The 169,592-nt window shown below is 71.9% G+C and carries 148 protein-coding genes, 1 tRNA gene and 1 riboswitch; of the genes, 78 read left to right on the plus strand and 71 right to left on the minus strand.

Translation table 11 applies throughout. The features are described 5' to 3' along the window. Nucleotides 1-147 precede the first annotated feature (147 nt). The 3 genes from ACFWJW_RS11535 to ACFWJW_RS11545 all read right to left on the minus strand — a co-directional run bounded on the left by ACFWJW_RS11535 (nt 148) and on the right by ACFWJW_RS11545 (nt 3,699). A complete protein-coding gene (locus ACFWJW_RS11535; RefSeq protein ID WP_387238597.1) occupies nt 148-537 on the minus strand; it encodes a DUF2267 domain-containing protein in 390 nt (129 codons plus the stop codon). Between the two features lie 318 nt (nt 538-855). Beyond that, entirely contained in the window at nt 856-2,865 is a 2,010-nt protein-coding gene (locus ACFWJW_RS11540) for an FUSC family protein (RefSeq protein WP_387238191.1), read from the minus strand. A 288-nt stretch (nt 2,866-3,153) separates the two neighbouring features. After that, nucleotides 3,154-3,699, minus strand: a complete 546-nt coding sequence (locus tag ACFWJW_RS11545; RefSeq protein WP_387238194.1) for a TrmH family RNA methyltransferase — start codon at nt 3,697-3,699, stop codon at nt 3,154-3,156. 233 nt (nt 3,700-3,932) lie between these two features. Here ACFWJW_RS11545 and ACFWJW_RS11550 point away from each other — a divergent pair, with 233 nt between their 5' ends. Together ACFWJW_RS11550 and ACFWJW_RS11555 are read left to right on the plus strand one after the other, a co-directional pair. After that, entirely contained in the window at nt 3,933-4,943 is a 1,011-nt protein-coding gene (locus tag ACFWJW_RS11550; RefSeq protein WP_387238197.1) for an FAD-dependent oxidoreductase, read from the plus strand. Between the two features lie 177 nt (nt 4,944-5,120). Continuing rightward, nucleotides 5,121-6,014 (plus strand): D-alanyl-D-alanine carboxypeptidase family protein, encoded by an 894-nt coding sequence (locus tag ACFWJW_RS11555; RefSeq protein WP_387238200.1) that lies wholly within the window; start codon nt 5,121-5,123, stop codon nt 6,012-6,014. A gap of 110 nt (nt 6,015-6,124) precedes the next feature. Here the strand turns inward: ACFWJW_RS11555 and ACFWJW_RS11560 are convergent, their stop codons facing one another. From ACFWJW_RS11560 to ACFWJW_RS11570, 3 genes are all read right to left on the minus strand, one after another. Next, nucleotides 6,125-7,840: a BCCT family transporter gene (locus ACFWJW_RS11560; RefSeq protein ID WP_387238203.1), complete on the minus strand. Its 1,716-nt coding sequence runs from the start codon at nt 7,838-7,840 to the stop codon at nt 6,125-6,127. A 78-nt stretch (nt 7,841-7,918) separates the two neighbouring features. Next, complete coding sequence (locus tag ACFWJW_RS11565; RefSeq protein ID WP_387238206.1) at nt 7,919-9,259, minus strand: M14 family metallocarboxypeptidase; 1,341 nt, start codon at nt 9,257-9,259, stop codon at nt 7,919-7,921. Between the two features lie 76 nt (nt 9,260-9,335). Then, on the minus strand, nt 9,336-11,384 hold the full coding sequence (locus ACFWJW_RS11570; RefSeq protein WP_387238208.1) for a Xaa-Pro dipeptidyl-peptidase: 2,049 nt from the start codon (nt 11,382-11,384) through the stop codon (nt 9,336-9,338). A gap of 213 nt (nt 11,385-11,597) precedes the next feature. On the opposite strand from ACFWJW_RS11570, the gene ACFWJW_RS11575 reads away from it, so the two are divergent. Then, entirely contained in the window at nt 11,598-13,085 is a 1,488-nt protein-coding gene (locus tag ACFWJW_RS11575) for a M1 family metallopeptidase (protein WP_387238211.1), read from the plus strand. A gap of 65 nt (nt 13,086-13,150) precedes the next feature. Here ACFWJW_RS11575 and ACFWJW_RS11580 read toward each other — a convergent pair whose 3' ends face one another. After that, on the minus strand, nt 13,151-14,002 hold the full coding sequence (locus ACFWJW_RS11580) for an oxygenase MpaB family protein (RefSeq protein WP_387238214.1): 852 nt from the start codon (nt 14,000-14,002) through the stop codon (nt 13,151-13,153). A 473-nt stretch (nt 14,003-14,475) separates the two neighbouring features. Between ACFWJW_RS11580 and ACFWJW_RS11585 the strand changes: the two genes are divergently transcribed. From ACFWJW_RS11585 to sph, 3 genes are all read left to right on the plus strand, one after another. Then, a complete protein-coding gene (locus ACFWJW_RS11585) occupies nt 14,476-14,694 on the plus strand; it encodes a hypothetical protein (RefSeq protein WP_387238217.1) in 219 nt (72 codons plus the stop codon). Between the two features lie 79 nt (nt 14,695-14,773). Further along, a complete protein-coding gene (locus ACFWJW_RS11590; RefSeq protein WP_387238220.1) occupies nt 14,774-16,417 on the plus strand; it encodes a DUF6895 family protein in 1,644 nt (547 codons plus the stop codon). A gap of 124 nt (nt 16,418-16,541) precedes the next feature. Next, complete coding sequence (sph, locus tag ACFWJW_RS11595; RefSeq protein WP_387238223.1) at nt 16,542-17,522, plus strand: sphingomyelin phosphodiesterase; 981 nt, start codon at nt 16,542-16,544, stop codon at nt 17,520-17,522. 23 nt (nt 17,523-17,545) lie between these two features. Here the strand turns inward: sph and ACFWJW_RS11600 are convergent, their stop codons facing one another. The 4 genes from ACFWJW_RS11600 to ACFWJW_RS11615 all read right to left on the minus strand — a co-directional run bounded on the left by ACFWJW_RS11600 (nt 17,546) and on the right by ACFWJW_RS11615 (nt 21,957). Further along, the gene (locus ACFWJW_RS11600; RefSeq protein WP_387238226.1) at nt 17,546-18,196 is read right to left on the minus strand and encodes a LuxR C-terminal-related transcriptional regulator; all 651 of its coding nucleotides are present in this window, start codon (nt 18,194-18,196) and stop codon (nt 17,546-17,548) included. Further along, complete coding sequence (locus tag ACFWJW_RS11605) at nt 18,160-19,434, minus strand: sensor histidine kinase (RefSeq protein WP_387238229.1); 1,275 nt, start codon at nt 19,432-19,434, stop codon at nt 18,160-18,162. The genes ACFWJW_RS11600 and ACFWJW_RS11605 overlap by 37 nt, the downstream gene beginning before the upstream one ends. After that, nucleotides 19,424-20,284 (minus strand): CPBP family intramembrane glutamic endopeptidase, encoded by an 861-nt coding sequence (locus ACFWJW_RS11610; protein ID WP_387238232.1) that lies wholly within the window; start codon nt 20,282-20,284, stop codon nt 19,424-19,426. The genes ACFWJW_RS11605 and ACFWJW_RS11610 overlap by 11 nt, the downstream gene beginning before the upstream one ends. A 212-nt stretch (nt 20,285-20,496) precedes the next feature. Beyond that, nucleotides 20,497-21,957 (minus strand): amino acid permease, encoded by a 1,461-nt coding sequence (locus ACFWJW_RS11615; RefSeq protein ID WP_387238235.1) that lies wholly within the window; start codon nt 21,955-21,957, stop codon nt 20,497-20,499. Between the two features lie 399 nt (nt 21,958-22,356). Here ACFWJW_RS11615 and ACFWJW_RS11620 point away from each other — a divergent pair, with 399 nt between their 5' ends. Then, complete coding sequence (locus ACFWJW_RS11620) at nt 22,357-23,115, plus strand: MerR family transcriptional regulator (RefSeq protein ID WP_387238238.1); 759 nt, start codon at nt 22,357-22,359, stop codon at nt 23,113-23,115. 36 nt (nt 23,116-23,151) lie between these two features. Here ACFWJW_RS11620 and ACFWJW_RS11625 read toward each other — a convergent pair whose 3' ends face one another. From ACFWJW_RS11625 to ACFWJW_RS11650, 6 genes are all read right to left on the minus strand, one after another. Further along, the gene (locus tag ACFWJW_RS11625; RefSeq protein ID WP_387238241.1) at nt 23,152-25,356 is read right to left on the minus strand and encodes a 3-hydroxyacyl-CoA dehydrogenase NAD-binding domain-containing protein; all 2,205 of its coding nucleotides are present in this window, start codon (nt 25,354-25,356) and stop codon (nt 23,152-23,154) included. Nucleotides 25,357-25,390: 34 nt separating this feature from the next. Continuing rightward, nucleotides 25,391-26,605, minus strand: a complete 1,215-nt coding sequence (locus ACFWJW_RS11630; RefSeq protein WP_387238244.1) for an acetyl-CoA C-acetyltransferase — start codon at nt 26,603-26,605, stop codon at nt 25,391-25,393. Nucleotides 26,606-26,671: 66 nt separating this feature from the next. Then, nucleotides 26,672-27,814 carry an acyl-CoA dehydrogenase family protein gene (locus ACFWJW_RS11635; RefSeq protein WP_387238600.1) on the minus strand — a complete coding sequence of 381 codons (1,143 nt, stop codon included), beginning with the start codon at nt 27,812-27,814 and terminating at the stop codon, nt 26,672-26,674. A gap of 332 nt (nt 27,815-28,146) precedes the next feature. Then, on the minus strand, nt 28,147-29,334 hold the full coding sequence (locus ACFWJW_RS11640; protein WP_387238247.1) for a CaiB/BaiF CoA transferase family protein: 1,188 nt from the start codon (nt 29,332-29,334) through the stop codon (nt 28,147-28,149). 179 nt (nt 29,335-29,513) lie between these two features. Then, the gene (locus ACFWJW_RS11645) at nt 29,514-29,906 is read right to left on the minus strand and encodes an MmcQ/YjbR family DNA-binding protein (protein ID WP_387238250.1); all 393 of its coding nucleotides are present in this window, start codon (nt 29,904-29,906) and stop codon (nt 29,514-29,516) included. 234 nt (nt 29,907-30,140) lie between these two features. Next, nucleotides 30,141-31,556 carry a sialate:H+ symport family MFS transporter gene (locus ACFWJW_RS11650; protein ID WP_387238603.1) on the minus strand — a complete coding sequence of 472 codons (1,416 nt, stop codon included), beginning with the start codon at nt 31,554-31,556 and terminating at the stop codon, nt 30,141-30,143. Between the two features lie 306 nt (nt 31,557-31,862). Between ACFWJW_RS11650 and ACFWJW_RS11655 the strand changes: the two genes are divergently transcribed. Further along, the gene (locus ACFWJW_RS11655) at nt 31,863-33,050 is read left to right on the plus strand and encodes a saccharopine dehydrogenase family protein (RefSeq protein ID WP_387238253.1); all 1,188 of its coding nucleotides are present in this window, start codon (nt 31,863-31,865) and stop codon (nt 33,048-33,050) included. 25 nt (nt 33,051-33,075) lie between these two features. Here ACFWJW_RS11655 and ACFWJW_RS11660 read toward each other — a convergent pair whose 3' ends face one another. Beyond that, a complete protein-coding gene (locus tag ACFWJW_RS11660; RefSeq protein WP_387238255.1) occupies nt 33,076-33,780 on the minus strand; it encodes an endonuclease V in 705 nt (234 codons plus the stop codon). Between the two features lie 340 nt (nt 33,781-34,120). Between ACFWJW_RS11660 and ACFWJW_RS11665 the strand changes: the two genes are divergently transcribed. Continuing rightward, nucleotides 34,121-35,542 (plus strand): amidase, encoded by a 1,422-nt coding sequence (locus ACFWJW_RS11665; RefSeq protein ID WP_387238258.1) that lies wholly within the window; start codon nt 34,121-34,123, stop codon nt 35,540-35,542. An 83-nt stretch (nt 35,543-35,625) separates the two neighbouring features. Beyond that, nucleotides 35,626-35,925 carry a YciI family protein gene (locus ACFWJW_RS11670; protein ID WP_387238261.1) on the plus strand — a complete coding sequence of 100 codons (300 nt, stop codon included), beginning with the start codon at nt 35,626-35,628 and terminating at the stop codon, nt 35,923-35,925. A 116-nt stretch (nt 35,926-36,041) separates the two neighbouring features. On the opposite strand, the gene ACFWJW_RS11675 is transcribed toward ACFWJW_RS11670, so the two are convergent. After that, nucleotides 36,042-37,508 (minus strand): sugar porter family MFS transporter, encoded by a 1,467-nt coding sequence (locus ACFWJW_RS11675; protein WP_387238264.1) that lies wholly within the window; start codon nt 37,506-37,508, stop codon nt 36,042-36,044. Nucleotides 37,509-37,834: 326 nt separating this feature from the next. On the opposite strand from ACFWJW_RS11675, the gene ACFWJW_RS11680 reads away from it, so the two are divergent. The 3 genes from ACFWJW_RS11680 (at nt 37,835) to ACFWJW_RS11690 (ending at nt 40,751) form a co-directional block, all read left to right on the plus strand. Beyond that, a complete protein-coding gene (locus tag ACFWJW_RS11680; RefSeq protein WP_387238267.1) occupies nt 37,835-38,740 on the plus strand; it encodes an SIS domain-containing protein in 906 nt (301 codons plus the stop codon). A gap of 59 nt (nt 38,741-38,799) precedes the next feature. Beyond that, nucleotides 38,800-39,681, plus strand: a complete 882-nt coding sequence (locus ACFWJW_RS11685; RefSeq protein ID WP_387238270.1) for a class II fructose-bisphosphate aldolase — start codon at nt 38,800-38,802, stop codon at nt 39,679-39,681. Between the two features lie 266 nt (nt 39,682-39,947). Further along, nucleotides 39,948-40,751 (plus strand): DeoR/GlpR family DNA-binding transcription regulator, encoded by an 804-nt coding sequence (locus tag ACFWJW_RS11690; RefSeq protein ID WP_387238273.1) that lies wholly within the window; start codon nt 39,948-39,950, stop codon nt 40,749-40,751. Between the two features lie 583 nt (nt 40,752-41,334). Here ACFWJW_RS11690 and ACFWJW_RS11695 read toward each other — a convergent pair. Beyond that, nucleotides 41,335-42,144, minus strand: a complete 810-nt coding sequence (locus ACFWJW_RS11695) for an SDR family oxidoreductase (RefSeq protein WP_387238277.1) — start codon at nt 42,142-42,144, stop codon at nt 41,335-41,337. 227 nt (nt 42,145-42,371) lie between these two features. Here ACFWJW_RS11695 and ACFWJW_RS11700 point away from each other — a divergent pair, with 227 nt between their 5' ends. Both ACFWJW_RS11700 and ACFWJW_RS11705 read left to right on the plus strand, forming a co-directional pair. Continuing rightward, nucleotides 42,372-42,974, plus strand: coding sequence for a TetR/AcrR family transcriptional regulator (locus ACFWJW_RS11700; protein WP_387238280.1), 603 nt, complete (start codon nt 42,372-42,374; stop codon nt 42,972-42,974). A 169-nt stretch (nt 42,975-43,143) separates the two neighbouring features. After that, the gene (locus ACFWJW_RS11705; RefSeq protein WP_387238283.1) at nt 43,144-43,455 is read left to right on the plus strand and encodes a hypothetical protein; all 312 of its coding nucleotides are present in this window, start codon (nt 43,144-43,146) and stop codon (nt 43,453-43,455) included. Nucleotides 43,456-43,687: 232 nt separating this feature from the next. On the opposite strand, the gene ACFWJW_RS11710 is transcribed toward ACFWJW_RS11705, so the two are convergent. Next, nucleotides 43,688-44,305, minus strand: a complete 618-nt coding sequence (locus ACFWJW_RS11710; protein ID WP_387238286.1) for a TetR/AcrR family transcriptional regulator — start codon at nt 44,303-44,305, stop codon at nt 43,688-43,690. Between the two features lie 280 nt (nt 44,306-44,585). Here ACFWJW_RS11710 and ACFWJW_RS11715 point away from each other — a divergent pair, with 280 nt between their 5' ends. Both ACFWJW_RS11715 and ACFWJW_RS11720 read left to right on the plus strand, forming a co-directional pair. Next, nucleotides 44,586-46,382, plus strand: a complete 1,797-nt coding sequence (locus tag ACFWJW_RS11715) for an FUSC family protein (RefSeq protein WP_387238289.1) — start codon at nt 44,586-44,588, stop codon at nt 46,380-46,382. A 72-nt stretch (nt 46,383-46,454) separates the two neighbouring features. Beyond that, nucleotides 46,455-46,961 (plus strand): MarR family winged helix-turn-helix transcriptional regulator, encoded by a 507-nt coding sequence (locus tag ACFWJW_RS11720; protein ID WP_387238292.1) that lies wholly within the window; start codon nt 46,455-46,457, stop codon nt 46,959-46,961. 216 nt (nt 46,962-47,177) lie between these two features. Here ACFWJW_RS11720 and ACFWJW_RS11725 read toward each other — a convergent pair whose 3' ends face one another. Continuing rightward, nucleotides 47,178-48,233 carry a WD40/YVTN/BNR-like repeat-containing protein gene (locus ACFWJW_RS11725; protein ID WP_387238295.1) on the minus strand — a complete coding sequence of 352 codons (1,056 nt, stop codon included), beginning with the start codon at nt 48,231-48,233 and terminating at the stop codon, nt 47,178-47,180. A gap of 518 nt (nt 48,234-48,751) precedes the next feature. Here ACFWJW_RS11725 and ACFWJW_RS11730 point away from each other — a divergent pair. Then, nucleotides 48,752-49,165 (plus strand): SsgA family sporulation/cell division regulator, encoded by a 414-nt coding sequence (locus ACFWJW_RS11730; protein WP_387238298.1) that lies wholly within the window; start codon nt 48,752-48,754, stop codon nt 49,163-49,165. Between the two features lie 112 nt (nt 49,166-49,277). Here the strand turns inward: ACFWJW_RS11730 and ACFWJW_RS11735 are convergent, their stop codons facing one another. Then, on the minus strand, nt 49,278-49,934 hold the full coding sequence (locus ACFWJW_RS11735) for a TetR/AcrR family transcriptional regulator (RefSeq protein WP_387238301.1): 657 nt from the start codon (nt 49,932-49,934) through the stop codon (nt 49,278-49,280). A 136-nt stretch (nt 49,935-50,070) separates the two neighbouring features. Between ACFWJW_RS11735 and ACFWJW_RS11740 the strand changes: the two genes are divergently transcribed. The 3 genes from ACFWJW_RS11740 (at nt 50,071) to ACFWJW_RS11750 (ending at nt 53,039) form a co-directional block, all read left to right on the plus strand. Next, a complete protein-coding gene (locus tag ACFWJW_RS11740) occupies nt 50,071-50,589 on the plus strand; it encodes a PH domain-containing protein (protein ID WP_387238302.1) in 519 nt (172 codons plus the stop codon). After that, a complete protein-coding gene (locus ACFWJW_RS11745) occupies nt 50,586-52,232 on the plus strand; it encodes a PH domain-containing protein (protein WP_387238305.1) in 1,647 nt (548 codons plus the stop codon). The genes ACFWJW_RS11740 and ACFWJW_RS11745 overlap by 4 nt, the downstream gene beginning before the upstream one ends. A gap of 393 nt (nt 52,233-52,625) precedes the next feature. Further along, complete coding sequence (locus tag ACFWJW_RS11750; RefSeq protein ID WP_387238308.1) at nt 52,626-53,039, plus strand: SsgA family sporulation/cell division regulator; 414 nt, start codon at nt 52,626-52,628, stop codon at nt 53,037-53,039. Nucleotides 53,040-53,124: 85 nt separating this feature from the next. On the opposite strand, the gene ACFWJW_RS11755 is transcribed toward ACFWJW_RS11750, so the two are convergent. Continuing rightward, entirely contained in the window at nt 53,125-53,889 is a 765-nt protein-coding gene (locus ACFWJW_RS11755) for a polysaccharide deacetylase family protein (protein WP_387238311.1), read from the minus strand. A gap of 149 nt (nt 53,890-54,038) precedes the next feature. Here ACFWJW_RS11755 and ACFWJW_RS11760 point away from each other — a divergent pair, with 149 nt between their 5' ends. The 4 genes from ACFWJW_RS11760 (at nt 54,039) to ACFWJW_RS11775 (ending at nt 57,565) form a co-directional block, all read left to right on the plus strand. Continuing rightward, nucleotides 54,039-54,746, plus strand: a complete 708-nt coding sequence (locus ACFWJW_RS11760) for a response regulator transcription factor (RefSeq protein WP_042161105.1) — start codon at nt 54,039-54,041, stop codon at nt 54,744-54,746. Beyond that, nucleotides 54,743-56,365 (plus strand): ATP-binding protein, encoded by a 1,623-nt coding sequence (locus tag ACFWJW_RS11765; RefSeq protein ID WP_387238314.1) that lies wholly within the window; start codon nt 54,743-54,745, stop codon nt 56,363-56,365. Before ACFWJW_RS11760 ends, ACFWJW_RS11765 begins: the two co-directional genes overlap by 4 nt. Continuing rightward, entirely contained in the window at nt 56,362-57,042 is a 681-nt protein-coding gene (locus ACFWJW_RS11770) for a hypothetical protein (RefSeq protein WP_387238317.1), read from the plus strand. The genes ACFWJW_RS11765 and ACFWJW_RS11770 overlap by 4 nt, the downstream gene beginning before the upstream one ends. Nucleotides 57,043-57,163: 121 nt before the next feature. Continuing rightward, on the plus strand, nt 57,164-57,565 hold the full coding sequence (locus tag ACFWJW_RS11775; RefSeq protein WP_387238320.1) for a DUF1992 domain-containing protein: 402 nt from the start codon (nt 57,164-57,166) through the stop codon (nt 57,563-57,565). Nucleotides 57,566-57,595: 30 nt separating this feature from the next. Here the strand turns inward: ACFWJW_RS11775 and ACFWJW_RS11780 are convergent, their stop codons facing one another. Next, a complete protein-coding gene (locus ACFWJW_RS11780) occupies nt 57,596-58,870 on the minus strand; it encodes a hypothetical protein (RefSeq protein ID WP_387238323.1) in 1,275 nt (424 codons plus the stop codon). Nucleotides 58,871-59,124: 254 nt separating this feature from the next. Here ACFWJW_RS11780 and ACFWJW_RS11785 point away from each other — a divergent pair, with 254 nt between their 5' ends. From ACFWJW_RS11785 to meaB, 3 genes are read left to right on the plus strand one after another with little or no spacing between them, the layout of a single operon-like run. After that, on the plus strand, nt 59,125-61,008 hold the full coding sequence (locus ACFWJW_RS11785; RefSeq protein ID WP_387238326.1) for a methylmalonyl-CoA mutase family protein: 1,884 nt from the start codon (nt 59,125-59,127) through the stop codon (nt 61,006-61,008). Continuing rightward, on the plus strand, nt 61,008-63,278 hold the full coding sequence (gene scpA, locus ACFWJW_RS11790) for a methylmalonyl-CoA mutase (protein WP_387238329.1): 2,271 nt from the start codon (nt 61,008-61,010) through the stop codon (nt 63,276-63,278). Before ACFWJW_RS11785 ends, scpA begins: the two co-directional genes overlap by 1 nt. A 10-nt stretch (nt 63,279-63,288) precedes the next feature. Beyond that, entirely contained in the window at nt 63,289-64,296 is a 1,008-nt protein-coding gene (meaB, locus tag ACFWJW_RS11795) for a methylmalonyl Co-A mutase-associated GTPase MeaB (protein WP_387238333.1), read from the plus strand. A 108-nt stretch (nt 64,297-64,404) separates the two neighbouring features. Here the strand turns inward: meaB and ACFWJW_RS11800 are convergent, their stop codons facing one another. Continuing rightward, nucleotides 64,405-65,916 (minus strand): MFS transporter, encoded by a 1,512-nt coding sequence (locus tag ACFWJW_RS11800; RefSeq protein ID WP_387238336.1) that lies wholly within the window; start codon nt 65,914-65,916, stop codon nt 64,405-64,407. An 85-nt stretch (nt 65,917-66,001) separates the two neighbouring features. Between ACFWJW_RS11800 and ACFWJW_RS11805 the strand changes: the two genes are divergently transcribed. Then, nucleotides 66,002-66,388 carry a MarR family winged helix-turn-helix transcriptional regulator gene (locus ACFWJW_RS11805; protein ID WP_387238339.1) on the plus strand — a complete coding sequence of 129 codons (387 nt, stop codon included), beginning with the start codon at nt 66,002-66,004 and terminating at the stop codon, nt 66,386-66,388. Nucleotides 66,389-66,453: 65 nt separating this feature from the next. Here ACFWJW_RS11805 and ACFWJW_RS11810 read toward each other — a convergent pair whose 3' ends face one another. Further along, nucleotides 66,454-67,392, minus strand: a complete 939-nt coding sequence (locus ACFWJW_RS11810) for a LysR family transcriptional regulator (protein WP_387238342.1) — start codon at nt 67,390-67,392, stop codon at nt 66,454-66,456. Between the two features lie 107 nt (nt 67,393-67,499). Beyond that, nucleotides 67,500-67,937 carry an ATP-binding protein gene (locus ACFWJW_RS11815; protein WP_387238345.1) on the minus strand — a complete coding sequence of 146 codons (438 nt, stop codon included), beginning with the start codon at nt 67,935-67,937 and terminating at the stop codon, nt 67,500-67,502. Between the two features lie 265 nt (nt 67,938-68,202). On the opposite strand from ACFWJW_RS11815, the gene ACFWJW_RS11820 reads away from it, so the two are divergent. Together ACFWJW_RS11820 and ACFWJW_RS11825 are read left to right on the plus strand one after the other, a co-directional pair. Continuing rightward, nucleotides 68,203-68,439: a DUF397 domain-containing protein gene (locus tag ACFWJW_RS11820; protein WP_085922605.1), complete on the plus strand. Its 237-nt coding sequence runs from the start codon at nt 68,203-68,205 to the stop codon at nt 68,437-68,439. Between the two features lie 219 nt (nt 68,440-68,658). Further along, nucleotides 68,659-69,567: a helix-turn-helix domain-containing protein gene (locus ACFWJW_RS11825; protein ID WP_387238348.1), complete on the plus strand. Its 909-nt coding sequence runs from the start codon at nt 68,659-68,661 to the stop codon at nt 69,565-69,567. Nucleotides 69,568-69,645: 78 nt separating this feature from the next. On the opposite strand, the gene ACFWJW_RS11830 is transcribed toward ACFWJW_RS11825, so the two are convergent. Beyond that, nucleotides 69,646-70,461: an SAM-dependent methyltransferase gene (locus tag ACFWJW_RS11830; RefSeq protein WP_387238351.1), complete on the minus strand. Its 816-nt coding sequence runs from the start codon at nt 70,459-70,461 to the stop codon at nt 69,646-69,648. A gap of 491 nt (nt 70,462-70,952) precedes the next feature. Between ACFWJW_RS11830 and ACFWJW_RS11835 the strand changes: the two genes are divergently transcribed. Next, nucleotides 70,953-71,600: a TetR/AcrR family transcriptional regulator gene (locus ACFWJW_RS11835; RefSeq protein WP_387238354.1), complete on the plus strand. Its 648-nt coding sequence runs from the start codon at nt 70,953-70,955 to the stop codon at nt 71,598-71,600. Between the two features lie 61 nt (nt 71,601-71,661). Beyond that, nucleotides 71,662-72,531 carry a class I SAM-dependent methyltransferase gene (locus tag ACFWJW_RS11840; protein ID WP_387238357.1) on the plus strand — a complete coding sequence of 290 codons (870 nt, stop codon included), beginning with the start codon at nt 71,662-71,664 and terminating at the stop codon, nt 72,529-72,531. 92 nt (nt 72,532-72,623) lie between these two features. Here ACFWJW_RS11840 and ACFWJW_RS11845 read toward each other — a convergent pair whose 3' ends face one another. Together ACFWJW_RS11845 and ACFWJW_RS11850 are read right to left on the minus strand one after the other, a co-directional pair. Beyond that, nucleotides 72,624-73,142, minus strand: coding sequence for a GNAT family N-acetyltransferase (locus ACFWJW_RS11845; RefSeq protein ID WP_387238359.1), 519 nt, complete (start codon nt 73,140-73,142; stop codon nt 72,624-72,626). 101 nt (nt 73,143-73,243) lie between these two features. Continuing rightward, the gene (locus tag ACFWJW_RS11850; RefSeq protein WP_387238362.1) at nt 73,244-74,569 is read right to left on the minus strand and encodes a PucR family transcriptional regulator; all 1,326 of its coding nucleotides are present in this window, start codon (nt 74,567-74,569) and stop codon (nt 73,244-73,246) included. A gap of 194 nt (nt 74,570-74,763) precedes the next feature. On the opposite strand from ACFWJW_RS11850, the gene ACFWJW_RS11855 reads away from it, so the two are divergent. Continuing rightward, nucleotides 74,764-76,272: a hypothetical protein gene (locus ACFWJW_RS11855; RefSeq protein WP_387238364.1), complete on the plus strand. Its 1,509-nt coding sequence runs from the start codon at nt 74,764-74,766 to the stop codon at nt 76,270-76,272. Between the two features lie 102 nt (nt 76,273-76,374). Here ACFWJW_RS11855 and ACFWJW_RS11860 read toward each other — a convergent pair whose 3' ends face one another. Next, the gene (locus ACFWJW_RS11860; protein ID WP_387238367.1) at nt 76,375-76,872 is read right to left on the minus strand and encodes a DUF6314 family protein; all 498 of its coding nucleotides are present in this window, start codon (nt 76,870-76,872) and stop codon (nt 76,375-76,377) included. 233 nt (nt 76,873-77,105) lie between these two features. On the opposite strand from ACFWJW_RS11860, the gene ACFWJW_RS11865 reads away from it, so the two are divergent. Genes ACFWJW_RS11865 through ACFWJW_RS11875 form a run of 3 tightly spaced genes read left to right on the plus strand, consistent with a single transcriptional unit; the run spans nt 77,106 to nt 81,724 of the window. Beyond that, entirely contained in the window at nt 77,106-78,575 is a 1,470-nt protein-coding gene (locus ACFWJW_RS11865) for an aldehyde dehydrogenase family protein (RefSeq protein WP_387238370.1), read from the plus strand. Beyond that, on the plus strand, nt 78,572-80,146 hold the full coding sequence (locus ACFWJW_RS11870) for an APC family permease (RefSeq protein WP_387238373.1): 1,575 nt from the start codon (nt 78,572-78,574) through the stop codon (nt 80,144-80,146). Before ACFWJW_RS11865 ends, ACFWJW_RS11870 begins: the two co-directional genes overlap by 4 nt. Before the next feature lie 15 nt (nt 80,147-80,161). Next, nucleotides 80,162-81,724, plus strand: a complete 1,563-nt coding sequence (locus ACFWJW_RS11875) for a GMC family oxidoreductase (RefSeq protein WP_387238376.1) — start codon at nt 80,162-80,164, stop codon at nt 81,722-81,724. 40 nt (nt 81,725-81,764) lie between these two features. Further along, a riboswitch (TPP riboswitch) is annotated at nt 81,765-81,907 on the minus strand. Nucleotides 81,908-82,042: 135 nt separating this feature from the next. Here the strand turns inward: ACFWJW_RS11875 and ACFWJW_RS11880 are convergent. Further along, nucleotides 82,043-82,174 (minus strand): hypothetical protein, encoded by a 132-nt coding sequence (locus ACFWJW_RS11880; protein WP_387238379.1) that lies wholly within the window; start codon nt 82,172-82,174, stop codon nt 82,043-82,045. A gap of 316 nt (nt 82,175-82,490) precedes the next feature. After that, a tRNA-Leu gene (locus ACFWJW_RS11885) sits at nt 82,491-82,578 on the minus strand. A gap of 105 nt (nt 82,579-82,683) precedes the next feature. Between ACFWJW_RS11885 and ACFWJW_RS11890 the strand changes: the two genes are divergently transcribed. Then, complete coding sequence (locus ACFWJW_RS11890) at nt 82,684-84,018, plus strand: DUF2254 domain-containing protein (RefSeq protein ID WP_387238381.1); 1,335 nt, start codon at nt 82,684-82,686, stop codon at nt 84,016-84,018. Nucleotides 84,019-84,097: 79 nt separating this feature from the next. Here the strand turns inward: ACFWJW_RS11890 and ACFWJW_RS11895 are convergent, their stop codons facing one another. The 6 genes from ACFWJW_RS11895 to ACFWJW_RS11920 form a co-directional block, all read right to left on the minus strand. After that, nucleotides 84,098-85,687 carry an aldehyde dehydrogenase family protein gene (locus ACFWJW_RS11895; protein WP_387238384.1) on the minus strand — a complete coding sequence of 530 codons (1,590 nt, stop codon included), beginning with the start codon at nt 85,685-85,687 and terminating at the stop codon, nt 84,098-84,100. 637 nt (nt 85,688-86,324) lie between these two features. After that, a complete protein-coding gene (locus tag ACFWJW_RS11900) occupies nt 86,325-86,756 on the minus strand; it encodes a hypothetical protein (protein ID WP_387238387.1) in 432 nt (143 codons plus the stop codon). A 797-nt stretch (nt 86,757-87,553) separates the two neighbouring features. Continuing rightward, on the minus strand, nt 87,554-87,853 hold the full coding sequence (locus tag ACFWJW_RS11905; protein ID WP_387238390.1) for a DUF6415 family natural product biosynthesis protein: 300 nt from the start codon (nt 87,851-87,853) through the stop codon (nt 87,554-87,556). A 366-nt stretch (nt 87,854-88,219) separates the two neighbouring features. Next, on the minus strand, nt 88,220-89,413 hold the full coding sequence (locus ACFWJW_RS11910; protein WP_387238393.1) for a helix-turn-helix domain-containing protein: 1,194 nt from the start codon (nt 89,411-89,413) through the stop codon (nt 88,220-88,222). A gap of 109 nt (nt 89,414-89,522) precedes the next feature. Further along, a complete protein-coding gene (locus tag ACFWJW_RS11915; RefSeq protein WP_387238396.1) occupies nt 89,523-90,164 on the minus strand; it encodes an HAD family hydrolase in 642 nt (213 codons plus the stop codon). A 197-nt stretch (nt 90,165-90,361) separates the two neighbouring features. Beyond that, nucleotides 90,362-90,748: a chorismate mutase gene (locus ACFWJW_RS11920; RefSeq protein ID WP_387238606.1), complete on the minus strand. Its 387-nt coding sequence runs from the start codon at nt 90,746-90,748 to the stop codon at nt 90,362-90,364. A gap of 342 nt (nt 90,749-91,090) precedes the next feature. On the opposite strand from ACFWJW_RS11920, the gene ACFWJW_RS11925 reads away from it, so the two are divergent. Continuing rightward, nucleotides 91,091-91,369 carry a hypothetical protein gene (locus tag ACFWJW_RS11925; protein ID WP_387238398.1) on the plus strand — a complete coding sequence of 93 codons (279 nt, stop codon included), beginning with the start codon at nt 91,091-91,093 and terminating at the stop codon, nt 91,367-91,369. 130 nt (nt 91,370-91,499) lie between these two features. Beyond that, complete coding sequence (gene fdhD, locus ACFWJW_RS11930) at nt 91,500-92,390, plus strand: formate dehydrogenase accessory sulfurtransferase FdhD (protein WP_387238401.1); 891 nt, start codon at nt 91,500-91,502, stop codon at nt 92,388-92,390. A gap of 30 nt (nt 92,391-92,420) precedes the next feature. Here fdhD and ACFWJW_RS11935 read toward each other — a convergent pair whose 3' ends face one another. Next, nucleotides 92,421-92,864: a MarR family winged helix-turn-helix transcriptional regulator gene (locus tag ACFWJW_RS11935; protein ID WP_387238404.1), complete on the minus strand. Its 444-nt coding sequence runs from the start codon at nt 92,862-92,864 to the stop codon at nt 92,421-92,423. 136 nt (nt 92,865-93,000) lie between these two features. Here ACFWJW_RS11935 and ACFWJW_RS11940 point away from each other — a divergent pair, with 136 nt between their 5' ends. Both ACFWJW_RS11940 and ACFWJW_RS11945 read left to right on the plus strand, forming a co-directional pair. After that, a complete protein-coding gene (locus ACFWJW_RS11940; protein ID WP_387238407.1) occupies nt 93,001-93,942 on the plus strand; it encodes a zinc-binding alcohol dehydrogenase family protein in 942 nt (313 codons plus the stop codon). A gap of 258 nt (nt 93,943-94,200) precedes the next feature. Next, the gene (locus tag ACFWJW_RS11945; RefSeq protein ID WP_387238410.1) at nt 94,201-96,147 is read left to right on the plus strand and encodes an exo-alpha-sialidase; all 1,947 of its coding nucleotides are present in this window, start codon (nt 94,201-94,203) and stop codon (nt 96,145-96,147) included. 154 nt (nt 96,148-96,301) lie between these two features. Here ACFWJW_RS11945 and ACFWJW_RS11950 read toward each other — a convergent pair whose 3' ends face one another. Next, a complete protein-coding gene (locus ACFWJW_RS11950) occupies nt 96,302-97,366 on the minus strand; it encodes a bile acid:sodium symporter family protein (RefSeq protein ID WP_387238413.1) in 1,065 nt (354 codons plus the stop codon). Nucleotides 97,367-97,570: 204 nt separating this feature from the next. Between ACFWJW_RS11950 and ACFWJW_RS11955 the strand changes: the two genes are divergently transcribed. The 5 genes from ACFWJW_RS11955 to ACFWJW_RS11975 all read left to right on the plus strand — a co-directional run bounded on the left by ACFWJW_RS11955 (nt 97,571) and on the right by ACFWJW_RS11975 (nt 103,608). Continuing rightward, entirely contained in the window at nt 97,571-98,434 is an 864-nt protein-coding gene (locus tag ACFWJW_RS11955) for a LysR substrate-binding domain-containing protein (protein ID WP_387238416.1), read from the plus strand. A gap of 254 nt (nt 98,435-98,688) precedes the next feature. After that, nucleotides 98,689-100,515 (plus strand): AMP-dependent synthetase/ligase, encoded by a 1,827-nt coding sequence (locus tag ACFWJW_RS11960; protein WP_387238419.1) that lies wholly within the window; start codon nt 98,689-98,691, stop codon nt 100,513-100,515. A 148-nt stretch (nt 100,516-100,663) separates the two neighbouring features. Continuing rightward, nucleotides 100,664-101,740 carry a hypothetical protein gene (locus ACFWJW_RS11965; protein ID WP_387238422.1) on the plus strand — a complete coding sequence of 359 codons (1,077 nt, stop codon included), beginning with the start codon at nt 100,664-100,666 and terminating at the stop codon, nt 101,738-101,740. A 41-nt stretch (nt 101,741-101,781) separates the two neighbouring features. After that, entirely contained in the window at nt 101,782-102,615 is an 834-nt protein-coding gene (locus tag ACFWJW_RS11970; protein ID WP_387238425.1) for an aldo/keto reductase, read from the plus strand. A 201-nt stretch (nt 102,616-102,816) separates the two neighbouring features. Next, entirely contained in the window at nt 102,817-103,608 is a 792-nt protein-coding gene (locus tag ACFWJW_RS11975) for a VOC family protein (protein WP_387238428.1), read from the plus strand. Between the two features lie 139 nt (nt 103,609-103,747). Here ACFWJW_RS11975 and ACFWJW_RS11980 read toward each other — a convergent pair whose 3' ends face one another. Then, nucleotides 103,748-104,635, minus strand: coding sequence for a class I SAM-dependent methyltransferase (locus ACFWJW_RS11980; protein ID WP_387238431.1), 888 nt, complete (start codon nt 104,633-104,635; stop codon nt 103,748-103,750). Between the two features lie 114 nt (nt 104,636-104,749). Between ACFWJW_RS11980 and ACFWJW_RS11985 the strand changes: the two genes are divergently transcribed. From ACFWJW_RS11985 to ACFWJW_RS11995, 3 genes are all read left to right on the plus strand, one after another. Continuing rightward, nucleotides 104,750-105,829 carry a DUF1266 domain-containing protein gene (locus ACFWJW_RS11985; RefSeq protein ID WP_387238434.1) on the plus strand — a complete coding sequence of 360 codons (1,080 nt, stop codon included), beginning with the start codon at nt 104,750-104,752 and terminating at the stop codon, nt 105,827-105,829. A gap of 77 nt (nt 105,830-105,906) precedes the next feature. After that, complete coding sequence (locus tag ACFWJW_RS11990; protein ID WP_387238437.1) at nt 105,907-107,286, plus strand: cryptochrome/photolyase family protein; 1,380 nt, start codon at nt 105,907-105,909, stop codon at nt 107,284-107,286. Between the two features lie 86 nt (nt 107,287-107,372). Beyond that, the gene (locus tag ACFWJW_RS11995; RefSeq protein ID WP_387238440.1) at nt 107,373-108,317 is read left to right on the plus strand and encodes a YihY/virulence factor BrkB family protein; all 945 of its coding nucleotides are present in this window, start codon (nt 107,373-107,375) and stop codon (nt 108,315-108,317) included. Nucleotides 108,318-108,327: 10 nt separating this feature from the next. On the opposite strand, the gene ACFWJW_RS12000 is transcribed toward ACFWJW_RS11995, so the two are convergent. Beyond that, the gene (locus ACFWJW_RS12000) at nt 108,328-108,639 is read right to left on the minus strand and encodes a 4a-hydroxytetrahydrobiopterin dehydratase (RefSeq protein WP_387238443.1); all 312 of its coding nucleotides are present in this window, start codon (nt 108,637-108,639) and stop codon (nt 108,328-108,330) included. A gap of 255 nt (nt 108,640-108,894) precedes the next feature. On the opposite strand from ACFWJW_RS12000, the gene ACFWJW_RS12005 reads away from it, so the two are divergent. Further along, entirely contained in the window at nt 108,895-109,710 is an 816-nt protein-coding gene (locus tag ACFWJW_RS12005; protein ID WP_387238445.1) for a helix-turn-helix domain-containing protein, read from the plus strand. A 31-nt stretch (nt 109,711-109,741) separates the two neighbouring features. On the opposite strand, the gene ACFWJW_RS12010 is transcribed toward ACFWJW_RS12005, so the two are convergent. From ACFWJW_RS12010 to ACFWJW_RS12020, 3 genes are all read right to left on the minus strand, one after another. Then, nucleotides 109,742-110,155, minus strand: coding sequence for a nuclear transport factor 2 family protein (locus ACFWJW_RS12010; RefSeq protein ID WP_387238448.1), 414 nt, complete (start codon nt 110,153-110,155; stop codon nt 109,742-109,744). A 164-nt stretch (nt 110,156-110,319) separates the two neighbouring features. Further along, the gene (locus ACFWJW_RS12015) at nt 110,320-110,856 is read right to left on the minus strand and encodes a lamin tail domain-containing protein (protein ID WP_387238451.1); all 537 of its coding nucleotides are present in this window, start codon (nt 110,854-110,856) and stop codon (nt 110,320-110,322) included. 122 nt (nt 110,857-110,978) lie between these two features. Next, nucleotides 110,979-111,488 (minus strand): hypothetical protein, encoded by a 510-nt coding sequence (locus tag ACFWJW_RS12020; protein WP_387238454.1) that lies wholly within the window; start codon nt 111,486-111,488, stop codon nt 110,979-110,981. A gap of 341 nt (nt 111,489-111,829) precedes the next feature. Between ACFWJW_RS12020 and ACFWJW_RS12025 the strand changes: the two genes are divergently transcribed. Together ACFWJW_RS12025 and ACFWJW_RS12030 are read left to right on the plus strand one after the other, a co-directional pair. Continuing rightward, nucleotides 111,830-112,294: an SseB family protein gene (locus tag ACFWJW_RS12025; protein WP_387238457.1), complete on the plus strand. Its 465-nt coding sequence runs from the start codon at nt 111,830-111,832 to the stop codon at nt 112,292-112,294. Nucleotides 112,295-112,576: 282 nt separating this feature from the next. Then, nucleotides 112,577-113,626: a fatty acid desaturase family protein gene (locus tag ACFWJW_RS12030; protein WP_387238460.1), complete on the plus strand. Its 1,050-nt coding sequence runs from the start codon at nt 112,577-112,579 to the stop codon at nt 113,624-113,626. Here ACFWJW_RS12030 and ACFWJW_RS12035 read toward each other — a convergent pair. Further along, nucleotides 113,556-114,968: an amino acid permease gene (locus tag ACFWJW_RS12035; RefSeq protein WP_387238463.1), complete on the minus strand. Its 1,413-nt coding sequence runs from the start codon at nt 114,966-114,968 to the stop codon at nt 113,556-113,558. The genes ACFWJW_RS12030 and ACFWJW_RS12035 overlap by 71 nt on opposite strands. A gap of 85 nt (nt 114,969-115,053) precedes the next feature. Further along, entirely contained in the window at nt 115,054-117,177 is a 2,124-nt protein-coding gene (locus ACFWJW_RS12040; protein ID WP_387238466.1) for a phage holin family protein, read from the minus strand. Nucleotides 117,178-117,424: 247 nt separating this feature from the next. On the opposite strand from ACFWJW_RS12040, the gene ACFWJW_RS12045 reads away from it, so the two are divergent. Continuing rightward, entirely contained in the window at nt 117,425-118,204 is a 780-nt protein-coding gene (locus tag ACFWJW_RS12045; protein WP_387238469.1) for an MBL fold metallo-hydrolase, read from the plus strand. Further along, entirely contained in the window at nt 118,204-118,839 is a 636-nt protein-coding gene (locus tag ACFWJW_RS12050; RefSeq protein ID WP_387238472.1) for a DedA family protein, read from the plus strand. Before ACFWJW_RS12045 ends, ACFWJW_RS12050 begins: the two co-directional genes overlap by 1 nt. A 55-nt stretch (nt 118,840-118,894) precedes the next feature. On the opposite strand, the gene ACFWJW_RS12055 is transcribed toward ACFWJW_RS12050, so the two are convergent. The 3 genes from ACFWJW_RS12055 to ACFWJW_RS12065 form a co-directional block, all read right to left on the minus strand. Then, nucleotides 118,895-120,160, minus strand: coding sequence for an MBL fold metallo-hydrolase (locus ACFWJW_RS12055; RefSeq protein ID WP_387238474.1), 1,266 nt, complete (start codon nt 120,158-120,160; stop codon nt 118,895-118,897). Between the two features lie 77 nt (nt 120,161-120,237). Continuing rightward, nucleotides 120,238-121,452 (minus strand): aminotransferase class I/II-fold pyridoxal phosphate-dependent enzyme, encoded by a 1,215-nt coding sequence (locus ACFWJW_RS12060; RefSeq protein WP_387238477.1) that lies wholly within the window; start codon nt 121,450-121,452, stop codon nt 120,238-120,240. 126 nt (nt 121,453-121,578) lie between these two features. Further along, complete coding sequence (locus ACFWJW_RS12065; protein WP_387238480.1) at nt 121,579-122,028, minus strand: GNAT family N-acetyltransferase; 450 nt, start codon at nt 122,026-122,028, stop codon at nt 121,579-121,581. A gap of 131 nt (nt 122,029-122,159) precedes the next feature. Here ACFWJW_RS12065 and ACFWJW_RS12070 point away from each other — a divergent pair, with 131 nt between their 5' ends. From ACFWJW_RS12070 to ACFWJW_RS12085, 4 genes are all read left to right on the plus strand, one after another. After that, the gene (locus ACFWJW_RS12070) at nt 122,160-123,641 is read left to right on the plus strand and encodes a bifunctional phosphatase PAP2/diacylglycerol kinase family protein (RefSeq protein ID WP_387238483.1); all 1,482 of its coding nucleotides are present in this window, start codon (nt 122,160-122,162) and stop codon (nt 123,639-123,641) included. A 155-nt stretch (nt 123,642-123,796) separates the two neighbouring features. Beyond that, nucleotides 123,797-124,612: a class I SAM-dependent methyltransferase gene (locus ACFWJW_RS12075; RefSeq protein WP_387238486.1), complete on the plus strand. Its 816-nt coding sequence runs from the start codon at nt 123,797-123,799 to the stop codon at nt 124,610-124,612. Nucleotides 124,613-124,729: 117 nt separating this feature from the next. Further along, nucleotides 124,730-125,908 carry a CapA family protein gene (locus tag ACFWJW_RS12080; protein WP_387238489.1) on the plus strand — a complete coding sequence of 393 codons (1,179 nt, stop codon included), beginning with the start codon at nt 124,730-124,732 and terminating at the stop codon, nt 125,906-125,908. Nucleotides 125,909-125,945: 37 nt separating this feature from the next. Beyond that, nucleotides 125,946-126,305 carry a VOC family protein gene (locus ACFWJW_RS12085; RefSeq protein ID WP_387238492.1) on the plus strand — a complete coding sequence of 120 codons (360 nt, stop codon included), beginning with the start codon at nt 125,946-125,948 and terminating at the stop codon, nt 126,303-126,305. A gap of 15 nt (nt 126,306-126,320) precedes the next feature. On the opposite strand, the gene ACFWJW_RS12090 is transcribed toward ACFWJW_RS12085, so the two are convergent. Then, nucleotides 126,321-127,244 carry an NADP-dependent oxidoreductase gene (locus tag ACFWJW_RS12090; RefSeq protein ID WP_387238495.1) on the minus strand — a complete coding sequence of 308 codons (924 nt, stop codon included), beginning with the start codon at nt 127,242-127,244 and terminating at the stop codon, nt 126,321-126,323. Between the two features lie 168 nt (nt 127,245-127,412). Here ACFWJW_RS12090 and ACFWJW_RS12095 point away from each other — a divergent pair, with 168 nt between their 5' ends. Further along, a complete protein-coding gene (locus tag ACFWJW_RS12095; RefSeq protein WP_387238497.1) occupies nt 127,413-127,982 on the plus strand; it encodes a hypothetical protein in 570 nt (189 codons plus the stop codon). A gap of 54 nt (nt 127,983-128,036) precedes the next feature. Here the strand turns inward: ACFWJW_RS12095 and ACFWJW_RS12100 are convergent, their stop codons facing one another. Beyond that, a complete protein-coding gene (locus ACFWJW_RS12100; RefSeq protein ID WP_387238500.1) occupies nt 128,037-128,693 on the minus strand; it encodes a TetR/AcrR family transcriptional regulator in 657 nt (218 codons plus the stop codon). 63 nt (nt 128,694-128,756) lie between these two features. Here ACFWJW_RS12100 and ACFWJW_RS12105 point away from each other — a divergent pair, with 63 nt between their 5' ends. Beyond that, nucleotides 128,757-130,085 carry an aldehyde dehydrogenase family protein gene (locus ACFWJW_RS12105; protein WP_387238503.1) on the plus strand — a complete coding sequence of 443 codons (1,329 nt, stop codon included), beginning with the start codon at nt 128,757-128,759 and terminating at the stop codon, nt 130,083-130,085. Nucleotides 130,086-130,143: 58 nt separating this feature from the next. Here the strand turns inward: ACFWJW_RS12105 and ACFWJW_RS12110 are convergent, their stop codons facing one another. The 5 genes from ACFWJW_RS12110 to ACFWJW_RS12130 all read right to left on the minus strand — a co-directional run bounded on the left by ACFWJW_RS12110 (nt 130,144) and on the right by ACFWJW_RS12130 (nt 135,326). Further along, entirely contained in the window at nt 130,144-132,171 is a 2,028-nt protein-coding gene (locus ACFWJW_RS12110; protein ID WP_387238506.1) for a DUF5107 domain-containing protein, read from the minus strand. Between the two features lie 108 nt (nt 132,172-132,279). Next, nucleotides 132,280-133,185: an arginase family protein gene (locus ACFWJW_RS12115; protein ID WP_387238509.1), complete on the minus strand. Its 906-nt coding sequence runs from the start codon at nt 133,183-133,185 to the stop codon at nt 132,280-132,282. A 144-nt stretch (nt 133,186-133,329) separates the two neighbouring features. Continuing rightward, nucleotides 133,330-133,743, minus strand: coding sequence for a glyoxalase superfamily protein (locus ACFWJW_RS12120; protein ID WP_387238512.1), 414 nt, complete (start codon nt 133,741-133,743; stop codon nt 133,330-133,332). Nucleotides 133,744-133,818: 75 nt separating this feature from the next. Continuing rightward, nucleotides 133,819-134,370, minus strand: a complete 552-nt coding sequence (locus ACFWJW_RS12125; RefSeq protein WP_387238515.1) for a GNAT family N-acetyltransferase — start codon at nt 134,368-134,370, stop codon at nt 133,819-133,821. Nucleotides 134,371-134,435: 65 nt separating this feature from the next. Further along, nucleotides 134,436-135,326 (minus strand): DUF2867 domain-containing protein, encoded by an 891-nt coding sequence (locus ACFWJW_RS12130; RefSeq protein ID WP_387238519.1) that lies wholly within the window; start codon nt 135,324-135,326, stop codon nt 134,436-134,438. A gap of 50 nt (nt 135,327-135,376) precedes the next feature. Here ACFWJW_RS12130 and ACFWJW_RS12135 point away from each other — a divergent pair, with 50 nt between their 5' ends. The 3 genes from ACFWJW_RS12135 to ACFWJW_RS12145 all read left to right on the plus strand — a co-directional run bounded on the left by ACFWJW_RS12135 (nt 135,377) and on the right by ACFWJW_RS12145 (nt 137,572). Then, nucleotides 135,377-136,009: a TetR/AcrR family transcriptional regulator gene (locus tag ACFWJW_RS12135; protein ID WP_387238522.1), complete on the plus strand. Its 633-nt coding sequence runs from the start codon at nt 135,377-135,379 to the stop codon at nt 136,007-136,009. Between the two features lie 142 nt (nt 136,010-136,151). Continuing rightward, entirely contained in the window at nt 136,152-137,339 is a 1,188-nt protein-coding gene (locus ACFWJW_RS12140) for a cytochrome P450 (protein ID WP_387238525.1), read from the plus strand. A gap of 35 nt (nt 137,340-137,374) precedes the next feature. After that, on the plus strand, nt 137,375-137,572 hold the full coding sequence (locus ACFWJW_RS12145; protein WP_387238528.1) for a ferredoxin: 198 nt from the start codon (nt 137,375-137,377) through the stop codon (nt 137,570-137,572). Between the two features lie 107 nt (nt 137,573-137,679). Here ACFWJW_RS12145 and ACFWJW_RS12150 read toward each other — a convergent pair whose 3' ends face one another. The 5 genes from ACFWJW_RS12150 to ACFWJW_RS12170 all read right to left on the minus strand — a co-directional run bounded on the left by ACFWJW_RS12150 (nt 137,680) and on the right by ACFWJW_RS12170 (nt 144,883). After that, the gene (locus ACFWJW_RS12150; RefSeq protein ID WP_387238531.1) at nt 137,680-139,503 is read right to left on the minus strand and encodes a CocE/NonD family hydrolase; all 1,824 of its coding nucleotides are present in this window, start codon (nt 139,501-139,503) and stop codon (nt 137,680-137,682) included. A 200-nt stretch (nt 139,504-139,703) separates the two neighbouring features. Then, nucleotides 139,704-140,636: an LD-carboxypeptidase gene (locus tag ACFWJW_RS12155; protein WP_387238534.1), complete on the minus strand. Its 933-nt coding sequence runs from the start codon at nt 140,634-140,636 to the stop codon at nt 139,704-139,706. Beyond that, on the minus strand, nt 140,633-142,648 hold the full coding sequence (locus ACFWJW_RS12160; RefSeq protein ID WP_387238537.1) for a prolyl oligopeptidase family serine peptidase: 2,016 nt from the start codon (nt 142,646-142,648) through the stop codon (nt 140,633-140,635). The genes ACFWJW_RS12155 and ACFWJW_RS12160 overlap by 4 nt, the downstream gene beginning before the upstream one ends. A gap of 44 nt (nt 142,649-142,692) precedes the next feature. Beyond that, a complete protein-coding gene (locus ACFWJW_RS12165) occupies nt 142,693-144,057 on the minus strand; it encodes a M20/M25/M40 family metallo-hydrolase (RefSeq protein WP_387238540.1) in 1,365 nt (454 codons plus the stop codon). Further along, nucleotides 144,050-144,883: a M55 family metallopeptidase gene (locus ACFWJW_RS12170; RefSeq protein WP_387238542.1), complete on the minus strand. Its 834-nt coding sequence runs from the start codon at nt 144,881-144,883 to the stop codon at nt 144,050-144,052. Before ACFWJW_RS12170 ends, ACFWJW_RS12165 begins: the two co-directional genes overlap by 8 nt. Before the next feature lie 459 nt (nt 144,884-145,342). On the opposite strand from ACFWJW_RS12170, the gene ACFWJW_RS12175 reads away from it, so the two are divergent. Next, nucleotides 145,343-146,146 (plus strand): PucR family transcriptional regulator, encoded by an 804-nt coding sequence (locus tag ACFWJW_RS12175; protein WP_387238545.1) that lies wholly within the window; start codon nt 145,343-145,345, stop codon nt 146,144-146,146. Nucleotides 146,147-146,386: 240 nt separating this feature from the next. After that, the gene (locus ACFWJW_RS12180) at nt 146,387-147,262 is read left to right on the plus strand and encodes a serine hydrolase (protein WP_387238548.1); all 876 of its coding nucleotides are present in this window, start codon (nt 146,387-146,389) and stop codon (nt 147,260-147,262) included. Between the two features lie 85 nt (nt 147,263-147,347). Here the strand turns inward: ACFWJW_RS12180 and ACFWJW_RS12185 are convergent, their stop codons facing one another. After that, on the minus strand, nt 147,348-148,427 hold the full coding sequence (locus ACFWJW_RS12185; RefSeq protein ID WP_387238551.1) for a hypothetical protein: 1,080 nt from the start codon (nt 148,425-148,427) through the stop codon (nt 147,348-147,350). 308 nt (nt 148,428-148,735) lie between these two features. Between ACFWJW_RS12185 and ACFWJW_RS12190 the strand changes: the two genes are divergently transcribed. Next, nucleotides 148,736-149,581: a class I SAM-dependent methyltransferase gene (locus ACFWJW_RS12190; protein ID WP_387238554.1), complete on the plus strand. Its 846-nt coding sequence runs from the start codon at nt 148,736-148,738 to the stop codon at nt 149,579-149,581. On the opposite strand, the gene ACFWJW_RS12195 is transcribed toward ACFWJW_RS12190, so the two are convergent. From ACFWJW_RS12195 to ACFWJW_RS12205, 3 genes are all read right to left on the minus strand, one after another. Beyond that, nucleotides 149,572-150,513, minus strand: coding sequence for an alpha/beta fold hydrolase (locus ACFWJW_RS12195; protein ID WP_387238556.1), 942 nt, complete (start codon nt 150,511-150,513; stop codon nt 149,572-149,574). The genes ACFWJW_RS12190 and ACFWJW_RS12195 overlap by 10 nt on opposite strands. A gap of 120 nt (nt 150,514-150,633) precedes the next feature. After that, nucleotides 150,634-153,327, minus strand: a complete 2,694-nt coding sequence (locus ACFWJW_RS12200; protein ID WP_387238559.1) for a DHA2 family efflux MFS transporter permease subunit — start codon at nt 153,325-153,327, stop codon at nt 150,634-150,636. Between the two features lie 253 nt (nt 153,328-153,580). Further along, a complete protein-coding gene (locus tag ACFWJW_RS12205) occupies nt 153,581-154,024 on the minus strand; it encodes an SRPBCC family protein (RefSeq protein ID WP_387238562.1) in 444 nt (147 codons plus the stop codon). A gap of 157 nt (nt 154,025-154,181) precedes the next feature. On the opposite strand from ACFWJW_RS12205, the gene ACFWJW_RS12210 reads away from it, so the two are divergent. Further along, nucleotides 154,182-155,228 carry an Rv2578c family radical SAM protein gene (locus tag ACFWJW_RS12210; RefSeq protein ID WP_387238565.1) on the plus strand — a complete coding sequence of 349 codons (1,047 nt, stop codon included), beginning with the start codon at nt 154,182-154,184 and terminating at the stop codon, nt 155,226-155,228. 14 nt (nt 155,229-155,242) lie between these two features. On the opposite strand, the gene ACFWJW_RS12215 is transcribed toward ACFWJW_RS12210, so the two are convergent. Continuing rightward, on the minus strand, nt 155,243-155,602 hold the full coding sequence (locus ACFWJW_RS12215) for a MerR family transcriptional regulator (protein WP_387238568.1): 360 nt from the start codon (nt 155,600-155,602) through the stop codon (nt 155,243-155,245). Between the two features lie 123 nt (nt 155,603-155,725). Then, the gene (locus ACFWJW_RS12220; RefSeq protein WP_387238609.1) at nt 155,726-156,499 is read right to left on the minus strand and encodes an SDR family NAD(P)-dependent oxidoreductase; all 774 of its coding nucleotides are present in this window, start codon (nt 156,497-156,499) and stop codon (nt 155,726-155,728) included. Between the two features lie 278 nt (nt 156,500-156,777). Between ACFWJW_RS12220 and ACFWJW_RS12225 the strand changes: the two genes are divergently transcribed. Then, nucleotides 156,778-157,359 (plus strand): GNAT family N-acetyltransferase, encoded by a 582-nt coding sequence (locus tag ACFWJW_RS12225; RefSeq protein ID WP_387238612.1) that lies wholly within the window; start codon nt 156,778-156,780, stop codon nt 157,357-157,359. Nucleotides 157,360-157,361: 2 nt separating this feature from the next. Here the strand turns inward: ACFWJW_RS12225 and ACFWJW_RS12230 are convergent, their stop codons facing one another. After that, on the minus strand, nt 157,362-158,036 hold the full coding sequence (locus ACFWJW_RS12230; protein ID WP_387238571.1) for a HEAT repeat domain-containing protein: 675 nt from the start codon (nt 158,034-158,036) through the stop codon (nt 157,362-157,364). A 386-nt stretch (nt 158,037-158,422) separates the two neighbouring features. Between ACFWJW_RS12230 and ACFWJW_RS12235 the strand changes: the two genes are divergently transcribed. The 9 genes from ACFWJW_RS12235 to pssA all read left to right on the plus strand — a co-directional run bounded on the left by ACFWJW_RS12235 (nt 158,423) and on the right by pssA (nt 169,572). Continuing rightward, nucleotides 158,423-160,243 (plus strand): 3-hydroxyacyl-CoA dehydrogenase family protein, encoded by a 1,821-nt coding sequence (locus ACFWJW_RS12235; RefSeq protein WP_387238574.1) that lies wholly within the window; start codon nt 158,423-158,425, stop codon nt 160,241-160,243. A gap of 136 nt (nt 160,244-160,379) precedes the next feature. Continuing rightward, complete coding sequence (locus tag ACFWJW_RS12240) at nt 160,380-161,180, plus strand: TetR family transcriptional regulator (RefSeq protein WP_387238577.1); 801 nt, start codon at nt 160,380-160,382, stop codon at nt 161,178-161,180. Nucleotides 161,181-161,742: 562 nt separating this feature from the next. Then, the gene (ccrA, locus tag ACFWJW_RS12245) at nt 161,743-163,080 is read left to right on the plus strand and encodes a crotonyl-CoA carboxylase/reductase (protein ID WP_386431615.1); all 1,338 of its coding nucleotides are present in this window, start codon (nt 161,743-161,745) and stop codon (nt 163,078-163,080) included. A 39-nt stretch (nt 163,081-163,119) separates the two neighbouring features. After that, nucleotides 163,120-165,165 carry a protein meaA gene (locus ACFWJW_RS12250; RefSeq protein ID WP_387238581.1) on the plus strand — a complete coding sequence of 682 codons (2,046 nt, stop codon included), beginning with the start codon at nt 163,120-163,122 and terminating at the stop codon, nt 165,163-165,165. After that, nucleotides 165,162-166,133 (plus strand): HpcH/HpaI aldolase/citrate lyase family protein, encoded by a 972-nt coding sequence (locus tag ACFWJW_RS12255; RefSeq protein WP_387238584.1) that lies wholly within the window; start codon nt 165,162-165,164, stop codon nt 166,131-166,133. The genes ACFWJW_RS12250 and ACFWJW_RS12255 overlap by 4 nt, the downstream gene beginning before the upstream one ends. Nucleotides 166,134-166,138: 5 nt before the next feature. Further along, on the plus strand, nt 166,139-166,660 hold the full coding sequence (locus tag ACFWJW_RS12260; RefSeq protein ID WP_387238587.1) for a MaoC family dehydratase: 522 nt from the start codon (nt 166,139-166,141) through the stop codon (nt 166,658-166,660). A gap of 2 nt (nt 166,661-166,662) precedes the next feature. Continuing rightward, entirely contained in the window at nt 166,663-167,904 is a 1,242-nt protein-coding gene (locus ACFWJW_RS12265; protein ID WP_387238590.1) for an acyl-CoA dehydrogenase family protein, read from the plus strand. A gap of 170 nt (nt 167,905-168,074) precedes the next feature. After that, nucleotides 168,075-168,722 (plus strand): phosphatidylserine decarboxylase, encoded by a 648-nt coding sequence (locus ACFWJW_RS12270; protein ID WP_042161276.1) that lies wholly within the window; start codon nt 168,075-168,077, stop codon nt 168,720-168,722. Further along, nucleotides 168,709-169,572, plus strand: a complete 864-nt coding sequence (gene pssA, locus ACFWJW_RS12275; RefSeq protein ID WP_387238594.1) for a CDP-diacylglycerol--serine O-phosphatidyltransferase — start codon at nt 168,709-168,711, stop codon at nt 169,570-169,572. Before ACFWJW_RS12270 ends, pssA begins: the two co-directional genes overlap by 14 nt. The last annotated feature ends 20 nt before the right edge of the window (nt 169,573-169,592 follow it).

A 169,592-nucleotide genomic window follows, 5' to 3' on the forward strand; every position in this document is an offset into this window, starting at 1 on the left:
GGTACACCCAGTACCGGGACGACCCTCCGCCTTGCGATCGCACGCACCAGACGCCGCGAGCCCCGCCCTACGGGCGAACGACGGGACTTTGCGGACACCCCCTAGGGCTGCCTCCCCGTCAGCGGGGAGGCAGCCCCCACGACGCGGTCATGCCGACCGGGGGTGGCCGAAGAGGAGGTCGAAGTCCGGCGGCAGTTGCAGCAGGACGCGCTGCATGAGGTCTTCGTCGGCGGCGTCGGCGACGACGCTGAGCACGGCGCCGACGTCCCACTTGGCGGTCTCCTCGGTGGCGCCCTCGATCCAGGCGGCCGTGGCGCGGACGAACCGTGCGGGGTCCAGCGGCTCGACGGCCTGGAGCGGGTTGAGCAGGATCAGGGCGAAGGTCTCCGGCAGATCAGCGGCCAGTTCGGCCCGTTCCTCACCGACCAGATGCGCGCCCAGCAGGGCCAGGACGACGCGGGCCGCCCGTTCCGCTTCCTGCGGTGACTCGTACTCGCCGCGCTCCTGGACCTTTGCCAGGAACGCCTCCCACAGCATGGGCGCCACAGCTGCCTCCTTCTCTTCGGAGCGCGGAGGGCGGGACCGGAGGGAGAGGCTCCCCCGTCCCCCGCCGAGGCGGGCGCGGTCCCGCTCAGCCGCGGATCTGCTTCCGCACAGTGTCCCCGCCCAGGGCGATCCTGCGGGGCTCGGCACGCTCGGCGATCGGGCTCCGCGGGTCAGGACGCCCGTCTCGTAGTCCGCCTCGTAGTCCGCCTTGGCGACCGGCCGGCGCGCGGCCCGTCGGCCCGTCGGCCCGCTGACCGCGGCACCCGCCCGCACCTGTGTCACCGTACGTCCCGGCCCCGTAGCCCAGCCTCAGCCCGTCCCCGCGTACCCCCGGATCCGCTCCAGTTCCACGGCCACATCCGTGAGCGTGGCGCAGTCCGGAACCGGCGGGAGGTCAGCGGCGGACGGGCCGGGCTCGGGCCGGCGGCCCGGGTCCTCAAGGGCGTCGGCCATCGCCGCCAGCGCCTGGCACAGCCCCTCGGACTCGGCCCGGCTCGGGCGGTGCGCACCGTGGTCGAGGCGTACCGCGCAGGCGGTCGCGGCGTCCACGATGCGTTCGGCGGCGGTGACGACGGTCAGCCAGTCGGGGTTGCGGTCGCGGGCGGCGAGGAGTTCCGCCGCGGCGGTCTCCGCGGCGGCCCTGGCCTCCCCCAGCGCCCGGTAGGCGGCGCGGCGCAGCGCCAGCCGCCGGGTGGGGTCCGCGCCCGGTTCCGCCTCCAGGACGTGCCGCAGGAACTGCTCGGTGCTGCGCAGCGCCGCGGTGACGCGGTGCCCGACCCGGCGGCGCGGATCGGCGAGCCGGGGCAGATGTCCGACCACAAGGACGATCCCGCAGGCGATGGAGGTGTCCACGATCCGCTCGGCGGCGGCCTGCGGATCGCCGCTGACATACACGAACGACAGCACCATGAGGGTGATCGCGACGGTCTGAAGGGCGAAGTGGCGGGTGGCGAACGGCAGCAGCGCACCGCCCGCGCCCGCCACCAGCGCGGGCCACCACACACCGGTCAGCAGCAGGCCCGCCCCGGCGAAGACCAGCACGCCCGCGACGGTTCCGGCGAAGCGGTTGACCGTACGGGAGAAGAGCGGGCCCAGGTCCGGCTTGACGAGGAAGGTGACGGTCGCCGGGAGCCAGTACCAGTGGTCGGCGCGGAGCAGCAGCGCCACGGCGACGCTCGCGGCGATGCAGACGGCGACCCGCAGGCCGTAGTCCCGCCCGGCCGGGCCGAACAGGCCGCGCCCGCGCCGCGTCCGTCCGCCGACGGCCCCCAGCGCCCCGCGGACCACGGCCTCGGGCCGGGCCATCCAGGCGGGACGGCCCGACGGGGACGGTGCCGGCCCGGTTGCCGCCCGCGGCTCCGGCTCCCGCCGTGCGAAGGCGACCGCGGCGTCCAGCAGGGCCTGGTCGAAGGCGCCGCGCGCGGCCGTGCTGGTCTCCGGGGCGGACAGCCGGCCCGGCGACCGCCCGGTGCGCAGGGCGTCGGCGAACCTGCGGGGGCTCTCCGCCACCCGGGACGGCAACGGGCGGGCCTCCCACAGCAGCGCCACGCTGGCCTCGCAGAGCGCGGTGGCCGCGGCGAACCGCTCGGTGAGCAGCAGCTCTTCCGTACGGGCGGACCGGCGCAGCAGCCGGCTGGTGAGGAGGCGCAGCCGCACGGCCTCGTCGGCGCGGTCCAGGGCGGTGGTGAGCCGGCGCCGGGCGGGCTCGGCCTCGGGCCCGCCGACCGCGCCCAGGGCGTCGGCGAGCGCGTCGAAGACCGTGGCGACCGCCGCCCGTTCGCCGCTGAGCGCACCGCCGGCCGGACGGGGCGGGCGCAGCACCAGCCGCAGCAGAAGCAGCCACAGGCAGCCGGCGAGGACATAGAGCGCCTTCGCCCAGGGCGCGCCGGGCAGCGGCATCCCGGCGCCCAGGATGGTGGTGGCCAGCATCTGCATGCCGGCGTTGGAGCGCACCGGGCCGGCCACACTGCCCGCGCCGGAGACGAAGCCGACGGCGAACAGCGCCGGCAGCAGCCACCAGCCCGCGTCGGCCGCCCGGAGCGAGGCACCGATCAGCATGCCGAGCGCCGAGGCGAGGGCGGGCAGGCCGATATGGACGATGCCGGTGCGCCGGGTGCCGGGGCGGTCGTTGACTCCGGCCAGCATCGAGCCGAGTCCGGCCAGGACGCCGGGCGCCGGATGGCCGGTCGCGATGCCCGCGCCCAGCAGCGGCCCCGCGCACAGCGCACCGCGGGCAACGGCCGCCCAGGGTACGGGCAGCCGCTGCCAGCGGAAGGGGTGGGCGAGCCAGGCGGGCACGGCGCGCGGCGCGCGGAGCATGAGCCTCCTCAGACGACGGCGTACGGACGGCAAGTGGTTCCGAGGGGCGTCATCGGCCGACGGTGCTGGTACCAGCCTACGGGCCGGGAGGGTCCGCTCCGCTGCCGCCGGGTTACCACAAGATCACGAACAAATGGCGGGCGGCCGGCCGGGGCACTGCCCGATCCGCGCCGCCCCGGCGGACGCCGCCCGCCAACCGGAACTCCCCGGCATCCGGCCCCCTGGCCCCGGCTCACGGCTCACGGCCCCCGGCCCCCGGCCCCCGGCCCCCGGCCCCCGGCCCCCGGCTCACCACAACCCCGCCAGCCGGTACAGCACCAGCGATCCCGCCACCGCCACGTTCAGACTGGCGCCGGTCCCGACCATCGGGATCTCCACCACCTCGTCCAGCAGGTCCAGGGCCTCGGGCGGAATCCCGTGCTGCTCGTGCCCGAGGACCATCACCGTCGGCTCCCGCGCCGCCGGCAGATCCGCCAGCCGTACCGCCTCGTCGGCGAGTTCCACCCCCACCACGCGCAGCCCCCGTGCGCGCTGCCGCTCCAGCCAGCCCACCGGATCACCGGTCCAGTGCACACAGGCGGGTCTGCGGAGCGTATTGCCGCGCTCCAGCGCCTCGGGCACCCAGGGGAAGCGCGGCACGGTCAGACAGGCGCCGACCGCGTCGCAGGTGCGCAGCAGGGTGCCGAGGTTGGCGCCGTGCAGCGGCCACAGGGGTGCGGCGTAGAGGTGGTCCCAGCAGGAGTGGGCGCGGGGCCGCCGGGCGCGGCGGAGTTCGCCGGGGGTGCGGGTACGGAAGGCGGGAGCGGGCCCCGGGCGCCGCGCACGGCCGCTCACCGCCCTGCGGAGGCGGCCCTCCGGAATGTCGTGGTGGCAGTGCGGAACCGCGGCAACATCTGCATCATCCAGGGCGCTTGGCGGCGCGCCCGGGCCATCGTCGTCCGGACCGTCACCCGGCCCGGCGGTCTGCGAAGCCGCCCCCGTCCAGGTGCGGCCGCCCCAGGTTAGGTCGCCACTCCCCCGCTGTCCTCCCCTTTTCCGCGCCCGCGCCAGCGGGTTAGCGTCCCGGCATGACGAGCAATACGGAGGGCCTGGACGTACGGGTGGTCGGCGGCGGGGTGATCGGGCTGACGTCGGCGATCGCACTGGCCGAGGACGGGCACCGGGTACGGGTACTGAGCCGGGACGCGGCCGGCGGGACGACCTCGGCGGTGGCGGGCGGGCTGTGCTGGCCGTACCGCATCCGGCCGTACGAGCAGGCGGTGGCGTGGTCCGTACGCTCCTTCCAGGTGCTCACGGCGCTCGCCGAACGGCCGGCGGAGACGGGCGCCCGGATGGTGCCGGGCACGATGACGGCCCCTACGGACGGCGGTGTCGAGGACGGCCTGGCCGCCTGGTACGACGCGGTGCCCGGTTTGCGGCGGGCGCGGCCGGAGGAGCTCCCCGAGGGCTGTGCGTCGGGGTGGCGGGCCCGTACTCCCCTGGTGGACATGCCCGCCCATCTCCGTTACCTGGAACAGCGGTTGGCGTCGGCGGGCGGGACCGTGGAGCGGCGCGAGGTCAGCTCGCTGGAGGAGGCCGGAGCGGCGGCGGACGTGGTCGTCAACTGCTCGGGACTCGGCGCTCGCGCTCTGGTACCCGACCCGGAAGTCCATCCGGTCCAGGGCCAGTTGGTGATCGTGGAGAACCCCGGCATCGAGGAGTGGTCCGTCTCGGCCGATACGGGGGCGTCGGACACCACATATCTGCTGCCCCAGCCGTACGGCCTGGTGCTGGGAGGTACCGCGCGGGAGAACGCCTGGTCCCGGGAGCCCGATCCGGCGGTGGCTGCGGCCATCGTGGCGCGCGCCGCCCGGGGCTTCCCGGAGCTGGCGCGGGCCCGGGTCCTGGCCCACAAGGTGGGGTTGCGCCCGGCCCGTCCGGCGGTGCGGCTGACGGCGGAGCGGCTCTCCGGCGGCCTGCCGTGCGTCCACAACTACGGGCACGGGGGTGCGGGCGTGACCGTGGCGTGGGGGTGCGCGGACGAGGTGCTGCGGAGGGTACGGGAGGTCCAGGAGGGCCGCGGACCGGTAGGCGGGTAAGTACGGCGCGGTCTTCCCGGGGCCTTCCCGGACCGGAATCCGTCCTTTCGGTCGAGCAGCAGGCGGACGAACGGAATTCACCGCCCCGAGGGCGCATCCATTCGCCCGTCTCATGCGTCCTATGAGCAAGCGCCATTTCTATATGGCCGCACTTCAGGGATATTTGGAGTATCCATTTTGAAAAACGGCATTAAGGGCATTCGTCGCGTTTCCGCGGTCGCTGTCACCGCGGGAGCCGTTCTGACGGCCGGGGCGTTCACCGCTCCCGCGCAGGCCGCTGCGCCCACGACTCCCACGATCGCCGCCAAGGGCGGCTTCGTGATGAACAACGGCACGGGGAAGACCCTCTTCACCAAGGCCGCGGACACCCGTCGCTCCACCGGCTCCACCACCAAGATCATGACGGCTCGGGTGGTGCTGGCACAGTCGAACCTCAACCTTGATTCCAAGGTGACGGTCCAGAAGGCGTACAGCGACTACATCGTCGACAACAACTGGGCCTCCTCGGCCAAGCTGATCGTCGGCGACAAGGTCACCGTCCGCCAGCTGCTGTACGGGCTGATGCTCCCGTCCGGCTGCGACGCGGCGTACGCGCTGGCCGACAAGTTCGGCAGCGGCTCCACCCGGGCCGCGCGGGTCCAGTCGTTCATCGGCAAGATGAACTCCACGGCCAGGTCGCTCGGCATGACGAACACGCACTTCGACTCGTTCGACGGCATCGGCAGGGGCGCGAACTACTCGACTCCGCGCGACCTGACCAAGCTCGCCTCCAACGCGATGAAGTACTCCACGTTCCGTACGGTCGTGAAGACGAAGTCGACCACGCAGAAGGTCACGACGAAGAGCGGTGGCTACCGCAACATGTCGTGGACCAACACCAACGCGCTGCTCGGCAGCTACTCGGGCACCCTCGGCGTCAAGACGGGCTCCGGCCCGGAGGCCAAGTACTGCCTGGTCTTCGCCGCCACCCGCGGTGGCAAGACGGTCATCGGCACGGTTCTCGCCTCCACTTCGGTGACGAACCGCACCGCTGACGCGAAGAAGCTGATGGACTACGGCTTCAAGAAGTAACCCGGGACAGGCGTGGGGCCTGCGCACGACCTTCCGGTCGGGCGCAGGCCCCTTCGTCATCCGGCCGCCGGCACCTCGCCAGGGCCGTACGACGCCGCTCCGGAGACGGCCTAACCGCCGCTCTTCACTCCGACGCCGTGGTCCTCGCCGGTACCGCTGCCGTTCTCCACGTCGTCCCCGTTGCCGTTGCCGCCGGGTCCGATCTGGATCTCGAAGTCACCGTCGTACTGCTCATGGCCCGCGATCACGGCCAGTTCGACGACCTCCGCGCCCTTCTGGCCGCGCACGATCAGCGGATCGCTGCGCAGATCGCGCATCAGCGCCCAGCACATGGCGATCATCACGACCATGAACGGCACCGCGACCAGAATCGTCAGATTCTGGAGGCCGGTCAGCGCATCGCCCGAGCCACCACCGATCAACAGCATGATCGCGGCGACCGCACCGGTCACCACTCCCCAGAAGATCACCACGAGCCGGGTCGGCTCGAAGGTCCCCTTCTGCGAGAGGGTGCCCATGACGATGGACGCGGCATCGGCACCGGACACGAAGAAGATGCCGACCAGGATCATGACGAGAATGCTCATGACCGTGGCGAGCGGGTACTGGTGCAGCACGTCGAAGAGCTGGCCTTCGGGAGTGCTCGACCCGCTGAGCTGCTTGGAGTCCTGGAGCTTCATGGCCGAGCCGCCGAACACCGCGAACCACGCCAGGCTGACCACGCTCGGGACGAGGATGACCCCGCCGATGAACTGGCGGATGGTCCGGCCCCGGCTGATCCGGGCGATGAACATACCCACGAACGGCGTCCAGGAGATCCACCACGCCCAGTAGAAGACCGTCCAGCTGCGCAGCCAGCCGCCCACCTCGTCGCCGCTGCTGGCCTCTGTACGGCCCGCGAGCTGCGGCAGCTCGCCGATGAACGAACCGAGGGAGGTCGGCAGCAGGTTGAGGATGAGGATGGTCGGCCCGACCACGAACACGAAGACCGCCAGGATGACCGCCAGCACCATATTGATGTTGGACAGCATCTGGACGCCCTTGGCGATACCGGAGACCGCGGACAGGATGAAGGCGATGGTCAGCACGGTGATGACACCGACCAGCAGGGTGGTGCTGACGCTGTCCATCCAGCCGAGGACCTTGATGCCGCTGCCGATCTGGAGCGCACCGAGCCCCAGCGAGGCCGCCGATCCGAAGAGGGTGGCGAAGATGGCCAGGATGTCGATGACCCGGCCGCCCCAGCCGTTCGCCCGCCGGGTGCCGATCAGTGGCGTGAACACCGCGCTTATCGTCTGCCGCCTCCCCCGCCGGAAGCAGCTGTAAGCGATGGCCAGACCAACGACCGCATAGATCGCCCAGGGGTGCAGCGTCCAGTGGAACATCGTGGTGGCCATCGCGGTGTCCATCGCCTGGGCGGCGTCCTTCGGATCGGTGCCCGGCGGTGGGGTGCTGAAGTGCCCCAGCGGCTCACTGACGCCGTAGAACATCAAACCGATGCCCATGCCCGCGCTGAACATCATCGCGATCCATGACACGGTGCGGAATTCGGGCTCCTCGCCCTCCTTGCCGAGCGTGATCCGGCCGTACTTGCTGACCGCCAGCCAAATCGCAAAGATCACAAATCCGGAGGCGGAGAGCACGAAAGCCCATCCACCGTTGTCGATCACCCAGTTCAGCATCGAGGTCGATGCGCTCTTGAGGGATTCGGTGGACGACGCTCCCCACGCGATGAAGGCGAGGGTGAGCAGCGAGGTCACACCGAAGACCACACGGTCGGTCTGTGGGGGCCCTTGATGCTGCGGCTCGTCGGGGACGTCCGTCACGGATGGCGTGCCACCCCCGTCTCCGGCTTCTCTGACTGTGTCCGACACGTGTCAACCTTTCAATGGGCCATATTTTCCTTACCCGTTACCCCCTACCACACGACGGCAGACGTTGAGGGGCGTCGCGACCGTAAGGTGATAACCGGCCCTCCGGTCCAACAGCAGCGGAATGAGCTTCCGCAGCGGTTGGCGCAGCGGCACGACGACGCCGTCACGGTCCCGGCGCCACACCACTCCGTGCCTCACCAGTTCTTCCCTGACCTGCGCAAACTGTCCCTCTTCAAGACGGTAGGCGCAAGGCGGATGAACCAGGATCTCTGGGTCGGTGGCCGGTTCGTTATCCGCGCCGCCGAGGTACACCGGACCGTGATCGGTATAGCCCGCGAGCCGGGCCGCGGTGGTGGCCGCCTCGATCCGTGACCGGTGCCGGCCGAGAAAGGTGACGGCGCCGTCCAGCGCGGCCAGCTGGGAGTCCACCCGGCGGCGGTTGTTGAGCGCGGGGTCGGCCTTCTCGGCCTCGGTGAGCGCATCGACCCGGGTCTCGACGAGCAGTCCGACCGAGCCCTTGACACCCGCGGTGTTGCGCAGGATCCGCTCCTGGCCGTCGCCCGCGACCTGCTTGACGGGATCACCGGTCTCCGGGTCGGTCCAGATGCCGTAGACGCCGGTGGAGAAGCCCGCCCGCTGGACGGCGGGGCGCACGAAGTCCTGGGAGAGCGCGGCCGCTTCCCGGTGCACCCCGTCCGCGGTGTTGAGGTTGCGCGGCCACAGCGACAGCACGTCCTTCATGTAATACGGGACCGTGGGACCGTATTCATGCAGGTCGTAGATGGTGTCGGGGCGGTAGTCGCGGATGACCTCGGCCATCGCCCGGCCCTCAGGGGTGCGCAGGGCGATGTGATCGCGGTTGATGTCCGTGCCGTCGGCGTTGCCGCGGGTGTCCGCGGCCCGGCCGTCGGGGTTGGCGGTCGGGACCACCAGCACGCTGGTGCGTTCCAGGAAGCGCCGGGTCGCCGGGTCCTTGGCGTAGGCGAGATTGCGGACGGTGGTCAGACATGCCTCGCGCCCGGAGGGCTCGTCACCGTGCTGGGAGCAGATCAGCAGCACGGAGTTGCCGCGGCGGACCTGCGGCGGGCGCTCGGGGGCGGGGGCGCCGATCCGGACGAGCCGCAGCGGGCGGCCCTGCCCGGTGGTGCCGATCCGGTCGATCCGTACGCGCACCGAGCCCCGGTCGACGGCCCTGAGGAAGTCCTGTTCCTCGGCCTGGCCGGTCCAGCGGGCGCCATGGCTGATCTCGAATCCCGTACGGGGTGCGGGAGTTGCGGCAGCGGCGGGTGCGGGCGGCGGGGTCGCGCCGAGGGTGGCCGTCAGCCCGATGGCCAGCGGCCCGGCGGCGAGGCGGTGGGGGCGGGGTATCACGAGGAGGAGCCTCCCTTGGGTGAGCGGTGGAGAGGGGGACCGGGTGGGGCCGCCGCGAGGCGACGGCCCCGGGTGGTCATCCCACGGCCGGCAGCCGGCTGGCCGAGCGCGGCGGGGCGATGCCGTCCAGCGGTGCCGCGGCGTCCGGATGCCCCGGTGCGCCCGCGGTGGCCCGTACGAAGGCCGCTGTGCCGCCGGTCAGCGGGAGTTCGGCGGAGGTACGGGACAGGTCGAGGGTGAGCTTCGGGGTGGACGCGGGCGGGTCGATCAGACCGGCGTCGGTGCCGGCCACGATGAGCGCGAGCCGGTGCCCGGCGGGCACGAGGTGATCGCTCGCGGCCAGGTCCAGGGTGAGGGTGTAGGGCTTGCCCGGGGTGAGCGGGCGGCCCTTGTGGGCGTCGGCGTAGTTGCCGAGGTCGGCCCAGCCGCGGCTGAAGACGGTGTGGGCGACCTTCCGGGTGTCGGCGGCGGTCTCCTTGAAGCAGCCGGTGTCGCCCGTGGTTCCGGCGCCCCAGCAGGTGCGCCGGTCGAGGGTGGTGATGCCCTCGCCGTCGGCCGCGTAGTCGCGGATGGTGGCGGGGCCGAGGTCGGCCAGGACGGCGGAGAGATGGGCGGTCGAGGTGCTCGGGGTGACGGTCACGGTCACCGTGCCGGAGCCGGACAGCCGCAGCGGCGCGCGCAGCGGCCCGGTGCGGAACCCGGCCTTGGCGGCGGTCGGGGTATCGATCCGGGCCGCCCAGTCGGCCTCGCTCAGCTTCGGGTCATCGGTGAAGGCCGCGGTCGCGCCGTGCGGCGCCTTACGGGTCCCCAGCACTCCGACGCCGGGTGCGCTGCCGCCGCGCGGCCGCAGTGTGGTGGGCGCGGTGCCGGGAGCGGGCCACTGCGGGTCGGTGGACCACTTGTCGGGCGAGCGCTCGATATCGGCCATCGGGGTGCGCTCGATGCCGTTGTCGTAGCCCAGCAAATAGTGGTCGAACCAGTGGTGCAGGGTCTTGACCCAGGCGCTGCGCCGGTAGTCGAACGGGTCGACATGCCCGGTCTGGGAGAGCCAGATCTTGCGCTCGACGCCGTGCCGGGCGAGCGCGTCCCACCACTGCCCGGCGTGCCGGGTCCGGACGTTGAGGTCCTGCATGCCGTGCACCAGGAGCACGCTGGCCCGGACCCGGTCCGCGTGGCGGACGTAGTCGCGCTCGCGCCACAGGCTGGTCCAGTCGCCGGTACGGGGCGCCCCGTCGGCGAGCTTCTTCTGCACGGCGGCGCAGCGCTTGCGTGCGTCGGGGCTGTCGACGACACCGGCGAGGGAGTCCGGCCCCGAGTCATAGAGCGGGGCGCCCTTGGCGAAGTAGTAGTCGTACCAGGAGGAGATGCCGGCGATCGGGACGATGGTCTTCAGCCCCTGGACGCCGGTGGCCGCGACGCCGTTGGCGATGGTGGCGTCCCAGCTCTTGCCGATCATGCCGGTGCTGCCGTTGGACCAGCCGGCCGTGACGGGTCTGCCTCCCGTACGGGTGGTGTAGGCGCGGCCTCTGCCGCCGAGCCAGTCGACGACGGCCCTGGCGGACCGGATGTCGGAGCGGCCGCCGACGTCGGAGCAGCCGTCCGAGCGGTTGGTGCCCGCGAGGTCGACCAGGACCGTCGCATAGCCGCGCGGCACGAAGTAGTTGTCGTAGAAGAGCGGGAATCCGACCGGCCGCCCCCGGTCGTCGTAGGTCTTCTTCTGGCTCTCGTTGCCGCGCCCGCAGCAGGAGTAGTAGGGACTGGCGTCCATGATCACGGGGATCCGCCGGCCCCGCTGCGCCGGTTCGGCGGGCCGCACGATGTCGACGGCGACGCGGTCGGTTCTCCCGTCCGCGTCGCCGTCCAGCCGTGTGTCCACCCAGACCGATTCGCGTATCGCGCGGTCGTAGGAGTAGACGGGTCTGCTCTCGGCGGGCGCCGCCTGCGCGGCGGCCGGCCCGATCAGGGTGGACAGCAGGGCGGCGACGGCCGCCGCCACGAGCGCTGTGAAGGGGATGCGGGGGATCCGCGCAGGATTCGTCACGGGCGGACGGTAGCGCGGCCCAACTCCCCTGCGTAAGGGCGTGTCCGGGCACCGCGGGCCACCCGCGGCCGAAAACAGGTCCATGGGTAGCTTTTTCGTCCCACGGGCGGTCCAAAGTCCCGGGTGTCGCGAGCGCGCCGGCGCCCGCCGCGGACCGCGGCGGAGGGGCCGGCGGACAGGAGTGACGGATGAGGGTTCATGTCGGTCATGTGTCAGATCAGGCCATGTACATGACGCTGACCGGGCGCAGTACATAGGGTCTGAACAGAGCCATCCCCCCTACGAGTTGGAGGACTCGTGCGTCACAGACTCCTCGTCCCGGGCGCGGTCGCACTCAGCCTGCTGCTGGCCATCCCGGCCTCCGCCGCCGACTTCACCCCGGGCGCTCCGGGTGTGGGCGACACCTACTACCCGGAGAGCGGAAACGGCGGATACGACGTTTCCCACTACGATCTGCGGCTCAAGTACCAGCCGAAGACGGACCTGCTGGAGGGCACGGCCACCCTGCTGGCCACCACCACCCAGGATCTCTCCCGCTTCAACCTGGACTTCGGCCTCAAGGTCAGTGAGATCCGGATCAACGGCAAGAAGGCGTCCTTCGCCACCTCCGGCAAGCACGAGCTGGAGGTCACTCCGGCCACGCCGCTGGAGAAGGGCAAGCAGATCAGCGTCGTGGTGCGCTACGCGGGCAAGCCCTCCGAGCTCAAGATAGACAACTACAGCGCCTGGGCCCGTACCCCCGACGGCGGGGTGATCGCACAGGAGCCGGACGCCGCCGTGTGGTGGTTCCCGAGCAATGACCACCCCACCGACAAGGCGACGTACGACATCTCGGTCGCGGTCCCGGACGGCACCCAGGCGCTGAGCAACGGTGTGCTGGCCTCGCAGTCCTCCAAGCTGGGCTGGACGCGCTACAACTGGCGCTCGGACAAGCCGCAGGCGACGTATCTGACGACGCTGGCCGTCGGCAAGTTCGACATCACCACCGACAAGACCGCGAACGGCCTGCCGGTCATCAACGCCGTCAGCAAGGACCTCGGCGCGAACGAGGGCTCGGCGAAGGCGAGCATCGAGCGCACCACCGAGATCACCGAGTGGCTGGAGAGCGTCTTCGGTGCCTACCCGTTCAACGCCGTGGGCGGCTATGTGCCGAACGTGCCGGCCGGATACGCGCTGGAGACCCAGACCCGCCCGTTCTACGGGAAGAAGGCGTTCGACCGCGGCACGAACGTCTCCGTCGTGGTGCACGAGCTGGCCCACCAGTGGTACGGCGACAGCGTCTCGCTGAAGGACTGGAAGGACATCTGGATCAACGAGGGCTTCGCCGCCTACAGCCAGTGGCTGTGGTCGGAGAAGGAGGGCGAGGGCACCGCCCAGGAGCTGGCTGACTACGTCTACGCCCAGCACCCGGCCGACGACCCGTTCTGGAAGGTCAAGCCGGGCAACCCGGGCGCGGAGAACCAGTTCGACGGCGCGGTCTACGACCGTGGCGCGCTGACCCTCCAGGCGCTCCGCAACAAGGTCGGCGACAAGGCGTTCTTCGGCCTCCTGAAGTCCTGGCCGACGGAGAACCGGTACGGCAACGCGTCGGTCGCCGACTTCGTGAAGTTCGCCGAGAAGAAGACCGGCAAGCAGCTGGCCGGGTTCTTCGACACCTGGCTCTTCCAGCCGTCCCGGCCCTCCGCGGGGGCGGCCAAGCAGGCCCTCGGCGCCTCACAAGCGCCGGTCGCCGAGCCCACGTCGTGGAAGCGGATCGCTGCCACGCACCACGTGCACGGGCACTGAGCCGGTGGACGGGCGCTGAACGAGACGGAGCCGGGCACCCCCGGCTCCGTACGCGCACCGCGTCGCTACCGGCGCGCCGCCTGCCTGGCCCGGCGCGCGATCGGCATGAACCGCAGCCGCTCGGGGAGCACCGGCACCACGGCGCGCACGACCCGGCCGAAACGGCGCAGGGTGCGCTCCTGGGCGTCCGTCCACTCCAGCCCGATGGCCTGCCGGGCGTCCGGCGGCATCAGACCGATCGTGAGAAAGCGCCGGACGCGGGCGAACCGCGGGCGCAGCCACGGCCAGGCCACACGCAGCAGCAGCCGCAGCCAGCGCGGGCCGCGGTCGGGAACCGGCAGCGGCGGGTCGGTCGCCAGCAACTCCCCGACCACCACGGTCTCTTCGAGTTCATTGTCGAGGACCTTCTGGTAATACGGCCAGAACTCCTCGATCGTCTGCGGCATATCGCGGTCATGGATCCCCAGGATCCGCCCCACCTGGAGCCACTCCGCGTACAGCGCCCGCTCCTGCGCCTCGGTGAAGGGGCGGCCCAGATACTGCTGCGCGTGCCGGAAGACGGGGTAACCGGTGGCGTGCACCCAGGCGTAGTAGGCAGGGGTGAGTGCGTGGTAAGCGCGGCCGTGTGCGTCGGTCCCCTGGATGGTCTTGTGCAGCGCGCGCAGCCGCCGCCCCTCCGCGGCCGCCGCCTCCCCTCCGTACACCCACAGCTGGAGCGAGGTCAGGGACCGCTCGCCGCGCCCCCAGGGGTCCGTACGGAACACGGAGTGGTCGTCCACCCCGGCGCCCACCGCCGGATGGGCGACCTGCATGGCCAGCGCGGCCGGCAGGGTCAGCAGCATGCGGATGTCCCCGGCCAGCGACCAGAGCACACCTCCGACCGGCGGGGGATTCGGGTCACTTTTTACCGTAATCATGGTATTAATCATCATACGGTGACTCTCCGCGATCGGCGGACGCGGGGCCCGCTCCCCGCCGCCGCATCCCCCGCATACCGCCGAACCGGCCCACGGCACTCCACCGCAGCATGACCCCATTCAGGCCGGAGGATACCGAAAGCATCCGCACGGACACGCGAGTTGGACGCGGACGGGAACACACGGTTCCGCGCCCGGGGCGAGCGTCGGCGGAGGGAGCGGAAGGGCGCCCGAGCCGGGCGAGCGGCGGAGTGTACGTCGTCACTCGACACCCGGCCGTATGGCGTCGCCCCACCGAAATCACCGTGATCCCACGGCGGACATTCACCTCCAAGAGTGGTTTCGCCACGCGATAAAGCCCCGAGCTGGGGCGATCAAATCACCACTTTCCCCACTAGACACACATGGTGACAAAGACGTTACGGAACGCGACACTCGCAATGTTCCTCCGAACCACCCGAAAGGAGCAACTCATGTCCTGTCCCCCGCCCTGTCCGCCGCCGGTCGATGCCCGGAAGGCGCTCGACTTCCTGCGGACCAGCGGACTCGTCGACCTCAACGTTCCGCTCGAGCGAGTCGTCAACCAGGTCAGCCAACTCGACGACGTGGCCGGCTACGTACTCGCCTGGGAGCGGTACGTGCTCGTAGTCGCCAACCAGGTCGCGGAAGACGACTCCACCGCGGGCAACTGAGCCATTGATCACGACGGTCGCCGGGAGGCATTCAGTGGACACGACGCAGCCCGGTGACGGATCGTCACAAAGGCGCGCGGTGGAGACCCGGGCCCTCGCCTGGCTCGCTGCGCGCCGCACTCTGATCGATCCGGCCGAAGCCGCCGCGGACCGGGTGCTGTTCGCCCGCAAGGCCCTCATCGAAACGGCGTTCCTGGTGGGACTGCGGGCCCGCCTCGACCCCGAACCACTCGACGGCGACTACGCGGCCCTCCTCGATCAGGTCGAGGAGATCGCGGGCCGCCCCTCCTACCGGGAACTGCTCGCCCGGGACGAAGCCGCCCTCCTGCTGTACGCGGGAACCTATGCGGCACTCCGGCTCTGCGGACGCGAGGACCCGGAGTTCCGGCGGCTGATCGCGCAGGCCGCGGCCGGCGGATATGCGGCGGCCTTCGAGCGGATTCCCTACCGGCAGCTCGATCTGCTGCACACCCTGGAGCTGTGCGGTGTTCCGCACCCGCTGCCCGCCATGGACGAGGTCCTGCCGTTCACCCTGCTCTGCAACCGCCCGAACGTCCTCAAGCTCACCGATCGCGACATCTACGCGATCACCCACACGATCTTCTACGCCACGGATTTCGGTCTCCGTGAGCCGCGCTGGCCAGGCGGCTTCGATCCGGCCGCGGCGGTGGAGCTGCTCGAAGCGCTCCTCGTGCTCACCCTCGGCCAGGAGAACGCCGACCTGGTCGGGGAGCTGCTGTGCTGTCTGCTCTGCCTCGGGGTCCGGGACTCCGAGGAAGCCCGCCGGGCCTGGGAGTTCCTCGCGGCGGTACAAGAAGCCGACGGGCGGGTCAACGGGCCGCCGGGGGTGGTCCACCCCGGACTCGCCGACGGCGACGACGCGTACCGGCACTGGGCCACCGGCTACCACACCACCATCGTCGCTGCCCTGGCCGCGCTCCTGGACCGCAGCCCCCGGGTGGTGCGGCGGCCCCGGCCGTCCGTAGCGACGCCGCACTCGGCCGTGGACGAGCCGCTCCGGCGGGCCGTGGTGTGGCTGGCGGACACGAGCGGGCGCCACGACCCGGCCGGCTGCCTGCCCGCCGCCGCGGCCGTCGCGTATGCCGCCGAGGCCCTGGGCGAACCCGGGCTCGCCCGCCCCCTGTTGCTCGATTTCTCCGCGCGTCTCGCGGACGCGGACGCGGAGGTGTGGCAGCGGCACGGTATGGAGGTCGTCGGCGCCTTCGCGTCCGGTCTGCGGGCCCACGGGATTCCCTGCGCCTCGCTCGACCTGTTCCTCAAGTCCACCGTCGCCGCCGTCGAACTCCTGGACCGGGTGCCCCCGCAGGCAATGCACAACGTCCAGCGCCTGGTCGGCCTGGGGCTGCTCGCCCCGCAGCGCGCGGCCGCACTGACCGGTGGCGCGGACGCGCCGCCCCCGGCACCGGAGACGGCCGTCACCGACCTGCCCGGCGCCTGGAAGGAATATCACCTGGGGCGGATCGCCGGCTTCATCCGGGACTCGGCCCGCAGCGGGCGGGCGCGGCACCGCATCACCCGTGACGCCGTCTCCTTCCTCCTCGCCCAGCAGAGCTCATGCGGTGCGTTCGGCCGCCCGGCCTGCGACGAACCGTCAAGCCGCGAACGGGCGTTGCTGTCCTGGACCCAAAGCGCCGTCACCGCGCTGGCCGCCGTGCACACGGCCCGCGGCGCGGCGCTCACGGACCCGCGGTCCGGCTCCTGACCGAGGCGCTACGGCAAGAGCCTCGGCCCGTCCATCTCGTACCCCCCAGACGGTTACCTGGAAGTAACCCCAACTGCTTGGATAAGCGACGCTGGTTCACGTCCCCACCCCACAGGGAGATTCAGTGTCGCACTCCGCGCTGCGCATACCCCGGATCGCCGCCCTCGCCACGGCCCTCGCCGCGGTCACGGTGACGGCCACGGCCCCCTCCGCGTCGGCCGCCGCCACGCCCCGTCTGAAGGTGCTCAGCTACAACGTCTTCCTCATGAGCAAGAACCTCTACCCCAACTGGGGGCAGGACCACCGCGCCCAGGCGATCACGGACGCGGACTTCTTCCAGGGCCAGGACGTCGTCGTGCTCCAGGAAGCGTTCGACAACTCCTCGTCCGAGACGCTGAAGTCCCGGGCCGCGACGCAATATCCGCACCAGACCCCGGTGATGGGCCGGAGCCGCAGCGGCTGGGACGCCACCGGCGGCGCCTACTCCGCCACGACCCCGGAGGACGGCGGGGTGACGCTGCTGAGCAAGTGGCCGATCCTGCGCAAGGAGCAGTACGTCTACAAGGACGCCTGCGGTGCGGACTACTTCTCCAACAAGGGCTTCGTTTATGCGGTGTTGGACGTCAACGGCACCAGGGTGCATGTGGTCGGCACCCACACCCAGTCCACCGACTCGGGCTGCAAGGCGGGCGAGGCGGCCGACGACCGTGCCAAGCAGCTCAAGGAGGTGGACGCGTTCCTGGACGCCAAGAACATCCCGGCGGACGAAGAGGTCATCGTCGCGGGCGATCTGAACGTCGACTCCCACAGCGCCGAGTACGACGCGCTGCTCAGCAATGCCGACCTGGCGCCCGCCGACGGCCGCACGGGCCACCCCTACTCCTTCGACACCCAGGACAACTCCATCGCGAAGTACCGCTACCCGGACGACCCCCGCGAGGACCTGGACTACGTCCTGTACCGCAACGGCCACGCCCGTCCCGCCGGATGGCGGAACACCGTGGTCAAGGAGGAGTCGGCGCCCTGGACGGTCTCCAGCTGGGGCAAGGACTACACGTACACCAATCTCTCGGATCACTACCCTGTCGTGGGCACCGTCGGCTAGTTGACCTTGGCGGCGTGAGCGGGTCAGCGCTTGAGATAGGCCAGGACGGCCAGCACCCTGCGGTTGTCGTCCGCCGACGGGCTGATCCGGAGCTTGGTGAAGATGCTCGCGGTGTGCTTGGCGACGGCGCTCTCGCTGATGTGCAGGCCGGCGGCGATGGCGGCGTTGGACCTGCCCTCGGCCATCAGCTCCAGGACGTCCCGCTCACGCTGCGTCAGGCTGCCGATCGTGCCACGGGCGTCGCTGCGCACCAGCAGTCTGGAGATGACCTGGGGGTCCATCACGGTGCCGCCGGCAGCCACCCGGCGGACCGCGTCGATGAACTGCCCGGTGTGGGTCACCCGGTCCTTGAGCAGATATCCGACGGCGCCCTCGCCCCCGGCCAGCAACTCGTTCGCGTACAGCTGCTCGACGTACTGGGAGAGGACGAGGACGGGCAGTCCGGGCCGCCGGCGACGGGCTTCGAGTGCGGCCTGAAGGCCCTCGTCGGTGAAGGTCGGCGGCAGCCGCACATCGACCACGGCGACATCCGGTGCCGCGTCCCCGTCGTCGAGCAGCGCGCGCAGCAGAGCCGGGCCGTTGTCCACCGCGACGACCTCGCAGCCGTGTTCCTGGAGGGTGCGTATCAGCCCGTCCCTCAGGAGGAAGAGGTCTTCGGCGAGGACAACGCGCATGGAATCTCCATCGTCACGGTGGTCGGCCCGCCCTGCGGACTGTGCAGGTCGAGAGTGCCATCGAAGGTATCCAATCGCTGTCGCACGCCGGCCAGCCCGGTGCCGCGTGCGGGATCGGCGCCGCCGTGACCGTCGTCGGTGACGGTGGCGCGCAGCAGGCCGTTCTCGTAGGTCAGGGCGATGCCGACGGTGCGGGCCCCGGAGTGCTTCGCCGCGTTCGCCAGGGCCTCGCTCACCGCGAAGTAGGTGGCGGACTCGACCGGGGCCGGGAGCCGGTCCGAGAGCCGGGACTCGACGTGGACATCGAGGAAGCTGTCGAGCGCCAGCGACCGGACGGCGTCGCCCAGGCCCCGGTCGGCGAGGACCGGCGGGTGGATGCCGTGCACCAGGTCGCGCAGGTCCTGCAAGGCCCCCTCGGAAGTGCGACGGACGTCCAGCAGGAGCTCGCGCGCCGCCGCCGGGTCCGTCTCCAGCAGTCGGGTGGCACGGTCCAGCGTCATGCCCAGCGCGACCAGCCGGGCCTGCGCTCCATCGTGCAAGTCCCGCTCTATGCGCCGCAGTTCGGCGGCCTGAGCGTCCAGCGCCCGGGTACGGGTGTCGGTGAGCCGCTCGACCCGCCGGGCGAGCTGGATGCGGCGCGGCGCGGAGAGCAAAGGCCGGCTCACCCGGGTGTGCAGCCGGAGCGTGGCGGGCGCGGCCAGCAGTCCGACGGCCAGGAAGACCAGGCCCAGCACCAGCGCGGCACACATGGTCGCGGCGCTGTGCACGGGGACGAACGCGTACCAGTTGCCGTCGTCGAGGAGCCGCCAGATGAACGGCTGCACCAGCGCGCCGAACGCCCCGTACTCGACCAGGGCGAGGGGAACGGCGACGAGGAGCCCGCCGGACACCGGCTCCAGCCAGGCCCACGCCAGGTCGCGCCAGAACCCCTCGTCGGCGATGAGCGCGCCCGACCTCTTGCGGGCGTTGCGGGCACGGTCCGCGGGCAGCGGTTCCGGTGGACCGATCTGGACGCCCGTCCACCGGCCGGCGCGTGCCCGGGAACGATCGGACAGTGCGCGCAGGGCCCGCGCGGCGGGCGGCAGCAGCAGGAAGCCCACGCCCACGGGCATCAGCAGCAGGGCGAGGACCACCAGCGAGCCCACCGCCGACGCCGCGAGGGCATGCAGGCTCACCAGCTGGCACCGGCCGAGGGCGACGGCGGCGCGGGAGGCGACCGCACGTGGCTTATCGAACATCGTCCATGATCGGAGGGATCTTAGCCGGTGCCGGCCCCGCCGTCCGCGGTCTGCCGACACTCGTCCGCGTCCACGTCGTCATCCATGTCCACAGTCCGGCCGCCGTCAGGCACGAGGCGCCGAACAACACCATGGGGAGCACCGCGCCGGACTCCTCGTCCATGAACAGCAGCATGCCGAGGTTGATCAGAGCGTGAAAGCCCGCCGCGAGCGGCAGTCCGGCGGCCCGCACCCCTTCAAGGGCCCACCCCATCACGACCGACATGGACACCGCCGCCAGCATGAACGCCCCCGCGTACACGGGGTGTTGGGCGAAAACCTGGACGTGCCAGACGCCCCATGCCACGCCCACCGCGACCGATGCCGCAAGCGGGCCGCAGCGGGTGCGCAGCAGCGGCTGGAGAAAGCAGCGCCATCCGATCTCCTCGCCGCATGCCCCGATCAGCTGCGCCACGGCGATCAACGGGAACGGTGCACCCGGCCGCGCGAAGCGGGCGTCCCCGGCGAGCGCCGCGTACGCACCGGCGCTCAGCGCGATGATCAGCGGCGCCGTGACGAGCAGCAGCACGCCCTGACCGCTGCGGCCCGGCCCGGATCCGGCGAGCACTTCCCGCACCCGCCCCGGCCACAGCACCGCGGCAACCCCCACCCCGAGCGCGGGCCCGAACTGCGTCAGCTGAATGACCTCACCGGGTATCCGGGTCACGGGCTGAAGCGCACCCAGCGCTCCGGCCGCCAGAAACGCAACGGCGAGAAACACGACCATCGCCCTGATGTCGACAGGCTTCCTTGGCATGGCATCTGTACTTGGCATGCCAACGACGATGCCGTCCGACGGGCCCGCCGCCATTGCGTCTGGATACCGGGCAGGGGTGTACCCAGATACACCCGTGACCCGTTTCGGCGGGGGCCATCCGCTCACCATCCACTGAGCGGCGGCGGAGCGGCGGGCGGCAGGCAGCGGACTCAGCGGTCGTGGACCGTCAAGGCGAAAGGGCGGCCACGGAAGCCTTCCGGCCTCCGCGACCGCCCTTGATGACGCAGGCGTCCGCTGGTGCGTGACTACTTCGACAGCTCGCGCTCCGCGGCGATCCGGCTGACCCGGCCGCGCACCGCGAACCAGCCGCCGACCAGCGCGATGGCGAGGACCGGGATCAGCATCACGGTCTGCCGGCCGACACCGTCGTCGAACCACATGAGGACGATGACACCGAGCAGGAAGGCGATGGTGGCGATATCGGTGACCGGCGTGCCGGGGAGCCGGAAGCGCGGCCGCTCGACCACACCTTCCTTCGACCGGCGCACGAACACCATGTGGCAGATCATGATCGTGCACCAGGTGCTGATGATGCCCAGCGCCGCGATGTTCAGCACGATCTCGAACGCCTCACCCGGCATGACGTAGTTGAGGCCGACACCCAGCACACACACCGCGGAGGTGAGCATGATGCCGCCGTACGGCACCTGGTTGCGGTTCATCAGGCCGGCGAACTTGGGCGCCGAGCCCGCCATCGACATGGAGCGCAGGATGCGGCCGGTCGAGTAGAGGCCGGAGTTCAGGCTGGACATGGCCGCGGTCAGCACCACGAGGTTCATCACATCGCCCGCCGCCGGCACACCGACGTTGGACAGCACCGTCACGAAGGGGCTCTCGCCGCCGACGTACTTGTTCCACGGCAGCAGCATCGCGAGCAGGATCACCGAGCCGACGTAGAAGACGCCCACTCGCCACATGATGGAGTTGACGGCCTTCGGCACGACCTTCTCCGGCTGGTCGGTCTCACCGGCGGTCACACCGACCAGCTCGACGGCGGAGTAGGCGAAGACCACGCCCTGGAGCACGATCACCACGGGCAGCAGACCGGTCGGGAAGATCCCGCCGTGGTCGGTGAGCAGGTCCAGCCCTGGGGTGTGCCCGCCGACCGGGTGCTGGGTGGCCAGCAGGAAGATGCCGATGAACATGAAGACGACCAGCGCCGCGACCTTGATGATCGCGAACCAGAACTCCAGCTCACCGAAGATCTTCACCGAGATCAGGTTCACGGTCAGCACGACCGCCAGCGCGATGAGCGCCATGACCCACTGCGGGATGTCGGTGAACAGGCTCCAGTAGTGGGTATAGAGCGCGATCGCGGTGATGTCGGCGATACCGGTCGTGGACCAGTTGACGACATACATCCAGCCGGCGACGTAGGCGCCCTTCTCCCCGAGGAACTCACGGGCGTACGAGACGAAGGAACCGGACGACGGGCGGTGCAGCACCAGCTCGCCCAGGGCCCGTACGACGAAGAAGGCGAAGAGGCCGCAGACCGCGTAGGCGATGGCCAGCGCCGGGCCGGCGGAATGCAGTCGACCACCGGCGCCCAGGAAGAGGCCGGTACCGATCGCCCCACCGATGGCGATCATGTTGACATGCCGGCCCTTGAGGCCCTTGCTGTAGCCCGCGTCGCCCGCATCCTGCTGCGCGCCGCTCCCCCCGTCAGGTGACCTGCGGGCTGTCTCGGTGACGGTTTCTGTGCTCACTGCTGGTGTATCTCGCTTTCGGGCAGGCGCTGAAGCCATGGCCTAGAAGTCCCGCAGATCGCGTGGACGGCCGACGGCACACCTTCCCTGAAGAGCCCTTTTCCGTCTGTGGGCAAGATCACAGCGCGTACAGGCCATCCAAGATTTGTCCGTATTTGAAGTGAATTTCCCGGCGCATCATTTTCAAGAGGGGCATCAGTTCACCCGATTCCGGACTCCGCACCCCGCCCGGCAAGGAGGATTTCTTGACCAGTTCGGATCGGTTGACACGTGCTTTTTGCCTTCGTGACAACTCACTCCGTCTCGGCCCGTCGGATGGCTGCCCGCCATACCGGTCCGCTCCGGCCCGGTCCGCGCGGAAGGTTTCACAAGAGTGGTGAGACAGCAATACTGTTGAACATGATGGAGCCCGCCACCGACCTGACGGTCGACGAACTGGCCGCCCGCGCCGGCGTCACGGTCCGTACGATCCGCTTCTACAGCACGCGCGGCCTGCTGCCACCGCCGGAGATCGGCCCCCGCCGGGTCGGCCGCTACGGTCCGGACCATCTCTCGCGGCTCGCCCTCATCGAGGAGCTCCAGCACCAGGGCCTGACGCTGTCCGCGATCGAACGCTATCTGGAGCAGCTGCCGCCCGATCTGAGCGCCCAGGATCTGGCCATCCACCGGGCGCTGGTGGCGAGTTGGATTCCGGACAAGGCCGAGGACGCCACCCGGGAGCAGCTGGAGCGGCGGGTCGGCCGGGCGCTGACCGAGGAGGATCTGGACCGGCTGGCGGCCATGAGTGTGCTCGTACGGACCGATGATCCCCGGGTCTTCCGCGTCGACCCGGGGCTGCTGCACCTGGGCACCCGGCTGCTGGACGTCCCGATCTCCCTGGAGACCATCCTCACGGCGCGCAGCGTGGTCATCGAGCACACCCGCTCGGCGGCCCGGGAGCTCAGCCGGCTCTTCAGGGACGAGGTGTGGGAGCCGAACCGGGGCGGCGGGCCGGACGAGGACGAGATGGCGCGGATGAAGTCGCTCTCGGCCCATATGCAGCCGATGGTGGTGCAGGCGCTGGTGACCGCCTTCCAGCGGTCGATGAAGCAGGAGCTGCGGGAGTCGTTCGGCATGGAGGGCGACCGGCCCCAGGGCGGCCCCACCCCCGAGGGGTGACGGGGGCGGGCCGCCGGGGCCCGCCCCCATGACCGGTCAGTCGCTGAACTTCTCACCCTTCTCGGCCTTCTCCACCAGCAGCGCGGACGGCGCGAACCGGTCTCCGTAGGCTTCCTGAAGCTCACGGGCGCGGGCCACGAAGCCGGGCAGACCGACCTGCTCCTCGCGCCCCGGGCCGCCCTGGTAGCCGTTGATGTACTGGATCACGCCGCCGGTCCAGCCCGGGAAGCCGATGCCGAGGATGGAGCCGATATTGGCGTCCGCGACGGAGGTGAGCACGCCCTCCTCGAAGCAGCGGACGGTGTCCAGTGCCTCGGAGAAGAGCATCCGCTCCTGCATGTCGATGAACGGAACGGTGGCGTCCTTCTTGGTGAAGTGCTCGCGCAGCCCCGGCCACAGACCGGTGCGCTTGCCGTCCTCGCCGTACTCGTAGAAGCCCCCGCCACCACTGCGGCCGGGCCGGCCGAACTCGTCGACCATCCGGTCGATGACCGCGTCGGCTGGGTGCGGCTGCCAGCTGCCGCCGGACTCCACCACCGCCCGCTTGGTCTCCTCGCGGATCTTGCGCGGCAGGGTGAGGGTCAGCTCGTCCATCAGGGACAGCACCTTGGCCGGGTAGCCGGCCTGGGCGGCGGCCTGCTCGACGGAGACCGGGTCGAGGCCCTCGCCGATCATCGCCACGCCTTCGTTGATGAAGTGGCCGATGACACGGGAAGTGAAGAAGCCGCGCGAGTCATTGACGACGATCGGGGTCTTCTTGATCTGGCGGACCAGGTCGAAGGCGCGGGCCAGCGCCTCGTCGCCGGTCCGCTCGCCCTTGATGATCTCCACCAGCGGCATCTTGTCGACCGGCGAGAAGAAGTGCAGCCCGATGAAGTCCTGGTCGCGCTCGACGCCCTCGGACAGCAGCGTGATGGGCAGCGTGGAGGTGTTGGAGCACAGCAGCGCGTCGGGCGCGACGATGTGCTGGATCTCCTTGAAGACCTTGTGCTTGAGACCGACGTCCTCGAAGACCGCCTCGATGACGGCGTCGCAGCCCGCGAGGTCGGCCGGCTCGGCGGTGGGCGTGATGCGGGCCAGCAGCTCGTCGCGCTTCGCCTCGGTCGTACGGCCCCGGGAGAGGGCCTTGGCGAGCAGCCCCTCCGAATAAGCCTTGCCCTTCTGCGCCGCCTCCAGGGAGACGTCCTTGAGGACGACCTGCATCCCGGCCCTGGCGCAGGAGTAGGCGATGCCCGCGCCCATCATGCCGGCGCCGAGCACGGCGACCTTCTCGACCTTGCGGGGCGCGATGTCCTTGGGCCGGTTGGCGCCGGAGTTGACGGCCTGGAGGTCGAAGAAGAACGCCTGGATCATGTTCTTGGAGATCTGGCCGGTCACCAGCTCGACGAAGTAGCGCGCCTCGATGGTCTGCGCGGTCTCGAAGTCGACCTGGGAGCCCTCGACGGCCGCGGCGAGGATGTTGCGGGGGGCCGGGTAGGGCGCGCCGTTGAGCTGCTTCTTGAGGTTGGCGGGGAACGCCGGGAGGTTGGCCGCGAACTTCGGCTGGGCCGGGGTGCCGCCGGGGATGCGGTAGCCCTTGACGTCCCAGGGCTGCTGGGACTCGGGGTGCTCCTCGATGAAGGCGCGGGCCTTGCCGAGCAGCTCCTCGGGGGTGGCCGCGACCTCGTGGACCAGCCCGGCCTCCTGGGCGCGGGTGGCGTTGTACTGGGTGCCCTGGAGCAGCACCTTCAGCAGCGCGTCGGCGATGCCGAGCAGCCGCACCGTACGGGTCACACCGCCGGCGGCGGGCAGCAGGCCGAGGGTGACCTCGGGCAGGCCGATCTTGGTGCCGGGGGTGTCGAGGGCGATGCGGTGGTGGCAGGCCAGCGCGATCTCGTAACCGCCGCCCAGCGCCGCGCCGTTGATCGCGGCGACGACGGGCTTGCCGAGGGTCTCGATACGGCGCAGATCGCGCTTGATGCCGTTGCCCGACTCGAATGCCTGCTCGGCCTTCTCGGGGGTGACGGCGATCAGGTCGCGCAGGTCGCCGCCGGCGAAGAAGGTCTTCTTGGCGGAGGTGAAGATGATGCCGCGGACGCTGTCCATCTCGGCCTCCAGGCGGTCGGCGACCGCGGTCAGGGAGGCTTTGAAGGCGTTGTTCATGGTGTTGGCGGACTGGTCGGGGTCGTCCAGGACCAGGGTGACGATGCCGGTCTCGTCCTGTTCCCAGCGGATGGTCGACGACGCAGGGGACTCGCTCACTGTGGCTTCTCCGTAAGGGGGATGGGACGGGCGGTCAGAGGCGCTCGATGACGGTGGCGATGCCCATACCGCCGCCGACGCAGAGGGTGGCCAGGCCGTAGCGCTTGTCCTGCCGCTCCAGCTCGTCGATCAGGGTGCCGAGGATCATCGCGCCGGTGGCGCCGAGGGGGTGGCCCAGCGCGATGGCGCCGCCGTTGACGTTGACCTTGTCCAGGCTCAGGCCCATGTCCTTGACGAAGCGCAGTACGACGGCCGCGAAGGCTTCGTTGATCTCGACGAGGTCGATGTCGTCGATGGTCAGCCCGGCCTTGGCCAGGGCCTTACGGCTGGCGGGCGCGGGGCCGGTGAGCATGATCGTGGGCTCGGAGCCGGAGACCGCGGCGGAGAGGATGCGGGCCCGCGGGGTCAGCCCGTAGCGCTCACCGACCTCCTTGGAGCCGATGGCGACGAGCGCCGCGCCGTCCACGATGCCGGAGGAGTTACCGGCGTGGTGGACGTGGTCGATCTTCTCGACCCAGTGGTACTTCTGGAGGGCGACCGCGTCAAAACCGCCCGCGTCGCCGATGGCGGCGAAGGACGGCTTGAGGCCGGCCAGGGAGTCGGCGGTGGTGCCGGGGCGCATGTGCTCGTCGTGGTCCAGGACGACGAGGCCGTTGCGGTCGCGCACCGGCACGACGGAGCGGTCGAAGCGGCCATCCTTCCATGCCTCGGCGGCGCGCTCCTGGGAGAGCGCGGCGAATTCGTCGACATCGCGCCGCGAGTAGCCCTCAAGGGTGGCGATCAGGTCGGCGCCGATGCCCTGCGGGACGAAGTTGGTGTCGAAGTTGGTCATCGGGTCGGCGAACCAGGCGCCGCCGTCCGAGGCCATCGGGACCCGCGACATGGACTCGACGCCGCCCGCCAGGACCAGGTCCTCCCAGCCCGAACGCACCTTGGCGGCGGCCATGTTGACGGCCTCCAGGCCCGAGGCACAGAAGCGGTTCTCCTGTACGCCGGCGACGGTGTCGGGCAGCCCGGCGGCGATCGCCGCGATCCGGGCGATGTCGGAGCCCTGGTCGCCGACCGGTCCGACGACGCCGAGCACGATGTCGTCGACGGCGGCCGGGTCGAGGCCGGGGAAACGGCGGCGCACCTCGTGGATCAGGCCGACGACCAGGTCGATCGGCTTGGTGCCGTGCAGTGCGCCATTGGCCTTGCCGCGGCCGCGCGGGGTGCGGATCGCGTCGTATACGTACGCTTCGGTACTCAAGTCAACAAGCCTTTCGCATGAGGGTGGAGGCAGGGGCAGCGAGTGGGGACCGGGCGCGGTCCGGGGTCAGTCGAGCAGGGAGCGTCCGATGATCTCCTTCATGATCTCGGTGGTCCCTCCGTAGATCGTCTGGATACGGCCATCGGTAAAGGCCCTGGCCACGCGGTATTCCGCCATATAGCCGTAGCCGCCATGGAGTTGCAGACAGCGGTCGGCGACCCGCTTGTGCAGCTCGGTGGCCCACCACTTGGCCATCGAGGCGTGCACCGCGTCCAGTGCGCCGGCGGAGTGGTCGGCGATACAGCGGTCGAGGAAGGCGCGGGTGACGGCGCACTCGGTGGCCATCTCGGCTATCTCGAAGCGGATGTGCTGGAGCTTGGCCAGCGGGCGTCCGAACGCCTCGCGCTCCTTGACGTACCGGCTGGTGATCTCCAGCAGGTGTTCGGCACCGGCGATACCGGCCACCGCGATGCCCATCCGCTCCTGGGCGAGGTGGGTCATGAGATGGACGAAGGCACCGTTCAGCTCGCCGAGCAGATTCTCCTTGGGGACACGGACGTCGTGGAAGAACAGCTCGGCGGTGTCCTGGGACTTCTGGCCGATCTTGTCGAGGTTGCGGCCCCGCTCGAAGCCCGCCATACCGCGCTCGACGACCAGCAGGCTCAGACCGTGCGCCCCGCCCTCCGGCGTCGTCCTGGCCACGACGATGACCAGGTCGGCGAGGATGCCGTTGGAGATGAAGGTCTTGGAACCGTTGAGGACCCAGTGGTCGCCGGCGTCCTCGGCATGGGTGCGGATGCCCTGGAGGTCGGAGCCCGCACCGGGCTCGGTCATGGCGATGGCGGTGATGATCTCTCCGCTACAGAAGCCGGGCAGCCAGCGGCGCTTCTGCTCCTCGGTGGCGAGGGTCGTCAGATAGGGGCCGATGATGTCGTTGTGCAGGCCCACGGCGAGCCCGGCGGCGCCGACCCGGGTGAACTCCTCGGCCAGCACCGCGCTGTAGCGGAAGTCCTGCTGCCCGCCCCCGCCGTACTCCTCCGGCACCGCCAGCCCCAGCAGCCCCTGTTTGCCGGCCGCCCGCCAGGCGTCCCGGCTGACGATGCCGTCCTTCTCCCACTGCTCGTAATAGGGCGTCACTTCCTTGGCGAGGAAGGTCCGCACCATTGCGCGGAAGGACTCGTGGTCCTCGGTGAAGATCTGGCGCTTCATCTGCGCGGTCATCTCTGCGGGCCCTCCCATGAGCCAGTTCTTGACGGTCTCGGTGAACTCTGCGGGCTGCGGCCCTACGGGACGGGCGGGGAGCCTTGTCCCGTCCGCCACCCGGAAGTCCCTGGTTCGGTCACGGACGCACCGTCGGCTCCGTACTCGCCCTCGGCCTCGACTCCGCGCTCGGCCACGCGGGGCGACGTCCGCTCGCGGAGCGCGGCCGGGCCGGTCACTCCCGGCCCGGACGGCGTCGAGGCCGGCCGCTTCCCTGGCGGCGGCCTCGTCGGCGACCCGGCGCGGGCCGGCCGCGTACCGGAGTGTGCGGGCGGGTGCCATCAGCCGGCGGTGTCCTTCTGGGCGGTGCGGCTCGGGCCGGCGGACGGGGCGGGGGCGGCCGGCGACGGGGCGAGGAGGCCAGGGGCCTGCCAGTCGCGGGCGATCTCTTCGGTGTCCGCACCGGGCCGCGCGGGTGGTCTGCGCACCGCGCCGGGGGTGTGCGAGAAGCGCGGCGCGGGCGCGGGCTGCGTCATCCCGCCGTGCTCGACGAAGGTGCCGCGGGCGGCGAGATGCGGATGCCGCGGCGCCTCACGGAGGGAGAGCACGGGCGCCACACAGGCATCCGACTCCTCGAAGACGGCCGTCCACTCCTCGCGGGTACGGGTCTTGAAGCGGGCGGCGATGGCGCTGCGCAGCTCGTCCCATGCGGCGAGATCGTCGCGGCCGGGGGCCTCCTCCTCCAGGCCCAGCAGACGGATGAATTCGCCGTAGAACCGCTTCTCCAGCGCGCCGACCGCCATATAGCCGCCGTCGGCGGTCTCGTAGGTCCCGTAGAACGGAGTGCCGCCGTCGAGCAGATTGGCGCCGCGCCGGTCCTGCCAGCCGCCGGCCGCCAGCATGCCGTGGATCATCGCCGTCAGATGTGCCGTGCCGTCGACGATGGCGGCGTCCACGACCTGGCCCTTTCCACCGTCGGCGCGGGCGTGCTGGAGGGCGGCGAGGACGCCGATGACGAGGTAGAGGGAGCCGCCGGCGTAGTCACCGAGGAGGTTGGCGGGGATGGCGGGCGGGCCGTCGGGCGGGCCGATCATGCCGAGCGCGCCCGTGATGGCGATATAGCCGATGTCGTGTCCGGCGGTGTCGGCGAGCGGGCCCTGCTGCCCCCAGCCGGTCATCCGCCCGTAGACCAGCCGGGGGTTGCGGGCGAGGCACTCCTCGGGACCCACCCCCAGCCGCTCGGCCACACCGGGGCGGTACCCCTCCACCAGCACATCGGCGCGCTCGACCAGCTCGAGCACCTGCGCCACACCGTCGGGGCTCTTCAGATCGACCAGTACGGAGCGCTTGTTGCGGTTGGTGACGTCGTAGGCCGGATCGATGCCCAGTCCCGCGCCTCCGGGCCGGTCCACCCGGACGACATCGGCGCCGAGGTCGGCCAGGAGCATGGCCGCGAAAGGGCCGGGACCGATGCCCGCGAGTTCGACCACCCGCACCCCGCTCAGTGGGCCGTTGCCTGGCTCTGCCATCGCGCCCCATGCCTTTCCGCACTGTGACACTTCTGATGTAACACTCGTGATGTTAAGAACGTGTTCCACTTTCCACAAGACCCCCGTGCCAAGTGGCGACCACGGAAAAGGGCCCGCGCCGACGAGGCTTCTTCGCCATCGCCGTCACGGGCCGTTGCGCGCCTGCCGCCGCTGCGCCGCTATACCCCGTCGAGCTCGGCGATGAGCTTCTTGGGGGCTATGACGCGATAGGACTCCTCCGCCCAGTCGCAGAGCAGCTCGGCGGGCGGAGCGTCCGGTTCCTCCAGGGGGACCCGAACCCATCCGGACTTGCCCAGGCCATAGCCCGCGGGCTTGGCGCCGGGCGAGGTCAGCGCATGGGCATGGGCCTCCGGGTCCGTGAGTTTCAGCGTGACCCCGAGCGGATGACTGCCGTCCTCGACGCCGAGGAAGACGAAGACCTTCTTGTTGACCTTGATGACGCTCTCGCCCCAGGGAAACTCCTCCACCGCCCCGGGAAGCCCCAGCGCGAACGCACGCACCCGCTCCCGCACCACCGCCGGCCCGGCCGCCTTCGCCATCCGCTCCTCCATGTCCGTTCCCCCACGGCACCGCCTGCGCTGCCGCTGAGCCGCACCCGCGTCCCGCGCGGGCCGACCCACGCATTCCACGCTAACGGCGACCACTGACAACGGCCCGCGGAGCGCCCGACGGCGGGTTGGCCGGGGGACATCTGACGCCGTGTCCGGCGCCCGTGTCCGGCGCGCAAACGGTTCCGGCGGGCGTCGACTCGCCGCCGCTTCCGCCCTCGGGAGGGTTACGCCGCGTCACCGCGCCGACGACTGCGGCGCGGCCGGGGCCCCCGGCCCCCCGGTCGCCGGCACCAGATGATCGTCGGACGCCTGACGGTCCACCAGTCGCGCCAGCCGCTGGGGGACATTGCCGCCCACCAGAAGGATGACGACGAGCGTCAGGCCGAAGGTGAGCACGGCGAGGGCCCGCCCCAAGGGCATGCCTTCGGCCAGATGGGTGCCGAGGACGGGCGCCGCCGCCCCGCCCAGCGCCCCGACGTTGTAGACGAAGCCCACGGACGCGGCCCGGGTGGCGGTCGGGAAGTGGCCGGCGAGGTACTTCGGCAGGATGCCGGAGATGCCCTGGCTGAGCGCGAGCAGCACGAAGACCAGCACGCCGAGCGCCGGCAGGCTGTCCCGCACCGCGAAGACCGGGAAGACGAAGACGAGCGAGGCGAGCAGCGTGTACGCGTAGGCCCGCCGGGTACCGAGCCGGTCGCCGACGAAGCCCGCCAGCCAGCAGCCCGCCATGGTGCCGAAGCCCGCGTAGAACATCACGTCGGTGACCTGCCCAGGGGCGTATCCGAGACCGGTCTTGAGGTAGGTGGGCAGCAGGGCCTGGATCGGCCAGCTGTAGAGGAACGCGCAGAACACCGTCGCCATCAGGGACACGTACAACAGCCATCCGCGGCGGCCGCCGAGCTGGACGGCGAAGGCGGTCAGGCACAGCGCCGCGGTGGCGGACAGCCAGGGGACATGGCCCGTGCCGAGGGGGGTGAAGACGCAGAACAGCGCCATCGAGGCGGCCACCGCCAGGACTGCGTTGGCCTCGGCGCGGAGCCGTCCCGTGAACAACGGCCGGAAGGGGTTCGGGCGCCCCTCTGCCGAACGGGTGGCGGCGCCGATCTCCTTCTGCCAGTCCCCGGCCTCCGGAAGCGCCCTGCGCACCCAGAGGGCTACCAGGACGGGCAGCACGCCGATCCAGAACATCCAGCGCCAGCCCCAGTGGGGCACCACCCACTTGTAGAGCTCGGCCGCGAGGACCGTACCGCCCGCGTAACCGGAGATCAGGAATCCGGAGGCCCGGTTGCGCCATCGGAGGGGCCAGCTCTCCAGCACATACGTCACGCTTGCGCTGTACTCCCCCGCCATACCGAGGCCGATCACCAGCCGGGCGACGAACAGGCTGGTGTAGTCCCAGGCGAATCCGCAGGCGAAGGTGCCGAGCGAGTAGAGCAGGATGCTGCTGATCATGGCGGCTTTGCGGCCGTAGCGGTCGCCCATCGCGCCCAGTACGGCGCCGCCCAGCCATCGCGTGATGAAGGCGCCGGAAATCAGCGAGGCGGCGGTGGCGGTGCTCAGCCGGAAGTCCGCCGCGATCTCGGTCAGCACCAGCGTGATCAGGACGAAGTCGAAACCGTCGAGGAGGTAACCGATCCAGGCGGCGAACATCGCCTTCCACTGGGGCGGGGTGACCTCCTGCCACCATCGCCGCCCCCGGTCACGGGTGTGCGTGCGGAGCGTTGTCACAGCGGCCGGGCCTCCCTCCGGCAGTCGGCGAGCCGGACATTGGACGTCCTACGTCGTCGGCGCCATCCGTGAATCTGGCCCCGCCGCGGCACCCTGTCAAGGCGTCATGCCAGACTCCGTACCACCCACAGGGCGGTCAAGAGGGCCGCCAGGAGCGGAACTTGACGGGGCGACGCCGACTGCCAGGGTCCGGACTCCAGGGCCGGTGGGCGGTCGAGAGGATGCGCGATGCCACGGCAGGACACCTCCGGACGGGCCTATGACCTCGTCCTCTACGGCGCCACCGGTTTCACCGGCGCCCTCACTGCCGCCTACCTGGCCGCCCACGTCCCCAAGGGCTGCCGCTGGGCACTGGCCGGGCGCAGCACCGCCAAACTGGAGAAGCTGCGCGACCGGCTGGCGAAGTCGGACCCGGCCTGCGCCGACCTGCCGCTGCTGCGGGCGGACAGCAACGATCCCGGCTCGCTGCGCGACCTCGCCGCCGGCACCCGGGTGCTGGTGACGACCGTCGGTCCGTATCTTGTCCATGGCGAGCCGCTGGTGGCGGCCTGCGCCGCGGCGGGCACCGACTATGTCGATCTGTGCGGCGAGTCGGAGTTCATCGACCGGATGTACGTCCGGCACGATGCGGCGGCCCGTGCGTCCGGCGCGCGCCTCGTGCACGCGAGCGGGTTCGACTCCGTCCCGTACGACCTGGGGGTCCACTACACCGTGGGGCTCCTCCCCGAAGGTGTCCCCGTACGCATCGATGGCTTCGTACGGACCAACGGGGCGTTCTCCGGCGGCACGCTGAACTCGGCGCTGACCGCCGCCGCACGTCCGGTCGCCATGGCGCGGGCCGCCCGCGAGCGCCAGCAGGTCCAGGAACGACCGGCCGGCCGTACGGTGCGCGCCCCCTTCGGCCCGCCTGTACGGAGCAGCGAAACGCGCACCTGGGGCGTGCCGCTGCCGACCCTCGATCCGCAGATCGTCGCCCGCTCGGCCGCCGCGCTGGACCGCTACGGGCCGGACTTCCGCTATCGCCACTACGCCGGGGTGCGGCGGCTGCCGGTCGCCGTCGGCGGGGCCCTGGGGGCGGGAGCATTGGGCGTGCTCGCTCAGGTACCGCCCGTACGACGCTGGCTGTCGGGGCGTCTGGAGCCGGGCGACGGCCCGAGCCCCGAGCGGCGGGCGCGCAGCTGGTTCAAGGTGCGCTTCGTGGCCTCCGCCGGCGGCACCCGTCTGATCACCGAGGTCTCGGGCGGCGACCCCGGCTACGAGGAGACGGCGAAGATGCTCGCCGAGTCGGCGCTCAGCCTGGCCTTCGACGACCTCCCGGAGACCGCGGGCCAAGTGACGACGGCGGTGGCCATGGGAGACGCGTTGACGGCACGCCTCCAGGAAGCGGGCATCAGATTCGGCGTCGTCCAGGGGTGACCCGGGCCGTGGCCCGGGCCCGCCGTTACGCGTCGGCGAGCGCCCGCCGGCACAGGGCGTCGGCGGCCCGGGTCGTCTCCGGAAGGCGGTAATCGGCCGCCAGATGGAGGGTGTGCGCACAGGCCCGGTCGAGGTTGGTGCGGTGCCCCACGGAGACGAAGACCGGCTTGACGCCCGTTTGGGTACGCAGCGCACGTCCCACCTCCTCGGTCCCGTCCAGCAACGGCGAGGTGGCGCCGCGCTCCGGGCCAGGAGGGGCGTACCGGAAGGTGAAGGGGTTCTTGGCGACGCCGATGGTGGGCAGTCCGGTCAGCACCCCCAGGTGGCTGGCGAGCCCGAAGCGGCGCGGGTGCGCCAGCCCGTAGCCGTCGCAGACCACCAGGTCGGGGGTGCGGGCGAGGCGGCCGAGAGCCGCGAGCACGGTGGGGATCTCACGGAAGGCGAGCAGGCCGGGGACGTACGGGAAGGAGATCTGCCCGACTGCGGTGGCCCTGTCGACGACGGCGCGGGTGCGGGCGTCCAGGGCGACGGCGGCCGCCGCGACGACGTCCCGTTCATCGTCGTAGGCGACATCCACCCCGACCACGGTGCCCTCGAACCCCGGTTCCGGACCCGCTTCATCGAGGCGTACATGGGGCCGCAACCGGTCCTGCACCGCACGCGCCTGGGCTTCATCGGCCGGCCAGTGCCGCAGTTCGTCGTCGCAGGAGATCATTCCGGGAGTGTCCATGATGACCGCAACGCTACCGAACCGGTGATCGAGCCCACGACCGGGCGGATCGGCTCAAGGTGCGGGGCTCAGGGCTCGGGTTCGGGGCTCGGGTTCGGGGCTCGGGTTCAGGGTTCAGGACGCGGAGTTCAGGCCATGGATTTCAGAGCTCGGTGTCAGTGGTGCTCGGTACCGTGATGAGCATGCACCCGCCCGGTGTTGATGTGGAGGCCCGGCAGCCCGGCGGCGGACCGGAGCCGGGCACGGGACGGCCGGCCCAGGGCGCCACGGTGTCGCCCGCCCGGAAGAGTCCTGCTGCCCGCCCCCAACGCCTGCCGCCCTGACACCCCGGAGGTCCTTGATGCCCGACGCGCTTCACGAGTTCGATGCCACCGACCTCGCTGCCCGGCTGCGCCGCCGCGAGATCTCCGCCCGAGAGGTCGTCCAGGCCCATCTGGAGCGCATCGAGCGGGTCAATCCGGCCATCAATGCGATCGTCACCCTCGACCCGGAGGGCGCCCTCGCCGCGGCCGCACGGGCCGATGAGCGACTCGCCCGGGGCGCCGCCGTGCCGCCTCTGCACGGACTGCCGATCGCCTTCAAGGACACCCGCCTCACCCGCGGTATGCGCACCACACACGGCTCACCGCTCTTCGCCGATCACGTCCCGGACGACGACGATCTGCTGGTCGACCGGCTCCAACAGGCGGGCGCCATCCGCCTCGGCAAGACCAACGTCCCCGAATTCGCCGCCGGTTCGCACACCTTCAACGCCGTCTTCGGCACCACCCGCAATCCGTACGACCGCACCCGCTCGGCGGGCGGCAGCAGTGGGGGCGCCGCCGCGGCGCTGGCGGCCGGGCTACAGCCGCTCGCCGACGGCAGCGACATGGGCGGCTCACTCCGCAACCCCGCCTCCTTCTGCAATGTCGTCGGGCTCCGGCCGACGCCCGGCCGCGTCCCATCACCTCCCGGCAATGACCTCTGGGACACCCTGTCGGTCCCGGGCCCCATGGGGCGGACCGTCGCCGACACCACGCTGCTGCTGTCAGCGATGGCCGGCCCGGACCCACGCTGCCCCCTCAGCCTGGAGACCTCGGGGGCGGCGTTCCGTGTACCGCTCGACCGCGACCTGCGCGGGCTGCGGATCGCCTGGGCACCCGACCTGGACGGATACGCACCGGCCGACCCGGACGTGCTCGCCGTTCTGGAGCCCCAGTTGAGGGTCCTGGAGGAGCTGGGCTGCCGTGTCGACACCGCCTGCCCGGACCTCACCGGCGCCGACGAGACCTTCCGTACGCTCCGGGCACACAGCTTCGGCCTCGCCCTCGGTGGCCTGCTCGACTCCGACCCGCAGGCCCTCAAACCCAGCATCGTGTGGAACATCCAACAGGGCCGCCGGCTGACCGTGGCCGACCTCCACACGGCCACCACGGCCCACAGCCGCCTCTACCTCGGCACGCTGGAATTCTTCTCCGGGTACGACCTGCTCCTCGCCCCGGTCAGTCAAGTCGCCCCGTTCGATGCGGAGTTGGAGTATCCGCGTGAGGTGGCGGGCCGGCCCACGGAAAGCTATCTGGACTGGATGCGCTCCGCCTACCTCATCTCGGTCCTGGGCGTACCCGCCCTTTCGGTCCCGGCGGGATTCACCCCGGGCGGCCTGCCCGTGGGGCTCCAGTTCATCGGTCCACCACGCGCCGATCTCGCCGTCCTCCAGGCCGGTCATGCCTACGAGACCGCGACGCGGCACGGGCGCCGCCGCCCGGACCTGCCGACGACCTGACCCCGACACCCGCCCCGGTCGGGGGCGGGAACGGCCGCCCCAAGATGGCGGGCCCCGCCCGGCGCCTCCTCTATATTGCAGTGATGTTCGTACTGGAACTGACTTATACCGCGCCCCTCGAACGCGTCGACGCCGTCCTCGAGCAGCATGTGGAATGGCTTCAGAAGGAGTACGCCGCCGGGCATTTCGTCGCCGCCGGCCGTAAGGTCCCGCGGGACGGAGGCGTGATCCTCGCCGCCGGGATGGACCGTGCCACCGTCGAGCGGATCGTTTCCGAGGACCCGTTCACGCTCGCCGGGGTGTGCGCGTACCGGATCACGGAGTTCGTGGCGACGACGACCGCGCCGGCACTGGAGCAGTACCGGGAGCAGCTGCCCTCCTGAAGCGCGTCCCCCGGAGGCTCGGACCGCCGATGCCCCGGCAGTCCGAGCATTGCCCTCCCGCCCTGTTCGCGGCACACCGCTCCCGACAGCTACGACAGCGCCGACAGCCCGGACAGCTACGACGTCGTGGTCGGAGGCACCGCCGAGTCACCGAGCGAGCGGGGGCTTGCGGCGGTGGACGCAGCCGGCTCGGGCCAGCGCCCCCCGTTGCGCCAGTAGTCCTGGATCTCCTCCAACTGGCGCCCCTTGGTCTCGGGAGCGGTGACGGCGGCGAAGACCAGGGCGGCAAGGGCGAGGACGCCGAGGCCCGCGAAGGTCGTGGCCGCGCCCGCCCAGGCCATCAGCGAGGGGAAGAACTGGGCGATCAGAAGATTGGCGACCAGGTCCGCGGTGAGCATCACCGAGGCTCCGGTCGAGCGCAGCTGGGCGGGGAACGCCTCGCTCGCATAGACCCAGATCAGCGAGCCGAAGCCGAAGTTGAAGGCCGCGGTGAACAGCAGGATGGCGGCGAACCCCACCCAGGTCGTCGCGCCCTGGAGCTCGCCCGCACCGAAGACCACCGTCAGGACGGCGAGCATGACGGCCATCGTGCCGATGCCGGAGAGCAGCACCACCCGGCGGCCGAGCCGGTCGATGATGAGGATGGCGAGCACCGTCGCGGCCAGCGAGGCGAGTTGGACGAATGACGGCAGCAGGAAGTTCTGGCCGTTGCCGGTGAACCCCATCTCCTCGAAGATCTGCGGGCTGTAGTACGTCACGGCGTTGATGCCGGTGATCTGGCAGAAGAATCCGAGGCCGACGACGAAGACCGCGGCGCGCGCAAAGGGCTTCCGCAGCAGCGAGCGGGCCGACCCACCGCTCTCCTCGGCGAGCGCGGCTTCCACGGCCGCGACCTCCGCACGCGGATCGACATCGGGGTCGGTCATGGCCATGACCTCGACGGCTCGTTCCGTCCGCCCCTTGAGGACGTACCAGCGCGGGGTGTCCGGCAACCGGAGCAGCGGAATCAGGACGAGCGCGGCGGGGACCGCGGAGAGGCCGAGCATCCAGCGCCAGTGCCCGCCGTCGGACAGACCCCAGTTGACGAAGTACGTGAGCACGATGCCCGCGACCGTGGCCACTTGGTAGGCGGCGACGGAGGCTCCACGGATACGTGCCGGGGTCGATTCGGCGACATAGAGCGGGGCGGCGACGATCGAGATTCCGATGGCGACGCCGAGCAGGAAGCGGACGATGTCCAGCACGACGACGTTGGGTGCGACCGCGGAGAGGGCGACGAAGACGGCGTACGAGCCGGCCACGATCAGCATCGCCGCCTTGCGGCCCAGGGCGTCGGCGAGCCTGCCGCCGATCAGCGCGCCGACGATGGAGCCGAACACCAAAATGCTGTTGACCAGGCCCTTTTCAGCCTCGGTGAGATGGAAGTCCTTGCTCAGGAACACCAGGGCGCCGGAGATGCTGCCGGTGTCGTAGCCATAGATGACGCCGACGACCGCGCCGGTGAGCGCGAACAGCCTGCCGGTGCGGGGTGTGGTCTTGGAGGACGGCGGCGGGGGCGTCGCCGAGAGCGTGGCAATGGACATGGGAAGTCCTCTGTGCGGCGGAGCGGGCCTTGCTGCATGCCGAATCGCGCATGACTGATCATGCGAGTATTCGGCGCTTTTCACGCAGCTGTCAACACTTCCCCGCACCCCTCTCCGTCACCCGCTCATCCCGCACCACCCCCACCTCCGCCCTACCCAAGCGGCCCACCGAGGCCCTTGCTCCCGCGCTCCCCTCTGATGCATCCACTCGTACGAGGGATGGATCGCGAGCAGATTCCTGCGTACAGTCGATTGCAACGAAGTCAAAAAGTGCAGCTTCACGCATTCACGTTTCATTCCATTGCCACATCACGGGAGGGTGGGCCATGAGCGATACCTCGTACATGGAGCAGGAGCTGGGCAGCCAGCCGGAGACCTGGCGGCAGGCCGCACGGATCGGAGCGGCGGCGGGGCCCCTGCCGGAAGCCGGCCGGCGGGTGGCCGTCGTCGGCTGCGGCACCTCGTGGTTCATGGCCCAGTCCTATGCGGCGCTCCGCGAGGCGGCCGGACTGGGCGTGACGGATCCGTTCGCCGCCTCCGAGGCTTTCCTCGGCAGCGACCGTGGCTATGACGCGGTGGTGGCGATCACCCGCTCCGGCACCACGACCGAGGTGCTGCGGGTACTCGACGCCGTCAAGGGGCGCATCCCGACGGTGACGATCATCGGTGACCCCGAGACGCCGGCGGTGGCGCTCTCCGACGAGACGGTCGCGCTGCCGTTCGCCGACGAGAAGTCGGTGGTGCAGACGCGTTTCGCGACGACGGCGCTGACACTGCTGCGCGCGCACCTAGGCGAGGACATCTCCCGGGCGGTGACCGACGCGGAGGAGGCGCTTGCCGCGCCGGTGGACAAGGAGTGGGTGGACGCCGAGCAGTTCTCCTTCCTCGGCTCCGGCTGGACGTTCGGTCTGGCCAATGAGGCGGCCCTCAAGATGCGGGAGGCATCGCAGAGTTGGACGGAGTCGTACCCCGCGATGGAGTACCGCCACGGTCCCATCGCGATAGCCGCACCCGGCCGGGTGACCTGGCTCTTCGGGCAGGCACCGGACGGCCTGGAGGCCGATGTGGCGCGGACGGGTGCGCGCTTTGTGCACCATGCGCGCGATCCGCTGGCGGATCTGGTGCTGGTCCAGCGGGTGGCGCTGGAGCGAGCCCGCGCCCGCGGTCTGGACCCCGACAATCCGCGCAGTCTGACCCGCTCGGTGATGCTCGAGACGCCGGCCGCCTCGTAGCCGCCCACCTCACCCCCTCAACCCGCCCTGCCCGTAAGGGAGAAGGGAGCCGGCATCCCATGCCACTCGTTCCGACCTCATCGATCGTCGACGCCGCGCGTGAGGCGCGGGTCGGTGCCGCGGCCTTCAACGTCATCCATCTGGAAACCGCCGAGGCGCTCGTCTCCGCCGCCGAGCGCACCGGTCTCCCACTGATCCTTCAGATCAGCGAGAACTGCATCCGCTATCACGGCAGCCTGCTGCCCATCACCCGCGCCACGCTCGCCCTCGCCGAGGGCTCCACGGCCCGGATCGCCGTCCACCTCGACCACATCACCGATGCGGACCTCGTCCGTCAGGGCATCACCGCCGGGGTGGGTTCCGTCATGGTGGACGCCTCCGCTCTTCCCTATGAGGAGAACGTCGCCACCACCGCCGACCTCGCCGCCTGGTGCCACGAACGCGACGCCTACGTCGAGGCCGAACTCGGCGAGGTCGGCGGCAAGGACGGAGTCCATGCGCCCGGGGTACGCACGGACCCGGACGAGGCCCTGGCCTTTGTCCGCGCGACGGGTGTGGACGCCCTCGCCGTGGCCGTCGGATCCTCCCATGCGATGCATGAGCGCACGGCCGTCCTGGACAAGGACCTCATCACGGCGCTGCACAGCACTCTGCCGGTGCCGCTGGTCCTGCACGGCTCTTCGGGTGTGCCGGATGAGGAGCTGCGCCGTGCCATTGCCGCCGGAATGACGAAGATCAATATCTCCACACATCTGGTCTCCGTCTTCACTCACTCGATACGGCGGACACTGGGCGCCGATCCCGCGCTCGTCGACTCCCGTAAGTACGTCAAGCCGGCCCGGGAGGCGGTGGCCGAGGAAGCGGCGAGGCTGCTGGGTGTGCTGGGCACTCGGGCGACGGTCCCGGACCGGTACGCGACCCAGGCACCTGCTCGGGGTTGAGCCCGTGGACTCGATGACCACCCTGGTCGCACCCCGTGACGATCCCATGGCGAGACCCGTGACGACAGGACCGCTGCGGCGGACCCCGGCATGGTGTCCCGCCTGCCCCGCCGCCCCCGGTGTCGGCGGTGTCCGTCCGTGGCGGCGGTGCTCGGCCGTGGCGGCGGTACTCGGCCGTGGCGGCCGTACTCGGCCGTGGCGGCCGTACTCGGCGGGACCTCTACCACGCGTCACCGTGGTGTGCCGAAACGAATTAGGCTCGCGCCATGAAGCGCCATGAACGGATGAACGCACTGCTTGAGCTGCTCGGGGACCGAGGCCGGGTGGACGTCGAGGAGGCGGCGACCGCGCTGGAGGTCTCGGCCGCCACGATGCGGCGCGACATGGACGCCCTCGCCGAACAGCAACTGCTGACCCGCACCCGGGGCGGGGCGGTGCTCAGTTCGGTGGCGTACGACCTGCCGATCCGCTACAAGCACGCTCACCGGTCGGAGGAGAAGGAGGCGGTGGCGAAGGCCGCGGCGAAGCTGGTCGAGCGGGGTGACGTGGTCGGGCTGAGCGGTGGCACGACGACCACGGCGATCGCCCGGGTGCTCGCCACCCGTCCGGACTTTGCAGAGGCCGGACCGCAACCGCACCTGACGATCGTCACCAACTCCCTCAACATCGCGAATGAGCTGGCCGTGCGGCCACAGATCAAGATCGTGCTCACCGGCGGGGTCGCACACTCGCGGTCGTTCGAACTGGTGGGTCCGTTCAGTGAGTTGCTGCTTCAGCAGATCTCCATCGACATCGCCTTCATCGGGGCCAACGGCATGGACCCGATGATGGGGGCGACCGTGCACGACGAGGCGGAGGCCCGGGTCAACCGCCTCATGGCCGAGCGTGCCCGGCGTGCCGTAGTCGTCGCGGACTCGTCGAAGATCGGCGAGCGCTGCTTCGCCCGGGTCGGCGACGCGGATGTCTTTGACACATTCATCACGGACAACGGAGCGAAGGAGGCAACCCGCCGCGAATTCGCGGACCGGGGCCTGAAAGTGGTGACGGCCCGCCCGTCCGCCGGCGAGTGACGCACCGGACGCGGGCGGCAGGACAGGCGGCGCGGCATTGCCCGGGAAGTCCTTGACGTGTGTGTGGGGCTTCAGGGTGCGCCTTGTGACAGGGCCTCCCCCGTCCGCCGTGTGAGGGGACCGGCCTGCGGCGTCGCAGGGCTTCCTCGATGCGCCTGACGAGGGAGCTTCCCCGGTACGTCGTGCGGCAGGACTTCCCCGGTGCGCCGGGTGACGGGGCTTTCCCGGTCCGCCGCATGACAGGGCTCCCACGGGTGCGCCGTGTGACGGGAGGTCCCCGAGCCCCGCACGTCGGGTCTCCCGGTGCCCCGTGTGGCAAGGCTTCCCCCCGGGGTTGCTGCCGACGCGGCTTCGTCCGTCTGCCGCGCGACGGGAGCTGCCCAGCCCGCCGATGCCTGCGGTTCCGGGTGCGCCGCGTGACGGGGCTTCCTTCTTTCGCCGCGCGACCGGGCTTCCCCGGGGGCGCCGCGCGACGAAGCTGCCCGGGTGCGTTGCGGGGAGGGGCCTTCCGTCCGCCGTGTGACTTGGCTTTGCCGGGTACGTCGCGTCACCCGGGGGCGTAGTCGGGGCTACTGGTTGGTGGTTACCAGATGTTGTCTCCTCGGAGGATGGCGTCGGCGCCGCCGTCGAGGAAGATGACCTGGCCGGTGACGTGCGTGTTCTCGGGGGAAGTCAGCCAGGCGAGCAGTGGGGCGACCTGTTCGGGGCGGGCGTGGCCGTGCAGGGGCATGGGGATGCCGGCGTCGATGGCCTTACGTGTTTCGACGTCGGCGAGCATGGGCTCGGTCATGGGGGTCACGGTCGTGCCGGGGGCGACGGCGTTGAGGGGGATGCCGGCGGCGGCCCAGTCGTCGGAGATGGCCGTACGGCGGAGCCAGCGGGCGATCGCCTGCTTGGAAGCGCCGTAGATCGCATAACCCTCGCCTCGGTCGACGGCGGCCTGGGCGGCGGCCACAGCTGCCTCTTCGTCGCCTGCGAGCGCCGCGTCGACGATGGTCTGGTCGGCCGGGTGGATCGAGGCGACGGATGAGAGGAGTACGGCGCGGGGGGCGGTACCGGCGGCGAGCAGCGGGCGTAGCCCTTCGAGGGTGGCGACGACGCCGAAGTAGTTGACCTGGACGGTGCGTGGGACGAAGTGGGCGAGGCCGGCACAGGCGATCACGGCGTCGAGTCGGCCGTTGGTCAACTCGTGGGCACGGTCCACCAGTTGGGTACGGCCGTCGGGGGTGGCGAGGTCTGCGGAGATGTCGGCGTCCTTGAGGTCGGCGCCGATCACGGTGTGGCCCTGTTCGCGGAGGTGGGCCACGGTGGCCTTGCCTATGCCGGAGGCAGCTCCGGTGACGAGGCAGGTACGGGGCATGGGCACCGGCGTGGGCATGGTCGGCTCCTTCATGGTCGGCTCCTTCGCTGACACGTGCGGGTTGTCGCGATGGCTCTGGTTCGGGCTCTGGCTCTGCCGGGGTCGGGTGGAAGCGGACAAAGGGAGAGCGCCGGCGAGGGGGCGGTGGTGCGGGCGGTGTCGCCACCATAGCGAATTTTTGGCATGACGTGTCAGAAAGCTGGTCTGTGACAGAAAATGGCTCCTGGTAGACATGACGGCCAGACGATCAGGAGAGGTGGATGACGGCAGCGCGAGGCAGACCATCGTTGACCGAGCGGCGGCGGCAGGAGACCCGACTGGAGATCGCCGAGACGGCGGCGGCGCTGTTTTCGGACCAGGGGTACGAGGCGACGACGGTCGAGGACATCGCGTCGGCGGCCGGCATCTCGCTGCGCACCTTCTACCGCTACTGCGCGGCGAAGGAGGACGCGCTGACTCCCGTCATGACGGCCAGCGTCGGTGTGCTCGTCGAGGAGCTGGCCAGGCGCCCCGTGGATGAACCACTGAGCAGCGCCGTGCAGGCGTCGTTCACGTCGTCGGCCGCGGCCCGGCAGCTCGCGGACCGTGAACAGGCCCGCCGGCTGGTGCGGGTCATGGGCACCGTCCCGGCCATTCGGATGCGATGGCTCGCGGCGGGGCGGGAGATGCAGGACCAGCTGGTGCCGGTGCTCGCGGCGCGCAAGGGCGCACCGGAGAACAGCATGGAGGTACGGCTGCTGGCCTGCGCCTTGCTCGACGGCATCAGTGTCGCCATGGAGCACTGGGCCTGGCAGGACGAACCGGAGGACGTGGCGGAGCTGACCCGTCGCGCACTGCGCTATCTGCGTATCGACGAGTTGTAGCCCGGCCGGCCCGGCCCTGTTCCGAAAGGGTTGCTGCTATGTAGCACTTGTGTCCCTGTGTGGCCCCCGGGGCTGATTTCCATTGGGCGGGTATGGACAATGGGGAATGTACGTGCGAACACGGTAGGGGTTCGCGAGGGGATTCCAAGTTTTCAACGGGGGAGATCACGTGCGGAAGATCATCGCCATAGCACTGGCCACCGTGGCGTGCAGCGCCTCGTTGACCCTGGCCACCACCTCGGAAGCGTCCGCCGCGGGCCGGGCGCCGCAGTGCGTCAAGGTGCGGAAGTACTTCAACAAGGGCCACCAGCGCTATGTCCGCCTGTCGAATCTGTGCACGCAGCGGACCTCGTGCTTCACCATCGTCGTCCCGCATCACCGCGACCCCCATGGCCGGCTCCTCAAGGGCACGACCAAGGACATCCGCTATGGCACGACCGGGGCGCCGCGGGCCCTGTTCGTGAAGAACACCTCTTGCTGAGCGGCCCACGATCGAGGGGCTGAGGCGTGACCGAAGGGCTGAGGCGTGGCCGAAGGGCCGGGTCACGGTCGAAGGACCGGAGCGTGGCCGAAGGGCCGAGGCACCGCGGTAACCAGGACCGCGCCGGCTGACGGAACCGCGCCCGTCATCAGGACCGCGCTCGCCGCCAGGATCGCTACCGCTGCCGGGACCGCTGCCGGCGCCCGCACCCCGCCCGCTGACGAAGAGCGGGTCAGGCGCGTACGGCGATGCCGTCCAGCACCATCGAGAGGTACTGGCGGGCGATTTCCTCGGGGCTGTGCTGCCCGCCCGGCCGGTACCAGCTCGCCGCCACCCAGACGGTGTCGCGGACGAAGCGGTAGGTGAGCCGGATGTCGAGGTCCGCACGGAACGCCCCGTCGGCCACACCGCGCTCCAGGGTGCCCAGCCATGCCTTCTTGAACTTCTGCTGGGAGTCGGCGAGGTAGTCGAAGCGGGGCTGGGCGGCGAGGTGCTTGGACTCCTTCTGGTAGATGGCGACGGCCGCGCGATGCCGGTCGATCTCCCGGAAGGACTCGGTGACCAGGGCCTCGATGGTCGCCCTGGGGCCGAGACCGGCGGCGAGTACGGCGTCGTAGCCGTCCCACAGCTCGGTCAGGAAGCTGGACAGGATCTCGTCCAGCATCGATTCCTTCGAGTCGAAGTGGTAGTAGAGGCTGCCGGCGAGCATGCCGGCTTCGTCCGCGATGCGGCGGACGGTGGTGGCGTTGTAGCCGTGTGCGGCGAAGACCTCCGCCGCGATGGTGAGCAGTTCGCGGCGACGCTCGGGCGAGGCGCTCGCGGTCGTCGACTTCTTCTTGGCGGCTGGCACCCGGCCATTGTCACCCTCCGCGCCACCCCGCTTGTCGCCCGCTCGTCGTTCGCTTTTCTCCCGCCGGTCGCCCGGGTCTCGCGGCGTACGCACCTCCCGCCCACCCACTGGCTGCCACCGCACCCACTCCCGGAGCCCCCTGGCAGCCACCGCACCCGCCGCCCGGAGCCCCACTCCTCCCCCCCGCCCTCCGCTCGCGGCCCGCGCGCCCCACCTCCCGTCCGCCTCCCCCCGCCCTGGGGATATATTTCACGAGTAAAACACCTGCTAACATTCCCCTATGGGAAAGCACGCCAAACCGTCCGGTAGGAGTGCGCACGACGCTCCAGGGAGCGTGGTGCGTGCCCGGCCGCTGCCGGTCAGGGGCGCGGTGCGGCTGCGAAGGCCCGTCGACATCTGGCACAAGCCGGCGCTCAGCGCGCTGGTGACGCTGGCGATCCCGGACCTCACGCTGTATGCGCTGGGGCGGCTGGATCTGATCCTGTACACCTCGGCGGGGGCGATGTGCGCCCTGTACGCGCACGGTCTGCCGTATGCGGCGCGTGCCCGCACGCTGCCATGGGTGGTGCTCGGTATGGTCGCGAGCCTCGGTGTCGCGCTGACCGCCGCATCGCTGATCGCCTCGACCGCGCTGCTGGTCGTGTGCGCGTCGCTGGTCGCCGCGGTCCACAAGGTCGCCTGTGACGCGACGCGTATCGGCCCGCCGGGCAATCTCATCCTGACCTTTGTCACCGCGTCGGCGTTCTTCGTGCCGCAGCACCTCGGGCAGGTGCCCCAGCACCTGGCGCTGGCACTCGGCACCGGGGTGCTCGCCTGGCTGGTCTGTATGGCTCCGGCGCTGATACGGCCGCAGGGGCCCGAGCGGATCGTGGTCGCCCGCGCGCTGGAGGCCGCCGCGGGGCTGCTGCGTACGGAGGCGGGCAGCGGCGGCGGGGCACCGGCCGGGGTGGCGCACGCCCGCCATGCCGCCGCGGCCGCGGTGAACGCCGCCTGGCACACGCTGTTCCTGGTCCCGATGCGTACCCCGGGCACGGCCGCGGCGCGGGCCGGGCTCGAACGGCTGCTGATACGCGCCGAGTCGGCGTTGGGGAGTACGGAGCACGCCGGCGAGGGGGCCGACCGGACCGCGCCGTACGAAGCGGGGGCCGAGGCCGATCGGCTCGGTGGCTGGGCGCGTGCGCTGCGGGGCGGAGGGCCGTTGCCCGAGGTGGTGTTGTCCGCGGCGCAGGCCGAGGTGCTGGCGGGTGTCGCCGCGGAGGCGCCGGGGCCGCGGCGGCCCGCGCCCGGTCATCCGCGCGGGGTGCGGGCGGTGCTCGCCCGGTTGGCGCCCGGGTCACCACTGCTGCCCATCGGCGCGCGGGTCGCCGTGGGGTGTGTACTGGCGGGCTGGGCGTCGATGGCCGTCGGAGTCGGGCATCCGTACTGGGCCGTGGTCACGGCGGCCTCCATCTACCAGGCCAACACCACGCTCTCCTGGCAGCGGGCACTTCAGCGCACTCTCGGCAATCTGCTCGGGCTGCTCCTCTACACCGCGCTGCTGCCGCTGATGCACCTCGGACCGCTCGCGATGATCGCGGTCGCGCTGGCCTGTCAGCTCGGCGCCGAGGCCACGATCACCCGTAACTACTGGCTCGGTTCGGTGTGCGTGACCCCGATGGCGCTGCTGCTGACGGAATTCGGCAGTCGGGTGCCGACGGCGACGCTGGTCGCCGACCGCTGGCTCGACACCGTCGTGGGGGCCTCGGTGGGTCTGGCCTGCTGCGTCCTGGTCACCAATCGGCGTGCTGCGGACCGTATCGAGGTGGCGCTGGGGCGGGTCGCGGCCGCGGAGGCCGTCGCGTCCCGGCTGCTCGATGAGGGGCCCGCGACCGGCGTGGACGAGGCCCGGGAAATCGGCTGGGCGCGCGACCGGCTGGCGGGATGTCTGGTCGAGCTCCGGGAGGCGGTGGAGGTCGCGGCCGGTGAGTGGTGGCAGCGGGCCGTTCCGGAGGAGCGGATCGCGCACGCCGAACAGCGAGGTCACCGGGCGCTGGCCGGGCTCGTCCGGCGGCTCACGGCGCCGACACTTGCCGCCTGACCCATGCGCCCGATCGGCACCGTACGGCAGGCACAATTGGGCGCCTAAGGCACGGCCGAGAGGAGAGTGCGGGTGACCGAGGACATCGTCGCGGGGGTGCTGCGCCAGTGGCAGCAGGTGCACCCCGGGCTGGACACCGGCCCGATGGCGGTGATCGGGCGGCTCAACCGCTGCTCCGCGCTGCTTCAGCAGGCGGCCGACGCGCCGCTGCGGAGGGCCGGACTCACCCGGCCCGAGTTCGACATCCTCGGCACCTTGCGCCGGATGGACCGCGAGCTGACCCCCGGGCGGGTGGCCCGCGAGACCTTCGCCTCCGGTGCCGCGGTCACCAAGCGCGTACGGCAGTTGGAGGAACGGGGGCTGATCGTCCGCCGCCCCGACGACCGGGACCGCCGTGTCAGCCATCTCTCGCTCTCCGATGAGGGGCGCGACACCATCGACCGGCTGCTGCCCGAACAGCTGCGGTACGAGGCGTCGCTGCTCGACGGCATCGGAGCCGAGCGGCAGGAGGAACTCTCCACGAAGCTGGGCGAGTTGCTGGTGGTCCTGGAGGGACGGCTCGGCAGCCTGATGGACTGAGGCCGACGGGCGATGGACGGGCGGCCGGGCTGGCGGCCAGCGGCTGGGGCAGGCAGCGAGCGGGCAAGCGGCCGACGGCCACGGGTTGCCGCTGGCCCCGGAGGGCACCCCGCCCGGCGGGCAACGGGCCGAAGCACCCGAGACCTCCCCGACGCCCGGGATCGTCCAACGCCTCCGAATCGCCCAACACCTCCGCCCCCGCGACCGCCCCCGCCCTCACCACTCCAGCCGGGCGATCCTCCCCTTCTCGCCCGCGGCCCAACAGCCCAGGTCAGGCGCGCAGTCAACGGTGTCGTACGAGCCGGTGTCGAAGGGGTGCCAGGTGTGGCCGCCGTCGAGTGTCAGATCGCTGCCGTCCGGGCCGACCGCCAGGGCGAGGTGGCGGGAGTGCGGGAGCCAGGCGGCGCCGGAGCGGTACGTCTTCGGGGGTGCGGCGGCCGGTGTCCAGGTGGTGCCGGCGTCGTCGCTGACCGCGGCGGCGTGCGGTGAGGGCTGGTCGGGGCGGTAGTCGCCGCCGACCGCGAGGGCGTGGCCGCGGTCGCGGACGGCGAGCGCGAAGATGCCGCGGGCCGGGTCGCCCGCGGGCAGCGGGGTATCGGTGACCGACCAGGTACGGCCGCGGTCGGCGGTGTGCAGGACGCGGGCGGTGGCCGCACCACCGGTCGCGATCCAGGCGTCACGGCTGCCGGCGGAGACCAGGCACTGGCCACTGGCGGCGAACGCTGCCTCGCCCTGCTGGGCCGGCGGCATACCGTCCGACGGCAGTACCCGCCAGTTGCGGCCGCCGTCCCGAGTGGACAGGACGCGGTACCGGCCGTCGACGGGGTCGCTGAGCGCGATGCCGTGCCGCCGGTCGAAGAAGGTCAGGCAGTCGTAGAAGGCACGGGGGTCGGGGTTGCGGAAGCTTTCGGTCCAGGTGGCGCCGGCGTCATCGGTACGGAAGACGCGCGAGGCCGCACCCTCGCCGATCGCGAGGACCACCGCGCGGCGCGCATCGAGCGCCTCGATGTCGCGGAACTCCAGTCCCCCGGTACCGGGTGGGGAGATATCGCGCCAGTGCTTGCCGCCGTCCTGGGTGCGCAGCACGGTGCCGGCCGTGCCGGCGGCCCAGGCGGTCGTACGGCTGACGGCGGCCAGGCCGCGGAAGCGGGCGGTGCTGCCGCTGTCCTTGAGCCGCCAGCCGGCGTGCGGGGTGGTGAGCGTGGCCGCCAGCGGATCACGGGCCGGGGCGTGCGCCGTCCCGTAGGAGGCCGGGGAAGGGGCCGCGTCCATGGGGACGTTCACCGGCCGGGCCACGGCCAGGGGTCCGGCCGCGAGCGTGGCGAGGGCCGCCGCACCGGCCGTGAGGGCCGCCCTACGTCCGGCACCGCGTGAGCGCGCGCCCCTGACCTTCCCCTGATCTGAGCCCAGACACAACAAACGTCCCGTGCGCTGCATTTCGCCCCACCCCGCTCTGGTTTTGGGCTGGAAGCTAGCCCAGCCCGACCGCCCCGTCCAGACCGCCGCCCCGCGCCGCCGACGGGCCTCCCCCGTCACCGCCCGCACCCACCGGTGAGCCCTCGGTGGCCGTGGGGTCGCGGCCGAGGCACGCCCCCACGCCTGACAGCCCGTCAAGTGGAGCCCCAGGAGGCCGGTCGTGAGCCCCGGGCGGCCAACAAAGAGGGCAAATACGTACATCCAAAGGTCCGTGATGCAGGTCACGTAGGAATCCAATGCACCTGGCGCGATGACCCGTGCGTCTTAGTGGTCGAAGACTCAAATGAACCGCACCGAATACAAGGGAGCCGGCGATGTCCAGCGTCATCGACCAAGCCGTTCAGGCCCGTCTCATCGCGATCGCTCCCCGGTCGCAGGTGATCCCGGCGAGCCTGCGTTACGACCGCACCGACCCCTTCGCGGTGCGGTTGGTCTTTCCGCCCGCCGCTTCGCTGGACGGGGCGGAGGTGACCTGGACGTTCGGGCGCGAACTGCTGGCGGAGGGCCTGGGCGGTCCCGCCGGGGCGGGCGACGTCCAGATCTGGCCGTACGACGCCGAGGCCGTGGTGGTGGAGTTCCACGCCGCCGGCGGTATGGCGGTGGTGCAGTTCGAGGCGCGGGAGCTGAGAGCGTTTCTGACGCGGTCGTACGAGCTGGTCGCGCAGGGCGACGAGGCGCGGCACCTGGACGTCGAGGCCGATCTCGCCGCCCTGTTGCGGGAGGCGTAAACCACACCTGCCGGCAGCCACGCCCTGCCGGCCACCACACCCTGCCGACGCCGGAGCCCGACCGGAGTTCCGGCACCGCACCGCGCCGCGCCGCCCCGCGCGAACCGGCCCTTCACCGCGCACTCCCCCCAGCCTTCACCGCCCGCCCCGCCCCCGCTTCCGCAGGGCGCTCCGTTCCGAAGAGATTCGCCAGGTGCAGGTCCAGCAGCCGTAGGGCGGTCTCGGGAGTGTGCACCTCCAGCAGGACGTAGGTGGCGAGCCCGTCGGCCGCGCTGATCAGCAGCATCGCCTCGTCCTCGGTGGCGCGCTCCGGCGGCAGTTCGCCGCGGTCCGCGGCCAGCCGCAGCTGGTCGGCGAAGAAGGCGCGGAGCCGGGGGATGCCTTCCTCGGCCTCGGCGCGCAGCGCCTCGTCATGGACGGCGCGGGCGTAGTACGCGGCGCTGACCAGCAGCCCGATGCGGCTCCTGTCGTCCAGCGGCAGCATGCCCGACAGACAGGCCCGCAGCACCTCACGGGGCGTCGGCTCCTCGGTCAGCGCCGCGATGCGCTCCCTGATCCGGTCCCCGGCAAGCCGGTTGATGTACCGGAGGGCGAAGAGCAGCATCTCGTCCCTGGTGCGGAAGTAGTGCTGTAGCCGGCCCAGCGAGATACCGGCCTCCGCGGCGACATCGCGCAGACTCGCCCCGTCCAGGCCACGGGTGCCGGCGATCCGGCACAGCGCCTCGGAGATCTCCTGGCGTCTGGCTTCGTGGTCCACCTTCTTGGGCACGGATGACCTCCCTCGTACGGTGCGCGGTTCCTCGCGCGCGGGGTCGCTTCCGGGGACCGGGCCCGCTTTTACAAGTCGCTTGTACCGTTATAACGTACCGCTACTCAATACGCTTGACTTGGAAACCGGTGACCCCATGCCCGAGCACGCCGCCCCGCTGCTTCGACCACCCCGCCACCGCGTCGATCCCCGGGCCCGCCGCTGGTGGACGCTCCAGGCACTGCTGACGCTCAGCGGCCCGATGCTGCTCACCGCGCTCACCATGGCGGTCCTGTCCCTGCTCTTCTTCCCGGGCGCGCTGCCCTGGCTCGGCCCGTTGCTGCTGGTCGTGCTGGTGCTGCCGGCCCTCGGCTATCTCCTGGTGATGCCGCGGTGGCGGTATGCGGTGCACGCCTGGGAGCTGGGCGGCCGGGCGGTCTATGCGGCGGGCGGCTGGTTCTGGCAGAAGCGGCGGATCGCGCCGCTGAGCCGGGTGCAGACGGTGGACACCGTGCGCGGGCCGCTCCAGCGGCGGTACGGGCTGGCGACGGTGACCGTCACCACCGCCTCGACCGCGGGCGACATCAAGATCGCCGGACTGTCCGACGCGGACGCCGAGGAGCTCTCCCGGCGGATCAGCGAGGCCGCGCAGGACGTACCCGGTGATGCCGCATGAGCACGCCACGGGAGCCCGGCGCGCCCGGAACAGGCCCCGGCCCGTCCGCCGGGTCCGGGCCCGCCGCCCCACCCGACGCCCCCTTCGAGGAGACGCCGTGGCGGCGGCTGGATCCGCGCACCCTTCTGGTGCACTGCGGCTGGATGGCGGCACCGTTCGGTTCGCTGGCGCTGACGGCGCTGGCCACCGGGGGCCGGATCAGCATCGAAGCCTGGATCACGCTCGCCGCCCTCACCGCCTCGTTCGCCGTCCTCACCACGCTGGGCCTGATCCGGTGGGCGCGTACGGACTTCCGTATCACCGTTCCCCGGGACGGCGAGGGGGCGGGCGGAGGCGCCTCCCCCACCTTCGATGTGCGCAGCGGGCTGCTGACCCGGCGGCTGCGCAGTGTGCCGCTGCACCGGATACGTACCGTCGATCTGACCGCGACACCGATCCACCGGGTGCTGGGCGTCACCGTATTGCGAGCCGGTACGGCCGGCTCGGGGGACGGCAGCAGCGAGCTGTCCCTGGAGGCGCTCGCGGTCCCCGAAGCGGAGCGGCTGCGCACGGAGCTGCTCGCCTACGCCGATGCCGAGGCGGTCGCGAACGACCCGGTGGTGGCCCGGATCAGCTGGCGCTGGCTGCGCTATGCGCCGCTCACCTTCTGGGTCATCGGCGGGGTCTTCGTGGTGGCCGGCGGGGCCTACCGCGCCCTGGACGGCATCGGCATCGAAGCCTGGAAACTCGGCTTCGTCCAGCGGGCGTTCACGGAATTCGGTGCCCGTGCGCTCTGGCTGACGATCCCGGCGGCGCTGCTGGTCATCCTCGCCCTCGGTTCGGTCGGCGCGGTCGTCCTGTACGTCGAGAACTGGTGGAACTACTGCCTGGAGTGGACCGACTCGCGCACGCTCCGGGTGCGCCGCGGGCTGCTCACCACCCGTGCGGTCACCATCGAACGGGCCCGGCTGCGCGGCGTGGTGCTGCGCGAACCGCTGCTGCTGCGGGCCGGCGGCGGCGCGCTGGTGCGCGCGGTGGCGGGCGGACTGGGCAACCACGAGGAGAACCGCAAGCGCAGCGGGCTGCTGCCGCCGGCGCCCCGCGCGGAGGCACTGCGGGTGGCGGGTGGCACCCTGCGCTCGCCCTTCCCCGGCAGCGCGGCGCCCGCGGCGCTGACCGCGCACCCCCGGGTCGCGCTGCGCCGGCGGCGGGTGCGCGGTCTGCTGTTCGTGGTCCTGCCGGGCACCGCCGTGCTCGCCGGTCTCGGCGCGGCGTTCACTCCCGTCCTGCTGCACTGCGCCTGGATCTACGCGCTGCTCACCACGGCGCTGTCGCTGTGGCTGGCCCGGGACGCGTACCGCAATCTGGGGCACGGTCTGGACGGCCCGTATCTGGTCGCCCGCTCGGGCACCTTCAGCCGCGACACCGTGGCCCTCCAGCGCGACGCCATCGCCGCCTGGACGTTCTCGACCTCGCCGTTCACCCGCCGGGCCGGGCTCGTCACGCTCACCGCGGCGGTCGCGGCGGGCGAGGACGGCTACCGCGTCCCGGACCTCCCGGCCACCGACGCCCCCGGCTTCGCCTCGACGGCGGCCCCGGGAATCCTGGACGAGTTCCTGGTGCACCCCGGACCGGCCGCCGTGCCGGGACAGCGAAAGCGGTAGCGGCAGGGTCGTCGCCCTATGGGAACGGGCCGTGTTTCCCGGGCAGTTGGGTCGCGGGGGCGACTGCCACCGCCCGCGACAGCCGGCACAGGGCGGCGGTAGACCCACGCGGCAGCCGGCGCCAACGACGGCGGCCCGTCCCCGACGGCGGGCCGCCGCTCGTGCCGGACCGGGCGGGCGCCCCCCCGCAACTCCGGGCGGCAGCCGGGGCATCCGGCCCACTCCCGCCCGGAGGCGGTGTGACCTGCACACACACCTCGACGCGGCACGAAACCACCACCCTTCGCAACATGAGATACCTCACACCCATGTCGCGTGCACGACGAGGCCGGGCACACCGTCCTACTGGACGAGCCTTTGCCCATGATCCGACAGCCGTGAGGGAGCAGCGCGATGGACCCCGTCATCGACCAAGCCGTCCAGGTCCGCCTCATCGCCACCACCCCCGGCCCGCACCCGGTTCCCGCGGTGCTGCACTATCAGCCCGCCGACCCGCTGGCCGTACGGATGTCCTTCCCGCCGGAGATCTCGCTGGACGGCTCGGCGGTGGACTGGGCGTTCGCCCGCGAACTGCTCGACGAGGGGCTGCGGGTGCCGGCCGGGCGGGGTGATGTGCGGGTGCGGCCGTCCGGCCCGGACCGGACGGTGATGGAGTTCCACTCGGACGAAGGCATCGCCATGGTCCAGTTGAGGACCGAGGACGTACGGCAGTTCCTCGCCCGCTCCTACGCGGCCGTGCCCGCCGGCGCCGAGCCGGCCCACCTCGGGCTGGAGCGCGGCCTCGCGGAGTTGTTCGGCGCGGCATAAGGCGGCGCGAGGGCGCGGCGGCACCGTCGCCCCCGAAACGTCAATCAGGGCGGCCCGAAGGCCGCCCTGATCCATACGCCACGCATCAGCGCTTCGGGAACCCGAATCCGTAGCCCTGCTGCTTCATCCACGGCAGCAGCCGCTCCAGCGATTCGACGGTCCGGGAGCGGTCGCCGCCGCCGTCGTGGAACAGGACCGTCGGGCCGTTGGAGAGTTCACCGCGCACCGTGGCGTCGATCATGTCGACGGTGCCGCCCTCGAAGTCCTTGCTGTCGACGTTCCAGCCGAGCGGTCGCATGCCGTGGTCCGCGGCGAGCTTGCGGCTGTAGGGGGTGAAGGCGCCGCCGGGGGCGCGGTAGTACTCGACCTGGGTGCCGCCCGCCGCGTTCTCGATCATCTGCTGCGCGTCGAGTATCTGCCGCGACTGGAAGCTCTCGGACTTGTGATTCATGGTGGTGTCGTGGTCGATGGTGTGGTCGCAGAGCTTGTGCCCCGCGGCCACCACCTGCTTGACCAGGTCGGGGTGCGCCTTGGCCTGCGGGCCGATCATGCAGAAGACCGCTTTGACGTTCTCCTTCTTGAGGACCTCCAGCACCTTCGGGGTCCAGGTCGGGTCCGGGCCGTCGTCGATGGTGATGTTCAGGCTGCGGCCGGGACGGTCCGAGGCGTGCACGATGGAGGGGTCGACCGGTGCGGCCCGGGACGCCTTCTTGGGTTGCTTGGCGGCGTCCGCCGCGCTGGAGTCCGTGCCGGCTCCGGAGAAGACGAGCGTCCCCGCGACCCCGAGTGCCACGACAGCCGCCGCGGCCACCCCGATGATCCCGCCCTCTTTACGGAAGCCCCGTGCCATCCCGATCCCGTCCCTCTTGCCGTGCGCGTGTGCGGTCCGACGGCGGTGGGTGCTGCACCCGCACCGCCCTGCGCCAGGGAAGATGCGTCAGAGATCGAAGAGGCTGCTCCTGTTACCGATCCATCATGAAACTTATTGATACTGGTCCTATGCCACGTGTACTTCTGATCGAGGACGACGCCGCCGTACGGGACGGAGTGACCCTCGCGCTACGGCGGCGCGGCCATGAAGTGGCCGCCGCGGCCAGCGGCGAGGAGGGCCTGGACGTGCTGCCGGGCTTCCGTCCGGACATCGTGCTGCTGGATCTGATGCTCCCCGGGAAGGACGGCTTCGAGGTCTGCCGGCTGATCCGCGCCGAGCGGCAGCTGCCGATCATCATGCTCACCGCCCGTGGCGACGACCTCGATGTGGTGCTCGGGCTGGAGGCCGGGGCCGACGACTACATCGTCAAGCCGGCCCGTGGTGAGGTCCTCGAAGCCCGCATCCGTGCGGTGCTGCGCCGTACCGCGCTGCCGGCCGAGGGCACACCGGCCGCCGCCGAGCCGGGCCCGGCCCCGGTCGAGACCTACGGCGAACTGGCCATAGACCGCGCCGGCCTGGTGGTCGGCAAGGGCGGCCAGGACCTGGCGCTGGCCCCCTCGGAGATGAAACTGCTGCTGTTCCTGTCCGCCACCCCGGGGCAGGTCTTCAGCCGCCAGCAGCTGCTGGAGCAGGTGTGGGAGCACAGCTACCACGGCGATGCGCGGCTGGTGGACGCCTGTGTCATGCGGCTGCGGACGAAGATAGAGGACACCCCGCGCAGCCCTCGTTACGTCCAGACCGTGCGTGGCTTCGGCTACCGCTTCGGGCCCCTGTGAAGCGCCCCCGCCGCTGGGCGGACCTCCCCCGCCTCGGGCGCGGCAATCCCCAGCTGCTGCGTGGGCTGCGGGCCCGGCTCGTGGTGGGATTCCTGGTGGTGGCCGCCGTCAGTGCGCTGACCACCGCGCTGCTGACGTACCAGGAGGCGCGTAACGCGATCCTCCAGCGCTCCCAGGACATCGCCGTCAACGATCTGCGGGCGCAGGTCAATTCGCTGGCTCCCGAGCTCCCGGTGCCGCCGTCGCAGGCCGACCTGGACTCCTTCCGGGTCCAGCTGGAGCGCTCCGGGAAGTCCCGGGACTGGGACATTTCGGTGCATTACCGCGGTGTGCGGGACAGCGGCGACGGGAGTCTGCGCGGCGATGTCGTGATCCCGGCCGGTCTCAAGGGGTCGGTGGAGAAGCGCCATGTGCCGGCCTTCCAGCGGGTGGACCGCAGCGGGGATCCGTGGCTGCTGATCGGGATGCCGGTGCGGCAGACCGACGGCAATGCCTCCGCGCTGTCCGTCTATGCCCAGCTTCCGCTGAGCGCCGAGGAGTCCAATGTCGAGGCGCTGGTGAGCGCCGCCCAGCGGGGTGCGCTGCCGGTGCTGGTGCTGACCGTGATCCCGGCGCTGCTCGCCGCGCGCGGGGTGCTCCGGCCCGTACGGGGGCTGCGGCAGGCCGCCGGCCGGATCGCCGAGGGCAAGCTGGACACCCGGCTGGAGGTCAAGGGCGCCGATGAACTCGCCGATCTGTCCCGGACGTTCAACGACATGGCGGCGCGGCTGGAGGAGAGCATGGCCGAGCTGCGCCGGCTGGAGTCCAACGCCCGGCGGTTCGCGGCCGATGTCTCGCACGAGCTGCGGACGCCGCTCGCGGCGATGACCGCGGTCACCGATGTGCTCGACGAGGACGCCGACTCCCTCGACCCCGACACCGCCTCCGCGGTCCGGCTGATCAGCCAGGAGACCGGGAAGCTGGCGCGGATGGTGGAGGATCTGATGGAGGTCTCGCGGTTCGACGCGGGGGCCGCGGCGCTCCATCTCGACGAGGTGGACGTCGCCGAGACCATCCGTAAGACCCTTCAGGCCAGGGCCTGGCAGCAGCGGGTGACGGCGGAGCTGCCGGCCGGCGTACGGGCCCGGCTCGATCCGCGGCGGCTCGATGTGGTGGTCGCCAACCTGGTCGGCAATGCCCTGCACCACGGCGGCGAGCCGGTCCGGGTGCGGCTGCACACCCCGGAGCCCGGCGCGGACCGGCTGCTGATCGAGATCTCCGACAGCGGGCCCGGTATCGACCCCGAGGTCCTGCCGCATGTCTTCGAGCGCTTCTACAAGGCGGACTCCGCCCGGGCCCGTTCGGAGGGCAGCGGCCTGGGTCTGGCCATCGCGATGGAGAACGTCAGGCTGCACGGCGGCGTGATGCGCGCGGCCAACTGCCCTGAGGGCGGTGCGGTGTTCACGGTGGATCTGCCGCTGCGCCACGCCCGGACGCACGACGCGGCGGCCGAAGGGTCACCGGACGCGCCGGACGGCCCATGGGAGGCCGACGAGACACCGGACGACGACCGAGGCGGCGCACACCCCGAGGCCGGAAAGCCCGAGGCCGGAAAGCCCGGAAAGGAGAGCCACGTATGAGCGTCAGCAGCGTCCGGAACACCCTGCGTGCGGTGCGGGCCCGGCGGCTCATCCTGGGAGGTGCCGTGACCGGAGCGCTGGCCTGCGCCCTGTCCGGGGCGCTGACCGGCTGCGGGATCGCCCCCACCGATGTCATCGACGCCGGTGAACCCGCCAGCGGCGTGAAGTCGCCGGGCCAGCCCGAGGCCGATGTCCAGCTGTTCTTCTACGGTCCTTCCGGGCTGCGCTCCGCGACCCGGCCGGCGAAGACCCCGGTCGACCCGGACACGGCCCTGGCGCTGCTCATGAAGGGCCCGAACCACGCGGAGCGGATGCGCGGCCTGACCAGTGTGCTGCCGAAGTCCCTCGGCATGCCGCACGCCGAGACCCGCGAGGGCGCCGTGGTGATCAGCCTGCCGATGATCGCCGCGCGGCTGGACTCCGGGTCGCTGAACCAGCTGGTGTGCACCGCGGCCAATGCCCGGGTGCCGGGGAACAAGCCGTCCGGGGAGGTCGCCGTGACGCTGACGAGCAAGACCGACCGGATCGGCCCCATGGTGTGCGGCGGCAACAACGCCTTCCCCGTCGTCGAGCCGAGCCCGACCCCCACCTCGCCGTCCGGTACGGAGCAGCCGGACACGGGCACGGACGGGTCCGGCACCGGCGGGTCCGCTCCGGAGCCGGGCCCGACCGGCTGAGCCGCCGCGGCCGCCGTATCGCCCCGGCTCCGCGTTACCGTGAAGGTGGGTACGGGGCCCGCCCGGCACACCGCCCGGAGAAGCGGCCGACCGGCCCCTGGATCCTCGGGAGGCGCACGCGATGACCGAGCGCAAACCCCCCGGTGTCACCTTCGAGAGCTGGATCGACCGGCAGATCCGGGAGGCGACGGAACGCGGCGACTTCGCCGGCCTCCCGGGCACCGGGAAGCCCCTCCCCCACCTCGATCAGCCGTATGACGAGATGTGGTGGATCAAGGACAAGATGAGCCGGGAGCACCTCTCCTGCCTGCCGCCGAGCCTCGCCCTGCGCAAGGAGGCGGAGGACGCCCTGGAGGCCGCGGCCGCCGCTCCCACCGAGGCGGCCCTGCGCCGCATCCTGACGCCGCTCAACGAGCGCATCCGCGCGGCGCTGCGCACCCCGCTCGAAGGCCCTCCGCTGAACCTCGTACCGTTCGACATCGACGAGGTGGCCCGTAAGTGGCGGGAGCAGCACGGGAGTTGAAGAGGCCGGACGCCGGACCCCGTGCCCGGCTCACGGTCCGACGGGGCCCAGCCGTACCCGCAGGAACCGCGGCCGGTACAGGTCCACATCGCCGTTGAGCCGGGTGTCGGCCGGGACGCCGGGCGGGCCGAGCCAGTTGATGTCGTAGCTGAGCAGCAGCGTGCCGTCGGCGGTGAATTCGGGGTGTGCCTGCGGGTTGTAGACCGCGATGTGCTGGGGATCGGGGGCCGGCGGGCGGGGCGGGGTGATCCGGCCGTTCGGCCCGTGCCAGGGGCCGCGGGGTGAGCAGGACCAGTAGCTGGCGAGGGCCCGCATCCCGGCCGCGCCGCCGCCTCCGGTGTCCATGGTGATCAGGACCCAGGCGGGGCCGTCGCGGACGACGGTGAAGGCGGTGCCGACGCCGCGCGGGCCACCGTCCCGCAGCACCGGCCGGGCCCGCCCGGCCTGCCGCTGCCACTGGGCGCCGTCCCAGAACCGCCAGCTTCCGCGGTGCCCGAGCCGCCCGGCCGGGACCCGTGCGAGATAGGCGCTGGAGGCGGGTGCCGACGGGGGGTCGTCGCTGCCGAAGACATAGGTCCAGTCGCCGTCGCGGACCGCCGCCGCACCGTAGAGGACGCGCCGGCCCGGGTCCGCGGAGGTCGGGCCGACGGCCTCGGTGATCCCTTCCAGGCGTAGGCCGGGGAGGGAGAGCGTGGCGACGTCGGTGCTGTGCGGCATGCCGAAGATCCACGGTCCGGTGCCGGGGGCGCGGTGCCACAGCAGGACCCGGACCACTTTCCGGTCCGATCCCGGCCCGCGGGGCTCCACACTCGCCCGGACCGGCCAGCGCCAGCCGCCGCCGGGCGGGTCGGGGAAGAACGGTCCGGGGGCGGCCGCGGTGCCGCCGGTCAGGGTGCGCTCCAGCCGGCCCGAACGGGACATCACCACGGCGGAGTTGTGCCGAAGGAAGGGGGTGCCGCCGGTGTCGGCGGTGCGCCAACGATGGTGCTCTCCTTGCGGATTGGGCGGTTCCTGGATCCGGTCGAGGAAGGTGTCGGAGAAGAGCCAGAGCGTCCGGCCGTCGGGGAGGCGCACCGAGTGGGTGCCGTCGCCGCCGGTCCAGTCGTCGGCCCGGGTGTTGTCATTGCCGTATCGGGCGAATTCCGCGGTATGCCGGGAATCGGGGGACCAGGCGGCGATCCGGCGTCCGGTGCAGGTGGCGGTGTGGCCGGGGGCGGCGGTCCGCGGCAGCGCCCAAAGGAGCGCGGCGACGGCCAGCAGCAACGTGGCGACGGTCACGGTGCGGGTCAACGGCGCCTTGGGCATCGCGCTCCTCTGGGGGTCCCCCCTGCTCCTTAAGCGCTTGGGGGGAAGGTGCCGCGCCCACCGTACTGAACCTGCGCCGGCGCCCCGGGGCGGACACGTCCCGTAGGCCACCGGATGACTTCGCGCGATAGGGGCGACCCGCCCCACCTGCCCCACCCGGCCCATGGATATCAACATTTCCGCACGGTCAACGAGTGCAACGTCACAGCTGGAGCCCCTGCTCCAGCTAACGGTCGTTCGCCTAGCCTGCTGCCATGACCGCCGAGTCCTCCGAACTCCCCCTGGCCGCAGCCTTCCCGGATGCCGACCGCGCACAGTGGCAGCGCCTCGTCGAAGGCGTGCTGCGCAAATCGGGCGTCGCAGAAGCAACGGGCGCCGCCGCCGAGGACGCGCTCGCCACCGACCTCCAGGACGGCATCCGCGTCCGCCCGCTCTACACCGCCGAGGACGGTACGGCCGCCCTGGGCCACCCGGGCTTTCCGCCCTTCGTACGGGCCGGCCGGCCCGAGGGCACGACCGTCGCCGGGTGGGACGTACGCCAGCGCCATGTCCACACCGATCCCCAGCAGGCCAATGAATCGGTGCTGGCCGATCTGGAGAACGGCGTCACCTCGGTCTGGCTGACCGTCGGCGACGGCGGGGTGCCGGTGGCCGGTCTGGAGCAGGCACTGCGCGGGGTCTATCTGGACCTGGCCGCGGTGGTGCTGGACGCGGGTGCCGATTTCGCGGCGGCCGCCGAGGAGTTGCTGCGGCTGTACACCGCGTCCGGTGCGCCGCTGCGCGAGGCGGCCGGCTGCCTGGGCGCCGATCCGCTCGGCCTGCTGGCCCGTACGGGTGATGACGCCAAGCTGCGCCTCCAGTTGGAGTCGGCCGCCCGGATGGCCGCGCGCTGCGCCGCCGAGGCACCCGGTGTGCGCGCACTGGCCGTCGACGCGCTGCCGTACCACGAGGCGGGCGGTTCGGCCGCCGAGGAGCTGGGCACCTCGCTGGCCACCGGCGTCGCCTATCTGCGGCAGCTGACGGGCTCCGGCCTCGGCATCGACGACGCCTGCCGGCAGCTGGAGTTCCGCTATGCCGCCACCGCGGACCAGTTCCTGACCATCGCCAAGCTGCGCGCGGCCCGCCGGCTGTGGGCGCGGGTCGCAGAGGTGTGCGGGGCCTCCCCCGCCGCGTCCGCGCAGCGCCAGCACGCCGTCACCTCCACGGTGATGATGACCCGTCGGGACCCGTGGGTGAACATGCTGCGCACCACGGTCGCCGGGCTGTCCGCGGGAGTGGGCGGCGCCGACGCGGTGACGGTGCTGCCGTTCGACGCCGCGCTGGGCCTGCCCGACGCGTTCGCCCGGCGGATCGCCCGCAACACCCAGTCCGTGCTGCTGGAGGAGTCGCATCTGTCGAAGGTGATCGACCCGGCGGGCGGCTCCTGGTACGTGGAGAGCCTCACCGATGAGCTGGCCCGGGCGGCCTGGGCGTGGTTCCAGGAGATCGAGGGGGCCGGCGGCCAGGCCGCGGCCCTGCGCTCCGGGATGATCGCCGGCCGGCTGGCCGACACCTGGGAGCGCCGTACCGAGGGCCTCGCCCACCGGCGCGAACCGGTCACCGGGGTCAGCGAGTTCCCGCATCTCGCCGAGCCGCCGGTGCACCGCGAGCCGGCGCCCGCGCCGATCGGCGGCGGGCTGCCGCGGGTACGCAGGGACGATGCCTACGAGCGGCTGCGGGCACGCTCCGACGCGCAACTGGCGGCGAGCGGCGCCCGTCCGAAGGTCTTTCTGGCCGCGCTGGGCCCGGTCGCGACACACACCGCGCGGGTGGCCTTCGCCGCCAATCTGTTCCAGGCGGGCGGCATCGAGACGGTCGCCGGGCCCGCGCCGGTGGATGCCGGGTCGGTGGCCGAGGCGTTCGCCGCCAGCGGCGCGCGGATCGCCTGCCTGTGTGCGAGCGACACGGTGTACGGCGAGCAGGCGGCGGCCGTGGCGGCCGCGCTGAAGTCGGCGGGTGCGCTGCGGGTGCATCTGGCCGGCAAGCCGGGCGAGCAGCGGGACGAATGGGTAGCGGCCGGGGTGGACTCCTTCGTCTTCACTGGTTGCGACGCGGTCGAGGTGCTGTCCTCGGCCCTGGATGTCATGGAGGTGGCGTGATGGAGGAGACGACGCAGCAGACAGGCGCCGTCGGCGAAGCGCCGCACGGTTCCCCGGCGCCCTCGGGCGCCATCCCGGACTTCAGCACGGTCGAACTCGGCGGCCCGGTCACCGCGGACGCCGGCGAGGCCGGGGAGTGGGCGGCGGCCGTGCAGCAGGCCACCGGCAAGGGCGTGGCGGATCTGACATGGGAGACGCCGGAGGGCATCGACGTCAAGCCGCTGTACACCGAGGCGGACCTCGACGGGCTGGACTTCCTGGGGACCTACCCGGGCATCACGCCGTATCTGCGCGGCCCGTACCCGACGATGTACGTCAACCAGCCCTGGACGATCCGGCAGTACGCCGGTTTCTCCACCGCCGAGGAGTCCAACGCCTTCTACCGCCGCAACCTCGCGGCCGGCCAGAAGGGCCTGTCGGTCGCCTTCGACCTGCCCACGCACCGCGGCTACGACAGCGACCACCCGCGGGTGACCGGCGATGTCGGTATGGCGGGCGTCGCGATCGACTCGATCTATGACATGCGGCAGCTCTTCGAGGGCATCCCGCTGGACAAGATGACCGTGTCGATGACGATGAACGGCGCGGTGCTTCCGGTGCTGGCGCTCTACATCGTGGCCGCGGAGGAGCAGGGCGTACCGCCGGAGAAGCTGGCGGGGACCATTCAGAACGACATCCTCAAGGAGTTCATGGTCCGCAACACCTACATCTATCCGCCGCAGCCCTCGATGCGGATCATCTCCGACATCTTCGCGTACACCTCGCAGAAGATGCCGCGCTACAACTCCATCTCGATCTCCGGCTATCACATCCAGGAGGCGGGCGCGACGGCCGACCTGGAGCTGGCCTACACCCTGGCCGACGGGGTGGAGTACCTGCGCGCGGGCATCGAGGCGGGCATGGATGTGGACTCCTTCGCTCCGCGCCTCTCCTTCTTCTGGGCGATCGGCATGAACTTCTTCATGGAGATCGCCAAGCTGCGGGCGGCCCGGCTGCTGTGGGCGCGCCTGGTCCAGCGCTTCGAGCCGAAGAACCCCAAGTCCCTTTCGCTGCGCACCCATTCGCAGACCTCGGGCTGGTCGCTGACCGCGCAGGACGTGTTCAACAACGTCACGCGTACGTGTGTGGAGGCGATGGCCGCCACCCAGGGGCACACCCAGTCCCTGCACACCAACGCCCTCGACGAGGCCCTGGCGCTGCCCACCGACTTCTCCGCCCGTATCGCCCGCAACACCCAGCTGTTCCTCCAGCAGGAGTCGGGCACCTGCCGGGTCATCGACCCGTGGGGCGGCAGTGCGTACGTCGAGAAGCTCACCCACGATCTGGCGCAGCGGGCCTGGCAGCACATCGAGGAGGTCGAGGCGGCCGGCGGAATGGCCAAGGCCATCGACGCGGGCATCCCCAAGCTGCGCGTCGAGGAGGCCGCGGCCCGGACGCAGGCCCGGATCGACTCGGGGCGGCAGGCGCTGATCGGCGTCAACAAGTACCGGGTGGAGACCGACGAGGAGATCGAGGTCCTCAAGGTCGACAACTCCTCGGTGCGGGCCCAGCAGATCGAGAAGCTGAAGCGGCTGCGTGCCGAGCGCGACGAGGAGTCCTGCCAGAAGGCGCTGCGCGCGCTGACCGCGGCGGCCGAGTCCGGTCCCGGCGAGGGCCTGGAGGGCAATCTGCTGGCGCTGGCGGTGGACGCGGCCCGTGCGATGGCGACGGTCGGTGAGATCTCCGACGCACTGGAGTCGGTCTACGGACGCCACTCCGGCCAGATCCGTACGATCTCCGGTGTGTACCGAGACGAAGCAGGCCCCTCCTCCGGTGTGGAGCGCACCCGGTCGCTGGTGGCCGAGTTCGAGCGCGCCGAGGGCCGCCGACCGCGCATCCTGGTGGCCAAGATGGGCCAGGACGGCCATGACCGCGGCCAGAAGGTGATCGCCACGGCCTTCGCCGACCTGGGCTTCGACGTCGATGTCGGCCCGCTGTTCCAGACGCCGGCCGAGGTGGCCCGCCAGGCGGTGGAGGCGGACGTCCATATCGTCGGGGTGTCGTCGCTGGCGGCCGGCCATCTGACGCTGGTGCCGGCGCTCAAGGAGGCGCTGGCGGCGGAGGACCGCGAGGACATCACGATCGTGGTGGGCGGGGTGATCCCGCCGGCGGACGTACAGCCGCTGCGGGACATGGGCGCCGCCGCGGTGTTCCTGCCCGGCACGGTCATCCCCGAGGCCGCGCACGATCTTGTGCGGGACCTGGCATCGGTCCTCGGTCACGAGCTCTGAGCGGGGGGTCATGCCTGCGACGATCGATGTCGAACGGTACGCCGAGGGTGTCCGGGCGGGTTCCCGGGCCTGGATCGCCCGCGCCGTCACCCTGGTCGAGTCGACCCGCCCGGACCACCGGGCGGCGGCCCAGCGGCTGCTGATCGAGCTGCTGCCGTACTCCGGGTCGGCCCGCAGAGTGGGCATCAGCGGGGTGCCGGGCGTCGGCAAGTCGACCTTCATCGACGCGCTCGGCACGCTGCTGACGGGGATGGGACACCGGGTGGCGGTGCTCGCCGTCGACCCGTCCTCCAGCCGTACCGGCGGCTCCATCCTGGGCGACAAGACCAGGATGGAGCGGCTGGCGACCGACCCGGCGGCGTTCGTCCGGCCCTCCCCGACGTCCGGCACCCTGGGCGGGGTGGCCCGGGCCACCCGGGAGTCCATCGTGGTGATGGAGGCGGCGGGCTATGACGTGATCCTGGTGGAGACGGTCGGCGTCGGCCAGTCCGAGACCACCGTCGCCAACATGGTCGACACCTTTCTGCTGCTGACCCTGGCGCGCACCGGTGACCAGCTCCAGGGCATCAAGAAGGGCGTCCTGGAGCTGGCGGACCTGGTCTCCGTCAACAAGGCCGACGGTCCGCACGAGCGCGATGCCCGCTCCGCGGCCCGTGAACTGGCCGGCGCGCTGCGACTGTTGCAGCCCCCGGACGCGGCCTGGACACCCCCTGTGCTGACCTGTAGCGCCCGCGAGGGCACCGGTCTGAAGGGCGTCTGGGAGCGGGTCGAGCAGCATCGCACCCTGCTGGAGTCCACCGGGGCGCTGGCCGAGCGGCGCCGGGTCCAGCAGGTCGACTGGACCTGGTCGATGGTGCGCGAGCGGCTGATCGACCGCCTCCAGGAACACCCCGAGGTACGCCGCCTGGGCCCGGAGGTCGAACGCGCGGTACGCGACGGCGAACTCACCGCCACGCTGGCCGCCGAACGCCTGCTGGACGCCTTCGGCTTGGGGGACGGCGCGCGGGGCGAAGCCTAGGGCGTGTCCGCAAAGTCCCGCCGTATCCCTGGCGGGCGCACGACGACGGCTACGGCGCATCCCGGCTGCGGCTCATGCCGCGCACCGGGATGTGCCGTGACGGACGGGTCAGTCGACGAGGGCGAGCTCCCGCTCGTCCGACGACGTCACCGCAGACTTCCCAGCGGGCTTCTCCGCCGTCTCTGCCACCGTCGCGTCCGCCGGCTGGTCGGCCTTGCGCCGTCCGAGCACTCCCGACAGTCCGATGAGCAGGCCGATCGCCGAGAGCACGGTGATCGTGAGCAGCGCCGGGGTGAAGCCGGCGAGCAGGGCGTCGGGGCCCGTCTTGCCTTCGCCTCCGGCGGTGAGGACCGCGGTGACGATGGCGAGTCCGATCGCGCCGCCGACCTGCGTCGAGGTGTTCAACAGCCCGCCGGCCAGGCCCTGTTCGTGGTCCGGGATGCCGGCGGTGGCCTGGATGTTGAAGGACGCGAAGGCCAGGGTGAACCCGATACCCAGCAGGATCATGCTGGGCAGCACACCGACGGCGTACGGGGCGTCCCGGTCGATGACGAGGAAGAGCACATAGCCGACGAGATGAGCGATGACGCCGCCGGCGATGGTGCGCGAGGTGCCGACCCGTTCGATCAGGGGGTCCATCCGCGGCGAGCCGAAGGCGACGATCACCGCGGCCGGAAGGAAGCCCAGCGCGGTCTGGAGCGCCGACCAGTGCAACACCGACTGGAAGTAGAGCATGACCACGAACTGGAAGCCGATGTAGCCGCCGAAGAACACGGATATGCCCAGGTTGGCCCGTGCCAGCGAGCCTGAGCGGAGGATGCCGAGCCGGACCAGCGGATGCGCGCTGCGGCGCTCGATCACGAGGAAGGCGGCCAGCAGCGCCGCGGCGATCGCGAACTGGATCAGGGTGTTCGGCGCGGCCCAGCCGGCCTCCGGCGCCTCCACGACGGTGTAGACGAGCAGCAGCATCGCGCCGACCGAGGTGATCGCCCCCGGGATGTCGTAGCCGCCGGAGGCGCGGGGGCCGTCCTTGGGGAGCAGTCGGTTGGCCGCGATCCACGCGACCACCGCGACCGGCACCGGGAGGAAGAACGTCCACCGCCAGCCCACCTGGGTCAGCAGACCGGAGAGCACCAGGCCGGCCGAGTAGCCGCTGGCACCGAAGACGGAGAAGACACCCAGCGCCTTGTTGCGCGCCGGCCCTTCGGCGAACGTGGTCGTGATGATGGACAGCGCGGCAGGCGCGGTGAACGCCGCCGCCATGCCCTTGAGTATGCGGGTGGCGATGAGCAGGGCTCCGTCGTCGACCAGACCGCCGAGGACGGAGGCCGCCGCGAACACGGCCACCGCGGTCAGGAACACCCGGCGGCGGCCGAGCAGGTCGGCGGCGCGCCCACCGAGCAGCAGCAGTCCGCCGTAGCTGAGGACATAGCCGCTGACGATCCACTGAAGCGCGCTGGTGGACAGGCCCAGGTCCGCCTGGATGGACGGGAGCGCGACACCCACCATCGAGACGTCGAGCGCATCGAGGCCGATGACCAGGGAGACCGTGAGCAGAACTCCCCAGAGTTTGGCGTTCCACGTGGGTGTGGAGGCGGACAGGGGTGCGGAGGAAGTCATGCCGCGACTCTTACATGCACGCACATCGAATGCAAGCGCATTTAATCTCTGTGCATCAAATGCTGGCGCATGTTAACCTGGCCCCATGACAGGTGGCTCGGAGCAGGAACTGGTCGAGGAGTGGCATGGGCTTCTCGCCCGCCATGCCACCGTGCACAGCGCTCTGGAGCAGGAGTTGCAGGCGGAGCACGGCCTCAGCGTCAGCGAGTTCGAGGCACTTGAGCTCCTCGTCTCCTCCGACCACGGCAAGTGCCGCGGCCAGGACCTCACCAATGTGGTGCATCTGAGCCAGAGCGCCGCCTCCCGGCTGGTCGCCAGGCTGGAGCGCGGCGGCCTCGTCGAGCGCGTGATGTGCGATCTCGACCGCCGCGGCATCTTCGTCGTCCTCACCGACGCAGGCCACCGGCGCTACGACGACGCGAAACCGACCCACCGCTCCGTACTCGCACGGACCCTCCGCGGGGAAGGCTGACCGGCCCCGCAGCCAGTCGACGACGGTCGCGGCCAGAGGTCGCCATACGCGCCGCCGCCCGCCCCCTAGGACAACGGGAGAGGACGGTCCGACGGACCCAACTCCGGTGCCGGTACGCCATGTTGCGGCCGCCCGGTGAAGTGGGCGACGGCCAGATCCCGGAAGCGTGCGGCGGCCGTGGTGAGGTAGCTGTCCTCGCGCCGGACCAGACTCAGGGTCCGTACGCAGTCGGGGGTGTCGAGATGCAGCCAGGCGAGCGGCACGGACGTGAGGTCGGGCCGGGCCAGCGAGGGCATCAGGCCGACGCCGAGACCGGCCGCGACCAGGAAGTGGGTGGCGCCCGGTTCGTCGCCCTCGCAGGAGATCACCGGGCGGCGTCCGATCGCGGCGAACAGCCGCTCCAGCAGCGCCCGTTGCCAGTGGCCCGGCCTGGTGGTGATGAAGGGTTCCTCGGCGAGCGCGGCGACCGTGACCCGTTCGCGGCCGGCCAGCGGATGCCCGGCCGGGACCACGAGCAGCACCTCCTCGTGCAGCAGCCGCACCGCGCCCAGACCGGGCCCGGACAGCGGCTGCGAGGCGATGCAGAAGTCCACCTCCCGGGCCCGCAGCTGCTCCCGCATCACGTCGGGGGTGGACTGGAAGCAGCGGACGGTGACCCCGGGGTGGGCGGCGCGGTACCCCGCCAGCAGCTCGGTGAGCGGCAGCAGCGTCTCGGCGGCCACGGTCACCCCGCCGTCGTCGAGCCCGGCCGCATCGGCCATCTCCCGGCGGGCGTCGTCGAGTTCGTCCAGCGCCCGCTCGACCCGGGTCAGGAACGCGGCGCCGTAGCGGTTGAGCCGGATGGCGCGGCCGTGCCGGTCGAAGAGCGGCACGCCCAGTTCGGCCTCCAGCCGGGCGATCGTCCGGCTCACCGAGGGCTGGGCCACCCGTAGTTCCTCGGCGGCCCGGCTGATGTGCTCCCGGCGCGCGACCGCACGGAAGTAGCGCAGGGACAGCAGATCCATCGGCTTCTCGGGCCTTCCGCTCGGGTGACGGCGACCCGGGAATCGTCACACACGGCAGACCGGCCCGCTCCGTGCGCGGGCCGCCGCGGGGTCCCGTACGAGCGGCCTCAGCCGCGTACCGACATCGTCGCCCAGACCGTCTTCCCCGACCGGTCGGGGGGCGTCCAGCCCCAGGACTCGCTCAGCCGGTCGACGATATGCAGACCGCGCCCGGATTCCGCCAGGACGTCCCCGGGCCTGATGACGGGTGCACCGGGACCGGCGTCCGAGACCGCGCACAGCACGGTGGTCTCCTGCCGGGTCAGTGCCAGCCAGGCGTTGCAGAAGGGTGCGGGTGCGGTGTTCTCGCCCTCCGCTCCGGGGGTCCGGAAGCCGTGGCGCAGGGCGTTGCTGACGAGTTCGGAGACGACCAGGACCGCGTCATCGGCGAGGCCGGCGCACACCTGCCAGCTTTCCAGGGTCGCCCGGGTGAACCGGCGGGCCTCCGGCACGGTGCGTGCGGTGCCACTGAGGGCGCAGGCGGCGAAGCCGTCGGGGGCGGGCATCCACCAGGCGTCCTCACACGGTTCCTCCCGAGGGCTTTGGTGCACGGTCTCTGCCGGATGTGTGGTCATCACCATCTCCGCGAAGGGGATTTCGGGGCTGGGCCGGACTGCCTCGGAGGGTTAATATCCTCGGCAGCCGTCAGCCGGTGCAAGTGCATCTGCAATTACATCGGCAAGGACGGCGCCCCAGGGGCTCGTTCACGCCAAGGTGATCGAAGGCTCGGCATCGGACGGAGGAATGACCTCCAGTAAGGGAGCAGCTGTGATGGAGTCGGTGAGCAACGGCATACGGGCCACCAGCATCGAAGGCGCCGTCTGGCGCAAGAGCCGCCGCAGCAACCCCAGTGGCAACTGTGTTGAACTGGCGGTTCTTTCGGACGGCGGGGTGGCGGTGCGTAACTCCCGGTTCGCCTCGGGTCCGGCACTCGTCTACACCCGCGAGGAGATGGTGGCCTTCGTCCAGGGCGCCAAGGACGGCGACTTCGACGATCTCATCGCCTAGGACCGGCGCGGACGCCGCCACGATTGGCGCATATGTCGACTGGATAGTCACCCCGGCTGTACGCACGCTGGGGGCAATGGGACACTAAGCGTTCGCCCGACCACTCAGGGGAGTCAGCATGAGCGAGCACCGGATGGGGGTTCGCCCGGCCGGAGGTCGGGGGACCGTTGAAGGGTGCGAGCCGCGCGCAGGCGAGACCGAGCGAAGTGAGGATTCGGCATGAACGCCGCGCAGCCGAGCAGCGCTCCGTCCCTGCGCCGCTATCTCGACCACCCGCGGGGCGGCCCGACCGTGCTGCGCATCGTGCTGGGCACCCAGCTGCGCCGGCTGCGGGAAGCGGCGGGCATCACCCGGGAGGCCGCCGGGGACGCCATCCGCGGCTCGCACGCCAAGATCAGCCGGCTGGAGCTCGGCCGGGTGAGCTGCAAGGAGCGGGATGTCGCCGATCTGCTGACGCTCTACAACGTCACGGACGAGGCGGTCCGCGCCGACTTCCTCAAGCTGGCCCGCCGGACCAGCAGCCCCGGTTGGTGGCATCAGTACGGCGATGTGCTGCCCGGCTGGTTCGAGACGCATATCGGCCTCGAAGAGGCCGCCTCGGTGATCCGCACCTACGAAGTCCAGTTCGTGCCGGGCCTGTTGCAGACCGCCGACTACGCCCGTGCGGTGGCGCAGCTCGGTCATCCGCGGTCCTCACCCGAGGAGATCGAGCGCCGGGTGCAGCTGCGGGTCCAGCGTCAGGAACTGCTGACCGTCCCGGACGCGCCGCGGGTGTGGGCGGTGATCGACGAGGCGTCCCTGCGCCGCCCGCTCGGCGGGCCGGAGGTGATGGCGGGCCAGCTCAGACATCTGCTGAAGATGACCGAGCTGCCGAATGTGACGCTCCAGATCGCGCCGTTCAGCCTCGGTGGACTGGCGGCGGCCGGTGGTCCGATCACGATCCTGCGGTTCCTGGAGCCGGATCTGCCGGACATCGTCTATCTGGAACAGCTGACCAGCGCGCTCTATCTGGACAAGCGCGATGATGTGGACCACTACCTCGCGGTGATGGACCGGCTCAGCGCCCAGTCCGAGTCGCCGCGCGAATCCGTGGCGATCCTGGAGCGGCTGCTCAAGCAGGAGAGCTGATCCGTCTGGTCCCGGCGGAGCGGGGCGGGGCACCCACCGGGGTGCACCGCCCCGCTTCCACGTTGCGGGGCGCCCGCGCTACGGCTTGCGGACGACGCCGCCGTACTCGATCCACTCCTGGGTGAGCTGCTTGGGGCCGATGTCCGCGTCCGGCTTCCAGGTGGAGACCTCCACCAGGCCCGGCTCCTGGACCTCCAGCCCCTCCAGAAATCCGGCCAGTTCATGCGCCTGGCGTACCCGCCCCCACTGGCCTTGGGTGCTGACCCGCATGAATTCGGTGACGAAGTCGCGGGTCGCGGCGTCCTCGCTGACCAGCTGGCACACCACCAGGAAGCTGCCGGGAACCAGCCGGTCGGCGACCCGCTTGATCAGACCCGCCGGGTCGTCGGCGTCCGGTATGCAGTGGAGTACGGAGACGAACAGCGCGGCGACGGGCTGCTCGAAGTCGATCAGCCGCTCGACCTCGGGGCTGCTGAAGATGCCATCGGTGTCCCGCATATCCGCCTGGATGACCGCGGTGTTGGCGTTCTCCTCCAGCAGCGCCCGGCCGTGCGCCAGCACGATGGGGTCGTTGTCGACGTACACCACACGGGAATCCGGGTCGACCTGCTGGGCGACCTGGTGGACGTTGTCCTGGGTCGGCAGACCTGATCCGTGGTCGATGAACTGCCGGATGCCGTGTTCACGCGCCAGCCAGCGGACCACCCGCTGAAGGAAACGCCGGTTGTTGATCGCCAGCACCTGGGTGCTCGGGACGACCTTGCTCAGCTCGTCACATGCCTCGCGGTCGACGGCGTAGTTGTCCTTGCCACCGAGGTAGTAGTCGTACATCCGCGCCACACTCGGGATGCTGACGTCGACGGCGCTGGACTGCGGTCGCGTCTCTTGGCTCATTCCACACTTTCCCGTCGCTTCGACAGCCCTCAGGCAGGGGGCAGCGGCTGACCGTTGCGTGATTGTACGACCACGCCCCGCAGTCCCCAACATACCCAGCGGAAGGCTGCTGTCGCAGACGAGCGACCGTGTTCCTTGCGTCAGAAAGCGAGGTGACGGAGCGTCAGGACCCCGGAGGGGGTACGGGCCGCCACCACGCCACTCGCAGGCGGCGGCCCGTTCCATGTCCGGCGACACCCAAACGCCGGGCACACCCCCCGCGCGGCCGGGCCCGGCCCAGGAGCACACACCCGGGCCCTGCCGCATCCGGTTCCGTCCCGGCAGGCACCCGAGCAACTGCCGTTACGGACTGGGGTGTTACGTGAGATCGCCTACCACCCTCACCCCGCTTTACACCTACCGATCACGACGCCGATCAGCACCGCTCGCCACCCGCAACCTGACGCCCAGGTAAACTTACTCACCAGTAAGGTGGGGGTAAGGTGGCACGAATGAGCGACATACGCAGGCGACGCCTCCCCCGGCCGGTCCGGGAGCAGCTGATCATCGACGCGGCGATCGGGGTCTTCGCCAAGCGCGGCTACCACGCCTCCGCGGTCGACGAGATCGCGGAACTCGCCGGAATTTCCAAGCCGATGGTCTATCTGTATCTCGACTCCAAGGAGGGACTGTTCCTCGCCTGTCTGCGCCGCGAGACCGAGCGCCTGGTGACCGCGTTCCGGGCCGCCGCGGGCCCGGCCCCCTCCCCCGAACTGCGGCTGCGGGCGGGGCTGCTGGCGTTCTTCACCTTCGTCACCGAACGCCCGGACAGCTGGGTGGTGCTGCACCGCCAGGCGTCGGAGCTGAGCCCGGCGATAGCGGCGGAGCTGGCGCGGAGCCGGCAGGCGGTGCTGACCGAGGTCTCCGGAGTCGTCCGGACCTGTGGCGCGGAGCGCGGCGGCCCCGCCTGTGCCGAGGACGAGGCCGACTTCGTGGCGTACACCCTGGTCGGGGCGGCGGACTCGCTCACCGACTGGATGGTGCTGCATCCCGACGAGCCCCCGGAGCGGATCACCGTGCGGCTGATGAACATGGTGTGGGTGGGGATGCGCAATGTCCTCGACGGGGAGGTGTGGACGACCCCGGCCACGGAGGGGTAGGGCGCCGCCGCCTCGCCGTCCCTACTGGTGGGCACCCCGGCCCGGCGGGTAGAAGGGACGGATGACCATGAACAAGAGTGAACTGACGCCCCGTCCGGGAATTCCGCCCACCGCCGAGGAGATGGTGCTGGCCAACCAGGCCAACTGGGACGCCCGCACCCCGGTCCATGTGGCCAGCGAGTTCTACGGGCTGGACGGCTCGCGCACCGCCGAGGACTGGTTCGCACCCTTCGAGTGGACCGATCTCGGCGAGCTGACCGGGCGGGACCTGCTGCATTTACAGTGCCATCTGGGCACCGAGACGGCCGCCTTCGCGGAGCGCGGCGCGCGCACGGTGGGGCTCGACTTCTCGGCGGCGGCGGTGACGGAGGCGCGGCGGCTGGCCGAGGAGGGCGGCCGGGACATGGAGTTCGTCCAGGCGGATGTGCACCGGGCCCCGGAGGCGCTCGGTGCACGGCGCTTCGATGTGATCTACACCGGCAAGGGGGCGCTGTGCTACCTGCCGGACCTGACCGCCTGGGCGGGGATCGTCAGCTCGCTGCTCCGGCCCGGCGGGACGTTCTATCTGGTCGAGTTCCATCCGCTGCTGGACTCCCTGGGGCCGGCCGGTGGCCCGGACCAGCAGGAACTCCGGCTCCGGAACGACTACTTAGGGGGTCGTGGTCCCCTCAGGAGCGATACGCCGTGCACCTACACCGATGGTCCGCCGGTGCAGGGCGCCACCACGAGCTATGAGTGGCGGCACGGCCTCGGGGAGGTCATCTCCGCCGTGGTCGGCGCGGGGCTGACCGTCCAACTGGTCCGGGAGACCGAGCTGCTGCCCTGGAAGCGGTTCGACTCGATGGTGCCGGGCGAGAACGGCTGGTGGCGCCTTCCGCCGTCGGAGCCGATCGTTCCGCTGCTGTACGCGCTGCGGGCCGTCAAGAACTGAGGCCGTACGGCGGCCGGTGGCGGCAGATGTGCGGCGGTCATCCGGTGGTCCGGAGCCTTCGGGCCACCGGAGAGCGCGGCCCGGGGCACGCCCTAACGGGCGGTCGGCACACCGGGCGGAGCGGTGACCCGCGCAAGGCCGCGGCGATATAACAGCCCGGGACGACCGCAGAGCTCGCGCTCACCGACGACGGTGAATCCTGAGCGGGCCAGGACGGCCCGCGATGCCGGGTTGTCGAGCGTGGTCGCGGCGCGCAGGGTGGTCAGCCCGTAGTTGGTGGCGGCGAGGTCGCACAGCTTCCGTACGGCCCGGGTGGCCAGCCCCCGGCCCGTGGCGCGCTCGGCGATCCGGTACCCGAGTTCGGCGCCACCCGCCGCGACATCCAGCAGGTTGACCCGTCCCAGCACCTCGTCTTCGGCGCCGACCAGGACGTGGAAGTAGCAGATCCCGGCCGCCTGTTCGGCGAGCAGGGCGGAGTGCCGTTCGTCGAACCGGGCGAAGTAGTCATCGCCCCGGTCGGGGACGGACGCGGCGAAGTAGGCCCGGTTCTCCTGCTCGAAGGCGAGCAGCGCGGGGGCGTGGCCTGGGCGGAGCAGCTGTATCTCGGGCATGGACAGGAATATAGGCAACCCGGCCGGCATCCGGTTCTTGTTTTGCGGCAGCTGCGGCAGCTGCGGCAGCTTCCGCAGCTTCCGCAGCCGCGGCAGGCGCCTCAGTTCGCCGGCCCGTGGAACCGGCGGTGGGTCAGCGCCCACCAGACCTCGGCCAGGTCGGCCGGGTCACGGAGGTTGGTGCCGGTGATCTCCTCGAAGCGCCGCAGGCGGTTGCGCAGGGTGTTGGGGTGGACATAGAGGGTCCGCGCGGCGGCCTCCAGGCGCAGGCCCTGTCGTAGGTAGGCGGCCGCGGCCTCCGCCAACTGGGCGCCGTCCTCGCCCCGTTCGGCCAGCGGGGCCAGGCGGAGCCGTACCAGCTGTTCTCCCACGGCCGGCAGCGCCACGACCGTGGCCCGCAGCCCCAGCTCCTCACGGGTGTACGCGCCGACGAGCCCGAATCCGGCGGCGGCCCGCAACGCCTGGGTGGCCCGGGGGAATTCGGTGGCGACCCCGGAGACGGGCGCCGGGGCGCCCAGGCCCAGGATCAGGCTGCGGCACAGCCCGGCCGGGCGCCCGACCAGCAGTCCCGCCACATCCCCGTCCACGGTCGTGACCAGGGGGCGCCCCGCCTCGTCCAGGGCGAGCCAGGGCCGCAGCAGCGCGACGGTCCGGTGGAACGCGCGGTCACCGGGGCCGGGATGGCCCGTGGCGGCGGGGGCACCGTCCGGTGCGCCGGGTGGGGAGACCTCGGGCAGCCGCGCCCGGAACGGCAGGCGGAGGGCGCTGTGTTCGTAGCAGCCGTCCCCGTCCTCCGCGTCGTCGGCGTGCCCCTCGGGCCGGTACCCTTCGGCCGGGCCGTCACCGGTACGCCCGGCGCCCCAGGCACCGAGGGACGTGTCCCACCGTGCCTCGCCGAGCAGCAGGGCGCGGACCATGGCCGCATGCCGGCGCTCGGCCGGCGGGTCGTCGCCCCGGAGGCCGGCCCGGCAGCTGCGCACGATCCGCAGGGTGTTGGCGTCGACCCAGGCGCGCAGGGTCTCGGCGATCGGCAGCAGGTCCTCGGCGGTCCCGCCCCGGGCCGTCATCTCCTCGCCGAACCGCCGCCAGACGATATCCGTGCCGATCCGGTAGGCCGAGATGACGTCCTCGACGGGCAACGACCGGGCCAGGGAGGTCACCTCGTCGAGATGGGTCTCCGGGATGCCGTGCGCGGGGCCGTCGCCGCGGCCGGCCACCCGCGCGCTCCGCCGCTCCTCGGCCCAGCGCTGCACCAGCGAGAGGCCGTTGCGCAGGGACGCCAGCACCCTCGGCCGCAGCCGGTCCGCCGACACGGCCGCGTAGGAGGGGAGTTGGGCCCGCAGGACGTCGATGACCTCGTCGGTGAGCGCGTCGATGCCGGCGTGCAGCGCGGCGGCGGACTCCGGCACCGTTGTGGAAGTCTCCACCCGTCCCCTCCCGACTCGGTGTCTTTCCCCATGGCGAAAGCGATCATTCGTCGCCATGCTACGAGGAAGCCGCCCGAACCCCTACAGATGTTCGAACTTGGACGACTTTCCCCAGCCGTCCGGACTCGTCCCGGCGTTCGGTGCGCGGCCCGCTGTGCCTCTCCCCGTCACCCCCCGCACCATCGAGGAATTCCATGGCTGTTTCCTGGCGTCGTATCGCGGTGCCCGCCGCCGCGGTCGGCGTACTCGTCCCCGCCGCCCTCGGCACCCACGCGCTGCTCTCGGGCCCCGACAAGCCGCGCACGTCCTCGGCCGGCATACCGGCCGCCGGGCCGACCGCCCCCGGCGCCGTTCCGGACGATGCCCAGGCCACCGGTCCGGAGGGCGGTGCCGCGGTCGCCAGGCCGTCCGACGCGCCGAGCCCGTCCGGCAATTCGGTCTCCGTACAGCTCTCGTCGTACGACGCGCACCGCAAGCAGGCGGAGCTCAAGCCGTCGGCCGGCAAGACCGTACGGTCCGGGGATGTGGTCGCCGCCGCGCCCAACCGGCACGCCCCCTCGGGTGCGCTGTTCAAGGTCCGCAAGGTCACCGGCTCGCACGACGGCAAGGTCCGGGTGACCACCGCCCCCGCCACGCTCTCGGAGCTGCTCGGCGATCAGAACGTGGACCAGCGCACCGCGTTGCGTCCCGGCGAGATCTCGGTCAAGCCGCTCTCCTCGGGTGTCACCGTCCAGAAGCGCCCCGGTGCGGACGGCGGCGGCACGGCCACTCCGTCCGGTGAGCCGGGCACGCCGTCCGGCAGCCCGGACGCCACCGCCTCCGGCTCCCCGAGCCCTTCGGCGTCCGACTCCTCCGGGGTCCGCACCCAGCTCGTGCCCTCCGGCACCCGGGCCCCCGCCTCCTCCGACAGCGCGCTGTCGCCCGAGGCGCGGAAGGCGCTCACCACCCTGCGGCTGGGGCTCAATGTGCCGCTGCCCAAGGGCGTGCAGGCGACCGCCAAGTCTCCGGCCCGGCTGTCCGGCGAGGTGTCGTTCCGGCCCGAGCTGATCTTCCAGTACGAGAAGCGCGGCGGGCTGAACCTGCTGCCGCAGCGGGCCGCCATCGGCCTCGGCGGCTCCTACGGCTATGGCTGGCAGGTGCACGGCAAGGTGCGGGGCACCGCGGACACCGGACAGGTCGCGGTGCCGATCGCGGCGGTCACCGGCCGGCACGTCTTCTGGGTCGGCCCGGTCCCCGTCGTGGTCAGCACCGAGGTCACCTTCACCTACCGCTTCACCGCGGACGGCCGCATCGTGCTCGACGCCGACCAGCGCACCAACGGTTCGTTCGCCGTCGGCGCGAAGTACGACCGCAGCAACGGGTGGCAGCCGCTGCACGAGGCGCGGCAGCAGACGAAAGGCGCGGCGCCGCGGGTCGAGGGCGCGGCCTCCGCGACGGCCCGTATCGGGGCGCGGGCCGAGGTGTTCCTGTACGACACGGCGGGCGTCGGCGGTGAGCTGTCCGTCCACCTCACCGGGCGGGCCGCGGCCGCGACCGGTGGCGGCGCCCCGGCATGGGCGCTCAGCGCGGGCTACGACCTGAAGACCGAGCTGATGCTGCAACTGAAGATCTTCGGCATTCAGATCGCCGATCTGCGGACCACGCCGTTCGCCCTGCACGACGAGCGGAAGCTCTTCGGACGGGGGAAGCTGCCCGCCGCCTGATCCCGCGGCGAAACGACCGCCGGCGCCCCCGGAGACACCTGTTCCCGGGGGCGCCGTGCTTGGTGGACGGCGGCCGACCCGGCCGCGGTCATCCTGCCGCCGTCACCCCAGCCGCCGGTACACCGAGCGCAGCAGTTGGTCCTTGGCCGGGCCGCCGACCCGCCACTCCAGATGCCATTCGTCCGGCCCGACGACGGTGAAGGTCCCCTCGTACCGGTCCGCGGCACAGGGGTGGACGGCGGTCCACCGGCCGGTCCTGAGGTCGAGGTCGTGGAAGGGCCGGCCGTCGGCGAATTCGACCCCGGCGGTGCCGTCCGGGCGGGGCCGCAGACGCAGCGTGCGGCTCGCGGGCTGCACCGTCCCGCCCCAGGCCAGCCGCCCCTCCTCGTGGTGCAGCAGCGTCCCGCCCGTCGCGTCGGGCCGGAACTCGGCGGTGCCGCGGTATCGGCCCTCGGGGCCGTTCCGCAGGTCGGCCACGGTGCGCTCGATGCTCCAGCGGCCGGAGAGGTAGGCCGCGACATCGGGCACGGGGTGCGGCCCGGGGGCCGTCCCTTCCCGGTCCCGCCCCGGCTTCCGCTCCCGGCTCAGCTCACTGCCCATCCGTCCATTGTCCCGTCCGCCGCACAGGTCACTCCGTCGGCCCCACCCGGTACCGCTCCCCTCTCCCCCGGCCCCTCGTACCGTGCGGAGCCGCACCGCCCGTCTTACTCTCGGTTCAGTGATCGTCACCGAGGTCCGCACGGCGGGCCGACCGGCGGCCTGACGCCGTCGGGCCGGGGCGGCGGGCCCTGCCGCGGCCGCCCCGTACGAGCCCGGAGACCGGAGGCACCACCATGCCGGAGCTGTTCATCGGCGGTCAGTGGACCGCAGCGGCCGACGGGCAGGTGCGTGAGATCCGCTGCCCCGCGGACGGCACGCTGGTCGCGACCGTGGACGAGGGCGGGCCGAAGGACGCGGCGGCAGCGGTCTCCGCCGCCCGCACCGGCTTCGACGACGGGTCCTGGCCCCGCACCCCGGCGGCCGAGCGCGGCCGGCTGGTGCTGCGCGTCGCCGAGCTGCTGGAGCGCGACCGGGACGTGCTGGCCAAGGCCGAGTCGCTGGACACCGGCAAGCGGCTGGTCGAGAGCGGCTACGACATGGACGACATCGCCAACTGCTTCCGCTACTTCGGCAACCTCGGCGCGGCCGGCGGCACCGACCGGGTGGTGGACGCCGGTGCCGCGGAGATCGACAGCACGGTGCGCCACGAGCCGGTCGGTGTCTGCGCGCTGATCACCCCGTGGAACTACCCGCTGCTCCAGACCGCCTGGAAGGTCGCCCCCTGTCTGGTCGCGGGCAACACCTTCATCCTGAAGCCCAGTGAACTGACCCCGCACACCGCCATTCACCTCATGCGGCTGCTGTCCGAGGCCGGGCTGCCCGCCGGCGCCGCCAATCTGGTGCTGGGCACCGGCCCGGCCGTGGGCGCGCTGCTGACCGAGGACCCGCGGGTGGACATGGTCTCGTTCACCGGCGGGCTGCTCACCGGCCGGCGGATCATGGCCGCCGCGGCCCCGACGGTGAAGAAGATCGCGCTGGAGCTGGGCGGCAAGAACCCGAACATCGTCTTCGCGGACGCCGACTTCGACACCGCCGTCGACTACGCCCTGATGGCCGTCTTCCTGCACTCCGGGCAGGTCTGCTCGGCGGGCGCCCGGCTGCTCGTCCAGGAGGAGCTGCACGACGCCTTCGTCGACGAACTGGTCTCCCGCGCCCAGCGGATCCGGCTCGGCGGACCGTTCGACGAGCACGCCCGCACCGGCCCGCTGATCTCGGCCGCGCACCGCGCCAAGGTCGAGGCGTATGTGGCGGCCGGGCTGGAAGAGGGTGCCGTACTGCTCTGCGGCGGCTCCCCGCCCGACGATCCGTCGCTGTCGAACGGCTTCTACTATCTGCCGACCGTGCTGGACGAGTGCACCCCGGACATGTCCGTCGTCCGCGACGAGAGCTTCGGCCCGGTGCTGACCGTCGAGCGGTTCCGGGACGAGGACGAGGCGGTCTCGCTGGCCAACGACACGGTGTACGGGCTGGCCGGGGCGGTGTGGACGCAGGACAGCGAGCGGGCCCACCGGGTCGCCGCCCGGATGCGCGCGGGCACGGTGTGGATCAACGACTTCCACCCCTATGTGCCACAGGCGGAGTGGGGCGGGATGAAGCAGTCCGGTGTCGGCCGCGAGCTGGGGCCCGCGGGGCTGGCCGAGTACCAGGAGGCCAAGCACGTCTGGCGCAACACCGCGCCACGGCCGCAGAGGTGGTTCGAGTGACCGGCTCGGAGTCCCCCCACCATGGCGGCCGGGCCCACGGTGAGCACGACGACGACTCGCTCGCCGAGCTCGGCTACAAGCCGGAACTCAAGCGCACCCTGGGCAACTTCCACACCTTCGCCGCCGGCATCAGCTATATCTCCATCCTGACCGGCACCTTCCAGCTGTTCTACTTCGGCATCGCGCACGGCGGACCGGCCTACTGGTGGTCCTGGCCGATGGTCTTCGTCGGCCAGCTGATGGTGGCGCTGTGCTTCTGTGAACTGGCCGCCCGTTACCCGGTGGCCGGATCGGTCTACAACTGGGCCAAGAAGCTCGGCGGCCCGCACATCGGCTGGCTCGGCGGTTGGATGATGCTGACCGCGACCATGGTCTCGCTGTCCGCGGTGGCGCTGGCCTACCAGGTGACGCTGCCGCAGATCTCCTCGTGGTTCCAGTTCATCGGTGACGGCACCGGGAAGTCCGCGGCCGAGAACGCCGTCCTGCTGGGCACCGTGCTCATCGCGTTCACCACGCTGGTCAACGCCTTCGGCGTCAAGCTCATGGCACGGATCAACTCCGCGGGCGTGGCGATCGAGCTGATCGCCGCCATCGTCCTGATCCTGCTGCTCGCCGCGCATGTCACCCGCGGCCCCGACGTCGTGACCGACACCTTCGGTCTGGGCGCGGGCGAGAACCTCGGCTACTTCGGTGCGTTCCTGACCGCGTCGCTGGCCTCGGCCTATGTCATGTACGGCTTCGACACCGCCTCGTCACTCGGCGAGGAGTCCAAGGACCCCGGCCGCAACGCCCCCCGCGCGATCCTCCGGGCGCTGGTCGCGTCGTTCCTCATCGGCGGTCTGATCCTGCTGTTCGCGCTGATGTCGGTGCCCGATCTTCAGGCCGAACAGCTGAAGGTGGACGGTCTCCAGTACGTGGTGCTCTCCACGCTCGGCTCGACCATCGGGCAGATCGTGCTCTGGTGTGTGGTCATCGCGATCACCGTGTGCGAACTGGCGGTGCACACCGCCGGTATCCGCCTCGCGTTCGCGATGGCGCGGGACAACAACCTCCCGGCCGCCTCCCTGCTCGCCAAGGTCAGCCCGCGCTTCCAGACGCCGGTGCTGCCGGCCGTCATCATCGGGCTGGTGGCGATCGGCATCCTCGTCATCAACGTCAATCAGCCACAGATCTTCTCGGTGATCACCAGTATCGCGATCATCATGATCTACCTGGCCTATCTGTCGGTCACCCTGCCGATGCTGGTCCAGCGGCTGCGGGGCAACTGGACCCCGGCCAAGGGCAAGTTCTCCCTCGGCAAGTTCGGCATTCCGGTGAACCTCCTGGCGGTGCTCTGGGGCATCGCGATGTCCCTGAACCTCGCCTGGCCGCGCGCCGCGGTCTACAACGCGACCGGCCCGCAGCACTGGTATCTGCGCTGGGGCGCCTTCCTGTTCATCGGTGTCGTGGGGCTCGGCGGCTTCGCCTACTACTGGTTCGTCCAGCGCAAGAAGACGGGCGTCCTGGCCATGCACGCCGCCGTCCACCCGGACCGCGGCACCTCGGGCGACGCCGGCAACCCCACCCCCTGATCTGGAGACGGCACGATGTCCCAAGAGGCTCCTGTGGACGAGTTCGACTATGTCGTGGTCGGCGGCGGCACAGCCGGCGCGGTCGTGGCGGCCCGGCTCAGCGAGGATCCGGCGGTCACCGTCTGCCTGCTGGAGGCCGGCCCGTCCGATGTCGGCGACGAGAACGTGCTGCGCCTGGACCGCTGGATGGGACTGCTGGAGTCCGGCTACGACTGGGACTATCCGGTCGAACCGCAGGAGAACGGCAACAGCTTCCTGCGGCACGCCCGTGCCAAGGTGCTGGGCGGCTGCTCCTCGCACAACTCCTGTATCGCCTTCTGGGCCCCGGCCGAGGATCTCGACGAGTGGGCCGCGATGGGCTGTACGGGCTGGAGCGCGGCCGACTGCTTCCCGCTCTTCCAGCGGCTGGAGAACAACGACGGCCCGGGCGACCACCACGGCCACGACGGCCCGGTCGTCCTGCGCACCGTCCCGCCCCACGACCCGTGCGGAGTGGCCCTCCTGGAAGCCTGCGCGGCGGCCGGCATCCCGACCGCCGCCTTCAACACCGGCAAGACCGTCATCCGGGGCGCCAACTGGTTCCAGATCAACTGCCGCCCCGACGGCACCCGTTCCTCGGCCTCGGTGTCCTATCTCCACCCCGTCATGGGCACCCGCAAGAACCTGGAGGTACGGACCGGTCTCCAGGCCCGGCGCCTGAACTTCGACTCCGCACGGCACTGCACCGGCGTGGACTACCTCGCCCCCGACCTGATCCACACCCGCACGGTCAACGCCCGCCGCGAGACCGTCGTCTCCTGCGGCTCCATCGACTCGCCCAAGCTCCTGATGCTCTCCGGCATCGGCCCGGCCACCCATCTGCGCGCCACCGGCATCGAGCCGATCGTCGACTCCCCCGGCGTGGGCTCCAGCCTCCAGGACCACCCGGAGGGCGTGATCATGTGGGACGCCAAGCAGCCCATGGTCCGCTCCTCCACCCAGTGGTGGGAGATCGGCATCTTCGCCGACACCGAGCCGGGCCTGGACCGCCCGGACCTGATGTTCCACTACGGCCAGGTGCCCTTCGACATGAACACCTACCGCCGCGGCTACCCCACCTCGGAGAACGCCTTCTGCCTCACCCCGAACGTCACCCGCGCCCGCTCCCTGGGCACCGTACGGCTGCGCACCCGCGACTTCCGTGACAAGCCCAAGGTCGACCCGCGCTACTTCACCGACGAGCACGACATCCGCGTCATGACCCATGGGCTCCGGCTCGCCCGCGAGATCATCGCCCAGCCCCCCATGGCCGACTGGGCGGGCACCGAGCTCGCCCCGGGCCCCTCCGCCCAATCCGACGCCGAGCTCCTCGACTACATCCGCACCACCCACAACACCGTCTACCACCCCGCCTGCACGGTCCGGATGGGCTCCGCCGACGACCAGGCCACCCCGCTCGACCCCCAGCTGCGGGTCAAGGGCGTCACGGGTCTGCGGGTGGCCGACGGTTCGGTGATGCCGTTCCTGCCGGCGGTGAACCCGTGCATCACGACGATGATGATCGGGGAGAAGTGCGCGGACCTGATGCGGGGCGCATGACCTGGGCGCATGACCGCGGCGCATGACCTGGGCGCACGAAAGACCTACGAGGTGGGCTCCCTTCGCCGGCATTGTCCGGATCAGGTGCTTGGGGGTCGCCGTCCGGTCTTACGACCTTTCAGCCTCTCAGCCCGACCTTTCCTCTTGTCCTCGGCGAGAGCCAGAGCTCCCTTCCCCGAGGCCAGTCCGGTCGAACTCCCTCGCTCGCCCCGTAGGCCGGCCTTCAGGATACTCCCACAGAACGGGACATAACACCCCTATCGCCCACCTTTTCGACGCCCTCCACGGCGCCCCCGGGGCGGAGCCCCCTGCGGACCGCTAGAGCACGTTCCGCAGCAGCAGACACAGAGCCACGGCGACGGGATAGCACCCGACACCGGCCCAGGTGATCAGCCGCCGCGAGCTGCGCCGCCCGAACCACACGAGCACCAGCCCGGCGTGCGTCACCACCAAAGCAAGAAAAGGGAGAACCTTGGGGAGGTCATACGCAAATGCGCAATAAACCCACACCCAAGGAAGCAGCACCCCGAAAAAGAGGGGAAGCAGCCGGTACGGTATCAGCGCGCCAAGAGACGACCGAAGCGGTCTGGCACGCGGCCGAGGCGTGCGGCGCCCGGCCCGAAGGGGTCCTGGACACCCCAACGAAAATCAGCGTGAATTCGGCGACGCCGAATTCATGTACCGAGGCGCCGGCCCCTGGGTCGGACGCCAGTCCTGCCGCAGGTGCAGAGACGCAGAAAGACCCCTGCTCAGCAGGGGTCTTCGCTGGTGTCCGAGGGGGGACTTGAACCCCCACGCCCGATAAAGGGCACTAGCACCTCAAGCTAGCGCGTCTGCCATTCCGCCACCCGGACTAGGTGTGATCTTCACGGGGCGTTCCCCGCGGCGACATGGACAACAATACCAAGGTTTCGGAGTGCCCTTCACCTGCGTATCCGCTGCCCACATAACCTCGATTTATGGGCAATGATGGACATGTCGCGCATATCAGTGGTCCCCGCAGGCCACGTGCGCTGTCGCCGCTTCGGGAGCATCTGCGGGACACCTTCTGGTTCGCGCCGACGGCGGGGCTGGTGTGTGCCGGGCTTCTGTGGTGGGGGGCGTCTGCGCTCGATCTTGAGATCGTCGCGCTGCTCCAGCGCGAGAAGGCGTATGCGGCGCTGCGGGAACTGGTCTCGATCGCCGAGGACACCAGGACGATCGTGACGACCATCAGCGCGGCGATGATGACCTTCATCGGGGTGGTCTTCAGCATTTCGCTGGTCGCGGTGCAGATGGCCAGCGGTCAGCTCACCCCGCGGGTCGTGCGGATCTTCATCCGGAGCCGGATCAGCAAGATCACGCTCAGCGTCTTCCTGGCGACCTTCCTGTTCTCGCTGCTGGTGCTCACCTCGTACGAGAGCGAGCCCGACATCCGCCAGGTCACCTCGGTGCCCGTGGTGCAGAACGTGCTGACGATGGTCCTGGTGGTGCTCAGCCTGTTGCTGTTCATCGCGTATGTGTCGGCCACGCTGCGGCTGATGCAGGTGGGGCCGGTGGTCGACCGGATCACCCGGGAGACGCTGCGGATGCTGGCGCGGCAGGGCACGGGCAAGGAGGGCGCGGAGGACGGGGGCTCCCTGGCGGCCGAGACGGGGCGGGTCGCGCACACCGGCCGGGCCGGGCTCGTACGGGATGTGCATGTGGCGCGTCTGGTGCGGGTGGCGCGGCGGCAGGGGGTCGTGCTGCGGCTGTTGCCGCGGATCGGGGATTTCGTGCTGCCGGGGACGCCGGTGCTGGCGGTGCACGGCGAGACGGTGCCGCCCCGGTGGGCGTTGCGGCGCACGGTGTCGGTGGGGGTGGAGCGCACCTTTCACCAGGATCTCGGGCTCGGGCTGCGGCAGTTGTCGGACATCGCGCTGCGGGCGCTGTCGCCGGCGGTGAACGATCCGACCACGGCCGTGCAGTGCCTGGACCGGATCGTGCAGATTCTCGCGGCGGTGGTGGGGCGGCCGCTCGGGGCGGTGCACCACCGGGACCGCCGGGGCGCGGTGCGGCTGGTGCAGAACGTACCGGCCTGGGCCGACCTGGTGGACCTGGGGCTGACCGAGATCCGGGCGTCAGCGGTGCACAGTCCGCAGGTCAGCCGGCGGATGCTGGCCGGGATCGACGATCTGCTGCGGCTCGCACCGGAACCACGGCGGGAGCCGCTGGTGCGGCACCGCACGCTGCTGCTCCAGGCGGTGGAGCGCGCGGTGCCGGCGGCAGCGGACCGGCGGTTCGCCTCGTCCCCCGACCGGCAGGGGATCGGCTAGGGGACGTCTCTGGCGGTGCCCGACACCGCAGGCCCACCAAGAGCGGAGAGACGCCCCCTAGTACCGGTCCGGCGCCTGGTTACGGCATCAGGTGGTAGTCGGGGAAGTTGCCCGGCAGACGTTCGGGCTCCGGGCCTTCGGTGACCGCGCGGACGAGGAGTTCGCCGCCGACGAAGGCACCGCTCCAGGAGTTGCCGAAGCCGCCGAAGAGTTCATCGCGGTCGCCCCGGGAACGGGGCTTGCCGTGGCCGACCTTGAAGGCGCGGATCTGCGGCGCGAGGCGGTCGTAGGTGTCCTTGTCGTCGCAGGAGAGGCTGGCGACCAGGGCGCCGTTGCTGGCGTTCATGGCGGCGAGGAGTTCCGCCTCGGTGTCGACGAGGACGAGGGTGTCGACGGGGCCGAAGGGCTCGGCGTGGTGGAGCGGGGAGGACGGGGGCGGGGCCAGGAGCGTGGTCGGCGGGAGGTAGGCCGAGGTGTCCTGGGACGGCAGGAAGTGACCGTCCGCCAGGCTGCCGCGGTGCAGGGGAACCGCGCCCCGGGAGATCGCCTCGTTGGTGAGGTCGGCGAGTTCCTTGGCCTTGGCGGCGTTGATCAGCGGGCCGAAGTCGAGTTCGGGGAGCGGATCGGCGGGGTCGGCGACGGCCAGGGGGTGGCCGAAGCGGACGGTGCGGACGGCCGGGAGGTAGGCGGCGAGGAAGTCGGCGAAGGCTTCACGCTGGACGACGAAGCGGGGGTAGGCGGTGCAGCGCTGCTTGGCGTAGTCGAAGGTCTTGCGGAGCAGCGGCGTCAGGGCCGGCCAGTCGCTGAAGTTCCAGATGCCCCAGGTGTTGAGGCCCTCCTGTTCGAGGATGTGGCGTTTGCCGAGGTCGGCGACGGCGGTGGCGACCCGGGCGCCGGTGTCCCGGCCGCCGACGAAGGACACACAGCCGATTTCGGGGGAGCGGACGAGGGAGGGCGAGAGCTCCTTGCCGCTGCCGCTGACGAGGGTGGCCGGGACGCCTTCCCGGGCGGCCAGCGCGCAGGCGAGGGTGAGGCACACCAGGCCGCCGTCGGTGGGGGTCTTGGCGATCACCGCGTTGCCGGCCAGCGCCTGCACCAGCATCGCGTGGATCAGGACCGACATCGGGTAGTTCCAGCTGGCGATGTTGCTGACCGGGCCGGGCAGCGGGGTGCGGTCGACGAGCATCCGGTCGATCTCGGAGACGTACCAGCGGACCCCGTCGATGGCCCGGTCGACGTCCGCCTGCGCGAGCTTCCAGGGCTTGCCGATCTCCCAGACCAGGAGCAGGGCGAGCAGTTCGCGGTGCTCGGTGAGCGCGTCGAGGGTGGCGGAGATCCGGGCCTTGCGTTCGGCCAACGGGACCTGGCGCCAGGCCCGGTGCTGGTCGAGGGAGGCGCGTACCGCGTGCAGCGCGGCGTCCGCGTCGAGCCGGGGCGGGCCGGCGACGGGGCTGCCGTCGACGGGGCTGGTGGCGGGCAGCGGGTGGCCGTCCGGATGCCAGGCGGCGCCCCAGAGGTTGAGGGCCTGGTCGTCGCGGAACGCCTCGGGGGCCGCGGCCAGGCTGCGCTGCCAGGCGTCCTGCCAGGACGTACCGGGCTTGAGTATCAGCGTCGGGGCGGGGCGGTCGCTCCGCGCCGGATCGGCGGGGGATGCGGGGGTGGTGGCCATCATGTGTCTCCGCTCTCGGTGCACGGCCGGAGGGGCAGGGTGGTGGCGCTCGGTCGGCTCCCGGAGGAACCGTGTTACTGGACGGTAGTGGGCGCGGCGACACTGCGGGACGGTCCGGCGTCAGGTATGGCGAGTGTCACTCGGCGTGGGCGGCGGGGCCACCTGGGTGAGGCGACCGTGGGGCCGGACGGTCAAGGGGACGCTGCGCCATTCTTCGGATGAGGCGCGCCCGAGACGGCCGTTGAGGGGCCTCCGGGAGGTGGTGCGTCGTGGCGGGGATGGTGCGTAGTGGCGCCGTTGGTGCGTCGTGGCGGAGGCGCCACGATCCTCGTCACCAGGGCCGCGACCTCGTGATGGGCCCTGCGCGCCGCACCGGAGACGAGGGCGCCCACGCGGATCGTTGCCGCGCGGGCGCTGCCATGCCGTCCGTTCGGACGTACGGGGCTCAGCCCGCCGCGGGTCCCGCCGCTTCCGCCGTGGCCTCTTCGTGCGTACGGTCGGCGATCGCCCGGTGGTGGCGGACGACCTCGCCGATGATGAAGGCGGCCCCGTGATTCGTAGCGAAGCCCCGAGCGGAATGGTGCGACGAAAGCGCCCCGTCCGTTCGCGCCCGGGCGGGGTCCATTTCGGGGCAAGACTAAGCCGGCTGCAACTGCTCCATCACAGACAAGCCCGTACGGGCGAGCACCCCCTCGGCCTCGGCCATCAGCGCCGGGTCCGTCAACCGGAACAGGCCCACGTGCACATTGACGTGGCCGTAAACGGACTTGGCTGTGGTCCCCTGGGGCTGCAAATTGCGGACCGACTGGTGCACGTCCAGTTCCCAGCTGGCCGTCGGGATGTTGAGCTGCCCCCGCTTCGGTGTCACCCGGGCGCTCCAGCCGAGGCAGGCGAGCCAGGAACCGTATGCATTGGGGCCCTTGGGTCCGTAACCGCTGGGCTCGTGGCGTGCCGCCACATCCATGAGCGACGGTGTGCCGTCCACCAGGTCAGGCCGCGGGACCACCCCGAGAACGGCGTCCACTCCACCCTCACCCGATTCGGCATACGCGACGATGCACCGGCCCATCGGTCCATTGTGCAGCTCTGACCAGCGGTGCAGTAGCGGAAATACCGTAACCCGACTGGTGTCGGACATGCCCCGTGCCATGTGTGCTCCTCCTTGGAAGGCCCCGCGCCAGTCTTCCGGCGCGGGGCCGATTCACCTACTCGATCAACGGGCGTGCCAGATGATCAGTTGTCGCCATAGCCCTGCGAGGGGTTCCCCTCCTGGCCGTCAGAGCCGGACCCGGTCTCGCCCTGCGAGTTCTCCTCATCGCCGTGCTTGACCACGTCGAGGCGGTACCGCATGCTGCACCTCCAGGTGCTTGATCGGCGCGGGGTCCATCCCCGCGTCGGTGTGCACTTGCGGGGCCTCCAGCGGAGGCCCGACCCGTCCCGGCCGAGCAGTCCGGCCAAGGAAGATTCGGCCGGGGCGGGGGTCTTGTCGCCGGCCACCGCGGTGAGGTGCGCGGCGGTCGGCGGGCCCGCGGCGCCGACGACGGGGGACGTCTACGCCGCGGGGTCTCAAGGGCGAAGCCGTCTCGGCTCGCCGGGGGAACGAACGCCGGCGCGTCGTGCGAGCACGCGTGCGACGCCGTCTGGGAGTGGGGGCCCGGCCGGGAAATGGGCGCAGGCACCGCAGCACGTGACCGTCCTCGCGGGCCCGGTCGCGGTGTCGACCTCCACGACACGCAGGTTGAGGGTGGAGCCGCAGGCGCACTGGCTATCCACAGCCGTCACCACCCGCGATGCTGCCGACGACAATCACGAAGGAGATGGCAACGAGCCACGTCCAGTACACGAGGATGCGGCGCTGGCGGGGCGTCACGGGGCCGTCGCCGCGGTGTGCATGGCCAGCAGGTACTGACAGTCACGGGCGGCGCCGGCCACCTGTGAGTGGGCCGCGAGCGTGTCAGGTCGTAGCGACTGTCCCGCCCGCTCGGCGATCCCGACCAGCCGGGCGGCCACCATGTGCGTGAGACCGCTGTCCTGCGGCAGCCGGGCCTGATCCGCACGCACCAGGGGGAGGAGGAGCGCGATGTGCCCCCGCAGGTCCTCCTGTGCAGCGGCGAGTTCGTCCAGCTCGGGCCGGGCGGCACCGAGGCGCAGCGCCCGACGGATCATCGCGCTGATGGTCTCGGCATCGATCGGAAGAGTGGGTGCAAGCCGCTGTTCGGCGCCCGGTTCGGCGCGCGAAATCACTGCGGCCTCCGGTTCCGGTGCGGCAGACAAGCCACGATGAACCAGACGCGAATGCCGCCACGGTCATCGACCGGAGTGGCAACTGACCCAGCTGGCGTGAGAGTGCTGTGAGCTGCGCCGCACCAATAGCACGCCTCGCCATGCAGCCGGACGATACTCACGTCGGGTTCTGCGAGCGGAATGTTAGGCGGAGCGTTCGTTACAGTCACGGTCTCTCCCTGCGCCGGTGGGCTCAGGAAGAGGCTCGCCCCACGGGTACCCCTCAAGTACCCCTGTGAGGGGTACCTCTCAGGCGCCCGCCCCGGCGTGACACCACTCGGCGAAGTTCGACAAGCTCTCGGCATCCGCGCGCTTCAGCCGGCGCAGAGTGGCCGCGTCCTCCCGAACCCACCGATGTTCCCGGGCGTGCTGCGGAGCAATCCGACGCGCTACCTTCAGCGACTCGAACGCCGCATCCGGTCGGCCTGACCACAGCTGCGCCCGCCCCAGCTCGATATAGAAACCCGACCGCCGCTCGGCCGGCAGGTCCCGCGGTGGCGCCCACTCGCGTGCCAACTTCAGCGCCCTGCCCAGGTGGGCATCCCCGAGGCTGACCGCCACAGATACCTCGTGGATGCGGACACTGTCCGGGCCGAAGGCCGTGCCGCTGTACACGTCCTCCGCAACCTCGTCGCCGAGGACGCGTGCGGCGTCGAGGTGCGTCTCTGCCGAGTCGCCGTCACCAGCCCGGCCCGCGATCACAGCAGCACGCATGTGCAGGGCGCCACGGGCAGCAACCGCCTCCGGCACCGAAGTCCTCAGCGCCTGCTGGTCCGCGGCGAGTTCGAGGGCACGCAACCCAGCAGCATGCGCCCTGGCGGCGAAGAACGTTTCCGTCCGAACGTACGCCGTCGTCGCGTCCACCACCGGGTCATCCGCCTGCCCGGCAGCCCACCGCATTACGTCGATCAGGCGGGCCGACAGGTCTCGGGCGCCATACTTGTAGGCGACCGCGTCCGCGGCCCGGCATGCGTCCACCAACAACCGGGCGACGGCGGGGCGGTCGCCCGGTGCTGCTCCCTGCAACGCACGACACAACTCAGCCAGCAGATCCGGCACAGCACGAGCCACGCGCACATACTGTGCACCGAGCCGCCACGCGACGACTGAGGCGACCGCCTCAGTGAGGGTCGGCAGTGAGCGGCACGGCCCGTCGCCGGGTACGTCATAGGTCGCAAGTACCGAGGAGAGCCCCGGCATGGCCCGGTGTACGCGCTCGTCAGGGCGCTCCTTGTCGGGCAGCAGACGGGCCGGGTCGATGTCGAGCGCATCAGCGATGGCATCCAGGACGGCGTCGGATACGCCGCGTTCACCGCGCTCGACCTTCCGGATGGTGCCCAGACCGACGCCGGCGGCGCGTGCCAAGTCGACCTGGGTGAGGCTGGCGATGCGGCGTTCGTAGGCGATGCGGGGGCCTACCCCGCGATACACGATGCTGGGCATACTGGTCTCCGTTCGGTGCAGCCACTCCGAACCGTACCCGCGCCGTCACGCTCCGGGAACGCAGACGGCTCCCGCCCGCATCTCGTGGGCGGGGCCGTCCCGTTGACGCCTACAGGGAGTGCACCACGTCCACCAGGTCCGTCAGGCTCGCGACCCGGGCGTCAGCGGCCTGCGCGTCCTCGCTGTCCGCCCACAGATGCCCGAGCGGGCCACGGCGCAGGTGGGCCGTACGGAGCCCGGCGCGAGCCGCTGGCAGCACGTCATTCTGCGGGTGATCGCCGACGTACAGCACCTCGCCCGCCGGGACCTGAGCCAGCTCGATGATGCGCGTGAAGAACGCCTCTGCCGGCTTGGCCACGCCCCACTCCCCGGACGTGGCCACCGCGTCCACCGGCAGGTCGAGAGCCCGGAGCAGCTCCGCCGCCCGCGCAGTCTGGTTGCCAGCCACAACCACGCGAATGCCAACGTCCCGGAGCGCGGCGAGGGCTGGCCGGACGTCCGCGTACAGATCGGACTCGCTGAGCGCCTCACCGCGGCCTGCCTTCTCCATCGCGGCTCGCTCGGCTTCAACGTCGATGCCCGGACGTACAAGACGAAGCGCGTCCGCGTTGTCCCGGCCTTGCGCCACCACTGCACCGACCAGAGCCGACAGCGTGTGCCGGTTCACGCCGAGCCAGTCGGCCCACGCGCCCCACCCGCGGTCATCGCTGATGAGGGTTTCGCCGACGTCGAATGCCACTGCACGGATCATGCGAACAGCCTAAGGGCGACCAATCCGTGTGCGTTTGTCGGTGCCTGCCCGTACGATTCGCGGCATGGCGACCACCTGCGTCCCCGACGCCCGCCGCTAACCGCGCGATACGCGATCTGCGCCGATCAGGCGAGAAAGTTGCCGGGGTCGTGGCACTCGGGCCGGGTGACGGCATCTCCCAGGTATCCCCCAAATGATCACTCAGCAGCCGCTGGAGTCCCGTCGCTCGACTCATCGTTGCTGGTAGAGGCTTGATGCGCGATTGCCTTATGGTGTCGCACCACTTCGCCGATGATGAAGTTGAGGAACTTCTCGGCGAAGGCCGGGTCCAGCTTGGCGTCCTCGGCCAGTCGGCGCAGCCGCTCGATCTGCGCGGCCTCCCGGGCCGGGTCGGCGGGCGGCAGGCTGTGCCGCGCCTTGAGCTCGCCGACCTGCTGGGTGCACTTGAAGCGCTCGGCGAGCAGATGCACCAGGGCGGCGTCGAGGTTGTCGATGCTGCCGCGCAGGTAAAGCAGCCGCTCACGGGCCGCCTCGTCGGCAACGGAGGCCGCTTCGCCGGCCGCCGGTGCGGTCCCTTCGCTCATGTGCGTCTCGCCATTCGTGGTCGGTCGGGTGCCCGGTGCGGTGTCCTGCTTCGGGTACGTCATGCCTGATCGGCTGCACATTACCCGGACGAAGGCCGGTGACCTGGGCTGGTCTCGCGGATCGGACCGAATGGCCGGGACCGGGCCGGGCGGCGCCGGAGTTGTGCGCCGGCGGCGCCTGGCGCTACGCCCGGTAGCGGGATCCCCCACAGATCCCGCCACCGGGCCGTTTCGCGCGGGGCCGCGGCAATGGCCGACCCCGGATGCGGGGCGCTGACCGGGCCCCGGCTCAAGCACCTACCCACACCGCGGCCCGGCCATCCCTCCGTCTTCCATTGATTCGTGCTCTTCGTCGGCACCACACCGGCCGCGGCAGGGAACATCGACCCGTACCGCACCCCGCCGACCGGCCCCGACCTGGCCCCGGCCTCCCCCACCAGCCTGCCGCCCGGCGCCCTCGCCCCTGCCTGGCACGCCCATCTCGCCCATGTGGCACGCGAGTTGCTGCTGCCGTACTGGGGCGGGCCGATCCGGCTGACGCCGCGCGAAGAGTGCGTCGGCCGGCCCGTGTACGACTTCACGAGGCGGCGCACCACCGCACCCGGCAGTGCAGGAGAATGAGAACGTCGAGGTCACCTCGCCCCCCACGGCCACCGGTGACCCACGGCGATCCGTATCAGGGGCCGCTTCGGCCCTCGGCACATACAGCACCGGGACCACGCCGGACCGGTGCGGACGGGACTGATCAGACATGGGACGGGTCACCGAGCGACGCCGCGTCATCCGCATCCGCGACGGTGCCGTGAGCACCCGCCCGGACACCCTGGTCGCCGAGGAGCCGCTGGAGATCCGGGTCGGCGGCAAGCCGCTGGCGATCACCATGCGCACCCCCGGTGACGACTTCGCGCTCGCCGCCGGCTTCCTCGTCAGCGAGGGCGTCCTGGCGAGCGCCGACGAACTGGCGAACATCGTCTACTGCGCGGGGGCCACCGAGGGGGGCGCCGCCGGCCCGGACGAAGCCGGGAACGGGGGCGGGAGCAACAGCTACAACGTGGTCGATGTCCGGCTCGCGGACGGGGTGCCGGTCCCGGACATCAGCCTGGAACGCCATGTCTATACGACCTCGTCGTGCGGGCTGTGCGGCAAGGCCAGTCTGGACGCCGTCCGCACCACCGCCCGCTGGACCCTGGACACCTCCCCCGACACCCCGGTCCGGATCGCCCCGGAGACGCTGAGCGCCCTCCCCGACCGACTGCGGGCGGCCCAGCGGGTGTTCGAGCGGACGGGGGGTCTGCATGCCGCGGCGCTGTTCACGGCGGACGGTGAGCTGCTGGACATCCGGGAGGACGTGGGGCGGCACAACGCCGTTGACAAGATCGTCGGGCGGGCGCTGCAACAGGGGCGGCTGCCGCTGTCCTCCTGCGTGCTGATGGTCTCCGGCCGGGCGTCGTTCGAGCTGGCGCAGAAGGCGGTGATGGCGGGCATTCCGGTGCTGGCCGCGGTATCGGCGCCGTCCTCGCTCGCCGTCGATCTGGCCGTCGAGACCGGGCTGACCCTGGTCGGGTTTCTGCGTGGCGCCTCCATGAACGTGTACGCGGGTGAGCACCGGATCGCCCTGGACGCGGCGGCCACCACGGGCTGAGGCGCGCCCGGCACGGCCGGCGGCCGCGCGTCACCCCGCCGGCAGCGCGATCCGGGTCAGCAGCGCGATCAGCTGCTCGCGTTCGGCGGGGGTCAGGGCCGCGGTCAGCTCCGCGTTGGCCTCGTCGCCGAGCTGCTGGGTGCGGCGCAGCCGCTGCCGGCCGTCGGCGGAGATCTCGACGGCGTTCTTGCGCCGGTCCTTGGGGTCGGGGGTGCGGGTCACCAGCCCGTCCCGCTGGAGGTCGTTGACGATCGCGACCATGTCCTTGGGGTCGATGGCCAGCGTCCGGCCGAGCTCCGCCTGGGAGACCGGACCGAGTTCGGCGACCGCCGAGAGAACGGCGTGATGCATCATCCGCATGCCTTCGGCGGCCAGCGCGTCGGCGACCAGGCGGTGCCCGCGGGCGGCGGCGCGGCCCAGCAGCCAGCTGGGGAGCGCGCGGATACGGCTGGGGGCGTAGGGAGTGTCGGCCATGGGGCCACCGTACCGAGAAACCCATTGGATGGCCCAACGAAAAACCATTGGCAGGTCCAAGGGTTTCTGTTTATCGTTGGGGTACCCAATGAAGCGCGCCGGTGCCCACCGGCCGACGAACCCGGAGGTGCTGCCCATGCGCCGCGTCCGATTCCATTCCTACGGCGGTCCCGACGTGCTGCGGGTCGAGGAGGCGGCGGCGCCGGTGCCCGGCCCGGGGGAACTCCTGGTGCGCACCGAGGCCATCGGCGTCACGCTGCCGTGCGTACGGCGGGTGCGCGGCGACGGCAACGGCGGCGGCGATCCGCTGCCCGCCATGCCCGGCGGCGAGATCGCCGGTACGGTCGTCGCGCTCGGCCCGGACGTCACCGGCTTCGCCCCCGGCGACCGCGTCACCTCGCTCACCCTCACCGGCTCGTACACCGAACTCGCCCTCGCCCCCGCCTTTCTGGCGAGCCGGATACCGGACGGGGCGAGCGCCGTGCAGGCGGTGGCGCTGGTGCGCAGCGGGCATGTCGCACTCGCCGTGCTCAGCACCGCCGCGCCACAGGGCGCCGAATCCGTACTGATCACCGGCGCGGCCAGCGGCACCGGGCATCTCGCCGTCCAACTGGCCAAGCTCCAGGGGGTGCCACGGGTGGTGGCCGCCGTCAGCTCGGCCGCCAAGGCGGAGTTCCTCCGCGGGCTGGGGGCCGATGAGGTGGTGACGTACGACCAGGAGTCCTGGGGCGCGCCGGTCGACATCGTGCTGGACGGTGTCGGGGGTGAGCTGCTGCCGCGCGCCCTGGCCGCGCTGGCCCCCGGCGGCCGGCTGATCTTCTTCAACTCCGGTGGCGGCACGGTCCCGGCGTATGAGCTGCTGGCCGGCGCCAAGACGATCACCGGGCTGACGATGCGCCACTTCTCCACCGTCCACCGGGAGCTGTACGAGGAGCACCGGGCGCGGCTGTGGGAGCTGGCCGGCTCCGGCCGGCTGCGGGCCGCCGTCCATGCCGAACTGCCGCTGGCCGAGGCCGCGAAGGCGCACGAGATCATCGAGGCCAGGGCCAACCTCGGAAAGGTGGTGCTGCGCCCGTGAGGCCCGGCGGGCGCATCCGGCGGATTCGGGGCACCTGGCCCACGCGGCACTCCCGGCCCCCGTACCGCAGCCGGCGCTCCCGGCGCACCCGGCGCAGTGCCTGCGGGCCGGGAGAGTGAATTCCGGCTGCGGCACGGAGAACTGACGCAGGCTCCTTGTCGCGCTCCGCACGCGGCAGTAGCTTCCGTCGCGATGCACACATAGGACGTGGGATGTCCTGATGACCCGACGCCGATGCCTCGAAGGGCAGGCCGGACCATGACGTCAGTTCTCCGCGCACACCCCAGCCCCCGCAGCAGACCCCGCCGCCGTGCCGCGGCCCTGCTCGCCGCACTGACCGCCACAGCCCTCGCCCTCCTGCCGGCCGCCCCCGTCCATGCCGCACCGGACGGCGCGCCGGGCACCCCCGCCGGCGGCTTCGACCAGCAGATCCTCTTCAAAGCCGCCCAGGACCCGGGCTACTACTGCTTCCGTATACCGGCCGTCGTACAGTCCACGCGGGGCACTCTGCTCGCCTTCGCCGAGGGCCGGCGGCACGACTGTGGCGACGCGGGCGATATCGACCTCGTCCTCAAACGCTCCACCGACGGCGGCCGTACCTGGGGACCGCTCCAGGTCATCAACCACGGCGACGGTGACACCCACGGCAACCCGGCGCCCATCGTGGACCGCCGCACCGGCCGGATCGTGCTCGCCGAGACCTACAACAAGGGCCGCACCGACGGCCTCAGCTGCGATGTCCCCTGTGATCGCACCCCGCACCTCCAGTACAGCGACGACGACGGCGCGACCTGGTCCGCGCCCCGTGACCTGACCGCCGCCATCCGCCCCCCGCAGTGGAACTCCTGGTACGCCACCGGCCCCGTGCACGGCATCCAGCTCACCCGTGGACGGCATGCGGGCCGGCTGGTGTTCAGCGTGAACGCCGAGAGCTACGCGGACCACCGGGTCACCGCCAACCACGCCGCCCTGATCCACAGCGACGACGGCGGCACCACCTGGAAGGTCGGCGCGCTGGACAGCTGGCCCGTCGCGGTCGACGGGACGTTCCGTCAGAAGCCCTCGGAGATGACCCTCCTGGAACGCTCCGACGGCTCCCTCTACGTCAACGGCCGCGAACAGGACGGCACCGACCTGGGCCATCGCACCGCGGCGGTCAGCCGGGACGGCGGCGACTCCTTCGCCGCACCGTTCCGCGCCCTCCCCGGCCTCTACACGCCGATGGTGCAGGGCTCGGCGCTCCGTCTGCCGCACCCGCGCACCGGCCGCGGCCGCACCCTGTTCGCGGCCCCCGCGGACCCCGACCGGCGCCGGACCATGACCATCCGCTCGTCCTACGACGAGGGCCGCACCTGGGAGGGCGTCGACCGCGGCGCCCGGGTCACCACCGACTGGTCCGGCTACTCCGATCTGGTCGCCATCTCCGGCGAGGTCACCGGCCTGATGTACGAGGGCGGTGCGGTCGACGCCCGGGACGAGATCCGCTTCGCCCGCTTCACCGAGGACTGGCTCGGCCCGCGGCGCGCCCCGGACCCCACGACCCGCGACACCGCCCCCGGCGCCCGGCCGGCGCTCGTCCTGGGCGGCGCCCGCGGCACCGACGGCCGCTTCGGGCGGGCACTGTCCTTCGACGGCGCCGACGATGCGGTACGCCTCCCCTTCCGCCGCGCCCTGCCCCTGGGGACCCACGACTTCACCAGCAGCCTGTGGTTCCGCTACGACGCCACCACCGGCGAACAGCCGCTGCTGTGGATGGGCGGGGTGGGCGCCAGGGCCCCGCAGGTCGCGATCTCCGGCGACCCCGCCCATCACCGGATCGTCGCCCGTATCACCGCCGTCGACGGCGCCCAGCCGGCCGCCGGAGCCCAGGCGGTGACCAACTCCGCCTACAACGACGGAAGTTGGCACCATCTGTCGCTGCGCCGTAGTGGCGGCCGGCTGCTGCTCTCGGTGGACGGGGACGAGACCACCGTCGTCGCCGATGTCCCCGGGTCGGTCAGCCGCGGCTCGGTCTTCGGCGTTCACCTCGGCCAGAAGCCCGACAGCCGGGTCCAGTTCACCGGCGCGCTGGACGAGGTACGTGTCTACCGGCGGGCCCTGTCCGACGCCGAGCTGTCCCGCCTACGTACCGAGAACGCTCCGGCGAGCGGCCCGCTGGTCCTGGGACTGTCGCTGGACCGGGTACGCGGGGGCGCCAAGAACTGATCGGCGCGGCGGACGAAGCCAGGGCCTGTCCGGACGTCAACGCGCCGGGCAGGCCCTGGATTTGCCGCATGGGCCGGGCGGACTCGCGAGGCCCGGCACGCGGGCTTCCGCTGAGCCGGATCGGCTCCAGGAGCGGTCCGATCCCGTTCCGGCCCTACGGCCGCGCCCCGCTCACCGCCATGTCCCCCGCGGTCTCCGCCGCCGGGCTTGCCCCAGCGGCGGCCGCCACCGCCGGCTCCGGTGGCGCGGTCCTCGCGAAGCGCTTCGCGAGGACCGCGCACACCATCAACTGCATCTGGTGGAACACCATCAGCGGCAGCACCGCGAGCCCGGCCTGTGCGCCGAACAGGACGCTGGCCATCGGTAGGCCGGCCGCCAGGCTCTTCTTGGAGCCGGCGAAGGTGATCGCGATCCGGTCCGCCCGGTGGAAGCCGAGCCGCTTCGAGCCGTACCAGGTGACGGACAGCATCACCGCGAGCAGGACGGCCTCCACCCCCAGCAGGCACAGCAGCCGCAGCGCGGAGACCTGGTGCCAGATGCCCTGGACCACACCGGCGCTGAAGGCGGCGTAGACGACGAGCAGGATCGAGCCGCGGTCCACCCGGCCGAGGGCCTTCTTGTGCCGGGTGAGCCGGTCGCCGAGCCACCGCCGCAGCAACTGCCCGGCGAGGAACGGCAACAGGAGCCGGCAGACGATCGAGACCAGTGAGCCGGCGGAGAAGCCGCCGCCGTTCCCGTGCAGGACCAGGCCGGCCAGCAGCGGGGTGACGACGATGCCGACGAGGCTGGAGAACGAGCCGGCGCAGATCGCCGCCGCGACATTGCCGCGGGCCAGGGAGGTGAAGGCGATGGAGGACTGGATCGTGGACGGCACCAGGCACAGGAACAGCAGGCCGGTGTAGAGGGTGGGCGGCAGGACCTGCGGGACCAGCGCGCGGGCGGCCAGGCCGAGCACCGGGAAGAGCAGGAAGGTGCAGGCCAGAACGGCGAGATGGAGCCGCCAGTGGCGCAGGCCGTCCATGGACTCGCGGGTCGAGAGCCGGGCGCCGTAGAGGAAGAAGAGCAGCGCGACGGCTCCGGTGGCGGCCCCCTCGGCGGCGGTGGCGGCCGGCCCGCGGGCGGGCAGCAGCGCGGCCAGGGCGACGGTGCCCACCAGTGCCAGGAGGTAGCCGTCCACGGGCAGCCGGGACGGGAGCTTGGGCAGAGGGGGGCGGCGCATGGTCTCTCTTCGGTCGTTCGGGGGCTCGGGGCAGGGGGCACGCACAGGGGCACGGTGGCCGGTGCGGGTTCCTCCAGGGTGCCGTGACCTGCGGCCATCGGGAACCCTGTTTACTGTGGTCACTGTGATGCCGGTCCGCGATAAGCGGTCGTCGGCACCGCCGTAGGGGCCGCAGCCCCTGGGACCGGCCAGGGACGGAGAGCCATGTTCGAACCCGCCCAGTTGCGCACCTTTCTCGCCGTGGCGCAGACGCTGAGCTTCACCCAGGCCGCGCACCGGCTCGGGCTGCGGCAGTCCACGGTGAGCCAGCACGTACGGAAGCTGGAGGCGGCCGCCGGGCGCCGGCTGTTCGCCCGCGACACCCATGCCGTGGAGCTGACCGAGGACGGCGAGGCGATGCTCGGCTTCGCCCGCACGATCCTGGAGGCGAACGAGCGCGCCGCGAGCTTCTTCGCGGGCACCCGGCTGCGCGGCAGGCTCCGCTTCGGGGCCTCCGAGGACTTCGTGCTGACCCGTATGCCGGAGGTCCTCGAAGAGTTCCGGCGGGAGCACCCCGAGGTCGATCTGGAGCTGACCGTCGAGCTGTCGGGGACCCTGCACGAGCTGCTGGCGGCCGGCCGGCTGGATCTGGTGCTCGCCAAGCGGCGCCCGGAGGACACACACGGACGGCTGGTCTGGCGCGACCGGCTGGTGTGGGTGGGAGCCGAGCGGCTGCGCCTCGATCCGCAGCGCCCGGTGCCGCTGGTCGTCTACCCGCCGCCCGCACTGACCCGCGCCCGGGCGCTGGAGGCGCTGGAGCGGGCGGGCCGGGAGTGGCGCATCGCGTGCACCAGCGGAAGCCTCAACGGACTGATTGCCGCAACCAGGGCAGGTCTGGGCGTAATGGCACATACGAGAGGCATGATCCCGCCAGGCTTGGCCAAGATTCAGCCACGTGCCGGACTTCCGGAACTGGGCGGCGTGGATTTCGTTCTTGTGTACGGACAGCGCGACCGCGCGGCGCGGGGCCCGGCGGAAGCGCTCGCCGAGGCGATCCTCGCGGGCGGCGACCGCCTCCAGCTCCCCTGATCCACGGCGGCGTTCCGGACAGGTCGGCCGATCCGGCGTCACGTGCAGAGATTTGGTGCAGATATGGTCCCGGCGCCGTGATCGTCCGGCGTTGAACCAGCTGCCCCCTGTCCCTGCTTCTCCGAAGTCACCCGATTTCTCCAGTTGGTCATTTCCCGCGCGGCCGCGTTCGCGACGTGGTACGGCTCTGCCGGATGCCGTCACGGTGGGGTACGGTCGCGGCCTTGTGAGCAACACCACGAGGAGCTGGGTCATTGCGCGAGTTCACCGTCCCGCCTTTGGCGACCGCGCCCCGGGTCGGCGGGCTGGCGGATGCCGTCTACGAGCATGCCGATTCCGATCCCGACCGGGTCGCCCTGGCGCGTAAGGACGACGCGGGGGACTGGCAGAACGTCACCTCCGGACAGTTCCGGGACGAAGTTCTCGCCCTGGCCAAGGGCCTGCTGGCCCAGGGGGTCCGGTTCGGTGACCGGGTCGGCATCATGTCGCGTACCCGCTACGAGTGGACCCTGTTCGACTTCGCGCTGTGGTCCATCGGCGTCCAGTCCGTACCGCTGTATCCGACCTCGTCGGCGGAGCAGGTCTTCTGGATGCTGCACGACGCGGGCGTCTCGGCGTGCCTGGTGGAGCACGAGGACCATGCGATGACCATCGGCTCGGTCATCGACCGGCTTCCGCAGATGCGCAAGCTGTGGCAGCTGGACGCCGACCCGGTGGCCGAACTGACCGCGGCCGGTGCACACATCGAGGACGATGTCGTCCACCGCCACCGGATGGCCGTCACCCCGGACGCCACGGCGACGATCATCTACACCTCCGGCACCACCGGCCGCCCCAAGGGCTGTCTGATCACCCACGCCAACTTCATGGCCGAGTCCGACAACATCGTGCTGCGCTACGAGACGGTCTTCCACTCCAAGCCGGGCGACGAGGCGGCCACCCTGCTGTTCCTTCCGCTGGCCCATGTCTTCGGGCGGATGGTGCAGGTCGCCGCGATCCGTGGCCGGGTCAAGCTGGGCCACCAGCCCGAGCTGGCGGCCCGTGCGCTGCTGCCCGACCTCCAGACCTTCCGGCCCACCTTCATCCTGGCGGTGCCATACATCTTCGAGAAGGTCTTCGCCGCGGCCCGGCGCCGGGCGGAGGCGGACGGCAAGGTGGGGCCGTTCGACAAGGCCGTCGAGATCGCGGTCCGTTATGCCGAGGCGCAGGAGAACAAAGCCTTCGGGACCGGCTCCGGCCCCGGTGCCTCACTGCGGATGCAGCACCAGTTCTTCGACAAGGTCGTCTACAGCAAGGTCCGTACGGCGATGGGCGGCCGGATGCGGTACGCGATGTCCGGCGGCTCGGCGATGGAGCGCCGGCTCGGGCTGTTCTTCGCCGGTGCCGGTGTGCGGATCTTCGAGGGCTACGGCCTGACGGAGAGCACGGCGGCCGCCACCGCCAACCCGCCCGAGCGGACCCGCTTCGGCTCCGTCGGCACCCCCATCCCCGGCACCACCGTCCACATCGCCGAGGACGGCGAGATCTGGCTCTACGGCGGCCAGGTCTTCCACGGCTACCACAACGACCCCAAGGCCACCGATGCCGTGCTGCACGACGGCTGGTTCGCCACCGGCGACCTGGGCGCGCTGGACGAGGACGGCTATCTGACGATCACCGGCCGCAAGAAGGAGGTCCTGGTGACCTCCGGCGGCAAGACAGTCTCGCCGGTGGGCCTGGAGGAGCGGGTGCGGGCTCATCCGCTGGTCGCCCAGTGCATCGTGGTCGGCAACGACCGGCCGTTCATCGCCGCGCTGGTGACCCTGGACCCGGAGGCGGTCACCCACTGGCTGGCCATGCGCGGCAAGCCGGAGATGCCACCCACCGACCTGGTGCGCGACCCGGACCTGGAGACCGAGATCCGGCGCGCCGTCGTCGCCGCCAACACCCTGGTCTCCCAGGCCGAGTCGATCCGTACGTTCCGGATACTGGCCAACCAGTTCAGCGAGGAACACGGGCTGCTGACCCCGTCGTTGAAGCTCAAGCGCAAGGCGATCGAGACGGCCTACACGGTCGAGGTGGACGCGCTGTACCAGACGTGACCGGGGCACCCGGGGCGCCGGTCGGCACTGCGGCGCTCCCCCGTCCGGCACGGCGCTCCCCCGTCCGGCACGGCGCTCCCCCGTCCGGCGGAGCGGGATCGTCCGCCGGACGGACGCCGGCCGCGCCACCGGCGGCGAGGCTCCTGCCATGGATAACCGCCGTCTCACACTCCTCGGCCGGCTCGCGGTCGCCGCCTGTGTCCCGTACCTCACCCTCAAGCTGCTGTGGGTGCTGGGCTTCGACATCGGCGTCATGGACACCCACCGCGTCGGCCGCGCCGCCTGGGTGACGGCCAATGTCCTCACCTTCCTCCTGGACGCCGTCGCCGCCGTAGTGGCCCACACCCTCACCCGCCCGGCCGGCCTCCGTACCCCGGCCTGGCTGCTGGCCTTCCCGTTGTGGATGGCGTCCGGACTGCTCATCCCCCTGATGACCGGGCTCGCCGGCGGCAGCGTCACCGCCCTGGTCACCGGCGCCGCCCACCCGCTGGCCACCGGCGACTTCCTCGCCCCCTGGGTCTTCGGCGTGGTCTACGGCGGCTTCGCCGTCGAGGCCGTCACCCTGCTCGGCGCCTTCGGGCTGTACGCACATCAGCGCTGGGGCGGCCTGCTGCGCCGCCCGCTGCACGCGCTGCCGGACACCGGCACCCGGGCGATGCAGCGGATCTTCCTGCTGCCCGCCGCGGTGCTGCTCGCGGCGCTGGGCACCGTTCACGTGCTGTGGGGCGCGGGCTCGACGCCGGGTGTCACGGCGACCGATGCGGCCGCCCGTACGGTCATCAGCTCCGCGTCGGACTGGGCCGCCGGCCTGCTCTCCCTCGCCGGCGCGGCCGGGCTGGTGCTCCTGGTGCTGCCGGGCCTGCTGCCCCGGCTCCGGGTGCGTACGCCGCTGTTCCTGGCCTGGTGCGGCAGTGCCGCGGCGTTCGCCTGTGGCGGCTGCCTGTGGCTCGGGCAAGCGGTGGCCGACGGCTTCTCCCCCGGCGCCGCCGCGGTCCCCGAGGGGCTCCCGGGCCTGGCCGGCGCCCTGGAGCTGTGCGCCGGACTCGTGGTGCTGTGCGCCGGGTCGTTCGCGCTCTGCGAACTCACCGCCGCGCCGCGACCCGCTGCACACCCGCGTCCGGGGGCCGGTCAGGCGGCCCCACGCACGGCGCGGCCACAGAAACGCTCCGCGCTGCGCGCATCCCGTCCCGCCGGCCGGGAATGCGCGACGACGGATGATCGTTGACATCCGGGAAGAAGAAAGCCGACGTAAGGATCGATTCCCCCGTGAGCAAGGTTCCGTCCATCACGCTCAACAACGGCGTCGCGATGCCGCAGCTCGGCTATGGCGTCTGGCAGGTCGAGGACGAGCAGGCGTCCATCGCCGTCGGCCAGGCCCTGGACGCCGGGTACCGCAGCATCGACACCGCGATGATCTACGGCAACGAAGAGGGCACCGGCAAGGCGCTCGCCGCCTCCGGCATCGCCCGTGACGAACTCTTCGTCACGACCAAGCTCTGGAATGCCGACCAAGGCCATGACGCGACGCTGCGCGCGTTCGACACCTCCCTCGCCAAGCTCGGCCTGGAGTACGTGGACCTGTATCTGATCCACTGGCCGCTCCCGGCCCGGGACACGTACATCGAGACGTACCAGGCCCTGGAGAAGATCTACGCGGACGGCCGCGCCAAGGCCATCGGGGTCTCCAACTTCCTGCCCGAGCACCTGGAACGGCTGCTGGGCGAGACCTCCATCGTCCCGGCCGTCAACCAGATCGAGCTGCACCCGCAGTTCCCGCAGGCCGCCTCCCGCGCCTTCCACGCCCGGCACAACATCGTCACCGAGGCATGGTCGCCGATCGGCCAGGGCAAGGGCCTCCTGGAGCACCCGACGCTCGTGGAGCTCGCCGCCAAGCACGGCAAGACCCCGGCCCAGGTCGTGCTGCGCTGGCACATCCAGCTCGGCAATGTCGCCATCCCGAAGTCCGTCACCCCCTCGCGCATCGCCGAGAACATCGACATCTTCGACTTCGAGCTGGACGACGCGGACCTCACCGCGCTCGCCGGCCTGGACACCGGCACCCGCCTCGGCCCGGACCCGGCCGCCTTCGACGTGGTCTGATCCGCCGCCCGTATCGGCGCCGCCCGGCTGCTCCGGGCGGCGCCGAGTCGTACCCGAGTGGCGGGCTCGGCGGACGGCGGTGACTGTGGAGGGTGAGTGTGGGGTGGCTCCCGCGGCGTGCCGACCGGGGCCGCGACCCCTCCGCGTTCTGCTCCTCCCGTATGCCTGAACGGCGGGAGGTGCCCCATCGAGGAGGCCCTGATGCCTGAAGTCACAGCTCCCTACCAGCCCGGGACGCCCTGCTGGATCGACCTCGCGGCCCCTGACCAGCAAGCGGCCATCGACTTCTACTCCCAGGTCTTCGGGTGGACCGGAGAGATCGGGCCCCCGGAGACCGGCGGCTATGCGGTCTGTGAGCTCAACGGCAAGCCGGTCGCCGGAATCATGGCCGCGGTCGAGATGGGCGGCCAGCCCGCACCGCCGACCGTGTGGACCACCTATCTGGCGGCCGCCGACGCGGACGCCACCTCCGAAGCGGTGCGGGGGGCCGACGGCACGGTCCTGATGCCCGTCATGGACGTGATGACGCTCGGCCGGATGTGTATCGCGGCCGACCCCACGGGAGCGGTGTTCGGCGTCTGGCAGCCCAGGGACTTCCCCGGCGCCGGCATCGTCAACGAGCACGGCGCGCTGATCTGGAACGAGCTCAACACCACCGACCCGTCGGCCGCCGCCGCGTTCTACAAGTCGGCCCTCGGCATCGAGAGCTCCCCCATGGAGGGCGCCGACAACTACTACGCCCTCCAGGTGAACGACCGTCCGGTGGGCGGGATGCAGCCGATGTCGGAGCAGATGCCGGCCGACACCCCCTCGCACTGGCTGGCGTACTTCTCGGTGGCGGACACCGATGAGACGGTCGAGAAGGTGACCGCGGCCGGCGGCGCGGCGCTACAGCGGCCCTTCGACATGATCGCCGGCCGGATGGCCGTGGTGAGCGACCCGCAGGGCGCGACCTTCGCCGTCATCACTCCCAAGCCGATGAACCAGGGCTGATCCGGGCCGGGACGGCCGCTCGGGACCGTGCGGCTCGGGACCGTGCGGCTCGGGCCCCTGCGGAAGGCGTAGCGGCGCGGCGGTCGCCGGGTGGTGGGCCAGGGCCGGTTCGCCCTGACCCACCACCGGACCGGCCCGGCTACGCCCGCGCCGTGTGGACGGTCTGCGCCGACAGGAAGAAGGCGTCGGGGCGGCGGGTGAACCCGGCGGGGTCCTCGGGGTCGGTGAGGCGGGCCAGGGCGGTGCGGTCGGCCTCGTCGAGGCGGTCGCCGTACATCTCGCGCGCACGGGTCAGGGTGGCCACGACGTGGGCGCGGGCTTCGGCGGACAGCGGGGCCGGCAGATCCAGCAGGAAGCTGCGGGTGCCCGGCGCGCGCAGACCGGCGTCGGCGAGGAAGGCCGGCCAGTCCTCGATCTCGTCGACGGTGTCCGGCAGCGCCGCCCGCATCTCGCTGAACCACTCCTCGCTGGCCGCGTCGAGCCGGGACTGGAGCCCCGGGCGGCCGAGGCCGAGGTCGCGCGGCAGGAAACGCGGGGTGAGGCCGCCCTCGGCGAGGGCGAGCAGTCCGCCGGGCCGCAGATGACCGGCCAGGGCGGCGACCGCGGCACGCTGGTCACCGACATGGTGCAGGGCCTTGCTCGACCAGATGAGATCGGCGCCGCCGAGGGCGTCCAGTCCGTCCGGGACCTCGGCGAGTTCCGTGTGGACCCGGCCGGCGAGGCCCAGGCGCGCGGCCCGGTCGCGGGCCCGCTCCAGGAGTGCCTCGGTGGCATCCACCGCCACCACCTCGGCGTCGGGGAAGGCACGGGCCAGCAGACAGCTGACGACGCCGGGCCCGCTGCCGATGTCGAGCACCCTGCGCACTCCGCCGGGGGCGGCCTCGCGCAGCCAGGACGCGGCCTGTTCATAGACCGGCGTGTACAGCTCGGCGCCCCGTTCGAGGTCCGGGCCGAGCATCTCCCAGTCGGGGTGGACGCTGTCGTGCGGGTGGTGGTGCCCGGGTCCGGGACGGTCGTGGTCGCTCATGCCTCGAGCCTCCGTGACGGGTGGTGCGCGTGCAATCCTGCGGGCCGGCGGCCCCACGTTCCCCCGGGAGAAGGGGTGATCGTAGGGTCTTGGCCTGTGGCTACTCCGGGATGGATGCCGCCGACGGATACCGAGCGGCGGCTGTGCGAAGCAACGGCGCGTGGGGACTGGGACGGTCAGGTCGCGGCGATCGCCGGTGAGGATCTGTACCTGGCGGTTCCGCAGCAGGGTCAGGACCCGCTGCCCGTCTACGACGACCCGGCGGCGGGTGCGAAATGCATTCCCGTCCTGACCCGCGGCATGCTGCCGCCGTGGCAGCCGCAGCAGTTCTTCGACCGGGTCTCGGTGGAGGAACTGGCGCAGGACTGGCCGAACGACAAGTGGCGGCTCGCGGTGAACCCCGGGACGCCGTGCGCCGCGTATCTGGCCGCGTCGCCCGGCCACCGCGCCGGCTGGCTGCGGGTCCGCGCCCAGGTCGGGGTGCGGCCCGGCGGACTGCTCGTCACGCACTACGGCAGTCCGCTGCACGGACCCGTCGCGCAGGGGCTGGCGTGCGGTGCGCCGATCGCGGTGCACCACAGCGTGCCGTGGAACGAACTCGGTACGGCCTTCCTCGACCATGCCGCGGACGCCCAGACCCTGCGCGACCAGTGGTCGGTGACCGACCCCGCCACCTGGCAGCAGCGGCTGGACCAGCTGCTCGGCGGGCAGTTCGTACCGGCGGAGACCGAGGCGGCGCTGCGCGCCCGGGCCCGGGAGGCCGGGGCCCCGGAGGACGCGGACGGCACGGAGCCGGAGACCGCGGGCTCCCCGGGCGCCGCACAACCGCCTGCCGTCCCCGAGCTCGTGACCCGCTACGAGGAACGGTTCCGCGCGGACGGGCTGCTGCCGGCCGACGGCCGGGTGGTGTCCCTGGTGGCGCTGGACCTGGCGCATGCCGTCGGTCTCGTCCGCTGGGGCCTGGGCGCCCGGCTGTGCGCACCGCACCAGGCCGAGCAGGCCGTGCAGCAGGCCGCCGCGCGGGCCCGGGAGGCGTACGGCTCGTGGGAGGAGTTCGCCGCGGGCTATGCCCTGGGCCGGATGCTGGCGTTCGACAACGGCTGGTTCGGGCCGCAGTACGCGGAGACGGTGCATCTGCACCGGGTGCTCGCCCAGGACCCGTATTCGCCGTGGCGCGGGCTGCCCTTCGCCTGACGGGCGGGGCGTCCGGCTGACGGGCGGGCGCCCTCGACCGGCGCCCCGGGCGGCGCCGTTCGGTGTAGACGTAGGGCATGGATGTAGCGATCTGCCTGTTCAGCTCCGATCTGCGGCTGCACGATCAGCCGGTGCTGCATGCCGCGCTGCGCGCCGCGCGCCGGGTGGTACCGCTGTTCGTCGTCGACACGGGCATCGCCGACGCCGGGTTCGTGGTGCCCAACCGGGCCGCCTTTCTGGCCGATGCGCTGGCGGATCTCGATGCGGGGCTGCGTGAACGGGGCGGTCGGCTGGTCATCCGTACGGGGGACGTCGTCACCGAGACCTGCCGGGTGGCGGCGGAGACCGGGGCCGGGGAGGTGCACCTCGCGGCCGGGGTGAGCGGCTATGCGCTGCGCAGGGAGCGCCGGTTGCGGGCGGAGCTGGCGTCGGCGGGGCGTGCCCTGGTGGTCCATGACGCGGTGATCACGGCGCTGGCGCCCGGCGCGGTGCTGCCCTCCGGTCCGGGCAAGGACCACTTCGCGGTCTTCACCCCGTACTTCCGGCGCTGGCAGGCGGCGGGGCGGCGGTCGGTGCTGCCCGCGCCCCGCGCGGTACGGGTCCCCGCCGAGGTGCGGTCCGAGGACCTGCCGTCCGCGCGGGTGCTGTGCCCGGACGGCACGCCGTCGCCCGCGCTGCCGGAGGGCGGCGAACGGGCGGGGCGCCGCCGGTTCGGGGCCTGGCAGCGGTCGGGCATGGCCGACTACCAGGACCGGCAGGACGATCTGCCGGGCGATGCCACCTCGCGGCTGTCGCCGTATCTGCACTTCGGATGCCTCTCACCGGTGGAGCTGGTGCACAAGGCGTCGGCCCGCCGGGACGCCGGTGCCGAGGCGTTCGTACGCCAGCTGGCCTGGCGGGACTTCCACCATCAGGTGCTGGCGGCCCGTCCCGACGCGGCGCGCGCCGACTACCGTGCGCGGGGCGACCGCTGGCGCTTCGACCGCGCCGAGGTGACGGCCTGGAAGGAGGGCCGTACCGGCTATCCGGTGGTCGATGCGGGGATGCGGCAGCTGCTGCACGAGGGGTGGCTGCACAACCGGGCCCGGATGCTGGTGGCGAGCTTTCTGACCAAGACGCTGTACGTGGACTGGCGGGTGGGCGCGCGGCACTTCCTGGATCTGCTGGTGGACGGCGATCTGGCGAACAACCAGCTCAACTGGCAGTGGGTGGCCGGCACCGGCACCGACACCCGGCCCAACCGGGTGCTGAACCCCCTCGTCCAGGCCCGGCGGTTCGATCCCCGGGGCGACTACGTACGGCGCTGGGTGCCGGAGCTCGCGGGGCTCGCGGGCGCGGCGGTGCACCGGCCCTGGAAGCTGTCCGGGCCCGAGCGGGCGGCCTACGACTACCCGGATCCGGTGCTGGACCTGGCGGACGGGCTGGTGCGGTTCCAGCGGGCACGCGGGCTGGACTGAGCGGGGCACCGGCCGGCCGGGTGTCGTGAGCGGCGTCCGGGGCGGGAGATGATGCAGGGCGGACCGACGGAGAGGACGGATACGACATGGGCGGGAGCGGTATGCGCCGCGGGCTGGACCCGACACAGCTGGACCGGGCACTCGGGGCGGTGGGACCGAGGAAGCCGGCCACGCTGCCGACCTGGGCCCAGATCCGTACCGCGCTGCGCCGTACGCCACTGTCCGTGTGGCACGACGATGTGACGGACTGGGCCGCGAGCCTGACGTACTACTCGGTGCTGGCGCTGCTGCCGTCGCTGATCGTCACGGTGTCGCTGATCGGTCTCGCCGATCCGCCGGCCACCGAACAGCTCATCAACCAGATCAGTTCGCTCGCCCCGGCCGAGTCGGGCCCGACCGTCCACCGGGCGCTGGTCGGGATGGCGCACCAGGAGACCGCGGCATGGGTGGTGCTGAGCGGCGCCCTGATCAGTGCGCTGTGGTCGTCGTGCAGCTATCTGGCGGTGTTCCGCCGCGCGCTGCACGCCATGCACCGCACGAAGGACGACCGGCCGCCGTGGCGCAAGGCGCCGCGCATCCTGTTCACGGCGCTGCTGCTGATGGCGCTGCTGATCAGCAGTGCGGTGGCGCTGCTGGTGAGCGGCCCGATCGCGACCGCGCTGGGCCGGGCCGTGGGGCTCGGCGAGGCGGGCGAGGCGACCTGGAACCTGCTGAAGTGGCCACTGCTGCTGCTCCTGGCCACGGTGCTGGCGATGGTGCTGTTCCGTTCCGGGCCGCCCAGTTCCCGCGGGGTGCGCCGGGCGGCCCCCGGCGGTGTGGTCGCCGTGCTCCTCTGGCTGATCTCCTCCGCCGCCTTCGCCCTCTACGCCTCGTACGTCGGCACCTTCAACCGGCTCTACGGCTCGCTCGCCGGGCCGGTGGTGTTCCTGATCTGGCTGTGGTTCTCCCATCTGTCGCTGCTGTCCGGCGCCCAGTTCAATGTGGAGCTGGCCCGCGCGGGGCGGGTGGTGCGGCCGCGCAGCGGCAGCTGAGCGGCTACGGTCAGCGCACTCCGTGGCCCGGCGCGATGTCCTCGATACGGCGGGCGAGACCGAAGTCGAGGTGGGTGACCCGGCCGCCGATGCTGTGGGTGTTCACCGCGACGCCGACCCGGTTGTAGCCCAGGGTGAGATCGGCATGGTGCCCCAACTCCTCCTGGATCTGCGCGATATGGACGACCATGGCGACGGCCGGGACATGCCCGTGGAAGAGGTAGTGACGGCGCAACGAGTCCCCCTCCACGGACCACCCGGGCAGCTCCGTGAGACGCTCCTCGATCTCCTTCGCACTGAGCGGTTCCACCTGCGCGTTCATCACGCTCACCTCTCGCCGTGTGGGCCGGCCGCCGAGGAGCCGGCTTCCGGTACGTCGCGCGGTCCGGGCAGCCCCGCTGCCGCGGCGGCCGCGCCGTTCCCAGCGTGTCACGCCGGGGGCCCTTTCGCGCGGATGGGCGGGGCGGCAGGCGGCTCTCCGTAGGGGTGGGCCCGCCGCCCTCGGACCGTCCTTGGACCGCCCCCTTCCCGTAGGGGCCGGCCCGCCGCCTCCCGCCCCTCGGCTACCGTCCCTCCCATGACAACTGCTGCGGCGTCCTCGCCGGAGACGACCACGGGTGTGGGCGCGCTGTTGCGCGAATGGCGCGACCGGCGCCGGGTCAGCCAGCTGGAACTGGCGCTGCGCGCCGACTCCTCCGCCCGCCACATCAGCTTCATCGAGACCGGCCGCTCCCGTCCCAGCCAGGAGATGGTGCTCCGGCTCGCCGAACACCTCGACGTCCCCGTACGGGAGCGCAACGCCCTGCTGATCGCGGCGGGCTACGCCCCGACCTTCCCGGAGACCCCGCTGGACGACCCGTCGATGACCGCCCTGCGCGCCGGCATGGAACGGCTGCTGACCGGCTACGAGCCGTTCCCCGCGCTGGTGGTCGACGGGACCTATCAGGTCCAGGCGGCGAACCGCGGGATCACCATGCTGCTGGAGGGCGTCGCCCCGGCGCTGCTGGAGCCACCGCTGAACGCCATGCGGATCACCATGCACCCCGAGGGCCTGGCCCCGCGCATCCGCAACTACCGGGAGTGGCGCGGCCACCTTCTCGCCCAGATGGAGCGGCAGTTGGCCCTGATGCGCTCCGCTCCCCTGCGTGCGCTCTACGACGAGGTGAGCGCCTACCCCTTGCCGCCGGGCGGCCGCGCCTCGGCAGCCCTCGGGGAGCACGTCCCCTTCGCCCTCCCCATGATGATCGAGCACGAAGACACCGTGCTGTCCTTCGTCTCCACCATCGCCACCTTCAACACCCCCATGGATGTGACGGTCTCCGAACTGGCGCTGGAAACCTTCCTGCCGGCCGATCCGGAGACGGCGGCCCATCTGCGGAAGGCGGGACTCTAGGGGCGGGCGCCACCGGCGGGCTCACACGGCCTCACGCTGTCGGCACCCGGTCCAGGAACCCGAGGACGGACCGGATCCGCCCGTCCTCCCCCAGCCGCAGCACATCGAACCCGGCCACCGGCGCCGACCCGTCCGCCAGGCTGACCAGCTCCCACCCGAACCGCGCGATGTCGTGGTGCCCGTCCACCGCGCCCGCCTGCCGGAACTCATACCCGGGGAACTGCGCATGGGCCCCGGCGATCGCCGCCGCCAGCCCGTCGTGCCCCGCGACATCGGCCAGCGGATCGGTGTACGTCACGTCCGCCCCGAACGCCGCCGCCACGGCCTTGCCCAGCGCCCCCTCCTCCCGCGCGTTCCACGCCTCGAAGTACCGCGCCACGGCCGCCGCGTACCGGTCCCCCGTAGCGGCGGCCTGCTGAACAACCTGCTCCTGATGCTGCGTCATTTTCCGAACTCCCCACTCCTCGCACGACGTTCCGCGTGTTGCCGGCTGAACGGCATCGCGGCCTGACACCGGTTCACGGGCCGGAGTGCGCCGGCCCGTGAACCGATGCCTTCACCTTGCCGGGCGGCGGGGTGGGGGTCGATTACCCGCGAGGTAATGGGCGCTCAGCGGTGATAGCGGATGTAGCCGTTGCCGTCGGAGTCCGACCCGCTCCTCGTGTAGGAGTGGACGTCCGCGCGGCTGCCCGAGGGCTTGTACAGGTAGATCGTGTCGCGGTCGTTGTTCCACAGGAAGTTGCAGTTGTCGCGGTAGACCACGTCGTACCGGTCGGAATCGGTGCCGTGGCCGCCCCGGAGCTTCACATAGTCCCCGGGCTCAAGGTAGTGACTGGCGGTGAAGGTGAAGCGGTTTCCGGTGGCGTCCTTGACGACGTACCCCTTGAGGTTGATGGTCGCCGACGACGAGTAGTTCTTGATCGTCAGGTACTCCTGGTGGGTGTTGCCCGAGGAGCAGCTGTTGGAGTCCCGGCCGGGCGCGTCGTACTGGACGCCCCGGATCTTCAACGCCGAGTGGTACTCCGCGGCTTGGGCCGGCCCGGCGGCAAGAAAGGACAGCGCACCGGCCAGGACAGCGGCAGCGGCGACAGCAGGACGCTTACGCAAGAGAGATCCCCTCCACAGTCTGATGAACTCGTGTTGCATGTGGAGGACTTGCGAAGGGACACGATGGTTGCACGCTGAACAACAATGACCGAGCACGACCGGAAGGGATCATTCAGGCCCCGCCCCGTTACGGAGGACAGGGGCCGAACCGGCAGGAAGCGTCAGCCCTCCACCCCGGGAAGCGGACGCGCAGACCGGGGCCAAAGGGCGGACGTCAGCCCGATATACCCGGCCAGGCCCAACGCGCCACGCGCCATGTGGTCGAGCCACAAGGAGCCGAGTTCGGCGGCATCGGCCACTCCGACGACTCCCCACAAGAAGACGGGCGTGAGCGCGCCGGCCACCGCCACGGCGACCGCATAGCTCGCGAGCACTCCGCCCCTCCGCCCGAGCCAACTACCCAGCAGTCCTGACGGGATCTGCACCACCACATGGAAGGTCACACAGCCGAACAGGGCGCCCAGCAGGATCATGACCGGCGGCACATCCGCCGTGGGATCGCCGGGCGGCGCCGCTCCGTAGGTATCCAGCGCCCACCCCGGCGGCACGAGAAGAGTGAGCACCAACAGCGCGCCACTCAGATGCATCGCACCGAGGTGCACCGCCATTCGGCGAAGCCACAACATCGAACGCCCCGCCGTTAAGGCCGGATGGTCGGACCCGGTACTCATGCAACCCCCACCTGAGCTTGGTCAGATCTCCTCATGCATCAGGGGTCAGTATGGGCGGGTCTTCTTTGCTGAGGTCATGCGGGATCCGGTGCGCCGGCGCCCGAGGCCCGGGAGGCCGCCGGTGAGGGCTCCGTCTCTCCCTGTCACCGCTGCTCACCCGCCGTCCCGCCGCCTCGCGGGTGGTGGACGTTGCGTAGAACGGGGGGCGGCCTAGCCTGGGGGGTATTGCCACGCTTGTCCCGGTTCGTGTCGCTGGGCGGCAGCCGGTGGCGACTGGGCAAACCCGGGTCCGCCCGTGCCGAGCGGGTGGTCGGTGAGCAACGCCGACGAGAGGACACGCCATGAGCACCCCGACACCCGACGAAAACGCGCCCCCGAGCGAGGCATCGTCCGCCGAGGGAGCGCGGTCCGCGACGGAGGCGGATACCCAGGCCGCCCTGGTCGAGCTCGCGAACAGCATGGCCCTGCTGCCGCAGGCACCGCCGGTCGAGGGCGAGGAGCCGCGACCGGAGGGCGCTGTGTCGCTGCCGGTCATCGAGCAGGACGGCAATCGCTACATCCCCGTCTTCACCAACGAGGACGCGCTGGTGGCGGCCGGGGGAGATCCCGGCGCGGCGCTGAGCATCCCGGTCGTCGAGCTGGCCGCGAACTGGCCGGCGGACGATCTGTGGCTGGCGGTCAACCCGTCCACCGAGGAGGGCCTCGCCCTTCCCCCCGACCTGGTGCGGGCGCTGCCCGTCTTCAGCCAGGCCGGTGCGGAGGGTGGCGGCACGGCCGGGGAGCCCGGCGGGCCCCCGGGCGGATAGCGCCGCGGCCCCCAGGGGATAGCGGATAGCGGTGCGGCCCCCCGGGGGGTAGCAGCGGCCCCGGAGCGGTCAGCGGGCTTCCCCGTGGCCGGGAGCGCGTGCGATGCCCGGCGGGCGGGCCGATGCCGGCCGGGTGGCGAACGGGCAGGTGACAGGCGCGCCACGGCCCGCCAGCAGCCCCGCCGGAGGGCAGCCACACCCCCTGAGGTGGCGCCAGCCCCCGGTCCGGTGTGGGGGTGGACCGGCTGTCGGGGCGGGGGCCGGGTCAGAAGACTCGGCGGTATGACGACGAGGGTGGAATTCTCCCGGCCGGCCGCCGGTCCGGCGACGGACTCGGGCAGCGACTTCGCGCGGCTGTCGCGCCGCATCGTGGCGGCGGGGCTGTTGCGGCGCCGGCCCGGCTACTACGCGGTGCGGCTCACGCTGGTGACGCTGGCGTTCGCCGGTGGGTGGGCGGCGTTCTTCGCGCTGGGTGACAGCTGGTGGCAGCTGACCGTGGCCGCGTTCCTGGCCGTGGTGTTCGCGCAGGTCGCGCTGGTCACCCATGACGTGGCGCACCGGCAGGTGTTCCGCGGGCGGCGGCCGAGTGAGGTCGGCGGTCTGCTGTTCGGCAACCTCGGGGTGGGGATGTCGTACGGCTGGTGGATGAACAAGCACACCCGGCATCACGCCAACCCCAACCACGAGGAGCTCGACCCGGACGTCGCACCGGACATCCTGGTGTGGTCACGGGACCAGGCGCGTGCCGCCAAGGGGCTGCCCCGTTTCATCGGCCGCTATCAGGCGCAGCTGTTCTTCCCGCTGCTGACGCTGGAGGGCTTCAATCTGCGGGTGTCGAGCATCCGGGCGCTGCGGTCCCCGACCATGAAGCACTGGGGCAGCGAGGCGGGGCTGCTGCTGGCGCATATCGTGCTGTATCTGGGCGCGCTGTTCCTGGTGCTGTCGCCCGGTAAGGCGCTCGCCTTTCTGCTCGTCCACCAGGCGCTGTTCGGGGTCTATCTGGGGTGCACCTTCGCGCCCAATCACAAGGGGATGCCGACGCTGACCGGCGGCACCCGGCCGGACTTTCTGCGCCGGCAGGTGCTGACCTCGCGGAACATCCGGGGCGGGGCGCTGGTCGACTTCCTGCTCGGCGGGCTCAATTACCAGATCGAGCACCACCTCTTCCCCAGCATGCCGACACCGCATCTGCGGCGGGCGCGGGCGATCGTGCGGGCGTACTGCGCCGAGATCGGTGTCCCGTACCACGAGACGGGGCTGATCAGGTCGTATGCGGAGGCGCTGCGGCACTTGCGGCGGGCGGGGGAACCGCTTCGTGGTCCGCGGGCGTAGGCGGCGCCGCCGCGGCCTCCGCCTCCTCCTGGCGCGCGGTACGGCGGGCCGCCATCCAGGCGTAGACGAGGATGCCGGCGAACAGGAAGAGCACGCCCTGGTAGATCGCGGCGTAGCCGGCGCCGGCGACGAGCCAGAAGGTGAAGCCGAAGGCCGTCAGGGCGAGGGTCAGATCGCGGGCGAAGCGGGCCGGGCGGACCTTGTCGCGGCGGCCGCTGAGCAGGAAGTAGACCTGGGCGCCGGCGGCGAGGAGGTAGGGCACGGTCGCCGAGAAGGTGGTGATCAGTACCAGGATCTCGAAGACGCCGCCGGAGCCGAGCAGGTAGTTGATCACGGTGAGGGCGCTGGCCAGCACCCCGGCGGCGACGACGCCAAAGGTCGGCACCCCGCGCCGCTTGGTCAGGAACGGTGCGGGGAACAGCCCGTCCTTGGCCGCGGCGTACGGGGACTGCGCGCTCATCAGGGTCCAGCCGTTGAGCGCGCCGATGATCGAGACGACCGCGGCGAGGGCGACGGCCGTACCGCCCCAGTGCCCGCCGAACATCGCGTTCACCGCGTCGGAGAACGGCGCCTGGGACTTCACCAGTTTGTCGTGGGCGACGGTGCCGAAGACGGCGACGGTGCCCAGGAGGTAGACCACGGCGGAGCCGATGGTGCCGAGGACGGTGGCCCGGCCGACGTTCCGCTCCGGGTCGCGGACCTCGCCCGCGCTCATCGCGGCGGACTCCACACCGACGTAGGAGTAGAGCAGGATCGCGGCGGCCGCGGACATCCCGCCGAGCGCGCTGCCGCTGCCCTCGTGGAACGAGCCGAGGTTGGCCGGGTCGAAGAAGAACAGCCCGACGACGGCGATGAAGAGCAGCGGGATGAACTTGAGGACGGTGGAGACCGTCTGGACCAGGCCGATGTAGCGGGTCCCGGCGAAGTTGGCGAGGGCCGGCAGCCAGAGCGCGCCGAGGGCGATCGCGAGGTCGGTGGTGTCGGAGGGGCGGCCCGGCAGGAGCACATGGACGTAGCCGACGATGGCGACCGCGAGCGCGGCGTTGCTGACCCAGGTCATGGTCCAGTACGACCAGGCGGAGAGGAACCCGGCGAAGTCACCGAACGCCTCGCGCGCGTAGACGTAGGGTCCGCCGGTGTCCGGGTGGCGCTCGGCGAGCCGGCCGAAGACCAGGGCGAGGGCGACGGCACCGACGGTCAGTACGCCGAAGGCGACGAGGCTGACGGTGCCGAACGGGGCCACCGATGCCGGCAGCAGAAAGATGCCGCCACCGATGATGTTGCCCATCACTAGGCAGGTGGCGGTACCCAGACCGAAGCGGCGCGTGTGCCGGTCGTTCATGGCGTGGTGGGCCTCTCGTCGTGCGCTGTGCACCCGGGGTTACCGAGCGGAGTTCATCGTCCGCGATCGGTGGCATCCGCCAAAATCAACGGGATTTGTCCTGTGCGGCGGGGTCCTGGGGTGAAAAACCTTCGGGTGGACGCACCCCGCGCCGGAGTTCGTCCGCGGCGGGCCCGAGGGGCAGTTGGGGCCCCTCGGCCTCGCCCAGCCAGCGGCGCAGCACCCGGTGCACCTGTTCGGCGCCGGTCAGCGGCTCGCCGTCCGGGACCGGCGGGGTCAGCTCGACCGGCCAGAGCAGGAAGGGGTGGCTCTGGGCGCCGCCCAGCCCGCCGTGCGAGCCGATCTGCTCCTCGAAGGCATGTACCGCGCCGGTCGCCGGGTCGCAGGCGGAGTTGACCATGAGGTCGGCGGCGTGCGGGAAGCGGTCGGTACGGCGTACCGCGTCGGCCGCGCCCTCGCCGAACGGTGCCAGGGGGTCGGTGCCGATGAGGCGTCCGGTGGCGAGATGGTGCTCGGTACCGGCCGGGCCGAGCACCACGGGGCCGTGCACCGCGGAGCGGACCAGCAGAAAGCCGATACCGGGGTGGTTGGCGAGGGTGGCGAGCAGGGCGGGGTGTCTGCGGTCCAGTTCCTCGCGGGTGATCCGGCCGGGCACGTCGGGGAACGACACCAGACCGAGGTTTCCGGAGGCCAGCACGAGGGGGTGGGGGGAGCCGGGCCCCGCCGTCCGTTCCGGGTGCTGCCCCGCCGCCTCCTCGGGCCGGTGCAGGGCGGCCCGCGCCGCCGCCCTGGCCTCGGCGCCGCTGGGCGTACGTCCCGCACGGCGCGGCACCGGCAGCCCGCACCCGGCGCGGACGAGATCGCCCAGGCTCAGCCCGTAACGCTCCAGGAACGTCGGGCCGTGGCTCTGACCGTGGTCGGAGAGCACCACGATGCGGTACGGGCGCGGTGCGTGCCGGGCGGCCCGGGCGATCAGCGCGAGGGCCCGGTCGAGGCCGCGCAGGACCTGGAGCGCGTCCCGGTGGGCGGGTCCGGAGTGGTGGGCCACCTCGTCGTAGGCGACGAGGTCGGCGTAGATGGCGGTACGGCCGGCGAGCAGGTCGCCGATGACGGCCGCGACCACCACATCACGCTCGACGACCGTGGCGAAGGCGCGGATGACGGGGTAGAGGCCGCCGCGTTTGACGCGCGGCACCTCGCGGCGGAAGCGGGTGCGCAGCGACTGGACGATCTCGCGGACGACCTCGGCGACGAAGGAGACCGCGGTACGGGTCGCGTTGGCCGGGTCGGAGAAGTAGGCGAAGTAGCCGGCCCGGGAGCGGTTGTGCTTGCCGCGCCGGGCCGCCACCGACATCACCAGGGCGACCTGGTCGGCGCCGCCGCTGAAGAGGTTGCCGCGGCTGGCGCCGTCGTAGGCGAGCAGTCCGCCGTCGCCGGTGCGCGCGATGGCGCGGCGCTGGAGTTCGGCGGCGCTGCTGGGCCGGTTGCTGACGACGACGGTGCGGGTGTCCTTCTCGTACCAGCGGAAGGCCGGCAGATCCTCGTTGCTGCCGTGCAGGAGGGCGAGCTGGCTGGCGCCGGTCTGGCTGGACCAGTCGGTGCGCCAGGGGGTGAGGCGGTGGCTGTCGCCGGCCCAGCGGGCGACGGTCGGCATCAGCGGCCGCTCGCCCCGGACGGCCTCGCGCAGCAGGTCGTGGCCCACGCCGTCGAGCTGGAGGAAGACCGTGCCGGGGGTGGCCGGGACGGCGGCGCGGCGGCCGCGGCGGCCGGCGAGCCGGACCAGGCGGCGGTGGTACGCCTCGTCGTTGCGTACCGCGAGGAAGGCGGAGGTGGCCGAGGAGGCGGCGGACATCGCGGCCGCGACGATCACCGCGGTCTCCGGTGCGGCCTGGCCGCGCCCCTCGGGGATCAGATCGAGGGCGAGCAGCAGCAGGGAGCCGTTGAGGAAGAAGACCAGCAGTCCGAGGACGAGCGCCGGCACCAGCAGCAGGGCGCGGACGAGAAGAGGCCACACCAGGGCGCTGAGCAGGCCGAACGCGCCGGCGCCCAGTGCGGCGGTGAGGGCGGTGCGGGTGAGGCTCTCGTCCCCGGGCGACTGGAGCCGGAAGTCGGGCAGCAGCCCGGCGAGCACGAGCAGGGTGAGGCTGGACACGAGCCAGACCGCGAGCACCCGGAACAGGGCACCGCTGAGCGCTCTCCACCTCGGCATCCGCACGCCGTGCCACCTCGCCCTCCGGCCCGCCCCGGATCTGCGGGCCTGCCGCCAGCATGGCACCAGGTGCCGGGGGAAGGTCAGGGCCAGGGGTGCGCCCGGCCGGCCGCTCCCCCGTCGGCCGGATTCCGGGCCGGAGGGTGCAGGATCGAGGGGACTGCACACGGGAAGCAGCAGAACCGCACACGGGAAGCGAGACGGCCGCCCGCGGCACGGGCCGGCGCGTCGGGACGGGAGGTGCTCGGTGTCGGTGGAGGTCACCTGGTGGGGGCATGCCACTGTGACGGTCGAGGACTCCGGGGTGCGGGTGCTGACGGATCCGCTGTTCGTGCGGCGGCTGGCCCATCTGCGGCGCCGGCGGGGCGCGCTGCCGCCGGCCGAGGCCGCGCGGGCCGATGTCGTCCTGGTCTCGCATCTGCACGCCGACCATCTGCACCCCGCCTCGCTGGCCCGGCTCGCGCCGGGGACCCGGCTGGTGGTGCCGCGCGGGGCGACGGCCGCGGTGCCGGGGCTGCGGCGGGTGGCGGCGGCCCGGGCGCTGCGGGTCACCGAGCTGCGGGCGGGTGAGGAGTGCGCGGCCGGTGCGGTGACGGTCCGTGCGGTGTCCGCCGCGCACGACGGGCGGCGGCTGCCCTGCGGACCGCGCCGGGTGCCGGCGCTCGGTTATGTCGTGCGGGGCGCGGCCCGGACGTACTTCGCGGGCGACACCGGGCTGTTCGAGGAGATGGCGGCGGAGGTCGGGCCGTGCGAGGTGGCGCTGCTGCCGGTGGGCGGCTGGGGGCCGTTCCTCGGGCACGGGCATCTCGACGCGCGGCGGGCGGCGCAGGCGGCGGCGCGGCTGGCACCGTGCTGCGCGGTCCCGGTGCACTACGGCACGTACTGGCCGATCGGGCTGGATGCCGTCCGGCCGCATGAATTCCACGCCCCGGGCCAGGAGTTCGAGCGGCAGCTGGCGCGGCTGGCGCCGGAGGTGACGGTGCACCGGCTCGGGCACGGCGAGTCGGTCCGGCCGAAGGTCGTGTGATGGCACTCGTCGGTGAGCTGGTGCGGAGCGTGCCGCCGGAGTCGACACAGCAGGTGGTCGGCTATCCGTCGCTGTTCCTGCTGGTGGTGCTCGGGTCGCTGGTGCCCGTCGTGCCGACGGGGGCGCTGGTCAGCTCGGCGGCGGTGGTCGCCTTCCACCACACCGCGCCGTTCGCGCTGCTGATGGTGTTCGCGGTGGCGTCGTGCGCGGCGTTCCTCGGCGATGTGGGGCTGTATGCGCTCGGGCGGCGCGGCAGCCACTCGCCCCACGGTTCGCGCTGGCTGGCGCGGCTGCGCGCCCGCGCCGCGCCGGAGCGGCTGGCCCGGGCGCAGCACCAGCTGCGGGAGCACGGGGTGCTGGTGCTGGTGCTGTCCCGTCTGGTGCCCGCCGGGCGGATCCCGGTCATGCTGGCGTGTCTGCTCGCGGCGATGCCGCTGCGGAGGTTCGTCCGTGGCGACCTTCCGGCGTGTCTGGCGTGGGCGGCGGCGTATCAGCTCATCGGGCTGCTGAGCGGTTCGCTGTTCCGCAGTGCGTGGCAGGGCGTGGCCATGGCGATCGCGGTGACCGTGGTGCTCGGTGCGGCGCCGGCCGTCTGGCGGCGCCTCCGGCCGGCCCGCGGCGAGGGCGGGTCGTAGGTCCCGTCGTCCGCCGTCCCTTCCGCGGGGCGCCCGTTCCGCCCGGCGGCGGCGCTCAGCGTTCGGCCAGCACCCGGGAGGCGCCGACGGGCAGGTCCCAGAGGTCCTCGCGGGGGCGTCCGGTGGCGGCCCAGGCGGCGCGGACCCGGTGCAGCGGTTCCAGGGGCGGCTCGCCGGAGAGCAGGAAGGTCGACCAGTGCATCGGGGCCAGGGCGCGGGCACCCAGGTCCTGACACGCCTTGACCGCCTCCTCCGGGTCGGTGTGCACCGGCCGCAGCATCCAGCGCGGGTCGTAGGCGCCGATGGGCAGCAGCGCCAGATCGATGCCGGGGTAGCGGCGGCCGATCTCCTCGAACCAGTGGCCGTAGCCGGTGTCCCCCGCGAAGTGGATCCGCCGCCCGTCGGGCGCGGTCAGCAGCCAGCCGCCCCACAGGGAGCGGCAGGTGTCGGTCAGCGTCCGCTTGCTCCAGTGGTGGGCGGGGACGAAGTCGAAGCGTACGGGGCCGCCGGGGGCGGGCAGTTCGACCGCTTCCCACCAGTCGAGGTCGGTGACCTGGGTGAAGCCGCGCCGGCGGGCCCAGGGCGCGAGTCCGGCGGGCAGCAGCAGCGGGGTGTGCCGCGGCAGCCGCTTGAGGGTCGGGGCGTCGAGGTGGTCGTAGTGGTTGTGGCTGATGACGACGGCGTCGACCGGCGGCAGGTCTTCCCAGCGGACGCCCACGGGGGTGACCCGGGCTGGTGTGCCGAGGATCTTGCGGGACCAGACCGGGTCGGTCAGCACGGTCAGCCCGCCGACGCGGATGATCCAGCTGGCGTGCCCGGCCCAGGTGAGGGCGAGGGTGGTGGGGCCGGCGGCCGGCATCGGGCCCGGCGCGAAGGGGAGTTGCTGGATCTCGGGGAGGGTGTCGGGAGGCGGGCGGAGTTTGCCCTCCCGGGCGATCCGGGCCAGGGCACGGACGCCGGGCAGCGGCGCGGTCAGCCGGTCGGTGAAGTCGCGTGGCCAGGTGCGGGGTTCGCCCAGCGGGCGGGGCGGGGCGAGCGGGGGCGGGGTGGCGTGGGGGAGGACGGGCGCGCCCGCGGTGGTCTGCGGGATGCCCGGCCGGTCCGCGGTGGCCTGCGGGAGAGCCGGCCCGTCCGCGGTGGTCTGACCGGTGGCCGGGCCCGTGGTGCGTGCCGCACCTCCGGCCTCTCCCCGGGCCTCTCCCCCGGCCGTTCCCCCGGCCCCTCCCCCGCCCGGTCCGCCGCCCTCGCCGGGTGCGGCGGGCGGGAGTCGCTCGGTGTCGGAGGGCTGCTCGGCGAGGGAGCGCTCGGTCTGTTCGGTCATCGAGGGGCTCCTTTCGGTGGACGGAACCGGGGCGGAGTGGGGACGGGGTGGCGGCGCGGGCGGGCGCCGGCCGGCGGTCAGCCGTCCGCGGACAGCGTGAGTCCGGCCAGGGCGCGGGACAGCGCGGTCAACGCCTCGGTGATGTGCGGGAGTTCCAGCGGGTCGGGGGCCTCCAGGGCACGCCGTCGCTGCTCCCGGTCGGCACCCAGCAGCACCTCGGCGCCGAGCCGTACCCGCAGGGCGCCCGGCGCGTCACCGAAGCGGTGCCCGCCGCGCGCCGCCCAGGGCGCCAACTTCCGTTCCAGCGCGTGCGATTCCACGATCCCGCGGGCCCCGAGGGGACGGCGCAGCGGTTCGAAGTCGGCGTACAGATGGCTGCCGGAATGCGGCGGCCGGCAGACCGCGCCGGCCTCGGTGACGGTGTGGTGCAGCGCCGCGGCGAGCGCGCCGTACACCCGGGCGACGGTGGCCGTCCGGGCGCGCACCTCCTCGGGCTCGCCGAGCGCATGGGTGACGGCGCAGCCCAGCGGCCCCGGGAGCGGCGTACGGGACGCGGCGAGCGTGTCCAGCACGGCGGCCCGGAGGGCGGCGCCCCGGTCGGTGCCGGGGAAGCGGGCCAGCGCGGCGGGCCAGGAGGCGGGCACCAGCGTGGCCCGCAGGTCGGTGAGCACCACGACCCCGTCGGGCAGCATCTCGGCGGGGCTGAGCAGCACGGTGTCATGCGGATCGTGCAGCAGATCGCGGCGGGTCTCGTCGCTGATGACCCAGAGCCCCTCGTCCGCCGCCGCCTCACAGACCTCGTGCAGCTGTTCCGGCGCGGGGCAGGTGCCGGTGGGGTCGTCGGCGACGGACAGGACCAGCACACGGGGGCCGTCGCCGTCCATCCGGGCCCGGCGGACGGTCTCCAGCAGCGCGAACGGGTCCGGCACCCCGCCCGATTCCGCCGGTACGGGGGCGAGGTGCACCGGCCGGCCGAGTAGCCGGGCGGGCGGTGCGTACGACGCGGAGCAGGGCCGCGGCAGCACCACCGCCCCGCCGGCCGCCGCGTACAGCGCGAGGAGCAGGGCCGGCGCGCCGGGGGCGGCGAGCACCCGGTCGGGGGTGGTGACCAGGCCGCGGCGTTCCCAGTAGCCGCAGGCGGCGGTGCGCAGCGGCGCGGCGCCGCCCAGGGGTTCGGCTTCGGTGCGGTCGGCGGCCGCGGAGAGGTGTGCGGCGAGTTCCGGGAGGACCGGCAGGCCCACCGGCGGATCCAGGTCCGGCTCGTGCCGCGGATCCCGGGCGGTCCGCTGCATCCGTACCTCCACTCCACGACGGCGGGTCGATCATGGGCCCATCACATGAAGGGCGGCACGGTCCACCTTGGCAGATCACGGGGGTGGCGACGGGGGGCGACACGTCAGCGGAGGTGGGACCGGCGCTCAATCCGCCGGGCGTACCGGCGGCGCCATGTAGCGATGCACCGTCACCACCGCGCCGGCGCCCCAGTCCTGCCGCTCGGTGGCGCGGCGCAGCCAGCCCAGCCGCTCGTAGAGGGCGATCGCCGCGCTGTCGGTGGCCTTCACCTCCAGTACGGGCCGCAGGCCGCGGGCCGCCGCCTCCGCCTCGACCGCGCGCAGCAGCCGGCCGCCGAGGCTCGCACCGCGTGCGGCGGGTGCGACATAGAGCCGGCTCACCTCGGGCCCGCACAGCGCCGCATGACCGGCGACCGTGCCGTCCGCCTCGGCGACCCAGGCGGCGGTCAGCCCGCCGGGGGTCAGCCAGCGCGCCGGGTCGGCCGGCCAGTGGTGCGGATAGCCGCTGTGGGTGTGCACCTCGGCCAGCACGGCCACACAGGCGTCGAGGTCGCTGTCCTGGCGTCTCCTGATCATCCGGGCATGGAAGCACAGCCCGGGGCCCGGCAGCCCGTGGGCCGCCGGGGCCGGACGCTCCCGGCGCCGCGCGCGGGGCCTCCGCGGCGGGATCCTGCCTGTTCCGGGCGGTCTGGGGTACAAGGTGGCGCATGCGAAAGCGACTGACCCATCTCGACCGGCGGACCTTCGACGTGATCGCGGCGCGCGAATGGCCGGGCGCGCAGCGGGTGCTGCCCCGGCTGACCCGGAGCGCCAACCACGGGCTGCTGTGGTTCGGCCTGGCGGCCGGTGCGGCCGCGCTCGGGGGCCGGCCGATGCGCCGGGCCGCGCTGCGCGGAGTGGCCTCGCTGGCCGTGGCGTCGGCGACGGTGAACACCCTCGGCAAGCGCTCGGTCCGGCGCCAGCGCCCGCTGCTGGACGCGGTGCCGGTGATACGGCAGCTGCACCGCCAGCCCCTCACCTCGTCCTTCCCTTCCGGGCACGCGGCCTCGGCGGTGGCGTTCGCGACCGGGGTGGCCATGGAGAACAAGTGGTGGGGGCTGGCGCTGGCGCCGGTCGCCGCGTCGGTGGCGTTCTCCCGCGTCTATACGGGCGTGCACTATCCGGGTGATGTGCTGGCGGGGGCGGCGCTGGGGGCCGGTGCGGCGTTCGCGGTGCGCGGTTTCGCACCGACCCGCGCCCAGTTGGCGCCGCCGGCCCGGCCGCGTGCGGAGGCGCCCGCGCTGCCGGGCGGCCGCGGTCTGGTGGTGGTGGCGAACCAGGGCTCGGGACAGCGTTCCGGCCCCCGCCCGGACCGGGCCGAGGAGGTGCACGGGGTACTGCCGCAGGCCGAGGTGACGGTGTGCGGCGAGCCGGACGGGCCGGCGCTGGACAAGGTCCTCGAAGATGCCGCGGAACGGGCCAGAGCGCTGGGTGGCGCGCTGGGTGTGCTCGGCGGGGACGGCACCGTCAACGCGGCGGCGGCGGTCGCGGTACGGCACGGGCTGCCGCTCGCGGTGCTGCCCGGCGGCACGCTGAACCACTTCGCCTACGACCTGGGGATCGAGACCCATGCGGCGGCGGCCCGGGCCGTGGAGAGCGGGGAGGCCGTCGCGGTGGACACGGCGCGCTTCCGGGCCGGGCCGCATCTGGAGGGGCGGCAGTTCCTCAACACCTTCTCGATCGGCGCGTATCCGGAGCTGGTGCGGATCCGCGAGCGGTGGGCGGGCCGGATCGGGGCCTGGCCGGCCGGGGTGCTGGCGGCCTGGGAGGTGCTGCGCACCGCCGAGCCGCTGACCCTGCGGATCAATGGCGAGCGGCGCGCCGTATGGCTGCTGTTCGTCGGCAACTGCCAGTACCGGGGGCTGGGGTTCGCACCGGTGCGGCGGCACGATCTGGCGGACGGGGTGCTCGATGTACGGGTGGTGCACGGCGGCCGGCTGGCCCGCACCCGGCTGCTCCTCGCGGCCCTGTCGGGCACCCCGCGCAGCACCCCGGTACTCGGTGAGGCGCGGCTGTCCCGGCTGCGGATCAGCGATCTCCCGGAGGGCACCACGCTGGCCTTCGACGGCGAAGTGGCCCACGCACCCAGCGAGTTGACGCTGGACAAGCAGAAGGAGGCGCTGACGGTCTATCGCCTGCTGCCCGAATGATGAGATCCCACTCTCATCATTCGGGATGGCGGCGTACGGTGTGATCACCACGCCGAGGGGCGGCCGCAGCACGGTGCGGGCGGCCGTCCGGGCGGCGACCGGGGTGCCGCCGTCCGCCGCCCGGTCGCCCTCCCCCGTATGCGAAGGAGCCGACCATGCCGCAGGAATCCGCCGTCTACACCCACGGCCACCACGAGTCCGTACTGCGCTCCCACACCTGGCGCACCGCCGCCAACTCCGCCGGATACCTGCTCGACTCGCTGCGTCCGCACATGCGGATCCTGGACATCGGCTGCGGCCCCGGCACCATCACCGCCGACCTGGCCGCGCTGGTGCCGGACGGGCAGGTCACCGGCCTGGAGTACGCACCGGAGATCCTGGAGCAGGCGCGCGCCACGGCCGCCGGCCGCGGACTGACGAACGTCGACTTCGCGGTCGGGGATGTCCACGCACTGGACCACCCCGATGACACCTTCTGCGTGGTGCACGCCCATCAGGTCCTCCAGCACGTCGGCGATCCCGTCCAGGCGCTGCGCGAGATGCGCCGGGTCACCAAGCCGGGCGGAATCGTCGCCGTCCGCGATTCGGACTACGCGGCGATGACCTGGTACCCGGAGTCCGACGGGATGGCCGACTGGCTGCGGCTGTACCAGCGGGTGGCCCGCGCCAACGGGGGCGAGCCGGACGCCGGACGCCGGCTGCACGCCTGGGCGCGGCAGGCCGGTTTCGCCCCCGACGCGATCACCGCCACGGCCGCCACCTGGCTCTTCCACACCCCCGAGGAGCGGTCCTGGTGGAGCGAGCTGTGGGCGGACCGCACGGTCGGCTCCTCGTATGCGCGGCTCGCGCTGGACGGCGGGCACGCCACGGCGGACCGGCTGCAACAAATCGCGCGGGCCTGGCGGTCCTGGGGCGCCGACGAGGACGGCTGGTTCGGCATCCTGCACGGCGAAATCCTCTGCCGGGTCTGAACGCGGGGGCTCCGGCCGGCCGGCTCGCCCGGCCCGCCCCTCCTCGCATCCCTCCGACGGCCCAGCCGCACCCCCTCCCCGGCAGATAAATCCTATTAATCCCGATATGGATGGGGCGTGAGCCCTCAACGACGCCTGACCGCGATAGCGGCGCTGACCCTCCTGGCGGTGGGCTGCGGAACCCAGCAGTCCACCGGCCCCGCACGCTCCGCGCCGTCCGCCCCGCCCGGCGGCGCCCGGGCCTCCGCCCCGGCCGGCTTCACCCTCCTGGCCACCGGCGACGTACTGCCGCACGGCGAGATCATCCGGCGGTCCGGCGACGACGCGCACGGCAACGGCCATGACTTCCGTGCCATGTTCGCCGGGGTGAAGCCGGTGGTCTCCGGCGCCGACCTGGCGATCTGCCATATGGAGACGATCTACGGCAAGGACGGCGGGCCGTTCACCGGCTACCCCAGTTTCAAGTCCCCGCCCCAGGTCGCCGCCGCCCTCAAGGACGCCGGCTACGACTCCTGCTCCACCGCCTCCAACCACACCCTCGACGACGGCGCGGACGGAGTGCACCGCACCCTCGGCGCCATGGACGCGGTCGGCCTGCGCCATGCCGGCTCGGCCCGCTCCGCCGCCGAGGCGTCCCGGGTCACGCTGCTGCGGGCCGGCCCCGCGAAGGTCGCCCAACTCTCGTACACCTACGGCACCAACGGCATACCCCTGCCCGGCAGGGCGCCCTGGACGGTCAATCTGATCGACCGCGAGAAGATCCTCACCGATGCCCGAGCGGCCCGCCGGGCCGGTGCGGACGTGGTGGTCGTCAGCATCCACTGGGGCACCGAGTGGCAGCAGCCGCCGGACGAGCAACAGCGCACCCTGGCCCGCGCGCTGACCGCCGCACGCACCGGCGGACGGCCGGACATCGATCTGATCCTGGGCACGCACGCGCATGTCCCGCAGCCCTACGAGAAGGTCAATGGCACCTGGGTCGTCTACGGGATGGGCGACCAGCTCGCGGGCCATATGTTCAACCACAGCGACCAGCCGGACGGCCGCGGCAACCAGAGCTCGATGGCCCGCTTCACCTTCGCCGGTCCGGCCACTCCCGGCGGGCGCTGGACGGTCCGCAAGGCGGAGTACCTCCCCCAGCTCACCGATGTGAACGACGGCTTCCGCGTCGTGAACCTCAACGCGGCGCTGGCCGAGCGGCCCGGACGCAGCGACTACGCACGGGCCCGGGACAGCATCCGGGAGATCGTGCTGTCCCGGGGCGCGGCGAAGAGCGGTCTGATCATGGCCAAGTGATCGCGTACCGGCAGGTCCCCCAACTAGGGTGGTCCGTATGGACATTCTGGGGACCTCATTGCGGGTGTGCGTCGGTGATCTCGATTCCGCGATCGGCGTCTACGAACGCCTGACCGGCGCCGAGGCGATCCGCTTCCAGCGCGGCGGGGTGGCCGTCGCGGCCGTCGGATGCTTCTTCCTGATGAGCGGCCCCGAGGCGGAGTTGTCGGTGCTGCGCAAGATCACGGCAACCCTCGCCGTCAAGGACGTCGACGAAGCGGTCGCCGACCTGAAGGCAGTCGGCGCCGACATCATCGCCGGCCCGCTGCCCACCCCGATCGGCCGCAACCTGGTCGCCCGCCACCCGGACGGCTCGGTCTTCGAGTACGTGGACCGGAGGCAGGAGGGGGAGGGCTAGGGCCCGGCGTTCACCTCAGGACACATCCAGCACGATCTTGCCGCGGGTGCGGCCCGTCATGCTCTCGCGGAATGCCTCGGCCGCCTCGGACAGCGGGAAGGCGGACGCGACCGGCACCGTCAGCTTGCCGGCGTCCGCGAGGGCGCCGAGGGCGGTCAGGTCGGCGGTGTCCGGGCGGACCCAGACCATGTGGCCGCCCTTCACCTTCACCTCGCCGTCGGCGATGGAGGCCACCCGGCCGCGGTCCTTGAGCAGTTCCTGCGAGACGTCCACGACGCCGCCGCCGACGAAGTCCACGGCCGCGTCGACGCCTTCGGGGGCGAGCTCCCGGACCCGGGCGGCGAGGCCGTCACCATATGTGACCGGATCGGCGCCCAGGGAGCGCAGGAACTCATGGTTGCGCTCGCTGGCCGTGCCGATGACGCGGGCTCCCCGGGCGACCGCGATCTGGACGGCGAGCGAGCCGACACCGCCCGCGGCGGCGTGCACCAGAACGGTCTCACCGGCCGTCACACCGACCCGGCCGAGCGCCTGATAGGCCGTCAGCCCGGCGAGCGGAAGCCCGGCGGCCTGCTGCCAGGTGAGCGAGGCCGGCTTGGGCGCCAGGGTCCGGACCGGTGCGGCGACCAGTTCGGCGAACGTGCCGTGCTGTACCTCGTCCTTGCGGACATAGCCGATGACCTCGTCGCCGACCGCGTACTCGGTGGCGTCCGCGCCGACCGCCTCGACCACGCCCGCCACGTCCCACCCGGGGATGAGCGGGAAGTGCACGTCCATCATCGGGTCCAGATAGCCCGCGAGGATCTTCCAGTCCACCGGATTGACCCCGGCCGCCTTGACCCGGATCAGGAACGAGTCCGGGCCCACCTTCGGATCGGGGTGGTCGGTGCAGGTGAGGACTTCGGGGCCGCCGTAGCTGTTCGCGATGATTGCCTTCATGATCCGCTGCAACGCGTGACGGCCGGGGTTCATTCCAGGATCGCGCGGCCAGTCACCGAAATGGCGTACGAGGCGTGCGGGGACCGGGGCGGGACCGGCTCGGCCGACGGGGTCAGTGCCGGTCGCGTTGGGCGCCGGGGGTGTGGCCGAAGGCCCGGCGGCGTCCATGTGCTGTCCGACGAGATCCATGCCCCGCTCGTCCTGCCGGGCGCCGAGTTCGTGCCGTTCCTGTCGGTGTCGGAGGAGGCGCGGCGCTGGGGCTTCTCGTTCCTGTCGGCCAGCAAGGGCTGGAACCTGGGCGGGCTCAAGGCGGCCGTCGTCGTCACCGCCGCCCCGGCGCCGAAGCGGTATGTCGACCGGCTGTCGCCCCACTCGCTCTACCGCACCGGGCACCTCGGCGTACTCGCCACGGTGGCCGCGCTCAACGACGGGGGCCCCTGGCTCGCCGACGCCTTGGAGGTGCTCGATCACAACCGGCGGCTGCTGGGGGGCCTGTTGGGGAAGCTGCTGCCCGACGTGCGCTACCGGCCGCCGCAGGCGAGCTTCCTGGCCTGGCTCGACTTCCGTGCGCTCGGCTGGGGCGACGACCCCCGGCGCGCATCTCCTCGCCGCCGCCCGGGTCGCCCTCAACGCCGGGCACCGTTACGGCCCTTCCGGCAACGGCTTCGCGCGGCTGAACTTCGGCTGCGCCCCGGAGACGCTCACCGAGGCTTCCGCCGTATCGCCGCGGTCTCCTGAGATCGCGGTGAGCGGGGCGGGCGGACTCCGCGCCCGGCGGAGACCCGGACGGCCTCAGCCGGGCGGTGCCCCCAGGGCGCGCAGCAGGAACGGGAGGAGTTCGCCGATCGCGGCCTCGCCGGACGTGGGCCCGTCCGTCGCGCCCTGATACGTCACGTCGGGCGTCAGGAAGAGGCGGCTGACCATGGAGCCGACGACGAGATCGGCCAGTACATGGGCGTTCTCCAGCGGCGGGATGTCACCGCGGGAGACCGCGCGGCGCACGACTTCGGCGGCCCGGTCGCGGACCGGCTGGACGATCGCGGAGTCCAGGACCCGGGCCAGCGCCTCGTTGTGCGCGGCCTCCCCGATCAGGATGTGCAGCAGCCGGCCGCCGGGGCCCTCCAGCGTCTCCGCCTTGTCCCGGAGCAGGACGGCGAGGTCGCCCCGGAGGCTGCCGGTGTCCGGCTGCGGGCCGAGATCGCTGGCCCAGCTGACGGCGGTGCCCACGACCAGGTCTTCCTTGGAGCGCCAGCGGCGGTAGAGGGTCGCGGTGGACACCCCGGCCCGCTTGGCGACGGCCGCGGTGGTCAGCCCGCCGTAGCCGCTCTCCTGGAGCACCTGAAGGGTGGCCGCCAGCAGTGCCCGGTCGCGTTCGGCGTCCCGCGGCCGGCCGCGGGCGGGCCTCCGCTCGGGGTGCGCGGTCTGGTTGTCCTCGGTGCGTTCGGCCACTCCCGGAGTCTACCGGCCCGCATTACGAAACGAAATATTTTCGTTTCGTGTAGCCTCGGCGCCATGACCCCTCAGACGCACCCCACCGACCTGGACGCCGCCGCCGTCGTCGGCCGGCTCCGCCGCACCTTCACCACCCACCGCACCGCCTCCCCGGAGTGGCGGCGCGGCCAGCTGACGGCTCTGCGCACCCTGCTCACCGAGCACCGCGACGAGCTCCTCGGCGCCCTCGCCGACGACCTCGGCAAGGGCCCGGAGGAGGCTTACCGCACCGAGATAGGCTTCACCCTCCACGAGATCGACCACACCCTGGACCGGCTCGACGACTGGCTGGCACCCCGGCCCGCGGAGCTGCCCGAGCGGCTGCTCCCGGCGACCGCGCACACCGTCCGGGAACCGCTCGGCGTCGTCCTGGTGATCGCGCCCTGGAACTATCCGCTGCAACTCGCGCTCACCCCGCTCGTCGGCGCGCTGGCCGCGGGCAACTGCGCCGTCGTCAAGCCCAGCGAACTCGCCCCCGCCACCTCGGCCGCGATGGCCCGGCTGCTGCCGCGCTATCTGGACGGCGACGCGGTGGCCGTCGTCGAGGGCGCCGTCCCGGAGACCACCGCCCTGCTGGCCCAGCGCTTCGACCACATCTTCTACACCGGCAACGGCACCGTCGGCCGGATCGTGCTGGCCGCCGCCGCACCGCATCTGACGCCGGTCACCCTGGAGCTGGGCGGCAAGAGCCCGGTCGTCCTCGACCCGGGGACGGACCTGGCCGCGGCGGCCCGGCGGCTGGTGGCCGGCAAGTTCCTCAACGCCGGCCAGACCTGTGTGGCGCCCGACTACGTCCTCGCGATCGGGGACACCGCCCGGGAGATCGAGCCGCATCTCGTCGCGGCGGTGCGCGAGACGTACGGCGACGACCCGGCCGCCGCGGACGAGTACGGACGGATCGTCAACACCCGGCACTTCGACCGGCTGACGGCCCTGCTCGACAGCGGACGCACGGTCACCGGCGGTGCGCACGACCGCGCCACGCGCTATCTGGCGCCCACCGTCCTCGCCGACGTCGCCCCCGACGCACCGGTGATGCGGGAGGAGATCTTCGGCCCGGTCCTGCCGATCGTGCCGGTGCCCGACCTGGACGCGGCGATCGCCTTCATCAACGAACGGGACAAGCCGCTCGCGCTCTACGCGTTCACCGCCTCCGACGACACCAAGCGGCGGCTGCTGGAGGAGACCTCCTCGGGCGCGCTCACCTTCGGGCTGCCGGTCGCCCATCTCACCGCGCCCGGGCTGCCGTTCGGCGGGGTCGGCGAGAGCGGGATGGGGCACTACCACGGCGAGTACTCGCTGGACACCTTCAGCCACACCAAGGCGGTGCTCGACAAGCCGCTGGCCTGACGGCGGCCGGGCGAACGGTGCCGGGCGAACGGTGCCGGCCGCCGGGCGCCGCCGCGGGCTACACCGGCCGCATCCGGTACTCGTAGCGCTCCGGGAGCGGATGCGCGGACCGGGCCGCGGCGCGGACCTCCTCGGTGACCGGGCCGCCGCCCGCGACCAGTTGCTCGGCGATGGCGTACCAGGTGTCGCCGAGCACCTCGTCGCCCTCCCGCAGACCGGCGATCTCGAAGCCGGCCTCGAAGATCTCCCGGGCCGCGGCCGGCTGCCCCTGGGCGAGCAGCACCTGCGCGGTCAGCAGCCGGAAGCGGCCGTCGGCGGGGTCGGCCGGCCGCAGGCCCGCGAGCAGCCGCGCGGCCTCCTCCGTACGCCCGGCCGCGAGCAGCGCGGGCACCGCCTCCCGGGCGAGCGCCGGCAGCACCACCCGCCAGGCCCGGGCGGCCGGATCCGGCGCCGAGGCCGCCCGCGCCGCTTCGGCACACGCCTGCGCATACCGGTCGGCGGCGCGGGCCGGCTCGCCCGAGGCGGACTCGGCGACGGCCAGGCAGTACAGCGGCAGACAGCCGGCGCCGTGCCCGAGGGCCCGCTCCCAGCTGCGGACGGCCTGGGCGCGGTCGCCGGCCTGCCACTGGGCGAGCCCCAGGTGGTAGTCGGTGGACGGGCCGGACGGTGCGGACTCCAGCAGATCGCGCCAGGGCGGCGCGGTCAGCACCGGTCCGGGGACCGGGCCGCCGGCCGGCAGGTCGCCGGTTCTCAACAGCGTCAGCCATGGCTCCTGCTCGGCGCCCAGGGTGGCCGGGCCGAAGGGCGTACCGGGCAGGTCCAGGCCCGTGCGGGCCACCTCCAGTGCGCCCCAGCCCGAGCCGCCGGCCAGCGATTCCTTCGGTTCCTGATCGGCGTACGGCAGCCAGGCGGCATAGGCGGCCTCGACATCCGCCCGGGGCAGGGCGGCCTCCAGCCGGGCCACGACCTCTTCGCGGGCCGCGCCCCAGTCCGCGCCGTGCACCACCGCGGGCTCGGTGTCCAGCGGCCCGTACGCCTCCAGCCAGCTGAACTCGCCGCCGGCGTCCAGCGGCACGTGCTCCAGCTGGGTACGGGCCAGCCCTGCCTGGATCTCGGCGTAGCCGCCACTGCCCGGTTCGGTGAGCCACTGCTGCCAGCGCCGCCCGGCCCGCCCCGCGCCCCACAGGAAGAGCTTGCGGCCGCGCAGGGTGTCGGTGGAGGTCTGCACCAGGCCGCGGCCGTCGGCGTCGAGGGAGGTGACCCAGCGGCGGGCGCCGTCGGGCACGTCGTAGAAGTAGTCGGCGGGGTAGGTGCTGCGCAGCGGGTAACTGCGGTCGGTGCCGTCGGCGTCGGGGACCGGGACGCGGCGCAGGGTGCGTTCGTAGCCGAAGTGCCAGGCCGCGTCGGCGGGGGCCAGGACGCGGGTGTGCTCCCCTTCGGGCACGGCGGTGTTGGACCACCAATAGACCGGCACGGTGTGATGGTGCGGATTGCGGATGCGCACGCCCACATGGAGGAAGTCGGAGCCCTCGGGCAGCCACAGGTCCACCTGGAAGGGCAGATCGCGCAGCCGCTCCCACTCCCACAGCCGCAGCATCTCCCCGCCGTCCGGCGCCGGGACCCGGGCGGCGTGCAGCGGGGCGCAGGAGAGCGTGGTGTGTCCGGTGGCGCCGATGTTCCACTCGATACCGCCGGAGAACCAGGCGCCGTTGAGGGCGAAGGCCGCGGGCTGCAACACCGGGTTGCGGTACAGGAGTTCCCGGCCGGTGGGCTTGTGGTGCAGGGAGTACACCCGGCCGCCGAGGCCGGGCAGGACGGTGGCGCGCAGCCGGTCGTTCTCCAGGACCAGCGCATCGAGGTCGGTGTGGCGGCGGGACCGGCCGTAGCCGTCGCGCAGCGGGACGGGGAGGATCGAGCGCAGCGGTGCACAGCCGAGCTGCCGCGCCATGTCGGCGGGCAGTCCGGCGTCCTGGGGGACCTCGATGTGGTGCACGTCCTGACCGGCCCGCAGCGCGGGGAGGGGGTTGTCCGGGCCGAGGGGGGCGGCGGGGAGGGTCAGGGTGGTGCGTCGCACACTCGTGGCCACGATTGCCTCGCAATGCTGGACCGGGCCACCTCGGCTGCGGCGGCCTCCTGTTGACCATGGAACCGCGTGACCGCCGGTCTGCACAGGGTCTCTCGGGGCCGGGCGGGGTCAGGGTTGCGCAAAGACACTCTCAAGGAGATCGGCGAGCAGCGCCGCGCCGGTCCCTTCGGGGTCGCGGTCCGGGTCGTAGATGGTGACGTTGATGCCGGCACAGCGCGGCGAGGCCGCCAACGGGCCGAGCAGCGCCCGGAGTTCGTCGGTGAGCAGGCCGCCGGGGTCGGGGCTGTCGACGGCCGGCATGACGGACGGGTCGAGCACATCGGCGTCGAGATGGATCCAGAAGCCGTCGAGGTGCGCGCGCTGGAAGTGCGTGAGGACCTCGCGGGCCACCGCCTCCGGGCCGCGCCGCCGGATCTCGCCGACCGGGGCGTGGCTGATGCCGAGGCCGGTCAACTCCTCCTGGTCCTCGTCCACATCGCGGATGCCGAGGACACAGACGTCCTCGTCGCGGACGTACGGCCGCAGCCCGTCGAGGTCCGTGAGGTCCGCCTGGCCCCGCCCGGTGATCTGTGCCAGGCCCTCCCCGGCGGCGGCCCCGACCGGGCCGGAGACCGCTTCGTTGCCCGGGTGCCGGAAGTCGCCGTGCCCGTCGAGGTAGGCGACGCCGTAGCGCCCCAGCCGGCGCAGCGCGAGCACCGCGCCGAGCAGGATGGTGCAGTCCCCGCCCAGCACCACCGGGAAGTCACCGCTGCTCACATGGCCCTCGATACGGGTCGCCAGCCGGCCCGTGTAGGCGGCGAGGGCGGCGGCGTTGAAGTCGCCGTCCCCCTCCTTCCAGTCCCCCAGGTCGTAGCGCGGCGGCACCACCACACCGCCCTCCAGGGCACCGAGCCGGCGCAGCAGTCCCTGTTCGCGCAGTGCGCCCGCGAGCTTGTAGCAGCCGGGCACGGTGCCGGGCGCGGGCGGTCGCAGTCCCAGGTTGGAGGGGGCATCGATCAGTACGGTTCGGCGCATACGGTGATCGTCACACAGCCGCCCCGGAAATGGGGAGGCCCGGCGAGATGCGGCGAAATAGCCTGGCACTTCGGCTCATTGCCGCAGGCACAAACGGAATACGGCACCCATGGCGCCCCAGCACACCTACCGACACCATGAAGATCAACCGCAAGTCCCGCCGGCCGGGGCCCCGTCGGACGGCTGCGCGGCGGCGCCCGGTTCGTTGAAGCGCAGCCGGTTCCCGAAGGGATCGGTCAGCGTGAGCGAGGTCCCGATCTCGTCCTGCTCCAGACCGGGCCGCAGATACGGGTAGTTCTTCCCGGCGAGCTCGGCGTGCAGGGCGCGCACCCCGCTCAGCTCGGTGTAGAGCGTGGAGCCGGGCGTCGCGTCGCCGTGGTGCTCCGACAGGTGCAGCACGAGGCCACCGCGCGAGACCTGCGTGTAGAGCGGCATACCGGGCGCGAAGCGGTGCTCCCAGTCGACCGTGCAGCCGAGGTAGTCGACATAGAACTCATGGGCCTTGGTGACGTCGAAGATCCGGAAGACCGGCACACTGCGGTGGAAGTCGATGGTCATGACCACATCGCAGCACACCGCACTGACATCGCCGCACACCGCAGGGGCCTCGCCTCATTCCGCACGGACGTCGCCTCATTCCGCCCGCCCGGAGACCATCTCGGCGGTGATCGCCCAGCGCTCGTGGTCGCGCCAGGCACCGTCGATGAAGAGGAAGTCCGGGGAGAACCCCTCCCGCCGGAACCCGGCCCGCTCGACCAGGGCGATCGAGAGCTCGTTGGCCGGCTGGATGTTGACCTCCAGCCGGTGCAGCCCCAGCTGTGTGAAGGCGTGGTGGATCACCAGCCGCAGGCCCTCGCTCATCAGCCCGCGGCCGGCGGCGTGCGCGAAGGCGCCGTAGCCGATCGCGCCACAGCGGAACGCGCCGTGCACGATGTTGTTGATCGTGAGGTAGCCGGCGATCCGGCCGTCGGCCGTCTCACAGATCAAGAACCCCTCGCGCTGCGGCTCCTGGAGCCGCAGCAGATAGCCGTCGTACGCGGCGTCCGTGGTGGGCGGGAAGAGCCAGGGGCGGTGCAGCTCCGCGCTCTCCCGCGCGAGCCCGGTGAACTCTGCCCGGTCGGCGGCGGTGAAGTGCCGGATACCCACTCGCGGGCCGCGCGCGAGGTAGCGGTCGTTGCTCGTCATCGGCAGATCGTACGAAGGGCGGCAGCGCCAGGCCAGCCGGCCGGGCGGCGCGCCCGGCCCCTGCGTCACCCGACCGCCGCCCGCTCCCCCGCGGTCGGTGCGGCGAGCGCCAGCCGGCGGTGGAGGCGGCGCAGCATCAGCCGGGCCATGAAGGGGTGGACCCGGCGTACGAGGGCGAAGTAGAGCCGGCCGGCGGTGCGGTGGAGGCGGACAACCGTGCCGAGTGTGACCCGGCCGTCCGCGACCAGGACCGAGGCCCGGAAGTCCAGGTGCCGGGCGTCCTCGCCCAGCAGGATCTCGGTGTCCGTGCGGCCGACGACCGGGAAGGACGCGCCGCGCAGCACGCCCTCCCACGCGGCGGGTTCCTGCGGCATACCGGGCAGCAGATCCATCTGCCAGGCGTCCTGGAAGTCGGTACGCGGGAAGGCCCGGTGGGCCAGCCGGGCCGCGGCGGGGAGTTCGACGGCCCGGGGCCGGTCCCAGAGCAGCCGGTGGAACAGCCGCACCCTCGGGGACCGGCGGACCGGGGCCGCCACCCGGCCGGTGGCGACCCGTTCGATGTTGTCGAAGATCTCCGCCACGACCGTGCCGTGCACGGCCCGGAGCGCCAGTGACCACACCGCCGCCTTGGCCGGCCGGAGCCGGCTGTGCAGGACGTGCTCCACCCGGCAGCTGTCGGGCCCCAGGGGCCGGACGGTGATCTCGTGCCACCCGTCCTCGCCGCCGGTGAAGTCGAAGCGGATACGGCGGCCGGGCTCGTACGCCGCGACGCGGTAGCGGATGAAGCCGTGCCCGCCGTCGGCGCCGACCCCCAGGGGGCGGTCGAAGCGCATCGGCGGCCAGACCGGCGTGGGGAAGAGCGGATCGTCCGCGCCGCCGAGCCGGTCGAGCAGCGCACCGACGGTGTCGGCCGGGGCGTGGACGGTGCGGGTATGAACATCGCGGACGGTACGCACGGGCAGCTCCATACGGTGGCGTATGTTTACCCGTACGGTACCGTACGGATATGGCGCAGCAGCGAGCGAAGGACCCCGGCGGCAGCGGTGCACGACCCCGGCTGAGCGCCCGGGACTGGGCCGATGCCGCCCTGGCGGCCATGGGCGAAGGCGGCCTCGCCGCGGTGGCCGTGGAGCCGCTGGCCGTCCGGCTGGGCACCACCAAGGGCAGCTTCTACTGGCATTTCAACAACCGGGACGCGCTGATCGAGGCCGCGCTGGAGCGCTGGGAAGAGGTCGGCACCGAGGCCGTGATCACCGCGATGGAGGCCGAGCCGGACCCCGGCAGACGACTGCGCCGGCTGCTCGCGCAGGCCATCTCACGGGCCACCACGGACCCGTTGGAGGTCTCCCTGCTGGCGAACGCGACGGATCCACGGGTGGCCGCCGCGCTCGCCCGGGTGGCCGACCGGCGCATCGGCTATGTCGCCGCGCTCTTCGCGGCGCTGGGCTTCCCCGAGGGGGAGGCGCGGCACCGCGGCCTGCTGGCGTACACCGCCTACCTCGGCCATACCCAGCTCGGGCACGCCGTCCCACAGAGCCTGCCGGCCGAGGCGGCACGGGACCGCTATCTGGACGGCGTGATCGACACCCTCGTACGGCCGTGGGACGGAGGCGATGAAAGCGAACATGTCGCAATCTGAACGAAGTTGGCCGAACTGCGCGTAGACGTGCCCGGTATCCGAGGCATGAGGTGAGATCGGCGCGGCGAACACGGCGCGCCACAGCGTTGTCATCTCACACACGAGCAACTCGAGCCACTCGGGCCTCGTACGGGAGGAATTCGTGACCGAAGCCATCCCCTACTTTCAGGACCGCACCTGTCCCTACCACCCGCCCGCCGCGTATCAGCCACTGCGCGAGGCCGGCCCGCTGACCCATGTCACGTTCTACGACGGCCGCAAGGTGTGGGCGGTCACCGGCCACACCGAGGCCCGGGCGCTGCTGACCGACCAGCGACTCTCCGCCGACCGGCAGAACCCGGCCTTCCCGATCCCCTTCGAACGCTTCGCGGCCATCCGCCGGGTCCGCACACCGCTGATCGGGGTCGACGACCCGGAGCACAACACCCAGCGCCGGATGCTGATCCCCAGCTTCAGCCTCAAGCGGACCGCCGCACTGCGGCCGCAGATCCAGCAGATCGTCGACGGGCTGCTCGACCGGATGCTGGAGCAGGGCCCGCCCGCCGAGCTGGTCTCCGCGTTCGCCCTGCCGGTCCCCTCGATGGTGATCTGCGCACTGCTCGGGGTCCCGTACGCCGACCATGAGTTCTTCGAGGAGGAGTCCCGCCGCATCCTGCGCGGCCGGTCGGCCGAGGAGGCGGAGGACGCCCGGCTGAAGCTGGAGGAGTACTTCACCGGGCTGATCGCCGCCAAGGAGAAGAATCCCGGCGACGGACTGCTGGACGAGCTGATCGAGGACCGGCTGCGGACCGGCGCGCTCGCCCACGACGAGCTGGTCCAGCTCGCCATGATCCTGCTGGTGGCCGGTCATGAGACCACCGCCAACATGATCTCGCTCGCCACCTTCACCCTGCTGGAGCACCCCGAGCAGCTGGCGCAACTCAAGGCCGAAGAGGGTCTGATGCCGGCCGCCATCGAGGAGCTGCTGCGGTTCCTGTCCATCGCGGACGGCCTGCTGCGGGTGGCGACGGCGGACATCGAGATCGGCGGACAGATCATCCGCGCCGACGACGGGGTGCTGTTCCCCGCCTCGCTGATCAACCGGGACGATGCCGCCTATCCGTCACCGGACGAGCTGGACCTCGGCCGTTCGGCCCGCCATCACGTGGCGTTCGGCTTCGGGATCCACCAGTGCCTGGGGCAGAACCTCGCCCGCGCGGAGATGGAGATCGCGCTGCGCTCGCTGTTCACCAGGATTCCGCGGCTGCGGCTCGCCGTGCCGGCCGCCGAGATTCCGTTCAAGGGCGGCGACACCCTGCAAGGCATGATCGAACTGCCGCTGGCCTGGTAGCAGCCAGGACGGCAGACCAGAGAAAGGGGTCCGGAATGCGGATCACGATCGACACCGACCGCTGTATCGGCGCCGGCCAGTGTGCCCTGACCGCGCCGGGGGTCTTCACACAGGACGACGACGGCTTCAGTGCGCTGCTGCCCGGCCGTGAGGACGGCGCGGGCGACCCGCTGGCACGGGAAGCCGCCCGCGCCTGCCCCGTGCAGGCCATCGCGGTCACGGACGACCAGTAGCACCCCGCGGACGCCCCGGCTGACGCGCGCGGCCCCGGCTGGCCCGGCGCCCGCGGCGCGCCCGAGCCGTCCGCCCCTCCTTGTCCCTACGGCATCCACCCCATCCGCTACCGCAACACCCCTTGGGTGACGGGCAGTTCGAGGACCCCGGTGTCCTCGGGCGTACTGGTGACCGTCACCGGCTTCACGCCGCGATTGCCCACATAGGCGTCGTCGCTCGCGGCGATCACGAAGCGCAGTCGGTGCCCCGGCTCGTAACGGTGCACGATGCCCGGCAGCTCCACGGTGAACCGCCGGGTCACATCGGGCACCCGGGCCGGGGCCACCAGCCGGTGCACCAGCGTCTTCCTGCCGTTCGGCGCGACATCGTAGAGCTTGGCGAACAGCACCAGCTTGTCGGCCGCGTCCGCGGACCGCTGTGCCCGCTCGGCCTGCGGCGAGGTGACCTTCAGCGTCACCCTGGGCGCGCCCACCACGTCCACCGGCCCGCCCGCCACCGGCTGGGACGTCCAGTCGAGGTAGCTGCCCCTGGCGTCGTACGGCGCCACGTCCGGCAGCCCCAGCAGCCCGGCCAGCGAACTCTCCGAGTGACTGGTGGCCATCCGCAGATTGCGGTACGCCCGGCTGCCGCGCGCCACCGCACCGCGCTGGGCGACGAGCTTGCCGTCCCCGGAGAGATACAGCCGCCGGGTGCCGCCCGCCGGGAAGGCGGGCGAGGTGGCGTAGGCGGACCCGGCGGTCACCCAGTCCCGGTGGTAGGCGAAGGCGGGGCCGGTGCCGGTGGCCGTCCGGTGCCGCAGATAGCGGTCGAACCACGCCAGGATCCGCCGGCCGACGTAACTGGTGTCCAGATTGCCCTGCGCCAGGTTGAGTTCGCCCGGCACCGGCTTCCTCATCCCGCCGCTGTGGCCCCATGCCTGCCAGATCATCCTGACCGGGGTGCCCTGCGCAGCGAGGGTCCGGTAGGTGGCGGTGGCCTCGTTGAGGTTGAACAGGCTGTCGTCCTGCCCCTGCACGAGCAGCGTCGGCGCCTTGACCGACGGCAGATACGAGACCGGGGAGACGCTGCGCGCATAACGGAGCACGGCGTCGGTCCGCTGCGCCGGGTACTTTCCGGAGTCCAGCAGCCGCTTGGTCTCACAGGCCCGGGCGACGAAGTGCAGACAGCCGGGGCCGCCGGTGCGCGAGGGGTCGAGCTGCGGATGCAGCAGCCCCTGCGCCTCACCGATCAGGAAGAACCCGTTCGTCCACTGCCACTTGTAGGCACCGGGCAGCGGGCCGGTGACGCCGTGGGTGCGGCCGGCGTTGTTCGGATCCAGGGAGTACGAGAGGTCGTTCCAGGTGATGAGCGGGACCAGCGCGTCGACCCGGTGGTCGACGGCGGCGGTGGCCAGCTGGATCGCGCCGCCGTAGGAGCCGCCGATCATGCCGACCCGCGGATCGCGTGCGCCGTCCTTGGCGACATAGTCGAGACGTGTCCCGTTGTCGGCCGTACGGGCGCCGGCCAGCAGGTCGACCAGCCCGCTCGCCGCCCGGCCGTCGATCCCGGGGTCGTCGAGGGAGATCGGGCAGCCGGTCTTGCCGAAGCCGAGCCCGGAGTAGGCCAGCGCCACATAGCCGCGGGTGGCGAGGGCCTTGGCGAGGCCGTCGGTCGAGCCGTCCTTCTTGCTGCCGCCGAAGCCGTTGGTGGTCAGCACGGCGGGCGCCGGGTGGGCGGCGTCGACTCCGGCCGGGCGGTAGACATCCGCGTCCACGGTGCAGCGGCGTTCCCCGCTCCGGACGGTGACCTTCAGCGCGGTGACGGTGTACGGGTCGGCGGCGGCCACCGCGGGGGCGGTCAGGAAGAGCGGCGCGGCGAGGGCGGAGCCGGCCAGCAGGGCGAGGGACCCGCGGAGCACGGGGCGGGACACGGCTCGGGACACGCTGGGCACGAGGACCTCCACACAGGTCGTACCAACCAGTCGGTAGCGGCGCGCTCATGCTGTGACACGGGTAACGGCAAGTCAACGCTCCGGGCACGCGTCGTGGTTAGGACGTGCGTTCAGTGCCGTTTTCCGGCGGGAGCAGCCGTGGAGACACCATGAGGCCCTGGACGGTGGAGGGGTGAGCAACCGTCAAACAGGCATGGCTCTCACACCGTTGCCGGCACGTCGAAGGTCAGCACGCCGGCCGTCGCGTCCAGCTCGGCGGGGACCCCCAGCGGCACGGTCAGCGCGGAATCGCCGTGGCCGAAGCCGAACTCCTCGGCCACCGGCACCCCGAGCCCGGCCAGCCGGTCCACCAGCACCTCCCGCACCTGCGCGTAGGGCCCGCAGCGGGCCCAGGAACCGAGGACGAGGCCGGCGACTCCGTCCAGCCGGCCGGCCCGCAGGAGTTGGGTCAGCGCCCGGTCGATGCGGTACGGCGGTTCCCCGACGTCCTCCAGCAGGAGCAGCCCGCCCGCCGCGCTCCGCCGGGCCAGCGGGGTGCCCAGCTCGGTGGCGAGCATGGTCAGACAGCCGCCGAGGGTGACCCCGCGGGCCCGGCCCGGCACCAGCGGCCGGGCGGTCGGCGACACCAGGGTGCGGACGGTCTCCGGCGCGAACAGCGTGCGCCGCAGATGTTCCCGGGTGGCGTCGTCCTTGAGGAAGACCTCACCCGCGACGGCCGGCCCGTGCAGCGTGGACACCCCGCCGCGCAGGGCGAACGCCTCGTGCAGCACCGTCACATCGCTGAAGCCGATCAGCGGTTTGGGGGCCGCGGCACGGAGCGCGTCCCAGTCGAGCAGATCGACCATCCGCTGGGCGCCGTAGCCACCGCGCGCCGCGAACACCGCCTTCACGGACGGATCGCACCACGCGTCCTGGAGGTCGCGGGCCCGCTCCTCGTCGGAGGCGGCGAGATACCCCAGGGTGGGGTGGGTACCGCGGGCATGGGGCGCGGCGACCGGGTCGAGATCCCAGCCGCGGAGCACATCCAGCCCGCGGTCCAGCCGCTCCGCCACGAGCGGGCCGCTGGGCGCCACCACCGCCACCCGGTCGCCGGGCCGCAGCCGCGGCGGCCGGACCGGCCGGATCTCCGTCATCCGCGCAGCTCCAGCGTCGGGACATCGCCGCGGGTGATGCCGAAGGTCTGGGTGTAGAGGGAGAGTTCGGCCTCCACGGCGCGCACGATGGTCTCCGCGCGGCGGAAGCCGTGGCCCTCGCCGGGGAACGACAGATAGGCGTGCCGTATGCCGCGCCCGGCGACCGCCGCGAGGAACCGGTCGCACTGCGCGGGCGGACAGATCACATCGTCCAGGCCCTGGAGCAGCAGGAACGGCGCGGTGATCCGGTCGGCGCGGTGCAGCGGCGAGCGCTCGCGATAGCGGTCGGGCACCTCGGCGAGCGGTCCGACCAGCGAGTCCAGATACCGCGATTCAAAGTCATGGGTCTCGCCGGTGGCCCAGCCGGTCAGGTCCAGGATCGGATAGCTGATGGTGCCGCAGGCGTAGACGTCGGTGGTGGTCAGCGAGGCGGCGGCGGTCCAGCCGCCGGCGCTGCCGCCGCGGATGGCGAGCCGGGCGCGGTCGGCGGTGCCCTCGTCGGCCAGTGCGCGGGCGACGGCGGCACAGTCCTCGACGTCCACCACGCCCCACTGGCCGCGCAGCCGCTCGCGGTACTCCCGGCCATAGCCCGTCGAGCCGCCGTAGTTGACCTCGGCGACGCCGATGCCCCGGGTGGTGAAGTAGGCGATCTCCAGGTCGAGCACCAGCGGCGCCCGGCCGGTGGGGCCGCCGTGCGCCCACACCACGAAGGGCGGCAGCTCCCCGTCGGGGGCACGGTGGTCGGGGTTGTGCGGCGGGTAGATGTGGGCGTGGATGTCGCGTCCGCCGGGGCCGGTGAAGGTGCGGCTCAGCGGCCGGGGGTAGTAGGCCGGGTCCAGGACATCGGCGTGCCGGCAGGCCAGTACCCGGGCGCGTCCGGTGCAGGTGTCCAGCTCGACGATCTCGTACGAGCTGTGCGGACCGGCGGCGATGCCGACGACGCGGCTGCCGTGCACGGCGAGGCTGGGCGCCCATTCGGTCCACGGGCCCGCGGCGTCGACCAGTTCGCCGCTCACCGGGTCGAGGATGCCCAGGGAGGTGGCGCCCCGGCCGTGGATCACCGCGAGGGTGCCGTTGTCCAGGGGCAGGAACCAGCGCTGGCCGACGGTCCACAACGGCCCGCCGAACTCCTCCTGCCGGGACGGGCACAGACCGCGGCGCGTCGCGTCGCCGCCGGGGTCGAGACGCTGGAGCTCCCACCAGCCGCTGACGTCCGAGACGAACAGCAGTGCGCCATCGGCCGCCCACTCGATCTGGGCGACGGACTCACCGGCCGCACCGCCGTGCGGCGCGCCGGGGCCGAGGTCGCCGGCGAGCGGCCGGATGTCCTCGAACTCGCCCTTGCCGGTGATCCGGGCGACCATCGCCAGGGTGCCCTCCCAGGGCATGCGGGGGTGGTCCCACGCGAGCCAGGCGGCGCTCCGGCCGTCCGGGGAGATCCGCGGACCGGTCACGAAGCGATGCCTGTCGTCGCTCAACTCCCTTACGGACGCCCGGTGTTCGGCGGCGGAGCCATCCAGCGGCACGGCCGCGATCACCCGGCGCACATCGGTCGGCCGGTCGCCGGTGAACTCCTCCAGGACGCACCAGACCTCACCGAGCTCGGGGCGCAGCACCGGGTCGGCCCAGCGCAGCCCGTCACCGGTGCCGGAGTGCGGGGTGAGCGGGCGCGGGGCCTCGTCACTGTCCGGTGCGTAGGCGTACAGCCGCTGGTCGGCGAAGTTGCTGAAGACGACCAGCGGTCCGCGCTCGGTGACGGCGCCGGCCCAGGGCTGGCCGCCGTACTCCAGCACCCGGCTGCGGACGTTCCAGGGCGCGGGCAGCACCGACTCCTCGGTGCCGTCCGGCCGCCGGCGGACCAGCGCCCGCCGGCCGCCCTCGCCGGGCCGCGGCTCGGTCCACCACACCTCGTCGCCGACGACCCCGACGAAGGCCGGGCGGCCGTCGTGCGCGGCGACCATCCGGGCATCGATCGGGGACGTCCAGCCGCCGTACGGAGCCGTGGTCACCATGCTGTCGTTCCTCTCCACCACCGGTCGGGCCACGCGTCGGCCGGTCAGACCGCGCGCAGGAAATGATCGAGCACCCGGACCCCGAAATGCAGCCCCTCGACCGGCACGCATTCGTCCACACCGTGGAAGAGCGCCTGGTAGTCGAAGCCCTCGGGCAGCTTCAACGGGGAGAAGCCATAGCCGGTGATGCCCAGCCGGGAGAACTGCTTGGCGTCGGTGCCGCCGGACATGCAGTACGGCACGACCCGGCCGTCCGGGTCGAAGCGCTCGATCGCGGCCCGCATCGCGGCGAACGTCGGGGAGTCGACCGGGGCCTCCAGCGCGACCTCGCCATGGTGGTACTCCCAGCTCACCCCGGGGCCCGTGAGCGCGTCCATGGTCGTACGGAACTCCGCCTCGCCGCCGGGGACCACCCGGCCGTCGATATGAGCGACGGCGGTCCCCGGGATCACATTGACCTTGTAACCCGCGGCCAGCATCGTCGGACTGGCGCTGTTGCGGACCGTCGGCTCGACCAGCTCGGCGGCCGTGCCGAGCCTGCTCAGCAGCGCATCGACGGCGAAGTCCGGCGCGTCGACATCGGTGTCGACGCCGTACAGCGCGGCGAGTTCACGGAGCGCGGCCCGCACCGTCGGGGTGAGCCGGACCGGCCAGTCGTACGCGCCGATCCGGGCCACGGCCGCGGCGAGCCGGCTGACGGCGTTGTCGCGGTTGACCTTCGAGCCGTGCCCGGCCCGCCCCCGGGCGGTCAGCTTCAGCCAGGCCGTGCCGCGCTCCCCCGCCGCGACCGGGTACAGCTGCATCCCGTCGCCGGCGTGGAAGGTGAAGGCCCCGGACTCGCTGATGCCTTCGGTGCAGCCGTCGAAGAGCCCGGGGTGCCGGTCGGCCAGGAAGCCGGAGCCGTCCTCGGCGCTGGCCTCTTCGTCGGCCGTGAAGGCGAGCACGATGTCCCGCCGCGGCCGCACCCCGCTGCGGGCCCACTGGCGGACCGTGGCGAGCACCATCGCGTCCATGTTCTTCATGTCGATGGCGCCGCGGCCCCAGACCACACCGTCGCGGATCTCCCCGGAGAAGGGGTGCACACTCCAGTCGGCGGGCTCGGCGGGCACCACGTCGAGATGGCCGTGCACCAGCAGGGCATCGGCCGCGGGGTCGGTGCCCTCGATACGGGCGACCACATTCGTACGGCCCTTGCTGCGCTCCAGCAGCGTGGGCGCCAGACCGGCCTCGGCCAGCCGCTCGGCGACGTACTCGGCGGCCGGGCGCTCCTGACAGGCGCCATCACCGGCGTTACTGGTGTCGATCCGGATCAGCTCGGAGGTGAACCGCACCACCTCGTCGAGCGCCTGCCGGTCCACGCCGGGGACCTGCCCGGCCCCGGGCCGCCCGGCGAACTCCACCTCAGCCATATTGCTCCTCCACGGCGGACGACACGACGGTGGTCACCGCCTTGAAGCACCGGATGGCCTCGTACATGTTGGGACTGCTGTATGCGATACGGCGCTCCCCGCATCGTTCCACGCCCGGCACGCAGGTCGCCGCGCCCACCAGGTGTTCGGCGTCGAATTCCAGCTCCAGACGGAACGGCCCGCGCCGGGACGGTTCCTGACGCACCGCCAGCGCCGCTCCCTTGTGGGCGGCGGCCCGGATCTCGGCCGCGGTACGGGCCGGCGGCCGGCAGACCGCCGCATAGCGCGACACATAGTCCTTGACCGCCACCCCGGGCGCCTGCGGGGCGTAGCCGAGGGCATCCTGGCAGGTGCGGTCGTCGCCGGTGACCAGCACCACGGGGACCCCGTACTCGGCCACCACCAGGGAGTTCAGATAGCCCTCGCTCGCGCGGCTGCCGTCGACCCAGACGCCGGTGAGGGTGTTGGCGAGGTAGGTGTGCGCCAGGACGCCCTCGGTGCCCGCACCGGTGTGGTAGCCGACGAAGGCGATGCCGTCGACGTCGCCGTGCTGTACCCCCTCGACCATGCTGAGCGACTTGTGCCGCCCGGTGAGCATCTGCGCGCGCTCGTCGAGCTGTTCCAGCAGCAGATTGCGCATCGTCCAGTGGGCCTCGTTGACCAGCACCTCGTCCGCGCCGCCATCGAAGAATCCGGCGATCGCCGCATTCACGTCGGACGTGAACATCTGGCGGCAGCGCTCCCACTGGGGGGTTCCCGGCAGCACATCGGCCGGCCAGGTCACGCCCGTGGCGCCCTCCATGTCCGCGGAGATGAGGATCTTCACATGCACCAGTCCCGTCGCAGCTAGGGGGCGGTACGCACGACATCCGACGTCGCCCGGTCCACAGTTTCGGCGATACCGGGCGGCTTGCCCAGCCTAACCAGGGCCTTCGGTCTGACACCCCGTCCGGCACCTTCCAGGACTGCCCAGTTGTGGCCAACCACACGTTTTCTTCATCTCAGCACCACGATTCCTTCCAAGCGGAAGCTGGGGGTACGCTCGTCTCCCACCGCATCTCGCACAGTTTCTGTCGCAAAGTGGAAGGACTTCCGACGGAATCCGTAAGGACTTCTGAACGAGTTCTGTCAGCTGCCGACGGCACATGCCAGGTGAGGTACAACAGGCCGGACCAGCTTCCCACGCAAGGAAACAGAGGCAAGAATGGTGAGCGAGGCACTCAATGGCATCCGGTTACCGCAATGCGGTGACACGCGAACCGACAGCGAAGGCCAACTCGCGATCTTGACCGAACTGATCGCGCAGTCTCTTTGCGATCGCAACCCGAGCTTCAAGGAAGTCATCGAGCGGGGCGGTCACCAGCAGGTCGCCCGGCTGATCGAGGACGTGTTGCGGTCCGGCCGTCCACTGCCCGAGAAGGTGCGCGCGGTCATGCTGCGCACCGACACCGACATCCATCTGGTGGCGTCCGCGCTGGGCGACTGCCTCGTCAGCGCACCGGGCGAACCGCCGGGCCTGCTGATCCCCGCGTCGCTGGCCGACGGCAAGAGCGGCCGGGCCCGGCTGAAGGGCGTCCTGCGCCACCGCGCCGCGGTGGTCGGCCATGCGGTGCCGCCGGCGGAGGCCGCCTCCTCGGTACGCGCCGCGACCCGGCTGCTGGATCTGGCGTCCGCGCACGACGGCCCCGAGGCCGGAGTGGTGTTCGTCGACGACCATCTCTCCTCGCTCGTCCTCCTCCAGGACGAGTCGCTGACCCACACCCTGATCGCCCGCCGCCTGCGCCCGCTCGCGGGGCTCACGCCTGAGCGGTGCGAGCGCCTGGAGGCCACCCTGCTCGCCTGGCTCGGCGGCATGGGCGCTCCCGAGGTGGCCAAGGCGCTCAGCATCCATCCGCAGACGGTCCGCTACCGGATGCGTCAGCTGGAGAAGCTGTTCGGCGCCCGCCTCCGGGACCCACGGACCCGCTTCGAGATCGAGATGGCCCTCCGCAGCCGCCAGCTGATGGCCGCCACCCGCCGGCGCCGGGCGGCCGCGACCCGCCGGCCGCGCGCCGCCCCCAACCCCCGCAAGGCCCTGCCACGCCGCTAGGGCGTGCCCCGATTCGCCCGTGATTTTGGCGAATCTCACACTCCAGCCCACCCCCCAAATACGGACAAACTACCCATCTCGCCCGGGGTGCCCCCACCCCCGCCACGTATCGTCGCCGTGACCCATGAAGCGGGACACCGGCCGGCCGCACGGCCGCGGTGACCCGGCAGCGCCGGTCGCACGAGGCCGGCCGCCCGACGGCGCAGCCTCCGATACACAGCGGGACAGGACACCACCTCCATGCACGGATCACGCATATCGACCTGCGCGCGCCGCGGGCTGGCCGCGGTCGTGGCTGCCGGATCGCTGCTCGCGGTACTCACCACGGCGACCCCGGCCGCGGCCGGCTCCGCCAGCACGCCGGTGGGCGGCTCCAAGGTCGTGTGCACCTCGAAGCAGCCGGGCCTGGCGCCCGCGCTGTCCCAGGACATCGCCGACGCCCTCCACGGGCGGGAGGGCGCCTCGGCGCTGGCGGTCTACGACCGGCGCACCCGGACCCACTGCGAGTTCAAGGCCGGCGCCCACTTCGACTCGGCGAGTGTGGTGAAGGTCACGGTGCTCGGAGCCCTGCTGCGGCAGGCGGAGGAGACGCACCGCAAGCTGACCCCGCACGAGGTGCGGCTGACCACCGCCATGATCACCAAGTCGGACAACGACGCGACCACCGCGCTCTGGCGCCGGGTCCGCCCGGCCGGCGTCCAGCACTTCCTGTCACTGGCCGGGATGCGGCACACCGTCCCCGGCACGCACGGTGCCTGGGGTCTCACCCAGATCACCGCCGGCGACCAGCTCAAGCTGATGGAGCTGCTCACCACGGACAACCGGGTGCTCACCGGCGCCTCCCGCGGCTACGCCCTCGACCTGATGCACCGGGTCGTCCCGGACCAGCGCTGGGGTGTCCCCGCGGGCGCCCCCGGCGGCGCCTCCGTGCACGTCAAGAACGGCTGGCTGCCGCGCAAGACCGACGGCTGGCGGGTGAACAGCGTCGGCACCTTCAACGGCGGCGGGAACGACTACGGCATGGCCGTCCTCTCCACCGGCAGCCACACCATGGACGACGGCGTGGCCACCGTCGAGCGCGCCGCCCGGGTCATCCACCGCGATCTGACGCACTGATCTCCGGCCCGGCGGCGTCGGGCGGGTGCCGGTGTACGCGGCGGCCGGCGCACGCCTGCCCATAGGCGGCGGAAGACCAGCTCCGTCATCCCCTGCTCGGGAAGATCCGCTTCCCCGGCAGCGCCAGGTGGCCGCAGCCGCGGCGCTCGGCCTGGTCCCGGGCGAACGCGACCAGCAGCGGCCGCAGTTCACGCCCCGCGTGCCGCCGGTCCGGTGCGCTCCTCGCCAGGTAGTGGGCGGACTCGCCGTCGCAGCGGGCGGCGGCGATGCCGAAGTCCTCGCTCATCGCCTGGCCGCCGTCCGGGAAGTCGGGCGGCAGCGAGACATTGGCGGTGACCAGGGTCTTGAAGGACTCGTCCGTCCAGTCTCCGTACCAGCCGCTGAACTCGGCATACGGGAACCCGCTCGTGCCGTCCATCAGTGCGCAGTGGGTGATCGCCGCATGCGGGTCGGCGCGCGGGACGACCCGCCAGGGCTTACCCGTAGGGTTCTCGGGGAGCCGGGCACGGGCCAGCCAGCCGCAGCCGGCGCCGCCCTTCGCCGGCGGCACGGGCGTCGGACGCAGCACCGCCCGCTGCGGCAACGGCAGCTTCGGCGCACCGCAACCGGCCTGCTCCGAGGCGCCGTTGGCGAGCGCGACCGCGATCCGCAGGGTGGCGGGGGTGCCGTGCTTCTCGTCCCACTTGCCGATCACCCGGGTGACCAGCCGCCGTTTGCGGCCGAGGGAGTCCCGTCGCAGATCCGGGCACTCCTGCACGATGTAGTGCCCCAGTTGGCCCTGGAAGCCCGGGATTCCCGCGGGGAAGACGAACCCCGGCGTGGTGGGGATGGCGAACTCGCCGTTGAGCCGGCGGTCCACCTCGTCCGGGTCGGAATCGACGTCCGCCAGCAACGCGAAGTGATCGTCCGGCGTGTCCACCCCGCAGCTCATCCGGCCGTGGGCGAGATCCGCCGCTTCCTTGCCGGCCTTCAGCTGCTCGGCGGGGAGTACGTCCGCCAGGTCGCCCGTCGAGAGCAGCCCCGCGCACACCTGCGTCGCGTACCACCATGGCTGCCACAGCGGCTTCGCCGCGTACCCCCCGCCCGCGAGCACCACCAGGACCACCACGAGGACGGCCACCACCCGCCCGCTCGGCACCCGCCGCCGCCACCCCGCTGCCGCCACGACTCCCCCAACCCCCTTGATTCCACGACGGATTCACCCGGGGAACCCGCGGCGGAAAACCCTACGCGCCGCCTGCGTACGGTGCGTGGGCGGGGCGCACCGTACGCATCCGGCCCCGCCCGGCGACCGCCGCCGTCCGACGGGGCGGTACGACTTTGCACTCCCCCGGGTGACCGGCCCCCCGAACGGCCCCGTACGGGACGGGACCGGGATATCAACGCCGCATGAGCGAGACCGCGCATCCGGTGGTCCGTCCGGCATCCGCTCCGCCGGCTCACCACCCCACACCGCACTCTGGGAGGAACTCGGTGCCAGGCCGCGTCAAGGCAGACCTCGCGGGCGTTCCCGAAACGGCGTTGTGGACGCTCCATCACCGTGCCGCCGAGGCCGCCCGCCCGGACACGGTGCTGCCCGATCCACGCGCCGTACAGCTCGTCACCGAGATCGACTTCCCCTTCCAGGAGCGGCTGGGCGCCGCCCGGCCCTGGCTGGCGCAGGCCCTCGCCCTGCGGGCCCTCGGGTTCGACGGTGTGGTGCGCGCGTTTCTCGCCGACCATCCGGACGGCACCGTGGTCGCGCTCGGCGAGGGACTGGAGACCCAGTTCTGGCGGGTGGACAACGGCCGGACCCAGTGGGTCACCGTCGATCTGGACGACCCGTTGGCGCTGCGCCGGCGCCTGCTGCCCCACGGGGAGCGGCAGCACCTGGTGGCCTGCGACGCCCGCGACGGCCAGTGGATGGCGGGCATCGATCCCTCGCGCGGTGTCCTGGTGACCGCTCAGGGGCTGCTGATGTATCTCCAGCCCGCCCAGGTGACCCGGCTGATCGCCGCCTGCGCCGGTGCGTTCCCCGGCGGCACGATGGTGTTCGACACCGTCTCGCGGCGGTTCAGCGCCCGCACCCGCGCGAAGGGGCCGGGTGGCCCTCGGCTGCCCCCGATGCCCTGGGGCATGGACGCGGCCGACCGGGACCGGCTGCGGCAGGTCCATCCGGCCATCAGCGAGGTGTCCGAGGTGCCGCTCCCCGCGGGCCGCGGCTTCCTCGGCTTTCTCGCTCCGCGCGCCGCGGCCGTACCCCTGCTCCGCACCGACCGCCCGCTCATCACCCGGCTGCGATTCGGTGCGGCCCCGGCCTCCCTTACGGGTCAGCCCTGACGGTGCTCGGGCACCCCGTCGAGAAAGGCGTGCACCCGTTCCGCGAGCCGCTCCGGGTACTCCCCGTTGATCGCGTGGGAGGCGTCCGGCCAGATCTCCACGGTGCTGTCGCGCAGGGTGCGGGCGCGGGCCGCGGCCTTCCCGGCGTCATGCACGATGCTCTTCCCCCCGATCAGGGCGAGCACGGGGACGCCGATCGAGCGCAGCTCGTCCGCACCGGGCAGGGCCGGGGCCGGGAAGCTGACCTTGAAGTCCCGCATACCGGAGGCGATCAGCCGGCCCTCGATGTGCTCCGAGGCGTTGTCGATCCCGCCGGAGATCCAGCCCAGCAGCCGGTTGCGCAGCCCCTCCGGCATCCCGGGGAGGACGCTGCCCAGCGAGACCACGATCATCTTCCAGCTCAGCGGCGCGAAGGTGTTCGCCGGATCCAGTGCGATCACCGACGCGATCCGCTCCGGACGGTGCAGCGCGACCTGCACCGCCAGCCAGCCCCCGATCGACACCCCCAGCACATGCGCCCGGGGCAGTGCGAGCCGGGCGAGCATCTCGTCGACCCAGGCCGCCTGATCGGCACCGGACGTCATCGGCGCCGACTGCACGCTACAGCCCGGCTCCCCGAGCCCGTCGACGGCGTATACGGGGCGTCCGCTCCCCATCAGCCCGGGCAGATTCGTCCGCCACAACGGGGTGCATGACTGCCGTCCCGGCATCAGGACGAGCGGCACGCCGCCCCCCGAGCCGAACCGGTACACCCGCACCGTCCCGTACGAGGTGTCCACGGTCCGCTGCTCATCGGGCTCGGGCAGCCCGTCCATCGCCTCCCGGTACACCGCCGCGAACCGCTCGAACGCCGCCGGGTCACGGAACGCCCCGATGTGCCGCCGGGCCCATTCGGTTCCGATGCGGGGCTCCGGAAAGCTGATCTCCGTCATCCGGCCATCCCATCACGGCCGCGCCTGCCGCCGGGCCAACGGGGGCCGCATCCGCACCCCATCTCCCCAAATGGCAGGCGTATATGACGAAGCGTCAAATGCGACCGTTCGGCCGTCCGTTCAGTCCTCGTGCCCCAGCTGGAGGTCGCGTTCGGTGCGGCCGCCGCCGGCGACCTGGAGGACGGTGGCCACCGGCGGGTATCCGGCGGCGATGACCGTGTACTCGCCGGCCGACAGATCCACGAAGCGGAACAGCCCGTCGGGCCCGGTGGTCGCGGTGTCGACGACATTCCCGGCCGCGTCCAGCAGGGTGACCCTGGCGTCCTCGACGGGGCGCCCGCCGCCGGCCCGTACGGTCCCGCGCAGCACCGCACCACCGGCGAGCTCGATGTCCTGGCGGGTCTCCCGGGCAGCCTGCACGGTCACCGGCAGCGCGGCGGGGCGGAACGCCGGGGCGCTGGACGCCAGGGTGTACTCACCGGCCACCAACTCCCCGATGACATAGCCGCCTTCGCGCCCGCTGCGGGTGGTGGCGACGACCTCGCCGCGTACGTCGGTGAGGGTGACCATGGCATCGCGTACGGGGGTGCCGTCGCCGGTGGTGACGGTGCCCGCGAGCCGGCCCGCGCCGCCGAGCACGACATCCAGCTCGACCGGCCGCTCGCCGACGGTGACGGTGACCGCCTGCGGCTGATGGCCGCCCGCCGCCGCGATCAGCACATAGGAGCCGGCACCCGGTGTGCTCAGCGCATACCGGCCGTCCTCTCCGGTGGCACCGCGGCCGATCTGCCGGCCGGCGACATCGATGAGGGTGAGCGCGGCGCGCGGCACGATGCTCCCGTCGTGGTGCTGGACGGTGCCGCAGACCGGGAGTCCGGCCATGGCGGCGGCGTGGCCAGGGGCGGCGTGTCCCTTGGTCGCGTGTCCGTTGGCGGCGTAGCTGTGCGCACGGGCATAAGAGGTGCCGGAGTCCCGGGAGTTGACGGCGGCCGGGTCCGGTGCGGTACGCGCCTGCGGTACGGCGGCGGGGTCGGCCGGGTCGCCGTACGGCATCTGCGGGGACGGCGTGGCCTGCGGAGCGTGAGGGGCGTGGGACACCAGGGGTTTCGCTTTCAGGAAGAGGGCGAGCACGAGGCCCAGGACGAGCACCGGCACGAGGTAGAGGAAGATCCTTGGCATGGCGTCCGCGTGCGCGGCGAGAGCGCTGTCGCGCAGCGAGGCGGGCAGCACACGCAGCAGTTGCGGGGTGATCGGCTCCGGACCGGGCAGCTGCGCCGACGCCGGCGGCCGGTCGGCGAGCCGGCGGGCCAGCCGGTCGGCGAGCAGGGCGCCGAAGAGGGCCGCGCCGACGCTGCCGCCGAGCCGCCGGAAGCAGTGCTGGGCACCGGAGGCGGTGCGCAGGTCGGCGGCGGGTGCGGAGTTCCGCACGGCGAGCACCAGCACCGGCAGGACACCGCCGATCCCGAGGCCCAGAAGGCCCGTCCAGAGGCTGAAGTCCTCCCGCCCGGTGTCCTGCTGCATCCGCGACAGCTGCCACATCCCCACCGCGGCCATCGCACATCCCAGGACCGGGAAGGACCTGAAGTGGCCGGTGCGGCTGATGAGTTGGCCGGAGACGAGGGCGGCGATCACGATGCCGCCCGTCAGGGGCAGCACCAGCAGCCCGGACTCGGTCGCCGTGGTGCCGCCGGCCGGCTGGAGGAAGGCCGGCAGACAGCCGGCGGCGCCGAAGAGCGCGAGGCCGACGGTGGCGCCGGTCAGGCCGGTGACATGGAAGACCGTGTGGCGGAACAGCCGCAGCGGGATCAGCGGTTCGGCGGCGAAGTACTCCACCGCCAGGAACAGCAGGGCGGTGCCGAGCGCACCGGCGCCGAGACCGAGGACGACCCGGGAGTCCCAGGCGTAGGTGGTACCGCCCCAACTCGTCAGCAGCACCAGGCAGGTGGCGAACGCGGCGAGCAGCAGCGCCCCGGCGAGGTCCGGCCTGCCCCGCCGCGCGGGCCGGGGCAGCTTCAGCGCACAGGCGACGACCAGGAACGTCAGCGCACCGAACGGGACATTGAGGTAGAAGCACCAGCGCCAGGAGGCATGGTCGGCACAGAAGCCGCCGATCAGCGGCCCGGCGGCGCAGACGAGACCGAAGACGGCAGCGATCAGGCCCATGGCGCGGCCGCGGGCCCGTGGCGGCACGACGTCGGCGATGAGCGCCTGGACGCCGATGATCAGCCCGCCGCCGCCCATGCCCTGGACGGCCCGGAAGGCGACCAGTTCGTCCATGGAGCGGGACCAGCCGGCCAGCGCCGAGCCGGCGGTGAAGACGAGGAGGGCGAAGAGGACGACGGGCTTCCGGCCGAAGCGGTCGCCGAGCCTGCCGTGGAGCGGCAGCCCGAGGGCCGAGGCGAGCAGGTAGGAGGAGGTCACGGCCCAGGGCATCGCGTCCGTACCGTGCAGCTCACCGGCGATCTCCGGGAGCGCGGTGGCGACGACGGTCTGGCCGAGGGCCGCGAGCAGCAGCGCCGGCAGCAGGCCGGCGAGGACCAGACGGCTGCGGCGGGGGCCGACCGGCACCGGCGCACCGGGGGCGCGCGCCACGGGCCCGGCACTCGTGGCCGGAGCCGGGCTCGGCGCGGGAGCCGGCTTCGCGGCGGGGGCCGACTTCGCGGCGGAAGACGGAGCCGGAGCTCGATGCGGAGCCGGAGCTCGATGCGGAGCCGGAGCCGGCTCCGGTGCCGGTCCCGGAGCCGGTCCCGTTGCCGCACCGGATACGGGCGGATCGGTTCGCTCGACCCGCTCGCCCAGGGTGGTCCCGCCCACGTGCTGCTCCCCTCGTCACGCCTGTTGCCGCCCAAGTTCTCGCATTGGGCGACAACACGGTTCAAGCGCGGCAAAGGGGGTGCGGGCGGGGCGGGACCGGACGTCAAGTACGTTGCCCGTGGCGCCTATTGGGCTCCCATCAGGGCTTTCCGTACCGAAGTGCTCCGGCGGGCCGCACACTTCGGTTCAGCGGAAACCACCCGAACCGGTGAGTGTGACGGCATGCATGCCGGGTGACGGAAGTGACTGCCGCTCACTTCTCCACGTGGGCCGCGAGGTTGGCCAGCAGGGTGTCGTAGATCCGGCCGAGCCCCTTGGGGGCGAAGGTCCGCTCGAAGAAGCCGCCGATACCGCCGGCGCCCTGCCAGGTGGTGGTGACGACGACCTTGGCGCGCCGCTCACCGGCCGGGGTGACGACCCAGGTGGTCGCCATCGAGGAGTTGCGGTCCTTCTCCACGAGCTGGCCGTCGGTCGGCTCGTCGACCTCCAGCAGACAGTCGCGCACCCGCTTGCTCGTGGCCTGGAGCTTCCAGTGGACGAGGGTGCCCTTGCCGTCGCCGCCCTCGCGGACCTCGTACTCGCTGAAGTGCTCGGGCAGCAGCTGCGGACGCGTGCCGGAGTAGTCGGCGAGCGCGTCGAACACGTCCTCCGGATCCGCCGCGATCTCGCGCTGCGTGATGGCCTCGACCTGCCCCATGTGTGTCTTCCTCCAGTACTCGGCTGCCGGTCCTGCGATGCGCCGCCAAGCCAACCACCCCTCGGCGACGCGCCCAAATTCAGGGCCGCCGAGCCGGAAGGGAACATGTGTTCTATTATGACGAACGGGGGCTCGGCAGGATCCAGAAGGAGGCCCGATGCGCTGGGACAATCTCGGCGAAAGCCCGTCCGCGCTGTTCGGCACGGATGTCGTCAGCCGGACGATCGACAGCCCCGAGTTCCGCGGGATCACCTTCCACGAGGTGCGCGCCCGCTCGATCGTGAACCGCGTCCCGGGCGCCTCCCGGATGCCGTTCGAATGGACGGTGAATCCCTATCGGGGCTGTAGCCACGCCTGCGTCTACTGTTTCGCCCGTAAGACGCACAGCTATCTCGACCTGGACACCGGGCAGGGCTTCGACTCGCAGATCGTGGTGAAGGTCAACGCCCCCGAGCTGCTGCGCCGCGAGCTGGCCGGGCGCCGCTGGCGCGGTGACCACATAGCGATGGGCACCAACGTCGACTGCTATCAGCGCGCCGAGGGCCGCTACCGCCTGATGCCCGGCATCATCGAGGCCCTGCGCGATCACGCCAACCCGTTCTCGATCCTCACCAAGGGCACGCTCATCCTGCGCGATCTGCCGCTGCTCCAGCAGGCCGCCGAGGTCACCGACATCGGCATCTCGGTCTCCGTCGGCTTCCTGGACCGCGAGCTGTGGCGCACGGTCGAGCCCGGCACCCCCGCCCCGGACCGCCGGCTGGACGTGGTGCGCACGCTCACCGCGCACGGCATCCCGTGCGGGGTGCTGATGGCGCCGGTGATCCCGTTCCTCGGGGACGCACCGGACCAGCTGCGGGCCACGGTCCGGGCGATCGCGGAGGCCGGCGCCGGGTCCGTGACCCCGCTGGTGCTGCATCTGCGGCCCGGCGCCCGCGAATGGTTCATGGCGTGGCTGGGGCAGCACCACCCGCATCTGGTGCGGCGCTACACGACGATGTACGCGGACGGCGCCTACGCCCCCAAGTGGTACCAGCGCCGGATCACCCGCCAGGTCCATGAACTCGCCGCGGAGTACGGCATCGGGCCCGCCCGGCCCGGCGAGGCCCGCCGGATCCCGCCGCAGGACGCCGCTCCCGCACCGGCCGGAAGCCCCGGCGACGAGGCCCACCGCCCGGCGGAACCCACCCAGTTGACCCTGATATGACCCTGCCGCAGCCCTCAGACAGGGGTGACCGGCACCGACTCCAGGGCCCGCGCCAGCCGGTCGCGGACCGCGGTCTGGGCGGCGATCCGCTCCTCGATGACGGTGAGCCGTGCCCGGGCGATGCGCAGCCCCTCGGGTGACGGCGCGGCGCTGGTCATATCGCCGTCCAGACAGGGCGCGAAGCAGCGGACATCGGCGAGCGTGAGCCCGGCCGCCAGGAGGTGGAGGATATTGCGGACCCGTACGGCCGCGCGCTCGTCGTAGACGCGATAGCCGTTCGCCATCCGCTCCGAGGCGATCAGCCCCTCGCGCTCGTAGTTGCGCAGCGCCCGCGGCGACGCCCCCGTGACCTGCGCCAGCTCCCCGATCCGCACCGGCTCACCTCCCCGTCCGGCACCGTTTCTACCAGGGTGGGGCAGGGCCGCCCGGCCCCACCCCGGACGCCACCTCGCCCGTCAGCCGACCCCACCTCGCCCGTCAGCCGTCCCCACCGCTGCTCAGCCGACCACCGCTCCCCCGTCGACCGGGAGGACCACCCCGGTCACGAACGACGCCTCCGGCGCGGCGAGCCGGGTGACGGCCCAGGCCACCTCCTCCGGACCGCCCACCCGCCCCAGGGGCGTGTGCGCGATCTGCCACTCCCGTAGGGCCTTCCGCCGCTCCGGGGGCCACCCCTGATGCCGGGCGATCGGGGTCTCGATCGCCCCGGGCGCGACCGCGACGACCCGTACGCCGCGCGGGGCCAGCTCCACCGCCCAACTACGGGTGAGGAGTTCGAGGCCGGTCTTCGTCGCGGCGTAGACCGCGTTGCCCGGCCAGCCCCGCTGCCCGACCGAGGTGCTGATGTTGACCACCACCCCGCCGGTCCGCTCCAGATGAGGAACGGCCGCCTGGCTCAGCAGTACCGGCGCGACAAGGTTCGTCGCCAGCAGCGGATCCATCCCCTCCTTGGTGAAGCTGCCCAGCGCGCCGCTGCCCACCACCGCGGCATTGTTGACCAGCACATCCAGCCGGCCGAACGTCTCGACCGCGTGACCGACGAGCTCCTCGGGCACCCCGTCCGCGGTGATATCGGCGGCGTACGGCACGATCTCGCCGCCCTCGAAGCCGCCCGCTGCGCCGCCTTCGGAGCCGCCCCCGGAGCCGACGCCCGCCGCCGTCTCCGCCAGCGGGCCGGGCCGGCGCCCCACCGCCAGCACCCGCGCCCCTTCCGCCGCGAAGGCATGGGCGGTGGCCCGCCCGATGCCGGTCCCCGCGCCGGTGACGATCACCACCCGACGGTGCGTTCCGGACCCGTACGCCTCGTACCCGTACGTCCCGGACCGGTGCGTTCCGGACCCGTACGTCCCGGAGTTCCTTGCCTGTTCCATGCCGCGAGTCTCGAACCCTGACGCCTGGGACAAGGTCAAGCGGCTCCCGGCCTCCCGTCCGCGGAATTCCCCTTGAGAGCCCCCTGGGGCCAGGCCCTAACCTCTCCGGCATGGACGGGACCGAGAGGACTTCCGCACGCACCCCCACCCAGCCGCTCCGCCCCGTACGGATACGGGAGATGACCGAGGCCGATATCGAAGCGGTCTCCGCGGTGCGGGTCCACGGCTGGCAGACGGCCTACCGCGGGCTGATGCCGCAGGCGTATCTGGACGCGCTGAGCGTGGCGGCGGATGCCGAGCGGCGGCGCTCGTGGTTCGCACGCCGGTCACCGGAGGTCTCGGACCTGGTGGCCGAGCGGAACGGCGAGGTCGTCGGCTGGGCGTGCGTCGGCCCGGCCCGCGACCCCGATATCGCCCCAGGAGCCACGGAGTTGCCGGCCCCCCGCCCGACCGCCGGCGAACTGCTCGCCCTCTACGTCACCCCCGCCCTGATCGGCACCGGCATCGGCCGCACCTTGCTGACCGCCGGCACCACCCGCGCCCGGACCCACGGCTTCCACACGCTGTACCTGTGGGTCGTCCGCGGCAACACCCGCGCCCGGCGCTTCTACGAACGGGCCGGTTTCGCCCCGGACGGCGCCGAGGAGTCCTACGACGTGGGCGGCAGCAGCGTCCCGGAACTGCGCTATCGGCGGTCGCTGGCCCATGAGGGCAGCGACCGCCCTACGGGCCAACGACGGGACTCCGACGACCGGCCCTGACCCTAGGGCGTATCCGCCTCGCCCCCGCCCCCCGAGGCCGCGCCCTTCGACGCCGCGCCCTCCCCCGCCCGCACATCCTCATGCACCCCCAGTCGCGCCAGGGACGCCGCCGCGGCGGCCGCCAGGCGGGGGTGGGTGACGGCGGCGGTGAGGGCGGGGACGGCGCGGCGGTCGCCGAGGGCGCCGAGGCCCTCCACGCAGGCGAGTGCCACCCGCCAGTAGGGGTTGTGCGGGGTCAGCAGCCGCTCCAGGGTCGCGATCAGCGCGGGGACGGACTGCGGGGCGCGGAGCTCGGCGAGCAGCCGGACCGGGTGCAGGGCGTAGGCGGTGCGCAGCGGGTTGGTGGCGAGCGCGGCCGCGGCGCGGGCGGTGCGGGGGTCGCCGAGCCGGCCCAGCGCATGCGCGGCGGTGGCGCAGCGCACCGGCTCGCGGTAGTTCAGTAACAGCACCAGCGTCTCGAAGGCCCGCTTGTCGCCGGCGCAGCCGAGGACGAAGGCGGCGATCTCCCGGGCCCACAGCGGACGTTCGACGGCGACCAGCATCCGGGCCAGTTCCTCGCGTCCGGCCGGGGTGTTCTTGCGGGCCAGCCCGAGCAACCGCTCGTAGGCGACCAGATCCTGTGGGGAGCGGAGTTCGGCCCGCACCCGGTCGGTCAACTCGTGGAATTCCTCTTCCATTTGCCGTTCCCCTCCCGCCGGGCCGCCCCGGTTCCCGCGACGTGGCCTGCGCCACAGCCTAGTGACCCCTGCTACCCCTGGCGCTCTGGTTACTCACCGGTTAACCTGCTGGAACGAGCAGCACCACTGCTCGGGCGGCCTGGTGACGCAGCCGCCACAGAGTGAAGTCGGTTCGGCACAGCACGACACAGTACGGAGCACACGGCAAGGCCCCGGGACAGGGCTCTCGCCGCGTCTCCCACCCCGCCGGCGCTGCCATGGCGCTGCGGCTCCTCGCGGCTCTCCGCCGCTGTTCGGCCGCTGCGATCACATGCCTCGCGTCCGCGGACACCCTCAGTCGTCACTTCTCCCCTGCCTTTCAGGGGAACACCCTCAGGAGTCTCGCGATGGGCCCTCAGTCCACCCCAGATCTCTCAACTCAAGCCTCTTCGCCGTCCCTTTCCACCGTCGCCATCGTCGGTCTGGGCACCATGGGCACCGGTATCGCCGAGGTGCTGACCCGGGCCGGCCGCGAGGTCATCGGTATCGACACCGACGAAGCCGCGGCCCGCCGTGCCGTCTCCGCCCTCGAAGCCGCGACCGCCCGCGCCGTGCAGCGCGAGCGGCTCACGGAGCGCGAGCGCCAGGACGCCCTGGCCCGGTTCCGTACCTTCACCGATCTCCAGGCCGCCGCGGACGCCGATCTCGTCATCGAGGTCGTGCCCGAGGACTACCAGCTCAAGCGGCAGGTCTTCGCCGATCTGGACGCGGTGGTCCGGCCGGACACCATCCTGGCCACCGGCACCAACGCGCTGTCCGTGACCCGGCTGGCCGCGGATTCGCAGCGCCCCGAGCGGGTGCTCGGTGTGCACTTCTTCAACCCCGCGCCGGCCATGAAGCTGGTCGAGGTGGTCTCCTCGGTGCTCACCGCGCCGACCGCGATCGCGGCCGTCACGGAGCTCGCCCGCGACCTGGGCAAGGACCCGATCGCAGTGGGTGACCGCCCCGGCTTCGTCGCGGACGGCCTGCTGTTCGGCTATCTGAACCAGGCCGCGGCGATGTACGAGGCCAAGTACGCCACCCGCGAGGACATCGACGCCGCCATGAAGCTCGGCTGCGGGCTGCCCATGGGCCCGCTGGCGCTGCTGGACCTGATCGGGGTGGACACCGCCCGTACGGTCCTGGAGGCGATGTACGCCGAGTCCCAGGACCGGCTGCACGCTCCCGCGCCGGTCCTGGGCCAGCTGGCCGAGGCGGGGCTGACCGGCCGCAAGGCGGGCCGCGGCTTCTACACGTACGACGCCCCGGGCAGCGCGACGGTCGTGCCGGACGCGGAGAGCCCCGCGGCCACCGACGAGGGCGCCGCCGGGCGTACGGTCTCCGGCGTCGGCGTGGCCGGTTCCGGGACGATGGCCAGCGGTATCGCCGAGGTCTTCGCCAAGGCGGGCTACAAGGTCGTGCTGGCGGCCCGCAGCCTGGAGAAGGCCGAGAAGGCGAAGGCCCGGATCGCCAAGTCGCTGGGCCGCTCGGTGGACAAGGGCCGGATGACCGGCGAGGCCCGGGATGCCGCGCTGGCGGCGATCACCCCGGCCGGGTCGCTGGACGCGTTCGCCGATGTGGACCTCGCGGTCGAGGCGGTGGCCGAGGATCTGGCGGTCAAGCAGGAGCTGTTCAGGACGCTGGACAAGGTCTGCAAGCCGGGCGCCGTCCTGGCCACCACCACCTCGTCGCTGCCGGTCGTGGCCTGCGCCCGCGCCACCTCGCGCCCGCAGGACGTCATCGGGATGCACTTCTTCAACCCGGCGCCGGCCATGAAGCTGGTCGAGGTGGTCCGTACGGTCCTGACGGCCGACGATGTCCACGCCACCGTGCGGGCGGTCTGCGCCAAGGTCCGCAAGCACCCCGTGGACTGCGGCGACCGGGCCGGATTCATCGTGAACGCGCTGCTGTTCCCGTACTTGAACAACGCGATCAAGATGGTCGAGGAGCACTACGCGACCCTGGACGACATCGACGCCGCCATGAAGCTCGGCGGCGGCTACCCGATGGGCCCGTTCGAACTCCTCGACGTGGTCGGCCTGGACGTGTCCCTGGCCATCGAGAAGGTGCTGCACGCCGAGTTCCGCGACCCCGGGCTGGCCCCGGCGCCGCTGCTGGAGCACCTCGTCGCCGCCGGCTGCCTCGGCCGCAAGACCGGCCGCGGCTTCCGTGAGTACGCCCGGCGCTGACGCGTGGCGGCACCCCCGCCCGGCGGGGGGAGGATGGGGTGGACTGCTGGAACCCGACGGCGGTCCACCCCCGCTCACCGGGGCGGAGGTGGCACCTCATGCCGCAGGTCGCGTAAATATGCAGTACCGTCCCCACATGTCCCAGCCCGCTCGTACGCAGCCCTCCGACCCCGACGCCGCCACTCCCGGAACCCGCCGAGCGGCCGCGCAACGGCTCAAGATGCGCCGTGAATTGTCGGCTGCGGCGATGGAGCTGTTCGCGACCAAGGGCTATGAGGCGACGACGGTCGACGAGATCGCGGCCGCTGCGGGCGTCGCCCGGCGTACCTTCTTCCGCCACTTCCGCTCCAAGGAAGAGGCGATCTTCCCCGACCACGACGACACCCTGGTCCGCGCGGAGGCCGTCCTGGACGCCGCCCCGCCGCACGAGAACCCGCTCGACACGGTCTGCCGCGGCATCAAGGAGGTCATGCGGATGTACGCGGCCTCCCCGGCCGTGTCGGTGGCCCGTTACCGCCTGACCCGTGAGGTCCCGACACTGCGCGAGGCCGAGATCGCCTCGGTGGCCCGCTACGAGCGACTGTTCACCCGCTACCTCCTGGGCCACTTCGACGAGGGCGCGCACCGCGAGGGCGACGACGATCCGCTGCTCGCCGAGGTCGCGGCCTCCGCCGTGGTCACCGCGCACAACCACGTGCTGCGGCGCTGGCTGCGGGCCGACGCCCAGGGCGATGTCGAGGCCCAGCTCGACCATGCCTTCGAGATCGTCCGGGAGACCTTCGGCGCCGGTATCGGCGCGGGCCGCCCCGGCGGCGAGGAGACCCCGCCGGCCTCCGTCTCCCGGGAGGGTGAGGTGCTGGTCGCGGTGGCCCGTACGGACGCCCCGCTGGACGAGGTCATGCGCACCATCCGCAAGGCGATCAAAGAGCGGAAGTAACGGCTGACGGCCTTCCGGCCGGAGCAGCACCCGAGCGCGGCCCGGCGCCCATGAGCCGACCGGGCCGCGACCCGGATGGCGTAACGCCCCGACTGCTCACGCTCCGCACATCTCCCTTTCCTTTGCGTCACCTCCAGGCTTCCCATCGGCCCTCTTTTGCTCATGCGTGCCGACGAGATGACATCTGAGAGAAATTCTTGGCACTCAGTGTCTTGTCGCCTGGCACGCGGTGTCATACGTTGAGAGTGTCCGGGCGGCCGGCGTGCTGAGAACCCACGCGCGCCGGCTGTCCCACCAGCCCTATGCGGCTGTCCGCCCGGACGCCTGCGTCACAGGCACTTCCCAGCAGCCGCTGGGCACCGCGCTCACCCAGCGCTGCCACGGCACCGCGGCCGACGGCTCTGCGATCCGCGCAGAGGCGACGGCAACGGCGCCACCCCGGCCGAACCGACGGCACCACCTCCGCACCACCCCCGACGTTCCCCCCAACCGTTCCCTCAACGGTTCCCCGAGCTCTCCACCGCGGTCGAGCCGGGGAGGCCCCAACCGCCGGAGGCACCCCGTGAACGAAATCCTGGACGCAATCCTCGCGCCTGACACCACCAGCGCCGACTTCGCCGGCCTGACCATCCCCGAGTCCTACCGCGCGGTGACCGTGCACAAGGACGAGGCCGAGATGTTCGCCGGCCTCGAAAGCAAGGTGAAGGACCCCCGCAAGTCACTGCACGTCGACGAGGTGCCGGTGCCCGAGCTGGGCCCGGGCGAGGCGCTGGTGGCCGTCATGGCCTCCTCCGTGAACTACAACTCCGTGTGGACCTCGATCTTCGAGCCGGTGTCGACCTTCGGGTTCCTGGAGCGCTACGGCAGGCTCTCCCCGCTCACCAAGCGGCACGACCTGCCGTACCACGTCATCGGCTCCGACCTGGCCGGCGTGGTCCTGCGCACCGGCCCCGGTGTCAACGCCTGGGGCCCCGGCGACGAGGTCGTCGCGCACTGTCTGTCCGTCGAGCTGGAGTCCTCCGACGGCCACAACGACACCATGCTCGACCCCGAGCAGCGGATCTGGGGCTTCGAGACCAACTTCGGCGGCCTGGCCGAGATCGCGCTGGTCAAGTCGAACCAGCTGATGCCCAAGCCGAAGCACCTGAGCTGGGAGGAGGCGGCGTCGCCCGGTCTGGTCAACTCCACCGCCTACCGCCAGCTCGTCTCGCAGAACGGCGCGGCGATGAAGCAGGGCGACAACGTCCTGATCTGGGGCGCCAGCGGCGGACTCGGCTCGTACGCCACCCAGTTCGCGCTGGCCGGCGGCGCCAACCCGATCTGTGTGGTCTCCTCCGACCAGAAGGCGGAGATCTGCCGGAAGATGGGCGCCGAGGCGATCATCGACCGCAACGCCGAGGGCTACAAGTTCTGGAAGGACGAGCAGACCCAGGACCCCAAGGAGTGGAAGCGCTTCGGCAAGCGCATCCGCGAGCTGACCGGCGGCGAGGACGTGGACATCGTCTTCGAGCACCCCGGCCGGGAGACCTTCGGCGCCTCGGTGTACGTCACGCGCAAGGGCGGCACCATCGTCACCTGCGCCTCCACCTCGGGCTACAACCACGAGTACGACAACCGCTACCTGTGGATGTCGCTGAAGCGGATCGTCGGCTCGCACTTCGCCAACTACCGCGAGGCGTGGGAGGCCAACCGCCTGATCGCCAAGGGCAAGATCCACCCGACGCTGTCGAAGACGTACACCCTCGAGGAGACCGGGCAGGCGGCGTACGACGTGCACCGCAACCTCCACCAGGGCAAGGTCGGCGTGCTGGCACTGGCCCCCGAGGAGGGGATGGGCGTGCGCGACGAAGAAATGCGCGCCAAGCACCTCGACGCCATCAACCGGTTCCGGAACGTCTGAGGCAACTCGGACTGCGGACCACGAAGATACGGGCCTGATATGACTGAGCGTCAGAAGGATCGTCCGTGGCTGATGCGGACGTACGCCGGCCACTCCACCGCCGAGGCGTCCAACGAGCTGTACCGTCGCAACCTCGCCAAGGGCCAGACCGGCCTGTCGGTCGCGTTCGACCTCCCGACGCAGACCGGTTACGACCCCGACCATGTCCTCGCCCGCGGCGAGGTCGGCCGGGTCGGGGTCCCCGTGTCCCACCTCGGTGACATGCGACGGCTGTTCCAGGACATCCCGCTGGACCAGATGAACACCTCGATGACCATCAACGCGACGGCCATGTGGCTGCTGGCGCTGTACGAGGTGGTCGCCGAGGAGCAGGGCGCCGACATCTCCAAGCTGTCGGGGACGACGCAGAACGACATCGTCAAGGAGTACCTCTCGCGCGGGACGCATGTCTTCCCGCCGGGCCCCTCGCTCCGGCTGACCACCGACATGATCACGTACACGGTGGCGCACATCCCCAAGTGGAACCCGATCAACATCTGTAGCTACCACCTACAGGAGGCGGGCGCCACACCGGTCCAGGAGATCGCCTATGCGATGTCCACCGCCATCGCGGTGCTGGACGCGGTGCGGGACTCCGGGCAGGTGCCGCCGGAGAAGTTCGGTGATGTCGTGGCCCGTATCTCGTTCTTCGTGAACGCCGGTGTCCGGTTCATCGAGGAGATGTGCAAGATGCGCGCCTTCGGCCGCATCTGGGACAAGATCACCCGTGAGCGCTACGGCATCGAGAACGAGAAGCAGCGCCGGTTCCGCTACGGCGTCCAGGTCAACTCGCTCGGTCTGACCGAGGCGCAGCCGGAGAACAACGTCCAGCGGATCGTCCTGGAGATGCTGGCCGTCACGCTCTCCAAGGACGCCCGCGCCCGCGCGGTGCAACTCCCGGCCTGGAACGAGGCGTTGGGGCTGCCGCGCCCCTGGGACCAGCAGTGGTCGCTGCGTATCCAGCAGGTCCTGGCGCACGAGAGCGATCTGCTGGAGTACGAGGACATCTTCGCCGGCTCGCATGTCATCGAGGCCAAGGTGGACGCCCTGGTCACCGAATGCCTCGCGGAGATCGAGCGGATCCAGGAGATGGGCGGCGCGATGGCCGCGGTGGAGTCCGGCTACCTCAAGTCGCAGCTGGTCTCCGCGCACGCCGAGCGGCGGGCCCGGATCGAGGCCGGCGAGGAGAAGATCGTCGGCGTCAACTGCTTCGAGGGCACCGAGCCCAACCCGCTCACCGCGGACCTCGACACGGCCATCATGACCGTCGACCCGGCCAACGAGGCGCGGGTCGTCCAGGCGCTGCACCAGTGGCGGGACAACCGCGACGAGGTCCGGGCGCAGGACGCGCTGTCGGCGCTCAAGAAGACCGCGGCCGGTGACGGCAACCTCTTCGCGGCCACCCTGGAGTGCGCACGTGCCGGTGTGACGACCGGTGAGTGGGCCTGGGCGCTGCGGGACGTCTTCGGCGAGTTCCGGGCTCCTACAGGCGTCTCCAGCGCCCCCCTGGCGGTCGCCGCCGAGGAGGGCAGCCCGCTCGCCGCGGTCCGCGAGAAGGTCGCCAAGACCGCGGCCGAGCTCGGCAGCGGCAAGCTGCGGCTGCTGGTCGGCAAGCCCGGCCTGGACGGGCACAGCAACGGCGCCGAGCAGATCGCCGTACGGGCCCGGGACGCCGGCTTCGAGGTGATCTACCAAGGCATCCGGCTCACCCCGGAGCAGATCGTCTCGGCCGCGGTCGCCGAGGACGTGCACTGTGTGGGGCTGTCGATCCTGTCCGGCTCGCACGCCGAGCTGGTGCCGGACGTCCTGGCCCGGCTGCGCCGCACCGGCGTCGACGCTTCCCCTGGGCCTCACGGCCCGGGAGATGCCCCTATACCGGTCATCGTCGGCGGCATCATTCCCTCCGCCGACGCCACCGCGCTCCGGGAAGCCGGAGTGGCGGCCGTCTTCACCCCCAAGGATTTCGGTATTACGGAGATCATCGGCCGTATCGTCGACGAAATCCGGAAAGCGAACCAGCTCGACCCCCTGGAGGTCCCCGCATGACCCAGGCGAACCGCCCGCCCGGCGGCCGGCCGCGCCGCTCCTGCCTCGCGGTCCCCGGCAGCAACCCGCGCTTTCTGGAGAAGGCCCAGGGCCTCCCGGCCGACCAGGTCTTCCTGGACCTGGAGGACGCCTGCGCCCCGCTCGCCAAGGAAGGCGCCCGGCACCACATCGTCGAGGCGCTGAACGAGGGCGACTGGACCGGCAAGACACGGGTCGTGCGGGTCAACGACTGGACCACGCACTGGACGTACCGGGACGTCATCACGGTCGTCGAGGGCGCGGGGCAGAACCTCGACTGCATCATGCTGCCGAAGGTGCAGGACGCCCAGCAGATCGTGGCGCTGGACCTGCTGCTGACGCAGATCGAGAAGACCATGGGCCTCGAGGTCGGCAGGATCGGCATCGAGGCGCAGATCGAGAACGCCAAGGGCCTGGTGAACGTCGATGAGATCGCCGGTGCCTCGCCGCGCCTGGAGACCATCATCTTCGGCCCGGCCGACTTCATGGCGTCCATCAACATGAAGTCCCTGGTGGTCGGCGAGCAGCCGCCCGGCTATGGGGCGGATGCGTACCACTACATTCTGATGCGCATTCTGATGGCGGCACGCACCTACGATCTCCAGGCCATCGACGGTCCGTACCTTCAGATCAAGAATGTTGACGGCTATCGCGAGGTCGCCGGCCGCGCCGCCGCCCTCGGTTTCGACGGCAAATGGGTGCTGCACCCGGGTCAGGTCGAGGCCGCCAACGAGGTGTTCTCGCCCTCCCAGGAGGACTATGACCACGCGGAGCTGATTCTGGACGCCTACGAGTGGCACACCTCGGCGGCGGGCGGAGCCAAGGGTTCCGCGATGCTCGGCGACGAAATGATCGACGAGGCGAGCCGGAAGATGGCACTGGTCATCGCCGGCAAGGGCCGGGCCGCCGGCATGATCCGCACATCCAAGTTCGAGGCCCCGGAGGCTTAAGCGCGATGCAGTTCGGCCGCACCTATGAAGAGTTCACCGTCGGCGATGTGTACAAGCACTGGCCGGGGAAAACCGTCACGGAATACGACGACCACCTCTTCTGTCTGCTCACCATGAATCATCACCCGCTGCACATGGACAGCAACTACGCCGAGCAGACCACCGACTTCGGAAAGAACGTCGTCGTCGGTAACTACATCTACTCCCTGCTGCTGGGCATGTCGGTGCCCGACGTCTCCGGAAAGGCCATCGCCAATCTGGAGATCGAGTCGCTGAAGCACGTGGCGCCCACCTTCCACGGCGACACGATCTACGGCGAGACGACCGTGCTCGACAAGACACCCTCCCGCTCCAAGACGGACCGCGGCATCGTGCACGTCGAGACCAAGGGATACAAGCAGGACGGCACCCTGGTCTGCGTCTTCCGGCGCAAGGTCATGGTCCCCACGGCCACGTACATCAAGGAGCGCGGCGGCGAGCAGCCCGGCCGCCCGGAGCTCGTGGCCCCGGCCAAGAAGGAGAAGTAGCCATGACCCGTCTCGCGCAGACCGAGGGCCTGACCGACATTCAGCGGGAAATCCTCTCCACCGTCCGCGATTTCGTGGACAAGGAGATCCTGCCGGTCGCCACCGAGCTGGAGCACCGCGACGAATACCCGTCGCAGATCGTCGAGGGCCTCAAGGAACTCGGTGTGTTCGGCCTGATGATCCCCGAGGAGTACGGCGGTCTGGGTGAGTCCCTGCTCACCTATGCGCTGACCGTGGAGGAGATCGCCCGCGGCTGGATGAGTGTCTCGGGCATCATCAATACGCACTTCATCGTGGCGTACATGCTCAAGCAGCACGGCACGCAGGAGCAGAAGGACTACTTCCTCCCGAAGATGGCGGCCGGTGAGATCCGGGGCGCCTTCTCGATGTCGGAGCCCGCACTGGGCTCGGACGTTTCGGCCATTTCTTCCAAGGGCGTGCGGGACGATGGGGGCACCTCCCGCTCGAACGGAGCTGAGAGTGGGGGAGATTACGTCCTCAACGGCCAGAAGATGTGGCTCACCAACGGCGGTTCGTCCACCCTCGTCGCGGTGCTCTGCCGTACGGACGAGGGCCACCCGGAAGGCACCGCGCCGCACAAGTCGATGACGACCTTCCTCGTGGAGAAGGAGGCCGGCTTCGGTGAGGTGCGCCCCGGCCTGACGATTCCGGGCAAGATCGACAAGATGGGCTACAAGGGTGTCGACACCACCGAGCTGATCATGGACGGGCTGCGGATCCCGGCCGACCGGGTGCTCGGCGGCGAGACCGGACGTGGCTTCTATCACATGATGGACGGCGTCGAGGTCGGCCGGGTCAATGTGGCCGCGCGCGGCTGCGGGGTCGCCCAGCGCGCCTTCGAGCTGGGCGTTTCGTACGCACAGCAGCGGCACACCTTCGGCAAGCCGATCGCGCAGCACCAGGCCATCCAGTTCAAACTGGCGGAAATGGCGACAAAGGTCGAAGCCGCCCATGCCATGATGGTTAACGCCGCTCGCAAAAAGGACTCGGGCCAGCGAAACGACCTCGAAGCGGGCATGGCGAAGTACCTGGCCTCCGAGTACTGCAAGGAGGTGGTGGAGGACGCGTTCCGCATCCACGGTGGCTACGGCTTCTCGAAGGAGTACGAGATCGAGCGCCTCTACCGCGAGGCCCCCATGCTCCTGATCGGTGAAGGTACCGCCGAGATCCAGAAAATGATCATTGGGCGACGGCTACTGGAGGAGTACCGGATCCAGGGGTGAACACCCCGTTTGTACCACTCTGTCCTAGACGAAGATCACACCCCGTCATCGTTCTTCGGCCACGGATTGGCTCTGGCTCTTGGCCAGTTGCCGCTCGTAACCGATAGCATCCATGGAAAGCCGCCGTCCCCCGTGTCCATAAGCGGCATCCTCCGCTACGAAGGTCATCCATGCCCCACAGCCAATCCTCTGCACAACGCGGTCGCGTCCGCCTCGCGCGCGGAGCGTCGCCGTGGCTCCTGCCGACCGTTGCCACGGCAGCGGTCAGCCTCGCCCGGTCTCGCCGGTCGGGTCGCTGGGCCGCCGTTGCCGTGCCCACCACCGCACTGGCGGCGGGCATGCTGTGGTTCTTCCGCGACCCCGAGCGGGAGATCGCTCAGGGCCGGGTCATCTCTCCGGCCGACGGCGTGGTGCAGAGCATCATGCCGTGGAAGGACGGACGCACCCGGGTCGCGATCTTCATGAGCCCGCTGAACGTTCACGTCAACCGTGCGCCGCTGGCCGGCACGGTGACCTCCGTGGAGCACATCCCCGGCGGATTCGTTCCGGCGTTCAACAAGGAGAGCGAGAACAACGAGCGGGTGGTCTGGCACTTCGACACCGAGCTCGGCGACATCGAGATGGTGCAGATCGCCGGCGCGGTGGCCCGCCGTATCGTCCCCTACGTGCCCCAGGGCACCAAGGTGGAGCAGGGTGAACGGATCGGCCTGATCCGCTTCGGCTCGCGGGTCGACGTCTACCTCCCGGAGGGCGTCGAGGCCGCGGTCGAGGTCGGCCAGGCCACCACCGCGGGGGTGACTCGCCTTGACCGTGATTGATCCCGAAACACAGGCCGGCTGGGCGCCCGAGACCGATGAGGACGAGGACGACATGCCGCTGTCCACGCGGCTGTCAATAGCGGACACCCTCACCCTCGGCAACGCGATCTGCGGCTTCATGGCCGTGTACTTCACGACCACCGGGGTCCTCATCCCGCATCTGACGGGCAACGAGGACGGCGGGATGGCCCGGCACAGTGCCGCGATGGCCGTGATCCTGATGCTGCTCGCGTCGGTCTTCGACCTCTTCGACGGGCTGGTGGCGCGCAAGCTGCGGGCCTCGGCGATGGGGGCCGAGCTCGACAACCTCTCCGACCTGATCAGCTTCGGACTGGCGCCCGCGTACTTCGTCGTGACCTGGGGCATGGTCGCCCTCCAGAGCGCGCACCAGCGGGTGTCCCTGGTGGCCGCGGTCGTGGTGCTGCTGGCGGTGGTGCTCCGGCTTGCGCGGTTCTCCTGTGTCACGCTGCGTGACGGCATCTTCCAGGGCATGCCGAGCCCGTTCGGCGCCCTGACCGTCGTCGCCATCGTGCTGCTGGAGCTGCCGTTCCTGCCGACGCTGCTGGCGATCATCGGGGTGGCCTGGCTGATGGTGAGCCGGGTCGAGTACCCCAAGCCGCGGGGCCGCCTCGCGGTGGCGATGCTCAGCTGGATCGTGCTCAGCATGGGCATGCTCGCCGCCTGGGCCCTGGACGCCCCCGGCGGTGAGCTGCTGCTCCAGACCGGCTGCTCCCTTCAGGTGGTCCTGGGCGCGATGATCCCGCTGTTCGCGACGGCCCGGAGGGTCAACACCTTCCGCGACAACCGCCGTGAGTCGCGCGCGGAGTCCCGCGCCGCACAGCTTCCCTAGCGCAGAAAACGCCGCGGGCC

It is taken from the genome of Streptomyces sp. NPDC127097 (assembly GCF_042724075.1).
In the GTDB taxonomy this organism is placed as follows: Bacteria; Actinomycetota; Actinomycetes; order Streptomycetales; family Streptomycetaceae; genus Streptomyces.

Excerpts from the sequence above, each read along its gene's own strand:
- ACFWJW_RS11535 (WP_387238597.1), bottom strand. The coding sequence starts at position 537 with ATGCTGTGGGAGGCGTTCCTGGCAAAGGTCCAGGAGCGCGGCGAGTAC.
- ACFWJW_RS11540 (WP_387238191.1), bottom strand. The coding sequence starts at position 2,865 with ATGCTCCGCGCGCCGCGCGCCGTGCCCGCCTGGCTCGCCCACCCCTTC.
- ACFWJW_RS11550 (WP_387238197.1), top strand. The coding sequence starts at position 3,933 with ATGACGAGCAATACGGAGGGCCTGGACGTACGGGTGGTCGGCGGCGGG.
- ACFWJW_RS11570 (WP_387238208.1), bottom strand. The coding sequence starts at position 11,384 with ATGGACCTGTTTTCGGCCGCGGGTGGCCCGCGGTGCCCGGACACGCCC.
- ACFWJW_RS11580 (WP_387238214.1), bottom strand. The coding sequence starts at position 14,002 with ATGATTACGGTAAAAAGTGACCCGAATCCCCCGCCGGTCGGAGGTGTG.
- ACFWJW_RS11585 (WP_387238217.1), top strand. The coding sequence starts at position 14,476 with ATGTCCTGTCCCCCGCCCTGTCCGCCGCCGGTCGATGCCCGGAAGGCG.
- ACFWJW_RS11600 (WP_387238226.1), bottom strand. The coding sequence starts at position 18,196 with ATGCGCGTTGTCCTCGCCGAAGACCTCTTCCTCCTGAGGGACGGGCTG.
- ACFWJW_RS11605 (WP_387238229.1), bottom strand. The coding sequence starts at position 19,434 with ATGTTCGATAAGCCACGTGCGGTCGCCTCCCGCGCCGCCGTCGCCCTC.
- ACFWJW_RS11610 (WP_387238232.1), bottom strand. The coding sequence starts at position 20,284 with ATGGCGGCGGGCCCGTCGGACGGCATCGTCGTTGGCATGCCAAGTACA.
- ACFWJW_RS11620 (WP_387238238.1), top strand. The coding sequence starts at position 22,357 with ATGATGGAGCCCGCCACCGACCTGACGGTCGACGAACTGGCCGCCCGC.
- ACFWJW_RS11635 (WP_387238600.1), bottom strand. The coding sequence starts at position 27,814 with ATGAAGCGCCAGATCTTCACCGAGGACCACGAGTCCTTCCGCGCAATG.
- ACFWJW_RS11640 (WP_387238247.1), bottom strand. The coding sequence starts at position 29,334 with ATGGCAGAGCCAGGCAACGGCCCACTGAGCGGGGTGCGGGTGGTCGAA.
- ACFWJW_RS11645 (WP_387238250.1), bottom strand. The coding sequence starts at position 29,906 with ATGGAGGAGCGGATGGCGAAGGCGGCCGGGCCGGCGGTGGTGCGGGAG.
- ACFWJW_RS11650 (WP_387238603.1), bottom strand. The coding sequence starts at position 31,556 with ATGTTCGCCGCCTGGATCGGTTACCTCCTCGACGGTTTCGACTTCGTC.
- ACFWJW_RS11655 (WP_387238253.1), top strand. The coding sequence starts at position 31,863 with ATGCCACGGCAGGACACCTCCGGACGGGCCTATGACCTCGTCCTCTAC.
- ACFWJW_RS11660 (WP_387238255.1), bottom strand. The coding sequence starts at position 33,780 with ATGGACACTCCCGGAATGATCTCCTGCGACGACGAACTGCGGCACTGG.
- ACFWJW_RS11665 (WP_387238258.1), top strand. The coding sequence starts at position 34,121 with ATGCCCGACGCGCTTCACGAGTTCGATGCCACCGACCTCGCTGCCCGG.
- ACFWJW_RS11670 (WP_387238261.1), top strand. The coding sequence starts at position 35,626 with ATGTTCGTACTGGAACTGACTTATACCGCGCCCCTCGAACGCGTCGAC.
- ACFWJW_RS11675 (WP_387238264.1), bottom strand. The coding sequence starts at position 37,508 with ATGTCCATTGCCACGCTCTCGGCGACGCCCCCGCCGCCGTCCTCCAAG.
- ACFWJW_RS11680 (WP_387238267.1), top strand. The coding sequence starts at position 37,835 with ATGAGCGATACCTCGTACATGGAGCAGGAGCTGGGCAGCCAGCCGGAG.
- ACFWJW_RS11685 (WP_387238270.1), top strand. The coding sequence starts at position 38,800 with ATGCCACTCGTTCCGACCTCATCGATCGTCGACGCCGCGCGTGAGGCG.
- ACFWJW_RS11690 (WP_387238273.1), top strand. The coding sequence starts at position 39,948 with ATGAAGCGCCATGAACGGATGAACGCACTGCTTGAGCTGCTCGGGGAC.
- ACFWJW_RS11695 (WP_387238277.1), bottom strand. The coding sequence starts at position 42,144 with ATGAAGGAGCCGACCATGCCCACGCCGGTGCCCATGCCCCGTACCTGC.
- ACFWJW_RS11700 (WP_387238280.1), top strand. The coding sequence starts at position 42,372 with ATGACGGCAGCGCGAGGCAGACCATCGTTGACCGAGCGGCGGCGGCAG.
- ACFWJW_RS11715 (WP_387238289.1), top strand. The coding sequence starts at position 44,586 with ATGGGAAAGCACGCCAAACCGTCCGGTAGGAGTGCGCACGACGCTCCA.
- ACFWJW_RS11725 (WP_387238295.1), bottom strand. The coding sequence starts at position 48,233 with ATGGACGCGGCCCCTTCCCCGGCCTCCTACGGGACGGCGCACGCCCCG.
- ACFWJW_RS11730 (WP_387238298.1), top strand. The coding sequence starts at position 48,752 with ATGTCCAGCGTCATCGACCAAGCCGTTCAGGCCCGTCTCATCGCGATC.
- ACFWJW_RS11740 (WP_387238302.1), top strand. The coding sequence starts at position 50,071 with ATGCCCGAGCACGCCGCCCCGCTGCTTCGACCACCCCGCCACCGCGTC.
- ACFWJW_RS11745 (WP_387238305.1), top strand. The coding sequence starts at position 50,586 with ATGAGCACGCCACGGGAGCCCGGCGCGCCCGGAACAGGCCCCGGCCCG.
- ACFWJW_RS11750 (WP_387238308.1), top strand. The coding sequence starts at position 52,626 with ATGGACCCCGTCATCGACCAAGCCGTCCAGGTCCGCCTCATCGCCACC.
- ACFWJW_RS11755 (WP_387238311.1), bottom strand. The coding sequence starts at position 53,889 with ATGGCACGGGGCTTCCGTAAAGAGGGCGGGATCATCGGGGTGGCCGCG.
- ACFWJW_RS11760 (WP_042161105.1), top strand. The coding sequence starts at position 54,039 with ATGCCACGTGTACTTCTGATCGAGGACGACGCCGCCGTACGGGACGGA.
- ACFWJW_RS11770 (WP_387238317.1), top strand. The coding sequence starts at position 56,362 with ATGAGCGTCAGCAGCGTCCGGAACACCCTGCGTGCGGTGCGGGCCCGG.
- ACFWJW_RS11775 (WP_387238320.1), top strand. The coding sequence starts at position 57,164 with ATGACCGAGCGCAAACCCCCCGGTGTCACCTTCGAGAGCTGGATCGAC.
- ACFWJW_RS11780 (WP_387238323.1), bottom strand. The coding sequence starts at position 58,870 with ATGCCCAAGGCGCCGTTGACCCGCACCGTGACCGTCGCCACGTTGCTG.
- ACFWJW_RS11785 (WP_387238326.1), top strand. The coding sequence starts at position 59,125 with ATGACCGCCGAGTCCTCCGAACTCCCCCTGGCCGCAGCCTTCCCGGAT.
- scpA (WP_387238329.1), top strand. The coding sequence starts at position 61,008 with ATGGAGGAGACGACGCAGCAGACAGGCGCCGTCGGCGAAGCGCCGCAC.
- meaB (WP_387238333.1), top strand. The coding sequence starts at position 63,289 with ATGCCTGCGACGATCGATGTCGAACGGTACGCCGAGGGTGTCCGGGCG.
- ACFWJW_RS11800 (WP_387238336.1), bottom strand. The coding sequence starts at position 65,916 with ATGACTTCCTCCGCACCCCTGTCCGCCTCCACACCCACGTGGAACGCC.
- ACFWJW_RS11805 (WP_387238339.1), top strand. The coding sequence starts at position 66,002 with ATGACAGGTGGCTCGGAGCAGGAACTGGTCGAGGAGTGGCATGGGCTT.
- ACFWJW_RS11810 (WP_387238342.1), bottom strand. The coding sequence starts at position 67,392 with ATGGATCTGCTGTCCCTGCGCTACTTCCGTGCGGTCGCGCGCCGGGAG.
- ACFWJW_RS11815 (WP_387238345.1), bottom strand. The coding sequence starts at position 67,937 with ATGCCCGCCCCCGACGGCTTCGCCGCCTGCGCCCTCAGTGGCACCGCA.
- ACFWJW_RS11820 (WP_085922605.1), top strand. The coding sequence starts at position 68,203 with ATGGAGTCGGTGAGCAACGGCATACGGGCCACCAGCATCGAAGGCGCC.
- ACFWJW_RS11825 (WP_387238348.1), top strand. The coding sequence starts at position 68,659 with ATGAACGCCGCGCAGCCGAGCAGCGCTCCGTCCCTGCGCCGCTATCTC.
- ACFWJW_RS11830 (WP_387238351.1), bottom strand. The coding sequence starts at position 70,461 with ATGAGCCAAGAGACGCGACCGCAGTCCAGCGCCGTCGACGTCAGCATC.
- ACFWJW_RS11835 (WP_387238354.1), top strand. The coding sequence starts at position 70,953 with ATGAGCGACATACGCAGGCGACGCCTCCCCCGGCCGGTCCGGGAGCAG.
- ACFWJW_RS11840 (WP_387238357.1), top strand. The coding sequence starts at position 71,662 with ATGACCATGAACAAGAGTGAACTGACGCCCCGTCCGGGAATTCCGCCC.
- ACFWJW_RS11845 (WP_387238359.1), bottom strand. The coding sequence starts at position 73,142 with ATGCCCGAGATACAGCTGCTCCGCCCAGGCCACGCCCCCGCGCTGCTC.
- ACFWJW_RS11855 (WP_387238364.1), top strand. The coding sequence starts at position 74,764 with ATGGCTGTTTCCTGGCGTCGTATCGCGGTGCCCGCCGCCGCGGTCGGC.
- ACFWJW_RS11860 (WP_387238367.1), bottom strand. The coding sequence starts at position 76,872 with ATGGGCAGTGAGCTGAGCCGGGAGCGGAAGCCGGGGCGGGACCGGGAA.
- ACFWJW_RS11865 (WP_387238370.1), top strand. The coding sequence starts at position 77,106 with ATGCCGGAGCTGTTCATCGGCGGTCAGTGGACCGCAGCGGCCGACGGG.
- ACFWJW_RS11875 (WP_387238376.1), top strand. The coding sequence starts at position 80,162 with ATGTCCCAAGAGGCTCCTGTGGACGAGTTCGACTATGTCGTGGTCGGC.
- ACFWJW_RS11890 (WP_387238381.1), top strand. The coding sequence starts at position 82,684 with ATGGGCAATGATGGACATGTCGCGCATATCAGTGGTCCCCGCAGGCCA.
- ACFWJW_RS11895 (WP_387238384.1), bottom strand. The coding sequence starts at position 85,687 with ATGGCCACCACCCCCGCATCCCCCGCCGATCCGGCGCGGAGCGACCGC.
- ACFWJW_RS11900 (WP_387238387.1), bottom strand. The coding sequence starts at position 86,756 with ATGGGCCGGTGCATCGTCGCGTATGCCGAATCGGGTGAGGGTGGAGTG.
- ACFWJW_RS11905 (WP_387238390.1), bottom strand. The coding sequence starts at position 87,853 with ATGATCCGTCGGGCGCTGCGCCTCGGTGCCGCCCGGCCCGAGCTGGAC.
- ACFWJW_RS11910 (WP_387238393.1), bottom strand. The coding sequence starts at position 89,413 with ATGCCCAGCATCGTGTATCGCGGGGTAGGCCCCCGCATCGCCTACGAA.
- ACFWJW_RS11915 (WP_387238396.1), bottom strand. The coding sequence starts at position 90,164 with ATGATCCGTGCAGTGGCATTCGACGTCGGCGAAACCCTCATCAGCGAT.
- ACFWJW_RS11920 (WP_387238606.1), bottom strand. The coding sequence starts at position 90,748 with ATGAGCGAAGGGACCGCACCGGCGGCCGGCGAAGCGGCCTCCGTTGCC.
- fdhD (WP_387238401.1), top strand. The coding sequence starts at position 91,500 with ATGGGACGGGTCACCGAGCGACGCCGCGTCATCCGCATCCGCGACGGT.
- ACFWJW_RS11935 (WP_387238404.1), bottom strand. The coding sequence starts at position 92,864 with ATGGCCGACACTCCCTACGCCCCCAGCCGTATCCGCGCGCTCCCCAGC.
- ACFWJW_RS11940 (WP_387238407.1), top strand. The coding sequence starts at position 93,001 with ATGCGCCGCGTCCGATTCCATTCCTACGGCGGTCCCGACGTGCTGCGG.
- ACFWJW_RS11945 (WP_387238410.1), top strand. The coding sequence starts at position 94,201 with ATGACGTCAGTTCTCCGCGCACACCCCAGCCCCCGCAGCAGACCCCGC.
- ACFWJW_RS11950 (WP_387238413.1), bottom strand. The coding sequence starts at position 97,366 with ATGCGCCGCCCCCCTCTGCCCAAGCTCCCGTCCCGGCTGCCCGTGGAC.
- ACFWJW_RS11955 (WP_387238416.1), top strand. The coding sequence starts at position 97,571 with ATGTTCGAACCCGCCCAGTTGCGCACCTTTCTCGCCGTGGCGCAGACG.
- ACFWJW_RS11965 (WP_387238422.1), top strand. The coding sequence starts at position 100,664 with ATGGATAACCGCCGTCTCACACTCCTCGGCCGGCTCGCGGTCGCCGCC.
- ACFWJW_RS11975 (WP_387238428.1), top strand. The coding sequence starts at position 102,817 with ATGCCTGAAGTCACAGCTCCCTACCAGCCCGGGACGCCCTGCTGGATC.
- ACFWJW_RS11980 (WP_387238431.1), bottom strand. The coding sequence starts at position 104,635 with ATGAGCGACCACGACCGTCCCGGACCCGGGCACCACCACCCGCACGAC.
- ACFWJW_RS11985 (WP_387238434.1), top strand. The coding sequence starts at position 104,750 with ATGCCGCCGACGGATACCGAGCGGCGGCTGTGCGAAGCAACGGCGCGT.
- ACFWJW_RS11990 (WP_387238437.1), top strand. The coding sequence starts at position 105,907 with ATGGATGTAGCGATCTGCCTGTTCAGCTCCGATCTGCGGCTGCACGAT.
- ACFWJW_RS11995 (WP_387238440.1), top strand. The coding sequence starts at position 107,373 with ATGGGCGGGAGCGGTATGCGCCGCGGGCTGGACCCGACACAGCTGGAC.
- ACFWJW_RS12000 (WP_387238443.1), bottom strand. The coding sequence starts at position 108,639 with ATGAACGCGCAGGTGGAACCGCTCAGTGCGAAGGAGATCGAGGAGCGT.
- ACFWJW_RS12005 (WP_387238445.1), top strand. The coding sequence starts at position 108,895 with ATGACAACTGCTGCGGCGTCCTCGCCGGAGACGACCACGGGTGTGGGC.
- ACFWJW_RS12010 (WP_387238448.1), bottom strand. The coding sequence starts at position 110,155 with ATGACGCAGCATCAGGAGCAGGTTGTTCAGCAGGCCGCCGCTACGGGG.
- ACFWJW_RS12015 (WP_387238451.1), bottom strand. The coding sequence starts at position 110,856 with ATGCAACACGAGTTCATCAGACTGTGGAGGGGATCTCTCTTGCGTAAG.
- ACFWJW_RS12020 (WP_387238454.1), bottom strand. The coding sequence starts at position 111,488 with ATGAGTACCGGGTCCGACCATCCGGCCTTAACGGCGGGGCGTTCGATG.
- ACFWJW_RS12025 (WP_387238457.1), top strand. The coding sequence starts at position 111,830 with ATGAGCACCCCGACACCCGACGAAAACGCGCCCCCGAGCGAGGCATCG.
- ACFWJW_RS12030 (WP_387238460.1), top strand. The coding sequence starts at position 112,577 with ATGACGACGAGGGTGGAATTCTCCCGGCCGGCCGCCGGTCCGGCGACG.
- ACFWJW_RS12035 (WP_387238463.1), bottom strand. The coding sequence starts at position 114,968 with ATGAACGACCGGCACACGCGCCGCTTCGGTCTGGGTACCGCCACCTGC.
- ACFWJW_RS12040 (WP_387238466.1), bottom strand. The coding sequence starts at position 117,177 with ATGCCGAGGTGGAGAGCGCTCAGCGGTGCCCTGTTCCGGGTGCTCGCG.
- ACFWJW_RS12050 (WP_387238472.1), top strand. The coding sequence starts at position 118,204 with ATGGCACTCGTCGGTGAGCTGGTGCGGAGCGTGCCGCCGGAGTCGACA.
- ACFWJW_RS12055 (WP_387238474.1), bottom strand. The coding sequence starts at position 120,160 with ATGACCGAACAGACCGAGCGCTCCCTCGCCGAGCAGCCCTCCGACACC.
- ACFWJW_RS12060 (WP_387238477.1), bottom strand. The coding sequence starts at position 121,452 with ATGCAGCGGACCGCCCGGGATCCGCGGCACGAGCCGGACCTGGATCCG.
- ACFWJW_RS12065 (WP_387238480.1), bottom strand. The coding sequence starts at position 122,028 with ATGATCAGGAGACGCCAGGACAGCGACCTCGACGCCTGTGTGGCCGTG.
- ACFWJW_RS12070 (WP_387238483.1), top strand. The coding sequence starts at position 122,160 with ATGCGAAAGCGACTGACCCATCTCGACCGGCGGACCTTCGACGTGATC.
- ACFWJW_RS12075 (WP_387238486.1), top strand. The coding sequence starts at position 123,797 with ATGCCGCAGGAATCCGCCGTCTACACCCACGGCCACCACGAGTCCGTA.
- ACFWJW_RS12085 (WP_387238492.1), top strand. The coding sequence starts at position 125,946 with ATGGACATTCTGGGGACCTCATTGCGGGTGTGCGTCGGTGATCTCGAT.
- ACFWJW_RS12090 (WP_387238495.1), bottom strand. The coding sequence starts at position 127,244 with ATGAAGGCAATCATCGCGAACAGCTACGGCGGCCCCGAAGTCCTCACC.
- ACFWJW_RS12105 (WP_387238503.1), top strand. The coding sequence starts at position 128,757 with ATGACCCCTCAGACGCACCCCACCGACCTGGACGCCGCCGCCGTCGTC.
- ACFWJW_RS12115 (WP_387238509.1), bottom strand. The coding sequence starts at position 133,185 with ATGCGCCGAACCGTACTGATCGATGCCCCCTCCAACCTGGGACTGCGA.
- ACFWJW_RS12120 (WP_387238512.1), bottom strand. The coding sequence starts at position 133,743 with ATGACCATCGACTTCCACCGCAGTGTGCCGGTCTTCCGGATCTTCGAC.
- ACFWJW_RS12125 (WP_387238515.1), bottom strand. The coding sequence starts at position 134,370 with ATGACGAGCAACGACCGCTACCTCGCGCGCGGCCCGCGAGTGGGTATC.
- ACFWJW_RS12135 (WP_387238522.1), top strand. The coding sequence starts at position 135,377 with ATGGCGCAGCAGCGAGCGAAGGACCCCGGCGGCAGCGGTGCACGACCC.
- ACFWJW_RS12145 (WP_387238528.1), top strand. The coding sequence starts at position 137,375 with ATGCGGATCACGATCGACACCGACCGCTGTATCGGCGCCGGCCAGTGT.
- ACFWJW_RS12155 (WP_387238534.1), bottom strand. The coding sequence starts at position 140,636 with ATGACGGAGATCCGGCCGGTCCGGCCGCCGCGGCTGCGGCCCGGCGAC.
- ACFWJW_RS12160 (WP_387238537.1), bottom strand. The coding sequence starts at position 142,648 with ATGGTGACCACGGCTCCGTACGGCGGCTGGACGTCCCCGATCGATGCC.
- ACFWJW_RS12165 (WP_387238540.1), bottom strand. The coding sequence starts at position 144,057 with ATGGCTGAGGTGGAGTTCGCCGGGCGGCCCGGGGCCGGGCAGGTCCCC.
- ACFWJW_RS12180 (WP_387238548.1), top strand. The coding sequence starts at position 146,387 with ATGCACGGATCACGCATATCGACCTGCGCGCGCCGCGGGCTGGCCGCG.
- ACFWJW_RS12195 (WP_387238556.1), bottom strand. The coding sequence starts at position 150,513 with ATGACGGAGATCAGCTTTCCGGAGCCCCGCATCGGAACCGAATGGGCC.
- ACFWJW_RS12205 (WP_387238562.1), bottom strand. The coding sequence starts at position 154,024 with ATGGGGCAGGTCGAGGCCATCACGCAGCGCGAGATCGCGGCGGATCCG.
- ACFWJW_RS12210 (WP_387238565.1), top strand. The coding sequence starts at position 154,182 with ATGCGCTGGGACAATCTCGGCGAAAGCCCGTCCGCGCTGTTCGGCACG.
- ACFWJW_RS12225 (WP_387238612.1), top strand. The coding sequence starts at position 156,778 with ATGACCGAGGCCGATATCGAAGCGGTCTCCGCGGTGCGGGTCCACGGC.
- ACFWJW_RS12230 (WP_387238571.1), bottom strand. The coding sequence starts at position 158,036 with ATGGAAGAGGAATTCCACGAGTTGACCGACCGGGTGCGGGCCGAACTC.
- ACFWJW_RS12235 (WP_387238574.1), top strand. The coding sequence starts at position 158,423 with ATGGGCCCTCAGTCCACCCCAGATCTCTCAACTCAAGCCTCTTCGCCG.
- ACFWJW_RS12240 (WP_387238577.1), top strand. The coding sequence starts at position 160,380 with ATGTCCCAGCCCGCTCGTACGCAGCCCTCCGACCCCGACGCCGCCACT.
- ACFWJW_RS12250 (WP_387238581.1), top strand. The coding sequence starts at position 163,120 with ATGACTGAGCGTCAGAAGGATCGTCCGTGGCTGATGCGGACGTACGCC.
- ACFWJW_RS12255 (WP_387238584.1), top strand. The coding sequence starts at position 165,162 with ATGACCCAGGCGAACCGCCCGCCCGGCGGCCGGCCGCGCCGCTCCTGC.
- ACFWJW_RS12260 (WP_387238587.1), top strand. The coding sequence starts at position 166,139 with ATGCAGTTCGGCCGCACCTATGAAGAGTTCACCGTCGGCGATGTGTAC.
- ACFWJW_RS12265 (WP_387238590.1), top strand. The coding sequence starts at position 166,663 with ATGACCCGTCTCGCGCAGACCGAGGGCCTGACCGACATTCAGCGGGAA.
- ACFWJW_RS12270 (WP_042161276.1), top strand. The coding sequence starts at position 168,075 with ATGCCCCACAGCCAATCCTCTGCACAACGCGGTCGCGTCCGCCTCGCG.